Here is a 226,865-nt window from a genome sequence, read left to right on the forward strand (position 1 = left end):
GGCCCGGCTGGGCGGCGATGCCTTCCAGCGCCTGCGGCGTGGCCAGCACGATCTTGCCCATCGCCATCGCTTCCAGCACCTTGTTCTGCACGCCGCGGGCGATGCGCAATGGCGCCACGGCCAGGGCCGCGCCCGCCAGGTAGGGGCGGATGTCGGGCACCTTGCCCGTCACCACCACGCCCGCCACCCTGGCCAGCGCCGTCACGGCGGGCACGGGCGCGCTGCCGACGATATAGAACTGCAACCGGGGAAACTCGCGCCGCAGGGCGGGCCAGACGTGGCGCACGAACCATTGCACGGCGTCGACGTTCGGCCAGTAATCCATGGCGCCCGTAAATACCAGCGCCTGCACGCCGGCCGGATACACGCTGGCCCGGCCCGGCTGGGGCGTGAAATACGCCGTGTCGACGCCGTTGTTGAAGTATCCCGTCTTGCGCCGCGCCATCGGCGCGCACTGGCGGAACAGGGCCGCTTCGGCCGGCGAGACGAAGCTGGCGGCCGTGAACTGCTGGGCGATGTGGCGCTCGTACTGCAGCAGCAGCTGCGCTTCGCGCCGGTACAGCAGCGACATGGGCCAGGGTTTGCTGTCGCCGTACTGGCGCCACTTGTCGGAATCGACGTCGACGAAATCGATCACGCGGTGCAGGGCGCGGCCCGCGCTGCCGTCGATGTATTGCGCCATGGGCCCGGAAAAGGCCAGCGCATGGCGCACCTTGCCGCCGGACAGCAAGCCGTCGACCCATTGCAGCAGCCGCGCATCGCGGTAATAGTGCACGCTCATGGCTTGCCGCGACAGCAGCGCCTGCATGGCGCGCCAGCGGGCCGTGCCGCGCTGCAAGCCGATGAAGCGCGTGCTGGCGCACAGGGCGGCCACGCTTTTGGCGTGCCGCCAGTCGTCGTCATCGTCGATGAAGCAGCCCAGGTGCACGCGGAAATGCCGGCTCAGGTATTGCAGCATGTGCCACGAACGTATCTTGTCGCCCTTGTTGGGCGGATACGGCAGGCGGTGGGCGAGGAAGAGCAGTTCGCGCATGGTATGTCCCCTTGCTTAGCCCAGTTGCCGCACGATGTGCGGCCCCAGCAGGTTGGCCAGCGGCAGCGGCAGGCGGCGCCAGGCGCGGATGAACAGCGCGTATTTCGGATTCAGGGGATTGACTTCCGGTAACGCCTTGGCGCGCACGAGCCGGCAGGCATACGGCAGCGGCTGCGGCGTAAAACCCCAGTTCTTCTTGAAATCGTATGCCCCGGTGCCGAGCTTGCTGCGGCCGAAATCGAACAGGCGGCAGCCGCGCGCGCTGGCGCGGCGCATCGCTTCCCAGTACATGAAATCGTTGGCGCCCGTGCGGCGCGCCAGCACGCTGCCGCCGCCATAGTACGGCAGCACTTCATCGCGGAAATAGAACAGCAGCACGCTCGCTTGCGCCTGCTGGCCGTGATACACGGTGAGGATCTCGCAATCGCCGCCAAACACCGTGCGCAGCAGGGCAAAGTGGCGGCGCGCGAAGACGGGCGTGCCCAGCCGGTGCACGCTGGATGCGTAGAGCGGGTAGAAACGTTCGAGGTCGTAGTCGATGGCGCTGTGCAAGCCGCCCGCCATGGCCTTGCGCACGACGGCGCGCTGCTTGCGGGGGATCGCCAGCAAATTCTGTTCCGCCTCGGGGAACAAGGCGCGGCGGAAGGTCGCGTACAGGGGTTTGTGCAGCCAGGCCGCGTCCGGCTGTTGTTCCACCTCGCGCCAGCGGTATTCCAGGTGGCCCACGCCGAGGCGCCGGGCCAGCGCCAGCGCCGCGCTGTCGAGGGCCTGGCGCACGGCCGCGCCGCCGCCGGCGATGCCGCCGTACACGCAAAAGGGCAGCGAAACGAGGGACGAACCGAACAGGCGGCTGCGCAAATGGGCCAGCGGCAGCACGCCGGCGATGCGCCCGTGCTGTTCCGCGTACAGGAAATGGCTGTCGTGCCGGAAGCCCTGCTGCATGACGGTGTGCCAGCCGGCGCGGTGGAAGAAGGTCGCTTCCGGACACGTGTCGACGAAGGCATCCCAGCGCGCATGGTCGTGCCCCTGCAGCGAGCGCACGGCGATGGCGGCGCTGCCATGTAGCGGGTCGGGAGGAAGGCTGGCCTCGTGCATCATGTGCTTTCCAGAAAAATACGGTCCATGCGGTCCCAGGAGAAATCGCCCGTCAGGCGCGCCAGCCGCGCTTCCATGCGCCCCAGGTTCAGGTAGTGGCGAAAGCGCGTCCTGGCGTCGAGGCCCGTCGGGCGCGGCTGGCCGGGATCGAGTTCCCAAGGATGAAAATAGAATATGCCAGCTTGCCCGTCGCGCGAATTGATGCGTCGCAAAAGCCAGCGCGACAGTGCATACGGCATCAGCCTGAAATAACCGCCGCCGCCGGCCGGCACGTTGCGCCCGCGCAGGCGCACGGTGCTGACGGGCAACTCCAGCACGCCCAGCGGTCCCCGCGGGCGCCAGGCGAAGCGGGGCGAGTCCGGCATGCCGTAGTGGTCGTGGCGGATCGGGTAGATGCTGGAACTGTAGCGGTAGCCCGCTTCCTGCAGCACGTCGAAGGCCCACAGGTTGGCCGCGCCGATGGAAAAGCTGGGCGCCCGGTAGCCGTGCACGGCCAGCCCCGTTATCTGCTCCAGGATGGTCTTGCTGTGGCGCACGTCGTGGGCGAATTGCGCGGTCGACTGGTCGCAGGCGCGCTGGTGCGCATAGCCGTGGCTGGCCACTTCGTGCCCGGCGTCCGCCACGCGGCGCAGCATGGCCGGATAGCGCTCGGCGATCCAGCCCAGGGTAAAAAAGGTGGCGTGGATGCGCCGGCCTTCCAGCAGCAGCAGGATGCGCTCGATATTCGCCTCGACCCGGCATTCCAGGCGGGGCCAGTCGGCGCGCGCGATGTGCGGCGCGAAGGCGGACACCTGGAAATAGTCTTCCACGTCGATGGTCAGCGCATTGCGCAGCATCGCCGGCGGCGTCATGGCGGCCCCCGGCGCGCCGCCAGCCAGGGCGCGACGACGGCGGCGATGCGTTCGGCCGCGTGGCCATCCCACAGGGGCGGTAGGCGACCGCGCTTGCCGCCCGTGTCCAGGATGCCCCGCGCCAGCGACAACATGGCGGCCGGCTGCGTGCCGGCCAGGGTATTCGTGCCGTCGCTGACGGTGACGGGGCGCTCCGTCGTGTCGCGCAGGGTCAGGCAGGGCACGCCCAGGGCCGTGCTTTCTTCCTGCACGCCGCCCGAATCCGTCAGCACCAGGCGCGCCTCTTGCATCAGGCCCAGCATTTCCAGGTAGCCCAGCGGCGGCAGGCTGACGATGGCGTGCCGCGCCAGCTGCCCTTCCAGGCCCGCCAGGCGCAGGCCGGCCAGGGTGCGCGGGTGGATGGGAAACAGCAGCGGCAGTTGGCGGGACAGCTGTCCCAGCGCCTGCAGCAGCGCTTCGAGTTGCGCCGGGTCATCCACGTTCGATGGCCGGTGCAGGGTCAACAGGCCATACGCGGGCGGGCAGGCGTGGCCGTGTGCGCGCAGGGTGGCGGCGGGCGGTACGGCGCGCGGCAGCTGCTGCCGCAGGCTGTCGATCATGACGTTGCCCGTGAAGTGGATGCGTTCGGCGGCGATGCCTTCGCGCAGCAGGTTGGCGCGCGCGCCTTCCTCGCTGGTCAGCAGCAGGCTTGATAATTGATCCGTCAGCACGCGGTTGATTTCCTCGGGCATGCGCCGGTCGCCGCTGCGCAAGCCCGCCTCGACGTGGATCACGGGCGTGCCGCGCTTGGCCGCCACCAGCGCGCAGGCCAGCGTGGAATTGACGTCGCCCACCACCAGCACGGCATTGGGCGCCAGCGGCGGCCAGGCGTCGAGCACGGCGTCGAAGCGGCGCATGATCTCGGCCGTCTGCTGCGCGTGGTTGCCGGAGCCGACGTCGAGGGCGATGTCGGGCGGGCGCATGTTCAGGTCGACAAACAGTTGTTCGTTCATGGCCGTGTCGTAATGCTGGCCCGTATGCAGCAAGGTCACGCGCACGGCGGGCGAGCAGCGCGCCAGGGCGGCCAGGATGGGCGCCATCTTCATCAGGTTGGGGCGCGCGGCCACCACGCACAGCAGGTGCGCCGGCGCGGCGGATGACAGCGAAGGGTCGGACATTGCGGGCTCCTTAGAATTGCATGGTGAGCGTGGCGCTGACGCCGTTTTCGCGGTAGTCTCCGCCGCGGTTGCTGGCGTGCCGCGTGTGCCGCACGTCGATGCTGGCCGTCATGTCCGGCTGCAGGATGCGCGTGTAGCCGGCCGTCAAGGTGATGTTGTTGTCGCGCCGGGGCGCGCTCAGCGAACGCACGCCGGCGTAGCCGGCATTGACATTGACGGTGGTGCGCGAATTGGCTTGCCAGCCCCAGCCCAGGTTGCCGCCGACCTGGCGCGTGCGGTCTTCGCTGCCGAACTCCACGCCGGGCAGCAAGCCGCTGTCGATGCCGCTGGCCGTTTGCGCCGTGCGGTCGACGGCCGTGACGCCGACGATCATCGTGCTTTTCGCCATGGCGCGCGCCATCGTCAGCTTCAGCTGCTTTTGCAGGAAATAGCGGTGGCTGAAGTAATTGATGGCGCCCCGTTCCGGCCCCAGGCTGTTGGCGTAACGCAGGAAGGCATCGATGCGCAAGCGCCGGTCGCGCGCATTGGGAAAGATGCCGCGCCACAATTGATCGAGCAGCCGGCCCGCATCGCGGTCGCCCAGGCGCGAAAACTGCGTCGGCATGGTGGTGATGTTTTCGCCGTAGCTCAGCTGCCAGTTGGTATGGCGCTGCAGGAAGGTGGCGTCCAGGCTGTAGGTGGTGCCAAAGAAGCGCTTGCCCGTGCTGAAGGCCACGCTGGTGCGCGGCGACGGCGTCCACACGCCGCCCAGCGACCAGAAGCGGCCCGCCGGCGCCTTGCCGCTGGTCGACAGATAGCCTTCCTTTTCCATGCCGCCGCTGGCCGTGGCCGCCCACTTGCTGTTGATGGGATAGCGCAAGCCCGCGCTGCTGCGCTGCATGCGCACGGGCGCCAGCTTGCTGTCCTGCGTGCGGCGCACGTCGTGGCTGGCGTTCCAGGTCCAGCCGTTGCCGCGCGGCTCGCCATTGAGCAGCAACTCCAGTTCATCGCTGTGCACGGAGAGCAGGTCGCCGCCGCTGTCGACCGTGTTGCGCGTGTAGCGCAGCTCGGCCGAGGCCAGGCCGCGGAAACGGTGGCGCAGGTAGGGGCTGATGCCCGTCGTGCGCACGGTGCTGGCATTGTCCGTGTCGGGCAGGCCGTCGATCAGTTGCGGGCCGAATGGCGAGATGTTGCGCCGGCTCACGCTGGCGTCCGCATCGATGAAGAACCAGTCCTGCACCAGCTCGGCGTCGGCCGAGGCGCGCAGTTCGTGGGTATCCGTATCGGCGCGCTGCCCCGACAGGTATTTGCGCCAGCTGTAATCGAGGTGCACGCGCAGGCGCGGGCCCGTGCCGATGAGGGCGATGGCGGGCGCGATTTCCGTGATGAAGTCCGATTGCGCCTGGCCGGACGGCGCGCGCAAGGCATTGTCCGTATAGCTTTCGCGCAGGCGCAGCGACGGTTTCACCAGCCAGTCGACGGCGCCGGCCGGCAGGGGCAGCAGCAGCGACAGGAACGGCAGCAGCGGCAGCGGAACCCGGCCGCTAGTCGTAATAGCCATAGCCGTAGTAGTCGTTGCCGGGGAACGATTTGGTCTTGTTGTAGATCAAATGAATGTGTTCGCACGACTCGATCTGCCGCAGCGCTTCCTTGACGGCGTGCTGCGTCGTCGTTTCCGCTTCGACCACCATCACCACTTGCCCCATCTGCCCGACCAGCGCGTGTGCCTCGCTGGTGATCAAGAGGGGCGGCGAATCGAAGATGACGACGCGGTCGCTGTAGCGGCTGGCAATTTCCGCCAGCAGGCGGCTCATGGCGCGGCTGGCCAGCAATTCCGTCGCATGCTTGTTGCTGCGCCCGGCGGGCAGGATGCTCAGGTTGGCCACATTGGTTTTCAGGATCACGTCGCCCATCGCCAGTTGCGGGTCGAGCAGCACGTCCATCAGTCCCGGCTCCGGCGGCAGGCCCAGCACCTTCAGCACGGACGGGCGCGCCACGTCGGCATCGACCAGCAGCACCGTGATATCCATTTCCATGGCGATGCTCATGGCCAGGTTCACGGCGCAGTAGGTCTTGCCTTCGCCGGGCATGGCGCTGGTGACGACGATCAGGTTGCCGTGGCGGATGGCCTCGGTGCCGCTGGCGCGCGCCTGGCGCAGCAGCGGGCGCTTGATGATGCGGAAATCCTCGGCCACCGAGCTGCGTCCGCCTTCCTGCGTGAGCATGCCTTGCTCCGCCAGCCGGGCCAGGTTCAGGGGGCGGTACTGGGGCGACCGGGCCGCGTCCGCGCCATCCGCACCCGCCGCGCCCGCTGCGCCGTACGGCACGCCGGCCTCGGCCACGCCCAGGATGGTGGGTTCCTGCTTGCCGCTGTCCTTGCTGCTCATCGTCGCTCCCTGGGATCTAGAATTTCAGCAGCGCGGCCGTCATGACCCCGCCGTACAGCACGAACAGGCTGCCCAGGCAGGCGCCAAAGCCATAGCGTGCGCGGCGGCGGCGCACTTGCTGCAGCGCCGTCCAGTTCATCGATACCGTGCCCAGCACGTTCAAGCCCGTCGCGTCGCGCAGTTCGGCGGGGCTGAGGAAGGTGGGACGCACCTGGCTGATGAGCAAGGCCGTGGCGACGCCGGCCACCAGGGCCGCGCCCAGCGCCGCGCTGAACAGCAGCGGGCGGTTCGGGCCGACGGGCGCATATTGCACCGTGGGCGGGTCGATGATCTTGAAGGCCATCATTTCCGTGGTGGAGCTGAGTTCGCCCGACAGCTTGGCCGCTTCGCGCCGGCCGATCAGCTTTTCATAGTTTTCCTTGTTGATGATGTAATCGCGGTTCAGCTGCGCCAGCTGCGACTCCACCTCGGGCACGGCATTGCTCTGCGCCAGCAGGCGTTCATTGCGCGCGTTGTATTCCTGCACGCGGGCGCGGATGGCGGCCACCTTGGCGTCCGCATCCGTCAGCGCCACCTTCAGCTGCTGCAGCATGGGGCTGTAGTTCTTGCCCGGGTCGCCGGCCGCCGTCTTCAGCTTGCTTTCTTCGATCTTGCGTTCTTCCAGCTGGGCAATGAGGCGCTTCGAGGAGATGATGTCGGGGTGCAGTTCCGTAAATTGCATGCGCAGGCTGTCGAGGTTCTTGTTGAGCGTGGCGATGCGCTCGTCGAGTTCGGGATTCGCGATGGCCGATGCGTTCGGCTCCAGGTCGAGCACGGGCTCGTCGCCTTCGATCTGGCTCTGGATGGCCTTGCGGGCCTGCTCCGCTTCGACCAGTTCCAGCTTGGCATTGTTCAGGCTATCGGACGACATCAGCAGCTGGCTGCCATAGTCGATGCCCTGGCGCGGCAGCAGCAGATTGTTGCGGATCTTGAATTCCTTCACGAGGTTTTCCGCCGCGCTCAGCTTGTCCTCGTAATTCTTGATCTGCTCGTCGATGAATTGCACCGCCTTTTGCGAATCGCCCTTTTTCCCCTGGAAACTGCCTTCGACAAAGATGGTGAGCAGGCTTTGCACCACGTCGCGCACCAGCTTCGGGTCGCGCCCGCTGTAGCTGATCGTGTAGATGTCATACGCGTTGGTGCCCGTGATCTTGATGCGGCTCATCAGGTCGTCGAGCTGGGCCTCGTGTTCGCGCACGGTCTTCGAATCGAGGTCGAGGTCGACCATGCGCATGACGCGCTCCACGTTCGGGCGGCTGAGCAGGGTGCGGCTCATGATGGCCACCTGCTGTTCCGTGTTCGGCACGCTGGTCATGCCGGCCATCAGCGGCTTGAGGATGGTTTGCGTATCGACAAATACGCGCGCCGACGTCTGGAAGTCGTCGGGCAGGGTGATCACCTTGATGAAGCCGACGACGGCCACCAGCCACGCCACCAGCACCGCATGCCAGCGGTACTTCCAGATGCCTTTCAGGCTGGAAAGCAATTGCTGTATCAATTCTTCCATGTCGCTTCCTTCAGGTGACGGTGCTGCACGGTCGATGGGCTGGCGACGGCGTCTTGCAAGAAATGCTTGCCTGTTGAGTAAGCAAAGTATAGGGCGGCTGGGAGGCAAAATTTCCCAAGATGATTGCTTCTTGATACGCCTCAAGGTTGACTTGCCGGGTTTTAATAATCATAGGAAGTTCGCGGCCCAGGCTGGTTCTGCGCGGCCGGCCATGGACGCGCCATCGACTCGAAGAGGCTCCGCATGAATCCGTTTCGCCGTGCATTTGTCTGCAACACGCTGGGCCTGGGCTTGGCCGCCGGCCTGCTGGGTGCCTGCCGCACGTCCCATCCGCTGGCGCCCTCCGACGACAGCGCGCCCATGCACGACTACCTGATCGGACCGGGAGACTCCGTCAACATCATCGTCTGGCGCAATCCGGAAGTGTCGCTGACGGTGGCCGTGCGGCCGGACGGCAAGATCACCACGCCGCTGGTCGAGGATTTGCCCGCCAGCGGCAAGACGTCGACCCAGCTGGCGCGCGACATCGAGCAAGCGTTGGGCAAGTTCATCCAGCAGCCCGTGGTGACGGTCATCGTCACCAATTTCTCGGGCCCGTATGGCGAGCAGATCCGCGTCATCGGCGAAGCGGCCAAGCCGCAGGCGCTGCCGTACCGGCTGGGCATGTCGCTGATGGATGTGCTCATCGCCGTGGGCGGCATCACCGATTTTGCGGCCGGCAACAAGGCCAGCATCATCCGCATGCGGGAAGGCAACCAGCAGCAGCTGGGCGTGCGCCTCGACGACCTCTTGAAGCGTGGCGATATTTCCGCCAACGTCATGATGCGCCCGGGCGACGTGCTGCTGATACCGGAGAGCTTCTTTTAATAGCGGACTCGGCAATATCAAAACAGCACTTATATTTGTCATTTTGTACTTGCAGGCAAATTTCAGCATGCAATTTTGCTATTAAATAGCATATTTCTTCTGTTTTTTTTGCCTGGCGCGGGAACTTCTCCAGTTTTTATCTTGTCACAAGGCATTGGCTTCAGTCCGTCTCGACGGCGGCCGATGAACGTGAGGACAAGATGAGCTTTGAAGATGAACCCATTATTTCCTTCGACACGCCCGGTACTTTCAATGACCTGGTGGTGGGCGAGGGGCAGATCGACCCGGCCATGGAGCATGAGCTCGACCTGCAGCGCTTTCATATCCGCATGGCCAATTCGCGCGGCCGGCGTGAGGCGGCCAGTTTGCTGATCCGCAAGATGTACGGCTGGCGCGGTTATGCCGTCGATCCCGGCATCGCGCATGCCCTGAATAAAATCACGCTGTTTGCGGAAACGGCCGGCACCACCGTCGGCACCATGACCCTGTGCCTCGACAATGACGAGACCGGCTTGCCGGCCGATGAAAACTTCCGCGACAAGCTCGACATCCTGCGCGAGGAAGGCCGGCGCCTGTGCGAACCGTCGCGCCTGGCCATCGACAAGGGGGTGAGCAAGCGCGTGTTCGCGGCGCTGATTCATATCTCTTATATCTATGCCCACAATATTCACGGCTTTACGGATTACGTGATCGAAGTCAACCCGCGCCACGTGGTGTTCTACAAGCGCATGCTGGGATTCCAGGACTTCGGCGGCGAGCGCGAGTGCACGCGCGTGGGGGCGCCGGCCGTGCTGCTACGGCTGGACCTCGATTACATGGGGGCCCAGATCCGTAAATACGGTGGCCTGATGGAACAGCATGGGGGTGAACGGTCGTTTTACCCCTTTTTTTTTCCGACATGGGATGAGCCCGGCATTACGGACCGGCTGAGGCAGGGGCGCAATTGATCACTCATTTGTTTTTCAGCAAGAGCGTCTGCATGTAGCTGCCCGGAATCGCGTAGGTGATGCCGCTCGGGGCACTGATGGCCGCTTCCTTGAGGCCCTTGACGTACACCATGTTGACGATGCCGTAGACGAGACCGGTCTCGGGATCGAACAGGGGGCTGCCGCTGCTGCCCGGATACGCCGTCGCGTCCAGCTGGAACACGGTGTACGGCGCCTTTTGCAGCTGCGCCAGGCGCCGGATGTCGAGGCGCTGCGCGTTTTCGCTGGGCATGACCACCGGCGTCAGCGATGACACGGTGGCGCGATGCGTCACGTGGTGCAGCCCGAGCAAGGTGCCCAGCGGAAAGCCCGTAAACGCCATGGCCTGGCCTTCGCGCACCGTGGCCGCGTCGCCCAGCGCCAGAGCGGGCAGGGGCGCGCCCGCCAGGCGCAGCAAGGCCAGGTCATGTTCCGTGTCCACCGCCTGGACCCTGGCGGGGCGAAATTGCGCCGCCTCGCCCTGGCCCGTGAGGATGCCGATGACTTCATTCGGATTGGCGTCGAGCAATTTCTGGATCACGTGGGCGCAGGTCAGCACGCTCAAGCCGTCGCCCGTCACGAAACCCGTGCCGATGAAATTCATCGGCGGCGTGCGCGTCTTTTGCAGGCTGCCCACGCCGACGATGGACGGTTTGATGCGCGCGATGGTTTGCGCCAGCGGCGCATCGGCGCGGCACGGCGCGCTGGCCAGGGCCAGGCAGAATAGGAGGGCGGAAAACAGGGTAGTCATGGCGGCGCGCTTTCAAGGTGGGGAGGTGGCGGGCAGGGCGCGGGCTGCAGCAGCGCGCACAGCAGCATCAGATGGCACAGCAGGGCGAGGCGCGGCACGTCGAGCAGGCTGTCGAACAGGCCGACGACGAGAAAACCCAGCAGGGCGGCGGCGCAGGCCAGCGCGCCCGGCTCGCCACGCGCGGCGCGGCGCAGCAGGCGCTGGCCGGCCACGGCCAGCAGGGCCAGCATGGTCAGTGCGCCGCACCAGCCCGTTTCCACCAGCAGGTGCAGCGCCATGCTCTTGATATGCCAGGGCAAGTGATGGTGGTCGCTGCTGAAAAACCAGTAATTGTTGGCCTGCGTAAAACGGCCGTTGGCGATCAGTTCCTCGCCGCCGGGCGCGCGCAAGCTCAGGTTGTCGACGTCGAGCACGGACGAGGCGGCCGTGCCGCTGACCGCCAGTTCCAGCTGCACGGGCGGGCGCAGCAGCCAGGCGCCCCCGCCCAGCCAGGCGCTGTCGAACGGCACGTCATAGTGTTGCCAGGCCGCCGGCGGATTGCCGGGCGGGGGCGGGCGCAGGCGCAGGGGGATTTCCACGCAATTTTGTGCATACAGCAATTGCCGCTGGCACAAACGCACCTGCAGCACGGGCATGGGGCCGCTTCTGCGCACGTCGAGCGCCAGGGTGTAGCGCGTGGCCGGCTGCACGCGCAGGCGTTGCAGCAGCCGCAGCAGTTCGCCATAGCCGGCGCTGTAGCCGGGACTGGCCAGGCGCACATAATAATTGCCGGGCGCGTCCCTGTCTTCTGCATACGCGATGCTGGCCGGCACCTCGCGCCCCGGATTGTGCCAATAATAGGTGGCGGGAAAGCTGCCGCTGCCCATGCCGAACAGGCGGTTGCCCCAGTCGGGCGGCTGCATGGCCAGCACTTGCCGCCAGTGGCGCAAGCGGCCCTGCATGTCGAAGGCCGTGGTGGCGAAACGTTCGGTGGCGTAATAGCTGGCCGACACGGGGATGGCCAGCAACAGCAGGATGCCGGCCGCGCCCGCGATGCTGAGGCTGGCCCGGTCCAGCCGCCACAGCGGCGGGTGCAAGCGCCCGTTGCACAGCATTAGCATGGCCAGCAGCACGACCAGGCCGGCCGGCAGCAAGGCCGGTGGACCGGCCCAGTGCCAGCCTATCCAGGCGAGATTGCATGCCAGCATGGTCCACGCCATCATCGCCAGGCCCAGCCTGGCTGGACCCTTGCCGCCGGCGCCGCCCGGCCACAAGGTGCCCGTCAGCAGCATGGCGGCCAGCAGGAACAGGAAATACGGGCCTTTCAGCCAGCCGGCCGTTGGTTGAAAGGCCGGTTCCGGCCACCAGGCGGCCAGCAGACCCTGCAGGCACAGCGCACACAGCAGGCTGGCCGGCGCCAGGCGCCATGGCAGGGGCCGCGCCGCCAGCACGAAGCTGGCGGCGAGCAGGACGGCGGCGGCCAGCAAGCCCCGGTAGCCGGCCAGGCTGAACATGTACAGCAGCAGGGCGGTGCCCAGGCCGGCCAGCAGCAGCTTGAGCAAGATGCCCCGCACAGGCGGCCGGCCGCGCCCTTGCCGCCCCGCGCCGGGCGCCGTCCGCAGGGCTTGCCACAAGGCCAGCAGCATGGCCGCCGCCAGGGCCGCGTACAAGCCCCGTGAAAAGGTGGTGAACGCCGCGTGCAGGGCCAGGGCCAGCAGCAGCAAGGCCAGCGCCGCCTGCCAGCGGCTGCGCGCGCGCGCCAGCCACAGGCCCGCAAAGGGCAAGCCCAAGGCCAGGTAGCCGTCCAGCGCGGCGCCGCCCGTGTGCATGGCGGAAAACGGCGCCGTGATGCGGTAGTCGCTCGACAGGTTCAGCAGGCCGGGAAACACGGCCCGCTCCCACAGGGCGAACAGGGACACCATGGCCAGCCCGGCCAGCATGCCCGGCAGCGCGTAGCGGCGCAGGGCGTGCGGATGCGCGTCGCGCAGCAGCAGCGGCAGCAGCAGCATGCTCCAGGCCCAGGCCTTGCTCAGCCGCAAACTGTTGTAGGGGCTCAGATAATTATCCCAGGCATTCAGGTCGAGCGGCGCCAGCGGCAGGACGCCGCGCAGCAGCGCCGCCAGCCAGGCCAGGCTGCACAGCAGCAAACATAGGCGGGCGGCGGGCGACAGCCGCGCCGCTGCCGGCTGGCTGGGTCCGCCCAGGCGCCAATAGCCGCAGGCTACCGTCAGCAACAGCAGCACGTCGATCTCTTCGAGGAAGAACCAGCCCGTCCACGGGGCCAGGTCCAGCACGGGCAGCAGGGCGGGCACGCAGAACAGCCAGCAGGCGGGACGCCAGCACAGCAGCAGGAAATACGCGGGCAGCAGGATGGCAAACAACAGGCCGGGCCAGCCGTGGCCCAGCGGATAATGGCGCAGGGCCAGCACGCAGGCCGCGCCCGCCAGCAGGGCCAGCGGCCGCGCCGCCACGCCGGGCATGGCCGCTTGCACAGCCATGGCCTACAACTGGGTCAGCAAGGCCTGCGCCGCGGCCCGCTGCGGAAAGTCCTTGTTGGCGGCAAGCAGTTGTTCCAGTTGCTTGCGCGCGCCGCCCTTGTCGCCCGATTTCGCCAGGGCCGCGCCCAGGTGGTATTGCACTTCGGGCGATGCGGGCGCCAGGCCCGCCGCCTTGCGCAGCAGCGTCGTGGCGCGCTTGACGTCGCCTTGCTCCAGCGCGATCCAGCCCAGGGTGTCGAGCACGGCGGCATTCTCGGGCGCCAGCTTCAGCGCCTGCTCGGCCGTGGCCAGCGCGCGCGGATCCTTTTCCTGCTGATACGCCCAGGCCAGATCGTTCAAGGCCACCACGTTGCCCGCATCCTTGGCGACGACATACTGGAACTGTTCGATGGCGGCGCGGTATTGCTTGGCTGCCAGCCGGGTGCCTGCCAGGTAGGTGCGCGTCGGCAAGTCTTCCGGATGTTCTTTCAGCCACGCGGCCATGCGCGCATCGGCTTCGCGCTCCTGTCCCGACGCCTGCAAGGCGCGGTACAGCTGCACCTGCAAGGGGCCGATGGGACTGATGCCGAAGGCGTGCTGATACAGCTTGACGGCTTGCTGCGGCAGCTTCTGTTCCATCAGCACGTCGCCTTCGAGCTTGTAGCCGGCCGCCAGCTTCGGCTGCTGTTCCTGCACTTGCCGCGCCACGGCCAGCGCCTCGCGCTGGCGGTTCAGGGTCAGCAGCATGGCCACTTCCACCACGCGCGCTTCCAGCAGGGCCGGGTCGAGCGCCTGCGCCCGCTTGACGGCTTGCAGCGCATTGTGATGGTCGCCCAGCGCCATGTGCAGGCTGGCGATGCGCATCTGCAAGGGCGCCGACGTGCTCTGTATGCTGGCCAGCTTGATGTAGCTGTCGAGCGCGGCCGGCGCCAGGCCGGCGCTGTATTCCACCTGGGCGCGCAGGGCCAGCGCATCGGCGTCGCCCGGATGGCCCGTCTGCAGGGTGCGCGCCAGTTCCAGCGCCTTGTCGGGCGCGCCCGTCTTCAGGTAAAAGTTACTCAGCAGCAGGGCCGGCGCGACGGCGTCGGGATTGTCGCGGTGGGCCCGTTCGAGCCAGCGCCGCGCCTCGTCCGTCTTGCCCTGCGACGCGGCCAGCTTGGCCAGCGCCGCGCACAGGTCGGCATTTTTCGGCGCCTTCGCCAGCGCCCGCTCGAAGCGCTGCCTGGCTTGCTCCGGCTTTTTCTCGACCAGGTCGATCTGCGCCAGGTTGTTCAGCGCGGGCAGGTAGACCGGGTCCATGCCCAGCGCTTGCTCGAAGCTGGCGCGCGCTGCCGGCAAGTCGTGCAAGGCCAGGTAGACGCCGCCTTTCAGGTTCAGCAGCAAGGGATTCGTGCCTTTCTGCTGTTGCTCCATCATCTTGACGCTGGCCAGGGCCTTGTCGTTCTGCTTGTTGCGCAGCAAGGTCATCACCAGCATGGTACCCGCCTGCGGCGTGCTCTTGTCGAGCATGCTGGCCCGTTCCAGTTCATTGATGGCGCGGCCGTTCTCGCCCTGGCCCAGGCGGCTGATGCCCAGCGCCGCGTGCAGTTTGGCCGTGTCCGGCGCCAGGATGCTGGCCTGTTCGAAATACGCTGTCGCCTTGTCGTACTGGCGCGCGCGCAAGTGGGCTTCGCCAGCCAGCGACAGCAATTCCACGTCTTCTGGGAAGGCGGCCAGCATCGGCTGCAGCAAGTCGATCGCCGCGTCGGTCTTGTTGCGCATCAATTCGATCGACGCCATCATCTTGACGGCATACAGGTGCCGCGGATACACGGCCAGGAAGCGCCTCAGGTAGCTTTCCGCCTGGGGCGGCGAGCCGAGCGCCAGTTGCACGGCGCCGGCCAGCAGGATGGACGGCATGTGGTCGGGCGCCGCCTTGAGCACCAGTTGCAAGCCTTGCAAGGCCGCCTTGTGCTTGCCTTCGCGAAAATCGAGCAGCGCCTGGGTTTGCAGCAAGCCCAGGCTGTTGGGCGCCGTCTTGCGCGCCGTGGCCAGCTGGGCCGCCGCTTCCAGGTAGCGGTTTTCCAGGATGTCGAGGTTGGCCAGGTCGATGTGCGCCTGGGTATTGTCCGGTTTTATCTTGAGGATCTGCATGTAGGCAAGCCGCGCCGCGCCATTCTTGCCTTGCAGGCGCAGCAGGTCGCCCTGCAGGCGCAAGGCGTCGAGGTTGGCGGGCGCGCCTTTCAACGCTTGCGCCAGCAGCAGCTCGGCCGCCGGCACCTGCTGTTGCAGCGCGGCCAGGCGCGCCAGGCCCAGCAAGGCTTCGAGCTGGTCCGGATGGGCTTCCAGCAGGCGCGCGTACACGGCGCGCGCCTCGTCCTGACGGCCCAGGGCCAGCAAGGCGTCGCCGCGCAGGGCCAGCACACTGGCGGGCTGCGCCGCATCGTCGGGGATCTCGGCCAGCACCTTGTCGAACTGGCCCAGCATCAGCCAGGCCTTGCCCAGCAATGGCATCACTTGCTGCGACGCCAGGCCCAATGATTTTGCCTTGCGCAATTCTTTCTCGGCCGACAGCGCTTCGCCCGTGTCGATGTAGATGCTGCCCAGCAGCAAGCGCGCGGCCTTGTTGTCCGGCTCCTTTTGCAGCAAGTTCTTCAACTGGATGATGGCGGCGCGCGCCTCGCCTTTCTGGCGGTATTGCTGCGCGTCGGCCAGCAGGGTCTCGCTGCTCTGCGTGCCGTGGCAAGCCGTCAGCAGGGGCAGCAGCAGGGTGCAACACAGCGCGGCGGCCGGCAGGCCGGGGAAAGGGCGGGGCAGGGAACGGGCCATGGAAGTCTCCGGTAGCGGCGTGCATGAGTGATCGGCATGGCCTAGCTTAAAAAGATGGCCGCCGCTCTCCTTGATTGCGCTCAACAAGCCGCCGATTCTCCGCGCGCCCGCCGACCGCCGCCCCGCGTTCCTTGTTCCCGCTCAAGAATGGCCGGACCGGCGACCGTAGAATTTCCCGGACGGCGATGCTCAGGCCGCAACCCTACGGAGCACATGCATATGGACAGCAAGGCGGATAGCAAGGTGGATGGCAAGGCGGGCGTGGTGGCGGTGGTGGGGCTCGGTTATGTGGGCTTGCAGCTGGCCGTGGCATTCGGCATGCGCCAGCGCACGATAGGCTTTGACTTGTCGGCACGCAAGGTAGAAAGCTACCGGCGCCACATCGACCCGACGGGCGAAGTCAGCCATGAACAGTTGCTGGCGGCGCAAGGGCTGAGCGTCGGCTGCGATCCGGCCGAGCTGCAACTGGCCGATTTCATCGTCGTGGCCGTGCCCACGCCCGTCGACAGCGCGCACAATCCCGATTTCTCGGCCCTGGCCGGCGCCAGCGCGGCCGTGGGCCGCCACATGCGGCGTGGCGCCATCGTCATCTACGAGTCCACCGTGTATCCGGGCGCCACCGAGGAAATCTGCATCCCCCTCCTGGAACAGCATTCGGGCCTGCGCTGGAAGGAAGACTTCCACGTGGGCTTTTCGCCCGAGCGCATCAACCCCGGCGACCGCGACCATACCCTGCACAGCATCCGCAAGGTGGTCTCGGGCGACGACGCCGCCACGCTCGACAAGGTGGCCGCCCTGTATGAAGGCGTGGTCGAGGCGGGCGTGCACCGGGCGTCCAGCATCCGCGTGGCCGAGGCGGCCAAGGTGATCGAAAACACGCAGCGCGACCTGAATATCGCGCTGATGAACGAGCTGGCCATCATCTTTGACCGCATCGGCATCGACACGCTGGAAGTGCTGCAGGCGGCGGGCACGAAATGGAATTTCCTGCCGTTCCGTCCCGGCCTGGTGGGCGGCCACTGCATCGGCGTCGACCCTTATTATCTGACGCACAAGGCGGAAATGCTGGGCTACCACCCGCACGTGATCCTGGCCGGGCGCCGCATCAACGACGGCATGGCCAAGTTCGTGGCGGAAAAGACCATCAAGGAAATGGTGCGGGCAGGTTTCAAGCTGAAGGGAGCGCACGTGAACGTGCTGGGCCTGACCTTCAAGGAAAATTGCCCGGACTTGCGCAACTCGAAAGTGGTCGACATGATCCACGAACTGCAATCGTACGGCGTGCAGGTGCACGTGCACGACCCGGTGGCCGATGGCCGCGAAGCGCTGGAAGAATACGGCCTGACCCTGGAACGCTGGGAGCAGTTGCCGCGGGCCGAGGCCATCATCAGCGCCGTCTCGCACCAGGCCCTGCTGGCGCGGCCGCTGGCGGATTTCCAGGCCAAGGTGCTGGAAAACGGTTGCTTCATCGACATTAAATCGCATTTCGACCCCCGTCCGCTGGAAGACGGCGGCTTGCACGTGTGGCGGCTGTGATGGCGGCCGGTGCCTTCGATCGGGCGGCGGGCGCGGCGCAAGGCGGCCCCGCTGGCGCTCGCACTGGCGTTCTCGCTGGCGGCCCGGCTGCCGGCGCGTACGCGCTGGCCTGCGAACGGCTGGCGCAAGCGCCGCGCCGCTGGCTGGTGACGGGCGTGGCCGGCTTCATCGGTTCGCACTTGCTGGAAACCCTGCTGAACCTGGGGCAGGAAGTGCGCGGCCTCGATAATTTCATGACGGGCCACCGCCACAACCTGGAGCAGGTGCGCGCCAGCGTGGGCGAGCAAGCGTGGCGGCGCTTCACCTTCATCGAAGGCGACATCCGCGACCCGCAGGCGTGCGCGCGCGCGTGCGGGGCAAGCGCTGGCGTGGCAGGCGCTGGCGGCGTCGCAGGTGCAGGTGCCGACATCGCCAGCATCGGCGCCGCTCATGCCGGTCATGCCGGGCGCCATGCGGGTCATGCCGCCGGTGCAAGCGACGGCGGCAGCGAACCTCCGGACGGCCGTGCAGATCCGGACGATCCGGACGGTCCCGGCGCCGGCGCCGGTGACGGCGTTGCCGTCGACTATGTGCTGCACCAGGCGGCGCTCGGTTCCGTCTCCCGTTCGCTGGAAGACCCGCTGCTTTGCCACGCCGTCAATGTCAGCGGCTTCCTGAACATGCTGGCCGCCGCGCGCGAGGCGGGCGTGCGGCGCTTCGTGTATGCCGCTTCCAGCGCCACGTACGGCGACCATCCGGACTTGCCGAAAGTGGAACAACACATCGGCGCGCCCCTGTCGCCATATGCCCTAAGCAAATATGTCAATGAACTGTATGCGCAAGTGTATGCGCGCTGCTACGCCATGCAGACGGTGGGGCTGCGCTACTTCAATGTCTTCGGTCCGCGCCAAGACCCGCTGGGCGCCTACGCTGCCGTCATTCCCCGCTGGATCGCCGCCATGCTGGACAACGAGACCGTGCACATCCACGGCGACGGCGCCACCAGCCGCGACTTTTGCTTCGTGCACAACGCCGTGCAAGCGAATATCCTCGCCGCCACCGGTACCGACCCGGCGGCCGTCAACCAGGTCTACAACGTGGCCGTCAACGCCCGCACCAGCCTGACGCAGCTGCACGCCACCATGCAGCAGATGCTGCTTGCCGCCCGCCCGCAACACGTGCCGCAGGCGCCGCAGTACGGCGAGTTTCGCGCCGGCGACGTGCGCCATTCGCAGGCGGACATTGCCAAGGCGGCCCGCTTGCTCGGCTATGCGCCCACGCACGACCTGGCGCAAGGTCTGCGGCACACCATCGCCTGGTATGTGGCGCAGGCGGACGGGGCTTGAAAAACACGCTGGCCAGGCAGGCACGTGCCGGCCGCGCTTGCGGTACGCGCGCAGGCGGCCGGCGGCGTGCGCGTCCGGCACTGGCCATCGGCAACTTTTCATTGCCAGATATGCATGCCGACATACATATCAGATACAGATACACATACCCGATACACATACCCGATACCCACACCAGATACCCATACCAGATATGTCTACCAGATGCTCATGCCAGATGCGCAGGCTCGCTATCCGTCCGCCTGCCGCCCGGCCGCGAGACCGCCAGACCGCCAGACCGATTGGTGCCTGGTGCCTGGCGTTCAGCGTTGCGTGGGCGGCGCTGTCGGCGTTGCCGACGTTGTTGCTGACGCTGTCGGTGCGGGCGGCTCGAGTACGCCGTCGCTCTTGCTGCGTAGAACCCTTGGCGTGCCCCGAAAGTCAGCCGTATGCAGGGTGACGGGACGGCGCCAGACGCGGGCGATATACGCCAGTACCTGTTCCGCCCGCTCCAGGTCGAGGCCGCGCCCATCGCGCAGGTGGTCGTGGCGCAGCACCAGGCTGCCGTCGTCGTTGAGCAGGGTGACGGCGATGCACGGTGCGCCATAGTTGTATTTGGGCGCCAGGATGGCTTCGCGGATGACCCGCAAGTCGCGGCTGGCCAGCCGTGTTTCGCCGTCGCGGCGGCTTTCATGCACGAACAGGCCCAGGCGGTCAGCCAGTTCGGCATCCAGATAGTTGCGAATAAAACTGCAGTCATCGTCGTCGCGGCAAATCTGGCGCGCCCGCGCCAGTCCTTCGCGTTCGATGATGTGTTCCCACATGCAAAAGCCCAGGTGATAGGGATTGACGGCCAGCGCCTGCTGGTGCTCGCCCGCGTATGGGCGCACCACGTCGGAGTGCGACTTGAGGGCGGCCAGGTACAGGGCCGGCGGCAGGAAATCCGCTTCGCGCAGCAGCCGCGCATGCCAGTACGAGGCCCAGCCTTCGTTCATGATCTGGCAGGCGTACACGGGATAGAAGTAAAACGACTCTTCGCGCACGGCCAGGAAAATATCGCGCTCCCAGTCGGCCAGGTCCGGCCCATGTTGCGCGATGAACCAGAGTAAATCGTACTCGGGCTGCGGCGGCAGGAGCGGGCGCTGCGTCACGCGGGCCCGTGCCGCCTCGCGCGCCGCCAGCGCGGCCGCTTCGCCGGGCAGGCGCCGGTAGCGTCGTGCAAACGGATCGTCGCCCCCGGCGCCACCACGCCTGCCGGCGACACAGGCCGGTCCGGACAGCGCGGCATAGGGCGGGCGGTGCAGCTCGGCGTGGATGTCCACGTGCTGCTCCAGCGCCAGTGCCGCGTCGAGCACGGCCTCCACCTGTTCCTGCCCGTGGCGTTGCAGCGCCATTTCCAGACGTTGCGCCCGCGCCGCGCTCTGTTCCAGGATGTGCTGGCCCGCCATGGCGCCGAAACTCAGGAACAGGGCGTTGCGGCTGGCGAAATCGGCGTGGCCCAGCACGTGGGCCGTGACGAGGGTGTTTTCCGCCAAGGAATTGTGTTCGGCCATGTAGGCATGGCAAGGGTCGCCGGGAAACATGACTTCGAACATATGCGAGTTGCCCATCTTTTGATGCACGAGCTGGTGGATGTAGCGCACGCCGAACGACCAGTGGCGCATGCGCACGGGCAAGCCATAGATGGCGATTTCGGCCATGAAACTGTCCGGCACCAGCTCGAACTCGACGGGGGCGAACGCCAGCCCCAGCTGCCGCGCCAGCGCTTCGATGCGCGCCGCGTAGCCGTCCAGGCCAATTGTGTTCGCCATGTCCGCCGTATCGGCCATATCGGCCATATCGGCCGTGTCGGCGTGGCGCCGGGCGTCATGCCGCGTCATGCCGCGTCCTCCGTATCGGCCGCCTCGTGCCGGAAAAAGGTGCGGATGGCTTCCCACACGTCGTCGTTCTTGCCGAGGATGCTGCTGTGCAAGGGTAAGCCGCGCCGTTCCTGCTCGGCGAACAAGCTGTGCATTTCAGTTTCCAGGCTGCGCGGCACGCCGGGCACGGTTTCCACATAGCCCATATAGTTGAGCAAACCGGCCAGTTCGCCCAGGGCCACGCTGGCCGGTCCCCGGTCTTCGCTGAAATTTTCGCCATCGGAGGCATAGAACAGATAGGCGTTGTAGCGGCCCGGCGCGTAGTGTTCCTGCAGCAATTCGCGGCTCAGGCGAAACGCGGTGGACGCCATGGTGCCGCCCATGCCATTGACCTGGAAGAACTCGGCTTCGGAAAATTCCCAGGCCCGCGTCGTATGGGCGATAAAGCGCGTCTCCACGCGCGCATACCTGCGGCGCAAGCCTTGCAAGGCAAAGAAAAAGAACGATTTGGCCAGCTTGCGCTCGGGCTGCGCCATGCTGGCCGACACGTCCAGCACGAAAAACACGACGGCGTTCGTGCTGGGCCGGGGTTGCGGCAGCACCTGGCGGTAGCGCAAGTCGTCATTGGTAAAGGGCACTGGCTGCGCTTGCAGGGCGCGCCGCTTGATGGCTTCCTTGACGGTGCGCCGCCGGTCCAGCCGCGAACGGGCACCATGCCGGTCCAGGCCGCTACGCACGAGCCGCACGTCGTCGATGGCGCCCAGGTGGCGTGGCGTCAGGTGCGGCAACTCGAAGGCGTCCCACAGCCAGTCGAGTATGTCGTCGATGGGAAACTCCAGCAGCAGGCGCACGGCCCCCTCGCCATCGCCGCCGTCACCTTGCGTGCCGGCCCCGCCCGTGGCGGCGGGCCGGGCCGGGCGCAGGATATCGCCGGGCTGGCCGTCCCCCTGGCCCGCGCCCAAGCTGCTGCGCGCGGGCGCCAGGCGGAAACGCGCATGTTCGAGCAGGCGCATGGGCACGTGCACCGTGCGCTGCTGCGGCCCGCCGATCAGGTCGGGCGTGGCGACCAGCTCGGGCAAGTGCGCCTGCACGGCTTCGCGCACTTTCTGGTTGTGGCGCAGCCAGTCGCGCGCGCCGCGCGAGAACAGCGCATACCAGGGCCGGGCCAGGGCTGGCGCGCCACCCGCCGCCGCGCCTGCGGGGTCCGTGGAATCCCCCCAGGTCGGATGGGCATCCTGGGTGCCGCTGGCTGGCGTCGTGGTGGCGGCCATGGCTATTCCTGCGCCAGCAAGGTGGTCACGTAGTTGAGCGCTTCGCGCGCGCTATGGGCGTCATAGCCATATTCGTCGACCAGGCGCTGCTCGACGGCGGAGATCCTGGCCCGCACGTCGTCGTCGGGCCGCTTGGCCGAGCCGACGAGGCGCAGCACGTCGCGCCGCTGTTCGAACAGGTATTGCTGGATGGCGTCGTGCAATGGCGCATGGCTGGCCAGGCCAAACGCTTCGCCCCGCTTGAAGGCGCTCATGGCCTTGCGCACCACTTCTTGCCGGAAAGATTGCTTGCCCGAGTCGCTGATGTGGATTTTCTCTTCCACGGCGCGCAGGAAGCGCTCGTCGGGACGGCGCTCTTCGCTGGTGATGGGATCGCGGATCTGGCGGTTGTCGAGCATGGCTTCGACTTCATCGAGATATTTGTTCAGCAAGTCTTGCGCTTCTTGCTCAAATGACACGAACAAGGCCTTGTGCACGTCGGCCTTGACCCAGCGGTTATAGAAATCCTTGCGCGTGAGCACCAGGTAATCGACCCATTTGCGCTTGCGCCGCGGTTCGATGCGCGCATCGTTTTCGATGCCGTCTTTCAGGGCCAGCAGCACGTCCATGGTGGACAGGCTGTTGCGCTGGGCGGAAATGATGGCATGCGACAGGGCATTGATGACGAAGCGGGGCGACACGCCCGACAGGCCCTCGTCGGGCGACTTGTCGCGCTCGCGCATGCGGCGCAGGTCGGCCGGCTGCAAGTCGTCGACATCTTCGTTCGCGTAGATGCGCAGTTTCTTGACCAGCTCGGCCTCCTTGTCCTCGCCCTCGGGCATGCGGCTGAGGATGGCAAACACGGCCGCCGCATGCAGCACGTGCGGATCGAGGTGCACGTCGCGGAAGGCGGGCGCGGCCGCGAGGATCAGCTTGCGGTAAATGCGCGCTTCTTCGCGGTAATTGAGCGTATAGGGCACTTGCACGATGACCATGCGGTCGAGCAGCGCCTCGTTTTCGCTCTCTTGCAGGAATTTGCGGAATTCGGCCAGATTCGTGTGCGCGAGGATGGTTTCGTCGAGGTAGATCAGGGGGAAGCGCGACACCTTGACATTCTTTTCCTGCGTCAAGGTCAGCAGCAAGTAGAGGAATTCCCGCTTGACCTTGAGGATTTCGATCATTTCCAGCATGCCGCGGCTGGCCGCATACACGGCGCCGGACCACGACCAGGCGCGCGGATCGCCTTCGTCGCCGTATTGCGCCACTTTCGACAGGTCGACGGAACCGACCAGGTCGGCCAGGTCGGCCGTCGTGGGATCGTGCGGCGCATACGTGCCGATGCCGCAGCGGCCCGCTTCGGATAAATGGATGCGCTCGACGGGCATGCGCAGGAAGTCGCCCGCATACTGCTCTTCCAGGCGGGCGCGGCAATGTGGACACAGTTCGCCCTGCAGTTCGGCATCATAGCTGGCGCGAAAGTCGGCGCGCATGCTGTGCGGCACCAGGTGCAGCGGCGATTCGTGCACGGGACAGCCGGCGATGCCGTACAGCGCGCCTTCGCTGCTGTGGCTGTATTCTTCCAGGCCCCGCTTGAGCAGGATCACCATGGTCGACTTGCCGCCCGATGGCGGGCCCAGCAACAGCAACATGCGGCGGCCCACTTCGGAGCCGGCGGCGGCCGCCTTGAAGTAGGCGGCGACCCGGTCGATCGCCTCGTCGATGCCGAACAGCTCGTCGTCGAACAGGCGGCAGCGGAAGCGCCCGTTGCCGTCGGTCTGGCCATTCCAGCGCATCATGTCCCACAGGTACTGGTGCGCACTGCGCGTCAGCAGGGCGGCGCGGCCGGGCAGGATTTGCTCGAGGAAGTCGGCAAAACTGCCGCGCCAGGGAGTGATGCGGTGTTTTTCCGCGCAGGCCGCCATGCCGTGCACGAAACCCGCATGCTGGGCCGCGCCACCGGCGTCCGTCGTATTGTCGGCGGCTGTATTGGCGCCGGCTGAGGCCGCTGCCGCAGGGGCGTCGTCGGATTGGCGTGTCATACCAGGGCTCGTTATTGCAGGGCTCGTCATTGTTTCCCCATCCTTGCTGTTGCTGGCGTTGCTGCCGTGGAGCAGGCCCGGTTCCAGCCTGTCGGCCAAGTATACGGCGGCGCCTCTGCCCGCACGCCTGATCCCGCTCAACATTGGCGAGGGAACTATTTTTGTACTCGCTGGCCCCCATTGGGGCAGGGTAGCCTGGCATCCGCGCGGTTCAATCCAGATCAATACCGGCCCGCGCAGCCCGTCCACACTGGAAGCTTGCGGCGACCCACGAGGAGAACACGATGATAGGCAACGAGAATGGTTTCAGCGCCCCGCCCGGCAGCAGCGGCAGGGGACAGAGCGCGGACGATGAAGAGGCCGTCGGCCAATTTTCCGTCCCCGGCGAAGACGACAATACGATCGAGAGCGCGTCCGTCGCGGATGTGCCCGACGCCCTGAGCGGCGTCAGCATGGAATTGCTGGAAATCAAGCGCAGCATCGAGGACGGCATGCGGCAAAGCATCGCGCAAGCGGGCGGCGCGCGCGCGGCCGACGCCTTCAGCGACAGCGGCAATATCCAGGGCGTGTCCATCGGCCTGGGCGAGGGCGCCAGCGACAGCTCGTCCGGCGAGCCGGGCTTGCCGGCCCTGACCCTGTACGTGGCCGAGCCCACTTCCGTCGACCGCGCCAAGGCTGCCATCGTGGGGGCCATGGGCGTGCGCGCCGTGGCCAGCGACAAGGTACCCGTCAACATCGTCGTCACGGGCGTGATCGATGCGCAGCCCCACCGTTTCCGCCTGCGCCCCGCGCCGGGCGGCGTGTCGGTCGGGCATTTCCGCATCACGGCCGGCACCATCGGCTGCCTGGCCGTGGGGCGCAGCGCGCCGCGCAACAGCCGCCTGATGATTCTTAGCAATAATCACGTGCTGGCCAATTCCAACGGCGGCGTGTTCAACGACTGTATCGTGCAGCCTGGCCCCATCGACGGCGGCCGCTGCCCGCAAGACCAGGTGGCCGTGCTCGAGCGCTTCGTGCCCATCAATTTCAGCGGCGGCGTCAATTTTGTCGATTGCGCCACCGGCTGGGCCTGGCCAGACAGGGTGCGTCCGGAACTGGTCTACCTGAGCGGCGGCGTGCCCGCCTACTTCCGTATCAGCAATGCGCTCGTGGCGCCCGCACTGGGCATGATGGTCGGCAAGTCCGGCCGCACGACGCAATTGACGCAGGGCCGCATCACGGGCCTGGGCGCCACCATCAACGTCAATTACGGCGGCGGCAGGATCGCCCTGTTCCAGGACCAGATCGCCATCACGGGCGTCAGCGGGGCGTTCAGCGCGGGCGGCGATTCCGGCTCGTCCATCTGGACCTGGAACCAGCAGCGCAATCCCGTCGGCTTGCTGTTTGCCGGCGGCGGCAATATCACGTTTGCCAACCAGATGCGGCGCGTGGTGGTGGCGCTCGACATCAATTTGTACACCTGAGCACGCCTTAGGAGCCGGCCGGGCGGCCCCGCGCCGCCTTGCCCGGCGCTGTTTTTTGCACGATGACGATCTTGCTCAAGGGCGGCGGTCGCGCATGCTCTTGGCCGGCGAAGCGTGCTGCAGCGCCGGTTGGCCGGGTGTATCATGCAAGGCATCGGGAGGGTTTGTCATATCAGGAGGGTGTGTCATGTCAAACAGTAAGTTCGCACAATCGCCATATGCCGTCTTCGAGGACGCCGCCATGCCGTATTTGCCGGATGCCCCCCCTGGACAGGGCCTGGGGCAGCATGCCCAGGCCGCACCTCAGGGCCGCCTGGAAGCGGCCAGGCGGCGCAACGAGCGGGCGCTGATGGCCATCGACGGCGTGGAAGGCGTCAGCCTGGGGCAGACGGCCGTGGGCAAGGAAGCGCTCGTCGTGTACTTGCGCGACTCGTCCGTCAAGCGGCGCGTGCCGTTGCAGGTCGAGGGTTATCCGGTGGAAACGAGCATCACGGGCCAGATCGATATCCAGCGCCGCTAGGCCAGCCGGCCTGGCGGCGGGGGTACCAGGCCGCGGATGGTGGCAGAAGGCCTGTCGCCAGGCCTTCCGTGTTTACTGTCAGCCTGGGCTCAGGCGACCGATCGCTGCGGCCACGCCCGCGCCATAGGCGGGGTCGCACAGCGTGCAGTTGCCGATGTGGCGTTGCTTGACTTGCTCCGAGGCGCCCGAGATGGCGCGCGCCGTATTGTCGAACAAGGCTTGCTGCTGCACCGCGGTCATCAAGCGGAACAGGGCGCGGGGCTGCGAATAGTAATCTTCGTCGACGCGGTGGTTCCAGTGGTCGGCCGCGCCTTCGATGCTGAGCGGCGGCTCGCGGAAATCGGGCTGCTCGGCCCATTCCTGCTCGCTGTTCGGTTCATAGCCCAAGGTCCCGCCCTGGTTGCCGTCGACCCGCATCTGGCCGTCGCGGTGATAGCTGTGGAACGGGCATTTCGGCGCGTTGACGGGAATATGGCTATGGTTGACGCCGAGGCGGTAGCGCTGCGCGTCGCCATACGAGAACAGCCGGCCTTGCAGCATCTTGTCCGGTGAAAAGCTGATGCCGGGCACCACGTTGGCCGGATTGAAGGCCGCTTGCTCCACTTCCGCAAAATGGTTGTCGGCATTGCGGTTCAGTTCCAGCACGCCCACCTCGATCAGCGGATAGTCGCCGTGCGGCCACACTTTCGACAGGTCGAACGGGTTGAGGTGATACGTGCCTGCCTCTTTTTCCGGCATGATCTGTACGTACAGCGTCCAGCGGGGGAAATCCTTGTTTTCGATGCTTTCATACAGGTCGCGGTGCGAGCTTTCGCGGTCCTTGCCCACCAGCGCCTCCGCTTCCGCATCCGTCAGGTTCTGGATGCCTTGCTGGGTTTTAAAGGTGAACTTGACCCAGAAACGCTCGTTTTGCGCATTCAGGAAGCTGAAGGTATGGCTGCCGAAGCCATGCATGTGGCGGAAGCTGCGCGGCAAGCCCCGGTCGCTCATCACCACCGTCACCTGGTGCAGGGCTTCCGGCAGCGAGGTCCAGAAATCCCAGTTGCTGTTGGCGCTACGCAAGCCCGTGCGCGGGTCGCGCTTGATGGCGTGATTCAAATCGGGAAATTTCAAGGGGTCGCGCATGAAAAACACGGGCGTGTTGTTGCCGACCAGGTCCCAGTTGCCTTCTTCCGTATAAAACTTCAGGGCGAAGCCGCGGATATCGCGTTCCGCGTCCGCCGCCCCCCGTTCGCCCGCCACCGTGGAAAAGCGCGCGAACATCGGCGTTTTCTTGCCCACTTCGCCAAAGATTTTCGCCCGCGTGTAGCGCGTGATGTCGTGCGTGACGGTGAACGTGCCGTGCGCGCCGGACCCCTTGGCATGCATGCGGCGCTCGGGAATGACTTCGCGGTCGAAGTGGGCCAGCTTTTCCAGGAACCACACATCTTGCAGCAGGGCGGGGCCGCGCGGGCCGGCCGTCTGGATGTTCTGGTTGTCGACTACGGGCGCGCCAAAGGCGGTGGTCAGCTTTTTCATTGGACTCTTTCTTTATAGGGGAGGTCAACGGACGAGCCAGGGCCTACCCAAACACTGGCTGGGCTGAGCGTGTACGACGTGCTCACCGAGGCTGGTCCAGAGTAACAAATTTCTAAAAAGCAAATTCAGTGTAATCCATTTCGGAGCCGGCAACAGCCCCGCCGCGTCCGGGGAAGCGGCTTGCCAATCATAGCCTCTCGGCCTTGTCCAGCCCAACACGATTGACCTGGCGCAAAGCGCAGCGTGATTTTCCGACGTATTGGCGATATGTATTGGCGGTATCAGCGATATTGGGCCCAGTTCGCCCGCAGCCACGTCAGCACGGCGGCATGGCCGCGCATGTCGGCGGGCAAGTGGCGCTGGATCAGGCGTTCGCATTTCAAGGCCGTCGCCAGGCTGCCGCCGGACCAGCTGTTGCAGCTGTACAGCACTTCATACCATTCGTGGCGGTTCAGCAGGCTGCTGTCGGGGATGCCGCGCTGCGCCGGGTCGTCGCCGGCCGCCGGGCCATCCGGATAGCTGAACTGCAAGTCGCTCTTTGTCATGGGGCCCAACCGGTGATCTGCCATGCCTGCCTCGCGATGAAGTTGTGCGCGAACACCTGTCCGTGCCAGGCAAGCTTATGCCACCGGTAAGCATTCCATTTGGCAATATGGGCCGGCCTTGACCTGGATTAAAACTTGTTCCAGTTATTGTGCCGGTGCTCCGTCGCTTCCTTCATCAGGTGGCCGGCGCGCAGGGCGTCGTCCGCTTGCACCGTCATGGCCAGTTCCTGGATGGCGGGCGGGTATTCGTGGTGGGCCGCTTCTTCCAGCAATTCGCGACCTTTTACCAGATCGCGCGGCACGCCGCGGCCTTCGCGGTAGGCGTTGTACAGCAGGAACATGGCGTGTGGATTGCCCAGCTCGCTGGACTTGTCCAGCCAGTGCGCGGCGGTCACGGCGTCTTTCGGCACGCCTTCGCCATTCGCGGCAAGCAAGCCCAGCATCAGGGCCGCCTTCGCGTGGCCTTGCTGCGCCGCCTGGCGGTACCACAGCCAGGCCTGGGCCGGCGTGGCCGCGCGCAGCATCTGGCCCAGCTCGAAGGCCGCTTCCGTGTCGCCCGCGCGGGCCGCCTGTTCGAACAGGCTCAAGGCCTCGGCACGGCGTTCGGTACGGGGCTGGTAAATCAGCGCCAGTTCGCGCTCGGCGACGGGCATGTCCTTGCCGGCCCAGCTGCGCACCTTGCGCTCGGCCTGGAGGTCGCCCGCCTGGCGCGCATGCATGGCGACGGCTTCGATTTCCGCCGCCGTGGGCGGTGGCGACGCCTGGCAAGCGGCCAGGACGGAGGCCAGCACGACGGCGGGCAGGGAGAGTGCGTGTTTCATTGTGATCAGCTTTCATCAAAACGGGCCGGAACTGCGCTTGTTCCGGCCCTCGGACTTTATTTGCTCAGGTCGATGCGGTACTTGGCAAAGCCGCTGGCGTCGAGTCCGCCTTCGGCCGCCACGTTGGTGATGCCGCTGCCTTGCGCCAGCGCCAGATGGCCGGGCGCCGAGCGCAGGATCACGGGACCGGCCGTGGCCGTCTTGACGAAGCTCCAGCTGCGCGCGCTGCCATTGTTGGCCAGAGTCACCTTGCCGCCCTTGGTGCTCAGCGACGCCAGGTAATTGCTGACCACGGCCTGGTTCGCATCGGGCGACTTGATGATGGTCTTGCTGCCATCGATGCCCGGCACGGCGCCGCCGCCGCCGGCGCGGTAATCGTTGGTGGCGACGATGAAGTCATCGCCATCGGCGACCGGTGCGCCCTTGTACGTGAGGTTGACGATGCGGCTGCCCGGTTTTTTCGTCACGTCGATCTGGTATGTCAGTGCATTGTTTTCCGCGTAGAACACGTCATAGTTATAGATCGTGCCATACGACGGCACCAGGTCTTGCTCGGCGCTGCTGGCCGGGTCGATCTGGTTGAATTGTTTGGCCGACGTTTCCAGCCAGGCTTTCAAGTCCGCGCCCTTGATCTTCACGGCTTGCAGGTTGTTGTTGCTATATAAATACAGGTCACCCGGATTGCGCACTTGCAAGCCGACCGGCGCGGCCGGGGAGGCGCCTGCCGCCACGTCCGTGAAGTCCGATGGCCCGTTGCGGCCCGCCTTGAATGGCGCGCTGCAGGAAATGACGGGGATGTTCTTGTAGCTGGACAAGGTGGCATCCGTGCTGGTGGCGATGAAATTTTTCACGTAATCGAGTTGCGCCTGGTTCACCAGCTGGATGGCGCTGACGTCGCCCACCAGCGCGAAATAGGCGGACATCTCGAAATCCGTGCTGATGCCCAGCGGTTGCTTGGCGTAGGCGATGGTGGCCGCGTGCTCCGTGGCGACCAGCGGGGCGATGGCCGGGTCGGCGTTCACGAGGGTCTTGCCATCGGTGTATTTGAAGCCGCGCGATTCCACCGTCGTCTTGGCCGGCTGCACCACCCACTTGCCGTCCTGGTAGGCCATGGTCAGCTTGATGATGCCCAGGCGGCGGCCCCAGCTTTGCGCCATGACGGTGGGCACGCCATTGACGAAGCCTTTCTCGGCATCGATCTTGGCGCTGGCGGGGAAGGCGGCGAATGAGGCGTCCAGGGCGGCCGCGCCCGTTTCCTTGCCTTTCGGGAAGATCAAGTGCGAGTGGCCGATCATCAAGGCGTCGATGCCCGTGCTGGTCAGGTGATAGCTGCCGTTTTCCATCTTCGGGCTGTAGGGACTGGTATCCAGGCCGCCGTGCGACAGGGCCACGACGAGGTCGGCGCCCTTGCTGCGCAATTCCGGCACGTATTGTTTCGCCGCTTCCTGCACGCCCGTCACGCTGACTTTGCCAGCGAGTACTTTCTGATCCCATTCGAGGATTTGCGGCGGCACAAAGCTCAGCACGCCCACATTGATTTTCACGGTCAGCTTGCTGCCGTCGGGCGCCGTGGCGGCGAAATCGCGGGGCAGCAGGGTGTAGGGCTGGAAAATCGGCTTGCCGCTGGACACGCCGACGACATTGCTCAGCACGGAAGGGAAGGCGGGCGCGCCGCACGTGCCCGTCGGCTTGGCCACGCCGGGAATGCCGAAATCCGTGTTGGTGATCTGGCTCAGGTAAGGCAAGCCGTAGTTGAATTCGTGGTTGCCCATGCCGCCCGCATCGTATTTCAGCGCGTTCATGGCCTTGTGCACGGCCAAGGTGCCGCTGCAGGGAACGGGCGCGGCCACGGCTTGCAGGTCGGCCAGCAAGGTGCCCTGGATGACGTCGCCATCGTCGAGCAAGACGTTGTTCGGATTTTCCGCGCGCGCCGCCTGGATCAGGGTCGACGTGCGTTCCAGGCCCAGGCTCGTGTCTTCGGCCAGCGCGTAATAGTTATAGCTGAGGACATTCGAGTGGATGTCCGTGGTTTCCAGCAAGGCGACGGTGACCGTCGTGCCTTCTGGAATGGCCGGCGCCGTGTTCGAACTGCCGTTGCAACCGACGAGACCTGCACTTGCCAGCGCCGCCAGCATGACCCAATTTGTTTTCATTGCCGCCCTTAGAATGATTCAAAAGACGCGACTGTAACGCCGGCATATGACGCCACCATGACAGTGTGGCAGGGCGCATGGCGTCGTGCCGGCGCATCAATGCGCCGGCAGCTTTATCAACACCTCATTGCTGAAGTATGGTTCATCCTCCACCCAGAAAATATAGTCCAGGCCCAGGTAGTTGCGGGCAAAGTCGAGGACATCCTCGACCGAGTTTTTTTTCCCGGTGCGGGGATTGATCTGGCGCAGATTGCCGTCTTGCACGGCCATGCCTTTGACCAGATCGGCCGGGTAGTCCTTGATGAAGCCGTAGCTTTGGCCCATATGGCTTTTTCGATACGGCATCAGGTCGGGGCCGCCCACGCCCATTTGCAGCGTTTGCGCTTGCGCAAACACGCTGCGCATATAACCCTTGTCGCTCCACGGAAGCCATTCACCTGGCAAAAAATTCAAATACACCATGGTATTGGTGTGAGGAAAGGCGCCGGCCAGCACCCGCATGTTTTCCTTGATGGCATCGACATACTGTTGCGGCTTGAAATCATCGGGAAAAATCGTATTTCCTTTACCGTCTTCGACGCCGATGTCGATCGAGCTTTCGCTGAAATTAATGCCCTCGATTTTTCCGTCGAATTCCTGGCCCAGCGCCCGGATCAAGCGCTGGTAACGGTCGCGCACCGGTTGTTCCCACATCTTTGGCGACCAGCCGTATTCATCATCCGTCACCGGTTTGTGCGGGTCGCGCTCCGGCGCCGAGAGCATGCTTTGCTTGATGATGCCGCCCTGGTAGCGAGGATCGCTGAGCAGATAGGCCGGCACATTATGGCGCGGCGTGAAGGATTTTTCCTGCAGTTGTATCCACAGTTTTTTGCCGATTGAATCGAGAAAGGCGATGTCGTGGCGGATCGCCGAAAAATCATACCGGTCCTGTTGCGGCTCCAGGCTGCGCCAGGTGTAGACGATTTGCGCGCCACGGAAGCGGGCATCGTTTAACGCTTTATCCGAGCGGATGTTTTCCCCGTTCAGTTCACGGTGACTAAAGTAAAGATAGTGCTGGATCGGCTTTTTTATGTCTGCGGCAATGGCGCTGCCCATCATCAAAACAAGTACGGCAAGAAGCCTTATGGAGTTGCGCAAGAACATCGATTCCTTGGTGATTGTGAAAATTGAACTGTGGCAAGATGGAGTATCTTCACGCGCCATGCAAGCACAATTGATCAAGCGCGACAAAATCTAATTTTGTATCAAATCTATATCTTCTGCTGATCTTTTGGCCAATTCAGGATTATTGCTATTATTTAAAACCCAGAGAGCAAGCTTGCCATTTTCAATAATTTCTTTTTTGGAATAGATTGTACTAAAATAATCCTGTAGTTTGTTATTGTCTGTCGGTAACGGCAAATTTTTCATCTCTTCAGGGATATCTTCGAAGTAATACCTTGATTTTTCCAATGAAGGATACTTCTTTAGCAAATAATCATTCACGGTATATGGCTCATAATTTCCCACGAATAAGTCTTTTGTCAAAATTCCTGTAATTGTAATTTTATCGATATGTTTTTTTAAATATTCAAAATTCTCTTTTGTGGTCGAGAAGTCGGATTGTAAAATTGTGTTATTTTTCGACAATTGCCTGACCACAGAAAGCCGAACATGATCGCCATTGATCTCTATTACTTTGAAAATGTAATAATCCGTTCGAATGCTTTGGCTTCCACCATTAACCCCTGTTGTTTTGTTGAAAATAAAACTTCCAATTTGCAATTTATGCTCAGGGCTGTTAATGGTTTGTTTCCATACATACGGGTTGTAAATCATTTTCTTAAAAGAATATATGGAGATGAGCGCGAGCAGGCTTATTATCAGTATTTTTTTCATTGGCTAGGCGAGAATAAAATATTTAAGAGCGGCTTGCTAAGGGCTAATAAAATCGAAGCCAGCCGATGTGATGCTCGCGCGGCCGCACGGCTGAGAAGCACGGCTGTATGTCTGCACGGGGGGGCAGAATCAGTCTTCATCGCATCATCCAGGGGCTGTCGACAACAGTTCAGCCGCCATGCGCTTACTTCGATGGCATCGCCGACGAGTTCGCACTCTAGCACGTCGAGGGCCGGGATACTGATCCTGCTGGTAGCGCATGGATTCCTCTTTTTCACGGTGGCAGGCAAAGATCGCCAGACAAATGCAAGTTGGTTGCATTATAATTCGAAAACGCAATTCATTTGCATTAGTGCGACCTTCGCCAACTCAGCCAGCCTAAGGAATCCCCATGCCACAGCGCAAACTCCCTGTCACCGTCCTGTCCGGCTTTCTCGGCGCCGGCAAGACCACCTTGCTCAACCACATACTGCGCAACCGCGAAGGCAAGCGCGTGGCCGTCATCGTCAACGACATGAGCGAAGTCAATATCGACGCTTCGCTCGTCAGGGATGGCGCCGAGGCGGCCGGCGCGGCCCTGTCGCGCACGGAAGAAAAACTCGTGGAAATGTCCAACGGCTGCATCTGCTGCACCCTGCGCGACGATTTGCTGCTGGAAGTGCGGCGCCTGGCCGCGGAAGACCGCTTTGATTACCTGCTGATCGAATCGACGGGCGTGGGCGAGCCGATGCCCGTGGCCGCCACTTTCGATTTCGAGGATGAGCACGGCGACAGCTTGAACGACGTGGCGCGCATCGACTGCATGGTCACCGTCGTCGACTGCGCCAATTTGCTGGCCGATTTCCACAGCGAAGACAGCCTGGAGCAGCGCGGCGAAATCGCGGGCGAGGGCGACGACCGCCAGCTGGCCAATTTGCTGACAGAACAGATCGAATTTGCCAATGTCATCGTCCTCAACAAGGTCGACATGGTGGCGGCGGACGAGCGCCTGCGCGTGCTGGCCATTTTAAAAGCCTTGAATCCCGGCGCGCGCATCATCGAAACGAACCAGTCCGTCGTGCCGCTGGACGCCATCCTGGGCACGAACATGTTCGACCTGGAGCAGGCGGCCGGCATGCCGGGCTGGGCCCAGGAGCTGGCCGGCGTGCATGCGCCGGAAACGGAAACGTATGGCATCAGCAGCTTCGTCTACCGCGCGAAGGAGCCGTTCCACGCGCAGCGCCTGCACGATTACATTGCCCAGCCGATCAAGGGCGTGGTGCGCAGCAAGGGATATTTTTGGCTGGCCAGCCGGCCCGAATGGGTGGCCAGCCTGTCCGGCGCGGGCAAGCTGATGAATATCGAACCCGTGGGCTTGTGGTGGGCGTCCGTGCCGAAGGAACGCTGGCCCACGGATGCGGCCTCGCTGGCGGAAGTCAAGGCGGGCTGGAGCGAGCCATATGGCGACCGCTACCAGGAGCTCGTCTTCATCGGCCAGGACATGGACCAGGCCGCCATCGAGGCCGACTTGAAGAAATGCCAACTCAACACCACGGAAACGCGCCAGGGCATGGCCGCCTGGCGCAAGCTGCCGGACCCGTTTCCCCAATGGCAGCGCATGGAAGAACTGGAAGATTAACCATCGATAGGAAACAAATATGACAGAATTGATCCCCGTCACCATCATCACGGGTTTTCTCGGCAGCGGGAAAACCACCTTGCTCAAGCGCATATTGCAGGGCGACCACGGCGTGCGCATCGCCGTGATCGAAAACGAATTCGCCGCCGAAAGCATCGACCATGGCTTGCTGGTGCAGGACAGCGACGAGCAGATCGTGGAAATGAACAATGGCTGCATCTGCTGCAGCGTGCGCGGCGACCTGATCCGCATCCTGGGCGAACTGCACGCCAAACGCGAAGCCGGCACCATCGTTTTCGATCACGTGATCATCGAAACGACGGGCCTGGCCGCGCCCGGCCCCGTGGCGCAAACCTTCTTTGCGGAGCCATCCGTCAGCGAGTACTACATGCTCGACGCCATCCTGACGGTGGTCGATGCGCGTCATGCGCAGCAGCAATTGACGGCGCACAAGGAAGCGCAGGAACAAGTGGGCTTTGCCGACCGCATCCTGCTGTCGAAGACGGACCTGGTCGGCAAGGACGAGCTGGCCGCGCTGCGCCAGCGCCTGGTCGCCATCAATGGCCGCGCCAGCATCCAGAAAGTGCGCTTTGGCAATGTGCCCTTGCGCGATATCCTGAACATCCGCGGTTTCAATTTGAACGCCATCGTCGAGCTGGAGCCGGATTTCCTGGGAGAATTGGGCCACCGCCATGGCGACGGCGTGCAATCGTTCGTCTATCACCAGTCCCGGCCCCTCGATTTGCTGCAGGTAGAAAATTTTCTCGATGCCGTGGTGCAGCTGTTCGGCAGCCAACTGATGCGCTACAAGGGCATCCTGTACGTGGCCGACGTGCCGTGCCGCGCCGTCTTCCAGGGCGTGCACATGCTGATGGGCTCGGAACTGGGCGCGCCGTGGAACGACGGGGAAACGCGCGCCAGCAAGATGATCTTCATCGGCCGCGACTTGCCGCAGGATATGCTGACCCGTGGCCTGGACCGTTGCGTGGTCAAGGCGGACAGCCCCGCCGAGGTGGCGGCGTGAGCGTGGAAGCGGGCTTGCCCGCCCTGGCGCTGATCTTTTTGCTGGGCATGCGGCACGGGCTGGAACCGGACCACCTGGCCGCCGTCGATGGCCTGACCCTGCGCAGCCAGGCCGCGGCGCCCCGCTGGACGCCGTGGATGGGCGCGCTGTTTGCGCTGGGGCATGGCGTCACCGTGCTGGCCATCGTGGCCGTGGCCGCCGTGGCGTCGCAGCAATTTTCACCGTCGGAAACCGTGTTCGGCTGGCTGGAATGGCTGCCCATCGGTTTGCTGCTGCTGATCGCGGCCCTGAATGCGCGCAGCTTGCTGGCCGGCGCCCAGCTGGCCGAGGTGCGCGGCCGGCTGCTGCCGCGCTGGCTGCGGGGCGCATCCGGGCCGCTCGCCGCCATTCTCGTCGGCATGCTGTTCGCGCTGGTCTTCGACACGGCCTTGCAGGCGGCCGCCTGGGGCTACGCGGCCGTCGCGCTGGGCGGCATGCAGCCGGCCTTGCTGACGGGCCTGGTGTTTGCCGTCGGCATGGGCGTGACGGATACCTTCGATGGCTGGGTCACGGCAAAAGTCATGCGCACCGGCCAGATTGACCTCGTGCGCGCCTTCCGGCGTCGCCTGGGCTGGCCCATCGTCGCCATTTGCGTGGCCATGGCCGCGTACATGGCCGCCGGCAAGCTCGACCCGGCCTGGTCGCTGCCGGAAAGCTGGACGGCGGCCCTCGGCGCGGCCATGGTGCTGCTGATGGCGGCCCTGTACGGCTGGACCTTGCTGGGTTTGCGCCGCGTGCGTGCCTGAGGCGGGGGCGTGGGTATAATGGAAAAAAACTGCCGGATTCCACCATGCCCGCACCTGAAATCGTCATTCGCCTGCTGACGCCGGCCGACACCGCCGCCTTTTGCGCGCTGCGCCTGCGCGCCATCCTCGATTCGCCCAGCTCGTTTTCCTCGTCGCGCGAGGATGAGCTGGCGCGCACGCCCGAAGAACACGTGCAGCGCATCGCCGACGGCCCGCTGCACCGGGCGTTTGGCGCCTTCGATGGCGAACGCCTGGTCGGCTTTGCCGGCTTGCGGCGCGAATCCATGCGGCAACTATCGCACAAGGCCTTGCTGTGGGGCGTGTTCGTCGATGTGGCGCAGCGGGGCAAGGGCGTGGCGCGGCGTCTCGTGAACGCCTGCATCGCGCAGGCCGAAGCGGACCCCGCCGTCATGCAAGTACATTTGAGCGTGAATGCGGAAAACAATGCCGCCCTGGGCCTGTATGAATCGCTGGGATTTATCGCGTACGGTACGGAACCGCGCTCGATGCGTGTGGGCGAGCTATTTTATGACGAGCATCACCTGGCTTTATTGATCAGGTAATGCTGCCGCCGATTACTTGCAGCGCGGGCACAAGCCCTTGATCAGGTAATCGACTTCGCCGCCGCTGAAACCTTCCGGCAACAGCACGGGCGGGGGCAGCTTGACTTCATTGAAGCAGGTGACGTTCGCGCATTTCGTGCACTGGAAGTGCGCGTGTTCGTGCGCCTGGTGGCCGGCGCCCGCGCTGAAGCGCCACACCTGGTCGGCGCCCGCGATGCGGTGCACCAGTTCATTTTCCGTCAGCCACTCCAGCACCCGGTACAGGGTGACGGAATCGATGTCGCTGTCCTGCGACAGCGCTTGCTGGATTTCATGGTGGGTCAGCGAACGGCTTTGCGCCATTAAAAAGTCGAGCACCTTCACGCGCGTCTTGGTGACGCGGGCATTGGTGTTGCGGATCAGCGATTCGGCTTGCGGTGTAGAAGATGATGTCAACATGATAGGCCTGCTTGCGGGGGATCGGCTGGCGGCGTCATCGCCGTGCCCGTTGCCACCCTCTGGGCCGTATCTTAGCATGCGTGCCGTACTCGATGGAACGGCGTCACGGTTTGAACGTCCAATAGCGGCCGGCCACCGTATCGACGGGGTCGAGAAAACGCTGGTCGGCGCGCGCCTGGTTGCGTATCAGATAAAACATGTCGGACAGGGCCGAGCGCTTTTCCGCAAAGTAAGAGTGCTTCATGAAACTCGTGTCCACGCCCGTGGCGTCGATGGTTTCCACGCCCGCCACGATCAGCATGCCGGCGCCGCTGTCGCCCGCGCGCGGGTAGCCGTGCACGGCTTTCGAGGCGGCCAGGGCCAGATCTTGCGACGAGGCATACAGGGTGACGGGATTGCGCGCGGCGGCCAGTTTCGGCGCGATATCGTGCTTGAAGATGGCGGCGTCGATATCGGGCGCAGACAGGATGATTTCCGTAATCTTTTGCGCCAGCTGCGGCTGCGCGGCCAGCAAGTCGGCCACGGCGCGCGCCAGGCCGCGGTTGCCCATGCTGTGTCCGACCAGGTACACTTGCGCCGCCTCCGTGCTGGCAAGAAAGTCGCTCAGGAAGCTGGCGAGGTGGGGCGTGCTCCACTCGATATTGTTTTCATCGATGGTGTAGCCGGCCACCTCGCCGCGCGACGGCCAGCTGTAGAACACGGGCGCGCCGTCAAAGCCCAGGTCGTAGGCCATCTGTCCCGTGCGCCGGGCCGCATCCTCGAAACTCATGTTATAGCCATGCACGAAGACAAAGGCGCTCTTGCCAGCCGAGGCGCGGATCTGGGTCTTCAAGGCGGCAAAGAAGTTGCCGCGGTCTTGCACCTCGGCCGACAGCAGCACCACGTGCTTGGCCGGGTCGTCGCGAAACTCCAGGCGCCACAGCGACGGCGATTCCAGCTGCCCCATGCGATGGTCGCGGGGAATGCTGACGTCGCAGCTGCCATAGCTGAGGGGGCCATTGCCGCCCATGATGTTGCGTTCGCCGCTGAAGCGCTGGGCCGGCGGCTTGCCCACGTCGCGCTGGCGGTCCGTGGCGAAATACACTTTCACCACCGCATAGTTCGACACGACGGCGCCCTGGTCGGCAGGGGCGGGCGACGGGGGAAATGGACGCAGCGGGGGCTGCACCGCATCGAGCAAGCCTTGCGCGGCAAACAGGGTTTCCATGTCGTCCGGCACTTTCGCGGCGGACAGGGCGGCCGCCAGGGCCAGTTGCAGCCGGGTATCGGCAGGTTCGGTTTCCAGCGCGGCGATGGCGGCCAGGATGGCGGCGGCGCCGTCGAACTTGGCGATGGCTTGCTTGAGCCGTTCATAATGGCTGGCGACGGCTTCGAGAGCATGGCCGGGCGCGCCATGCCCGATGGCTGCCACGACGGCGGAAGTGATCAAGTCCATGCGCCACCTGCCTTTCAGGTCAATCTGGATTGAATGTCAACCCATATTGCCATAAAAGCACGCGGAAAGCGACTTGTCCAGCGCCCCGCGCAGCGGGCCTGTCAACGGTCAATGCTGCTTGTCGTCGCTGAACTGCTGCGCCAGGGATTGCAGGGGCGCCACCGTCAGGCCGCCGCGGCTCACGTGCTCGGGGATGGCCACGCGCACGGGCTTGCTTTGCATGTTGGACGACGATAATACGTTCGTCGTCGTTTCCGGCGCCGCATTCCACACGGGATCGACGATGCCTTCGAACACATGCTTCAATTGTTCGCCCCACGTATCGCGGATCATGCGGAAATACTGGTTCTTTTCATCGATGGTGACGAAGCGCGTGACGGCCAGGCTGCCCGTCTCGTAGACGAGCAAGTCCAGCGGCAAGCCGACGGAAATGTTCGAGCGCAAAGTGGAATCCATGGAAATGAGCGCGCACTTGGCAGCCTCGTCCAGGCGCGTGAATGGATTGATGACCCGATCGATGATGGGCTTGCCGTATTTCGCTTCGCCGATCTGGAAATACGTGTTTTCATCGTGCGATTCGATGAAATTGCCGGCCGAATACACCTGGAACAAGCGGCAGCGCTCGGCGCCTATCTGGCCCCCGAGAATGATGCTGACATTGAAATCGATGCCGCAGTCGGCCAACGCCTTCGCTTCGCGCAGGTGCACGGTGCGCACGGCTTCGCCCACGATGCGGGCCGCGTCGTACATGCTGGCCACGTTCCAGATACTGCGCCCGTCCGCATCCACGTGTTCGGACACGATCTGGCGGATCGCCTGCGAGATCGACAAATTGCCGGCCGTCATCAAGACCAGCATGCGGTCGCCCGGGTTTTCGAACACGCTCATCTTGCGGAAGGTGCCCACCTGGTCCACGCCGGCGTTGGTGCGGGAGTCGGACAGGAAGACCAGGCCTTCGTTCAGGCGCATGCCTATGCAATAAGTCATTGTCGTAAATCAAATCAAAAGGGGAAGCATTTTACACCAGCCGGGCCCGGCCTACCGCCTGCAAGGCCCGGCCAGCCTCATTCCTGCCCGTTTACACGGGCACGATCTGCACATCGACTCGTAATGTTTCCGTGCCGCCGCCCTGGCGCACGCCCCGCACGGGGGCGGCCGAATCGTAGTCGCGCCCGATGGCCAGGCGGCAATACGCATCCGTCATCAGCCGCGCATGCGTGACGTCGATGCTGACCCAGCCCGCGAAATCCGTGTCTTCCGTCCACGCGTCGACCCAGGCATGGCTGGCCGCGTGGCCCGTCGTGCCCGGATCGATATAGCCGGACACATAACGGGCCGGGATGCCCCAGGCGTGGCAGCACGCGAGGAACAAATGGGCGTGGTCCTGGCACACGCCGCGCCCCAGGGCCAGGGCGTCGCCGGCCGTGGTGGTGACCATGGTGGCGCCGCTTTCATACGCGACCTTGCCGACGATGTGCTCGGCCAGGCGCAGCAAATGGCCCGTGCCGGCCGTCACGCGGCGGTCCGGCAGGCTGGCGGCCGTCAGCTCGAGGATGGCGGGGTTGGCCTGGGTCAGCGGCGTCGGCATGGTAAACAATAGCGGCGACAGGGTATCGACCAGGTTCAGCCGTCCCTTGTGCGGGTAGATGGTTTCCACCACGCCGTGCGCCACCAGGCTCAGCGACTGATGGCTGCCGTTAATCGTCAGCATGTGCGACAGATTGCCGTAGGCATCCGTGTAGGCGTGGCACTGGCCCGGCGTGGCAATATGCCAGGACAGGGCGCGCTGCTGCGGCTCGATACGCGGCGTCAGGTGCAGCTGCTGGATGGTGTAGGCCAGCGGCGCACTATAGGCGTAATGGGTTTCGTGGCGGATGGTGAGCTGCATCAGGCCGCCAATGGAACGAGGAAGTCGCGGCTGACCCGGTTGCCCAGGTCATAGATGTTTTCCAGAAATTCCGTCAATGTATGGTGCAGGCCCGCCTTCATGATGTCGTCGATATGGCCGAATTTCAGTTCCGCATGCAGTTTGCCGGCGAAACGCTCCGTATCGGCCGACACGTCGTTGCGGATATGTTTCAGGTTTTCCACCACGTCATCCATGCAGGCCAAGAGCGACCTGGGCATGTCGCCGCGCAGCATCAGCAATTCCGCCACCCGTGCCGGCGTGATCACGTCGCGGTAGACCTTGCGGTAGATTTCGAAGCCGGAAACGGAGCGCAGCAGGGCCGCCCAGTAGTAGAAATCGCGCTGGGTGATGTCTTTCGACGTGTCGCGCGCGCCGTGGAACTTCACGTCGAGGATGCGCGCCGTGTTGTCGGCCCGCTCCAGGAAGGTGCCCAGGCGGATGAAGTGGATGGCTTCATCCTTGAGCATGGTGCCCAGGGTGACGCCGCGCGACAGGTGCGAGCGGTATTTCACCCATTCGAAGAACTGGCTGGGGTCCGTTTCCAGCAGATTGCTCTTCAGGCGCTTTTGCATGTCGAGCCAGGTGGCGTTCTGGATTTCCCACACTTCCGTCGTCAGGGTGCCCCGCACGGCGCGGGCGTTTTCGCGCGCGCCCGTCAGGCAGGCGAGGATGGAAGATGGGTTGTTCGGGTCGCGCACCATGAAGTCGAGCACGTCGCGCGTGTGGAAGCGGCCATATTTGTGGTCGTACGCGCTTTGCAGCTCGGAAATACCCAGGGTGGCGCGCCAGCCCTGTTCCGCGTCCTGCTCGGACTGGGGCAGCATCGACGTCTGCATGTTGACGTCCAGCATGCGCGCCGTGTTTTCCGCCCGCTCCGTGTAGCGGGCCATCCAGAATAAATGATCGGCGGTGCGGCTCAGCATGTTTTTTCTCCTGCAAAAGCGGATGTGGCTTCCAGTACCCAGGTATCCTTGGTGCCGCCCCCCTGCGAGGAATTGACCACCAGCGAGCCTTCGCCGAGGGCCACGCGGGTCAGGCCGCCCGGCACCATGGAAATTGTCTTGCCGGACAGCACGAATGGACGCAAATCGATGTGGCGCGGCGCGATGCCGGCCTCGACATACGTGGGGCAGGCGGACAGGGCAAGTGTCGGCTGGGCAATGTAGCCGCCCGGATTGGCCAGCAGGCGCTGGCGGAAATCCTCGATCTGCGCCAGGCTGGACGCCGGGCCCACCAGCATGCCGTAGCCGCCCGCGCCATGCACTTCCTTGACCACCAGTGTCGGCAAGTTCGCCAGCACGTAGGACAAATCGGCCGGTTTGCGGCATTGGTACGTCGGTACGTTGTTGAGGATCGGTTCTTGCGACAAGTAAAACTTGATCATGTCGGGCACAAAAGGATAGATGGACTTGTCGTCGGCCACGCCCGTGCCGATGGCGTTCGCCAGCGTCACGCGTCCCGCGCGGTAGACGGACAGCAGGCCCGGCACGCCCAGCGAGGAGTCGGAACGGAAGGCCAGCGGGTCGAGGAAATCGTCGTCCACGCGGCGGTAGATGACGTCGACTCTCTTCGCCCCCCGCGTCGTGCGCATGTACACGGAGTTGTCGTTGACAAACAAATCCTTGCCTTCGACCAGTTCCACGCCCATTTGCTGGGCCAGGAACGCATGCTCGAAGTAGGCGGAGTTGTACATGCCGGGCGTCATGACGACGACCGTCGGGTCGTCCACGCCCATGGGCGCCACGGAACGCAGGTTGTCGAGCAACATGTCCGGGTAATGGTCGACGGGGGCGATGCGGTTGCGCGCGAACAGTTCCGGGAACAGCCGCATCATCATCTTGCGGTCTTCCAGCATGTAGGATACGCCGGAGGGCACGCGCAAATTGTCTTCCAGTACATAGAATTCGCCCTGGCCGGCGCGCACGATGTCGACGCCCGCGATGTGGGCGTAGATGTCGGAAGCGACGGAAATACCCTGCATTTCCGGGCGGTACTGGGCATTCTTGTAGATTTGCTCGGCGGGAATGATGCCCGCCTTGATGATGTTTTGCTCATGATAAATATCATGGATGAACATGTTCAAGGCTTGCACGCGCTGCACCAGGCCCGTCTGCATCTGCGCCCATTCGGCGGCGGGGATGATGCGGGGGATGGTGTCGAACGGAATCAGGCGTTCCGTGCCGGCATCGTCGCCGTAGACGGCGAACGTGATGCCGACCCGGCGGAACGTGAGGTCGGCTTCGGCCCGCTTGCGGGCGATGGTCTCGGGCGATTGCTGTTCCAGCCAATTGCTGAAGTCACGATAGTGTTCACGTACCTTGCTGTCCGTACCCACTTCATTTGCAGTCATTTCATTGAAAAAATTTGCCATGTTGTGATTTCCCTTGAGCCGTGTCTGGGTATAGCTCAGCAGGAAGCGTGCCAACAGGGCGGGCGTGAACAGGTGTAAATATGACCACTTTTGTGGCGTCGCGCCATTCCGTGCACCAATTCGGTGCGTTAGGCGCCACTCTTGGGGACGTCTGCGGACGGGACGAAGGGGCGGCAATCGACGGGTACGTCGAAGATGAAGCTGGTGCCCGTTTCGGACGCGCTGTCGACGGCGATGCTGCCGCCGTGGCTTTCCGCCACGCTTTGCACGAAGGGCAGGCCGATGCCCCAGCCTGGCGCGGGGTTGTCGTTTTCGCGGCGCAAGTAGTCGAAGATGCGTGCGGCCTGTTCCGGCGCGATGGCCTGGCCGCCATTGTGGACGGTGACGATCAGGCGTTCGTGGACCGCTTCCACGTGCACGCTGATGGGCGTGTCGTTGCCATACTTGAGAGCATTGCCGAGCAGGTTTTCCAGCGCGCGCCGCAGCGAATTCTCGCACCACCAGCCGGTGACGGCTTGCCCGCTGACCCGGCATTTGTCCGGCCGCTGCAAGTTGACCTGGCCGGCCACGGCGTGTACCAGCGGCAGCACGTCGAATTGGCTCAGCACCAGCGGCAGCTGCTGGCCCTGGTGGTAGCTGAGACCATCGAGCAATTCCTCGATCATGCTGTCGAGCCGCTTGCTGTGCTCGACAATCTTGTGCGCCAGCAATACCACCCGCTCCGCGTCGGTTGGCCTGAACAGCAGCTGGGCGCTGGTGCTGATGACGGCCAGGGGATTGCGCATGTCGTGCGACAGGCCGGCCGCGACGCGGCGCCGGAAGCTTTCGTGCATGCTGGTAAATTCGCGTATCGATTCGCGGATGCCCACGTCGATCGACTTGTTGATCACTTGCCAATCCTTGCTGCGCAGGGTGATGCCGGACTCATGTGCAGTGGCGGCGAAGCAGTCACGGAAGATCTGGTATTCCTGGATCACCTGTTCCGGGCCGTAATTGGTCATGCGCGCCCGTTCGTTGCCATGCACGGCGGGCACGTTGCTGTTGCTGGCGGCGTTGTCGCGCGGGTGGCCGGGGGTGAGGGCTTCGGCCAGGTTGTCGAAAAAGGCCGGCAAGGTATTGATGAGTATGGGCGTGAGCAACTGGTCCGCGCCGCGCACGCTGGCGCGCACGCGCTGTTCCCAGGCCTCGAGGACGGCGTCGCGCATGGCGAAGATGCGCTGCGCACGCTGCAATGGCTGGTGCGCGCCGGCCTGGCGACCCGCATGATGGTCCGTGCTGATGCTCACCTGGCCTCCCTGACCGCAGTGACTATGCTTGCAATAGTATGCGCCTAATCAGCCGGCGGGGAAATGCTTTATTGTCCAGTATCGGCCTGGCGCAAGGCCGCATACAGGCGGGAAAGCGAGGCTGACCACTCGCTCAGCGAAAAGTTCTGTGGGTCATCATGACCATTCGCAAACCCTGTATCGAGCACGGCGTGGAAGGCGGGAATCAGCCACGTTCCCTTGCGAACGCTGGCGGCGATATACAGCAGGGCCAGGCGGTCGTATTGGGCGGGCGTAAAGCCGGGATCGGGCGCCAGGCCATCGTTGCCCTTGCCGCCGCCGGGCACGGAGTTGCGCGGTTGCACCAGTTCCACGTGCAGGAACAGGCCCGTCAGCGAAGGCTTGTCCTTTTCCAGCTTGCTGGCAAAGCTGGCCGTGCCGAAATCGCGCACCTGCAGCGAGCCGCCCAGGCGGTTCACGTAGACATGGCCCTTCGGGCCGCCGCCCAGCGCCGGATTGCGCAGGCTGAAGTCGTTGAAATCCCAGCTGGCGTCGTTGATGTGGTCGGGAATGGTTTCTAACAAGAAATTCGGGTAGCTGGTGTCGTGGATGACGAAATAGCGCGCCATCGGCGCTGCAAGCCGGCCCACGGCGCGCGACAGGGGCGCGTCGACGGCGCCGCCCACGTCCGCCTCGGCGATGCCCTGTTCCGCCAGCCAGGCGCGCAGGCGGGCCGGCGCGATGCCCGCGCGCTGGCCGATGCGGGCGGCCAGGAAGTCCGGCAGCGGCGCGCTGTCGCCCAGGCGCGCATACAGCTTGACGGGACGCAGCAAACACGTGGCTTGCGCCAGCGCATCGCCCTTGAAGCCACTTTTCCAGGCGGCATACGGGCAGGCGGCTTGTTTTTGGGCAAGGGCCGGCAGGGACAGGCAAAGCAGCAGGGCAGGGAGTCGTTTCATGTCGGCATTGTCGCCGAAGCGCGCATTGCGGCACAGGCGCACACATGAAAAAAAAGCTGCCCGAAGGCAGCCTTTCATCGTGCGACAGGTGCGCGGTCTTTAAAACGCCACGCTGGCCGACACCACGACGGTGCGCGGCGCGGCCAGCACCAGCGAGCCGATATTGAAGGACGACACGGCCGACGACCAGTAATTGCGGTCCGTCACGTTATCCACGCGGGCGCGCAAGGTCACGTCACGGCCCGCCACTTGCGTCAGGTAGCGCGCGCCGATGTCGAGGCGGGTCCACGATGGCAGTTGCCGGGTGTTGGCCAGGTCAGCGTATTGCGTCGAGGTGTAGATGGTGCGGGCGTTCAGGGTCAGGCCTGGCGCGCCGGGCACGTCCCATTCGCCGCCCACGCTCATCTGCGTTTCCGGTGCGCCGATGGGTTTCTTGCCATTGTTGGCGGCCACGCCGGTATTGCTGAGCTTTGCATCGAGCCAGGTCAAGCCGCCCAGCAGGCGCACGCCCTGCATCGGCGTGCCGAAAATCGACAATTCCAGGCCGCGGTTGCGTTGCTCGCCATCAAGTTCGGCCCGCTTGCCGAGCACGGCCAACAAAGGCTTGCTTGTCGTGAACAGGGCTGCGCTCATGCCCAGCTTGCCGCCGTCATACTTGACGCCGATTTCCTTTTGCTTCGATTTATACGGCGCAAACACCTCGCCCATGTTGTCGACATTGACCTGCTGGCCGTTTTCCAGATACGTTCCCGTGGCCGTCGGTCCCTTGACCAGCGCCTCGATGTAGTTGGCGTACAGCGACACGTCCTTGCTGGCCTTGAAGACGATGCCGGCCACGGGCGTCGTGGCGCTTTCGTCATAGGCCTTGCCTTGCGGCGCCGAGGTGTTGTAGTCGTAACCGGCATCCTTGATCTGCTGGCGGCGCAAGCCCACGGTCAGCAGCAGCTTGTCGTCGAGGAAGGCCATGGTGTCGGCCAGGGCGTAGCTGTTGAGGATGGTTTTCTGGGTGATGCGCGGGTCGCTCATGATGCCGCCCGTGTAGGGCGCCGGCGGCGCCGTCACGTTGACCGGGGCGTAAATGTTGGTGGCAAACTTGTCGCCGATCGCATACGCGTTCTTCGCTTCATTCCAGTGCCCGGACCAGCTGGCCACCAGGGTGTGCTTGACGGCGCCCGTAACGAGCTTGCCGCGAATGCCCAGTTCGCCCGTGCGGATTTCTTGCTTGCGGGCATTGTCGAAGCGCGACACCGTGGCGTCGCCATTGATCGAAGTCAACGTCGGCTCGGCCAGGCTGTTGGCTTCCTTGGTCGAGCGGGAGCCAAATGCGGCCCAGGCCACGACATCCTTGGCCAGATCCACTTCGGCGCGCGCCGTGCCGAACACATCGTGTTCCTTGGAATAGCTCCACGGCTGGGCAAAGTTCTTCGACGCATCGGGTGCGGATGGCAGCACGGCCACGCTGCCAATGCCGACGGACGGGCGCGGCGATGTCAGGTCGAAATTCTGGTAGCCGGCGTCGGCCGACAGGCGGTAGCCGCTGCCGCGGTAGTCGAGGCCGACCGAGAACATGCCCACGTCGTGGTCTTCGCGCTGGATGCCGGTCTCGCCCTGGCGCTTGGCGGCGTTGACGCGCACGCCGAATTCCTGGCGCTCGCCAAAGCGGCGCGCCACGTCGATGGCTGCATAGGCGTGGCCGCCCGATTCCACGCCCACCGTCAATTCCGTCAGCGGCGCATTGCCGGCGCGCTTGGGCATCAGGTTGATGGCGCCGCCGATGCCGCTGCCGCCCGGCGCCGCGCCATTCAGGAAGGCGCTGGCGCCACGGAACACTTCCACGCGCTCGAGCAATTCCGGCGATACATATTGACGGGGCAGCACGCCGTACAGGCCGTTGTACGCCACGTCGTCGGAATCGAGGGCGAAGCCGCGGATCACATACACTTCCTGGAAATTGCCATAGCCACGCGACATGCGCACGGCCGGATCGCTCTGCAGCAGGTCGCCCACGCTGCGTGCTTGCTGATCGGCAATGAATTGCTGCGTGTAACTGGTGCTGCCGAATGGCGAGTCCATCATGTCCACGGCACCGAGGATGCCCATGCGCCCGCCGCGCGCCACCTGGCCACCCGCATACGCCTTCGACAGGCCTTCCGCCGACGCATCGGCCGAGGCATTGACGACTACCGTGGGCATGGTTTGCGCGTCGCCGGCCGGCGCGGTGGTGATGGTGGCTTGGGCGTGGGCGGCGGCGCTGGCCAGCAGGAAGGCGGCCAGGGCGAACGGGGTAGGGACGAGGTGGAAGCTGCGCATGGAGTTATCTGGATATTAATGAGAATGATTATCATTATATTCCAGCGTGGCGCAGCGCGTGGGAAAGTGTGAGAAAGCGGGCAAAAAAGTCGCCATTCGTACAACACCGGGCAGGCCTGGGTGCTGGAATCTGGCGGAAAAAGGCGCGCCAGGCGATACCTTGTGGATTTGTTAATGCGCATATTCAAGTTTCGCTAGAATATGCCATCGCGCCCCGCGCCCACAGGACACCGCATGCCATTGCTTCACCACTTACCGTCCGCTTCCATGCGCATGCGCATACGGGACGGCTTGAGCCTGAAAGGCGCGGCCGTCGCGCTGATCCTGGCCATGCACGTGCTGGGCCTGTATTTCCTGCTCTTGCCGGCGCGGCAACTCAAGCAATACACGGAAGTGGCGTTCATGACCTTGCTGCCGCCCCGCGCGTTGCCGAAGATGCCGCCGATGACCTTGCCGATGCCCATGCCGGCTCCTGCGCCGCGCGCGCGGGTTGTTGCGCCGCCCGCCGCGCCGCCCGTCTTCTTCGCGCCGCCGCCCGTGGCGGCCGAAGCGATCACCGTACCGGCCGAGGAATTTCCTGCCGCGCCGGCCACGGCGCCTGCCACGGCCGACTTGCGCACGCGCGCCCGGCTGGCGGCGGGCGCCGCCGACAAGGCCCTGCGCGGCGAACGCAGGCAAGACCAGCCGTGGCTGGCCGCTGCCGACCTCAAAAGCGAAAGCACCTTCCAGAAACTGGTCGCCTCCGCCTGGCGCGGCGGCCCCGTCATCCGCGTGGAGGACTATCTGACGGCCGACGGCCGGCCCGCCACGCGCGTCGTCAGCGCCGGCGGCGCCACGTGCTTTGGCATGGCCGAGAACCCGGGTTCGGGCGCCGATCCGGCCAGGACGGGCGGCAAGGTCAAACGCGTGCCTTGCCCGGGCTAAAGTTTCTGCGCAGTACACGGTTTTCACGGCATACGGGGCGCTCAGCCCCGGCCGGTTCCCAAATATGCTAAGTTGCGTCTGCTAATCCTGTCGACACCAACCTGGACGCCCATGCTCCCCGAACTCCTCATCCTCGCTCCCAGCCCTTCGGCCGCCGTCAACGCGCAGCTGGAACAGCACTACACCTGCCACCACGCCTGGCAAGTACCGGTCGACGAGCGCCACGCCTGGCTGGCCGAACGGGCGCCGGTCATCCGCGGGGTCGTCACGACGGGCGCGCTGGGCTTGAACGCTGCCGTCATGGCCTTGCTGCCGAAGCTGGAAATCGTCGCCGTCAACGGCGTGGGCCTGGACGGCGTGGCGCTGGACGTGGCGCGCGAACGGGGTATCGCCGTCACCACCACGCCGAACGTGCTGACCGATGACGTGGCCGACGTGGCGCTGGCCTTGCTGCTGGCCAGCGCGCGGCATATCGTGGCGCTCGACCGTTTCGTGCGCGACGGCGGCTGGGAACGCCGCGAGGCCATCGTCCCCGCATCCAGCCTGCGCGGCAAGACGGCCGGCATCTTCGGTTTCGGCCAGATCGGGCAAGCCATCGCGCTGCGCCTGGCCGCGTTTGGCGTCAAGGTGCGCTACTTCCAGCCGCGCGCCATTGCCGGCGCGAGCGCGCCGCGCGCCGCATCGCTGCTGGCCCTGGCGCAGGAAAGCGACTATCTGATCGTCTGCGCGCCGGGCACGCCGGCCACGCGCAAGATCGTCGAGCGCAGCGTGCTCGACGCGCTCGGCCCGCAAGGCACGCTGATCAATATCGCCCGTGGAGCCCTGATCGACGAAGACGCGCTGATCGCCGCCTTGCAGGATGGCCGCCTGGGCGCGGCCGGCCTCGACGTGTTCGCGGACGAACCGCGCGTACCAGCCGCCTTGCGCGCCTTGCCGAACGTGGTGCTCACGCCGCACGTGGGCAGCCTGACCGTGGAAACGCGGCACGCCATGGGCCAGCTGGTGCTGGACAATCTGCAAGCCCACTTTGCCGGCTTGCCGCTGCTCACGCCCGTGCCCTGACGCTGCGCCGCCGCGTCAAGGCCGCACCACCCAGCGCACGTCTTCGAGCGACAGCAGCAGTTGCTCGGGTGCGCCGTCCGTAAAGAAGTTCAGGCGGAAATCCATGGCGGCGCCGCCATCCGTGGTCGGCTGCTGCGTGTCATACCATTGCTGCACCTGGGCCACCAGGGCCATGGGCGCGGCGGGAGGCTGGGCCGCATCGATGGGCGCGAGCACGGCCGGCAGCAGGCTGACCGGCAGCGAAGTGCGGGGAAAGCCCGCCACGGCCGGCATCACGCTGTAGGAATAGCTGCCATCCATGGCGATGCGCACGCTGCCCGAGGCGCCCGTGAAGAGGGCGTTGAAGAAGCCTCGCATATAGGCCGCCACGTCGCTGCCGCCCACCGGTGCGACTTGCCGCAAATCATAACCTTGCCAGCTCAGGCGTGGCAGGATGGGGTCGCTGAACTTGACGACCGGCGTCTGGTACAGGAAGGCGTGCATGGTCGACACCTGCGTCTGGCTGGGCGGGCACAGGTAGCGGTTGCGCTGCACGTACAGCGAAGCCTGGGCGTTCTTGTACACCATCACGTTCAGCCCCGGCATGCGCACCTCGCGGCCGGTATTGGCCAGCGCGGCGGCAAACGACAGGTCGGGCGCGTCGGCGGCGATGGCCGCGTAGCGGTAGGCCAGCAGCGCATCGGGCGGCGTGGGCGTGGCCGGCGTGGCCCGGTACTGCTGCGCATCGATGTCGAGCACGGGCACGGGCACGCTGACGATACCGTTGCTCAGGGTGCCGGACAGCGGGTCGTAGGTGGCGGGCGCGCCGCCGACGGTGACATTGTGCAGCGCATACCAGGCGTCGCCGCCATGGTCTTCCAGGCGCGCGTCGAATTCCACGGCCACGCTGGTCTCGCCTTGCGCCGCCGCCAGCCGCGCCGTGCCGAAATGCTGGCCATAGCTGGTTGCCACCTGGGTCACCAGCTGCTGGAAGGCGGTGGTGGCCAGTGTTGCCTTGGCGACACTATCGGGCGTGTCCTGCTTGCCGTCGAGGGGCGCGAGGAAGGCGTCGAGGTCAGCCGAGATCAGCGGATAGTTGCTGACGAAGGCGGCCAGCGCCGTGAACAGGTCGGGACCGGTCGCCGCGGACAGCCTGGCAACCTGCGACGGCACGTTGAGCACCACGCTGACGTGCACGGCATCCTGCGCCGCCTGGCGGTAGGTGTAGCTGAAGCCGTAATCCCACTGGGCCAGCTGGGCCGGCTGCAAGCCACCAGCGGCCAGGCGCATGCGGCCGCCCTGCGGCGCGGCGGACGCGGTGGCGGTCTGCCGGTTGACCGTGGGCGGCACGGGCAGGGCGCGGTTCAGCACGGGGATATATTGCGTGCCATTGCCCAGCGGTACCTCGAACGGACCGGTGATGAACAGCAGCCACTGGCTTTGCAGGTAGTTTTCGATGCCGGGCACGGGGCGCTGGTCGAATTCCATGTGCGTGATCTGATAGCGCAAGTCCAGCGGCACATAGGCCTGGCCTTCGACATTCTTCGAGATGAAGTTGAATGACAGCCGGCTCTGCTCCTGCGCGGCCGTGCCTAGCAAAGGCAGCCGGGTCGGGAACAAGGTGTAGTTCTGGTTGCCGTCGCCGGCCGCGCCGTCGGCTGTACCTGCGCCGGCGGGCTGGCCGTACAGCGCTGGCGGCGCGCCCTCGTCTTCGTCGTCCGCGCCCGTGACCTGGTCCACGCCGTACACCACCACGGCGCCGGCGGCAAAGGCCGGCCCCAGGGTGGTCAGCAGCTGCTGCCGCATGGTGGCGGCCGCGCTGACGCGCGTGGCTTCGTCCGCGGCGCTGCTGCTGAGCACGGGGCTGACCGTGGCGCTGATGACGTCGGCCAGCGTCTGTTTCGCCTTGAGTACGAGGCCCAGCTGGCCGCTCTGCAGCGGATCGGCGACGCCGTTGAGGCGATCGAGGATGTAGGCGGGCGGCGCATAGGTGGCCGAGAGGAACTTGTCGATCGCGTCGAGACAGCTTTGCAGCCACAGATTCAGGTCTACGCTATTGAGCGTCAGCGCATGCGGCGTATTGGTCGGATAGGCGTCGATGCTGACCGTGCGGCTTTCCAGCGAATTGGCGACGGGCAACGGCGCGTAGTAGCTGGCTTGCTGGCCCAGGCGGAAATGGATGCCCTGGCCCGGAGTGTCGCTGAAACGCACGGCGAACAACTGCTGCGTCTGCTGGCCGGCGCTGCCTATGCGCGTCAGCCCCGCGCCCGCGCGCATCGACCATTGCGGCGTCTTCAGGCAAGCTTCGAGCGCCTTGGCAAACGTGGTGAAGCTGGACGCGCCGCCATTCGTGTCGGCCTGCGGCAGCACGGCGCTGACCACGCTGGCGCCGTCCGGCAGGGCCGCCAGCGCGGGATCGAGCAGGATGGCCTGGCGCGTCAGCACCAGCGCCACGTCGAGCGCGATGCGGTTGGCGCTGGCCAGTTGCGCCAGCGGCACCGGCACCGACAGCGTGGCGGCGGGCGCCGTGGCACTGCCGCCGTTGGCCAGGGCTTGCAGGTATATGGCGCAGGCGGCGGCGAAGTCGCGCACTTGGCGCGACCGGGCCTCGTCCAGCGGCTGCAGCGGCGTGGCCAAGAGCGAGTTGCTGAGGGAAATGCTCACCGCATTGCCGCTCAGTCCGGGCACGCCCAGGCCCGTATAGTCCTGGTGCAGCTGGAAGTATAGACGTTGATAGAAAGGCAAGTCTTGTGCCGCGTCGGCTGGCGTGGCGTAGGCCAGGCCATCCATGCGCAAGGTCAGCAGCAGCGCGGGCGCGCCGCCCCCATCCGTGCCATACAGGTAGCTGGCCTGGACTTTCGGCCAGGCGGACAGGCCCAGCAGGCGATCCGTGTAGCGCAGCGGGGCGGGGGCCTGGTCCAGCGCACCCGTGTAGCCGGCCGGCGGCGCTTCGAACGGCGTGACGGTGGTGTTGCCGAACAGGTCTTGCCAGCGCAGGGCCAGCGACGCATGGCCGCCCACGCCCAGGTAGGGATTGTCGGCGGCGGGCGGCAGGCCAGCCGGCGGATTGGCCGGCGCCGCATTGAGCGTGGCGAACGGCCGTCCCTGGCTGTTGTTGCCCAGGTAGCCCAGCGCCTGGCGGTAGTCGTAATCGGCCAGCGCCGCGGCCGCATAGCGCCGGCGGTGGGCTTCGCCATCGTCGCCATCGTCGCCGTCGTTCGCATGGTCTTGCGGTCCGAAGGGCAGGCTGTAGGGACTGGGCAGGAAAAACGGGTTGCGGCCCAGGCCGGCCGACAGCGTGTTGTACAGCGCGGACAGGGTCGCCTGCGCATATTGCTGCTGTTGCTGCGGCGTGGGGTTGGGCGGCAGCACGGGCACGCCGTCGTTGGTGCGCTTGAGCTGGAACGACAGGTTGCCCGGCGCCAAGGTCGCTTGCGCATCGAGGGCCAGGCTGTCGACGTCGAGCACGGCGCCATCGGCATACAGGCCTTCGGTGTCGGCCGCGCCCAGGGCCAGGGCGTCCACCGACAAGCCGTAGTAGGCGGCCAGGGCGGCGAAGGTATTGCCGGGACCGCCAGAGGCGGCGGGCACGCGGTAGACGAGCGGCGGAATGCGCATGGTCGCGCCCAGCGCCACCGTCACGCCGGGATTGTAGGCGGCGATCTGCGCTGCGCTCAGTGGGGTGGCGCCGGCCGAGTAGTACGCGGCCAGCTGCTCCAGCGCTTGCGCGGGCGCGGCCATGTCTTGCTGGTTCAGCTGGTGCAGGATGCCGGCCACGGGCACGCTGGCGCCGGCGCGCAGCGGCCGCCCGGCGTTTTGCCGCGCCAGCTGTCCCACGCCCATGCCGTACGTGGCGGCCACGGCGGTCAAGGTGCGCGTGGCGGCCACGGCCAAAGGCTGGCTCTTGGCCGGCTTGCTCAGCGATTCGAACACCAGCACGTCCTGCTGCGGATCGATCGCTTGCGTCGTCAGCAGGGCGTTGACGAAGTTCGGCACGGTGTCGGCGGCGCCCGCCGCCTGGCGCGCCAGCGGCACCACCAGGGTCAGCGTGGCCGTGCCCGTGGCGTCGAAGACGGATGGGGGCAAGCCGGCGCCCGACACCATGTCCTCGAAATACAGATAGTAGCCGCCGCCGCGCACCACCGATTGCTCCCACAGCAGCTTGATGAATTGCGAGGGGCTGTTGGCTATGCCGCGCGGCAAGACCGTCCCCTCCGCGTCCAGCAGCATGCGGCTGGCCGGCGGATGGCTTTCCGTGGACAGATTGGTTTGCGTCAGGAAGCACAGGTAGTCGGCATCGGCCTGGCCCGTCAGCGCTACCTGGTCGCTTCCGCCTTCGCTGTACAGCAGGAACAGGCCGGCCACCAGGGTTTCGCCCACGGCGGCCATGCCGCTCAGCAAGTATTCCAGGCGCTGGGCATCGGCGGCCGACGGTCCCACCAGCTCGTATACGTGGGCCAGGGTGGCGGCGCTGGCCAGCGCGGTGCCGCTGGCGTCGTTGGTGGCCACGGTGGCGGCCGGCATGCGCGTGATCTGGAAATCCACGCGCGTGGCATAGGCATAGCCGCTCAAGTCCTGGAACACCGTGCTGCTGCTGTTGGGCGGCGTGTTGCCGATGCGGGGACGATAGGCGGGCATCAGGGCCAGTATGTCCGCGTATGGCACCTGGGGGTACAGCGTCTGCAGCGTATCCTGGCGCTGGGTGATGCTGGCCAGCATGGCGTCGGGCAATTGCCACAGATACGGCGCGGGCGCGGCCTGGCTGGCGGCGGCGCGCGCCCCTGGCGCGGCGCCGGACGTCACGGCCGTCAGGCGCGCCAGGTCGGCGGTGATCCAGGCGGCGTAGCCTGCCGCAGGGAACTGGCGCGGCTGCAAGGACGCCAGCGGCAGGATGTGCAGCGCAGGCGACGGCACGAAGTTGCCCGCCTGCGCATACGCCAGCACGCCCGACAGCAAGCCGTACGCGGCGCCCAGGTCGATGGGCAGGCTGGTGCCGGGCGCGCCGGCGAAGGTGATGAAATCGAGGGCGACGCCATGCGAGACGGCATTGCGTCCCAGGCCGATGCGGTAGCCGCCGGCGGCGCTGGCGGGCGTGGGGAATTGCTGGCCCGTCAGCTGGTACAGCGCGTAGTCGGTCTGCGTCTTGCTATACAGGAAGGATGGCGACAGGCTCAGGCCCGCCGCCACCGGCAGGCGCAAGCCGTAGGTGATGAAGCGCGCGACCTGGCCGGCGGCCTGGGCCACGGCGCCGCTCGCCTGCACGCCGCTCCACAGCTGCTCCGGCGGCAAGGCGTCGAGGTGGGCGATGGCCAGCCGGCCCGGGGACGCGGCGAACAGATTGGCGACGCCGGCATTGTCGCGCCCCAGCGCGGCCGTCGTGGCGGCAAAGCGGCTGGCGATGCCGGACAGGGTATCGCCGGCGACGGAAGTATAGGCCAGCGGCGGCACGGCGAGGATGGCCGTCGGCAGCAGCAGGTCGGCGCGCGCATACAGCGCTGCCTGCTGCGCCAGGGTGGCCAGCGGCACGCCCAGCGCGGCGGCGATGGCGCCGAAGCTGTCGCCGGGCGCGGTGACGTGGCTGACGGCGCCGGCGCCGAAGTCGAAGACCAGCGTCACGCCCGTGCGCAGCGCGCGCGGCTCGGCATTCGCGCCGATGAGCTGGGCCGAGGTGGTGTGCCAGCGCCCGCCGGCGCTGGCCGGATCCGTGTAGCGGGCGGCGATGGCCGCCAGCGTATCGCCGGCCTGGATCACGGCGGACAGGCCGCCGACCTGCAGCGGCAGCGCGCCGTTCAGCGGATACATGGCATTCGGCAGCGACACGTCATCCGCGTCGATGGCGTTGCCGGCCCGGTTGAAGGCGGCGACGATGCCGGCGATGCTGTCGCCCGGCTGCAGCGCATAGCTGTAATTGTCGAAGGCATCGATGGCCGATTGCAGCAGCGCGCGGCCGATCAGGCTGAAGACGTCGACGAAGATGAAGGCCGCCATCGATTCGGGCTCGGCGTCGTCCTGCGCCAGCAGCGCGGGCTTGGCGGGCGCCTTGCCCACCTTGGCGGCCACCTGGCGCAGCACGCCGGCCACCGTGCTGCGGTACTGTTCCGTCGCCGTCGCGTAGGTCTCGAGGTCGATCGCTTGCGTGCCGGCGCCGCCTTGCGGGTCGGGGACGTCCAGCCGCAGCCCGTCGAACAGCGGGAAGAGCGTGGCGCCGTCCATATTGGCTCCCGGCGCGCTGATGTTCACGATGAAGCTGTCGGCGAGGAAGCGCAGCAGGTCGCCCATGCCGAATGGCTGCATGGCGGGGTCGGCCAGCACCTGGATGCCCGCCACCAGCTGCGCCAGCGTGACGCTGGCGGTCGCGGCGGCAGCCAGGTCCAGCGCCTCGGCGTCGGCCCGCACCACCGGCTGCAGGGCGTCGAGCAGCCACGGGAAATACGCCTTGCACAGCAGGTCGAACGAGGTCGTGCCCGTTCCCGCGCCGCCGGCGGCCGGGTCCGGCGCATCCATGGCGAACAGGCAGACGAACGCGCCTTGCTGCGCGCTGCTGGCCGTGGCGCCCTGCGGCGCCAGCACCGTGAATTGCGGTGCCGTCACCAGTTGCAGCACCGGCTTGGCGTCGGTGCGCAGCACGCGTCGCGGCTGGCGGCGCGGCCCGGCGCGCAGCATGGCGGCCTGCAATTCCATCGGCAGGGTGCGCGCGCGGCCGCGCGCCAGGCTGTCCAGACGCAGCGCGCCGCCGCCGTCCCACGGCGCGCGGCTGTCGTCGCCGATGCGGAATTGCGCGCTGACGGTGGCGGAAAAGCCCACGGAAATGGTGAAGCTGAAGATGCCCAGGTCGATCTTGACGCGCAGGCTGATGCGCACCGAGGCCGTCACGGACAGGGGGATGGCGCGGTAGGATTCGTAGCCGATCTGCACCGACACGGTGATATTGACGAGCAGCGAAGCGCTGATGATCTTCAAGTCCACTTCGCCGTACAGCATGCCGATCACGCCGAACGTGCCCGTCAGCTTGAAGTAGCTGCTTTCCTGGACGCTGCCGGAGGCGCCGGCGTTGGCCAGCGCGACGGCGTTGCTGCGGTCGTACGGATGGTAGGTGGCGATCACGCCTTCGATGATGCCGAACACGGTCAGCGCGAAACCGGCTTTCAGCGGCCCCTTGACGAAGTTGTAGCCCAGGCCCAGCTGCAGGCCCAGGCCGAAGACGATGACGGGATTGAAATACCCGAGATCGGTTTTCGGCACCTGCGTCGCCGTCGCGCCCGACAGCTTGCCGAAATACACGCCGCCCGAGCCCAGCACCGGCACGCCGTAGACGATGGCGCTGAAGCTGAACGAGCGCGTAAAGTCCATATTGTAGGGAAAACCGATGTCGATCAGGAAATCGCCATTCGTGTAGATCTTGATGCCTATCATCGGCAGCACCACGCTGACGGCGCCGAAGTTCAGGTTGCGGATGCTGTCGGGGAAGGTGAAGTCGATCTGGAACAGGCCCACGTCGTCGCTGATTTTCTTGTACAGGATGTCGACCACCAGGCCGGCCAGGCCGCCCATCTTGGGGCTGCCCAGGGTCAGGCGCAAGCCGTACAGGTTGGGATCATTGAAGACGATCTGGACGTCGACGGCCCATACGCCGGCCGTCTGCAGCACGCCGAAATGCGCGGCGATCAGCCAGTTGCTGTCCGGCTGGTAATACGGCTGGCCGTGCACGCCGCTGCCCGGGTTGACGGGATTGTTCTTGCCCGTGGTGGGCGGCACGCCGGCCAGCGCGTCGATGACGGCCTTGGTCGAGCTGAAGTCGGACGCGCCGTTGATGGCCACGCGCTGGCCCAGCATCAGCAGGAAGACCTTGAAATAGCTGGAACCGGCGCCCGGCACGCTGGGCATCTCTTCCACGTCCTGTCCCTTGTCCGGGTCCAGCAAGTCGCCCATGCTGCCTTTGAGCAATGGCGGCACGGTGGCGTCCAGCGCCAGGGTCACCTTGCCGTCCGTATTGCGCTTGAAGACGATGCTGCGGATGACGATGAAGCCCAGGTTGAGGGGTGAACTGAGCGTGTAGGTGGCGCTGAGGCGGTTCTTTTCGCCGGTTTTCAGCGACACGTTGACGGACAGGCCGTCCAGCGTGACCTGGTTCAGCAAGTCCCACGGCGACGGCAGCACGAAATACGGATCGCCCAGCGTGCGCACGAGCGCCTGGATCAGGCTGCCCAGGGACCAGCCCGCCAGGGTGAAGCTGAGCATCTCGTTGCCGCTGGTATAGGTTGCCGTGAAGCCTTCCCAGCTCACGTACAGCGTGTGGTTCGGCCCCTTGTCCGTCGGCTGGAACGCATAGCCGAAGCCCAGCTTCAGATTGATGGCGGTATAGATCCATACGGCATCGGCCTTGCCCGAGAATTGCTGCGCGGCCGGCTTGGCGCCGTCATACTGCACCGAGAGCGTGGCTTTCTGCAAACCGATCTGTTGCTGGCCAAGCAAGAACAGCCAGGTAAAGGTGGTGTCGACCGTATAGCTGGTGGCCAGGTCCGTGCTGGGCTTGCCGCTGGGAATGACCGCGTCGATGGCGAACGCGGAAATCTTCAGGTTGCCCGGCAAGAAGACCGGGAAATCATAGATGCCGCCGGCGGCAAAGAATTGCTTGATCATCTCGCCCACGTCGAGTTCTTGCGCGAGCGAGGCGGAGAGGGTCCAGCGGGGCGGCGTTTCCTGGCTGCTGTAAGCCACGCTGACGGCCGCCTGCAGGCTGGCGCCCACGCCCAGCAAGCCGGAAATGGAACCGGCCCAGGCCGTGCCGGCGCCCGCCTTGCCGGCCTCGACAAGTGCCAGCGCGCCTTCCTGCTTGTCCGCGGCCACCGTGGCGCTGATGCCCGACAGGCTGATCTGGCCATCCGAAATGCTCAGGATGGGCGCGCCGCCCACCGTCAGGAAGGACAGGCTGATGGCGTAGTCGCTGGAAAACGCGAAGGACTGGGCCGCGCCGTCTATGCTCAGCGCGATATTCGACACCTCGGCCTGGATGGTGTCGGGCAGGCTGACGAGGCCGTTCGAGACGACGGACAGGAAGTCCGACAGCGTGGCCTTGCCGGGAAAGCTGGCCTGGAACAGCTGCGCCGAGTTGAATTGCACGTCGAATTCGCCGCCCGGCGTGCCGTCGAGGTTGCGAAATACCGTGGGCAACAGGGTGAAGGTGGTGCCGAACAGGTATTCATAGCGCGACTTTCCGCTGGCCTTGCTCGCCAGCGGCTGGTAAGCCGTCCAGTCGAGGAAGAACGAGGTGATGGTAAAGCTCAGCGCGGGCGTGGGCGCCGGGATGGGCTGCCAGCTGAGATCGCGCACGCTGCGCAGTTGCAGCGTGACCTGGTCCACCGTGGGCGCCGCCTTGGGCGGGATGCTGCCGCTGATGGTCATGCCGCCGAGGCCGAACGACGTCAGGAACTCCTGCAGCACGGCCGGGGTGGCGCGGAAATAGCTGGCGCCCCCGCCGATCAGGCCGATGGCGGCGGCGGGACTGAGGGGCGGCCCGTCGCTGCCCGCTTCCAGGCTGACCGCGTAGTTGCCGTCGCCGTCGGCGTTCGATGGCTGCAGCAGCAGCGACAGCGTGTAATCGGCGGCGCCGGCCCCTTCCACGCTGAGCGTGGCTGTCAGGGCCAGCGTGGCGGCCTGGTCGCCGTCGGCCGCTTCCTCGTCGTCCGCTTCGCCGGCGCCGCGCAGCAGCAGCTGCATGCCGCCGTCGAGCAGCAGGGCGTCGGGCGGCGGCGCGTCGACGGGCGGCGGGATCGTCACGGTCAGGCTGGGCGCCGCCACGCGCAGGTAGCCGGCGAACGTGCAGTCGAGCTCGCTAAGCGTGGCCGACAGCACGCCGCTGGGCATCAGGCCGCCCAGTTCGAACGTCTTGCCGTCGTACAGCGCCATGTCCAGGTAGCCGCCGATCTGCAGCTTGCCCGGCGGCGCGGCCAGGTCGGAAAACAGTTCCAGAAACGGCGTCACGAAGGCGGGCAGGGCCACACTGGCGCTGAGGTTCTGCTTGGCGCCGCCCGTGACGGACAGCGCGCTGTCGCCGCCCCATGGATAGACGCCGTCGGCGCTGGAAAACACCAGCAGCGCGCCCGACAGCGGCAACTCGCTGAACGGCCAGCCGCCCATGAAGGGAAAGCTGCTGTCCCAGTTCCAGTCGGCGGGACTGGCGGCCACCTGCACCACCAGCACGGCCGCGTCATCCCCGCCGTCATCCCCGTCCTCGCCCGATGTGCGCGCGGCGGCAGGCTGCGTGGAAAACACCAGCGTGGCCGGGGTTTGCAGCAGGCCGCCGATGAAGGGCAGGCTCGCCTTGCTGACCGTAAACACGCCGTCGCTCACGGCGCCCACGTCGGCTGCCGCGCAGCTGATCAGGAACTGCGCCGCGTCGATCTGGAATGCCTGGCCGATGATGGCGTCGAATTTTTCGGGCGGCGCGACGTCCGGGTCGGCCAGGCCCGCTTCCAGGAAGGCGGCATCGAGGGCGAACGGGCCACTACTGGCGGCGTTGACGATGGCTTGCTGCAGGTTTTCCAGCGCGGTATCGGTGGTGGCCATACGAACTTGCTCCTTGAATCAGTCATGATGTCCAGGGCGGACGCTCGCACCCGCCCGGACGCTCTGTCTACAGCACGGCAAACAACGCCAGGTGGTCGCTGGTGCTGCGCAGGTAGCCGTAATTGGCCCAGCCGTTCAGGGTGCGCGCCTGGCCTACGGCATACACGGCCGCCGGCGATTGCGGCCAGGCCATGCCGGCAGGCACGTTCGGAAATTGCGCGGGCAGCGGGCGCGTGCCGATGGGTACGCCCGCGGGCATGCCGCCCGCCACCGTGAACGGCGTGCCCGACACGGGGTTCATCACCGTGAACTGGTAGTTATTCGCCGGCACCAGCGGGTTGACGAGCATATTGTCGATCGAGAAAAAGTTGCTCACCATATCGCTGCCGATATAGTTATAGCCGGGATACGGCGCCGCCACCAACGCGCCGCCGGCCGTATTGTCGGACCACAGGAAGCGCGATTGCTGCGTCAGCTGCTGCTTGGTGCGCTTGGGGCGGATATGCGTGGCCAGGTAGCCCTGGTACGCATCCAGCGTCAGGTTCGGCGCCACCGGCATGGCGGGCGGCGGGTCCAGCAGCGGTATGTAGTTGATCGCGCGCAACTGGTCGTAGGCCGTCGTCCGCCCGCCCGCGCCGGGCGGCTGCGCGTAGATGGCGTTCAGGTTGAAGTCGCCGCAGATCAGCTTGACTTCATTGTGCGGCGCGCCGGCGGGCGGCGCCGCCACGTCGAGCACGCCGCGCAGCAGGATATTGATGAAATTGGTGGCGCCGCCGTGGTTGGGCGGCGCATGCACGGCAAACAGGGTCAGGTTGCGCGTGATGACGTCGGTCCGGTTGGTTTCCACGAAAGTGACCATGAAGGGCTGGCGCAAGCCGTTGAAATTGACCAGGCCGCCAACGACGGGCGGCACGGCCGGCGCCGGCGCGGGGGCGAAGGCGATGCGCGCCGCCGCCATGCCCTCGGCCAGGCCGCCGTTGTACTGCGCGCCGGCCGGGATGGTGCGCGCCGGCTGGCCTTGCGGGTTGAGCAAATCCTGGATGTCGGGCGCGCCGGCGCCCCCGGCCGGGTAGGCGGCGGGCACGGCGCCGGCCGCCACGGCCGACACGCCGCCGCCCGTCCATACGTTCGGCCCCGTGAAATAGCGCCGCACTTCCGTGGGCGTGCCAACCGTGCCCGATATGCCGCGGTACAGCACGGCGACCGATTCCGTGCGCCCGCCCGTGCCCACTTTCAGCGGCGGCACCATGCGCCAGGCAGCGCGGTTGGGGTCGGCGGGGTCGGTGCGCAGCTGTTGCAGCAGGAAGATCGCGCCCTGCAAGCCGCCCGTGTCGGGCGCCAGGTCGCCGGCGCCGGCCGCGCTGGCCGACACCTCGATCAGGACGAAGATATCGGGCTGCGTGGCGCGCAGGATGGTCAGGATGTGGTTGCGGCGCTGCAGCGCGGCCACGGCCGGCAGGTTGCCGCCGCAGCGGCCGCCTTCGCCATAGCGGGGCCGCTTGCGGCTGGGGTTGTTGACCTTGTTGATGCCGAAGTTCTCGATATTCCAGTACACGACGTTGGTCATGCTGCGCTCCCCAGTGAAATAGCCGGCAATGGCAGCGCGGCCAGTGCCTGCTCCTGGCGGGCGGCCGCATCGGCGATATACGCGGCATACCAGCCCAGGCTGCCCGTATTCTTCGGGTCGCCAAACAGGAAGAACTGGATGTTCGCGTCGGGCGGCAGCTTGGCAATGCCGAGGAACTTGATGGCGATATTGTCGAGCCGCAAGCAGTAATAGTAGGAGTCGCCGTCGGGCACTTTTTGCCGCATCAGCCCGATATTGTCGATGGCCAGCTTGAAGATGCCTTGCAGGCTGATCAGCCTGGCGCCCGGCGCCGCGCCGGGCAGCGACAGGCCGACGAAGACGGCTTGCTCGTCGTCGTCGGCCGTGCTGGCGGGCGACCAGGCCAGCAGCAGGGTCGAATGGAAGCCGGCGGCCGAGACGAGCGCGCCCGGCCCGCCCATGGTGACGTCGTACACGATGCCGTGCCATGGCCCGTCGAGCGTGCCCAGGTTCAGCGCCGTGCTGACGGGCAGGAAGCCGAAATCGGCCGGCTTTTGCCCGTCGGCGGCGGCGATAAAGCCCGACAGTTCCAGGCCGAAGCCCTTGAACAGGCTGTCCGGCCTGGCCTGGCTGGCGTCGAGGTCGTAGGCCAGGTTGGCCGTCACCTCGTCGAAGCGCACGGCCGACGGCGTCGTCTGCGGATAGCGCATGTCGATCACCAGGTTGGAAAACGCCAGGCCTGCGCCGTCCGGCGGCAGGTCCGGCGCCAGCGCGCCGAACGACAGCAGGTCCAGCACGGCGCCCGTGCGGTCGTCCAGGCTGGCGAAGTCCAGCGTGCCCCAGACGGAAAAACGGTTCAGCACGGTCGCGCCCGCGTCGGTGGTGCCCAGGCAGTTGAACTGGATGCGCTGGAAAGCCACGTGGCGCAGCAGGTTGCTGTCGAGGCTGAATATCGACGGCGTGGCTTGCTCGAAGATGTAGATGCCGGTGCCGTTCTGGTCGATATAGCTGCCGTCGAGCACCACGCCGTTGTTCGGCATCGCATTGCCGCCGAAGGTGGTGGCCGTCACGCGCGAGCCGAGCAGGCCGTTGACGGCCAGCTGCACGTAGCTCTTGAAGGTCTTGATGACGGCATTGTCGAACAGCACCTGCAATTGCAGCACGCGGAATGCATAGTTGTCGGTGTCGGGCAGGGCGATGGGGGTATCGGGCGGCAAGCCGTTGCGCTGGCCGGCGGCGAAGGCCGGATCCTGGTAGTCGACCAGGCCGAAGGTGCTGGAATTGCCGTTGAGGGTGATGCTGCCGTCGCCATGCACCGTCACGCGGCTGGCCGTGAAGCCGAAATGGTGGGCGACGAAGCGCGTCAGGTCGAGGCCGGCCGCGATGCCTTGCAGGCCGGGCGGCAGGCTGGACGGATCCAGGTCCGCCTGCAGCACCAGCACGCCCGTCCAGGTGGGATCGCTGACCAGTTCCAGGAAATGCCGGTACGGCGATTCGGGCTTGTCCGCCGCCAGCACCTCGGCCGCTTCGATGACATCCTGCAGCCACTGCGACAACCCCGTGTAGGCGATGCCCTGGACGTCGGGGCCGGCGTCGGCGGCCAGCGAAAAATCGGGTGCGCCCGACCAGGCGTTCGGATTGGCGACGCGTTCCCTGACGCTGCCGCTGCAATACTTGAGCAGCATCACGTTGCGGTAGGACGTGGGCGTCACGCCGACGCCCACCTGCGCTTGCATGGTCCAGCCCGCGATGCCCACGGTATTGTCGAAGTGCGCGGCGCCGTCCGACAGGTGGGCCGCGTTGACGGCCACGAGGAACAGCTGGTTGGTCTGCAAGGCATCCTGCAAGGTCGCGTCCGGGAAGCGGAAGCCGAACGGCAAGACCTGGCCGCCGCCGCCCAGGGTCTGACCCAGGGTCACTGACAGGAAGGCGTCCTGGTCCTGCGCCTGGCTGGACACGGTGGCGACCGCGCCCTGCGGCGTGGTGCGGTAGTGCGGCGCTTCCGCCACCGCGTCGCCGGCGGCCAGTCCGCGCACGCGGCGGCTGGCGGCCGCACGCGCCTGCCAGGTGGCGCTGGCGCCGCTGGAAATGACGGCCTTGCGGGTGGCGGCGACGATGCTGCTTTCAAAGCTCGACAGCAGGGCGGCGCTGACATCCAGCGGGCCGCCGCTGACGGCGCCGCCATACGGCAGCAGGGGAAAGGCGTGCGCGGCGCCCTGCGGCACGGGCAGCGAGGGCGGGGTCGAGGCGAGCACGGTATCGGCGGCCACGGCGCGCAGCAAGGCGGCGGCCCGGGCGGCCGGCGGCAGGCCGTACATGGGACTGCCCGCCGGCTCCGCATGGTATTGCGGCATGGCCGCGCCGCCCTTGAGCACGCTGGCCCAGCAACCGAGGTAATCGGCCGTCAGCGGCGTGGCCACGTTACCGGAATCGGGCAAGTCCAGGGTCGCGGCCTGGAACGGGAAGACGGACGCGTAGGCGGGCGAGCCGGGCACGAACAGCAGGCTGTCATTTTCCGGCGCGGCGCCATCATAGGTGGTCATGCTCAGCTGTTCCGAGCCGAAGATGCCGCATAACAAGTTTGTCTGCGCCCCGTCAGCCTGGCCGATGGCGCTCAGGCCAAAGCGCCCGGCCGGCGTAAGCAGGGCCTTGCTGGTAGCGGGCTGGGAAGGCGACCGGGCGGCGCAGCCAAAGGCCAGGGCGCCCGACTGCAGGCCGACCACGGGCGGCTGCCCGCTGGCGGCGCCCAGCGGCCGCAAGGTCGTCGCATGGCCCAGCGCAGTGCGGTAGGTGGACGGCAAGGCGGGCCGGTCGGCCGGCAGCAAGCCGCAGCGCAATACGCCTTCCAGCCGCGCCTTGGCGGACAGCTTCTGATTGTAGGGATCGAGCGGGTCGACCGTGCCGACCCAGGCCAGGCTGGCCGACAGCTTGGCGGGCGCGGTAAGCGCCGGGTAGAACAGCTGCTGCAGCTGGCCGCTGGCCGTGTCGCGCGCGGTCATGGGGAAGCCGACGGCCAGGCCGCTTGGGCCGAAGGTGACGGGAGGGTTGACGGTGGCCGTAAACGTCAGGCAGCCCGCATTCGCGCCCGCCAAAGGCACGAACGTGCGGATCGTGCTGCCGCTGCCCGTGACGCGTATGCCGATATCGCTGGCATTGCGCTGGAAGGCCAGCGCCGGCGGCGTAGCCAGCGGCGCGGCCAGCCGCAGACTGCCGCTGGCGGCGTCGATGGACAGGCCGACGCCGGACAGCACGTTGAACAGCAGGTCCTGTCCCAGCCGGAAATTGACGTTGGTGCTGGTGGCAAAGCCCTTGGTCAGCTGGTTATAGGTGTAGCTGCAGCCGTAGTTCTTGAAGGAATCAGTCGGCGCTGCATCGGTGTCGCGCAGCCACAGCAGTGCGTTCAGGTTCAGTCCCGGCGCCGATGACTGCCGGTCGATATACGCGACGAGGGCGGCGATGAAGGGGCCGGGCGCCGCGTCCAGCGCCGCCGGACGGGCGCTGGCAAACACGTAGCTGCCCATGCGCTGCGGCGACAGGCTGTCGGCATAGCTGATGCTGTCCGGGGGCGTGGCCGGCGGCGCGACGGGCGGCAGCAGGTAGCCGGCCCACGCATGCTCCGCCTGCGGCGGCGATTCATACAGGCTGACCTTGCTGGCGGGATCGGTGGCGACGAAACTGAAACCCATGACAACCTCCACTCAAGACGCGACTCGGGCTGCGATGCGGCGGCATGGCTGCCGCGCGGCAACGCAATCGTTTACAACGGGTGGGCCCGGAAGGGCGTCGGATGGCCAGGTGGCTTGCCTGGACGCGGTGGCGGGCGGCCATCCAGAGCGCCCGCCCGCAGGCGGGCGCGGAACCGCCGCTTACTGCGAGTTGGAGGTAAAGGTGGCCAGCACGAAGCCCGTGTAGCTATACAAGGTGCCGCTGTCGACGATGTCGCCGGAGAGCAGCACGTTATACAGGCCCGTGCTTTGCGGCGAGTAGGTGACCGTCAGGCCGGCTTTCCACGTGACGACGCCGTTGCCCGTGTCGCTGGCCAGCTTGGCCGTGGTAAAACCCGTGGTGACGCTGGGATTCCAGTACGTGGTGCGGCCCTGGAACTGGAAGGCGATGCCGGTCTGGTTGTTGCTGTCGCCGCTGGCGATGGACAGCGCGATGCTGTTCGGCGTGGTGTTGGTGGTGACGCTTTGGCCGGAGGCCAGCGTATGGTTGGTGACTTCGACGCGAGGTAAGTTAGACATGACATTCTCCATGAGGTGATATCGGCCTGCACTTGCGGTGGGCGCCCCGTGGCCGACAGGTTCGGGGCAGTTGGGTAAGTCGGTGGAAACGGTATTGCGACGGCATTGCGACCATGCCATAAAAATATGGCGGGACAATACGCAATTTCAAATAAAGACAAGACATTTGATATTAATCAATCCGGAATTGATTAATATTTTTCTTATTTTCTTATTCAAAAAAGTAGTTTCCGGCTATTCGTAATATAACCGTGCCGGCAATTGCGCATGACGAGTAGCGATTCTATGCCTATTTTTTTGCGCGATTCTCTCGAATTGTCGCGAAGGCAAGAATAATGCGGCTTCCGGACGCGGCGCGGGAATGTGCCGCCGGCCATTTTGCGCGGCGGCAGGCAAGCGGAATAGGAAATGCAATTGAATATAAACGGTTTATTGATTTAAATAGATGGCCTGCGCGGCTTTATTGCGGGGCCGGCGCGGGCAGGGCCGGACAGCGTTCAAAAACGGCTACCACCTTGCCAGTCAGTGTGTATTGCGTGCCGTCATCGAGGATGGGGCCATCGATGAGGATTTGATATTGCTGCGGACCGAGCGCCTGGAAACGCAGGGTCAGTCCTTTCTGGAACGTCACGATGGTATCGCCGCGGTCGGCGCCCAGCTGCAGCAGGATATTCGCTGTCGACAATAAAACCGTCCAGTACGCGGTGCCGTTGGCGCGCAGCGCCACCAGGGTGTTGTCATTGATATCGTTGCTGGCCGTGGCGATGGCGTCGCTGTTGACCGTCAGCGCCATGGTTTGCGGCGCCCGGCACGCGGGGGCCGGTTCGGCCAGCTGGCGCGCCAGCGCCGGGGCGTCGCCACCGAGCGATAGCAGCAGCACGGCAGCGAGCCAGGGGCCGCGCCAATTCAGCTGATACATGGTGGAGGTGGTGTCCCGCGCATGCGGCCCATCGTAACGAAATTCGGACGGAAGAGCAAACGCGTGCCGACCGCAGGGCGTCGCCATGGCCGCCATCCCCATCTGCTATCATCGTGCCGTTTTGGCCAGCGCCGCGGGCGCCGGTCCGGTATTTATGCAAGGAAAAAAATGAATAATCGCATTTCCCTGCTGCGCCAGCGCGGCGTGCAGGACAGCGGCAAGGTGGGCATGATCGAGCTGTTCTTCGACCTCGTGTTCGTATTTGCCGTCACGCAACTGTCGCACGGCTTGCTGGCGCACCTGAGCGCCATGGGCTGGCTGCAGACGGGCCTGCTGTTGATGGCCGTCTGGTGGGTGTGGATCTTTACCTCGTGGATCACCAACTGGCTCGATCCCGAACGCATTCCCGTGCGCATCAGCCTGTTCGCCATGATGCTGGGCGGCTTGCTCATGTCGGCCTCGATTCCCGAAGCGTTCGGCACGCGGGGCCTCGGTTTTGCCGGCGCCTACGTCGCCATGCAGGTGGGCCGGCCCCTGTTCGCCTGGTGGGCCGTGCGCCATGAGGAACTGTCGCGCCGCCGCAATTTCCAGCGCATCGCCCTGTGGGCCGTGCTGTCCGGCATCTTCTGGATCGCCGGCGGCATCGCGTCGCCCGAGCAGCGCATCTTCTGGTGGGGCGCGGCCCTGTTGATCGACCTGGCCGGTCCCTGGATGCAGTTCGGCATGCCGGGCCTGGGCCGCTCCTTGACGGCAGACTGGGATGTCGACGGCGGCCACATGGCCGAGCGCTGCGCGCTGTTCGTCATCATCGCCCTGGGCGAATCGTTGCTGGTGACGGGCGCCACCTTCGCCGGCCTGGAATGGACGGCCGCCAACTGGCTGGGCTTTTTGTCGGCCCTGGTTGGCAGCATCGCCATGTGGTGGATCTATTTCGACACGGGCGCCGAGGCGGGCCACCACCGCATCGCCCACTCGAAGGACCCGGGCCGCATCGCCCGCAAGGCTTACACGTATATCCACGTGCTGATCGTGGGCGGCGTGATCGTTTCCGCCGTGGCCGACGAGCTGGCCCTCGTGCATCCGGACGAAGCGAGCTTCGCCGGCATCAGCGCCTTGCTGGGCGGCCCGATCCTGTATCTGCTGGGCAATGCCTTGTTTAAATGGGTCAGCAACGACCGCGCCACGCCGCCGCTGTCGCATCTGCTGGGCATCTTGATCATCCTGGCGCTGATCCCGATGGCGTATGGCCGGCTGTATTCGCCCCTGACCCTGGCCTGCATCACCAGCTGCGTGCTGGTATTGGTGGCCGTGTGGGAACATATGGCGCTGCGCCGCCCGCCACCGGAGATCGATCTCTGATGCGCGCTCCTTGATATTTGTTTGACCTCAACCGGGCGGCGCGACGCCGTCCGGATCGCTGCGCGTATCGAGCTGCAGCTGCAGGAACGCCAGGTCCAGCCAGGCGCCGAACTTGGTGCCCACCTGGCGCATCAATCCCACCTCTTCGAAGCCCAGCTGCTTGTGCAGGGCGATCGAGCCGGCATTGCCCGCTTCGATACCCGCCACCATCACGTGCTTGCCCAGGCCGCGCGCCCGCGCGATCAATTCCCCCATCAAGGCCTTGCCGACCCCGGCGCCGCGCCGATCGGCGCGCACGTACACGGAATGCTCGACCGTATGCCGAAAACCCTCGAACGGGCGCCAGTCGCCGAACGAGGCGTAGCCGGCCACATTTTCTTCCGCATCGATGGCGACGAGCACGGGATAGCCGGCCTTTTCGCGGTCGGCCAGCCAGGCGGCGCGGTTGGCCGCATCGACCGTCCGTTCATTCCAGATGGCCAGGGTATTGCTGACGGCATCGTTGTAGATGGCCGTGATGGCCTCGATGTCGCCCGCATGGGCATCGCGTATCTGCATGTTGCTCTCCTTGCTAGGCGTCTACTATAATGGACAAATCATAGATTGCCGCCCACGCTTTTGTCCAATAAATCCTGATCATGTCCACTAAACCAGACGAATTGAACCAGCGCATCGGCGCCAGGGTGCGCCTCGAGCGGGAAAGCCTGGGCTGGTCGCTGACGGAGCTGGCGGCCCGCTCTGGCGTGTCGCGCGCGATGGTGCACAAGGTGGAGCGGGGCGATTGCAGCCCCACGGCCACCTTGCTGGCGCGCCTGTCGGGCGCCTTCGACCTGAGCATGTCCGAATTGATCGCCCGCGCCGAAATGCGCGCAGGGCGCTTGCTGCGCCAGGCTGACCAGCCCGTGTGGATCGACCCGCAGAGCAGCTATGTGCGGCGCCACGTGTCGCCCGCGTCCGACATGCCGCTCGACCTCGTGCATATTACCTTGCCGCCCGGCGCCGTGGTGGCCATGCCGGCCGCCGCCTACGCGTCGCGGCGGCAACTCATCTGGTCGCTCAGCGGCAGCCTCGTCTTCCTCGAAGGGGAGAGCCGCCACGTGCTGGACGAGGGCGACTGCCTGGAACTGGGCCCGCCGGCCGACTGCGTGTTCAGGAATGAAACGGCCACGGCCTGCACCTACGCCGTGGCCGTATTGAAAGGCGGTTGACCTTAAGTCAGCGCCGCCGCGCGCAGCTGGGCGATGAAGGCGCGCGCGGCGGGCGCCTGTTCGTGGCGGCGGAAGGCCACGGCGATTTCCGAGCTGATCAGCGGCCCTTCCAGCTCGCGGAATACCACGCCGGGCAATTGCACGCTGGCCATCACCGAGTGGGGCACGATGGCGCAGCCCACGCCCAGCGACACTTCCGTCAGCACGGCCACCAGGCTGCCCGGGCGCGACACCACCTGGGCCGCAAAGCCGCCGCGCCGGCTCACCTCCAGTGTCCCCAATCCCTGTTCCGGCACGATGAACGCCTGTTGCGCCAGCGCGGCCGGCCCCGCCACGCCGAGGCGGGCCAGCGGGCTGTCCGCTTGCACGGCCAGCACGAAGCGATCGCGCAGCAAGACCACGCTGTCGAGTCCGTCCGGCAAGTGCAGGGGCGGGCGCACGAACGCCAGGTCCACCCGGCCCTGGTCCAGCAAGCCGGGCAGGGCATCCATCGCGTATTCGCGCGCACCGATGTGGATGCCGGGGTGGCTGGCGCGAAAGCGGGCGAACTGGTCTTGCAGCACGCCTGAGTAGGCGGCCGAGGCCACATAGCCGATTTCCAGCCGTCCCAGCTCGCCCCGTCCCGCCCGCCGCGCCACTTCCTGCGCCTGCGCCAGCTGCCCCAGCGCGCGGGTGGCTTCGATGACGAACAATTCGCCGGCCGCCGTCAGGGCCACGGCGCGCTTGCTGCGCTGGAACAGGCGCGTGCCGAGCAGGCTTTCCGTTTCCTGCATCTGCTTGGTCAGCGCGGGCGGCGAAATGCCGAGTTCCGCGGCGGCCCGCGCGAAGTGCAGGCTGTGCGCGACGGCCAGCACGCAGCGGAAATGCCGCAATTCCATGTCTTTGTCTGTATTCACCATCAGTGAATTATAAGGCGATCATCTTATAACAGGAAATAATACAAGCGTGCTTACAATCGGGGCATGAAGAATACCAACTGGACCTTATATACGTGCTCGGGCGTGTGCGCGCTGATCATGCTCGACACCAACGTGGTGGCCGTTTCCCTGCCGTCGATCGCCCGCTCGCTCAACGCCAGCTTCGTCGACGTGGAATGGGTGGTCAGCGCCTACATGCTGGCGTTCGCCTCATTCCTGTTGCCAGCCGGCAGCATCGCCGACCGCCTGGGACGGCGCAGGGTGATGCTGTTTGGCCTGGCCGTGTTCGCGCTGGCGTCCCTGTTGTGCGGCCTGGCCTGGACGCCGTTCGTGCTCAACGTGGCGCGCGCCGTCAAGGGCCTCGGCGCCGCGCTGCTGCTCACCTCCGCGCTGGCCGTCATCGGCCACACGTTTCATGCGGAAAAGGAGCGGGCGCGCGCCTGGTCCGTGTGGGGCGCGGCCATGGGCGTGGCCATGACGGTGGCGCCCCTCTTGGGCGGCCTGATCACGAGCGCCATCAACTGGCGCTGGATTTTCTACCTGAACTTGCCCGTCGTCGCCATCCTGATGTGGCTGGTGCAGCGCCATGTGGACGAATCGAAGGATGCGTCCAACGCCAGCTTCGACCCGGCGGGCGCGCTGCTGTTTTCCGCCGGCCTGTTCTGCATCATCTGGGGCCTGATCGACGCCAGTGTGGCGGGCTGGTCCAGCCGCGCCACCCTGCTGCGCTTTGTCGCCGGCGCGGCGCTGCTGCTGGTATTCGTGCTGGTGGAGCGGCGCCAGCGCGCGCCCATGGTCGATTTATCCCTGTTTGGCCGGCGCGTGTTCGTCGGCGCCGTGCTGGGCATGTTCGGCTACGCCATCGCCGCGCAAGTGATGATGACCTTTTTACCGCTGTATCTGCAGAACGCCTTCGGCTTTTCCGCCGTGCTGGCCGGCTGCGCCATGCTGCCGTTTGCCGTCGCCATGGTCGTGCTGTCGCGCCTGGCGCCGCGCGCCATGCATTACCTGGACGACCGCGGCATCCTCGTGACGGGGCTGTTGATCGTCGCCGCGGGCAACGTGGCCACGGCCCTGGCCGCCGCCAGCCTGCAGTACGGCTGGGTGGCGGCGGGCATGGTCGTCACGGGGGCGGGCGCCGGATTGCTCAACGGTACGACGCAAAAGGCCATCCTCGCCTGCATCCCCAGGGAACGCACGGGCATGGGGTCCGGCATCAGCACCACCACCCGCTTTGTCGGCATCGTGCTGGCCGTGGGCGCGCTGGGCGCCGTGCTGGCCATGCGCACGGCCGCCTCGTTCGAGCAACTGGCGTGGCTGCACGGCTTGAAGGCTTCGCCGGAAATGATCGGTCGCATCGTCGCCGGCAACGCGTCCGACGCCTTCGGCCAGCTGCCGCCCGCCCTGCAAGCCGTGGCGCAGGAAGCGGCGCGGCACGCCTTCATCGACGGCTTTGCCAGCGTGCTGTACCTGGCTGGCGGCCTCGCGGCCGTGGTGGCGGCGCTGGTGTTCGTGCTGGCAAGGCCGCTGGAAAAAGTGTAACTGTTCAGCAAGTTCTGCGTGCGCGGCCTCTGCTTGTAATATGATGCCATCAGGAAATACATGGCAATCATATAACTACCGCAGGTAATCACATGCGCAGAAAACGCATCATCGTCACCAGCGTGCTGGTGGCCGTCATCGGCGTGGCCGCTCCCCTGAGCCTGGCCTTCTACCTGTCGTCCGTGCGGGCCGAGCAGGGCGAGCAGGAACGCCTGCGCCTGCTGGCCGGTTACGCGCTCGAGCGCGCCCACCGTTCGATCGCCTCGGCCAGCATGGCCCTGCGCAGCGCCGATGCGCTGGAGCTGGCGCCGTGTTCGGAAGCCCATGTCCAGCAATTGCGCCGCATCACCATCACCACGCGCAGCATCGACGATATCGGCTATGTGGAAAACGGCTTACTCAAATGCACGTCCACGGGCATCGAGGAAGAGCGCATCGCCGTCACGCCCGCCGACTTTACCCTGGACAATGGCATGGGCCTCGATTTCGACCTGCGCCCCGTCGTCAGCGGCGGCAAGCGCATGGTGGGGCTGTCGTATCGCGCCTACAAGGTGCTGATCGATCCCGTGCGCTTTTCCGACGTCATCGTCGACAGCGATATCCAGATGGCCGTGGCCATCGGCAAGCGGGGCGTGCTCGACACCTTGCACCATCCGGACCCGGCGCTGGTGCAAGCCTTGCTGGCCGGCCAGCCGGCGGCGGCCGGCGCCGTGCCGGACGGCAGCATCCATGCCATGCTGTACCGCGATGGCTTGACGGCCGTCATGATCGAACCGCGTAGCAAGCTGAACGACAGGCTGCGGCGCGAACAGCTGCTGCTCTTGCCGCTGGGCCTGCTGATGGCTGCCTTCCTCGTCGGCATCGTCGTGTGGCTGTCGCGCCGCCGTTTGTCGCTGATGGGCGAGTTGCGCATCGCCATCGACCGGCGCGAATTCTTTGTCCATTATCAGCCGATCATCGCCCTCGACACGGGCGTATGCGTGGGCGCCGAAGCGCTGATACGCTGGCGCCGTCCCGATGGCAGCATGATACGGCCCGACCTGTTCATCCCCGTGGCCGAGGAAGGTGACCTCATCCTGCCCATCACCGACCAGGTGATCGCTTGCGTCATCGCCGACATGCGCGCCGCGCTGCTGGCCGACCGCGACCTGCACATCGCCATCAACCTGTGCGCCAGCGATATCGAAACGGGCCGCGTGCTCGACGTGCTGGAACGGGCATTGGCCGGCACGGGCATCGAGGCGCAGCAGATCTGGCTGGAAGCGACGGAGCGGGGCTTCATCAACGTGGAAGCGGCGCGCGCCACCATCGAAAAGGCCAGGGCGCGCGGCCATGCCGTGGCCATCGACGACTTCGGCACCGGCTATTCCAGCCTGTCGAGTCTGCAAAACCTGCCGCTCGACGCCTTGAAGATCGACAAATCGTTCGTCGACACCATCGGCACGGACGCCGCCACCAGCAGCGTCACGCCGCACATCATCGCCATGGCCCGCACCCTGAACATGCTGATCGTGGCCGAAGGCATCGAAACGCAGCAGCAAGCCGATTATTTGCTGGAACGCAAAGTCGAATTCGGCCAGGGCTGGCTGTTCGCCAAAGCGCTGCCGGCCGCACAATTCCTTGCCTTTTATCAGACGCGCCGCGCGCCGCCGTCCCCATGAAACCGCCACGCTTTCCCTATCCCTTGCAGCCGCTGCGCGTACCGGGCGGCTGGCACATCACCGTCAACACCCTGTTCGAGGTGGAGCCGGGCCCGGACACCATGGAATGGTTCAGCAGCGCATTGCTGCTGTGGGGCAGCTGCCGCGACAGCGGTTACTGTTTCAATTCGCACTTCGAGCCGGAAGACGATCCGCAGGGCGAATTCGTGCTGGAAATGGGCAAGGTGGCATACGACCGCGACGGCAAGATCGTGCAGGGCAGCGACGCCTTCCTGGGCGAGTTTCGCACGCGCAGCAAGGCGGAGTTTGTCGCGCGGGTCGAGCAATTCATGCAAGACCCGGCAGCTTGATCGCTACGGTTTGCGCGGCAAGACCGTGTCCTGCCCGCTTTGCTTGAGCACGGCGCTGGCGATCTTGCCCGCCGCATCGCGCGTAAATGCCAGCTCCGCATCGATGGCGCGGAAGAAGAATTGGTCTTTCGCGCTGGCAAACAAGGGGGCGGATCCCATGCCCGTGCCGGCCGCTTCCAGGCCTTGCTTGCCCAGGCTCACCGTCAAGGTGAAATCCTTGTCCAGTGGATACTCGCCAACGTACTCGGCGAGCGCGGCGCGCGGCACGTCGATGGCCGCTTGCGGCTTTTTCAACGGCGGCAGGGGCGTGCCGGGCAGTAAGGTGGACAAGCCCAGCGCATCGACGTCGCGCGCCGTATTCGTCAGCACCACCACGCCCCGCTTGCCGTCCGTCGTGAACGCCGCATAGCTGCTGTAGCCGCCCGTCTGGCCGCTGTGCCAGGCGTAGGCCTGGCCCTGTCGCTGTTCCAGCAGCCAGGACAAGCCGATTTTCGTGTCGTCGCCGGACGCCACCGGACGCTGCGGCTGGATCGCCAGCGCATACGGGCGCAGCGGCTTGAACATATACGCCTGCAGGTAGGCGACCATGTCGCGGGCGCTGGAATACACGCCGCCGGCCGGCGCCACCACATTCAAATCCCAGGCGGGCGTGGCTTCGCCCGACAGCAGATGGCCGGGCGCCAGGCGCGCCAGCATGCCGTGCGTGGGCTTGTTCGAGGTGGAACGCATGCCGAGCGGCACGGCGATGCGCTTTTGCAGCAGCGCTTCATAGCTGGTGCCGGCCTGGGCGGCCAGGGCCGTGCCCAGCACGGCGTAGCCGATGTTCGAGTAGTCAAAGGCCGTGCCTGGCGCGCGCGGCAGGTGGTAGGCGGCGAGAAACTGCCGCTGCTTCGCTTCCGTGTAATCGGCATACGGGTTGGCCGGGTCCTTGGGCGTGAAGTTGTCGGGCAAGCGCGGCAGCGAGGAATAATGCGTGGCCAGGTCGAGCAGGCTGATCGTTTTTCCATCGAAGGCAGGCACGGTATAGCCCGGCAACAAGGCCGCCACGGGCTCGTCGAGCTTGGCCTTGCCATCGACGACGGCGTTGGCCAGCAGCAAGGCCGTCATGGTCTTGGTGACGGAGCCGATCTGGTAGACGGTGTCGGCGCCAGGCTTGGCGCTCTTGCCTGTCTGGCTGCTGCCAAAACCATACACGGCGCTGTCCTTGCCTTCGATCACGGCGATGACGATGCTGGCGTGCAAGCCCGTGCGCGTGAGTTCTTCCGCGCGCTGGCGCACGGCGTCGTCCAGCGCGGGCGCGGCCAGTGCAGCGCTGCCGGCGAGGCAAAGGGGGAGGAGGGCGAAAGTGGATGTCATGGGTAACCTTGTCCAGAGTGGATCGAAGGCACGCCGGCGCATGGGGAAGGTGGCTGGCATGCCTGGTGAAGGATACGGGCCCAACATGAAGGTTGCCTGAGTTTTATGTTTGCCGGTATGGCAAGGCTTGCGTTTGCTCAATGTTCAGCCATCGGCGCTTCCAGCAGGCACGCCAGCTGCGCGCGCATGTCGGCAGACATGCATTGCAGCAACTCACCGCGTCGGCGCGCATCGGCCCGTTTCTTCGATGGCACGTCGGCCAAGTCGGGCGCCCGGTAGGGGGCGCAGGGCAGGTGATAATTACCGTCGCGCATGCGCAAGGCATGCAATTCCTGCCACGCCAGGTCGTAATCGGCGGCGATATGGCGCCGGCGCCGCGCATTCAGGGCGATGCGGTTGTCATTGCTGATCAAAAACAGGTTATTGCAGGCAAAAAAATCGCCGAAATCGCGCAGGGCCGTCACCATCAGGTTTTTCGGGCGGCAACCGTGCAGCGCCCGCGTGGCCGCCTTCACGGCTTGCGCGCCCGCTTCCGAGCGCAAGCCTTGCAGCGCGCCCAGTTGCAGGGACACGCCATCGGCGCGCGGCAGGAACAGGAAGCTGGCCAGGTAGAACGGCTGGCCGTCGCGCGTCAGGCGCAGGCACAGTTCGCCTTCGCGGTAGCTGTCGTGGATGGCCGTCAGCTGCAAGCGGTACAGCGCCCCATCCTTGCCTTCGAACGCGGCCAGCACCACGGGCTGGCGTGCGGCCCGCTCGACCAGGGCGCGCGCCCCGGCTTGCCACAGGAAGCGGTAATGGCCTTCCAGCAAGGCCAGTCTGTCCGCGCAACCGAGCCGGCGCGAGGCGTAAGGGCGGTAAATCTTGAAGCGCAAGCAAGGATGCAGCTGCGCCAGCGAATTCAGGCCGGGCATGCTGCCCAGGAAAGCTTGCCAGCGCGTGCGCTGGCGGGGAAAGAAGAGGGCGCCCAGCGCCGCTTTCAAGCGGTGGCCGCTGGCAGGGTGCGGCACGGCGGCGCCGTGGTGCAGGGGTAAAGCGATGTCATTCATGATTCAGCCGGAAAAGGGCAGGCGCTGCACAATGAGAGCCTTGCCAATCTGAATGCTACGCGGGCCAGGTGAATTTCCTATTAAGAAGCCACGCACGCGGGCTTTAGAGGATGGCAACTAAACATTTGCCTTCTGGCAATATGGACGGTTATGCTCGCGGCACCTTCACTCCTGACTGATGCTGCTCATGAATCACCGCCCATTGCTTGCCATCCCCATGCTCGTTGCCGCCCTGGCCGCCCAGGCGCAAGACCGCACGGCCGATCCCCTGGGGCCGTTGGCGCAATGCATCAACCGCAGCGAGTTCCAGTTCCGGCAGCAAGACCGCCTGCCCGCGCACGTGACGACGCGCAGCGTCAAGCTGGCGACGGGAGAGGGGCAGGTATCGACGGCCGATGGCTATCGGCTGATGCTGTTCCACAAGGGTAGCTTGCCCCTGGTGAACCTGAAAATCGAACGCAGCGCCGCAGGCAGGTTTGCCGCCGACCGCGACACCATCGTGGCGCAGATGCAGCAGATGGCCGCCAACAGCAAGGCGCCCCAATTGGTGTCGCTGGAAACGGACGCGCGCCAGGGCGTGGAAGTGCTAGGATTGAACAATCCCAATGTTACGCAATCGGCGGGCATCATCAGTTTATACACCTTGCTGCATGCCGCCAGCGGGACGGTCGCCACCGCCTATCTGCTCAACCAGCCGGCGGACAAACGGGAATTCGCGACGGATGCGCAGTACCAGGCCTTGCGCGACCAGTTCATCAGCTCGCTGGCCGCTTGCATGGCCGATCCCGCGCCGTAAGGCAGGCGCACACAGGCACAGGCAGGCCAGGAAAGGAGATCACCGCCATGAAAAAAGCAGAGCCAACTACGCAGTCCCAGGATGGCGCGGTGAGCGCCGAGTCCGCTACTCGCCTGATCGACGCGAAAATCGCCGCGCTGGCCGACTGGCGCGGCAAGACGCTGGCCACGGTGCGCGCACTGATACGCCAGGCGGACCCGGACGTGGTCGAGGAAGTCAAATGGCGCGGCGTGCCCGTCTGGTCGCACGCGGGCATGATTTGCACGGGCGAAACCTATAAACTGGCCGTGAAACTCACCTTCGCCAAGGGCGCCGCCTTGCCCGATCCGGCCGGCCTGTTCAATGCCAGCCTGGACGGCAACACGCGCCGGGCCATCGACCTGCACGAAGGCGCGCACCTCGATACGGCAGCATTCAAGGCGCTGATACGCGCCGCCGTGGCGCTGAATACGACACCGAAACCCAAACGGACTCCGACTTGAGACATTATCTGTATCTGTGGCACGACCCGGCCGAGCGCATGCTGGTCGCTTCCGGCATCGAATTCAAGGATTTTCTCCCCGCCCTGGGCGAGTCCGGCGGCATCGTGCTGCGCAAGGGCAGCGCCGGGACGGCCAGGAAGCCGGCCGGCTACCAGACCCTGGCGCGGCAACAGTTGCCGGCCCTGGCCCGGGAAGACCTGCACGCCTGCGGCAGCCATGCCTGGGCCGACTGGCGGGGCGCGGCGCCGCCGCCGCAGGATGGAGACGTGGCCGCGGCGCTGGCCTATCACGCCGCCGCGTCGCGGCGCACGGGGCTGGCCACCCTGCAAAACCGCTTCCTCGCCTTTGCCCACGACGACGGCTGGTACCTGAAACTGTTGTATGCGGCCTGGGACGATGCAGCGGCTGTTCTCGCTGGCGCCATCCCGCCAGCGCTGGGCACGCTCGATCTGGATGCGCTACGCCAGGGGGACGACGGTTACTGGCTGCAAGACGGCACGCTCGAAGTGGAATTGAAAACCCACGATATCGACAGCGTGCTGAACCGCCGTTTGTGACTGTATAATGGCATTCCGACAACTGATACGGGCCCCCATGCTTCGTCCTCATTTCGCCACGGCATCGCCTCACGTGCGCGCCGCCGCATGACGCCAGCCACGCTTCGGCCATTCGCGCTGGCGGACACGCTTTCCTGCGCCGCCATCCTGGCGCTGGCGGGGCGCGACACCTTCGGCCCTGTCGCCAGCGCCGCCGCTTTCACGGCAGCGACGCAGGGCGAAGAAATCCTCGTTGCCGAGCGTGACGGCATCGTCATCGGCTTTGCGGCCGTGCACACGGGCGACGCGCCCGAGCATTTCCTGCACCATTTATATGTGCACCCGGCGCACAGCGGACTGGGCATCGGCACACAGCTGCTGGCCGCCGTGGCGGCGCGCTTCGGTCCCCGCCTGAGCCTCAAGACGCAGCTGGCCAATACGGGCGCGCGGCGCTTGTATGCGCGCGCGGGCTGGGTCGAAGACGCCGGCGACGGCGGCGTGGACATCCTCGGCGCGTGGATACGGGTGCGCTACCGCGCCGCACCGCCCGGACAATGAAAGACCCTGGCGCCATCGACCCCGCCCTGGCGAGAATGATGGGCTGGTTCCTGATCCTGCTCGCCCTTCCCACCGCGTATTTTTCCTTCTGGCGCGTGTATGACAAGCTCGCCTCGCCAGCCTGGCCCGTGACCAGCGCCGAGATCGTGCGCAGCAGCATGTATCAGCGCACGGGAAAGTCACAGGACTGGTGCGTCAAGCTCAGCTACCGCTACAGCGTGGATGGCAAGGCCTACCGCAGCTCGCGCATCGGCGTCTCGCGGATAGGCAACGCCGGCTGCCACCGCGAACAGGCCGTCACAGCCTGGCGCCTGGCCAGCATGGCGCCGGGCGCGCACATCCGCGTGCATTACCGGCCGCGCGACCCGAACGATACCGCCGTGTTCCTCGCCAGCCTCGATTTCCTCGATTATTTTGGCGTCCTGCTGTGGGTCGTCCTGTTCGTGCTGGGCGTGTCGGAAGCCCGCAAGCAAGCGCCGCCAGCCGGATCCACTTTGTCAAACGTGGCATCCATGGCAGCACGGTCATAGTTTTGCTCGGGCGGCGTCAACGTGAAATGCGGCGCATATTCGCCCCCGTCGGCCGTCATGGGACAGGCGAAATAATGGGATAAGCCCCGATAGCGGGCGATGCCCGTCCTGGGGCAGTCGTAGCTATCCCAGGCCATAAGCACTCAAACCCGGCGTTGCTCCTTGTTGTCGGTTAGCAGTCCCAGCCTGGCCGCCATGCCGGCATTGTCGCGCAGTAAACCGTCGCGCTCCTGCGCCAATGCTTCCATTTTCTGTTGCGATAGTTGTCCGTTTTCCGCCAGCATGTCGAGTTGCCGGTCTTGCGCGGCCAGCGCCACCTTGGCGTCGTTCAGCGCCAGCAGGGCCGTGTCGAGCTTGGCCAGCAGCGCGTCGGCGGAGGCCGCCGCCTGCAGATACTGAAATTCGAACTGGTCGCGCTCGGGACGCACGGTCGCCAGGGATTCGCGGTCTGCCGCGGCCTGGGCCGCCAGCGTCGTTTGTTCCGCCTGCAGCTGGGCCAGGCGCATGTCTTGCTGCACCAGCGTGGCTTGCTGGCCTTGCAGGCGCTGCTGCAGCTGGGCGTTGTCCTGTTCCAGGCGACTGATCCGTTGCTGCGCCTGGGCCCGTTCCTCGCTGCGCTGCGTGGCGGCCGCTTCCTGGTAATGGTCGAACTGCGAACGCACCTGCGCCAGCTGGCGGTTCAGGGCGGCGATTTCCTCGCCCCGGTCGGCCAGGCGCTGCGTCAGGCCCGCGTTATCGCTGTGCAAGGTGGCCAGGGTGACGGCGCGGAAATGGTGCTCTTCCTTCAATTGCGCCAGCGCGTGCTGCTTGGCGCGCAATTCCTGGGTGAGGGCGGCGCGCGCCTCCGTCAGTTTCAAGCGTTCCGTTTCCGTCTTCTTCAGCTGCGCCAAAGCCGCATCGAGTTCGGCGCGGTTTTCCCGCATGCCCGTCTCCAGCTGCTGCGCCACGTCGCGCTGCTGCTTGTCGTACACGCCGCGCATCGCTTCCATCAGTTCGGCCGGCAAGCCTGATTCCGTTTTCACGGCGCCCACTCCCTGGAACTCTTCCTTCCAGCGTTTCAGCAGGGGAGCGATGGTGCTCTTGCTGCCCGTGCTGCCCAGCGCTTCGCGCACGCTGTCGACCGTGGGATTGCGCCCGTCGGCAGCGACGATTTGGGCTGCTTTCATAACATCAGAGTACAGAATGCCGGTGCGGGCCATGAAATCACCTATGAGCGAAATTTAGTAACGTATTACATGATACGTAATATCGCATAATATTACGATATAAATTTTGATCGTTTTTGAAAAATATATATCGCGATAAGATCGCTTATCGCGGGTTATGGGGGTGGTTTGCATGGTATTCTGCGTATTTCCCAGTACATCAGCCCGATTTCAGCGATTCCATGCCCGATTTTCCTCCTTCGAAACGCCGTGTCGCCGCGCCCGAAAGCGCCGCCTTGGCTCCTGTGCCGTTACACGGCGCCCTGATCGATGCCGAGCTGGCTGCGCGCCACCAGGCGTTTCTTGCCGCCGCCACGTCCGACAACACGCGCCGCACCTACCGTTCCGCCATCCGCCACTTCCAGGCCTGGGGCGGGGCGCTGCCCGCCGACGAGTCCACCGTCATCCGCTACCTGCTGGCGTATGCGGACAGCCTGAACGCCCGCACCCTGGCCCTGCGCCTGACGGCCCTGTCGCAATGGCATGTGTACCAGGGCTTTGCCGACCTCGCATCCACGCCCACCGTGCGCAAGACCCTGGCCGGCATCGCGCGCCTGCACGGCAAGCCGAAGAAAAAGGCCAAAGCCTTGCCGCTGGAAGACCTGGAGCTGATCGTCGCCAGGCTGGCCGCGCTGGGCAGCGTCAAGGCATTGCGCGACAGCGCCTTGCTGCAGCTGGGATTTTTTGGCGGTTTCCGGCGCAGCGAACTGGCGGGGTTGATGCTGGAAGACGTGAGCTGGGAGCCGCAGGGCATGGTGATCACCTTGCCCCGCTCGAAAACGGATCAACTGGGGGAGGGCATCGTCAAGGCGATCCCGTTCGGCGACGGCGTCTGCTGTCCGGCCACGGCCTTGCGCGCCTGGCTGGCCGCGGCGCATATCCGCACGGGGCCGCTGTTACGCCCCATCAATCAATGGGGCCATGTCAGCGCGAAAGCGCTGCACGCGAGCAGCATCAACACGATCCTGGCCAGCTGCGCCAGGTTGGCTGCGCTCGATTATGTGCCGGAACTGTCGAGCCACAGCCTGCGCCGTGGCATGGCCACCAGCGCGCACCGGGCCGGCGCCGATTTCCAGGCCATCAAGCGCCAGGGCGGCTGGCGCCACGACGGCACCGTGCATGGCTATATAGAAGAGGCGGGCCGCTTCGAGGAAAATGCGGCGGGCAGTTTATTGAAGGCGAAGAAGAGGCCGGCGGGATGAGGGTGCCCTGCAATATCTTGCAGCGGCCGGTCAGCGGATGCCCCATGCGGGCGCAGCGCCCTGGGGGATTACGCAGGGGCTACGTCGACACGCACAATTTCCAACTCGGTAGCGGAGCTTAATTGCGCCGCAATGAGAGAGCTCATATCCACGTCCGCACCGCCATCGGATACGTCCGCGCAGGTATCGATAATTAGCTGCAAACAGTTGTCGCGCATCTCCCGCGTGTCCAGATCCGGCGGCGGAGGCGCCAACAGAGCGATTTCCAGTCCAAGCGCGAAGGCGCGATACGCCGGATATTCCTCGTATTTCCCTTCCTCGTCAGGCGAGAATCTGATACCCAGTGCCGCAGCCAGAACGACAACCGTGGCTTCGAAGGGCAGCGTTGGCCGAATGTTCAGACAAGCCGTAAAGTAGCTTCCACTTTGACAATTGCGCATGCAACCTCTGGTATAAATTTAAAATAGATAATCTATTGTCATGTCACGTATGGACGCCCGCTCCTGGCCGGCTGAAGCCACTTCAAATGTCATACTTGTTGTGAACAGCGGCCTTAAGCTCAGCCTGCGGTAAGCCTCCTCGCCGCCAAAACTCAAAAAAATACTCCAATGTTTCGGCAGAAGCGTCAATATCCATAGGATGCAAGACGCAGATGGCAGTTCTTATTTTCAAAACGTCGGGCTCGTCCAATTGATCGCGCCCTTCAATTGCCCGCCAGAGGCGTACACGCTCCGCAATGACTTCCTCAGCCGTCGCCGCGCCGGTGATGTATCGATTCGCCACAGCTGCGGCTGATTTAGCAGCCTCAGGCAATTGTGAAGTCACTCTTCCTATCGCCTCAATCATGAATCGCTGAGCTAAAAATTGTTCTGCAGGGTCATCCAAGTCCACCGCAGATGCGATAGCATCAAAAAGTCTCTTATTCAACATTTGCATTAAGTTTCAGTGATTGCTCGGGGCCGCTTCAGGTCGGCTGCGGTCGCTGGCGACTATCGGCCCATTGCGGACCTTTATTTGACATCATGTCCCTGGGAGATTTCGGCGCAATAATGTTGCTCAAACTCCGCGCGGCTGGAGACACTCCCCCATAGCGTCGAAATGTAGTGGAATTCAAGTTCGAACGGCTCTTCGAAAGCGCTTACGTCTGTCGCGTATTCGCAATTCCGACTCAGCATTCCTAGCCAATTTGGGTATCCCAATTTCGGATAGAGCGGTGTCAGCTTCATGTCGATTGTCCAGATCGTTTCCTTGCCTTGGAGATAAGCGTTCCTGAGCTCTACAATATATTTTCCCGCCGCCAGCTGGTCATCGAGCCGCTCAGAACCTAGATATCGCTCAATGATCACTTCCACCAACGGCAGCACCTCATCAAGTCCTCTTGCACTTGCCAGCAAGATTATCTCTAAGTCATCGTCCTCTTCGTCCAAGTCCAGGCGCTCCACTGCCCAATCGACACATGCGGCACACACAGCACCGTTGACAAAGCCATGACGCAGTTTGAAATACAGGGTTTCGAGTTGAGCAATACTCTTCATGTTACCTTTGGATCTCAACATTTTTAGGCGAGCAAAACGGCTGCTCTTGGCCGGTAGCCGTCATTGGCAGGTTCCGCCCCAAAAGCGGACGCTTACACCAAAATGAATAACCAAGCTGAGCTGGATTCATTGTTGGGCTGAGCCCTTTGCAACTTGTGCGAGGGCGACATCTAACGCCTGGTCGGCTGGCACAAGCACATCTGGCTGCACTCCGGTGCGCTCCCAGTTAGTGTGCGTTACAGGAGTGACGGTGCGGCCAATGGCAACGAAAGCGATGAGGTGATTGGATACTGGAACGCCGAATTGCTTATGCGCGCCACCGGAAGTCTTGCTTCCGACAATGACGGCGCGTTTTTGCTGTTGCAAGCCGTAGGCAAAAGCTTCGGACGCCGATGAGGTTTCTTCGTTCACGAGGATATACAGCGGACGTTTGCTACCGTAACGCGGTCCCGTCAAAGTAATGCTTGTGATGACGGAATTGGTCACCTTGCCATCGCGATCGAGTTCGTCCAGTAAGTGAACAGGGCGTTCGTCGAAGAAGTAGCTGGATAGCAGTGTAACCATGGACTGCACACCACCGTGCCCATCACGCAAATCGATAATCATGGCGTCGCTATGGGCGGCCTTCGACATCACTTGCGCCACGGCTTCGGTAGAAAAACGGTCAACCGGCGCGAAGCGTGTCACATGCAGATAGGCGGTGCGCCCCTTCATGGAAAATTTCTCCATGCCGAAATTGTCGGGACCGGGCCGGCTGACTGGCTCCGTTGATGCGACTGGCACTGGACTAGGAGGAGGCTCTTCGAGCGCGTCAAACTCGACATACACCAATCCGTTATGCTGGTCAGGCGAGATACTATCCATATCCTGCTGGACCTTTTCCGCTAACTCTTTTTCCGCCAATCCCGCGTAATCACCTCGCTTGAGATGATTGCGCAAACCGTTGGCCAACAACTTGCCCTGGGCTGCAAAGACGTAGCTATCTTCAAGCTTCTGCGCATAGTCTTCAATCACTTTCGTTCGCTCGACATCTCCCAAACCATCTGCATGCGCGAAGCCAACAGAAGCGATTAACAGCACAGCCATGGGCAATCTTTTCACAGGCATCTCTCCATAGTAAATAATGCCTAAATACCAACTTGGATTTTTCAATTCTTGAAATTTTTATTGATGAAATCATCGGACGGGAACGTCCGGTCTTGGCCGATAACGGACGGCCAGAATGGCGCAGTGTATGGCATTGTTGCTCTTTTGAAAAGTGGAAGACAGGAAAGTGATTTTACGAAGCGTTCTTGGACAATGCTTTGATGAAATGAATGCGCTCGCTGACGGGATCGCCAAAGTGCTCCACCAGTCGGATCTGATAGCCATTGCGGATCAGCAAGCGCAGCATGGCGGGATAGCGGTTCATCGACTTTACGGTGACGGCCGCAAAGCCTTGCTCGCTGGCCCAGGCTTCCTGGGCTTCCAGCAGGCGCTGCGCCAGGCCTGTCTTGCGGTGCGCGGGCAGCACGCCGCCGAGCCAGCTATACAAGGAGCCATCCTCGGCGGCATAGCCCAGCTTGCAGCCGACGGGCTGGCCGTCCGCTTCCGCGATCAGCACCAGCGCGCCGGCGGGCAGGCGCTCCTGCAATTGCGCCAGGCTGCGCCGCTGGTCGAATTCGGGTATCGCCTGCAGCACCTGCCAGGCTTCCTCGATGTTGCCAATACGGATCATGCGGCCGCTTGTTCCCGCTGGGCCGGACGGATGATCATGCAGGTGGCCGTCGCGTGCGCATACACTTTACCGGCTTCGTCGCGGATCGTGCCTTCGGAAATGACCAGGTTGCGTCCCGCATTGATGACTTTGCCTTCCGCGTAGACCGTCACGTTGAAGGGCAGGGGGCGGCACATCTTGATGTTCAGGTCTGTCGTGCCGTAGCTTTCGCCGGCCGGCAAGACCGTGTGCGTGGCGCAACCCGTGACCGTGTCGAGCACGGTGGCCGCAAAACCGCCGTGCACGCCGCCCATGGGATTGGTGTGGTTTTCATTCGCCGTCGCCGTGAAGATGACCCTGCCGTGCTCGATCGTGTGGGCATCCATCGGCATGGTCTTGGAAATGCCGGGCCGGGGAAACAGACCTTGCGCGAAAGCTTGCATCAGTTGCAAGCCGGTCATGTCGTTGGGGTGCATGGTAACTCCTGTGGGGTGAAGGTTGGGTTAAACGTCTTGCCGATTAAACGTCTTGCTGGAAACGCAGGCGCGAGGCATGCAGCAGGAAGCGGGCGACGACGGCCAGTTCCTCTTCGCTGAAACCTTGCTTCAGTTGTTCATTCAGGCTGTCGAGCAGGGGCAGGGCGGCGGCCAGCACTTCGCCGCCTTTGGGCGACATGTGCAGGGTGCCTGCACGCGCGTCGAGCGCCGACTGGCCGCGCACGATGAGGCCATTTTCTTCCATGCGCGTCACGAGGCCCGTGACGGCCGAGTTTTTCAGCTGCAGCGCCCGCCCCAGATCCTTCAATTGGCAGCCTTCCTCGCCTTTCAGGGCAAACAAGGCGACCACTTGCGTGCCGGAAAACCCAAGTTCGCTGGTAAACACGGCATCGGCCGAGCGAAACAGGTTCTGGCGCGCCAGATTGAGCAGATTGAACAGGCGCGGCGAGCGCTCGCCCAGCGGGCAGGCGGCGGCATCGGGTACGTCTGGGGTGGGGGAGGTATTGGTACGCATGCGAAGTATACTACTACGTATGCGTAATAAATCAAGCGTGAATTTTCAGTCGCGCTGGTGGCGCCCGATATAGCGGGCGCGCGGGCGTATCAGGGCCGCGCTGTCTGCCTGCTCGGCCGCATGGGCGATCCAGCCGGCCGAGCGGGCCAGCGCAAACACGCTCATGCCCGCGCCCTCGGGCCAGCCGAACGCCAGTTCCATGGCCGCCAGCGCCAGGTCGGCGTTCGGTTTTACTTCGAGCAACTCGCCCGCCGTGGCGCACGCGGCCAGGATGGCGTGCAGCTGTGGGTACCCGCGCGACATCGCGGACAGGCTTCCCAGCAGATACGCGGCGCGCGGGTCGCCGTGCGGGTACAGCGGGTGGCCGAAACCGGCGAATTCCGGCGCGATGGCTGTGTAAAAGGTAGCGATGGCAGCCCTGGCATCGGGCGCGGCCAGCGCCTGCGTCAACATGCACCTGGCTGCCGCGCTGCCGCCGCCATGCTTGTTTCCGGACAAGGCCGCCAAGCCCGCACCCAGCGCCGCCGGCAAGCTGGCGCCCGTCGACGCGACGCAACGCACGGCAAACGTCGACGCATTCAATTCATGGTCGGCCAGCAGCACGAGGGCGGCGCGCAGCAATTCAGACTGCTGCGCGTCCGCTTGCCACGCCTGGGCCAGTTGCTGGTGCAGCGGCAAGGCGGACGGCGCCGTTTGCAGCGGCCATCGAGGATGTGGGAAATGCGCGTCTCCAGCACGGGCAAGCCCCAGTGCATGGCGGCCACGGCCGTCGGGCCGCCGCGCTTGGCGTCATTTTTACGGGCCGCCAGGCGCAGCACGTCTTCCTGCGGATAGCGCTTGCGGCGCGACGCACCGTTGCTGACGGAAGCGAGCAAGCCCCGGCTCACATAGGAATACAGGGTGGGCAGGCTGACGCCCAGCAGGCGCGCCGCGTCAGGAGCGGACAGATCGTTGTTCATGGCGGCCATTGTAGCGTTTGTCACTTTATATTGATTCATGGAATCAAGATTGACGGGCCGGGTCACGCGTCACTAGACTCATGCCTTTCCAGGAGTTTCCATGAGCACCTTTAGCATGCGCACCCTGCGCCCGGACGACGCCGCGCCCTTGCTGGCCTTCGAGCAAGCCAACCGGGCATGGTTCGAGCGCCATATCGACCGGCGTCCGGACGCTTTTTACAGCATCGACGGCATCCACGCGCACGTCGCGCAATTCCTGGACGAGCACGCACAGGGGCGCATGCACCCCTGCGTCATCGTGGACGAACACGGACAATTGATCGGGCGCGCCAACCTCAAGGACATTGACCGGGAGCAAGGCGTAGCCGAAGTCGGCTATCGCATCGGGGAACAGCAGGCGGGCAAGGGGCTGGCCACGGCCGCGCTGCAGTACCTGATTGCCCTGGCGCAAGACGAATGGCGGCTGGCCAGCCTGTGCGCCTATGCCATCGATGGCAATGCGGCGTCGATCCGCGTGCTGGAACGCTGCGGTTTCGCGCAGGGAGTGGCTGTGCCCGATATTGCCATCGTGGAAGGCAGCGTCGTCGATGGCCACCGGTTTGCGCTGGAATTACGGGCGGCTGGGGTAGACTCTGCCCTATGATAAATATGCAAAGTTGCCAGATATGAATCAAGAAACCTCAAAACGCATCGTCGTCGTCGGCGCCGGCATCGTCGGCGCATCGCTCGCCTACCACCTGGCCAGCAAGGGGGCGAACGTCACCGTCGTCGAGGCGGGCGGCATCGCTTCCGGCGTGACGGGCACCTCGTTTGCCTGGCTTAACGCGTCCTGCGCGGGGATGGACCCCATCGCGGCCCTGCGCGGCGGCGCCATCGCCGCCTGGCGCCGGCTGGAAACGCAGGTGCCCGGCTTGGCGGTGCGCTGGCACGGCGCCTTGTCGTACGGCACGCAGGATGGGCGCGTTTCTCCCTCCTGCATGGTGATTGACCGCACCCGCATCGCCCAGCTGGAACCGCAGCTGCGGCAACCGCCGGAACAGGCGCTGTACGAACCGGAGCAGGGCGACCTCGACGCCGTCGCCGCGGCGCATGCCTTGCTGGCAGCGGCCCGGGCGCTCGGTGCGACGGTCCGCACGCACACGCCCGTGCTGGGCTTTGCCGTCCAGGACGGGAAGGTGAGGGGCGTGGAAACGGCCGCTGGCCTCATCGATGCGGACGTGATCGTGCTGGCGGCAGGCACCGCCACTGCCGCGCTGGCGGAGCAGCTGGGCGCCAGCCTGCCCATCCACGCCTCGCCCGCCGTCTTCCTGCGCTACCAGGCGCCGCCCGGCTTGGTGCGCGGCATTATTTCCAGCCATGCAATGGAAGTGCGGCAAGACGAAGATGGCGCCATGCTGGCGGCGGAAGATTACGTGGACGACGCGCCGGAAAACCAGCCGGCCGCCATGGCGCAACGCACGGCCAGCGCAATCCGCAAGGAACTGGAAGGAGCCGACGCCATCGTGCCGGCATTCGCCTGCATCGGCCTGCGCCCCATGCCCTTTGACGGCGTGCCCATCATCGGCTACTTGCCGCAGGTCGAAGGCGCGTACGTGTGCGCCATGCATCCGGGCGTCGTGCTGGCAGGCATCGTGGGTCAGCTAGCCAGCGGGGAAATCGTCGATGGACAGCCAGCGTCAGCCCTGGAAGCTTGCCGGCCCGCCCGTTTCTTGGCGTAAATGACGTGAAGACCCCGTGCCGCGCTGATTCCTACGGCACAGGCACGACAAAGACGGGCAGGATGAACGGCGGCGCCTCTTGCGCATCGCCGTCCTCCGACGGCGCCTGCATAACATCCTCGTTGCGCCAGTCCCCGTTCACCACTTGGTCGGCGATCAGAGACAAATCCTGCGTTTCGCGCACCTCGCGGCGAAACGGCAGCCGGCCATGCGAGCGCGACACGAGGCTGAAGCGCAACTGGCGGCACTGCGCATCGTGCCAGCAATAGAACAGCATCTGCTCGCCAGCGAGCGCGCTGCGGCGTGCCGCGATCAATTCCTCGATGAATGCAACGATATCCGTGGCTTCTATCTGCGGCGTTTCCTCGTCCGTGGGCGAAAAGCTCCACATGTTCTCCATCGCTTCGCGGTTGATGTCGTCGGCATCAATGAACACCTCGTCGTCTTGCGCCATTTCCAGCCATGCATTGACTGTCCTGCAATTCATCATGTCGTCATGCATCCCATGTTTTAAAAGCCGTCCATACCGAGCGCCATGCGCCATGCGGAAGTTTGGCCTGCATGGAAAGTGACAGTCCGCCGTCGCCCATACGATCGCCTGGCTTCCATTGTTTATTCTTCAGATTAAGTGCCCGTGCTCTTCCCATGTCGACAGTTTTCATGTCTTTGATGTCATAGCCGACTTCCAATACGGGATGCAGCACTTCTCCATTAGCTGTCAAATATAAAGTATCGACATGGACCTTGGGTTTGTCAAAACGTTCGTAAAGCCTTGTTGCAGCGGATTTAAAACCCTGGCCAATGGCGATGCTGATGGTCGTTGGACCATTGCAGCCCAGAAGCGCGGCAAGCGCCCAATAGTCATGGTCAGCAGTGACAAGCCTGGCCAAACAGCGTTCTATCCATGCCAATTCATCAGTTCTGAATTCTTTCCAGTATGGAGCAAACGAATTCTGCAGGTAGCCGACTTCGTGCAGCGCGCCGACCAGGTTAATCTGCTTGTCCACGCAGCCAATATCCTGCAACAGATGGGCTGCAGCTGCGGCGACCGCATACTCGCCTTTGGCCATGGCCTTATCTTCGAGTTTTTTCAGTTTGGTGTTAATACTCATTCTTTTCCTGGTGCGGACGATACCGCGCTCGTTATGGTTACTGGTAACTACCGGAAGCGGGAGCTGCGGCATGGCTCGCATTCACGCAAATCACTGAATTTAAGAATATTTCGGCGGCCCATTCATGGCCAGAATAAAATTCCGCAATGAATTTTCAATATTAACCAATCATGCCCCTTGACTGGAAAATACGGCCAGTATCAACAAAGATGCCACCGGTTGTCATTTCATGCAGCTGTTTTCAGTCATTCAAGTTCAGCCCATTCCGGATTGTGCCATACCTCGGCATTTAACTCTGCTTCCTTGTCGCACCGGATCAGCACCCAGGAACTCGCTTCTATTGAGCATTAAAAACATCCACATTTCTACATGGACTTGCATGCACTCACCCCCGCGGCCCATCCAGCAACAACTCCGCCAGCCTGGTCGTCAGCAAGAAACTCGTCTCGCTGAGTTTCTTGCCATGTATCGATAGCCGCCGCACTGGCAGGCGCGACAAGGCCAGGGGACTTCCTGAGTTGTGGCTTCCCGCTGATTCACAGCAAAATTCTCGGCTGAATCGGGCTTGCGATGACTGCGACTGCAAAGCGTACTCCGTCGAAAAGTAATTCTTGAATTCAGGCCTGGGAAGTACATCAATGCTCAGCTCAGCTTCACCCGACTGCGGATTGCGGATAGACCATTCTAAAACCATGATGCTGAGATTGCATTTTAATGCATAATCCTTGATGGAAATTCTCCTGAGTCAGATCATCCACAATGCAGTGCAAGTTAACACCAGGTGGTTGAACGATCAATGTCAGTTGATAACTTAGGATTTCCTCATTCTCCGCGGAGTAATACGTTTTCATTGCCTTGTTTTTTACATATGCTCCGGCTTTTCTCAATGCTTCATTAATCAGGTATGTTATATTATCATCCAGCGTCACATCCAAATTGTCAGGGCCATTATATTTGCATAGTATTGAAATTGGAAATTCCACCGCTATTTCAACTTTTCTTGCATGGTCGCAGTCTATTTTCATTATTTCATGTCCTGCTGGAAATTTAATTTTAAATAACTTTGGCTAATATCAATGGCTTGAATAAAATGCTACAACTCAAAGGCTGGCGCCGACTCAAGATGCTGCGCGGCAGGGAATGCCTGTACCCGATAGCGCACTGGATAGCAATCGACTTCCTGCATCAGTTCACCGCAGATGGCCAATGCATCATTCCATGCCAGCATCTTGGTGGTGCTTTCGCCGCCGGCATCGTCAAGCTCCACCATGGCCACTACATCAGTGCGCGGCAGCAGCGTGTTGACACCGCGGGTCCAGCTTGCCGCAGATGTAACGCGCTGGCCATCTTTTGACTTTATCAACATGCAAGTGGCCACGAAAATATCCTCTCCAATGCTGTCGTTGACCCGATCCCACTGCTCTTTCTGCAGCTCGTAGTGATGTGCGCGCATTAACTGTTGAAAGTGCGCCAAGGCTCTGGCCACGGCCGCGTCCGATGGCTGGAACACGACGATTTTTCCCTGTTCAATGCGATACATGGTGGCCGAGACCAGGCGTCCCTCGTCCTGCACCAGCTGGTCGGCCAGGGAGATCATGCGCAATTGCCCCGCTACATTATGTGACGATGCCAGCAGGAAACGTCCACGCGAGGGAATCATCGCCAGCGGTTCGGCGTCTTTGCAGACGCGACTCAGCAAGTCAGGCAGCAGCAGGCGCGATGAATCATAGTCGTCCTGCCATTCGCCCATCAGCAGTCCATCGCCCAGATCCGTAAAGCTGTACGGCGTGCATTCGCGCAGATTGTCCATGGCCGCCGTCAGCGCTGCATCGAACGTCACGCCCCATTGCGCCAAGACGGCCTGGCCGACGATTGCCATGTGCGAGTCTGTGTTGTAGGCCAGCATGATGATCGTATCGTCGTCCAGTGAGCGGTAGGCATCGTTCACTTGCTGGCGCTCTGGCTGGGCCAGCGCCACCAGGCGCAAGTAGTCGCCTTGTGCCCGGCTGCGTACCACCGGCATCAGGCAGGGTTTGGCTTCGGCAAAGCTGGCAGGCAGGCCGGGCACGACCATGCTGGCCAGATAGTTTTGCAGCACTTGCGCACGCATCTTGCGCGGCGCGGCGCAATAATCGTGATAGGCATTATCCAGATTGAAGATATGCTGACTGTTTTCACCCATTAGAATGCGAAACTGCTCCGCATCGTAAATCAATTTCTGTACCTGGCCGTCGGCGCGCGCTTGGCGCATGACTAGGGAGGCAAAAGAATCTGGTGAGGGACGCGTTCGGAAAAAATCGAGTAGATTCATGGAATTTTTAATTGAAAGATCAAAAGATCATGGCGGATTATAATCGTGATTAACAATGATTGTAATGCGCACTGTTCTTTCAATAAACGGGATAAATTCAAATTATATTGTCATGACCAAGGCCAGTGAATTTGTCGATCAATAGTGACTTTGTTGCACAAATAAACTCAGTGACTGCTTAAAAACTTCGTAGCAACTTTCCAGCCAAAGCATCTTTGATGTTTTGGGGCGAGTGGCGATGTGGACGCAAGTCTATCGGGTGCTTGCGCTTCCAATGTTCTGTATTAACTACATGACCTCACCCCCGCGGCCCATCCAATAGCAACTCTGCCAACCTGGTCGTCAGCCACAAACTCGTCTCGCTGAGCTTCTTGCCGTGGATCGATAAGCGCCGCACGGGCAAGCGCGACAGGGCCAGCGCAGGGCAGGGCACTTCCTGCAGATATCCCTTGTAGTTGTCGTAATTGGCGATGTTCAGGGGCAGAATTGCCCAGCCCAGCTCGTCCGCGACCATTTCCGCGATGCTGTAGAAACTGTCGGAAAACCAGACGGCGGGGCTGAACGCGTGTTCGCGGTTCAGTTCTGAATCCATGATCAGCTGGCGGTAGCGGGTCAGCTCGTTGCGGCTCACTTCCTGGCCGTGCGCCATGGCGTGGCCCTTGGCCACGAACACGCCTTGCGCCACGCTGCCGATGTGCTGCTGTTCCAGCACGGGGGAAATGGGGCCGCGGTCGAAGTGGAAGGCCACGTCCGCTTGCTGCTGCTCCACGTACTGCGCCACTTCCGACGCCGTGGCGTTGAGCATCACCAGTTCCAGCGCCGGGTAGCGCGCCGCCAATTCCTTCACCAGGGTGCTGATGGCCAGGTAGGGCAGGGCTTCGTCCAGGGCCAGGGTCAGCTGCGCTTCCGGCGCCTCGCTCAAAAGCTGCGCCCGCAGTTGCAATCGCTCGGCCTGGCGCAGCAGTTCGCATGCTTCCAGGTGCATCACCTTCCCCGCTTCCGTCAGCACGGCGCTGCGGCGCGAACGGTCGAACAGTTCCACGCCGAACTCCGCTTCCAGCAGACCGATCGAGGTACTGACCACCGATTGCGCGCGGCCCAGCCGGCGCGCCGCGCCCGAAAAAGAGCCGGCCGCGACGGCCGCCTCGAAGTAGCGCATTTGTTCCAAAGTCCATTGCATGACATCCACCTATCTGTTTTACAGATGGATTTTAACTTGAATGCCATTCAGGGGCGACATAAAATGCATTTACATTTTCAACAACACGAGATCCGCCATGAAAAACGCTCAAGCCCATACCCCCGTCATCAGCTTCAGCTGGTGTCACGACGCCACCGCCGAAGATGCGCTGTGCAAGCTCTACCTCGACAACGTCAGCGCCGACTACATCTCCCATTCGGAGCTGCAGGGCGAACGTGCCGATGCGCCGGGCAACTGGCGCGCGGACTTGCCTGAGGTCATACGCGGCGAAATCCGTGCCGCCCTGTCGCATGACTGGGCCCATGGCGATTCGACCCTGCTGGCCGTCGCCACTGCCGGCGACGCCGTCGTCGGCATGGCCTTGGTTTCCATCGACACGCGCCAGCGCGCCTCGAAATCGTTCGCCGCGCTGGACGACCTGGTCCTGCTGCCTTCCGTGCGCGGCAGCGGCATCGGCAGCCAGCTGGTGGAGTGGGTAGCGAGCGAATTGCGCAGCCACGGCATCGCCCGCCTGTTCCTCGAATGCGGCGCGCACAACCTGACGGCGCAGACTTTCTTCCAGGGACGCGGCTTCAAGCAAGTGTCCGTCGTCATGCTGCGCGAACTCGACGCGCCGGAAGTGACGGCCGCCGTGGATGACAAGGATGGCGACCGTGGCTGACGCCCGCCGCCTCCGACCAGCCCAGGCCCGTGGCAGCCTGGAACGTAAATATTTGCGCAGCACCAAATTCATCCATACCGATAGTTGTTAAAAGTTACACTAAAATCCATGAGTTGTTTATGCATCCAATGAAAAAATGGCTGACGCTGGCCATCGTCTCCAGCGCCTTGTTCCTCATCGTGGTCGACATGACCGTGCTCTACACCGCCTTGCCCGCGCTGACGCGCGACTTGCAGGCCACTTCCTCGCAAAAACTGTGGATCATCAACGTGTACGCGCTGGTCGTTTCCGGTCTGCTGCCCGGCCTCGGCACCCTCGGTGACCGCTTGAGCCACAAACCCGTTTTCCTCGCCGGCCTGGCCGTGTTCGGCATCGCCTCGCTGTGCGCCGCGTTTTCGCCCGCGCCGGAGTGGCTGATCTTTGCCCGCGTGCTGCTGGCCATCGGCGCCGCCTTGATGATGCCGGCCACCTTGTCCATCATCCGCCTGACCTTTACGGACAACCGCGAGCGTTCGTTCGCCATCGGCGTGTGGGCGGCCATCGCCTCGGGCGGCGCCGCATTCGGCCCCGTGCTGGGCGGTTTCCTGATGGAACACTACTGGTGGGGTTCCGTCTTCCTGATCAACGTACCCATCGTCCTGCTGACCCTGGTGCTGGCTGCCGTCGTCCTGCCGAAGCGGGCCGGTAACCGCGACAAGCCGTGGGACTTGAAGGGTTCGCTGCAAGTCATGATGGGCCTGCTTGGTGGCGTGTATGCGATCAAGGAACTGGGCAAGTCGCAGCCGTCGTACGCGCTGGCCGCCGCCTCGTTCGCCGTGGGCGCCTTCTTCATGCTGAAGTTCGTGCGCCGCCAGAAGCGGCAAGCCCGGCCGCTGATCGACTTCGCCCTGTTCCGCGAACTGCCGTTTTCCAGCGCCGTGGCCGCCGCCATGGTGGCTTCCGCCGCCCTGATCGGCATGGAACTGGCGCTGAGCCAGCACATGCAGCTGGTGCGCGAATTGTCGCCGCTGGAGGCGGGCTTGCTGCTGTTGCCGCTGCCGCTGGCGTCCGTGTTTGCCGGCCCGCTGACGGGTTTCATGCTGCCGCGCGCCGACAAGGCCAAGGTCTTGTGGGGTTCGTTGTTGCTGTCCGGCATAGGCATGGCATCGTATCTGCTGCTGCATGACGCCGCCGTCTCGGCCCAAGTAGCCAGCCTGGTGATCCTGGGCCTGGGCCTGGGTGCCGTCATGACGGCCGCGTCCAGCGCCGTGATGCTGAACGTGGCCCCGCAACAGGCCGGCATGGCCGCCTCGATCGAGGAAGTGTCGTATGAACTGGGCGCCGTGATCGGCGTGACCGTGCTGGGCACCATCTTGTCGGCCGTCTACAGCGCCACGCTGGTGATCCCGGAAAGCGCGGGCCTGCTGCCGAATGCCCATGATACGCTCGACGCGGCGCTGCTGGCCGCCGAGCAATTGCCGGCCGAACTGGGCTTGCAAGTGTCGGAACTGGCCCGTTCGGCCTTCGACAAGGCGTTCATTGTCGTGCTGGCCACGGCTTCCGCCATCCTGATGGCGGCCGCTGCCACCATCCGCCACCTGCATCTGCGGGCGCGCCGCGCCGCCTGATCGACCGCCCCTTGGGGCCAGGGAAAATGCTGGCGCCGCCATGAGCGGCGGCGCCAGCAGGATTCGGTTTTGGACGAACGGTCGGACGCAAGACAATAGTTTTAGACAAAAATTAATAAATTTGATACAAGTGAGCCTGGCGGCCAGGCTTCGGGAACGGTCGCTATCGGCCAGAAGCGGACAGAGTCACGCACGGCACCGATCATTTTTCTCTAACTCAATACGTTCATGTCCAACCAATCGATAATCGCTCGAATTGAATCCTGTTTGAAACGTGTCCAGGCACAGCAAGATACCGCACAGGCTTTAGCCGACTCGATTAGAGGGAACGGCAAAGCATTAGAGGCGATGCCATACGCCTTGATAAAAGAAATAGAGGGCATGGCCATGGACCTGGATATCGCTCAGTGGCACGATGAAGATGGATTCGTTCCTGAGCTAGGTCCCATTCTTTTGCGAGTCGAGGATTGGCTGGCGAAACTGCCCCGTGACGTGTGATCTCACAGCAGCTATCGATCAGAAGCCAACATTCAAAAAACCGGCAGTCCACAAGCTACCCGCATGAGACCAAACTTCAACGATATAGCAGGACTATGGGAACGAGATGGATCGCTTCGAGACGTCTACGTGCAGAATACTGAAGCTATCCACTGGGATCGCTTTGACCGCCTACTTTACCAATACGAATGCACGTACAGCTTTGATGGGGCTGCACTCCCATTTCCGGGATCGCGCAACGTTTTGGCGAATCGTGAAGGATCACATTTGTTGTCGATTCTATTGGATGGCCCGGTTGTAATCTGCTGTCATTTCTTCGTCCCCGAGCAGTTAGAACTCGATATCTCACCGAAGGAAGTTGCTGGGTCTTTGCAGCATGAGCAGGTCCTGTTATTCGTTGAAAACCTGGCTGAGACTCTAGAACTTCCTGTGGACATCACCCCTGAAAATTGCGAGAAAAAACCGTTTCTAACGTATGTGTCCCATGCTAAATCGTGGCATATACCCGGTGATCCGCAATAGTGGCCAACGTCCGCTATGCGCCGAAAGCAGCCGCTCATATAAGCTCAGGAAACAGCAGCCTGCGTCAAATGCTGCAACCATGGCCTCGGCAAGCTTCGACGCGCAATAGTGTCTAACATTCTTGCACGCGCGACGCGTCGAAGTCGCTTGCCTCATGGGGGCTTGCGTCGAACTTTATGGTTCGTCCACCTTACTCCGTGACAATGATCTTCCCATTCATCTCCTCGTGGCCGCTGCCGCAAAAGTTGTCGCATAAAAAGGCGTATTCACCGGCCTTGCCGGGCGTCAGCCTCACTTCGGTGACCTGGCCCGGCAGCAGGTCGGCGCGGATGCGCATGTCCGGGATGAAAAAACCATGGATGAAATCGATGGCCGTGAACGCCAGCACGACCGGTTCATCCTTCTTCAAGGTGATTTCGTTCGGCGTGTAGACGAATTTCTTCGCCTGGATGGCGATTATTCTTTCCTTTAAGGCAACTTTCTTCACGCCTTGGGCCTCGATGGCGGCCACCGTCAGCAGCGCGCCGATACCGCAGGCCAACCTTGCACATAGCTGTCTTCTTGCACGGTCCATGGTTCAGCTCCTTGTCACGGGAAATTCCGTGAGCTTGTAGTCCTTGTTTGCTTCCGCCTCCACCTCGCGCAAGCCCAGGCCCTTGTTCGGCGCGGCGGGGTCCCAGGGCAGGGGCGTGCGCTTTTCCTGCGATCCTGGCGCCGGCAAGGGGAAAATCAGGGACTTGGCGGCGTGGTGCGCGATGTGCTCCGTCATGTGGTGATGTTCCTGGTGGATATGGCCGTAGAACACGGTCACATTGCTGTACGGCATCAATAGCGCCATCGCCTTGTCGCCGTCGCGCGTGGCCCAGTCCCATTTGGGCACGAGGTCGAACAGGGGCCGGTGGGTGAAGACGACGATGCGCGCATCCTTGGCCTGCTTGTCCAGGTCGTCCTTCAGCCATGCCAGCTGCGTGTCGCCGATGCGCGCGCCGGGGTCGGAAACGTTATCGAGAGCAATGAAATGCACACCCTTGTGCTCGAACGCGTAATTGGACGGGCCGAAGTTTTCCTTGTAGGCGGCGCCGTTGTCGAGCGACGCGTCATGCTCGCCGGGGATGAAACGCACGTTTTTCACTGTCAAGCCCGCCGCGATGTCCTTGAATTCGGCCATGCGCTGGCGGCGTTCCTTCGGGTCGTCCGTGGTATGCGTGAGGTCGCCCGTAAAGATGATGAAATCGGGCTGCACTTCCAGCGCATTGACGGTGGCGACGGCCTTCCTGAAGGTGTGGAGGGCATCGGGGTTGGCGGCGCCCGTGAAACCCCAGTGCACGTCGGACAACTGGACGAAATAGAAATCCTCGTAGGGAGCGGCTGCCGTCTTTCCGGCCGCCGCCGGCGCATGCCCGTAGAGTCCGGACATGAACACGGCGCCGCCGCCGACGGCGGCCAGTTTCATGAAGCTTCTGCGGTCCATCATGATGTTTCTCCTTGAAATGCCTGGCAATGGCTGGCAGGCGGTGGCACAACTGTCTCTATTTGGTGGCCTGGGCCGGGCTGGCCCGTGCGGATTCCTGCTTCAGATAAGCGATCAGGTCGGCGCGGTCCTGCGCGGACGGCACCAGGTAGCCCATTTTTTGGCCGGGAATCAGTTTTTCCGGACCCGACAGCCATTGGTCCAGCGTTTTCTCGCCCCACACGATGGCGGACGCCTTCACGGCGGGCGAATAGTTGTAGTCGGCGACACTGCCGGCTTTCCTGCCGAACACGCCCTTGTGCGCGGGTCCCACGCCGTTGTAGTCGATCGAGTGGCAGGATATGCACATGCTCTTGTACAGTACCTGGCCGTGCATGGCGTCGCCGGCGGTGGCGGCGCCGCTGAACGCCATCAGCGTGGCCGCGGCCAGGCCAGGGAGGAAGCGGGGATGTTGCATGTTGAACTCCTTTCGCTTTGCGGTTGCCAGGCCCCGATGCAATCGGGGCCTGCACATGCTATAACTGCGAAGGCGCGGCAAATATTCCCGCCTGTGCCGGTTTATTTTCTGCCGTAAAAAAACCGCCATAGCGGGAATAAACGGCAGGCAAAGCGAGTCTTGGGAGTTGAGACGCCAGACAGGCGGATGGGTGTTGATTTGAACGACATCGATAAAACCCGGTTCTTTGAAAAAATGGCCTTGCCTCACCTGGACGCCGCCTACAAGCTGGCGCGCTGGCTCACGCGCAATGACCAGAATGCTCAGGACCTGGTGCAGACGGCTTTCCTGCGCGCTTACCGCTACATGGACGGCTACCATGGCGACGGCGCGCGCGCCTGGCTGCTGACGATCGTGCGCAATACGTATTACACGTCGCTGCGCGACAGCCGGCCGGAACACGCTGACATCGGCTTTGACGAGGAGCTTCACGGCCACGACGAGGATGGATGCGGCAACCCGGAAGACATCCTGGCCCGCGCCGACGCGAAGGAGGCGGTCAACCATGCCCTGGATACGCTGCCGCAGCCATTCAGGGAAGTGCTGGTGTTGAAGGAGATCGACGATTTGTCCTACAAGGAGATTGCGGACATCGTCGGCATCCCGATCGGCACGGTGATGTCGCGCCTGGCGCGCGGACGCAAGCTGCTGCTGGCGCGCCTGAAACAATCTGATGGTGAGAGCTGACATGGAGTGCAAGGAATCACAAGACAGGCTGTCCGCCTATGCCGATGGCGAGCTCGATGCCCCGGCCATGGCGCAACTGGCGCAGCATCTGGCCCAGTGCCAGGACTGCGCCAAAGCCTGCGAACAGCTGTTTGCCCTGCGCGCGGCGGTGAAACAGCATGCCGCCGGCCATGCCGCGCCCGCTTTCCTGCAGCAGCGCCTGCGCCAGGCGCTCCAGGAAGAGGGCAAGCAGGCAAGGAAAGCCCCGCGCGGCAGGAAATGGGCGCAACTGCCGTGGGCCTGGATCAATTTTGGCGTGGCCAGCGCCAGCACGGCGGCCCTGGCCGTCACCCTGGCGCTGTACCTGTCCGTGCCATCGGACGCGGAACGGCTCGACCAGGAGATCGTTGCCAGTCATTTCCGTTCGCTGATGCCCGATCATCTGGCCGACGTGGCGTCCTCCGACCAGCACACGGTCAAGCCATGGTTCAGCGGCAAACTCGATTTTTCTCCGCCCGTGGTTGATCTGGCGCAAGAAGGTTTTCCCTTGATCGGCGGGCGCCTCGACTATATCAACGCGCGTCCCGTCGCCGCTCTCGCGTACCGCCGGCACCAGCATGTGCTGAACCTGTATGTCTGGCCCGATGGGGCACAGCGCGATGCGCCGCCGCGCCTGACCGTCAGGCAAGGCTATCATTTGCTACGCTGGAGCCGCTCCGGCATGGATTATCGGCTCATCTCGGACCTGAATGTGGCGGAACTGATGGACTTCGAGCGCCAGCTGACGGTGCAAATCGACAAGGAAAGTGTGCCGTGAATGCGCCGCGCCGCGCGCTTTACTTCAGCAAGGGCGCCACCTTGTCGCGCAAGACCGTCCATTGGGCGTCGTGCATGGCCTGGTTGGGGTCGTGTCCGGCCCGTTTCACCACGGTAAAATCCTTGGCCGGCGCCGTGATGCTGTCGAAGTAGCTGCGCGCAATGGCGGGCGAGGTGAGCAAGTCCGCTTCGCCCATGATGAAAAACACGGGCAAGTCGAAGCGCGTGCCCAGCGAGGGCAGGTCGACCTTGGCAAACATGCCGTCGCCGCGCATGCCAATGAACTGGATGTACGAGTAGTCATCGGCCGCCTCGGCATCGGCCAGCGCTTGCGGCGTGGCGTAGAACGGCGCCGGCTGCCACCAGTGCTTGGGCGGCGCATCCGTTGCCAATCCTTCATATTTGCGGTCGAAGCGGCGCAGGATGCCGAAGTTGCGCGGATCGCGCCAGGGCGGTGCGCCGAGCGCCGTCAGCTTGTCCACCGTGGCGGTATCGCCGGCCGCTTGCGCCAGAGCAAGCACTTCCCGGTACATGCCGGTTTCGTTGGCCCGCGCATTGACCACCTGCGCCGTGCCGATATACGCGTGGAACAGCTCTGGCTGCGCCTTGGCCATGTGCACGCCCAGGATCGAGCCCCAGGAACTGCCCATCAAAATGACTTTCCGCTGGCCCAGATGCTGCCCGATATAGCGGGCCACGGCGATGCCGTCGTCGCGCATCTGTTCCACCGTCAAGGGCAGCTCTTCCGTTGGGCGCTGTTTGCCATACGTCATGCCCGCGCCGCGCTGGTCCCACTGCACCAAGGTGTAGTGGCGTTCCCAGCCCGCATAGATGGCATCCGCGTAGGGACTCAGCGCATTGCCGGGACCGCCGTGGATGAACAGGATCACGGGATTGCCGCAGGCGGCGCCCGTGATCGTGATCCATTGCTCGATGCCATTGATGGGCACAAAGCCCTGTTCGCGGACGGACTGTGCGGGCGAAGCGCAGATGGATGGCGAAGCGGGCGGCGCCGCTTGTGCCACGCCGAAACAAGATAACAGCAGCAATGCCAGTCCTGTGATGCGCATATCGTCCTCTTAGTTAGTTGGTGGGAACTGCAGCGTGCAATCCTGCGCCGGTTTGCCGGCGATAAAGCGGGTGCTGGCCTGTTCAAAACAGGCGGGCGCCGTCCACAGGATGAAATGCGGGGCGTTGTACACGGTGGACAGGGCCACCTTGCCGGCCTTGTTCTGCGTCAAGGCCTGCACTTGCGCCTGCGCGCCCGCGTAGGGCGTCTTCGGATCCAGGGTACCCTGCAGTACCAAAGTGGGCGGCACTTTCGCCGGCAAGGCGCCGAAATAGGCGTCGCGCGGGTAGGTGGGCAAGCCGCCGCCCAGCAGGATGCGGGGCAGGGGACTGGTAAACAGCAGTTCCGCCTCGTCGCGGTCGATGTCGGCGGCGGCCCAGTTCGGGCGCAGCGACGCTTGCAGATTGTTTTCCGAATTGCTGATGATATTAACCAGCGGAATCGACAGCGGCGACTGGGGATAGCTGCCCAGGCCAGCTGCCGCCCGCGTCAACGTGGCGCGCACGGACGCCAGCTCCCCATCCTTGCCCTGGTCCAGCTCCTGCAGCAGGTAGGGAATGCGGGCGCGGGCGGCCGGCACGTCGAGCATGCCGCCCAGGAAGTGCTTCAGGTTCTTGCCGGGGATCTTCGCCAGCAGCGCGGGATCGGCTTGCGCCTTGTCCAGCACGCGGCGGTACAGGGTTGTTGCCGGCTCGCCCAGTGCCGCGTGGCAAGCGGCATCCGCATCGCACCAGGCGAGCACTTGCATGCCGACCGTGTTGACCACGTGCGAGCGCTGGCTCAAGTCCCAGCGCGCATCCGTCTGCGGCGGTACCAGCGAGTCGAAGATGACGCCCTTGACGGGCAGCGGTCCCAGCTGCAAGGTGCGCAAGACCAATTGCGTGCCGTACGACACACTGTATACATACATCGGTGGTTTGTTCTTGCCCTGTTCGCCTGCGATCAAGGCTTGCAAGTCGCGCGCCGCCATGGTGATGGAAAACTGGCCCGCGTATTCCGGCATCAAGTTGATGCCGGCAAAGCAGCTGCCCCATTCGGCACCCGCCAGGGCGCGGCCGCCGGGACTCCGTTCCGACTCTTCCACCTTGCACAGGCGCGAGGAATGCCCCGTGCCGCGGTGGTCGGGGATGAGGAATTCAAATCCGGGAAAGCTGCGGCGCAAGGTGGGCAGCAAGCTGTAGAACGAAGCGCCCGATTCGCCGGGGCCGCCCGCCACCAGCCACAGGGTGCCTTTGGCGGGCTTGCCGGCAGGCACGTCGGCGGCAATCTTGCGCACGAAAACGTGCATGGCGTCCGGATCACCGATGCCGCGGCCCTGGGCGTCGTAGCTGCCGGGCACGTTCAAACCCGAGCACAGACTGCCGGGCACGGCCGTATCGGAGCAAGGGGTGAAGTACATCGGTTCGGCATGCAGGGAGGCAGCAGCCAGCAAGGTGGCCAGCAGGGGGAGGCGGGGCAGAACGGTCATCGGCTACTTTGGCGAAGGTGGAGATCAAGCGCCAAAGTAGCGTTTTTTACAGCAATTGTCCAGATGGAAATATTTCTATAGGAACTTAATTAGGCTTGCTGCCACGCAGCAACCTGAGTCCGTTCGCCACCACCAGCAGGCTGGCGCCCACATCGGCGAACACGGCCATCCACAGGGTCGCCATGCCGGCCAGCGCCAGGCCGAAGAACACGGCCTTGATGCCGATGGCAAAGCTGATGTTTTGCACGAGGATGCTGCGCGTGCGCTGGCTCAGGCTGATGAATTCGGGCAATTTACCCAGTTCATCGTCCATCAGGGCCACGTCCGCCGTTTCGATGGCCGTGTCGCTGCCGGCCGCGCCCATGGCAAAGCCGATGTCGGCCTGCGCCAGGGCGGGGGCGTCGTTGACGCCGTCGCCCAGCATGGCGACCACGCCGAACTGCTGCTGCAAGGCCTTGATCTCGTCCAGCTTGTTTTCTGGCAGCAATTCCGCCTTGACCAGGCTGACACCGACTTCTTCGCCGATGCGCTGGGCCGTCAGCAAGTTGTCGCCCGTCAGCATCACGGTGGTCACGCCCAGCGCATTCAGGCGGGCAATGGCAGACGCCGCCGTCGGGCGCAGCACGTCGGCCACGGCGATCACGCCCAGCGCGCCGGCCGAGGTGGCCAGCACCATGGCCGTGTAGGCTTGCTGTTCCAGCCGCGCCAGGATGGCTTGCAGCTCCGGCGTCAGGGCGTTCAATTCCGTCATCAGGCGCGCATTGCCCAGGTAATACGTTTGTCCATCGATGCTGCCGCGCACGCCGCGTCCATGCAGGGCGGCAAACTGGGTGACGGGCAAGTGGCTGCTCGCGGGCGGACCCGCCTTGACGATGGCGGCGGCCAGCGGGTGGGCGGAATTGGCGTCCAGGCTGGCGGCCAGCAGCAGGATGGCATCGCGGTCGCTGCCTTCCAGGGCCACCACGTCCGTGACGGCCGGTTTGCCCATGGTCAAGGTGCCCGTCTTGTCGACGGCGATGGCCTTGATGCGGTAACCCGTTTCCAGGAATTGGCCGCCTTTCACCAGTATGCCGCGCCGCGCGGCCGCCGTCAGGCCGCTGACCACGGTGACGGGCGTGGAAATGACGAGCGCGCACGGGCAGGCGATCACCAGCATCACCAGCGCCTTGTAGATCCAGGCCATGAAGGGCGCGCCGAAGAGCAGCGGCGGCAGCACGGCCACGAGGATGGCGAACACGACGACGGCCGGCGTGTAGTAGCGGGCGAAGTTATCGACAAAGCGCTGCGTGGGCGCCTGTTTTCCCTGGGTTTCCTCGATCACCTTGACGATTTTCGCCAGGGTGCTGTTGCCGCTGTTGGCCGTGACGGTGACGTCGAGCAAACCCCGTTCATTGATGGTACCCGCATACACGACGTCGCCCACAGCCTTGTCCACCGGCATGCTTTCACCCGTGATCGGCGCCTGGTTGACGGACGATTCGCCGCTTTGCACGATGCCGTCGAGCGCGATGCGCTCGCCCGGCTTGACGCGCATCAGCGTGCCGATGGCCACCGTGGCAACGTTCACCTGGCTCCAGGCGCCGCTGGCGTCGGCCACGGTCGCCGTGTCGGGCGCCAGCTGCATCAGGCTTTGCACGGCATTGCGCGCGCGGTTCAAGGACAAGCCTTCGATCAGCTCGGCAATGGCGAACAGGAAGATGACCATGGCCGCTTCCGGCCACTGGCCGATGGCGATGGCGCCGAAAACCGCTAGGCTCATCAGGAAATTGATGTTCAGGGTGAACGTTTTCAGGGCGATCCAACCCTTTTTCAGGGTCGGCCAGCCGCCCGTGGCGATCGACAGCAGGGCCAGGGCGATGACGAGGGGGGAACTGTCCGCATGCGTGGTCCACGCCAGCGCTTCGGCGCCCGCCGCCGCCAGGCCGGAGACGACCAGCAAGCCCTTTTGCATGCCGCTGAGACTGCCTTCGTCCGGGTTACGGGAAACGGCGGCGTCCGCCTCCAGGGGAATGGCTTGCATGCCGATGCCGTGCAGGGCCGCTTCCACCGTGGCCAGTGTAGGCAGGGTGTGGTGCACGTCGAGCACGCGGTTCATCAGGTTGAAATCGAGGCCCACGACGCCGGCCATGGTGGCCAGCTTGTTGCGGATCAAGCGCTCTTCCGTGGGGCAATCCATGTTGGCGATGCGGTATTTGGCCGTGTTGGCGCCGGCGATGGCCGCGCTGGGCAGCGCAGGAGCGGACGCGGCGGCAGGCGTGGACGAGCACGCATGCTGGCTGGAACAGCAACTGGCCGCCTTGGGCGCAGGGCTGGGTTCGTGCGCATGCTTGTGGTCGTGCGCATGGGTATGGTTATGGCTATCGTGCGGCATCGCATCGTCCTTCCGGTTTCGTGTATGCTTCCATTAGAAACCCTGTAGCGGCTACAGGGTCAAGCGGAATTTGCATGTTGGAATGAAAAAGGGGATGCCATGCGTATCGGAGAATTGGCCAAACGGACAGATTGTGACGTGGAAACCGTACGTTACTATGAAAAGGCGGGCTTGCTGCAGGAACCGGGCCGCAACAGCGCCGGCTACCGCGAGTACCGGGAAGAACACCAGGAACGGCTGCAATTCATCCGCCATTGCCGTTCGCTGCAGATCGGCTTGACGGATATCCGCGCCTTGCTGGAATTTAAGAACAACCCGGCAGAAGGTTGTCAGAGCGTCAATGAATTGCTCGACCACCATATCCTGCGCATTGCCGAACAAATGGCGAACCTGCAAACCTTGCAGCAGCAACTGGTGACCCTGCGCCACCAGTGCGACCAGCCGCAGCCGTCGCAAGACTGCGCCATCCTGCAAAACCTGTCCGAGGCGGCCAGCGGACACGACTGCGCCTGCCATACCGAACTTCATTGACGATTGCTGCATGCTGAAACTGTTACCTAAAAGAACTTTACTGACCTTATCCCTGCTGTCGCCGCTGAGCCATGCCGCCGATGTGCCGCCCGCAGCCGGACACTACCTGACCCTGTACGCCGTGCCCGGCGTGCCGCAAGACGATGACCCGTACACCTGGAGCACGGCCGGCGGCAAGCAGCTGGCGAAAGGCGTGACGAAGGCGGACGGCCGCGCCTATCTCAAGGGCGAGGAGGGCGAAGAAAACTATGTGCTGAAAACCGTCAGCATGCGCTGGCAGCTGAAGGTGCCGGCCAAGTGTTGGCAGGGCGCGCCGGAGGCTTTCCTGGACTGCGTGCAACTGGCCAAGACCACGAGCCGCTATGACGAAGAGCAGGAGGCGCTTAAGCTGGCGGAGCAGCAGAAGGAAGCCAGGATGCAGGCCAGGATCGCCGCCTACGCGGTGGAGGCCCGTGCCAACGACGATGCGCTGGCCTGGCTGGGGCGTTTGCCTGCGAGCTGGACCCTGGAAGGGTATGGCAAGCGCCTGCTGGGCATCGGCGACAAGATCGCCAGATACATCGCCGACGAAGTCCCGCAAGACGGGCCCGATGCGCGCCAGTTCGTCTGCCGCGCGCCCGCCGACTACGGCCCCGTGCCGGACCAGGCCTTTGTGGAAGCGTGGATGGCATTGCCGGATGACGCGCGCAAGCTGCGTGCCGGCCCAGCCTGGGATGCGCTCGCGGCGGCAGGCGGGAAGGGCAACTGGATGGCCCGCCTGGAACTGTATTACGCCTTGTCGAGCGTCAATGTCAGCGAATTGAGCTTGCTGGAACAGTACCGCATCGTGCAATTGATGGAATGGCTGCACAAGAAGAAGGTGGGCGGCCTGTACAGTTACTTCAGCGCCGCCATCCCGGCTACGCCAGGCAGCAATGACCACGCCGCCTGGCGCAGGCAAGACCAGGTTTTCCTGTATTCAGCCCTGCTGGGTGATTACCATCAACAATACCGCATGGGCAATGTCTTGCTGCGGGACGCGGACCCCGCGCTGGTCGGGGCAGGCAAGGCCATGCAAGCCTGCGCCCGGGCCGCCATGCCGCACCGGCGCTAAGGCGCCAGCAACGGCGCGCCGCCTTCGCCCAGGCGGAAGGCGTCGACCACGCGCAATAAATCATGCGCCTGGTCCTGCATGCTTTGCGCGGCGGCGGCCGACTGTTCGACGAGGGCGGCATTGCGCTGGGTCAATTCGTCCATTTCCGTGATGGCGTTGTTGACTTCCTCGATGCCCTTGCTCTGGCGCTGGCTGGCCGCCGTGATGTCGTTCATGATTTCCGTCACTTGCTGGACGGAGGCGACGATATCGCCCATGGTGCGCCCGGCGCTGTCGGCCAGCTCGCTGCCCGTTTCTATCCTGGCCACGGAATCCTCGATCAATTGCTTGATTTCGCGCGCCGCCGTGGCCGAGCGCTGCGCCAGGCCCCGCACTTCCGTGGCGACGACGGCAAAGCCGCGTCCCTGTTCGCCCGCGCGCGCCGCTTCCACGGCCGCGTTCAAGGCGAGGATATTGGTCTGGAAGGCAATGCCGTCGATGACGGCGATGATGTCGACGATGCGCCCGGAACTGGCCTTGATCGAGCCCATCGTCTCGACCACCTGGCCCACGACGCGGCCGCCCTCGAGCGCCACGTTCGACGTCGACAGCACCATCTGGTTGGCCTGGTGCGCATGGCTGGCGTTTTCGCGCACGGTATCCGTCAAGGCATGCATCGACGACGCCGTTTCCTGCAAGGAATGGGCTTGCGATTCCGTGCGGGCCGACAAGTCCGCATTGCCCAGCGCGATTTCACTCGCTTCCACCGTGATGGTGGAGCCTGCCTGGCGGATGTCGCCCAATAAAGTGTTCCAGTTTTTCAGCACCGTGGCCAGGGCCCGCGCCAGCTTGCCCACCTCGTCGTCGCCTCGGGCGTCGATGCGCGTGGTCAAGTCGCCGGCGGCCAGCGATTCGGCGGCGCGGCAAGCTTCGTCGATGGGGCCCACCACGGAGCGCGCCATCCAGGTGGCGATCAGGGCCAGCAGGGCAAAGCCGATGGCCATGGTGCCCAGCGACAGCCAGCCGGCGCGCTGGCCCGCATTCTTGGTATCCTGCAAGGCATCGACAGTGCGGTGGTCGAGATTGAGCAGCACCTGGCGCAACTGCCCGCGCACTTGCTGGTAATGCGTGGCGGCATTTTGCATCGCCGCCACGCCCGTATTCGGGTCCATGGACGCCAGGTCCAGCGCCTGCGCCACGCTGGCACGGTAGCATTCGACACCCGGCAGCGCCTGGCCCGCTTCCGTGGCGGCGCCCGAGAATGTCTGCAATTGCTGCAAGCCTTGCGCAATGGCGTTCAGCTGGCCATCCGTTTGCGCGCCGAATTGCTTGAACTGCTCATCCGACAGGCTGGCCGCGATGGCGATCTTCGCATACACGTCGGCGTGCACCTGGCCCAGGGCAATAGCTTGCTGGTTCGCAAGCCGCTCGGCCGTCAGGGTGACGTCTTTCAGTTCGCGCATGCGCTGCTCGTTCTGCTGCATGGCGAAGTAGGACAAGGCCCCCATGGCCAGCAGGCAAGCCAGCGCGACCACCGGGACGATCAACATCTTCTGTGCGATTTTCACATGTAGCCCCTATCGTCAAGAGAGCGGACAACCATCCCGGCGCCGGCGGCGCGGCGGCTGGCTACAGGTAGATGCCGCCGCAGACGACGGTCTCGGCCAGCTTTTCGCAATACATCACCTTCGGCTCGATCTTCTTGGTTTCCGGATTCGTAAATTTGTATTCCTGCCAGAACGTGCCCTTGCTCCTGGCCAAGTCGACGCGCTCCTTGACGAAGGCCTTGCCATCGATATCTTTCAAGTCGATCAAGTTCTTGCCCACCATTTTCGGGTTGGCGCCATGCGCGGCGACCGTGCCGTCGAGCTTATACACGACCAGGTACAGGTCGTGCAGGATGAATTGCGGGGACTTGGCCGTGATCTCGCCATACGCCTTGGCGTCGCCGGCGCTCTTGATGTAGGCCACGCCTTTCTTGACCATGGCTTCGGCGTCGGCGCGCGTGGCGCCGCCCTCGGCAGCGTTGGCGATACCGGACAAGGTAGCGGCGGCAAGCATGAGCGACAAGCACATGGCAGGGGCGAACTTGGGCATGAGAATCTCCTTCACATTGCGGCTGGGGGAAGCCGGCGGGGGAACCGGCGCGGTAAGCGGCGCCTATCGAAGTGCCGACGGCTCATGGTAGCGCGATGCCAGTGGGCATGCGCTGGTGCAATAGATATTTTTTCAGACGGGCGTTTTTGCAACGGCGCGTGCACATTGCCGCAATGGATATTTCATAGGGGAAAGGAGGGCGCAGCCTATCGTGTCGATAGTGTGGCGCGTGCGCCGCGCTACCAGCTGGCCGGGTCTTCCGCCGCCGCGCGCGCCAGGTCGTCGCGCCAGTCTTGCCGCACCAGGCGGTAGATATCGGCAAAGAAGGCGCGCGGGTCGTGCATTTCGTCCCACAGGGCCGGCAGCGCGTGCGTGCTTTCGGGGTCATGTTCGAGGATGGCCTGGAAATCGTAATCAGGGTCTTGCAAGGCCTGCGCCAGCACGGCCACCAGCGCATGGCGGTGGCGGTAGCTGAGTTCCTTGTATTGCGACGTGATGTCGCGCCGTATCAGCGCCGCGCGCTGGGCAGGATCGTTCATGTCCCAGGCATCCAGCTCCACGCCCAGGGTTTCTTCGCGGTCATACACGTCGAAGGGACCGAGGAAATGGTGCAGGGTGGGAAGGTAGGGGGCGTCGCTCCAGGGGCCGCGCAGACCTTTTTGCTGTGGCATGATGGCTCCCCCTTTTACGCGCACTCGGGCAAGGTCCAGCCTTCATAGCCCAGGTCGGTCGGGTAGATGGCGCGGTTCTGGCCCCAGTGGGCATGGTCGAGAATGCCGTCTTCATGCATGTCCAGCACCCATTCCGTACTTTCCAGCATGGTGCCATCCTTGTGGTACACGCGGAAGAAGGTGGACGTGCTGAACGCGCGCACGATGTTGTTCGGCACGCCGTTGCCGTAGTGCGGCACATAGGTCTTGATCACGCACGTGCCCTGGTCGTTCCACTGCTGGGCATACACGGTGGCATTGCGCGCCGCGCTCACCTTGATGAAGAGCCAGCCTGCCAGTAGGATGAGGAACAGGAAGGCGGCGGCGATCAAGCCGGTTTTCTTGAGTAGCTGCATGAGGTCATGGCATGGCCGAAAACGAAGTTGCCGCATTGTATGTCAAGAGCAGAAATACTTGCTGTACAGCACGTACTGCAAGTATTTCCCCGCGTATGGCGCTCTATTTCGCCAATGCCGCGTGCAGCGCATGCGCCATTTCCAGGTGATGTTGCAACGCCGGCAAGGTTTTCGTGGCAAAGGCCTTGATGTCGGGATCGCTCGCCTTCTGGCTGGCCTCCGTGAACAGTTTCACGGCTTCCTTGTGCGCCGCCACGCCGATGGTGGCCGCATATTCCCTGTCGAAGGCCTGGCCTTCCAGGCGGCCCAGCCGGTCAATCTGCGCCTTGTGTTTCGTGCCCGGCTGGTCGCTGACCTCGATCTGCTTGCTGCTGGCCAACTGTTTCAGCGCGTCAGCCACTGTCGTGTGGGCGGTGACCATGGCGTCGGCGAATTGCTTCACTTCCCCATTACTGCTCTTGCTTTGCGCTACCTTGCTGGCGGCGATTTCCGTGCTGCCCGCATCGGCGGCCTTGCTGAGGAATTGCTTGTCGTACGCGCCCGGCGCGGCGGCGGCGATGCTGTTGATGGCGATCCCGCTCAACAGCGCCACGGCCGCGCCGATGGCCACGCTTTTCAGGGAGGGGGTACGGGAACTGGTGGTGGAGATAGGCATGGGAAATCCTTTCGAATATGGCGTTTTATGCAAGCTGATGACAATGTTAAGTCATCAGCCTGCGCACACCCATAGGACAGGCGCGGCCATGCCCGTAGGACTAGTCCTGTTCGTTAGCGCACAGTTCGACTTGTTTAATAGCAAATAAAGCGGCGATGCCCGCATCGCGGCGCCAGGCGGGCATGCCGATATCGAGCCACTGCGCCATCGCTTCCAGGTGGGAGGGTTCCGAAACGCTGTGTTCGAGTTCCTCCAGCACCGTGTCGCGGTCGATATACAGGCTGTCCAGCCAGGCGTCGAACGAGGGCGCCAGTTCCATCAGGCCGTGGGCGCGCTTGCCGGTCCACTCCGGCAATTCCTGCACATAGGCCAGTACCCGGCCGCCGCCTTCTTCCGTCAAGTCCAGGTAGAGCATGGACTTGCCGCCATCGCGGGCGAACGGCAGGATGCGCACCGGCATGCCCGCATGCTGGCGCGCGGCGCGGATTTCGCCGACCAGGGTTTCATCGCAGAAATCGCCTTCGTCGGCGCTGAAAAAGGTATTGAAGCCCATTTTTTCCACGCCGCCATTACCGTCCGGCACATCGCACGTGTAATCGAACCAGGCGCCGTTGGCGACCCGCAAGAACGCCAGGAAGGCGGGCGGCAAGGGCGCTTCCAGCAAGGTTTCGATGGCGGCGATCTGCTGCGCCGTGGGGGCAGGCTTGGCGCCCTCGAGCGCCAGGTGGCGGTATTGCGTGTAATGGTTGCTCATTGGTACTCCTTGTCGTTATTCTTGTTCATATGCACTGGCGCCGCATCGTCGCAACCCGTCTCCACCTTGGCCAGTGCATCGACGAGGCCGGCGCGCAGCACGGCCATCGAACGGGCCTTGTCATCGATCTGGGCAATTTTCGTTTCCAGCATGCTCCGTTTGGTCTGCGCATCGAGTGCGTTTTCTTGCCAGACGGCAATGACTTCGGCGATTTCCTTCAAGGTAAAGCCCAGCGCCTTGGCGTGGCCGATCAGCTCGATGCGCCGCAACGCTTGCGCCGAGTATTCCTTGTAGTTATTCGTCATGCCCGGCTGCGGCGCTTCCTCCAGCAAGCCCTGGCGCTCGTAGAAGCGCACCGTATCCTTGCTGACGCCCGTCAGGCGGGTGATTTCACCGATGCGCATAGTTTTTTGACTTTCTACTCATTTGTGGAACGTGAAAAATGTGCAGGGCAAGGCGTATAGGCGCAGACAGTACGCTAGTACGGCAAGACTATGCAACGCGGCCATGCGCACTTTTTTGCGTTCCACGCTTGACCGTGGACTAAAGTCTACAGTTTACATTAGAAACACTCTCAACTACGACACGTTTGCCATGCTCCCATACGACTACTCCAACCAAACCGTGCTGATCACGGGCGCCTCGTCCGGCATCGGCCGCGTCTTTGCGCAAACCCTGGCCGCGCGCGGCGCGCACTTGCTGCTGCTGGCCCGTTCCGGCGCCGTGCTCGATAGCCTGGCCAGGGAACTTTCCCAACGCCACGGCATCCGCGCGCACGCGCTGGTGGCCGACCTGGGCTTGCCCGGCGCCGCGCAAGACGCCCATGCACAGGCGTGCGCCTTGGGCTTGCCGCCCGATGTACTAATCAATAACGCGGGATTCGCCACGCATGGCAGGTTCGAGACCATCGACCTGGCGCGCCAGGCGCTGGAAGTCACCGTCAATTGTACGGCCCTCATGGAATTGACCCACTGCGCCTTGCCCCACATGCTGGCCCAAGGGCGGGGCGCCGTCATCAACGTGGCGTCCACGGCGGCCCTGCAGCCCGATCCCTACATGGCGATTTACGGCGCCAGCAAGGCGTTCGTGCTGTCGTTTTCGGAAGCGCTGTGGGCGGAAAATCGCAGCCGCGGCGTGCGCGTGCTGGCCCTGTGCCCTGGCGCCACGGACACGGCCTTCTTCGACGTGGTGGCCGCGCCTGAAGCGGCCGTGGGCAAGCGCATGGCGCCGCAAGCCGTCGTCGATGAAGCGCTGCGCGCGCTGGACCGGGGCCGCAGCAGCCATGTGGCGGGCCGGCCCAACCGGCTGCTGGCCTGGTTGCCGCGTTTGCTGCCCCGCCAGACCGTGCTGGGCATCGTGGAAGGGATGCTCAAGCCACGGACTTGATGCGCATCAAAACGCCATGGTGGTGAACATGGCCAGCACGGCCGTTGCCATGACGATGGTCGACAGCCAGCCCAGCGCCCGCAGGCGGCGCGAAATGGTCAATGTGCCCATGATGGCAGGGCGCGACGCCATCACCATCATCAGGGCCATGATGGGCACGGAAATGACGCCATTGATGACGGCGCTCCAGTACAGGGCCTTGATGGGGTCGAGCGGCGTGAAGCACAGGGCGGCGCCGATCACGGTGGCCGTGACGATGATGCCGTAGAACTTCTTGGCGGCCCGGGGCGCCAGTTCCAGGCTGTTTTTCCAGTGGAAGGCGCCCGCCATGGCGTAGGCGGCCGAGCCGGCCAGCACGGGAATGGCCAGCAAGCCCGTGCCGATGATGCCCAGGCTGAACAGGGCAAACGCGAACTCGCCCGCGATGGGGCGCAGGGCGGACGCCGCTTGCGCCGACGTGTCGATATGCGTGATGCCTTGCGCGCCCAGGGTCACGGCCGTCGTCAGCATGATGAAGAAGGCCACCAGGTTGGAAAAGCCCATGCCGATGGCCGTGTCCATCTTGATCCGCTGGAATTGCCGCGGCGCCTGTTCCGGCGCCCGGCGTAGGGCTTGCGCGCCGGCATCCGCCTGCAAGTCTTCCACTTCCTGCGATGCCTGCCAAAAGAACAAGTACGGGCTGATCGTCGTGCCGAACACGGCCACGATCATGGTCACCGAGGCGGCCGACCAGGCGAACCGGGGCCAGACGGTGCGCAGCGCCACTTCGCCCCACGGAATGTGCACGGTCAGCACGGTGGCCACATAGGCCAGCAAGCCCAGGGTCAGCCATTTCAGGATGCGTACATATTGTTGGTAGGGAATAAACACTTGCAGCAGCAGGGACAGCAGCCCGAAACCGACGGCGTACAGGTGGGTGGGACCGCCGATGATCAGGGTCAAGGCATCGCCCATGGCGGCCACGTCGGCGGCGATATTGATGACATTGGCCAGCAGCAGCAAGCCGACGATGGCGTACAGCAAGGATTTCGGATAGTGGCGGCGGATATTCGTCGCCAGCCCGTGCCCGCTGACCCGGCCGATCTTGGCGCTGATCACCTGGATGCCCAGCATCAAAGGGAAGGTCAGGCAGACGGTCCACAGCATGCCGAAGCCGAACTGGGCGCCCGCCTGCGAATACGTGGCGATGCCGCTGGGGTCGTCGTCGGCCGCGCCCGTGATCAGGCCGGGGCCCAGCTTGCCCAGCCAGGTGTCGGACGGGGCCGCCGCCTGGCGGGCGGCCTGCTGCGGTTCTGTGTCTTGTTCACTAGACATCTATACGGCCTGTTTTTGTGCCACGAAGGCGGCCGTCCGGTAGGGCACGCTGATGCTGTCCCGCCCGCGCAAGGCCGGCTCCGACGCGACCAGCTGGCCAATCTCGTCATCGATGCGCTGGCGCGCCTGCGGCGGCAAGGCGGCGATAAAACTGGTGGAGCGCACGCGGTTGAACAGCACGTCTTCGGGCGATCCCGTGTGTTCCTGGGAAAAATGTGTTTCCTGCAAGGGTGTAAACCCCGCATGAGGGAAGGTCCGGCGCCAGGCGCCCGTGTAGTAGCGGGGCCTATCGCCTTCCGCCTGGTTGACGATGGCGTCCAGTCTTGCCACCCAGGGCACGCTGGCGTCGCGCAGATTCCACACGAGGCCCAGCCTGCCGCCCGGCTTGAGCACGCGCCAGATTTCATCGAGCGCCTGAGGGGTGGCGAACCAGTGAAACGCTTGCGCGCAGACCACGGCGTCGACCGAGGCGTCGGGCAGGGGAATGGCCGTTGCCGTGCCCGCCAGCGCCTGGACTTGCGGCAAGGCGGCCGCCAGTCTTGCCAGCATGGCAGGCACGGGTTCCACGGCAATCACCGTGGCGCCCGTGTCCAGCAGGCGCGGCGTGAACTTGCCCGTGCCGGCGCCCAGGTCCAGCACGGTGGCGCCCGGCCCCAGGCCCAGGCTATCCTGCAGCCAGGCCGACACTGCGGGGGGATAATCGGGCCGGCCCTTGACGTAGCTGGCGGCCGCCGTGGCATAACCGCCGGCTGCCGCGTGGTGGATGTTGCTGCTCATGCAAGACTCCTTGGCGTGGTCGTGGCATGAGCGTAGCAGATTACGAACGCGATGGGGCGTCAGTAGCGCGCATCCTTGGGCTTGCCGCCCTTCGGCCAATCCTTGACCTTGTCGGGGAAGTCCGGGCGCGGCATGTGGGTAAAATATTCGGCCACGTCGACGGCGTCCTGGTCGGACAGGTTGCCTTGCCCCAGCGGGAATTTCTGGCCGTGGCCCATCACCATGTTCGCCTTGACGAAGCCGGCCGCCGTGTAGGTGCGGGCCATGCCGGCGCCGATATTGAACGAGCGCTCGCCCCACAGCGGCGGGAAAGCCACCACGCCGTTGGCGCCCCGGATGCCTTCGCCATTCGCGCCATGGCAGACGGCGCATTGCTCGGCGTACACTTTTTTGCCATGCACGGGGTCAGGCAGCAGATTGCGGTCGATCTTCGCCACGCCCCGTCCCGGCACCTTGTCGTTGGCCTGCGTGGCGCCCTTCATCCAGTCGATGTAGGCGACCATGGCCTGCAGGTCGGGGCCGTCCACGGGCAGGGGCTTGCCGTGCATGGAGCGGCGGAAGCAGCCGTTGATGCGCTCGCCCAGGCTGATGACCTTGCCCGCGCGCGGCGCTTCCGCCGGGAAGAAGGCGGAAATGCCGAGGAAGGGAGAACCGTTGGCCACGGTGCCGCCATTCAGGTGGCAACTGCTGCAATTGAGGTCGTTGCCCACGTTGTTCGGCAGGCGGGCGCGGGTTTCCGTCATCAGCTGCATGCCGTGGATTAACTGGCTGGCGTTCGGGTCGGCCGTCAGGGCGGCGAAGCGGGGCGTGACGAAGCCGCCCGCATCCGGCGCCTTGAGCTTGAGCTCCTTGCGCACCTTGGCGATGTGGGCGGGCGTGACGGGCGCGCCGTGGTTGCCCCACTTACCGCGCACGAAGGTGAGGATTTCCGCCAGTTCCGTGTCGGACAGGCGGTCATATGCGGGCATGCCGAAGGAACGGGGCGACTGCTGCGTGACGGCCGACTGCCAGCCGGTCAATGCGATATGGATGACGGAGGTGGCGTCCTTCGACTGCACCGAATCGTTCTGCGCCAGCGGCGGGAAGATGTTTTCCACGCCGCGGCCGTCGCGGCGGTGGCAGGTGGCGCAAAACTGCAGGTAGCCGAGGCCGCCGCGCGTGTTGTACAGCGCGTCGTTGCCGGCCGCGACAGCCGGCGCCGGTTTGCTCTGCTGCACTGGCGCGCCCGGCTTGGCCGGCAAGCCGTGCAGGTAATGCGCCAGCGCATCGAGGTCGCCGTCCGTAAAGTATTGCGTGCTGTGCGTGATGACTTCCGTCATGCTGCCGGCCGCCGTGCCGAAGCTGTTGCGGCCCGTTTTCAGCAATTGCACGATGTCGGCCGGCGTCCACAGATTGCGCAAATTGACGGCATGCCAGCCGTCGAAGGTGAAGCCGGACAGATAATGCTTGCCGCTGCCGCCATCCTGGCTCATGGTTTTTTCCTGGAAAGCCACGCCGCGTGGCGTGTGGCACGAGCCGCAATGGCCTAGCCCCTGGGCCAGATAGCTGCCCCGGTTCCACATGGCCGACTTGGCGCTGTCGGGCTTGAATGGCGCATCGTCGAGGAAGACGGCGTTCCACAGCGACAAGCCCCAGCGCATGCTGAACGGCCATTTCATGTCCGTTTCGCGGTTTTGCTGCGCCACGGGCGCCACGCCCCGCTGCAAATACGCGTACAGGGCCTGCATGTCGTCGGGCGTGATCTTCGCGTAGGAAGGGTAGGGCATGGCCGGATACAGGTTGTGTCCGTCCGCCGCCACGCCCTTGCGCATGGCGCGGTCGAATTGCGCGAAGGTGTACGTGCCCAGGCCCGTCTTCGCATCCGGCGTGATATTCGTGCTGTAGATGGTGCCGAACGGCGTTTTCAATTCCAGGCCGCCGGCCATGGCGGCGCCGTTCGGGCTCGTGTGGCAAGCCACGCAGTCGCCCAGGCGGGCGACATACTCGCCGCGCTTGATCAGCTCGGCCGAGGCGGCGGGTTTGGACGGCACTGTGGCGGGCGCGGCCCAGGCGCTGGCGCAGCAGGCCAGCATGCCCAGGAGCAGCAGCCAGGTAGTGATCGGAAAGAAGACGGCAGGATGGCGGCGCGAGCCGCGATGCAGGATGGAAATGGCGTTCATGGTGACCCTTTATTATTCGGGCCAAGCTTACGCATTCCTTCCCAAGGCGAAAATTGGGAGTTTCTTTCGATCGACTAGGTAATTTTGCCTAGTGCATTACGGCAACAATTCGTGTATGCCAACGCCCGCCGCCCGCCTGCCTGCCTCAGGCCATGTTCGCATACTCGGGCAGCGCGATGGCATCCGCCTTGGGCGTCAGGAACCTGGCCAGTATCGTCTTGATAATTGGCACGTTTGACATGCGCAACATCGCATGGCCGATGGCGATCCCCACGCGCGAGTGCGGCGAGGCCAGGCGCGGCGCGAAGGTGGGCACGCTTTGCGCCTGGTCAACATACGGGCGCATGATCGCTTCATACGCGGCAAAGGCTTGCGCATGATCGTCGTGGCGTCCCAGTTCTCCCGCCAGCACGTAGGCGCCGCACATGCCCAGGCTCGTGCCCATGCCGCTGATGGGCGAGGCGCAATAGGCGGCGTCGCCGACGAGGGCAATCCGTCCCTTCGACCAGCGCGGCATCTTGACCTGGGAAATCTGGTCGAAATACAGGTCGGTGGCCTCATCCAGGGCCGCCAGGATGCGCGGCGTTTCCCACTTCAGGGCGCCGAACTTCTGCTTCAGCAGGGCTTTTTGCTCGGCAATCTGCAGTTTTTCATAGGCGCTGGGCGCTTCCTGGAACGACAGCAGGGCGCGCGTGGTGCCCAGGTTATCGGGACGCAGGCACACGCTCAAGCCGCCAGGGGCGTTGAACCAGCGCATCTGGCGCTCGTCGCCCGGCGCGCGCGGGATGGTGAAATAGGCCGTGTACAGCTTGAACGAGCGGCGTTGGACTTCATCCCCGAACACGAGTTTGCGTGTATGCGAACCGACGCCTTCGGCGCCGATGACGAGATCGAACACTGCTTCGCCGCCCTGTTCGAAGCGCACCTTGACGCCATGCGGCAATTCTTCCAGCGCGGCGATGCTGTCGCCAAAGCGGTAGTCGACCGCGTCGCGGCCATGCCCGATCAGCAGCTTGGCCAGTTCCCCCCGCAGGATTTCCAGCTCGGCCACGGGACCGTTGCCGCCAAAGGCCCCGATGCCGAATTCCGCCTGCGTGCGGTCTTGCGCGTCGACAAACCGGAGTCCATCCTCATGCGTGGTCTTGGCGCGGATGGCGCTCTCGAGCCCCATGCGCTGCGCCACCAGCTTGCCTGCGCCGCGCACGTCGATCGTTTGTCCGCCATCGCGAAACTCGGGCGCCCGCTCGACAACGGTGACGTCCATGCCCAGGCGCGACAGCCAGTAAGCCAGGGTCGGGCCGGCAACGCTGGCCCCCGTGATCAGGATTTTTCGTTTGATCGTCATTTGATTTTCTTTTCTGCTGTGGTTGGCAAAGTGGTCTGGTAAACCGTGATCACTTGCTGGAGAAAGTGTTCTATCGTCGTCCGTTCGCCGGCGGACAAGCCGCTCAGCACCGCGTCCAGTCCGTTGAGCATCGGCGCGATATGCGTGTAGGTTTGCGCCACCGAGGCTGGCACGGGATGGACGAGCACGCGGCGCTTGTCGTCCTGCTGGCGCACGCGCGTCACGTGGCCGGCCCGTTCCAGGCGGTCGATGACGAGCGTGACGCCCGCCGTGGTGACGGCAAGGCGCGCGGCCAGCTCATTCGGAGACAAAGGACCGTGCGTGATCAATTGCTCCATCAGGGCCAAATCGGTCTGGTTGATGCCCATCGCGTTGCTCAGGTGCAACGCCGTTTCGCGCGTCAGGATCGCGATATCCTGCAACTGGCGGCCGATGACATCGCCCGCGATGTGCATGCCGCGGGGATCGTCGGCTGCGAATGCTTGATTGTGTGTTGGCTGGTCATGCATGATTTACCTCAAGTTCAGATTTTGCAGCAGTGGGAAAGAAGAACGTCACGCCCATGAAAGCGATGAGTATGCCGGTTTGGATCGTCAATGCGGCGCTGAGCGCCCGGTCCGGCGTCAGGGCGGGATGCGCGGCAAAAAATGCGCCGCTGAACAGGGCCACGCCGATCGATGCGGCGATCGATTGCACGGCAGACAGCACGCCGGAACCGGAGCCGATCTGCTTGTTGTCCAGCGCAGCCAGAATGATGCTGAACAAGGCTGCGATCACGAGGCCGGCGCCGATGCCGCAGACCAGCATGCCGGGCACGACATGCCATGCAGAAAATGCCGCCGTATTGCCCAGTTCAAATTGCAGCAGCGCCACGCCGGCAAGCTGGACACCGGCGCCCAGTTGCAGCACCTTGCGCCCGAAACGGGCCGCCAGGACGGCGCCGCTCAGGGTGGCGCCGCACGCCGTGCCCACAGCGAATGGCAGATTGGCAATACTTGCTTCGCCCGCCGTCAATCCATGTCCAATCTGCAAGAAAAGCGTCAGCACCAGCTGCATGCCGACGAGCGAACAAAAGAACAGGGCGATGCCGGCCAGCCCGGCCGTGTAGGCGGAGCGCTGGAAGATCGACGTCATGATGAGCGGCGTCTGCCCGGCGCGCACCATCGCGGACTGGCGCAGGCCGAACAGGCCGAAACCCAGCACGGCCATCGCCAGCATCGGCCATCCCCACGCCGGCCACGCTCCCGCCTCGCCCAGCGGCAAGACGAGGAACACGGACGACAGCACCAGCAGGCTGGCGCCGGGGACGTCGATGTGGACGGAGCGGTCTCCCGGACGGTGGGGCAGGTAACGGCGCGCCACCAGGAAGCAGGCGATGCCGATCGGAATATTGATCAGGAACATGGCTCTCCAGCCCAGGCCGAACACGTTCGCTTCGAGCAGCATCTCGCCCAGCACGGGGCCGAGTATGCCCGCCAGGCCCAGGATGGGGCCGAAGATGCCAAACACCTTGGCCAGGGCCGGTCCCTGGTAGTTTTCACGCAGCAAGCCCAAGCCTTGCGGCAACAGCATCGCGCCGGCCAGCCCTTGCAGCAGGCGAAAGACGATCAACAATGCGATGGTCGGCGCCACGGCGCACAGCAGCGAAGCGATGGTAAAGGCGGCCAAGCCGTATAGAAACATGGCGCGCCGCCCGTAGCGGTCGCCCAGCCTGCCGCCGAGCACCAGGCCGGCGCCCAGTGCCAGCGCATAGCCGCCGATGACCCATTGCATCTGGGCGGAACTGGCGCCCAGCGACTCGATCAGGGCAGGTCCGCCGACGTTGACGATGGTGGATGCGGCAAGGTCCATGATCTCGGAAACGATCATGACCAGTAAAATGGGCCAGCGAGGCAGTGCAGCAGTCTTCATACAAATAAATAGCTAACTTAGTTAGCAATAAAACGAGACAGTATACGGCCTGACCCTCTTTGTCAATGGCTCACGCGGGATTTTCGTTCCACGCCATGATGCGCTCGCGCAGCCAGCGGTGCGCCGGGTCCAGGTGCATGCGCTCGTGCCACACCATCGCCATCTCGTAATCGGGCAGGGTGACGGGCGGCTCCCACGTGCGCAGGTCGCCCAGGGCGTTTTTCAGCAGGCGCGACGGCAGCAGGGCCACCATGTCGGACGCGGCCAGCAGGGGAGGGACGATGAGGAAATGCGGCACGGACAGCACCACCTTGCGCGTCCGGCCCAGCGTTTCCAGTGCCGTATCGACGTTGCTGCGGAAACCGCCGCCGTTGGGCGAGACGACGATGAATTCCAGCGCGCAGAACCGCTCGAGGTCGGGCGGCGCCTGCAGCAGCGGGTGGTCGCGGCGGCCCGCCAGCACATAGTGCTCGGTGAACAGGGTGCGGTGGCGCAAGCCGGGCGGCGCTTCTTCCTGCGCCAGGAAACCCAGGTCGACCTGGCCGTTTTCCAGCGCGTGCGCCATGCGCGCCGGCACGGCTTCGAAGACGGCCATGCGCGACAGGGGCGCCTGCGCGCGCAGGGACGGCAGCATGGGCAACAAAATCGCATACTCGGTGGCGTCGGCCGCCGCCAGATTCCAGCGCACCTCGGCCGTGGCCGGGTCGAACGCCTGTTCCGGCTGCAAGACTTGCTCCAGCTGGGCCAGCACGGCTTGCAGCGGCGCGAACAGGGCCAGCGCCCGCGCCGTGGGCAGCATGCCGCGCGGGCCGGGCAACAGCAGCGGATCGTCGAAGGCGGCGCGCAGCTTGCCCAGCTGCACGCTGACGGACGGCTGGCTCAGGTGCAGCCGCGCCGCCGCCCGCGTGACGTTGCGTTCAATCAACAGGGCGTTCAGGGTCAGCAGCAGGTTCAAATCCAGCTTGTGCAAATCCAGCTTATGCAAATTGTTCATGACTATACCTTGTATATCAACTATTCATTTCCACTATGATAGCGCAAGCCCTAGAGTAGTTCCTGTGATATCCATTCTTCATCCATTACAGGAATAAACTGATGCAACTCCATGAATATACAAGCTTTGATGGCCTTGGGCTGGCCCAGCTGCTGCGCGATGGCGACATCTCGGCCGCCGAATTGCACGACGCGGCCGCGCGCGCCTGCGCCGCCGTCAACCCGCTGATCAATGCCGTGGTCGAGCTGTGGCCGGCGGATTTGACTGCCATCGACAGCACAGTCAACACTGCGCCGTTCGCCGGCGTGCCCTTCCTGATCAAGGACGTGGCCGTCACGATGGCGGGCCGGCGCAGCGAAGCGGGCAGCCGCCTGGGCGCCGGCCATGTCGCCGCATTTGACTCTCACCTGATGACGCAGTTCCGCGCAGCCGGCCTGGCGACGTTCGGCCGCACGAGCACGCCGGAAATGGCGTTTGCCACCACCACGGAACCCGTGCTCTACGGCGCAACGCGCAATCCCTGGAACCTGGCCTTGAGCGCGGGCGGCTCCAGCGGCGGCGCGGCGGCGGCCGTGGCGGCCGGCATCGTACCGCTGGCCCATGCGACGGATGCGGCCGGTTCCATCCGCGTGCCGGCCGCCTCGACGGGCCTGTTCGGCCTGAAACCGAGCCGTGGCCGGGTCTCGAACGGCCCCGCCATGGATGAAATCTTCAGCGGCCTGGGCGTGCAGCTGGGCGTGAGCCGCACCGTGCGCGACAGCGCCGCCTTGCTCGATGCCGTGCAGGGCGTGATGGCAGGCGAGCCGTATGTGACGAGTCCGCCCGGCCACAGCTGGCTGTCACAGGTGGGCGTGGCGCCGGGCAAGCTGCGCATCGGCGTGCAGCGCGCCGCCTGCAATGGCGCCCGGCCTGTACCCGCCATCGGGGCCGCGCTGGACACCACCGTGCGCCTGCTGCAAAGCCTGGGCCACCATGTGGAAGAAGTGTCGCCCGCGCTGGGCGTGTCGTGGGAAGCGTTCGTGCACGCGAATGCCGGCATCTGGTGCGCCAACCTGGTGCCGTGGATCGATGGCCTGGCGCAGGAGAGCGGGCGCGGCGTGTCGCTCGAGACCTTGGAAGCGGCGACCCTGGCCTGTTACCGCCATGGCAAAACGGTCTCGGCGGTGGACTTCGTGGCGGCCCTCGACGTGCGCAACACGGTCACGCGCCAGGCCGGCGCCTTGTTTGGCCAGTACGACGTGCTGCTGACGCCCACCTTGCCGGATATGCCGTGGCAACTGGGCCGCTATGGCGAAAAGGAGGAACAGCTCGACGGTGTTGGCTGGACGGCGCGCCTGTTCGAGCATTCGCCGTACACGCCGCTGGCGAACGTGGCGGGCTTGCCGGCCATGTCCGTGCCGCTGGGCATGTCAAATGAAGGTATGCCGATCGGCATGCAATTCATGGCCGGCTACGCCAGCGATGGCGTGCTGCTGCGCCTGGCGGGCCAGCTGGAGCGGGCGGCGCCATGGGTGCAGCGGCGGCCGCCCGTGTGGGCAGGGAGTTAGGAAGGGGAGAAGAGGAAGACTACAGGGCGGCGAGGCGGGCCGCGCCGCGGCTTTCCAGGCGAAAGCGGGCTTTTTCCCACAGCCGGTCGTGGAAGGGCAGGACGATCACGTTGCAGATCGGCTCGACCACGGCCAGCAAGCCGCCGAAGGCCATGGACCCCGTGGCCCAGTACATGACGCCGAAGGCCACGCCCATGTGCAGGGTGGTCTGGCTGAGCTTTTCGCCGGCCAGGGCGACAAAGCCCAGGCGGCTGGCGGCGTAGCGGCGGCGAATCGCGTGCCAGGCTTTTTCATGCCACGGCAACAGGGCAACGTTGATGATCGGTTCGATGATCGCGGCCAAGCCACCGAGCGCCAGGGACCCCGTCAGCAAGTAGGCGAGGCCGAAGGCGATCGACATGTGCGTGCAGACCTGGCTGAATGTTTTGATGGCTGTGAACAAGGGATGCTCCTTTCTGTTGAATTCGCTTATCCTTGATTTAGATAGTAACGATTCTCATTTACAAAAGGAAGTAAAATATTTCAACCGAACCCATAGATTGAGGCTATGGTTTGAGAAATATCAATTGCCCCTGCTGCGCGCACCTCCCGCAGCCGCCATGGCCATCAGCGTATCGCCGTCGCCTGCGACCACACGGCTTGCCAGCGCCCAGCGCGCCGCTCATAGCTATCGATATGCCAGTAGCGCGCGCGGGGCACGGCCTGGCCGGCGAAATGGATTTCAAGCTGGGCCTGGTAGCGCAGCACGGCCGCATCGCCATGCACGCGCACGGCGATCTCGCCCGGTTCCCAGCTCAGATAGCGCATGTGGCCCGCCGCGATGGCGCCCAGGTATTCCTCCCGCGACAGCAGGCTGCCGATGGGCGTGACCAGCTGAAAATCGTCGGCGTGCAGGGTGCGCGCCAGCGCCACGTCGCCGTCGACCAGCGCGCGCAGGCGGCCGCGTTCGATGTCGCGCAATTGGTCCTGCATGGCCGCCTCGGAGCCAGGGTGCTGTTCTTGCATGATTCCATCCTTCGCTGTGGGGATTGACACTTTGACGTAATTTGTCCAAAAACCATGTTGACACTATATATATAAAATGTCAATATGCCAGCATGTCACCCCACACCCTCAAGACCCAGCGCATACTCGACGCGGCCCTGGCCGTGTTTTGCCGCTATGGCTACCGCAAGACCTCGATGCTCGACATCGCGCAGGCAGCCGATATGTCGCGCGCCGCGCTGTACCTGCACTTCAAGAACAAGGAAGACGTGTTCCGCGCCGGGTCCGAACGGGCCCATGCTACCGTCATGGCGCAAGTGGCAGCGGCGCTGGCCGAACCCGGCCCCGTCTTCACGCGCATCGAAACGGCGCTGCTGGCATTCCAGCAAGGCTTGATGGCGGAAATTTCCGCCAGCGCCCATGGGCAGGAATTGTTCGACGCCAATATGACCCTGGCCGCCGACATCACCTTGACGGCGCGGGCAACACTGGTGGCGTCGCTGGCCGGCGCGCTGGAACAGGCCGAAGCGGCGGGCGATATTGCGCTGCGCCGGGTGGACGCGACCGCCGCGCAGGTGGCCGGTTTGCTGGTGGCCACCATGGATGGCATCAAGCATGCGCAAGGAGGAGGGGAGGCGTTGCGCCAGGGCGTGGCGCTGCACATGCGCTTGCTGGGCGCGGCGCTGCTGCGCATGTGAGCGGCCAAGCTCGCATGCGCAGTCGGGCCTGGGCCCTTACGGCAGGGTCTTCAGCACATTCTTCGTCGGCACGGAGAAATTATAGTTGTCGTGGCGGTCCCAGTTGATCGACCACGTCATCACGCCGCGGAAGTCCGGATACGCCTGCAGCGGCTTGATGGTGCCGCAATTGAGCAGGCGCGTCAGGCAATTCAAGGCATTGCTGACGTCGGCATTCGTCGTAAAGCCCGAACCGGCCGAGCTGCGGCCCGACGGCACGCCGAAGCCCACCTGGTCCGGACGCAGGCCGGCGAAGGTATTGCCGCCATAATTGAATCCCTCGATCAGCATGCGCGCCGTGGCCACCAGCTGGTCGGCCGAACCCGCCTTGATGGCGCCCGTCGCATACGGCGTGTAAATGTCGCCATTGTTGTAGTACTGCGGGTGCAGCACCGTCAGCTCGCTGCGCAAGGCGTTGATGATGGGAATGTAGGCGCCCCAGATGCTGCCATAGCTCGTGTATCCCCCTTCCACATACACCCACTCGGGCGCCATCGACAGGTAAAAGCTGCTGCCGACCTTGGTTTTCAGGTTTTTCACGGCGATCGGCAGATAGGTCTGGATGGCCGCGCCTTGCGCCACGCCGTTTTCCAGGTCCAGGTCGATGCCGTCGAAACCATATTTCGTGATGATGGCGTACAGGCTGTTGGTGAAATTCGTCGCTTCGGCCGTGTTGCCGACGGAAACGGAACCGTTTTGCCCGCCCAGCGACAGGATGACTTTCTTGCCCTTGGCCCGCTTGGCCGCCACGTCGGCGATGAATTGCGCTTCCGTGCCAGCACCCGGATCGATGGTCAGGCTGACATTGCCGCCGCCCGCGTTGTCGCCGAACGAGACGACGATCACGTCCCAGTCATCGCTGACCTGGCTGATCGGATACGTAGCGCCGCTGGGGTTGGTGAAGTTGTGCCAGTAGCCGATCAGCGCGTGCTTGGCCAGGCCGGTGGGCGTCGGCGTCGGTGTTGGAGTCGGGGTAGGCGTCGGAGTCGGGGTAGGCGTTGGCGTTGGCGTTGGTGTCGGTGTTGGGGTGGGAGTCGGCGTAGGTGTCGGAGTTGGGGTGGGCGTAGGTGTCGGGGTAGGAGTCGGCGTCGGCGTCGGCGTGCCGCAGTCTCCCACCGCCGTCCAGGGCTGGCCGCTGCCGGCGGCGCCGCTGCTGGTCGATGGGTTATTTCCTTGCGTCCACCAGTTGGCCGTGTAATTGACGTAGTTGTAACTGGCCTGGCCGCCGCCATTGTAGGCAGTGCCGCTATTCCACGGCGTGTAGCAGGCCACTGCTGCGGTCGCGCCGGCCAGCAGCTGGCTTGCGCCCCCGCTGGATCCGTCGCCGCTGCCGCCGCCGCAGGCCGCCAGAGTGCCGCCGAAGAGGGTAAGGATGAGGGTATTCATGACTGTCCGGTTCATTGCATCTCCTTGTGTATTTTTTAGCATGGCCGGGCGGCTGGACACCGTCCGATTTTTCAGAGTGCAAGCATTGCAGGTGGTAGTCAACTGGTTTTGTTCTTTGCGCAAGATCACAATACCAGTTGCGGCATTACCCCAGGAGATGGGCAATGCGGGCCATACCAGTGCCTGTTTTCCAGTGCGCTGGTATGGTGTCCGGAATGGCGCCGGAAGCAGGGCGGGGAAGGGAGGTGAACGCCTGGCAAGGTCTATGGCACCGTTTCCTTGCGCAAATCGGCATACGGCACGCGCGACAGGTCCAGCAGCATTTGCGTCAAGGCCACGGTCTGGCGCTGCATCAGCCGGTAATCCAGCCGGGTCACGCTGTCGATGCCATAGTAGAGCAAATAGGTCGGTTGCGTGATGTAATGCACCGTGGGAATGCGCTGCGCCTCCCATAAATACTGGCCTGCGCCAGGCCAGGCGGCATGCTTCGGACCGCCATCGCCCGCAAGACTGGAGGCTGGCAGCACGAACGCGGGCGCCGCATCGGCCTGCTTCAGCATGGCGTAGGAGGCGTCCATCAGGGCAGGCGTGCGCGGCGAAAACACGGCGGCCGGCTCGAACCTGCCCGTGAGGTGCAAGTAACTATTGCTGTCAGGCAGCACTTCCAACGCGCCCAAGTTCCCGATGGTGAGCATCGTGGCGATACCTTGCATCAAGCCATCGTCCTGGTGGCGATCCATAAACTGCTTCATGCCCACGCCGCCCGCGAAATGGCCGCTCGTCAACAGCAGCATGACGCTTCGCGGCAAGCTGTCCTGCGGCAGGCGCGCCAGGTACTGGGCCATGTCGACGATGGCGTTCGGTCCATTGTCTTCCAGCGCGTTCGTGCCATCCGTGTGGCTGCCCAGCACCATCAATTCCGCGGACTTGCCGGGAATGATGCCGACCAGGTTGCGCGTCTGCACCTGCCGCACAGTGGCAGCCATGGTCAGCCGCAAGACAGGCGCCGTGCCCGCCAGCACGCTTTCGCGCAGGCGCCGACCCCGGTCACGGTCGATAAACATGCCGGGCAGCTGGCGCACTTTGCCGTCGTAAGGCGCATACAAGCCGTTCATCGACATGGGCGGCGTATCGAGAATGACGATCACGCCCGCCGCACCGGCTGCCTGCAGGCTGTCCAGCAAGGTGATGAACGGCCCCAGCATCTGGAACTGGCGCGCATACGGCGTGTCCGGCCCCATGGCGTGGTCCGGATCGTGGACATGCACGGCGGACCGATGGAAAACCTTGCCCGTCCACGCCACGGCGGGCATGTCGACGAGCACCAGCTTGCCGGCGAGGCTGGCATCGGGACTGGCCCCCGGCGCCAGATAGGCGATGCGCCCCGTAATGCCGGACGGCGGCGTCACGCCCGAATACGGAATGTAGCCAGCCGTGGGCAGCACGCCAGACCTGTCGTCGTGGACCACTTCCAGGCCCCAGTCTTCCGGCTTCACCGACCATTGCCGGAAACTGACCGGTTCAAAGCGCAGTTGTTTGACACCGGCGCGCGCCAGGCGTTCATGCAGGACGTCGATATACGCTTCATGCCGGGGCGAACCCGTGGCGCGCAGGCGGCGTTCGTCCAGGTCGACTTGCCAGTCCACCAGTTGTTTTCTAGACAGGAATTGCGTGGCATCGACCGTCACGGCAGCCGACGGCGGCAGGGCGCGCGCAGGCCAGGGACCAGGCTTGCTGGCACAGCCGCACAAGGCGGCCGCGATGGCCAGCGCGCCGGCAAAGGACAGGAAGCGCCGGCAAGGCGGTAAAAGCAACGCCGTGCGTGCAGGCTGCCGGGTCGTGCGGATATTGAGACTTCTCATGCAAAATAGTCGGCAAATGCCTGATTTCATTGATATTGTAGGTATTGGAATACTTCTCACGGACGGCAATTTACCACGAGACAAGTCGCCAGGCCGGCACGTCTTACCGGATTCCATGTCCTGGTTAACGCCAATCTGCTGGGCGACGACATGGAAGACCCGGCCAACAGCATCATTTCCGCCATGCGGACCTCCGGTGTCGAACGACTGGTTTTCATCCTGTCGATGGGCATCTACGGTGAAGCTCCCGGCACATTCGGCGAATGGACCAACGCCAGGCTGGCGCAACACCTGAAACTATTTCGCCGACACCATCGAAGCGCCGGGCTTCGCATACATGATCATGTGTCCAGCCTGGATGACGAACGAAGACGAAGTCGACGACGAACGAACGACGCGCCGCGCGCCACTCAACGGCACCGTGGTCTCGCGCAGAAGAGTGGCAGACCTGATCGCAAACATCATCGCAGCGCCAGACTTGCACCTTCGCGAATCTGGGCGTGAACAAACCGCACACAGACGAGGACAAGCCGTATTTCATGCAGCTAGTTCAAGCGCGGCTGCGCAGCATCAGCAACAGCGGCGCGCAGAGGGGGAAAATCGCATTTGCGATTGGGGAACTGGCAAAATGGAGGTTTTCTCAAATCCATCCATAACTTCGCATAATTTATATTATGTCAAATGAGAAGTGGAAGTGGAGACTACTTCTAGTAGCCCCGACGACTCATAAGTGGTTTCATAATGGAGGCGATGCCGAGACTACCACTTCAACTGTCCCGCTCCGATAATTACACAATGTCATTGACAGGCATCGCCGAAATTAGCTATCAATCTTTCCGTATGGCTCGAAGTTGCAGCATCACATTGTCCCCGTATGGCGTAAGAGTCCAATATGTAGAAGTATCCTTTACGCTTCTACTGCGTGTGCTTTTAGTGATTAAACCCAGTGCCCTGAGCTGAATCTTAATGGTCTGAAAGTCATCCCACTCAAGCTTGAAACTCATCAAATTATAGTTCCCGAATTTAGGATCGCTCTTGATTAAATCTTGTGTTGATTCAGATTCGATTAATGAATTAATTCCTGTGATAAATTCGACCTCAGAAGCTTCATCTATCATCAATGGTGAAATACTCGCAAATATAGCATCCCATGTTAGTGCGATGACTGAGGTGTATGACTTTCCCATGTGCGCATATTGACTTGAACTTGCGATAAACGAATAGTGAAGCTTAATTTCATCGTCACCATTTGCTAAATCTTGAGTGCCACTAGGCGCCGAGGTTCGCAAAGTACTTAACTCTATCTGCAACTCATCAATGCGATTTCGTAGGTCCAGCATTTCTTTTGCGGCGCCTTCCGACGGCACCATATCTCCTCGAACCCACCCAACGGCAGGCGTGGAGCTGATAAGCTTAACAAGACTTCGACTAACTTGACTACCTAACTCAGCAGGACTGGAATAAAACCGACATGGTTTTGCCTTTACAAGTTCTTTGAATGCATTAAGCTTAGCCTTTCCTTCCTCACTTGATTCAGTTAAGCCGACAGCTATTTTTTCAGGCTCCTTATGAATAAAACCAATAATTGGCTTACCTGATTCCTTAGCATAACGAAATTCCATTTCTGTATAACTTATTTTATCTGGGCCAATAGATCCGTATCGACCGGCGACAACAATAAGGTAATAATCACAGTCATCAATCACCTTTTTAATGAGCGTCCATTGATCCTCGTCTGCCGCCGGAAATAATTCCATGCCAGCCGGAATGGCATCTAACTCCAAAAGGGCTTGCATTATTTCTTTTCGCTCTTCCGTCAAATCAGAATAAGTTGAGCTAATAAAAACTTGATATCTTTTATCCATGTTATTATATTTCCGCATCAATTATAAATTATGTTCTAATCCGATTTATTTTTCTTGGAAATACAAATCGAAAGCTCCCTCTAGCATACATTTAAACATAATTCCACTTTCCTCGATAGAAATTATTTATCAAAATCGCCGCGTTTGGCTCGTTGGCAGATACCATAGCAACGAATTTCATCCTTAAAACATCTTTCACAAACCCGTAGTCGCAGGCAGTACCTGGCCTGTTGAACCGCCCATTTCGGGACGCCAAGCATATACATGAAATCGCCAAGCATCCTAGTCCGGTTGACGGCCCGCCAGTTGGTTCGCCTGGAGTTGCGAATAATCCAGTACTGATTGCGGAACTCATCCTCGATTTGCTCAAGTATTCGCAGTGAATTATCGTCAAAATTTGCCATGTCACCCCCCTCCTTCCCGTCAATCAAGGTGGAGTAACTGTCAGAACGGACAATCGTCCACCACCTGTGGCAGTCCCGGTGAGGTCGCCAGATACACGACGCCGAGATTGTTGTTGCACCAAGTCTGTAGGCCGTCCATACAATGGCCGGAAAGCGCCTGGAATGCGACCTGCGCAGCGCGCAGCATGTTTGTACAAAACGGCACCCGCCATGCATCGACCTCCGGCACCACGATGCCCCTGGAGCGGAAGTAGCGTTTCTGGTCAAGCGCCCTGCACTGCATTTCCTTGCCGCAGTATTTCGCTATGTAACTGGCAAGCTTGTGCGCCCCACGCACGCCGAAGCCAAAACGGTTTGGGTCGCGGACGTGAACTTGGCCCATCTGTTCACCGTTCGGGCCGCGCCCCAGGATGCCTTGCCAGATCGAGCGCAGCAGCGCATACATCTGCCGTCCGGCGACCGCCACATGGAAATGCAAGGCGCCACGGGCCTGTTCCTCAATGACCGCTACATAATGAAATTGTTTATGCTTACCAAGTTTTCGACAAAACGCCTTCCAGTGCTTTAATGCAAGCTCGCGGTCCAACATGTTTTCTCGATAGGTCAACGTCACCATGCGATCAGCGCCGATTTGCTTGCAGCAAAGGCGCACATTCTTTTTTGCGCGCCTGCCCGCATCGTCATCATTCGCTTCGCGCTGGCTCGATTCGCCGCGTTTCGCCTGTGGTTTGCGCCGCAGCGCTGGACCGATAAAGAAACGTTCCTTAACGACAGTGACTTCGCACTGTCCGTCTGGAAATACACGGCGTCGCGCCGTATAGGTATCGTTCCAGGTATTCTTAATACCATCATCGTTCCAATAGCTGGGCCTGCTTATATCAATATCTTGCTCGACAGAAGAGAAATCTATTGACGAAATCGAGCTTTCATCATTTAATTCATTCATTCGGTACTCCTGTGTGGCAGGGTTATCGAAGACTCCAAGCATTTTGCCGATGCTTGGAGTTTTTTTATGGAAAAAGAGAATCAAGTTCTTTAATGCAAGTGCCGAATCTCCTGTGGTGTGCTTAAGTGTCCCTAATATAAATTTAGGCCGCCTTGCGGCGGCCGCCGCTGCAAGCAGCGCGACCGCCACTCGTTGCCTGTTGATAATGTTGTCTTCATGAATGGGGCCTGTATTCGACGTGATACACTTGAGAAATAAATAGCGCTAAAGTCTGCCCGCTAAAACTTTTTAAACTATGCGGGTCGCCCGCATCGAATACCGCCTCAGCCAATGGGCTGTTACCCCAACGTCCACCGCCGATTCCAGATACCCAAAAGATTTTGCCCGCCCTGCGGGCCGCTTGTACTGTCAAGGCCATTCCAGGCCGCTAATTGAGCGCGGAAGCCACGCGGGCGCTCAGGATTAGTACCAAGTCCGTATGCGAGTCGGAAGACGTGCCACCGGCCCAGGAGCGCGGTAGAAATGAGAATCCACTATTGGCTGTAGTTGAGCGCGTGTCGTCCAGGCCGCCAATAATCACCACGTCGCCATCGGCTATGGTCACGGACGTTTTCACCTGGCGCTTGAGCAGCGTGGGCGAACCCGTCACGCCATTGACCGTGGATTGAAAGGACGATACTTGCCCGTCGACGGCCAGCGACAAGCGCCCGGGCCCAGCGACACGCGGCGTCACATCGAGAATCACGCCCGATGGCCGGTAGACGATGTTTTGCACGGCATTGCCCTGATTATCGCGGCCCGAACTGGCGATAGTGGGCGTTTCATCCCCGACTGTCAGCAACAAGTGTTCCGCTTCGTCGCCCAGGACACGCGAATTCGATACCTGCTTGAAGCGGCCATCGGCACGCAGCGCGTCTAGCACCAGCTGGAAGCCACCCGCCGATACGCTCAGCGATCCGGTTGTCGTGGAAAAGGCCGCGCCAAAACGGGCGGCCAGCGTGGATGCCACCAGAGACAAGCCCCTTGAGGTGGAGTCGGAGCGCAGCACCTCGACAAACGATGCGGACACCTCGACGGTGCGGCCCCGTTCATCGAGTGCCTCGAGCAAGCGGCGCGCATCGGCTGACCGTGCGGCGGGCACGGAGAGCGCCACGGCGACACCGGCCAGCCGCGCATACGGCGCACCAAAGGCCGCATTGAGAGCGGTGACAAGGAATTCGGCGGGCCGGTGGCGCGGCGCATAAAGCTCGACCACATCGAAGGCGGCGCCGTCGCGTTCAGGCGGTGAGACAGCGGCGGAAGCGGAAGCAAGGGCCGCTTGCGGTAATTCGGGCGCAGCCTTATCAGCGCTGGCGGGGGCCATTTCCAAGTAATACACCCCGTCTTTGATTCGTGTTCGGATGCCCTGCGCCTTCAGCAACCCATCGACAAAGGCGGGCACCTCTTCCACCGGCAAGGATTTGATGTTGATGCTGAATTGCCGGTCCAGGGCCAGTACCTCCGGCGAAATCACATAATCGCGCATCAACAGGTTTTTATACGTCGCCTGCATAAAGGCTACAACAGGCACCGCGGCAAAATTGAGGGTAATGGTGGACGGTCCTAGCGGCTGCGCCGCAATGGGCAGCGAAGCTGCAAGAAAAATCATTGGAAAAAGCAGAACCCGAAACAGCCGATTCATTGCACACCTCCCCTCACCCATAAGTCAGGCGCGATTTGCGCCTCATACCCGCCCGGGAAAACCTTGAATTGCTGCGGCTGGAAAATCACCCTGCCGTCTGAAAGGAGCAAGGTAATTGCTCCCTCGTGATTGAAATAGCCGCGCGCGGTGACGGTGGTGGAAAAGGTGCGCGTGTCGACCGCTGGCGCGGCAACGACAGGAGCAACCGCGCCGGACGCAGGATCTTGTAGGCTCTTGCCGCCGATACTGTGCGTTAGAACGGAATAAGCGCGGGGGACGAATACGACACCGAGGACCATGGCCAGCACAGGAATAAAAACCCATATCGGCAAGCGGAAGCGCTGTTTGGTATGGACTTCGGCAGACTTGTACCAGGTGTAGGCCTTTTTCGGATAGGCCCAGTAACTCTTGACCGCGTTCTTGAGCCCACCCAGGCCGTCGTTGCACGCATCAAATTCGTAGACCATGGCGCGCTGGCCACCGAACAGGCGGCGAAAATGCTTATGCTTGCCGACCAGGGCGCGCACGGAGCCGTCCATTAGCTTGGGGTGCTGCGTCGTCAGCCAGATATCGAAGCCGTTATGCCGGTGGACGTTCAACCACGCCACATGCGGCAGCGGTTTTGATTGAGTGGAGCGTGGGGGAAACGCGCACTGGCATTCATCGATAATCACGAGGGAGCCATGTGGCATGGCTTGCCAGTCCGGAATGACCTCCGACAGTCCGAGCTGCCCAACGGTGACGGAGACCAGCGGCATGGCCGCATGTGGCAGGGATAATTCAGGGATGCCGTGCACGAAGATCGGCCTGGCCTCTTCCGGATGATGCTCCCACCGGCCCACGAGCGCGGCTAACTGCTGGACCATGGAGAGCGTTTTGCCTGAGCCGGGCACGCCAGTGTTTAGCTCGATCATGGCGCCTCCCGGCCTGTCAGCTTGATTTCAGCACATAGCGCGCCGCGCCGACGCTGGCCCACATGGCTACACGCGCCATGTACGCGCCAAACAGCATGCCGAGCGACTCAGGGATGCCGGACAGTGAACATAGTTGAAGAACAGCCAAGGGAATCGCGGACCAACTGGCCTGGGCCGAGGCTATCAGCTGATTGACCAGCTCAGTTACGCCGGTGAAGACCAACGCCGTGAAGCCAAGCGCAATGATGGCCTTGACGACCAGGGGGCCGATCAGGGCCAGTAACCAAGCGGCAAGCTGTGTCATGATTTCAACCCCTGCATAAAGATAATCGCTGTTGCAGCAGCAGCGCAGGCCAGGAACAGCGGACGCACCTTCGTCATCAGGTCGCACATCGGCGTGAAGGTAATCAGGCGCGGCCCGTACATATCAAAGGTGATCGGTCCCGGACAGGATGCGGAGGAAGCGAAGGGAAGCGGCGTGAAGGTAACAGGCACGTTCTGACGCGGGATGACTTCGGCAACGGGCGGCACATCCAGTTCAGCGCACCCTGCCCTGCGCGGATTGTCCTGGCATGCGTTGCGCATGGCCTTGATATCGGCGGCAATCGCTTGCTGCGTCGGCTCGCGGTTGTAATCCGTTGGAAGATTGACGGTGGCCGGAACGACTGGCGGCACATTCAAATTGGAGTTTTCCGTCGTTGTCGTCGTTGTCGGCGGGTTAGAGGTGGATTGGCCTGTGTTATTCGTTACCGTGGTGGTCGTCACGTTTTGCATATTGTAGGTAATGCTCGTGGAGGTGCTGGTACCCGCTAGCGTCGGCGTGATCGTGGTTTTTTCTTGTGTGGTCTTGGTCTGCGGTACGCCGCTTGCATCGGTGTAATTTTGCACGGAGGTGGTGGTCTGCGGCGTAGTGACGGGTGGCGCACTCATCGTGGTTTGTGACGTGGACGGCATCATTACATCGACAGGCACGCTAGGCTTGCCATTGGCGCGTGCGATTTCATTGACGGCTTCCGCCGCATCCCAAGCCCGTTTAGCAGCAGCCGCACCAGTTGTTGGCGAGGCAAAGGCTTCGGCAAGTTTCTCGTCAATATCGGCATCGGTAGCAGGTGCGGAACCCGTTTGGTTGACACAGCCGAGTGGCGACAAAACAGCGCCAGAAGGGCAAACGACGTTATCGGGTTTAACTTGAGGGACATACGTGTTGTTAAAACCGACCTCAACACAAAAGGTTCCGAGGCTAGCAACAACCGCTTTAAAGAAGCGAGGAACCCCGAATGAGGAGACTTTCGCGCCATAAGCATCGCAAATAGCGGCTGGAGAGGCGCCGGTCACATATTCTCCTGAAACAGTGACGAACTGACCACTTACAGGTGCGACAACTGTGTTTTGCGCAACTTTGCATAAAAAATCTGGTGGAGGGCAAGGCGCCAGGCCGGAATCTTTCACAACGTTGTAGATTTCCCATGCGGTGAGTGCCAACCCTACTGGGCCAGACAATCCACGTGCCAGCTTAAACGCACGGCCCGCAGCGATTGCAACATTTGGTTTGGTAATCAAGGTACTCAAAGAAACAGGAATCTTGATATGGACGCCATTTTTAACGGCAATGGCAACGCCGCTGGCGTTCACCGAAACGCCAGCACTTGATCCTGATGTGGAGCCATTTGCGACGGCAAAGCCAGTCTGTCCTGCTGGAAAATATGCGGAATATGGTCCGGCCACATTGTTGGGAGGGAGCAAGACCGTGCCTTGCGCATGTGCTGGCGGAATCCACAGCGCCAGTAACGACAAGGCAACAATACAAAGAATTTGAATTGTTTTCATTTCTCAGCCCTTGACCATTCTATGAACGAATGAATTTTGTAAGCGCTCCAACAAAGAACAACGGCCGTCAGGACTGCCCCAAACACTTGCACACCAGCGCTAATTACTGAATCGTTCTGGCATGGTGGGAAATCGATATGGTGTACGGCAGATACGGTATTCGCTGCAGCGCCGTTAACTGGTGTGGTGGTAATGCGGAGCATCAAGCCACCATCTTGCGTGGCCGATGTACAACTGGCCGATTGAATCCCGCTACCGTCAGCAAGCACGATGGTAGCGGGTGGAAAGGCTGCACAGGCGGCAACCGCAGCATCCGCTGTACTAGCGTAACACCACGGGCCGACCTGGTAGGCCATGTTATGCGCCCGCTTTCTTGCTGATGAACGAATACACCTTGGTCACGCCAAAAATGGCAACGCTCAGGGCGATCAGCGCACCGATCACGGCGAGAATTGCCGTTTGCGCTTCGGAAATGCCCAAAGTCATGGAGGTGGTATCGATCGGCGCCGCAAACACTGGCGCAGCCAGCGTAGCGACCGTCAGTGCAGGAACAACCGTTTTCAGCGACAGGTGTTTCTTCAACATGATGACTCCCCTTCTATACCGGAGATCGCCGGCGCGATTCGGCAAAATGCCGTAAAACAAGTTGATTAGGTGGCGGCCGCCGGCGCGCTCGATGCATGACGATGCGATGACCGTTGCGGTTCCTCTTTGATTGCTTCGATGGAGAACACTTCGGCGCCCACGCGTTTGTCCCGGGAAATGGCCACGTCGAATTCCACTTCATACGTGCCTGGCACAGTGTCTTTAAATTTTTCAGGGAGCAGCAGCTCACCAACGAGGGGTTCAACGAGATTGGTGGTGCGATTGATCTTGTGCACGATGCACTGTGCCATCCGCATGTCGTAATCGTTGCCCGTTTTTTTGGAACGGCCAGCAACTTGAGTGATGTGCAGGATTTGGATGGTGTGTTTCATGGTTTGCCCCTTTTTCGCCCGCTAGAGCGATTGATGAAAAGCCGGATTGGCGTGAGAAGTCAGAAGTAACCGAACTGCTACCGAGGAAGCTTGATAGCGGGAAAGCTCATCAATCACAGCATCAAGCTTTGCTATCTCTGCAATTTGCAGATCAATTTGGTGCGTGAGGTTTGCTGGCAGCAAAGGAAGAAGAGCAAGCTGCTCCTGCCCTTCGGCACGGCGCGACAGGAGCGCCAAAATGGATTCGTTCACAGCGTCATCACTCAGGACAAATTGGCTAGCCATGCTGCCCCCGATTTCGCCCACTAGAGCGATTTGAAACGTCTACGAATGTGCTAGGATGAAGAAGCGTACTAACCGAAAAGCTATACCGGATGTACTAATACACGTTAGTACTCCGAACGGAATAACTGAAATGGATAATATCTATGAAATATTCTGACTTGATAGAGATGGCACTAAAGGGGCGTTCCGTCAATTCCATGGCGAGAACGTGGGGCGTACCGCAGCCAACTTTAGCGCGGTATATGCAGGGCAATAGATTGCCTGACTATGATCTTGCCCTAAAGATTGCAATCGAGGCTGGCGTGGAGCCTGGGGAAGCCTTCATTGCTCTAGCCGAAGAGCAACGAAATTTGAAATCGAAGAACTTTAAGTTACAGGGAGGTTTTGTACAAATCATCCCCCTCCTCTCTATGGCAATAGGCACTGCAACTATGCTAGTTCTTTATATTATGTAAAATTGACGATGAGGAGTGATGTGTAATTGCTTTGATAGCGCGGCTATCATCGCTCGATTTGGGTGCTGGATCATTTGGATGCTGGATCCTTAGTGAATCGTCTCCAACCCGTTTCCGTCACGTTTTCCTGTACTGAACCGAGCAAGTCTGCCGCAGATAGCGTCGGACGGCAATGCGTGAGATACATTGTTTCAGGTCAACCACAGCGGTGTTTACACGAGTCTCGGCCGACCCGCGAATAAAGATCAGTCCACGATCCACTGCACCGTCTGCAGCATGTTGTCGCACATGACCAGAACCTCCACGTCGCCGTCATTAATCGGGCCCCAGTGTCCGCGTCGTTGGCGTAGTCCAAGTGCTGCTATCTCGATCGCGAAGGCCGGGCACTGTTTGCTGTGCGCTTGGAACGCGATCCCGTTGATCCCTGTTCCGACGTTTTTTGCGGCCTCGGGATCGCAGTGCACTTGGTCGCTAAAGATATCGAGTAACAAGGTCGACGCCGCGTAGCGCTCAATGATCGGGCCATAACTGGCCGCATCGTCATGCAGCATCAAGTCATAGCTGCTCTGGAAAAGGCCTGCCTCTGCTGTATTGCTGGTCGCGCTCTCGACGTAACGCCCTTCGCAATGCTTGCCGCTCGATTCCCTCATTCCCAGGCCGATCAGCAGCACGAACAAAGCACGCAGCGTGGTTGCCGGATCCTCGCCGGTGGCAATTCCAGCGGCGGCGAACTGGTCCTTGTAGTAAGCAAGGGCATCATGCTTAGCGTCACCAGGAGGACGGGCCATCGATTGCACCACCGGATCAGTGGAGAGGCGCTGATAAACATGCGCGTAGCCCACCGCCATGCCGCGTAGATACGCCAGCGGCGCCCTGCCGCGCCCTATCCAGGAATACTGCCGCAACTCAGTCAAACGGTCCACTGAATTGATTATCACGTGGGCGGTAGTGGGGTCGACTCCCAATTCAGAGGTACTGCTTGCCGCCAACATCGGTGCGCGTAGAAAATATTCTGTGCGGGTCCGCTCTCCAGGGCCGACGTTGCGCGTATGCAGGTTGCTTTCCTGATTGTCCGCCACCAGTACCGTGTCTGAACTCACCAGCTGGGCCACCAGATAAAGATGGTCAGCACCGACAGGCAACGTGTTATCGACGGTTACGCCGACGTCGCCGGGTACCTGCTGGCCTACAGCAATCATGGTCCAGCCTCGTTTTTTGAGTTTTCGCACCAAGTTGCCAGCACCAGATTCCATGCCCAGCTCGATACCACTGCCATCGAGCAGCGCAGACAGGGTCGCAGCGCAACCAAGTTCAAGTGGCGTCTGTGCCGTGGCCAGGCCTAGGTATTTCGCCGCGCGGGTCAGCGCGGGTGTCAGGGCGGAACGCAGCATCTGAAGGTTGCCGTCTCCCGGCACCAGTTTCTGCACCATTTCGTAATCCATATTATGGCCCCTCCGCAGCCGTAATTGGTGTCGCACCTGTCAATACACACGACTGGATTTCAACCGACGTTACCTTTTTCTGGGCCTCGGCAGCCTCCAAGGCTACTGCAGGGGGCGTTGTTGTCTGAGTCGGCCCGGGATCGGAGGCAACTGTACCGCTTCCATTCTCTGCAACCATCGGCTGCAGCATACTGGTCAACTTCAGGGCGGACTCAGCCGATTGAAGCTTTTCATTGGCGCGTGAGATGCCGTCGCGCGCTGCCGCCCGCTGCGCCTCATTTACCGCCTGTTTTAGCTTGCGCTCCCATCTGTCCTTGTCCTTGCGTGCCAACTCCCGTTTCGCATTCAACGTTGTCTGATCAGCAGGCACCTGGCGGGGCGATATTACGGTGCCCGCTTGAATTGGCCCCGGTATAATATTGGCTTTCGTGAGCTTGGCATCTGCCGTCTGCTTGAGCGTGTGGTAGCTTTTGTTAAGCGATACGATCTGGGATACATCAGGGACAGTCGGGGTGAGCGTAAGCAAACCGGTGCGCAGTTCCATTTGCACCTTCATTGACGCCAACGTCGCGGTCTTGATAGTGTCGGCGTCGGCATTTACCCAGGCAGCAGCCTGAGCCGACTGCCTGACATTGTCGTATGCGCTCACAACCGCCCATAAGCACCCAGCCTTTTCCGCGGCCTTCAGGTATGCGATGGTTTGGGAATTGAGGGAATAGCGTGAACCTACCACGGACGAGCCGCCTCCAATCAGAGCGCCCACGGCTGCCGTGGGTACAGACTTGGCCAGACCGCCGATCATGCCAAGCACTGCGCCGCCAGTGGTCCAGTCGCTTTGATTGAATACGCCGCGCTGAGCATCCTCGGCCAGCTTCAAGTACCACAGTTGCTGCAGTTGCAGTTGATTGCGGCTCTCAGCCACCGTTCGAGGGGATCCAAACGGTCCGCTCGCAGTCGCGTTCAAAGCGGTTCCCTGCGCTTGTGTAGGCAGGTGAAAAATCGGATAGGAATCCGGTGGTGCAAACGCGCAACCAGAAAGAAGGAATAAAGTTGACACGGTTGCCATTGAACGCATGTTTTTCTCCAAGTCTTTACAAGAAGACTACACTTGATGTGTTTGCTGAGCAATGAAAAGAAAATATCGACTCCAGCTGTCGCTTCTTAGCCTTCCCCGATGACCGATTGCTGCATCGCGCGCCTATGCATTGCTCCGGAAAGTGACTACCAAGGTAAGAGGCGACACCATCGTGTATCCGCGTTTAGCGCGGGAAGAATCGATTAGTGTGCTTGGCGCAGCAGTGCGAGTAGATGAGGTATAGGAGCGGTTTAGGTCACCGAACTACGACACGCCCTGGATGAAACGCCGTTGCAGTTGACGGTGATAGCGATGCGTCGGCCAGTCGGCGCGCCAACGGGACAGTGCACGCAGCGAAGGTATCATGCGTCCAATAACTGGAAAGCACCCGGACGAGCAGCCACCCTCCCCTGGTCTGCCTTCGAATACCCGCCACCCGCAGCCGCCTTGTATCAATTCTTACTGGCAATACCCATGCTTTCCATGACCCTGGCGGCATTGTCCTTGCAGTCCACATCCTCCGGTTTTGCATCGATCAATTGAATCAACGACAAAAGATGGGCCTTGTTTTGCGCCAGGCGTACTTCCAGCGATTCGATATCGGCTATCTTCTTCTTGAGCGCAGCCATCAATTCATCATGTTTCCATGATGAACTGTCCTCTGGCAAGACTTGCTTGATTTCGTCGAGAGAAAAGCCCGCCTGCTGCGCGTCGCTGATAATCGACAGTACCGCCACCGCTTCCAGCGGATAGTCGCGGTAGCCGTTCGATTGGCGGCTCACGGCTTTCAACAAGCCCTTGGATTCGTAGAAGCGTATCGTGGACGCCGCCAAGCCGCTGCGCTTGGCCAATTCGCCAATTTTCATTATTTTTCCCGCTGAAGTTGTAGTTTGTTATTCCGTAAAGCCTTGAGCAGAGCTTGCGCCACTTCCTTGCTGGAACCAGGGTTCTGGCCGGTGACGAGGCGGCCGTCCGTCAGCACGAAGCTGCCAAACGGGAAAAAGCCTTTGGCATACAGCGCCCCTTTGCTCTCTACCTCGCTTTGCAAAAGGTAGGGAACCTGGTCCTTAATGCCGGCAAGCGATTCTTCCAAGTTGGAAAATCCTGTCACGCTGCGCCCTTTTATCAGTGGCTCGCCCTTCTCGTCCTCCAGATCCAGCAAGCCAGCGGCGCCATGGCACACGGAGGAAACGACGCCGCCGTTGCGGTAGATGGCCTCGGCAATGCGTTTGAGGTCCTTGTTGCCCTTGAAATCCCACATCGTTCCATGGCCGCCCGTGTAGAAAACAGCCCCATAGGCAGCGGGATCGATGTCGGCCGCAGCTTTTGTCGATTGCAGCAATGCCATGAAAGCAGGATCACTCAGGTGACTTTTTGCTGCCTCATCCATGTACAGCCATCCCTGGCTGCGTTCATCCAGCGGCACCACACCGCCGCTGGGACTGACGAAGTCGATGCCATACCCGGCTTCCTTCAGCACATCATACACATGCGTCAATTCCGTGAGCCACAGCCCCGTATGGTCGTTTCTGCTCGGATATCGGGAATGATTGGTCATGACTATCAGCACTTTTTCCATGGCCGGATCGCGCATGGGCGACACCGGTTCAGCAGCAACCATCTGCAGGAACAGCAAGGGCATGGCAGCCAGGAGCAGTTTCTTGAAAACAGACACGGGATCGTCCTCCGAATAGTTGAGTAGTCTGGGCCATGTCCGCCGAACACAGCGTGATCAACTATAAGCTTAAAGCCAACTTGAATGTCAAGCGGCAGATCGGCTGCCACGGGATTTTTGTGGTTCAAGGGGAACGGCCCTTCTTCCAACCAGTGTCCCGAACGCGACAGTGCGATTTTTTTTCATTTCAGGGCTTGACCTTCAAGTTAGCTTAAAGCTTATCGTGAGGCTATCGCAACCTTGGAGATCAGCATGAAACCCTTTACCGCACTGACATTGCCCAATGGGACAGTCATTCCGAACCGCCTTGCCAAAGCCGCCATGGAAGAAAACATGGCTGACCAGGACCACGCGCCGTCAAAAGAACTGATCCGCCTGTACCAGTCGTGGGCGGACGGCGGCGTTGGCCTGATGATCACCGGAAACGTGATGATCGACCGCCGCGCCATGACGGGCCCCGGAGGCGTGGTGCTTGAGTCCGAGCAATTTGGCGCCCGCTTCGAGCAATGGTCCCGCACCGCACGGTCACGCGGGGCGCAGATCTGGATGCAGATCAACCATCCAGGGCGCCAGATGCCCGCCGCCCTGGGGCAGGAAACCATCGCGCCTTCTCCTGTTCCTATGGATATGGGCAACTTTTCCAGGCAATTTTCGGCGCCGCGCGAGATGACGGAGGCCGATATTGCCGACGTGAAGCAGCGCTTTGTCAACAGCGCCCGGTTGGCTGAGCGGTTTGGCTTTACGGGCGTGCAAATCCATGCGGCGCACGGTTACCTGATCAGCCAATTCCTCTCCCCGCTGACCAATCAACGCACGGACCGCTGGGGCGGATCGCTGGAAAACCGGGCGCGCTTGCTGGTCGACGTCGTCAACGGGGTGCGGCAAGCCGTCGGCAAGGGCTTTGCCGTCGCGGTGAAGCTCAATTCGGCGGATTTCCAGAAAGGCGGCTTCAGTTCGGAAGATGCGAAGGAAGTCGTATCCATGCTCAACACCTTGGGCGTGGACTTGATTGAGTTGTCCGGCGGCAGTTATGAAGCGCCTGCCATGCATGGCCAGACCCGCGATGGCCGCACGCTGGCCCGCGAAGCCTATTTCCTGGAGTTCGCCAAGGAGATCGCCACGGTGGCCAGCATGCCCCTCATGGTGACGGGCGGCATACGCCGCTACCAGGTGGTCGAGCAAGTGCTCGACAGCGGCATCGCCATGGCCGGCATGGGAACGGCGCTGGCGATCGATCCGCAGTTGCCCAAGGCATGGCGCGCCGATCCATCGGCGAGCCCCCTGCTCAGGGCCATCACCTGGAAAAACAAGGTGCTGTCGTCCATCGCGTATATGGCGATGGTCAAGTACCAGCTGCGGCGCCTGAGCCAGGGCAAGCATACCAGGCCCCAGGTGGCGCCTGCCCTGGCGCTGCTGATACAGCAATGGGAAACCGCCATCAGGAACCGCCAGTATCGCCGCAGGATGAATAGCGGGATTTGAACTGAATTTTTCCACATCCAACATTGAAGGTGCAAGCCATGAACATGAAAATTGCCGCGGCAGTCGCCGCCTCAGTATCGACATTGATGCTGAGTCTAGCCGCAAACCCGGCGCGGGCCGAAACTCCTGCCGAAAACACGCCCGTCATCATCGATATCGCCGGCCATGCCGTCCCCGTGGCGGCTGGCGGCCTGTACGAGCGCTTCCGCTCGAATCTGCCCTTATCGGTCATTGCGTCGGAAGCGCCGGACCTTGATCTGAGCTGGTTCAAGGGCATGCAGAAAGAAAAGGTCGACATCGGCTTTGCCTCGTATTCGCCGAATTTCTATTACAAGAACCGCAAGATCACGGCGGTATTTACGGCCGACCTTGCCCGCTTGAAGGAATTGATGCCGGAAGACATATTGAAGGCAGTCCAGCCGCTGCAAGTGTGGCCAGGCCGGGGGGCCGTGGCGTTGACGGCCTACGCCTATGAATACTGCGACAACGACAGCTACAATGAAATTTCATTGGCGATTGTGACCAACAAGCCCGGCACTACCAGTTTTGGCCCCTTGACCTTGCTGGGCCAATCGCTGTCCCATGATTTCTGGGGCTATGTGCTCAAGCTTCCCGTGAACACGGAACTGGCCAGGGTGCGTGGCGTGGTTGGCTACAACTTGCCCAAGTGGCTGACCGGTATCGACATACAGGAAACTGAAGCAAGCGTTTCCTTTGCCGTCACGGACAGCGCGACGGGCAAGCTGGATTTTGTTTTCGAAGGAAAGAAACTGGGCGACCTGTCGCACGAGGCCGAAGTCGTGAGCAACAGCTTCACCAACAAGGATGGCGCCGGCAAGCTGACGTATGGCTATGCCGTTTCCCGCCTGCTGAGCCATGCATCGAGCACGCGCGCGGAATCGGTCGACCTGAAACTGGGCGACGGCAGTTTTTCCACGTATATCAAATCATTGAAGCTGGGGAAGATGATGAGCTATGAATACGTGCCGGCCTTCCAGAATGCGCTGTATGCCCCGCAGCCGCTGGCAACCCTCGGAGCCGGCAAGTGATTGGCTAAACAGCCGCCAGCGAAAAAGCACCGTTCCAGGTGCTTTTTTTATCGCCTCTCCTCCCGGCATATGTTGATGTAGATCAATCAATTTTCCTATTGTGTGCAGCAGAATATGAGCATTCGCAAGCCTCTGTTGAACAGACCATGGCAGAGCGCCTGCGTCCTGCATTTGCCACTACATAAGGAATAACATGATCCCCACCACCATGAAAGCCGCCGTTGTCGAACAGCTGGGTCAACCGCTGGTGCTGCGCGACGTCGCCGTGCCGGTGCCCGGCCCCGGCCAGATCCTCGTCAAGACGGAAGCGTGCGGCGTGTGCCACACGGACTTGCATGCGGCGCGCGGCGACTGGCCCGTCAAGCCGACGCCGCCGTTCATTCCCGGCCACGAAGGCATCGGCCTCGTGGTGGCCGTGGGCACGGGCGTGACGGAAGTGCAGCTGGGCGACCGGGTCGGCGTGCCCTGGCTGTATTCGGCTTGCGGCCATTGCGAACATTGCCTGGCAGCCTGGGAAACCGTGTGCGCCGAGGCGCAGTTCGGCGGCTACACCAAGAATGGCGGCTTTGCCGAATACATCCTGGCCGACCCGCGCTACGTCGCGCACATTCCGGCCGGCTTGTCCGCCGTGCAGGCGGCGCCCATCATCTGCGCCGGCGTGACCAGTTACAAGGGCATCAAGGAAACGGGCGCGCGGCCGGGCCAGTGGCTGGCCGTGTCCGGCATCGGCGGACTGGGCCACCTGGCCATCGAATATGCGGTGGCCATGGGCTTGCGCGTGGCGGCCGTCGACATCGATGAAGGCAAGCTGGAGCACGCGCGCGCCCTGGGCGCCGAAGTGACCATCAATGCGCGCCAGGGCGACCCGGTTGCGGCCTTGCGCGAAGCGACCGGGGGCGGCGCCCACGGCGTGCTGATCACGGCGCCGTCGATCGATGCCTTCCAGCAAGGCGTGGCGATGACGCGCAAGCGCGGCACCTGCGTATTGGTCGGCTTGCCGCCGGGTGACTTCCCGACGCCGCTGTTCGACGTGGTCGCCAATTGCGTGACGATACGCGGCTCTTTTGTGGGCACGCGCCAGGACATGGCCGAGGCGCTCGCCTTCGCCGCCACCGGCAAGGTCAAGGCCGGCGTGGAATTGCAGCCGCTGTCGGCCATCAACGAGATCTTCAGCCGGCTGGAACATGGCCAGGTTGCCTCGCGCGTGGTGCTCGATTTCAGCGGCAGCTGAGCGGCACGCCACCGGCAGGCTGCGCGGTGTGTCGTGCGACGGCAATGAGATTGATGTTGCTATGATGGCATTTCCTAAAAGACACACCGAGGATACACCGATGAAGAAATCCCTCTCCCGCCTGCTGGCCTGCGCCGCCCTCGCCTGGTCGTTTTCGGCCAGCGCGGCCGAGCCGGCCCCGGCTACGCTGCCCGGACACTATTACCTGCAAGGCGTCATGGAAACGGGCTCCGAACTGCTGCTGAAAAAGGACGGCACCTTCGAATGGATGCTCAGTTATGGCAATACCGACGAGCAAGCCAGCGGCGAGTGGCGCGTTGCCGGCGACCTGGTGACCCTGGAGGCGGGCAACGGCGGCAAGGAGCCGCAGTTTCGCGTGTTCGAGGAAGCGGAAATGCGCATCCAGAAACCCGCCGAAGCGGGCGTGTGGGTGGCCATCGTCGGCTACCCCCAAGTGGGGCCGATGCCCGGCGTGGAAGTGAAGTTCGAAGCGCAAAGCGGCAAGACGGCCACGGCCGTCAGCGTGGCGAACGGCGACGCCATCGTCCGCATGCCGGCGTCGGAACGCTGGGTGCGCGCCGGCTTGCGCCGCCAGGGATCGAAGGCCGACTATCAATGGCTGGCCGTGCCGGCCGCGCGCGCGCAGGAACGCATCGCCGCGTTCGCCGTCACCGATCCCCAGTGGTTGCGGGGCCAGGCGTTCCAGAAGCTGGCCTTGCGCGTCGTCAAGGGCGGCCTGAAGGTCGACGATGCGGACAACGGACTGGCCAGGGGCCTGTACGCGAAAGCGGCATCGAAGCAATAACCTTCCCCCCTCGTTTCATTCTCCATGCACGCCGTCCTGGTCAAGCATATTGACCAGGATAGCGCTGTTTGCGCCCGCGCACGCCCGTGCGCCGTTGACACCCCGCACTGTCTGTCCTATAGTCGCCGGGTTAACGACAAATGAGAATGAGAATGAGAATCATGTTCAGTTCTATTAAGAAATGGCTCGTGTGCTATCCGCTCGTGGCGGTCAGCCTGTTGCTGGCAGGAAGCGCGCAAGCGCAAGTGGCCGACCAGGGCGCCGGCGCCAAGCAGTTGTGGCAATTGATTGATTATGTTGCCGTCGATTACAGCGGCGCCGTCGAGCACGGCAAAGTGGTCAGCGAAGCGGAATACGCGGAAATGCTCGATTTCACGGACAACGCGACGACGCAGATCGCCGCCCTGCCCGCCCACGCTTCCAAGGCGGCCATTGCCGCCGCCATCGCCGACCTGCGCGCGGCCGTCGTCGCCAAGGCGGACGGCGTGGAAGTCAAGCGCCTGGCGCACCACGCGAACGGCTTGCTGATTGCCGCCTACCCGATTCCCGTGGCGCCGAAAGTGCTGCCCAACCTGGCGCGCGGCGCGGCCCTGTACGCGGCCCAGTGCGCGTCTTGCCACGGCGTGGCCGGCGGCGGCGACGGTCCGCTGGCGGCCAGCCTGGAACCGAAGCCGATCGCCTTCACGGATGGCGAACGAGCGCAGTCGCGCAGCCTGATGGCGCTGTACCAGGTCATTTCGCAAGGCGTGTCCGGCACCTCGATGGCCAGTTTCGGCCAGTTGTCCGACAACGAGCGCTGGGACCTGGCGTTCTATATCGGCGGCATGTCGCACGACGCGGCGGCAAGCGCGCGCGGCGAAAAGCTGTGGCAGGACGATCCGCGTAGCAAAAAACTGTACGCCGACCTGGCTGCCGTGACGACGCTGACGCAGGAAGCGGCCGCCGCCAAGCTGGGCGCGGACGAAGCCCAGGCGCTGACGGCCTACCTGCGCAGCCACCCGGACAAGGCCGAGGCGCACAAGCCGGCCGGCCTGGCCCTGTCGCGCTTGCGCCTGGCGGAAAGCCTGGCGGCCATGCACGCGGGCGACCGCGCGGGCGCCACGCGCCTGGGCCTGTCGGCCTACCTGGACGGCTTCGAACCGATCGAGCCGATGGTCGGCGCGCGCAACAAGTCCTTGCTGCTGGCCGTGGAAAACGCCATGCTGGCTTACCGTTCCGCCGTGGCCAAGGGCACGGTGGCCGAGGCCGAGGCGGCGGGAGAAAAGCTGCAGCAACTGTTTACCCACGTGGAAGCGGAGCTGGGCGACGCCAAGGCCGAGCCGATGACGACCTTTATCGGCGCCCTGACGATCCTGCTGCGCGAAGGCGTGGAAGCGCTGCTGATCGTGATCGGCATCATCGCCTTCCTGCGCAAGGCCAAGCGCAACGATGTGCTGCCCTACGTGCATGCGGGCTGGGCCAGCGCGCTGGTGGCAGGCGGCCTGACATGGGTGGCGGCAACGTATCTGGTGACCATCAGCGGCGCCAGCCGTGAAGTGAGCGAAGGACTCGGTTCCGTGTTTGCGGCCCTGGTCTTGCTCAGCGTGGGCTTGTGGATGCACCAGAAGAGCAGCGCCGGGCGCTGGCAGGAATACCTGCACGAAAAACTCACGGCGGCGATGTCGCGGCGCTCCGCCTGGGGCCTGTTCGCCCTGGCCTTCATCGCCGTCTACCGCGAAGTCTTTGAAACCGTGCTGTTCTATTCCGCCCTGGCGGCGGACGGCAATGGCGGCGCCCTGCTGGGCGGCTTCCTCGTGGCCATCGTGCTGCTGGTGGTGATCGCCTGGGCCTTGCTGCGCACGAGCGCCCGCATGCCGATCGGCAAATTCTTCTCGTGGACGTCTGCCTTCGTGGCCGTGCTGGCCGTGATTTTGATGGGCAAAGGCGTGGCCGCGCTGCAGGAAGCGGGCTGGGTCGGCGTCACCCCCGTCGATTTCATGCGTATCGACTTGCTGGGCATCCTGCCGACCCTGGAAACCTTGCTGGCGCAGGCTGCCATCCTGGCCATCATCGTCGCCGGCTATGGCTGGAACCGTTTCTCGGCAGGCAAGCACAAGCTGGCCTGACCCTGTGACGCCCTGCAGTAACTGAAAGCCCCCGGTAGCTGCCTGCAGCTATCGGGGGCTTTTACATTACGGCTGCTTATCGCGTCACTGCCCCTGCGGATGTGGCGGCGCTGTGCACTTGCACCCCTGCCAGCCAGGTTTCCTCCACCACGATGTCGCGCAGCTTGCGCACGTTCTCGTCCAGCGGGTCTTGCGCCAGGATCACCAGGTCGGCCCGCTTGCCGGCTTCCAGCGAGCCCACCAGATGATCCATGTGGCAATGCCAGGCGGCATCGAGCGTGACGGCGCGCAATCCCGCCATGCGGCTGATGCGCTCGTCCGGATTCAGCACCTCTTTCCCTGGCGCACCTTCCATGGTACGGAACACCGCCTGCTCCATCATGCGCAAGGGGCCCAGCGGCGAGACGAAATGGTCAGAGTGCAAGCTGATGTGCATGCCCGCATTCAATGCCGAGTGGCAACGGTCCAGCAACTGGGCCCGCTCCTGTCCAAAAATGGTCTGCTGGAAGGTGTGTCCCCAATAGCCGACGTGGCCGATGAGGAAACTGGGGTTCAGCTGCAGTGTCGCCATTTTCGTGATGGCCTCATCATTCAGCAGCGAGGCATGCTCGACGCGCAGGCGCAGCTGGCGCCGCTTTTGCGCTTCCTCTTCGCTAATGCCGCCTGGCCGTGGCGTCAGTACCTTGTCGTAGCTGTGCAGCACATATTCCACCGCTTTGTCGCCGTTGGCATGGACCAGCACGGGCCAGCCGCGCCCCACCGCCTTGTCCAGCATGCGGGAAAACACGGACGTGTCGGGGTAATTGCTCAAGCCGGTGGGCGGCACCTCAGGTATCGAATGTTCATCCGAGCAGGCATAGGGCTGGCTCTGATAACCGGTCAAGCCCTGGTTGGAGCCGTCCGCGATCAGCTTGATCGCCTTGATGCTGAAACGCTGGTCGCCGTGATTGTCCAGGTCCGGCTTGTAATGATCGAGCCAATTGTCCAGTGCTTTTTCGTCGGGTTTGGTGAACAGCGCCGCACCGATGCGCACGGGACCGAGATGGGCCGCCAGCTTGAGCAAACCGATTTCCACCAGCGGCGCATCGGTGGCGCCCAGGCCCGCGTCGAAGACGCTGGTAAAGCCCATGGCCGAGGCGTTGTCCAGCACCTGCTTCAGGCACGTTATAAATTCCGGCAGCTTGGGCAGCGGCGCAACCAGCAGCGCCTTGGCGATCCTGATTTCGGTCAGCACGCCGGAAGGGCTGTCTTCGATGTTCGCCGCCTTCAGTGCCGCGGTATTGAGATAGGCCAGGTGGCCGGACGAGTTCATCAGCAGGATGGGCACCGTGCTGCTCAGCTTATCGAGCTCGCTGGCGGTGATGTCTTCCCACGACTGCATCAGCGAGGGATCGACGCCGAAGCCCAGCACCCAAGGGTTGCCTTTCTTGTCTTTCGGCAGCTGATCCGGCTGCCCCAGCGCCGCGCCGATTCGCCAACTGATGCTCTTGAAACTGTATTCCGGATCCAGTTCCTGCTGCCGGGGTGCGCTCAGGAACGGCGTGAGCGACAGCCAGCTCTTGTACAGCGCGCTGGGCAGGATGTGCATATGGGGTTCGACGAAGCCCGGCAGCAAGGTGCGGCCGTCCAGGTCCACCTCGCTTGCCTGATGCGGCTGCATGGCCTGGCGCACCTCGTGCAGCGTGCCGGTGGCAATGATGGTGCCGCCGGCGATACCCAGCGCCGCCACCTGGTCGCTGCCATCCGCGGCCATGGTATGAATGTTACCGTTATGGAAAATCGTCGCTTGCGGCGTCAGTTTCTGGGCGTGCTGGGGATATGCCTGCTGGAACGCCGCGTCCAGTTCGCCGCTGAGTGCGGTTCCCGTCAACAGGCCGCTTGTCAGCGTAGGCAGGTGAGGCAGGTGAGGCAGGTTGCAGCAGGCGCAACCGAGGTGGTCATGGCTCATGCAGATTCCTATCAGAGGTTAATGATTTAAATCAATGAAGTCATCCTTTATTCCGGCTCGAATATGCCCAACAACAGAATATCGGGAAAACGCGACGCCTGGACTGGCTTGCTTTTTGCCAGTAACTTCTTCGAAGCATAACGAATTGCCGATCAAAAAAACTCAAACATTGTCACGTCAATGTAAATGGCGGAGCGGCTGCTTTCCATTCCTTGCCTTGGATTTATTTTCCGCAATGCCCCATATAGTTTCCTTGAGGTAAATATATGGCAATTTATCAACGCGTGACAATTGAATAGTAATTTTTTTAAAAATCCAACTATATTCAGCATTGCAGTGATGACACCGGCCGCCCGGATTCCGGCCGCATCCGCAATAGCCCATCCATTGAACGCAGCACCAACGAAAGCTTACCGATGAAAATTCAACGCGCAACAACCTGGTCGCTTGGTCTTATCGTGGCAGGCGCCCTGTTCTCTTCCCAAGCCTATGCGGCAAAAATCCCCGATTGCGGCAAAAGGGAACCCAGCAAAACCCTGCCCACCCCGCAAAATAGCGAATACGACGCATACCGCAACGCGAAAACGAGCGCGGTGGCGGGCGGTCCGGGCAATACCGTCTTCAATAATAATGAAAAGCGTCTCCCTGCCGCCGGCAAGGACGAGATTTATTATGAATATTATCTGGGTATCGGCGGCGATGGCGGAGCAGGTTCGCATCGCGCGGTATTGCTCGTGCAGACTCCGGCGGGCAAACGCAAGCTGGTGGAACGCTATTACACGCAAGACCACTATGCTTCCTTTTGCAGCCTGAAGAATTAATCGTTCTTTATTAATTTCCAGCGTGATTCAAGCGGCTCAGGTAAATACCTGGTGCCGCTTGAAATACCCGCATATCAGGCTCGATATTCAACTGTGCTGACTGCGCCCATTTAATGGATATTAACGTAGGTCCGCAAAACAGGCTTTGATCTACAACAACTCATCAAGCGTGCATGCGGGAACCGCCCACTTGCGTATATGATGCCGCCTGGACAAGATGAAATGGAAAGGCTGGCGGCGGGAATGACAACGATCACCGGGCGATTGCAGGAATGCGGCATCGATGCGGCGCAGGCAGACGCCCTCGCGCAAGATATTCAACACAAGAAATATGGTCCCTTGCTGCAGCAGTTGCTGCTGCGCGGCCTGTGGTCCAACGTCGTCGACGAGTCCATGCCGCAGCCGCTGTGGCTGGAACGCTGGCGCGAACTGGGAGAATCAGGCTTTCCCTTCATCAACTCCCCTGCCCTGCAGCGCCTGCTGGACGCGGGCGTCGACGTGCACGACCTGACGGACGTCGTGCGTTCCGCGCAGGTATTGACGATCTATAACATCGCCCAGTTGGTCGACGAGCCTTGCGGCGACCTCGGTTACGACGTCGCCGATGCCCCCGACGTGCAACTGGCGTATGTGGATGAGGCCGGCACGCCGCACCAGCCCGGCAGCCTGCATGATGCGCTGGAAGAAAACGACCCGGCGGGCCGCCACGGCCAGCCCCGTACACTGGAACTGCGCCAGTTCGGCGGCTTGCCGGGCGAATTGCAGAGAGAAATCAAGGACTTGCTGGCGCAAAAAGCGTGGTCGCAGGCGGCCGCCCTGTGGAAGCGCGCCGCGGGCGGCGAGCTCAAGCACTGCCTGGCGACGGTGCAGAGTCTGGCGCGCCAGCTGTAGCGGCGGTGACAGCCTGCGTTACCAGTAGCCGAGCACTTTCCACCAGGTGGTGCCCACGACGGCAAAGATCAGCAGTTCCACCACGCACATGATGAAACCGACGCGCCACCAGTTGCCCATGGTCACGAAGCCGCTGCCGAAGATGATGGGCGACGTGCCCGTCGCATAGTGGGTCAGTGTCATCATGATGGCCGAGCCGGCCGTCATCATCAGCATGAACGGCACGTGGTATTCGGCCGGGATCAGGTGCAGACCCACCGTCAGGAAGGCCAGCAGCATGGCGCTGATGTGGGCCGTCGTGCTGGCAAAGAAGTAATGCGAGAAGACAAAGACCAGCACGAGGACGCCGGCGATCGGCAGCCAGTCCATGCCGCTGGCGATAATCGCCGCCTTCATGCCGGCCGAGAACCAGGCGATCACGCCCGTCTTGTTCAATTGCTCGGCCATCATGACGAGCGCGCCGAACCACACGAGGGTATCCCAGGCGCTCTTTTCCGACAGCACGTCATCCCAGTCGATGGTGCCGGTAATGATCAGCACGAACAAGCCGACAAAGGCGACGACCGTGGCATCGAGCGAAAACGCGGGACCGAACAGCATGGCTGGGACGTTGGCCCACAGCAAGAGCAGCAAGGCGAAGGTGCCCAGCATGACTTTTTCCGACGGTGACAGCGGGCCCATGCTTTTCAGTTCCGCCTTGGCATAGGTGACGGCGTCGGGCGTGGCTTTCAGTTCCGGCGGCGACAGCCAGTAGATGATCAACGGCATCGCCAGCAGGCAGACCAGGCCCGGCAGCAGCATGCACAGGGCCCAGGTCGTCCATGTCAGGTGGAAAGCCTGGCCGCTGGCCTTGGCCACGAAGTCGACCACCAGCGGGTTCGGCGCCGTGGCCGTCAGGAACATGGCCGACGTGATCGGGTTGGCGTGATAGTTGACGAGAGCCAGATAGGTGCCCACCTTCTTTTCCGTGCCCTTGGCCGGGTCCGAATCGAAGGCGTTGGCGATCGATTTCATGACGGGGTGGACGATGCCGCCGCCGCGCGCCGTGTTACTTGGCGTAAACGGTGCCAGCACCAGTTCGCAAATCGCCAGGCCATAGCCGATGCCCATGGTGCGCTTGCCCAGCAGCGAGATGAACAGCAAGCCGATGCGGCTGCCCAATCCCGTCTTTTTCAAGCCGCGCGAAATCAGGATCGCCACGACGATCAGCCAGATCAGGGGATTCGAAAAACTGCTGAGCGCATCCGTGATGGCGCCCTTGGACGAGGTCGACGTCACTTGCGACAAGGACACGATGACGATGGCCATCATCGCCATCACGCCGATCGGCATGACTTTCAGGATGATCGCCAAAATCGTGGTGAGGAAGATCGCCACCAGGCCCCAGGCCTTGGGCGTCAAGCCATCCGGCGCCGGCAGCAATAGCATGCTCACCAGCAAGGCCGTGCAAATCAGGGCGGGGACGAGGCGGAATGGGACGGCTTCCTTGAAATGCAGGAACATGTCGCGCACTGTTTTATACATCTTTATTACCTTTCGCTGTGGGTCAGGCATCCTCGCGGTCGGAATCGTGCACGCAGATTCATGGGCTGGAAGGCGCACAAACCACGCGCCCGCAAGATGGCAGATGCCCAACAATTCTGTTCGGCAATATCATACACGCAAGGTTGGTGCGGCCCCTGCCCTGCAACGCCGCCCGCCTCAACTAACTTTCAAATCGTTGATCTGGGCGCGGCCCTAAGACCAGACCAGGGGTCCTGCTCACTTTTTCTTGGCAGTCGAGCCGCATGCCGTCAAGGCGTCCGCCGTCCCGGCCCGCGCAACCTCCCCTGCCCCTTCAACGATCTGAAGTTCAACACGGCGGCCTTGCTCGAAACAGGCACGCTGCTTGATCGCCTCCTTGATCTCGCCACAGCCGCCCATGTTATCGCGATCAAGGCGCACATCGATCAATGCATCCATTTTTTTAATTAGTCCGTCGTCTACCAATTGATGGAAAACTGTGCAGGCTCTTTTATGGGCCAATACAAAATTCCCCTCCATTTTACGAGGCATGGGATCGGCGAATCCCACAATAATAATTTTTTTCGGCAAGTCATTTTTTGACGCATGTATAAATTTATCAACGAAAGACTTTGAGATAAGCCACTGACCATTATCGAGAGTATACTTCTCAGAATCAAAATATATTCTATTTGCCAATTCCCCACATGCTTTATGCTCTCCTCCCCTTGAAACCTTAATGCCTGCACTGTCCAGCTCAATCCGCACCATATTTTCGCCATCAAAACCTTTTCCCTTCAATTCGACATAACTACGAAGACCGATGCCGTGCCACAAAACACGCATATTGCTGATCGAGTAGCTTTCGCTATCAAACCTGCAGCTATGCAGCAATACGCCCTTGGCATCCGCTGCAGCCTGCATTATCGAAAAATTCGCTTTATTGACGACCAATACAGAATCGGATCGCAGACCAAGGCCGCTCATTACATAATTAAAACTTTGTTTTCCCGCTAATAATGGAATATAAGCAAATAGGACGCCCACCATGATACAAGCATAAGCTCTACGATAACGGTCGGGATTAGCCGTAAGTGGGCCGGGAGGAACGGGCGGTACAGGGGGCGCCGGCGGGGAAAGCGGCAAGGATGTGGAGAACATCGAAATTCCCAGACTCAAAAACATGCCTGAAAATAAAATAACTGTCGCTATACTCACGAAGCCCATAAATCCACCCTGATGGGCAGGTTTGATCAGTGCAGCAGTAGTTCCCAATGCCAGCGTGGAAATAATTAGTGGAACAACATTCATTGAAGCAAGCCAGGCATCCTCCGTCAAATCATAGGCAAGATGCCAATAAATAAAAATCAAACATGAAGCTGCAACAAGAAGTGCAATCCCGTGTTTCCCGCTATCCGCGGATGAATTCACCACACCATCTATTGCCAAAAATGAAGCAAACGCCATCAACAACGATATGCCACCAAGGCCGATCAAATATTCATTTTTCTTTAAAATCCCGGATGGTAGTGTTTTTTGCGTGGACCAGGGAACAAAGGGGAAAAAACCCATGATGACCGAAAGCGCTCCGATACAGGAAAAGGCGAGCATGACAAAAATAAACAATAATGTATCGCCTACACTCAAACCCGATGGAAAGAATTCAATCACAAAGAAACAATATATAAAAACCACAATCAGACCAAAAGTTGAGCTGAATCCGGCAAATAAAGTGCTCATTGTTTTAAATCGGTCCGCCCTGAGGTTTTCAATCTCGGCTATTTGCTTCTCTTCAGCCAGTGTCATAATATCAAGCGATTGGTTAACGTTTTAATATTATAGTGCAACTTTCTTTCCTGGCGCCAATAAATTTGCAAAATTGGCATGTATGGTGAAATTGAAAGCACGGACCGTCTTATCTGGAACTCCCTGTCCGGTATGTACCCCAGGCATTGAACGATGTTTGTCCTGCCTGGGCGTCAAAAAGTGAGCCAGGTCAAGAGTCCGCATGCCGCCTGCGTCTTTCACGGTGGTTTTCAGCCCAAACTTGCCAGCCGCACTATAATGTTGGCACCGTGTGCGGCAGCATTGGCGGCGATAGACGGTAACAATTTCGTGTGGAGGCCGGTACAATAGCGTCTGGGCCTACACAGGGTTTCACTTTTGCCAGCAGTTGCCAGCAACTAACCATTTTTTTGACCAGCCAACAAATACTATGAGTTCGATGAATGAAGAGCGCGTTTTAAGCGTGCACCACTGGACGGATACCCTGTTCTCCTTTACCACCACGCGCGACCCGTCGCTGCGTTTCTCGAATGGCCACTTCACCATGATCGGCCTGCGCGTCGATGGCAAGCCATTGCTGCGCGCCTACAGTATCGCCAGCGCCAATTACGAAGACCACCTGGAATTTTTCAGCATCAAGGTACCGGGCGGTCCATTGACGTCGCGTCTGCAACACTTGCAAGTGGGCGACACCGTGATCGTCGGCCGCAAGCCGACGGGCACCCTGGTATCCGACTACCTGCTGCCAGGCAAGCGCCTGTACATGCTGTCGACGGGCACCGGCCTGGCGCCTTTCCTCAGCATCGTGCGCGATCCGGACATCTACGAGCGCTTCGACGAATTGATCCTCGTGCACGGCGTGCGCCAGGTCGATGAACTGGCTTACCACGATTTGCTGGAAGAGCACCTGCCGAAGCATGAGTTCCTGGGCGAAATGGTCAGCGACAAGCTGCGCTACTACCCGACCGTGACGCGTGAAGACTTCCGCAACATGGGCCGCATCACCGAACTGATCGAAAACGGCAAGCTGGCAGAAGATCTGGGCGTGCCGGCACTCAATCCTGCCGAAGACCGCGTCATGATCTGCGGCAGCTCGGACATGCTGCGCGACCTGAAAGAAATGCTGGAAGCCCGTGGCTTCAAGGAAGGCAATACCTCGACGCCTGGCGACTTCGTTGTCGAGCGCGCGTTCGCCGAGAAGTAATCCGCAAGGTATCCGCAAGACCCTAGGGCCCGGTCCCGCCGCACACTGCGGCGGCGCCGGGCCTTTTTCATTACCGCGTCAGCGGGCCAGCGGCGCGCTGGTAGCGCAAGCCATTCATGAAGCGCTGTACGGGCAAAAAGGCGCTGCTGAGGATATCGTCCTGCGCCGCGTAATAGCGCGTCTCGATCTTCAGCAAGCCCAGCACGGTCGCATCGAGCTTGTCCGTCTGGTAGGGCCGGTTTTCCAGCGTGGCGCGCGCGGCCGCCGATTGCGGCGCCTGCCGGTTATTCCAGATCAACATGGGAATTTCATAGCCGCTCTTGTCCGAGGCGGAATGGCCCGCGTGATTGCGGTTGTAACCCACTTCCTGCCCGTGGTCGGAAACGAACAGCAGCGACGCGGCGCGGTCCGTCTTGGCCTTTTCCGTCATGCCGATCAGCGTACCGAGCACATAATCGCCATAGCGGATGGCGTTGTCGTACTCGTCGCGCTGGCTGCGTATCCAGCTTGACCTGCCCTGGTGTTCCATCTGCGCGCTGACGGCGTCGTGCGCCCGGTCGAAGTGCGCAAAGCGGCTGGGGTAGCGCATGTCATAGCTGGGATGCGCGCCCAGCAAATGCACGACGATGAGCTTTTTCGGCGCCTCGTCGCGCAGTGCATGGGCGAATGGCTGGAACAGGTTGCCATCAAAATTGTTTTCGCCACGGCCGGTGCCGTAGTTGATGAAGTCGCTTTCATCGGCCTCGCCCGCCAGCAGCCCGATCCAGCCATCGTTGCGCGTCTGGTTCGACACCCAGAACGTCTTGTAGCCGGCCGCCTCGGCCAGCATCAGCAAGTTCGGCTTGGCCATCCACGCATCGGGATTGCCGATATCGGCCGGCGTGAGCATCGTCATCATCGACTCCACCGTGCTGGCGGCCGGCGAGATCACATCGTTAAATACCAGCAACTTCGAGCGCAGGGCGTCGAGCTGGGGCGTGGTGGCGCGCGGATAGCCATACAGCGACATCGAGGCGCGGTTGGTGCTCTCGCCGATCACCAGGATGACGGTGCGGGCATCCTCGCCCGCATAGCGCACGTTCCAGTCGCGCGGCGCGGCCATGGCCGCCGTCAGCGCGTGCTGCATGGACTTCATCGCCGCCAGTTGCGCGCTGTATTGCTGGTAGCGCAGCGGCCAGAACAGGGCCGGATTTTCGCGCCGCATGGTGGTATTGACGTGCAAGGACACGAGCAATGCGGCCATGAAGACGGCAAAGCCCTTTTGCGGCAAGCCCGGCGGCGTACTGTCGCGCCCGGCCTGCCAGCGCTGCAGCTGGCGGTCGGCCAGCAGCACGGCCGCCGTCACGAGCACGAACCAGCCGGCCGCTTGCGCCAGGGCGACGCTGTTGTGCAGGAAAAACTCTCCCGTTTCGGCTTGATCTGTCGCAAACATCGCCTGTAAAACCGCATTGGGATTCGGCCGCATGCCAAAATAGCCACGCAAGAAGCCCTTGATGGCGGCATCGAGGTAAAACACGGGCACGACCACGCGCACCAGCACGGTAATCGCGCTGGCGCTGGCATTGCCGCGCCACGCATGCAGCACGCCGCCCACGCCCAGCAGGCAGGCCGCCAGCAAGACGCTCAATTTCAGGCATTCGTTCGCGCTTAACTGATCGAAGAGGAAGAACAGCAGCAGGCCAGCAATGCTGAGCAGGGCACGGCAAAACAGAATCAGCATGGAGGCGACAAGTAGGAGGTAATCAACAAGCGTACATGGAACAGGGTCATGCCCGCGGTAACGGGCCTGCGATTGTAGCGCAGGCTGTTGCAACTCGTGCCATCATTTTGCGTGGGCTCCTGACAGAAATTGTCAGTGCTTTTTATTATGCTTTCGGCACCAGCAGGCCAGCCAGCCTGTATTCATATTGATATCACCACCTGCGACAGGACTTTTCATGACACGTGCCATTACCATTCTGACCGAGAACTTTGCCGATTGGGAAACCGCCCTGATCAATTCCACGGCGCGCCTGTACTACGGCTTCTACACGCAGTTCGCCACGCCGGGCGGCTTGCCCGTCACTTCGTCCGGCGGCATGCTCGTCACGCCGCAACTGGCGCTGGAAGAAATCAATCTCGAGGAACTCGACTTGCTGATGGTGTGCGGCGGCAGCCACTGGCAAAGCGGCAAGGCGCCCGACCTGGGCCCGTTGCTGCGCGCCGCCCGCGACAAGAATGTCGTGCTGGCAGGCATTTGCGACGGCACGCGCGTGCTGGCGCAAGCCGGCGTGCTCGATACCGTGCGCCACACTTCCAATTCCGCCGACAATCTGGCCGGTACCGGCTATGCGGGCGCCGCCCTGTACCAGGACGTGCCGTGGGCCGTGGCCGACCAGCGCATCATCACGGCGCCCGGCACGGCGCCCGTCACCTTCACGCGGGAAGTCTTGCGCGCCCTGGACATCGCCGATGACAACCTGGCCGCCTACCTGGCCATGCACGGCGCCGAACACGGCAAGACGGCACCTTAGTTGGCGCCCAGCACGCGCAGGCGCTCGGTGGCGTGCGTATTGCCCGGGTCCAGTTCCAGCGAACGGCGGTAATGCGTGATGGCTTGCGCCTTCGCGCCGTCCGCCTCGTACGCTTCGGCCAGGCTGTCGTGGCCATTCGCCCCTTGCGGGTACAGTTGCACGCCCAGCTCGAAGACGGCGGCCGCCTGTTTCGGCTGCTGCCGGCCCAGCAGGCGGTAACCCCAGGCATTCAAATCGTCTTCGGTGGGGGCGGACAAGCCGTGCTGGCGCCGGATGGCCGCCAGTTTCTTGTCCAGCCCGTCGAAACCGGCACTGGCCGCCTGCTGGCGCAGCAAGTGCGCCGCATACGCGCCGCCGCGCTGCTGGCGCAGGGCGGGAAGGTAAAAGCCGGCGACGGTATCGATCAGCTGTTCCGGCTGGCCGCCGGCCAGGTTGCTCAGGATAACGACGGCCAGGCCATCGTCCGGATACACATAGAAAGCCGAGCGGGCGCCGCCGATACCGGCCACGGCGCGGTGCGCATCGCGGCCGATGGCGGGCCAGCCCAGCGCCCACGCCCCCGGCTTGCCGTCTTTCAAGCTGGTCGGCTGCCACAGCCGTTTCACGCTGGCGGGCGCCAGCAAGCGCCCCGACTGCAGCGCGACCAGCCAGTTGGCCAGTTCGCCCGCATTGCTGTTGATGCCGGCCCCGGCCCGCATGAACACGGGGAAATCCTCGATCACGTTGCGGTAGCCCTTGCCTCCCCGGTCCAGCACGTAGGAACTGGCCTTGTTGGCGACCACGTCCTTCGCATCGCCAAAGCCGCTGTGCGGCATGCCGGCCACGTCGAATTGCCGGCGCTGGATGAAAGCGGTAAAGGGCTGGCCGCCTTGCAGCTCGATCAATTGCGCCAGCAACACGTAATTGGTCTGGTTATAGCGGTAGCGCTCGCCTGGCTGGGCTTCCACGGGCAGCGCCTGCACGGCAGTCCACGCCGCAGCGGCATCGTCCGGCTGCGGCCCCACCAGCTTGCCGCTGCGCTGGTCCAGCACGTCGGGCAAGCCAGAGGTATGGTTAAGCAATTGGGTCACCGTCACGGCTTGCCAGGCCGGCGGCAAGCCCTTCAGGTACTGGCCGATGGGTGCCGCCAGGTCGATCTTGCCCTCTTGCACCAGTTGCATCACTGCCACGCCCGCAAACGCTTTCGTTGCCGAATTGATGGAAAACAGGCTGGCATCCGTCACCGGCACCTGGTATTGCAGGCTGGCCACGCCAAAATTGCGCGACAACACGACCTTGCCATGCTGAATCACTGCCAGTTGCAAGCCAGGAATCTGACGCTCCTGCATTTCGCTGCGCACAAAGGCGGCGATATCCTGTTCCGCGCGCAAGGCTTGCGGCTGGCTGGTGGCAGCGGCAGCCGCGGTGACGGGAGCCGCCATGGCAGCGAGCGCCATGACGAGCAGGAAAGACGGGAGCCGTGGGTTCAAGATAAGGCTTTCGACAGTTGAAAACGGAACAGCAGCATCCCATACCTATTTATCAACGTCAACGACAATCTTGCCGGTCGGAAAGTTACTCTTCCAGCCACACATCCTCATACCCTTCCCGGTCGAGAATGAACCTGGCGCCGCTGGGCAAGGCCAGGTAATCGACCACCTGCGGCAGCATCTGGTGCAGGTGGTCCGCATGCAGGGGCTGGTAAAAGCCGCTGGCATCGTCGTGCTCGCCGCAGTGGATGAACCAGCTGATGGTGCCGTTTTCCGGCAGCACGATGCGCGTGCCGTAGATGGGCGACTGGGCCAGGCTGCCGATGGCGAGGGCCACCATGGGCTCGGGCGCTTGCGCGGGCAAGCCGAATTTGTCGCAGATGCGCTGCTGTGTGTCGCTGATCGGTGCGGTCATGGTGTTCTCAGGATCCGATGTAGTGGTAATGGAGGCGCAGCGCGCCGTCGTGGCCGGACATTTCCAGGTGCAAGGTTGCCTCGCCCGGCTGGCCATCGGCCAGCAACAGGCATTCCAGGCCCAGCGGCCCGGCATCGGTGGCATACACATCGACGGCCACGCGGCCACCCTTGCCCGGCACGAAGGCTTGCGCCAGCGGCGCCAGGGACAGCGCCTGGTTTGCCGCAAAATAACTGTCGAGCATCTCGATGATCTCGTCGGCCACGCCGGGCGACAGGCCCCAGTCGCGTTGCAGCGCAACAGGATCGCGCCTGTCGAGCGTCTGCACGAACGCGGCGGCCTGCGCATATGCCAGCTGCCGCAAGCTGTCTGTGATGGCCATGTCCATAGAGCGATTCCTGCCTTATCCATTCAACAGGCGCCATTATAGTGCGTGCCCGCGCGCATGGTCGATCCATTTTCCATCGATAATCAGGCATATTGCCGCCCATTTAAAATGGGCCGATATTATTTATCGCACTGCAATAATATAAATTTCCCGCGTGATATTTGGTGAGTATTTCAAAAAGATAGTCGCGAATACGATTCAATTCAAGTTGACGCTTATTTATTCCAGCGCTAAGATCGAATGGCCATATACCATGGCATACAACGCAAGCAGTACTTAACCATCACAAGAGGATAGTACAATGCAAAATCAAACCAAATTGTTCGCATTCAAACTGGCAGAGAAACAGGAACAAAAACCGGCGGCGCCCGCCACCGCCTGGAAAGTGCGCGACGGCGTCGCCGTGGCCGGCTGCACCGCGGTGCAAGCTGAGCAATACCGCGACTCTTCGCGCTTCCAGCCGAACGACCGCGGCCAGTATTGCTGATCCCCGGCACGCCATAACCCCCGCCAGGCGTGGGGGTTTCATTCAATCTTCCATATTCAAACTGGCGCCGGCGCCAATTCCGGCGCGGCTTTTCTGCGCGCAATGCATAAAGCCATATGATCGCCTTTCAATTGGCGATTCCATTTTTTAAAATATGTATTCATCGGTAAACATCGGAACATAACCATTCATAGAGGATATTCCCATGCATAAAGAAACCAAACTGTTCGCATTCAAACTGGCGGAAAAGAAGGAACAGGAAAAACCGGCCCTTCCCGCGCCCTGGAAGGTGCGCGACGGCGTCGCCGTGGCCGGCTGCACGGCGGTCGACAGCGAAGAGCAATACCGCTATTCGCGCATCGGTTCCAGCGATGGCGGCGAGTTCTGCTGATACGTTCCAGCTGAAAGCCTTGCCGCGGCAAGGCTTTTTTCCTTCCCTTACGCAGGCCCCCTCCATGCACAAAAAGGTCTTGATCATCAGCCATAGCGGCGATCTGCACGCCGACCTGGTCGGATCGCTCCTCGCCGCCCGCGGCCATGCCCCTTTCCGTATCGACCTCGACGCCTTTCCCCGCGATTACCAGCTGTGCCAGCGCGTGCAGGACGGCCGCGCCAGCGCGCGCCTGCGCCGCCTGCCCGACGGCGACTGGCTCGACTTGCAGGACGTGGGCGCCGTCTGGCTGCGCAAGGCGGCCGACTATGCCTATGCCAGCGCCGATCTGACGCCGCAGGAACGCGCCTATGCGCAGCTGGAAACGGAGCAAGCCGTCTTCAGCGTGCTGTACGGTCTCGATTGCTACTGGCTCAGCCATCCGCTGGCCCTGCGCGGCGCCCAATGGAAAGGCGAACAGCTTGCGCGCGCCGCGCGCATGGGCTTTCGCGTGCCCGCCACCGTGATCACCAACGTGCCCGACGACGTGCGCGCCTTCCGCGCGGCCGTCAAAGGACCCATCATTTTCAAGTCCATGTCCACGCCCAGCCTGGCCGCCGAAACGGTCGAAGAGGTTGACAGGGTCAGCGCCGGCATCGGCACCACCATCGTCGACGACGCCATGCTCGACAGCCTGGACGCCGTCGGCGAACTGAGCTGCCAGTTCCAGGAATATATCGCCAAGCAATACGAACTGCGAATCACCGTGATCGGCAAGCAATTGTTTGCCGCGCGCCTGTATTCCCAGGACGATGCCCGCACGGCCATCGATTCGCGCGACATGTCGGCCCCCATCCGCTATGAGGCCTGCACCTTGCCGGCGGAAATACAGCAGCGCTGTCTCGCTTTCGTGCACAGCTATGGCCTCGAATATGGCGCGCTGGACCTGATCGTCACGCCCGAGGGCGAGTATGTTTTCCTGGAAAACAATCCTGTGGGTCAATTCTTGTACGTACAACAACTAGTGCCCGCCCTGCCCCTGCTGGAAAGCGTGGCCGATACCCTGATCGAAGGAGCCGTATGCCGCAGCCCGACCTGAACCGGATCCCCGTCCAGCTGCGCGAGCTGGAACAAGTGCGCGACAGCCGCGCCATCGTCCTGGCCGCCTCGCACCTGGACATGGAACTGCTGCCCGCCTTGTACGAGCTGTGCCAGGGCATCGGCCCCGTGGCCCGCCTCGACGTCGTGCTGCACGGACGCGGCGGCATCGTCAACGCGGCGCGCCGCATCGCCCTCCTGCTGCGCCAGCATGCGCGCCACCTGAGTTTTATCGTGCCCTTCCACTGCGAATCGGCCGCCACCCTGCTGGCCCTGGGCGCGGATGACATCATCGCGGGCGACCTGGCCCTGTTCTCGCCCATCGACCCGCAGCTCGAAGGCGCGGATGGGGGCGCGTTTTCCAGCCTGGACATCAAGGTGTTCGGCGACATGGCGCAACAATGGTTCGGCGTGGACGCGGCCGAAGCGCGCCAGCAATCGCTGTCCCTGCTGTGCGGCAGCATCTTTCCCCCTTCCCTGACGGCCTTTTACCGCACCACGCTGGAACTGACGCAGATCGGCGAGGAATTGCTGGCGTGGCAATTGCCCGAGGCCACACCCGAGGCGCGGCGCGCCATCGTCGCGCAACTGGTGACGGGTTATCACTCGCATAACTATGCGTTGACGCGCGAAGAGCTGGCGCAGCTGGGCTTGCACATGGAGCGCGATGCGCATGCGGAACGGCTGGGCTGGGCCATTTCGACGCAATTGCAGGCCAGCATAGGCGGCGCCCTGCGCAGCGCGCCGGACGAGCCGTGGAACGACGCCCTGCTGGCCACGCGCGACGGCGTGCAGCTGCGGCGCCAGCGTCCGGGCGGCTTTGCGCCCGTGTGGAGCACACAATGCTGACGTCCGTGCTGGCCACCTTACTGGCCGACACCGCGCGCTATTGCATCGCCTTGCTCCTGCTGGCGGCCAGCGTGGGCAAGCTGCGCAGCTACGGCGACTTTCGCGGCAACCTGGCCACCTCGTTCGGCGTGCCGCCCGCCGCCGCCAGCCTGACCGCGCCGGCCCTCGTGATGGCGGAACTGTCGCTCGCCGGCTGGCTGCTGGCGGGCGGTACCCACATACCGATGCTGCTGTCGCTCTTGCTGTTGACTACCCTCACGGCCGTCCTGGCCTGGCGCTATTTCACCCACAGCGTGGTGCGCTGTAGCTGCTTCGGCGAAGCGGCGCGGCCCGTGTCGCGGTACGACTTGCTGCGCAACGTGCTGGCGGTGGGCATCAACGGCGCCTACTTTGCGCTCGCGCAAGAAGCGACCTTGCCCGTCGCCACCACGGCATTGGCAGCCGGACTGGCGGCCATCGTCTGCGTGGCCACGATTTCCCTGCACGACATCGCCACCCTGGCAAAGGCCGACTGATGGATGCCACCACCTTGCAATGGGTGCTGGCGGCCCTGGCGTTTGCCGTTGCGGGCAATATCTGGCTAAGCCTGGCCGTGCTGCGCGCCGGCCGCCGCGAACGCCTCGCGCCCATGGCCCTGGAGCCGGGCCAGCCCCTGCCCGCCGTGCAAGCCCGTCCGCTGGCTGGCGGCCCGCGTTTCCAGCCGGGCGCGGCCGGCCAGGCGGCCGTGCTGCTGTTCCTGGCCAGCCGCTGTCCGAAATGCGGGGAAAAGCTGGCCGGCATCGAGCGGCTGCTGCCGCTGGCGCAGGAAGCGGGCCTGGCCCTGTGGCTGCTCAGCGAAGAGCCGGCCCGCCGGCTGCGCGCCTTCTTGCCCGGCGACAGCCTGCGCTCGGCCACGGCGCGGCTTGCCCTGCGCGACTACCGGCGCGTGAATCCCCTGATGAGCTCGCCATCTTATGTCTTTGTCAATTACCAGGGACAAGTGGAAGCGGCCGGCCTGATCGGCGACGAAGACTGGCTGGCCCTCGTGGGGCAATTGCACGCCGAACCGTCGCAGGAGCGCGCCGCATGAGCCATCTGAATGTCGGCCCCCATCTCGAACGGCTGCGCCTGCTGTATCCCGTGCGCTGGCGCATCGCCGCCGGCTTGCTGTGCATGGCCCTCACCGTGGGCGCGCAGCTGGCCTTTCCGCAAGCCATCGCGTATTTCATCGACAACGTGACGGAACTGACCCGGCGCGGCGTCACGCCGGGCATGGTCGCCGCCATGCTGGCCTTCAGCCTGCTGTATGCGCTGATCACGACCGCGCGCTTCTATCTGCTGCAGTCGGGCGGCCACATGATCGTCATGGGCGTGCGCCGGCGCCTGTTCGACGTGGTGATCAACCAGCCCATCGCCTTCTTCGACAAGCACCATGGCGGCGAACTGAACAGCCGGCTCACGTCCGACGTGTCGGCCCTGCATGAAAGCCTGACCATCGGCGCGGCCAACGCCTTGCGCTCGCTGTGCGTCTTCGTGGGCGGCATCGCCATGCTGCTGCATCTGTCACCGATGCTGAGCTTGCCGCTGGCCCTGTTCATTCCCATCAGCCTGTATCTGGGCAAGTTGTCTGGCAGTAACTACCGGCTGCGCGCGCGGGCCATTTCCGCCAGCCTGGCGGCCAGCGGCAAGGTGGCGCAGGAATACTTTGCCCATGCGCGCCTGGTGCAGGCGTTCAATCAGCAAGGCGGCGCCATGGCCCGCTATGCGCAAGCCATGCGGCAATTGCTGGACGTCTCCCTGGCCGGCACGCGGCTGCTGGCCGTATTCCAGGGCGCGCAAGGCTTGCTGGCCTTCGTGGCCCTGCTGACCACCCTGTGCTTCGGCGCCCACCTGATCGGCCAGGGCCGCTTGAGCGTGGGCGAGCTGACGGCCTTTGTCATCTATGCCAGCATGGTGACGGACACGGCCGGCTCCATCAGCGAGTTCTGGAACACGTGGATGCGCACCATGGGTTCGACCGACCGCATCTTCGAGATCCTGCGCAGCCACCGCGCCGTGCCCGAGGCGCCGCCGCAGCCGCCGCTGGCCGGCCATATCGCGTTGCGCGACGTGCGTTTTTCGTATCCCGAGCGCGCGCAAGTCATGGCCCTCGACGGCGTCAGCCTGTCCATCCGCGCGGGCGAGAAAATCGCCCTGGTGGGCGCCTCGGGCGCGGGCAAATCCACCATCGCCAGCCTGGTGCTGGGCCATTACCGGCTTGACGGGGGCAGCCTGCAATTCGACGGCATCGATGCGCACGTGCTGGGCGTGACGCAGCTGCGCCGCCAGATGGCCGTGGTGGAGCAGGAACCGGCCCTGTTTTCCGGCAGCATCGCCGACAATATCGGCTTTGCCGTGCCGGACCGCCAGGTGACGCGCGACGAGATGCTGGCGGCGGCGCGCCTGGCGCACGCCCACGATTTTATTGCGGCCTTTCCGGACGGCTACGAAACCCTGGTGGGCGAACGGGGCGTGCAATTGTCCGGCGGACAGAAGCAGCGCATCGCGATCGCCCGCGCCATCTTGCGCGCGCCGAAAATCCTCATCCTCGACGAAGCCACCAGCGCGCTCGATGCGGCCAGCGAACAGCAGGTGCAGCTCGCCCTCGATACCCTGATGCAAGGGCGCACCACCATCATCATCGCCCACCGCTTTTCCACCATCGTGAAAGCGGACCGCATCATCGTCATGGACAAGGGCCGGATTTGCCAGCAAGGCACGCACGCCGAGCTGCTGCGCGCTGGCGGCCAGTATGCGCGGCTGATGCAGCAGCAACTGTCGCAATTCCAGCAATTGCATGACAGCACGGCAACGCTGTAAAGTAAGACACGATGAAAAAAACCTGTCATGGCAGTTGCCACTGCGGCGCCGTGCGCTTCGCGGCCGAGATCGACCTGGCGGCGCCCAGCCTGCGCTGCAACTGTTCCTATTGCCTGAAAATCCGCTGCTGGGCCAGCCAAGTGCCGCCCACGGCCTTCCGCCTGCTGGCCGGCGAGGCGGACTTGAGCGAATACCGCTTCGGCGCCGGCCGCGAACGCCACTACTTTTGCCGCCACTGCGGCGTGCGCCTGTTCGGCCGTGGCGATTCCGCCCGCAGCGGTCCGTTTGTCGGCATCGGCGTCAACTGCCTCGACGATGTCTCGGCGGCCGAACTGGCCCGGGTGCCCGTCACCTTTGTCGATGGCTTGCATGACGAGTGGAATGTGCCGCCGCAGGAAACACGGCATCTGTAGGGCGTAGGCATCGCTGGGAAGGGAAATGCGGGAGCGCCGCGCCGCGGCCGGCCAGATAAGCATGCGCACCCCGTTGTCTGGATCGGCATTCTGGGCGATAATTACGCCCATGAACGATACCACCACCTTACCCCCATTGCCCGATCGCCTGTCGATCGACCCCAGCAGCCCTTACCACGTTGCAGCCGTGTTCGAGAACGACGTCGGCATCCGCTTCAACGACAAGGAACGTCTTGACGTGGAAGAATATTGCATCAGCGAACGCTGGATCAAGGTCGCTTCCACCAAGTCGCTGGACCGCCGCGGCCGTCCGCTGCAGATCAAACTGAAGGGCAAAGTCGAAGCGTTTTACCGCTAAGCAACGCATTCAGCTGTCATCGAGGCCGATTTTCATCGGCCTTTTTTGCGTCCGCCGCTTGTTTTTCAAGCATCGCAGGCGACCAGACCGGCCGCGGCCGCCGTAGGCAGCCACAGCATGGCATCGGCCAGCACCTCGTCCGCCGCCCTGCCGCTGGACTGCGCCGCCTGCCGCGCGCACTGCGCCAGCGGCGCGCCGCCGGCCAGCGCTTGCAGCCAGTAAAATTGCCAGGGCTGCAACTCTTGCATGACAAGCCGGTAATGCATGCGCGTAATGGCGACAAAGGCGGGACTTGCCTCCGGCTGGGCCGGCACGGCGTCGCCGGGTGCGGCCTGCGCCCGTTGCCAGTAGTCGCACAGGGGGAAGGACAGGGCCAGCAACCGGGTGCACGGCGCCAGGCGCCAGGCAGGTGTATTTCCTAATAGCAAGTCCAATCCGGAAGGCAGCATGGGCGGCGCCAGCTTTTCCAGGCCCGGCGCCCTGCCCGCCTCGCTGCGCGCCCGCTCCAGCTGCGCCAGTTCCACGGGAAAGCGCAAGGCTGCCCCTTGCGCGCCGGCGGCACGCTGGCTGGCGGCGAGAAAATCAGCAAAACCGCCGCCCAGGTCATACAAGGTCGCGGAGGCGGACGGGTGGCGCCAGACATAGGCGCGGGCAAAGAAGGCGAACAGCTCGTCGCCCATGACCTTGCGCAAGACGGGATAGTCGGCTTGCAGACATTCGAGCAGGCGCAGCACATAGCCGTCCGCATGGATGTGCAGCGGCGCCGGCCCGCCCCTGGCCCGTTTCAATACTTGCTCCTGCGTCAAGCCATGGCGCTCGCTGGCCAGCTGGACGCCGCGCGCCGCGCCGCCCGGCGCCGTCATCGCCGTCAGGAACCACGCCTGCAATTGCGCCAGCGGTGCGCGGGCGCCGCCGTCCCGCTCCTCGTCCCCGGACGCGCTATGGCGCATGGGCCGCCTCCAGGTGAAAGCCCAGCGGCGCGGACACGGCGGCGGCAGCCATGGCGGGCGCCGCATCCGCGAATTCCCCCCGTTCGGCCGCGCGCGCCTTGTCGAGCTCGGCCAGCAACTGCGGATACGGGGGAATGCCGGCATCCCATTCCAGCAGGGCCGATACGCCGCCCGTCAGCCGCTGCGCCAGCGCATACAGGCGCCAGACGGCGGCCGGCACGGGTGCGTCGTGGGTGTCGATGAGCACGGCGCCGCAGACGGTAGGGCCGGCCAGGTGGATCTGCACGATGTGCGCGTGCGGCAACTGGCGGATGTAGGCGGCCGCGTCATAGCCGTGGTTATGCGCGCTGACGTGGACATTGTTAACGTCAAGCAAGAGCCCGCAACCCGTATCCTCGGCCAGGCGGCCCAGGAATTCCCATTCCGGCATGCTGGACTGGGCAAATTCCACATAGGTGCTGGGGTTTTCCAGGACCAGTGGACGGCCCAGGAACTCCTGCACCTGCCGCACGCGTCCCGCCACGTGGCGCAGGCTGGCTTCGTCCAGCGGCAGCGGCAGCAAATCGTGGCTGTTGAGCGAGGCGGCGCCCGTCCAGCACAGGTGGTCGGAAATCCACGCGGGCCGGATCTCGCCGGCCAGCTGGCGCAGCTTGCGCAGGTAGCCGAGATTGAGCGGATCGCTGCTGCCGATCGACAGTGAGACGCCATGCATGACGATGGGCACCTGCGCCGCCACCTGCTCGAGCACGTGGCGCGCATAGCCGTGGTTGTCGATGAAGTTCTCGCTGATGATCTCGAACCAGTCCACCTGCGGCCCGTGGCGCAGGATGTGTTCATAATGGGGCGGGCGCAACCCCACGCCCAGGCCCAGGTTCGGCAAGCCCAGGCGTGGCGGCACCCCGTGCGCGGCCCGCATCAGGTCGACGGCGGCAAGGCCAGGCGCAGGTCGGTGGGCGGCGGCGGCGCTCCCACCGGCGTGCCGCGCGCCGCCATCACCTTGCCATAGGCTTCCCAGGCCTTGTCGTAGACATTGTCGCCCAGCGCAAAGCTCATGCTCTGGCCCAGCGGAATGCTGCGGTGGTCGGGCGCGGGACCGAAATCGTACAGGGTCATGGTGGCGGGCTCGGGCGGCTCCTTGCCCGAGGTGTTCGGATACAGTTGCGAGGCCGAAATCGGCACGGCGCAGCCGCCGAATCCCGCGCATTTGTTGTCGCTGGGCGCGCTGTAGACCTTGTCGGGCTGCGGCGGCGGTGGCGGCACATAGCACGGCGTGCCCGGCGACGCGGCCAGCTTGACCGAGTGGCCGCAGGACGAGCCGCCCGTGTCGGCCTGGGCAAAGCCGCAGCCGCCCTGGGCGTGGCAGCCGTTGGAGCCGCGGCAGGTGTGGTAGACGGCCAGCGCGGCGCAGGTGGACGACGCTTCGCCCTCCAGGTGCATGCCCTGGCAGGCGTGGTACAGCACGCTTTTCTCGGCCAGCGGCACGCCCGTCGCCAGGTTCGGCGCCTGGCCCAGCACGGCCCAGCAGATGGCCATGCGGTCGCCCGCGCCCACCATCGACGGATACGGGAAGTCCAGGTCCTGGTTCAGCCAGTACTTGTCCAGCACGGAAGTGATGCCATAGATGGCGCCCGTGGCGACCGTGCTCAGCATCCCCAAAGTGCCGCTGCTATCCTTCAGGCGGTTCAGGGCGCCCGCCACGGCCGCCGGCGCCGGGATATTCCTGGGCGCGGTGGCCGGGTTGTAGCGCTCGTTGGTCAGCATGGCCTCGCTCCAGCGTCCCCCGTCCTGGTGCCAGCCGGCCCAGGTTTTTACCGGCAGCATGGCCTTCACCTGGCCGAAACGCTCGTAGTGGTCGAACGGGGCGCTGTCGTGGCGCGCCTGCGCGTCGCGCGATTCGGCATCCTTGCCATTGTTCGCGTAGGACGGATAATCGCACTTCAGGGCGGCCAGGTCTTCGCGGTAGTCGGGCTGCACGGCCATCAGGCGCTGCGCCGCGTCGCGGCGGTAGCGCTGGATGGCCGTTGCGCTGCCTTCGCCCTGGTCCGTGATGGCCGCCATCATGTCGATGGCCTTGTTGAACGAGCCCGTCTGGCCGCCATCCTGGTCTTGCGGGCCGAAGCAGGTGTCGAACTTGGGAAATTCCGCCCGCGCATGGCCCTGCACCTGGCTGTTGAACATGTCTTGCTGCACCGAACCGTTGACGAACAGCTTTTGCCACAGGGTCTGGCCATCCGCGTATTCGATGCCGATGTAGCGCGCATAGCATTCGTACATGTAGCCGATGGTGCCGAACAGGGGCAGATCATGGACGTGCTTGCCCGGCGTCCAGCCCACGAACGGTACCTCGGGGAAATATTTGGTGTGGTTGTGCTTGTCGAACTCGGCCAGCTGGGCGCGGGCCTGCTCCTCCGGCTGCTCGATGGCGAGGAACAGGTCGCACTGGTTGGCGTTCAGCTCTTCCAGGTTGACGCGCACGTGGCGGTAGCCGGATGTGTCCTGCAAGTCGACGATGTGCGGGATCACCGTGCAGCTCTTGCCATAGCAGGTCCAGCCGTGGTCCTGCGATTGCAGCTCCGAACCCGTGAAACATGGCGCCGTGCCGATGGCCGTGGCCAGGTTGGCCGCCATCTGCAGGTGCAGCATTTCCTGGATGAAGACGCTGAAGATGATATTGAAGGCCTTTTGCTCCGCCAGTTCGGGCCGGGCCGTGGTGCCCATGCCCGGCCACTGGCGGCCTTCGTAATACGTGATGCCTTTCGAGTTGATCTGGTGCGTGCCCTGGATCGAATACATGGTGGCCATGTACAGGGGAATGGTGAACAGTTCGACGCTGACGGCCGCCTGGGCGATGGCGCGCACGGCGGCCTTGTCGGTGTCCAGCATGTCGAGCGGACGCCTGGTGATGGCGGGCTGGGTGCTTCCTAAAACGGGCATTTTCATTCTGTATCTCCACAGGAAGGATGCGTTTCGGATATCGGGCCGCGCCGCGCCATCTGCGTGCGCCGATCACGGCACAGAAATCATACGCCTGAGAAAGATACTTTTGCGGCAAGATTTTTGCGCCGATCCAGACATTGACCTGCGTCAATATCGCCCCCCTTACGCCGTGAAAATAGGCGTTTCAGGCGGTCATTCGATGACAATTGAATAGAATCGGCAAAACGCGCGCGTGTATAAGCGGCGCGCCGGCAAACGCCGGCGCGTGGCTTGCATGGTGATAGTCAGGTGCCGGGCGGCGGCTGGAAGGCGCAAAAGCCGGGCCACTGGTCGCGGCTGTCGCATACTTTCAGGCAGCCTTTGTCATCCTTGAATGTGGCGACCACCTTGATGTGGAAACCATATTTTGGCGTGGTGGCCAGGAAGGCGGACGGGCAGCTTTGCTCGTTGCTGAAACGGAAAGTGATTTCTTCGCGGCGGCCCTTGCGCTCAAAGCCCAGCATGAAGGTTTCATTGCTGTTCCACTGCGCCTTGCCCGGCACGCGGAAGCGGTAGCGCGGGCTGCCCTGCTGCTGGCCGTCGAGTTTCTGGCCGAAGACGCGGCTGCTGGCCGTGGCCGTTTCGACCTTGGCGATCGGATAGGGCACGGCAAACATGTAGGTGCCGGCAAAACCCTGGTCGAAGCCGAGGCCCTTCTGGTAAAACGGCACGACGATATGCGGCGCGCCCGTGTATTCCACGGTATTGCGGGCCGTTACGCGCGACGTCAGCTTGTCATCGGGCGCTTGCCCGAAGACCACGTCCAGTTCCAGCAAGGCTTGTTGCTTGTCAATATCTTGCGCCAGATAATCCTGGGCGAATATTTCCCCGTGCACGCAGCCGGCCAGCGCGGAGGCGGCGAAGCAGCCGGCGATCAGTCCAGGTATGCTCATGGCTGTTCCCCCTCGGGCGGCGCGGAAATGAGGCCCAGCCCCGTCACCTGCAAGCCGTTCTTGCCCTGTTTCCATTGAAATTGCTGGCCGAACCAGGCCAGTTCCAGCTCGCGCTGGATGCGGTTCGAATCCGTGCGGCCCTGGCGCGCCTTGATGGCGGCGCCCGCCTGTTCGGAAGCGGCCTGCGACAAGGGCTTCAGCCACCGTTGATAGGTGTCGGCCGGCAAGGCCAGGACGCCTGCCACACCGTCGTCGCGCGTGGCGACGACGACCTCCACGCTGGTCGCCCTGCGGGCCAGATAGGCGCCGCGCCGGCTGTCGGGCGAGACGGAGACCAGCATGGCGGGCGCGTAATCGCCCGTGACGATGCCCGGCATGTCAAACCACAGCAGTTCGCCCGTGTCCGTATCGAGCGCGCGGCCGTCGCGGGCAAACAGCAGTATTTCGCTGCGGCCCGGCTGCGGCACGCCCCATTCGGGGTCGCGCTCCGTGCGCACCATGTCGTCGCGCCGCAAAGGACTGACGGGGCGCATCAGCGGTTCGCCGTTCTGCACGCCGATCAATATCGTGCCCTGGCCCGTATAGCCCTTGGTAAAGGCCAGCAGCATGGGCTGGCCTTCGCGCCTGGCCTTCAGGGGCCGCACTTCCACCACTTCGCGCGCGCCGCCGGGCCAATAGCCGTGCTTACGGAAAGACAAGTTGACGAGCGGGTCGTGGCGGTCGCGCGTGACGACAAAGTCGCCGTATTGCTGCATCACCGGCACGTATGGCGTTTGCGCCTGCGCGGCGGGCAAGACGGCGGCCAGCAAGCTGGCGGCGGCCGCCAGGCGGCATAAAGGAAGGGACAGCATGGCATCCTGCAAGAGTCGCACGGGGCGAAGGAACAGCATCATAGACGATTCCTCGCCAGCAACACTGTCCGATAGGAAACATCAGTGGCGCTGGATTTCGATCAGCTCGATCTCGAACAGCTTGGGCCACAGTTTCCCCGTGACAAACAAACGCTTGCCGCGCGCATCCCAGGCGATGCCGTTGAGCACGGCGTCGGGATTGGCCGTGCCCCGCTGCTCGGGCGGCAGCAAGCCCGTCAGGTCGATCCAGCCGACGACCTTGCCGCTGGCCGGGTCGATGCGGGCGATCACGTCCGCGCCCCACACATTGGCAAACAATTGCCCGTCGACCATTTCCAGTTCATTCAGGCGTTCGATGGGGCGGCCCTCGGCCTTCACTTCGAAGCGGCGCACCTCGGCCAGGGTTTTCGGATTGAGCACGCGGATGGCGGCCGTGCCGTCGCTCATGTAGACGAAATGACCATCGCTGGCCAGGCCCCAGCCTTCGCCCTGGTAGCTGAATTTGCGTTTCAGCTTGAACGTTTTCTGGTCGAACACATAACCGGTTTGCGAAATCCACGTCAGGCCCAGGATTTCATCGCCCACGTCCGTGATGCCTTCGCCAAACACATTCTTGTCCAGCATGCTTTTCTGCAGCACCTTGCCCGTCGTCAATTCCACCTTGCGCAAGGACGACTGGCCGTTCTGGCCCGTGCTTTCATACAGATGGCCATCCTTGAACAGCAAGCCCTGGGTAAACGCCTGGGGATCGTGCGGATAGGTATTCTTGACGAAATAGCCATACACGGGGATGGCGGCCTGGGCGTAGCCCATTTCGCTCATCAGGCCCACGGTGCATAACAATCCCAGCAGCAGCGAGCCGGCCGTGCGTTTGATTTTGGCTGTAACCTTGGCGTTGATGTTCATCTGGTCGGACGGAAGTTGGCGAGCGCCTATTGTAAACGTGCCGCGTCCGTCATGCGCGCCCTGACGAGCTCCAGCCAGGCGCGGGCGGCAAACGACAGCCGCCCGCCGCGGCGCCAGGCCAGCATCAGATTCCATTCCACGGGCGGGCCGTCCAGGGGAATGACGGCAAACTGCGACGGCTCCAGCGTGTCGCAATACATCTTCGGCAGCAGGCAGATGCCCACGCCCAGCCTGACCAGCGAGGCAATAAAGTCCCACTGGCCGCTGCGGCCCGTGATGCGCGGGGCGAAACCGGCGCGCTGGCAGGCGTCCAGCACGATATCGTTCAGGGCAAACGCGGCGCCATAGAAAATGAAGGGGCTGTCGGCCAGCTCGGCCAGGGCGACGGAAGCACGTCCCTGCCACGGCGAGCCGGGCGCGGCCAGCAGGCACAGCGGCGAGCGCACGAGAGGCAGCGCCTCGAAATCCTGCCAGGTGGCCGCATTGCCCGGATAGTCGAGCATGGTGCCCAGCTCCACCGTGCCCGTGCGCAAGTCGCGCTCGATCGCTTGCGTGCCGCTTTCGTACATTTTCAGCTCGATGCCCGGATAGCGCTGGTGGTACTCGGCCAGCCACGGCGCCAGGGTGGAATGGGTTTGCGGCGACACGCCGACCCGTAATTCTCCCCGTTCCAGATGTTGCAGGTCGCGCAACTCCACCTTCAGTTCCGCGTGCAGGGCCAGCAATGTATGCGCGCGCGACAGCACCACCTTGCCCGCGTCCGTCAGGGTAAAACGCTTGCCGGCGCGGTCCAGCAAGGCCAGGTCCAGCGACTGTTCTAGCTGTTGGACCATCTTGCTCACTGTCGGTTGCGTCACGTGCAGCCTGGCGGCCGCGCGCGTAAAACTGTTCTGTTCCACCACTTCGACGAAGTAGCGCAGGGAGCGGATATCCATGATGCATTCCAATATCGAATGATTTTCATGAGTTTAAGTCATTTTATCTTTTGATGCGGGGTCACTACAATGAAAACTTCCCCCTGCCGTTTGAAAGCCTGCCGTGAAAGCCTTGCACTGTTCCACCGCCGCCCTGCCCGCCATCCCTGTCTGGCGCCAGCCCGCACAGACCGTGTGGCAAGTGGGCGTGCTGATCGCCGCCTGGTGGCTGGCCGATGAGGCCGCCTCCGCCCTGCACCTGCCATTTTCCGGCGGCGTCGTCGGTCTGTTCGTGCTGGTGGCCCTGCTGCTGGCGGGCTGGGTGCGGCCAGCCGCCATCGAACTGGGCGCGAACTGGCTGCTGGCCAACATGCTGCTGTTCTTCATTCCGCTGGTCGTGTCCGTGGTGCAATTTACGCAACTATTGAAGTCGCAAGGTCTGATGCTGTTCGTGAATATCGGCCTGGGCTTTGCCAGCGTGATGCTGGCCACGGCGTTGACGGTGGAATGGGTGTGCCGCTATGAGCGCAAGTTGCGCCTGCAGAAACTGCTGCGCCGGCGCGCCGCGAGGACGGCGGCATGAGTACCCTGCTGTTGTCCCTGCTGTTTTTGCTGCTGACCCTGGTGCTGTTCTACGCCAACCAGGCGCTGCACCGCCGCCATCCGCATTTCCTGCTCACGCCCGCCATCTGCACCTCGGCGATATTGATCGTCATCGTGCAGGCGACGTCGACGCCGTTCGCCACGTATTTCGGCGAAACGCGCTGGCTGCCGTGGCTGCTGGGCCCGGCCACCATCGCGTTTGCGCTGCCCATCTTCCAGGAGCGCAAGCTGATCCGCAAGCACTGGCTGGCTCTGTCGCTGGGCAGCTGCGCCGGCATCGTTGCCTCGGTGGCCGCCACCCTGCTGCTGGACCGGCTGCTGGGCGTGCATGGCGACATGGCGCGCAGCCTGCTGGCCCGCTCCGTGTCGACGCCGTTCGCGCTGGAAGCGTCGCGCCACATGGGCGGCTCGGCCCAGCTGACGGGCATCTTCGTCGTGATGACGGGCTTGTTCGGCTTGATGCTGGGCAAACCGCTCTTGAAACTGCTGCCCTTGCGCATGCGCATCGCCCGTGGCGCCCCGTATGGCGCGGCCGCGCACGGTTTTGGATTATCCGTGGCGCGCCGGGTGGGCACGGAAGAAGGCGCCGTGGCCAGCCTGACGATGATTTTCTCGGGCGTCGTGACCGTATTGCTGGCGCCGTTGCTGGGCAGATTGTTGGGCTAACGGTCCACGGGGAAGGCGTTTATCGGGGATAATACGTCTTTCCCCATTCCAAGCAGCCGCGCCACGATGAAATACCCTGCAGTGCTTCCCTTCAGCGACATCCTGCCGCGCCTGAATGAATTTGATGCCATCATCGACGTGCGCAGCCCGTCCGAGTTCGCGGAAGACCACTTGCCGGGCGCCATCAACCTGCCCGTGCTGGACGACGAGCAGCGCGTGCGCGTCGGTACCCTATATAAACAGACCAGCGCCTTCGAAGCGAAGAAGCTGGGCGCGGCGCTGATCGCCAGGAACATCGCGCAACATATCGAAGACGGTTTCCTCGGCCACCCGCAGCACTGGAAACCCCTCGTGTACTGCTGGCGCGGCGGCAACCGCAGCGGCGCCATGGCGCATATCCTCGCGCGCATCGGCTGGCCCGTCACGCAGCTCGAAGGCGGCTACAAGGATTACCGGCGCCACGTGAATGCCGAGCTGGCCACCCTGCCCGAACGCTTCGACTTCATCAACGTGCTGTGCGGCCCCACGGGCAGCGGCAAGAGCCGTTTGCTGCAAGTGCTGGACAGGCAAGGCGCGCAAGTGATCGACCTGGAAGACCTGGCGGCGCACCGAGGCTCCGTGCTGGGCGGCTTGCCCGAGGCGGACCAGCCGGCGCAAAAAGCGTTTGAAAGCGCGCTGTGGCAGCAACTGCGCCATTTCGACCCGCAACTCCCCGTCTTCATCGAATCGGAAAGCAAGAAAGTGGGCCGTTTGCGCGTGCCCGATGCGCTGATGGACAAGATGCGCGCGGCCGCCTGCACGGACGTGCGGCTGGCCACGGAGCAGCGCGTGCAATTGCTGATGCAGGACTACGAGCATTTCGTCGGCGACCCGGCGCGCCTGAACGTGCAGCTGGCCCTGTTGACGCAGCTGCATGGCAAGGAGAAAATTGCCCACTGGCAGCAGCTGGCCACTTCCGGCCGCATGGCCGAGCTCGTGGAAGAGTTGCTGGTGCAGCATTACGACCCCGTCTACCGGCAATCGATCGCCCGCAACTTCAGCCGCTACGCCCAGGCGACGCCGCTGGTCTTGCCCGACATTTCAGAACATGCCTTTGAGCAAGCCGCGCGCGCATTATGTGCTATCGTCGGCGAACCCCGTGCCGCCAGCGCCGCGTAAGCGCCGGCGCAGCTTTTGATGACCTTTTTAGCAGGATGACGACCATGTCCGATAGCGCAGCAACACCCGATACCCCCATCCGATTGACCGAATTTGCCCATGGCGGCGGCTGCGGCTGCAAAATCGCGCCGGGCGTGCTGGCCGACATTTTAAAGGGCAGCGGCGGCTTTCCCTTGCCGAAGGAATTACTGGTTGGCATAGAAACCTCGGATGACGCGGCCGTCTACCAGCTCAACGACGAGCAGGCGCTGATCGCCACGACGGATTTCTTCATGCCCATCGTCGACGATCCGTTCGACTTCGGCCGCATCGCCGCCACCAACGCCATTTCCGACGTGTACGCCATGGGCGGCACGCCCATCATGGCGCTGGCCCTGGTCGGCATGCCGATCAACAAGCTGCCCGTGGAAACCATCGGCCTCATCTTGAAAGGCGGCGAAACCATCTGCGCCCAGGCCGGCATCCCCATCGCGGGCGGCCACACCATCGATTCCGTCGAACCGATCTATGGCCTGGTCGTGCTGGGCCTGGTCCACCCGTCGCAGGTGAAGCGCAACGCGGGCGCGCGCGCCGGCGACAAGCTGGTATTGGGCAAACCGATCGGCGTGGGCATCTTGTCGGCCGCGCTGAAAAAGAACGCGCTGGACGCGGATGGCTACGCTTCTTTAATCGACAACACCACCAAATTGAATACCCCGGGCAAGAAACTGGCCCTGTTGGACGGCGTGCATGCGCTGACGGATGTGACGGGCTTCGGCTTGCTGGGCCACACCCTGGAACTGGCGCGCGGCGCCAAGTTGCAGGCGCGCATCGCCATGGACGACGTGCCGCTGCTGCCGCAAGTGCAGCAACTGGCGCAAAACGGCAACATCACGGGCGCCTCGAACCGCAACTGGCAGGGATATGGCGCGCAAGTGGCGCTGGACGACAGCCTGAGCGCCATCGACAAGGCGATTTTGACGGACCCGCAAACGGCCGGCCCCCTGCTGGTGGCTTGCGCGCCGGAAGCCGTCGAGCAAGTACTGGCGATTTTCCGCGCCGAAGGCTTTGGCGACGCCGTCGTCATCGGCGAGATGCAGGAAGGCAGTACCGGGGTTTCCGTAATCTAATGAATATTTTTTGCAAAGGCAGTCCCATGACCACATTCTCCAACTCATTTTCCAAGTTCCCCGCCATCCTGGCCACCGTCGCCGCCACCCTGGCCATCCACAGCGGCCTGGCGCAAGCGCAGCAAGTGCTGCGCGTCTCCGCCATCCCCGACGAAGCGCCGACGGAATTGCAGCGCAAGTTCAAGCCGCTGGGCAGCTACCTGGAGAAAAAACTGGGCATGAAGGTGGAATTTACGCCCGTCACCGATTACGCGGCGTCCGTCGAAGGCTTGATCAATAACAAGCTGGACATGGTCTGGTTCGGCGGTTTTACCTTCGTGCAAGCGAACGTGCGCAGCGGCGGCAAGATCGTGCCGCTGGTGCAGCGCGAGGAAGACACGAAGTTCCGCTCGGTGTTTGTGACCACCAGCAAGGACATCAATCAATTGTCCGACCTGAAGGGCAAGAATTTCACGTTCGGCTCGGAATCGTCGACCTCGGGTCACTTGATGCCACGCTACTACTTGCTGGCCGCCAAGATCAACCCGGACACGGACATGAAGCGCATCGCGTTTTCCGGCGCGCATGACGCCACCGTGGCGGCTGTGGCCGGCGGCAAAGTCGATGCTGGCACCTTGAACATTTCCGTATGGGAAAAACTGGTCGAAGCGAAAAAGGTCGATCCAAGCAAGGTGCGCGTGTTCTACACGACGCCAGGCTACTACGATTACAACTGGAGCGTGCGCGCCGACATGAACCCCGTCGTGCGCAAGAAGCTGACGGACGCCTTCCTGGCGCTGGACCCATCAACGGCCGAAGGCAAGGAAATCCTCGAACTGCAGCGCGCCACCAAGTTCATCCCGACCAAGGCCGAGAACTACAAGGATATCGAAGCGGCTGCGCGCGATGCGAAGTTGTTGAAGTAACTGCTGAAACTTGCCGGATGGCGTCCTGCGGACGCATCCGGCACACTCCCCCACACCGAAATCTCGCATGACATTCCAACTTCACAAGGTCAGCGTCCACCACGCGGGCGCCGCCGGCAATGCGCTGGCCCTGCGCGACCTGGACCTGGACGTGGCCCAGGGTGAGCAGATCGCCCTGATCGGCCCGTCCGGCGCCGGCAAGACCAGCCTGCTGCACACCTTGGCGTGCGCGCTGCGTCCCGAATCCGGCACCTTGGACATCCTGGGTATTTCTCCCTGGCAAATCGGCAGCGCCGAGCGCCACGCCTTGCGCGCGCGCCTGTTCCTGGCGCCGCAAACGCCACCCTTGCCGTCGCGCCAGCGCGTCGTCAACGCCGTGCTGGCGGGCCGCTTGCCCCAATGGAGCTTGTGGACGGCCATCCGTTCGCTGCTGGCGCCCGTCGACCCGCGCGCCGCGTGGGAAGCTTTAGGTAAATTCAACCTGCAGGATAAATTGTATGCGCGCGTCGACCGCCTGTCCGGCGGCGAACGCCAGCGCTGCGGCATGGCCCGCGCGCTCGTGTCGGATGCGCAAGTGTTCCTCGTCGACGAACCGCTGTCCGCGCTCGACCCTACGCTCGCCTTGCAGACGATCCACGTGCTGCAAGCGGAAGCGACGGCGCGCAACGCCACCCTGATCTGCAGCCTGCACCAGGTGGAAATCGCCCGCGCCTGCTTTACGCGCATCGTCGCCTTGCGCGACGGCAAGATCGTCTTCGACTTGCCCGGCGCCCAGGTCAGCGACGCCATGATCGCCGAGCTGTACCGCAACAAGGCGGATACGGCGCCGCAGTTCGAGGCCGTGGAAACGCAGCTGGACGCCGCGAGGCCCCTTTGCTGACGAGCACCGCCATGCCGCGCGACCCCGCCTGGCGCGGCCGCCTGACCGGCGCCGCCATCGTGCTGCTCGTGCTGTGGCCGATGCTGGTGCAGGCGGAATTCAAGCCGTGGATTTTATGGGATGCGCAAAGCTTGGCGGCCACCTGGCAATTCCTTGCCAGCTTCGTGCCGCCCGCCCATTCGCTGGAATTCCTGCAACTGGTGGCCATTTCCAGCTGGGAAACCATCGCCATGGCCACGGCCGGCATGGCGCTGGCCATGCTGGGCGCCATCCCCCTGACCTTGCTGGTGACGGAACGATTGTCGATTTCGCGCCTCGGCTCCGGCCGGGTAGCGCCCCTGGCCGCCGCCCTGCGCCACGCGGTCCGCGCCTTGCTGGTGCTGCTGCGCAGCGTGCCGGAACTCGTGTGGGCCTTGTTATTGGTGCGTATCGTGGGACTGGGGCCGACGGCGGGCGTGATCGCCATCGCCCTCACCTATTGCGGCATGCTGGGCAAGGTGTACGCGGAAATCCTCGAATCGTCGGATGCGTCCGCCTGCAACGCGCTATTGCACAACGGCAGCGGCCGCCTGAAAGCCTTGCTGTACGGCGCCCTGCCCGAATCGGCCGCCGAACTGGTGTCGTACACGATTTACCGCTGGGAATGCGCGATCCGCGGCTCCGTCGTCATGGGCTTTGTCGGCGCGGGCGGCCTGGGCCAGCGCATGGATGAATCGATGAAGATGATGGCGGGCAGCGAACTGGCCACCATGCTGATGGTCTTCGTGCTGCTGGTGGCAGGCGCCGACGCCGTGTCCGCCATGCTGCGCCGGAGGCTGGCATGAAGAACGACACGTCCATGCTGCCTGTTTCCGAGCCTGTCCGTTGGTCCACCTGGGCCTTGCTGGCCGGTTTGTTACTGCTGGTCATCGCCAGCTTCGCCACCCTGCCCCTGAAATGGGGCGAGTTCTTCAGCGCGGACGCCGTGCGCACGAGTGCCGACTTCCTGCACGGCTTCGCCCCGCCCGAGCTGGCCAGCCCCTTCCTGATGAAAGTCGGCGTGGCCACGTTCGAAACCCTGGCCATGTCGGCCATCGGCACGGTCATCGCGGCCGTGCTGGGCGCGCTGCTGGCCCTGCCCGCCAGCGGGCGTTTTGGCACCGTGGCGCGCAACGCGACGCGCGGCGTGTTGAATGTGCTGCGCTCGATCCCGGAACTGGTCTGGGCGTCGATCTTGCTGATCGCCGCCGGCCTGGGCCCGTTCGCGGGCACCCTGGCGCTGGCCCTGCACACGGTGGGCGTGCTGGGCCGCTTGTTTGCCGACGCCTTCGAGAATTGCCCGCCCTTGCCGGCGGTGACCTTGCGCATCAACGGCGCGCGCCCCGCCGTGGCCTTCCTGTACGCGACCTTGCCGCAATGCAGCCCGCAAATGATGTCCTACACCCTGTACCGCTGGGAAAACAATATCCGCGCCGCCGCCATCCTCGGCGTCGTCGGTGCGGGCGGCCTGGGGCAGATGCTGAAATACCATCTATCGCTGTTCCAGATGCAGAACGCCGCCACCGTCATCGTCGCCATGCTGCTGATGGTGGCCGCCGTCGATGGCCTCAGCTACCTGCTGCGCCGCGCCATGACCCGTTAATTTTCACTTTTCGCAAGGATCGCCCATGTCAGGCTGGTGGACCATTATCTCGACAGAAACGCCGGAACAGCTGGCCGACATGACGAAAATCAACAAGGATGCATTTCTCGCCACCTGGGAAGCGGGCCTGTTCGGCGCCGACTGGATCGCGCAGCTGTGCACACAAGGCAAGGCGACCCAGCTGTCGTCGAACGGCTTTCCCAACCGTTACACGGCTTCGGCGGACGTCATCGCGCCCCTGCTGCAGGCGGGCATTGCCGAGGCGCAGGATGGGGAATTTCCGCAAGATACGCTGACGGGCTGGCCCGGCAGCATTACCGTGCATCCGGAGCGCATCGCCGCCTGCCAAGTCGGGCAATTGCTGACGATCGAAGTGTGGGACCAGTCATGACACAAGCCTTGATCATTCGCAAGGAAACCGCGGCCGACATTACAGCCATCGACCAACTCACGCGCGAGGCGTTCCTGCACGCCGAACACACGGACCATACGGAACAGTTCATCGTCAAGGCCTTGCGCGACGCGGGCGCCCTGAGCGTGTCGCTGGTGGCCGAACTGGAAGGCGCCATCATCGGCCACGTGGCCGCCTCCCCCGTCAGTATCAGCGATGGCACGCCGCGCTGGTATGGGCTGGGTCCCGTTTCCGTTGCCCCTGGCCATCAGCAACAGGGCGTGGGCAGCCAGCTCATCAGGCAATTGCTGAACGACTTGCACCAATTGGGCGCGGCTGGCTGCGTGGTGCTGGGCGATCCACGGTATTACGGGCGTTTCGGCTTCCGCGCGGACGCTGCCTTGACCCTGCCGGGCGTGCCGGCGGAGTATTTCCAGACACTGCATCTGGCGGGGTCCTTACCAACAGGCAACGTGACCTACCACCGCGCGTTTGAGGCCAACAGCTAGGCAAAGTCTTACGCGCATACAACACTGCAGCATGCACGGGCACCAGCAAGGCATTGATGCTGTTAATATTGCCAAATACTTAAATGACTGGCGCCATCCATGGATGCGCGCCACGCCATTCAAGCATGACGGACGTCTTTCCCGCCTATGCGGGCCACCCTTGCATGGAATTGCCGGCACCATGAAAAAATTGTTTTTTGGTATTACCACCGCCTGCTGCGCGCTGCTCACCAACGCCAGCGCCGCGCCTGTCGAAGACTTTATCGGCACCTGGAAACTGGAACGCACCACCGTCCCGAACTATGTCGTCATCAAGCAGGAAGGCGAGCGGCTCGTGGCGCTGCGCTATGCGCGCAATGTCCTCACCAACAAGATCGTCGAACGGCGCTTTCCCGCCAGCTATGCGGACGGCGACATCACCATCGCTGCGGGCGAGACAGTCATCGAAGCGCGCAGCGTGAACGACGTGGCGACCGTCACGATGCTGGCGGAAGCGTACAGAAAGATTTCCTCGTCCACGGACGCGCCCACCAGTTAAGGAATGTCGCAGACTTGAATCACATCCTCATCCGCCCCACCGGCGCCGCCGACTGGCCGGCGCTGAAATCCACGCGCCTGGCCGCCCTGCTCGACGCCCCCACGGCCTTTGGCGCCAGCCACGCCAGCGCGGCCGCTTTTTCGGACGCCGACTGGCAGCAGCGCGCCGTCAGCACGCCGCAGCGCACGTTTTTCCTCGCCTTTGACGCAGAACAACCCATCGGCCTGGCCGCGCAAGTGGTGGCCGGCAATGGCGAATGCCACCTGATCGCCATGTGGGTGGCGCAGCCATACCGGGGCCAGGCCGTGGCACAAGAGCTGGTCGAGGCCGTGAAACGATGCGCCGTCGGCAATGGCCACACGCGGCTGGTACTCGGCGTCGCACCGGAAAATGCGCGCGCGGCCGCGTTTTACCAGAAACAGGGCTTTGTCTTTTTACCGGAATGGGAAGCGCTGGAAAGCCATCCCCATATCCGCGTGCAGAAAATGGAATGGCTGGCGGTGGCATGAGTTCGATCACTGCGCGTAGCGGCCATTCTTGCGTCCCTCCGAGGATGAGTCGTGCTTGACTGGATTTTTGACGCCATCGTCTGGATCGTTCGTCTGCTGATCTATAACCTGTTAGGAACGGTCATTGAAAAGCTGTTCTATTGGCCGGGCTGGGCAATACTACGGCTACTCACGCTGGGCCGCTACCCGCCGGCGAGAGCGTTGCCGCATAATCGCTTTGCCGTCGCCCTGTTTGCTGCGGTAGTCATCGCTTCCGGCCTGTTGATGGCATTGACGTAATACAGTGTTTTAGCGAGTAGATCATTCATGGCAGATACGCGCATCGACGCGGCATCGGCACAACGTTGCTTTCTTTCCCCAATGCCGCTAAAAAAACAGCTGATTCAAGCATTCCATTGCTCCAGATTGACACTCTGTCCTAAAAATCCCCATTCATCGCCATTCTTTTCTACACTCATGTTTCCTTGAATGGGCAGGAAAAACAGACTGCTCTGACTTGATAAACAATGACGTGAGAGGCAAATGAACAGGATGAATATGCGTGCAATCGCCGGACTTCTGCTGTGTGCATGCGGCTCCGCCGTCCACGCCCAGGCTGATGTAGAACAAGCCGTGGCGACGGCCGTGGAACAGGTCGTGGAACAAACTGAACCCGCTGCGGCGGAGTCCGTCAATGTCAAAGGCATCCGGGATCCGGATTGGAAACCCTACAGTGCCATGCTCAAGGGGGTGAAACGCTTCGAGGAAAAACACGGTCTGGCGCCTGGCGCTGAATTGCGCTTCATCCTGGAGCCGCGCCGTGCCGATGTCGACATGCATGCCATCGCGCTGCGGCTGGAAAGCGACGAGGCGGGTATGGCCATACCGCTGGGTGAGCGCAATATCTTCAGCTTGCCTGTGGAACAGGGTCCGCTGTATGAGAAGGCCGAGCTGACCGTCAACCGCAAGGCGGGGTCGGTCAGGTGGATACCCTACGTCAGGAGCGCGGCCACCAGCGACACGCTGCGCCGCCTGGGCGACCTGCGGCTGGCGTGCGAAGTGCATTGGGCTATCGACAAGGAAACCTTGCCGTTTGCGATGCGTACCACGATGAGCGCATTGGGCGGGCCCTGCAATTTCGTGTCGCAAAAGGGAACCTACAGCTTTTCCGAGCCGCGGCGCATTACGGCTGCGACGATCAGTTTTAATGGCAAGAGCGCACCCGTACCCTTCAGCGGAACGTCGTTCACGCCGCCGCTGCGGGAACAGGACTGGGGCGACGACAGCGTGCTCGCACTGACGTTCGCCGACGACTAGCTGGCGCGGCGCCCTATTTCACTCGCTGCTTTTCCAATTTGCGCGCCAGCGTGCGCCGGTGCATGCCCAGGCGACGTGCCGTTTCCGAGATATTGAAATCCGTCTCGGCCAGCATTTCGTGGATGCGTTCCCATTCCAGGGTCTTGATGTTGGTGGCGCGGTTCGTCAGTTCGATGTCGGCGTTGCCGGCCACGTGGCCGAAGGCTGCTTCGATGTCGTCCGTGTTCGACGGTTTCGCCAGGTACTGGCAGGCGCCCAGCTTGATGGCTTCGACGGCCGTGCCGATGCTGGCGTAACCCGTCAGCACGACGATCAGCATCTCCGGGTCGTGCTGGTGCAGCATCTGCACGCAAGCCAGGCCGGAGGTATTGCCATTGAGTTTTAAATCGACGACGGCGTAGTCGGGGCAATGCTGCTCGAGCAAGGCGCTCGCCTCGTCGAAATTGGTGGCCAGGATGACCTGGTAGCCGCGCCGTTCGAACGAGCGGCCCAGGGTGCGGGCAAACGCGGCGTCGTCTTCCACGATCAGTAACAGACGGTCATCCTGCATGGTGGTCGCTTTCTCTTTCCAGTTTGATGGCCGCCAGCGGCAAGGCCAGGTGCACCACCGCCCCGCCCTGCACCCTGTTGCGCGCCGTCACCGTACCGCCCAAGGTACGCGCAACATTCACCACCAGGAACAGGCCGAGGCCGCCGCCGGGTTTGCCCTTGCTGCTTTGATACGGTTTGCCCAGGTGCGTCAGCATCGACGGCTCGAAGCCGGGGCCCGCATCGGTGATGACCAGATGCAAGGCATCCGCTTCGCGCGTCGCTTCGAAGCGCAGCCAGTCGGGCGACGCTTCCAGTGCATTGTCGAGCACATTGCAGATGGTTTGTTTCAGGGTCGAATCGAAGACGACGGGTACGTCGTGCTCGATGCGGTTATCGTACTCGAAATCCTGGATCGGGCGGCTCGTGCGCCACTCGTCGACCAGGTCGTTGAGGAAGGTGTTGATCGTCGTTTTCACGGACGATTCGCCGCGCGCCTCGCCCGCAGACAGCAAGATGCCGCTGACGATGCTCTTGCAGCGCTGCAATTGCGCCTGCATTTCCGTGATTTCTTCCAGCAATTCGCTGTTCTTGCTCAGTTCCGGCATGCGGCGCCAGTCGCCGAGGATCACGGACAGGGTCGCCAGCGGCGTGCCCAGCTCGTGCGCGGCGCCCGAAGCCAGCAAGCCCATGCGGATGATGTGCTCTTCTTCCGCCGCGCGCTGGCGCAAATCCGCCACCTTGGCGTCGCCGGCGCGCTGGTTGCGGTTGATGCGCGTAATAAACACCACCAGCAAGGCGGCGTTCAAGATGAAACAGATCAGCAAGCCTTGCACGTACAGGCTGGAAAAGCCCCGCTCGGGGTCGATCGGCAGGATCAAGGGGCCGGGCAGCAAGGCCAGGCCCGCCAGGCACAGGCTGGTGATGGCCACCATGATCCAGGTCGACCACACTTCCAGCAGGACGGCGCTGAGGATGACTTGCAACAAGTACAGGAAGGCAAACGGGTTGCTGATGCCGCCGCTCAGGTAAAGCTGGGCCGTCAGTACGGTGACGTCGACCAGCAGAGCGAGGAACAGGGCCGTGTTGGACACGGGCTGGCGCTCGTGCCAGCGCAGCAGGCTGGCTAAATTAAAAGCGATGAGGCAGGACAGCACTTCGAGCATGTAGGGCACGGGCAAGGCGATGCCCAGTCCCACGCCCACGCCGAAGATCGTGCTGATCTGGCCGATCACGGCCAGCCAGCGCAACTGGATCAGCAGCTTCATGTTCTGGTGGCCGGCCGGATGTTCCATCTCGGCCGCCACCGCACCGCGTTCTAGCACCTCGCGGTTGGGCAGGATCTCAATCCTGCCCGGCATGGTCGCTTTCTTGCGATAGATCAAGGTGCTGTTGGGACAAGCTGGCCTTGCGCGCGCGGCGACGTTTGTCTTCGCGCACGATCCACCAGCTGATACCGGCTACCATCAAGGCCAGGGTGAACCACGTCAAGGCGTACACGAGGTGGCTGTTGTGGAAGGAAATCACGGTCAGTCCGCCGACGGGGGCGTCCGCAGCCGTTTCCGACTTTGCCTTCGCATCAACGAAGTATGGCGCCACGTTGGTCAGCATGTGCGAGGCGCCGATGGCGGCCACGTCGCGCGAATACCAGTGCTGCGTGGCAGGACTATTTTCGCGCAGGAAACCGCCGCCCGTCTCGCTGACGCGCAGCAAACCGTCCACGTGGACGATGCCGGCCGGCGTGCTGGCGGCGATGCCTTCGCGTTTCGGCACGAAGCCGCGGTTGATCAGCACGGTGCTGCCATCGGCCAGGCGCAGGGGCGTCACCAGCCAGTAACCGCTGCCCAGTGCCGTCGTTGCTTGCACCAGGGTATTGAAAATGGGGAGATATGTACCGGAGAGTCGCACATGGCGGTATTCATCCGTTTGCTGCGTGACACTGGCCCAGGCTGCGGGTCCAGGTGCGTCCGTTGCGGGCGCATGTACGCGTTGTTCGACGCGCTCGATCAGGTCAAGCTTCCAGAACAGGCGCTTGACTTGCCAGGTGCCCAGGGCACAGAAACCGGCAAACAAGATCCCCGCCAGCAAGGCCAGTGCAATTTTTGAATAATGCACAGCCATGCCGCGTGGGCCTGGCGCGGCATCTTGCGATGCGGCGCCAGGGGCGCGCCCGGTGTTGCTTGGGCGCGTATTACTCATCATGGAGCCGTTTTCGTATGCATGTACTCAGGCATCAGATCCGGCATCATGTTGTGGTTCATGTGGTACATGACCCACAGGGAACCGGCCATGGCAATACCCACGATCATGATCGTGAAGATCAGCGCCATCATGTTCCAGCCGCCTTCGGACTTGGTGTTCATGTGCAGGAAGTACACCATGTGTACCACCACTTGAACGGCCGCGAACGCCAGCAGGACCAGGCCCATGGTGCCCGAGTTGGTGATGGCTTTCGTCATCACCAGCCAGAACGGAATGGCCGTCAGGATCACCGACAGGATGAAGCCGATGGTATAGCTTTTCAGGCTGCCATGATCGTGATCGTCATGGTGGTGGCTATCGCCGTGTGTGTGGTGGTCGCTCATGGCAGCACTCCCATCAGGTAGACAAAGGTGAAGACGCCGATCCAGATGACGTCCAGGAAATGCCAGAACAGCGACAGGCACATCATGCGACGGCCGTTTTCCGGGGTCAGACCATGCTTGTTCAACTGGAACATCAAGGTCACGAGCCAGATCACGCCGAACGTCACGTGCAAGCCGTGGGTACCGACCAGGGCGAAGAACGACGACAGGAACGCGCTGCGCTGCGGACCGGCGCCTTCGTGGATCAGATGAATGAATTCATACATTTCCAGCGACAGGAAGGCCAGGCCGAACAGGCCCGTGATGCCCAGCCAGACCAGGGTGCTGCGCAATTGCTTGCGCTGCATGGTCAGCATGGCGAAGCCGTAGGTGATCGACGACAACAGCAGCATGGCCGTGTTGACGGCCACCAGCGGCAGGTCGAACAGCGCGGCGCCCGTCGGGCCGTCCGCGTAGCTGCGGCCGACCACGGCGTACGTGGCGAACAGACAGGCGAAGATCAGGCAATCGCTCATCAGGTAGAGCCAGAAACCCAGCAAGCTGCCGTTTTCCGGGTGGTGCTCGCGCACAAAGTAGCTGCGCGTGCTTGGTGCGGCGCCAGCGGCGCCGGTGTTATGGGCGATGGTATCAGACATGGCTGCTCAGCAATTTAGTATAAGCGTCTTCGGTACGGACCACTTCTTCCGCAGGAATGTAGTAATCGCGCTTGTAGTTAAAGGTATGGACGATGATGGTGACCATCATGATCACGAAGCCAATGCTGGCGACGAGCCACATTTGCCAGATCAGGCCAAAACCGACCAGTGCGGACAGTGCGGCGATCACGAAACCAGCCCAGGTGTTCTTCGGCATGTGGATCTTCGTGAAACCGGACGTCGGACGCTGGTAACCGTGTTTCTTCATGTCGGTCCATGCATCGAGTTCGTGCACTTGCGGCGTGAAGGCGAAATTATAGTCTGGCGGTGGCGACGACGTCGACCATTCCAGCGTACGGCCGCCCCATGGGTCGCCGGTCACGTCGCGCAGGGCGTGACGGTTGCGGTAGCTGACGAAGAACTGGATCAGCATGGACGCGATGCCCAGTGCGATCGAGACGGCGCCAAACCAGGCGATGATGGTCCAGATTTGCAGCGATGGATCTTCAAAGTGATTGACACGACGGGTCACGCCCATCAGGCCCAGCACGTACAGCGGCATGAAGGCCAGGTAGAAGCCGACGAACCAGAACCAGAACGAGCACTTGCCCCAGAACGCGTCGAGCTTGTAACCGAAGGCTTTCGGGTACCAGTAGTTAATCGCCGCGAAGACACCGAAGACCACGCCGCCGATAATCACGTTATGGAAGTGGGCGATCAGGAACAGGCTGTTGTGCAGCACGAAGTCCGCTGGTGGTACGGCCAGCAATACGCCGGTCATGCCGCCGATGGTGAAGGTGACCATGAAGCCGATCGTCCACAGCATAGGCAGTTCGAAGCGGATACGGCCGCGGTACATGGTAAACAGCCAGTTGAAGATCTTCGCGCCCGTCGGGATCGAAATGATCATCGTCGTGATGCCGAAGAAGGAGTTGACGCTGGCGCCCGAACCCATGGTGAAGAAGTGATGCAGCCATACCAGGTACGACAGGATCATGATGACGCAGGTGGCGTACACCATCGAAGCGTAGCCGAACAGGCGCTTGCTGCTGAAGGTGGCAACGACTTCCGAGAACACGCCGAACAGCGGCAGGATCAGGATGTAGACCTCTGGGTGACCCCAGATCCAGATCAGGTTGACGTACATCATGGCGTTGCCGCCCAGTTCCGTCGTGAAGAAGTTAAAGCCTGCAACACGGTCCAGCGACAGCATGGCCAGCACGGCCGTCAGCACCGGGAAGGCGGCGACGATCAGGATGTTGGTGCACAGTGCGGTCCAGGTGAAGACCGGCATTTTCATCCAGGTCATGCCTGGCGCGCGCATCTTGACGATGGTGGCGATCAGGTTGACACCGGACAATAGCGTCCCGACCCCGGCAATCTGCAAGGACCATATGTAATAGTCTACCCCCACGTCCGGACTGCCGACGATGCCCGACAGCGGTGGATACGCCAGCCAGCCCGTGCGGGCGAATTCGCCGACGAACAGCGAAGCCATGACCAGGGCGGCGCCCATGGTGGTCATCCAGAAGCTGAAGTTGTTAAGGAAAGGGAAAGCCACGTCGCGCGCGCCGATTTGCAGCGGCACCACGTAGTTCATCAGACCCGTCACGAAAGGCATCGCGACGAAGAAGATCATGATCACGCCGTGGGCGGTGAAGATCTGGTCGTAGTGATGCGGTGGCAGGAAGCCGGCATTGTCGCCAAAGGCGATTGCCTGCTGGGTGCGCATCATGAGCGCGTCGGCAAAGCCGCGCAGCAGCATGACCAGGCCCAGGATCATGTACATGATACCGATTTTTTTATGGTCGATACTGGTAATCCAGTCGCGCCACAGGGTACCCCAGACGCGGAAATACGTCAGTGCCGCAACGAGTGCGATACCGCCCAGGGCGACCATTGCAAAGGTCGCCAGCAGGATAGGTTCGTGAAATGGAATTGCATCCCAAGTCAGACGGCCGAATATAAGCTTCGTCAGATCAATATGGTCTAGCATTGTTACTCTCAGAGAAAAAAGGGAGGCGCCAGGCAAGCGGCGCCAGTATCTGCAGCGCAATGCGCTGCGGGATTCATGCAGTCGTTACTTGGCTTGAACGCCCTTTTCAACTACTGCATCGCTAGCGACTACTGCCGTTACGGCCGCTACCGGGCTATTTGCCATCGTCAATTTGTATGGCTCGACCGGCGTCACGCACAGAGCGTCGGAAACGATGGTGCGGTTCAGAATTGCCTTGTACAGATCGCTAGGTACGGCGCTGTAGCGGCGGACCGGGTCGCGTTCGCTAGGCTGGGCCAGCGACAGGTAGTCGTCGCGGTTCAGCGCGCCGCCACCGGCACGTGCCGATTCCACCCATTTGTCGAAGTCCGCATCATTCACGCCGTGGAACTTGAAGCGCATGCCCGAGAAACCGGCACCGCTGTAGTTGGCGGAAAAGCCCTTGTAGACGCCAGGCTTGTTGATGACGGCATTCAGCTGCGTTTCCATGCCAGGCATGGCGTAGATCTGACCTGCCAGTGCGGGGATGAAGAACGAGTTCATGACGGACGACGCGGTGATCTTGAAGCGGATCGGACGATCGACTGGCGCGTACAGTTCATTCACGGAAGCGATGCCTTGTTCCGGGTAGATGAACAGCCATTTCCAGTCCAGCGCCACGACTTCGACGATCATCGGCTTGTGGCTGGCAGGAATCGGACGGTTGGCGTCGATACGGCTCAGCGGACGATAAGGATCGAGGGTGTGGGTGCTGATCCAGGTCAGCAGGCCCAGCACGATGATGATCAGCAGGGGCGCGCCCCAGATGATCAGCTCGAGGCGAGTCGAGTGGTCCCAGTCCGGCTCGTATTTGGCCGCGGTGTTGTTTTTTCTATAGCGCCATGCGAAAAGCAGGGTCAGGGCGATTACCGGAACGATAATCAACAGCATCAGCAATGTCGAGATGACAATCAGATTGCCTTGCTGAACTGCGATGTCTCCGGACGGATTCAGTACCACCGTATTGCAACCAGCCAACAATGCGAGAGGTAAAAGAAGCAGTCCGCGACGAACTTTTAATGAAAACATACAGGAAAGTCCAGTACAGGGGATGAAGATATGGTACTGTATTCTCACTGGAGCGCGTTGGCAATTGGACGTTTTGTCCTACCCCTTGCTCGGATTTTCACTCGGTAGTTGCGGAGTTTTCCTACAGCTATCTATTGAATAGTCCTACTCCGGGCGTGAGACACCCGGGGTATGTTACGCGTTGGCCGAACTCGAAACTATATTGGAGACGATCATCATGTCCAGCACGCGCATACACAGCGGGGATGTACCCGCCGACTTTTCCCCTCACTCCCTGCGCGACGCAAGCGGGGCCGGCACGGTCGAATCGCATATCGACCCCGGTGAGATCGCCGTCGGCGTGATCATCGGCCGCGCTTCCGAATACTTTGACTTCTTTGTCTACGCCATCGCCTCGGTGCTGGTGTTTCCGCGCGTCTTCTTCCCGTTTGAAGAACGCCTGGAAGGGACTTTGTATGCCTTCCTGATTTTCTCGTTCGCCTTCATCGCCCGTCCGTTCGGCACCGTGATCTTCATGGAGATCCAGCGCCGCATGGGACGCAGCGCCAAGCTGACCTTCGCCCTCTTCCTGCTGGGCGTGTCGACGGCCGGCATCGCCTTCCTGCCCACGTATTCCCACCTGGGTTTTGCCGCCATCATCTGGCTGTCCGTGCTGCGCATCGGCCAGGGCGTGGCCTTGGGCGGTTCGTGGGATGGCTTGCCCTCGCTGCTGGCCCTGAACGCGCCGGAAAACAAGCGGGGATGGTACGCCATGCTGGGCCAGCTGGGCGCGCCCGCCGGCTTCCTGATCGCCGCCGGCCTGTTCTGGTTCATGCTGACCACCCTGACGGATGAAGACTTCCTCGATTGGGGCTGGCGTTATCCTTTCTATGTCGCCTTCGCCATCAACGTGGTCGCCCTGTTTGCCCGTCTGCGCCTGGTGTCGACGAATGAATATGCGCGCCTGCTCGACGAACGCGAACTGCAGCCCGTGAGCGTGTTTGAAATGAGCCGCGGCCAGGGCCGCAACGTGCTGATCGGCGCCCTCGCCGCGCTGGCCAGCTATGCGCTGTTCCACCTGGTGACCGTGTTCCCGCTGTCGTGGATTTCCGTCTACCAGACCCGCTCCGCGCCGGACTTCCTGCAAATCCAGATGCTGGGCGCCGTGCTGGCCGCCGTCGGCGTGGTGATTTCCGGCTTGCTGGCCGATAAAGTGGGCCGCCGCACCACCCTGGGCGTGCTGGCCGTGCTGATCGCCATCTTCAGCGCCTTCGTGCCGACCCTGATGGGTGGCGGCAATACGGGCCAGGACGTGTTCATCCTCGTGGGCTTCAGCCTGCTGGGCTTGTCCTATGGCCAGGCAGCCGGCGCCGTGACGGCCAACTTCCCTGCCCGCTTCCGCTATACGGGCGCGGCCCTGACGTCCGACCTGGCCTGGCTGGTCGGCGCCGGCTTCGCTCCGCTGGTGGCGCTGGGCCTGTCAGCCAACTTCGGTCTCGCCTATGTCAGCTTCTACCTGCTGTCGGGCGCCGTCGCCTCGCTGGCCGCCCTGAGCCTGAACCGGGCACTGGAAATCCGCGACTGACATATATATAGTGCGCAGTACGCACAGCACTGAAAAACGCCGGCTCCGTCCGGCGTTTTTTTCATCCCCGCGCCAGCTTGACGCCACGCTTCCTGGCCACGCTTACTGTATCGCCAGCTGCCGCCCGCCCGTGCCTTCCTTCTTCGGCAAGTCCAGCAACAGCACGCCATTTTCATAACGGGCCTGCGCACCGGCTTCGTCCACCTCATGCTGCAGCACGAAGCTGCGGTATTGCTGGCCGTACTCGCGTTCGCTGCGCACGACCTTGCCGCCGCCGTCGCGCGTCACCCTTTCATTCTTGAGTTCGGCGCTGATGGAGACGCGGTTGCCATCGATGGACACCTGGATATCGTCTTTATTCACGCCGGGAATGTCCGCCTGCAACAGATAGGCTTGCTCGGTTTCGGCAATGTCGACACGCATGCGCCCATTGCCCACGTCGCACACATGCAAGGCGGGCGCGAAAAAGTCGCGCATGAATTCTTCCATGTCGCTGAAGGGGTCGAAACGTCCCAGCGGGTGCTGCGGATCGCGGTGGATCAAATGATTGGCCATGATGTCCTCCTGCATGGGCTGGCTTGCACACGGCGGCCGCCTGCAAGAACGCCGCCACCTCCTGCATCTTAGGATGACAACAGCCAATCTCTTTGATCTGCCTCAATCGTGGCCAGCTTGATTTTCCCGCCACTTTGATCTGTGCGTTGCCTCGCCTTGCACAGGCGTGCGAGTCGGCAATTGGGCGCAAGACTGTTATGCTAGCGCACGCCATACTTGACCACCAGAAAACTTGCATTTCAATTAAAATTGATTCTTTCGCGACAGCCTTATACGGACATGATGAATACCAAGACACCGATCGATTCCTTCAGCTTTCGCCGCATCCTCGCCCGCAACGTCACCTTGCCGCTGGTCATCGGGGTCATCACGGCCCTCGTGTTTGTCGCCCTGATCGCCTACCTGCTGTCGGCCCTGCGCTCGGTCGAGCATTCCGAACGGGTGATCGGCAATGCGAACGAAGTCATGAAATTGTCCGTCGACCTGGAAACGGGCATGCGCGGCTACTTGCTGACGGGCGACGAAACGTTTTTGGCGCCGTATAAATCAGGCAAGGCAAAGATCGCCGTCGAAATGAACACGCTGCTGGAACTGGTGTCCGACAGCCCCATCCAGGTCGACCGGCTGCGCCGCATCCGCGCGCTGCAAGGCCAGTGGCTCGATTATGCCGAAGGCGTGATCGCCCAGCGCCGCAGCAACCAGGAATTCCTCGCGCGCGTGCGCCAGGGCGAAGGCAAGCTGGAATTTGACGAAATCCGCCGCGAATTCCTCGCCTTCCTGTCCATGGAGCAGCGGCTGCGCCAGGAACGGGCCGATACGGCCGAAAGCCGCACCATGCTGGCCGTGGTGGTCTTCCTCATCCTCAGCCTGGGATTGTCGGGCTTGCTCGCCTACCTGGGACGGCGCGAACTGCTGCGCCTGTCCGACATCTACAACGATGCGCTCGAGCAGCGCGGCAAGGATAACGACGTGCTGCAGGAGCAGGCGTGGCTGCGCACGGGGCAGACGGAATTGGCGGCCCACACGAGCGGCCAGCTGGGCCTGCCGCAACTGGGACGGCACGTGCTGGACTTCCTGGCCCACCGCCTTGACGTGGCCGTCGCCACCTTGTACGTCGTCGACGAGGATGGCAGCCTGCGCCGCACGGCCGTGTACGGCTTCAGCGACCAGGGCGTCAAGGACAAGCCCGTCTTCAAGCTGGGCGAAGGCCTGGTGGGCGAGACGGCGCGCGAAAAACGCCTCAAGCATGTGCAGCAAGTGCCCGAGAATTACCTGACCGTGACGTCGAGCCTGGGCCACGGCACGCCGCTGGAACTGGTCTTGACGCCCGTCAACAACGAAGGCGTCGTCAACGGCGTCATCGAACTGGGCTTCACGCATCCCGTCAGTGCCCGCGCCAAGGAATGGCTGAACCTGATTGCAGCGAATGTCGGCACCTCGCTGGAAGCGGCCCTGTACCGCCAGCGCCTGCAAAATGTGCTGGAAGAAACCCAACAATTGAATGAAGAACTGGAAGTGCAGCAGGAGGAATTGCGCACGGCCAATGAAGAGCTGGGCGAGCAGTCGCGCGTGCTGGAACAGTCGCAAGCCCACCTGGAAGAGCAAAAGGCGGCACTGGAACAGTCGAACGAGCAGCTGGCCGTGCAGGCGCTGTCGCTGGACCAGAAAAACATGGCCATCGGCGAAGCCCATGCACAGCTGGAAGCGCGCGCCGAAGAGCTGCAGCGGGCCAGCCGCTATAAATCCGAATTCCTGGCGAACATGTCGCACGAACTGCGCACGCCGTTGAACAGCTCACTCATCCTGTCAAAGCTGCTGTCGGACAACACCAGCGGCAACCTGACGCCGGAGCAAGTGACGTTTGCGCAAACCATTTATTCGGCCGGCAACGATTTGTTGACCCTCATCAACGATATCCTCGACATTTCCAAGGTCGAGGCGGGCAAGCTGGAATTGACGCCGGAAGCCGTGCCCTTCGACGAGCTGCTCAGCAGCATGAAGATGCTGTTCGGAGCCCAGGCGCAGCAAAAGAAACTCGCCTTAGACGTCAAGGTGGCGCCGGACGCCCCGCCATCGTTCGTCAGCGACCGCCAGCGCCTCGAGCAAATCCTGAAAAACCTGCTGTCGAACGCCATCAAGTTTACCGATACGGGTAGCGTGTCCCTGCACGTGAGCACCGCTGCGGCCGGCCAGGTGCGCTTCCAGGTGCAGGATACGGGCATCGGCATCGCCGGCGACCAGCAGCACAAGATTTTCGACGCCTTCCACCAGGCCGACGGCACCACCAGCCGCCGCTACGGCGGCACGGGCCTGGGCCTGTCGATTTCGCGCGACCTGGCAGCCTTGCTCGGTGGCAGCATCGAGCTGGCCAGCACGCCCGGCCAGGGCAGCACGTTTACCCTCGTGCTGCCGGCCGTCATGCCGGAACACGCGGCGGAAGCGGCCGCCGCGCCGCAGGCGCCCGCCAGAATCGCGGCCGCCGCGCCCAAGGCGGCGCCTGCCGCCAAGCCCGTGCCGCTGCCCACCTTCGAGGATGACAGGAATAGCGTGCCCGCAGCCAAGACGGGCCAGCGTTCCGTGCTGGTGATCGAGGATGAACCGTCGTTCGCGGGCATCCTGTTCGACCTCGCGCATGAAATGCAATACCGCTGCCTGGTGGCGCACGGTGCCGACGAAGGCTTGCGCCTGGCGCAAGAATTCCTGCCCGACGCCATCCTGCTCGACATGGGCTTGCCGGACCGTCCGGGCTTGCTGGTCTTGCAGCAGCTCAAGGAAAACCCGCTGACGCGCCACATTCCCGTGCACATCGTCTCCGGCAACGACCAGATGCAGGAAGCCATGCAATTGGGCGCCATCGGCTACGCCACCAAGCCGCGCACGCGCGAGCAGTTGAAGGAAGTGTTCCGCAAGCTCGAATCGAAGTTCACGCAAAAGATGAAGCGCATCCTGCTGGTCGAGGACGACGAACGCCAGCGCGAAAGCGTGGTCCACCTGATCAGTGACGACGACGTGGAAATCACGGCCGTGGCGCTGGGCGAGCAGGCGCTGGAATTGCTGAAAACACAGATTTTCGACTGCATGATCATCGACCTCAAGTTGCCCGATATCCAAGGCAACGAATTGCTCGAACGCATGGAACATGAAGAGCTATGCTCGTTCCCGCCCGTCATCGTCTACACGGGCCGCAACCTGAGCCGCGAGGAAGAAGCGGACCTGATGAAGTATTCGCGCTCCATCATCATCAAGGGCGCCCGTTCGCCCGAACGCCTGCTCGACGAAGTCACCCTCTTCCTGCACAAGGTGGAGTCGGAACTGTCGAGCGAGCGCCAGGGCATGCTGCAGCAGGTGCGCAGCCGCGAGCGCGTGTTTGAAGGGCGCAAGATTTTGCTGGTGGACGACGACGTGCGCAATATCTTTGCCCTGACGAATGCGCTGGAACAGAAAGGCGTGGTGGTGGAAATCGGCCGCAACGGCTTCGAAGCCATCAGCAAGCTCAACAGTGTGGACGATATCGACCTCGTGTTGATGGATGTCATGATGCCGGGCATGGATGGCCTGGAAGCGACGCGTCTGATCCGCGCCGATGGCCGCTACAACAAGCTGCCCATCATCGCCATCACGGCCAAGGCCATGAAAAATGACCAGGAAGAATGCCTGCAGGCGGGCGCATCCGATTACCTGGCCAAGCCGATAGACCTGGACCGTTTATATTCGCTGCTGCGCGTGTGGATGCCGAAGATGGAACGCATGTGATGACACGCCATGCCCGGGAGCGGCGCTGATGTCCCAGCGCACCACGGACGCGCAACTGCAGGCGCTGATGGAGGCAATCTATCAGCGCTACAGCTATGACTTCCGCGACTACTCTTTACCCTCGCAGCGGCGGCGCCTGCATCAGGCACTCGAACGCCTGCATTGCGCCGACTTGCCCGCCTTGCAGCAGCTGGTGCTGGACGATGCCGCCGCCTTTGGCAAGCTGCTGCAGATTTTGACCGTGCCCGTCACGCAAATGTTCCGCGACCCGGCGTTTTTCCGCGCCTTGCGCGAACAGGTGGTGCCCGTGCTGAAAACCTACCCGTCGCCGACCTTCTGGGTGGCCGGCTGCTGCACGGGCGAGGAAGCGCTGTCGCTGGCCATCGTGCTGCACGAGGAAGGCTTGCTCGAACGCAGCACGATTTACGCCACGGACATCAATCCGCAAGCGCTGGCCACGGCCGCGCGCGGCGTGTATCCGCTGCACCGGCTCGATGAGTATGGCGCCAACTACCTGGCCGCGGGCGGCCTGGGCCAGCTGGCCGACTACTACACGGCCGAGCATGCGACGGCGCGCTTCCAGCAGCGCCTGCTCGACAGGATCAACTTTGCCGACCACAGCCTGTCCACGGACAGTGTTTTTATTGAAACGCAATTGATTTGCTGCCGTAACGTGCTGATTTACTTCAACAAAACCTTGCAGGAGCGGGCCCTGGGCCTGTTCCACGACTCGCTGTGCCACCGGGGTTTCCTGGGCCTGGGCAGCAAGGAAAGCACGCATTTCACCCGCTTTGCCGCCGAATTCGAGCCATTGCCGGGTCCCGAAAAGCTCTACCGCAAGCGTGCGACGTCGCACGCCGCTTCCCACTACGCTGGACGGCAAAGCCATGCCAGGAATGAAACATGATGAATGAAACAAGCACCAAACTGCTGATCGTCGACGACTTGCCGGAAAACTTGCGCGCGCTCAATGCGCTGATACGCGAGAGCGACCGCAGCGTCTACCAGGCATCCTCGGGCGAAGAAGCGCTGGCCCTGCTGCTGGAACACGATTTCGCGCTGGCCATCCTCGACGTGCAAATGCCGGAAATGGATGGCTTTGAGCTGGCGCAATTGATGCGCGGCACGGAAAAGACGCGCCACATCCCCATCGTCTTCGTCACGGCGGCCGGCAAGGAAATGAATTTCGCCTTCCAGGGCTATGAAAGCGGCGCCGTCGATTTCCTGCACAAGCCGCTCGACATCAACGCCGTGCAAAGCAAGGTCAACGTCTTCGTCGCCCTGCACCAGCAACGCAGCGAAACGCGGCGCCAGGTGCAGGCGCTCGAGCACAGCCGCCAGCAGCAGGAAGCGCTGCTGAAGGAATTGCGCGCCACCCAGGCGGAACTGCAGCGCTCGCTGCGCTTGCGCGACGAATTCATGTCCATGGTGGCGCACGAGCTGCGCACGCCGCTGAACACGCTGTTCCTGGAAACGCAGATGCGCACCGTCAACCTGGAACGGGGCAACCTGGCCGCCTTCGAACCGGAAAAGCTGGGCAAGATGGTGGCGCGCGACGGGCGGCAAATCCGCAGCATGGTGCGCCTGATCGACGACATGCTCGACGTGTCGCGCATCACCAGCGGCAAGCTGTCGATCCGCCGCGAAGCCGTCGACCTGACCAGCCTGGTACGCCGCGTGGCGGACGACCTGGTCCCGTATGCGGCCGCCGCCGGCAGCGTGCTGGAAGTGCTGGCATTCGAACCCATCCAGGGTTACTGGGACGCCTTCCGCGTCGAGCAGATCGTTGTCAACCTGATCAGCAATGCCGTGCGCTACGGCCAGGGCCAGCCCGTGGAAATCAGCCTGGCGCACACGCAGAACAGCGCCGTCATCGAAGTGCGCGACCATGGCATCGGCATCAACGCGCGCGACCAGGAACGCATCTTCGACGCCTTCGAGCGCGTCATCCACCAGGACCGCACGGGCGGCCTGGGCCTGGGCCTGTTCATCACCAAGCAGCTGGTCGACGCGCACGGCGGCGCCATCACCCTGCAAAGCCAGCCCGGCAATGGCGCCCTGTTCAGCGTCACCCTGCCGCTGGCCGGCAGCTGAGGCCCGCATGAGCAACACTCCTGCCACCAGCAGCCAGGCCGGCGCCAGCGGCGTGGCCTTCCTGCTGCAACTGGAACGCCGGCTGCGCCTGCTGCAGGACACGGGCGAGATCCTCGCCCTGTCGGCCCAGCTGCTGGGCCAGCGCCTGGGCGCCCAGCAAGTGGCGTGTTTCGATATTGACCAGGCCCTGCAGTGCCCCACGCTGCAGCATGCGTGGAGCGACGGCCTGGCGCCGGGCGCCGCCGGCGAATATTTTCTCGGCGATTGCGCGGCAGGCCTGGCCGAGGCGCTTGCCGCCGGCCAGGCGCTGGCCGTCAGCGACGTGATGAATGACCCGCGCACGGCCCAGCCCGCCGCGCAAGCCACGTTTGCGCGCCTGGGCATCCGTGCCTTCCTGAACATTCCCATTGCCAAGGATGGCCGGCTGGCGGCCCTGTTCGTCGTGCACAGCCGCGCGGCCCGCCTGTGGCATGCGGACGAGATCGAACTGGCCGTGCAAGTGTCGGAGCGGGTCTGGTCGACCATTTTGCGGGCCCAGGCGGAATCGCGTTTGCGCGCCCTCAGTGCCAGCATGGAAACGCAAGTGGCCGAGCGCACGCGCGAATTCGGCCGCACCTGGAACGTCAGCCCCGACTTGCTGGGTGTGCTCAACCTCGACGGCTATTTCGAACACTCGAACCCCGCCTGGCAAGCCACCCTGGGCTGGTCGGCAGAGGAAATCCGCACGACGAAATTCCTCGAACTGATCCATCCCGAAGACTTGCCGCGCACCCATGCGGCCTGGGATGCAGCCAACCAGGGCCAGCCCGCCTTGCGCTTCGAAAACCGCTACCGCCACAAGCTGGGCGGCTGGCACTGGCTGTCGTGGGTGGCCGTGCCCGAAGGCGACAAGGTGTATTGCAGCGCGCGCGACATCACCGTGGAAAAGAAGCTGGAAGCGGACCTGGCCGCGCGCAACAGCGAGCGCGAGCGGCTATGGCGCAGCGCGCAAGACTTGATGGTGGCCATCGATGCCGAAGGCTGCTTTGCCGCCGTCAATCCGGCCGCTGGCGCCATCCTGGGCTGGTTGCCCGAGGAAATGCTGGGCCGCAGCATCTTCGACTTCGTGCTACCCGAGGATGCCGCCGCCACGCGCCAGGCCTTGCTGCAAGTGGGCAAGGAATCCATGCCCAGCTTTGAAAACCGCTACCGGCACCGCGACGGCGGCCACCGCTGGCTGTCGTGGGTGGCGGCAATCGAAGGCGACCTGGTGTTTGCCACGGGACGCCACGTCACCCTGGAAAAGGAAGCGCAGAATACCTTGCGCCGCATGCAGGAATCGTTGCGCCACAGCGAGATGGCCCTGCTGCAATCGCAAAAGCTCGAAGCGCTGGGCAAGCTGACGGGCGGCGTGGCCCACGACTTCAATAACGTGCTGCAAATTATCTCGGGCAATTTGCAATTGCTGCAGCTGGGCCTGGATAACGACCCGCTGGCCGCCAAGCGCATCGCCAGCGCCTCGGCCGCCGTGGAACGGGGCGCCAAGCTGTCGGCCCAGTTGCTGGCCTTTGCGCGGCGTCAACCATTGAAACCGCTGGTGACGGACCTGGCGCAACTGCTGCGCGCAACGGAAGAGCTGCTGCGGCGCGCCACCGGCGAAACCATCGAAACGCGTTTGCTGCTGGCCGACGACTGCTGGCGCGCCCTGGTCGATCCGCACCAGCTGGAAAACGTCATTCTCAACCTGGCCATCAACGCGCGCGACGCCATGGAAGGCGAGGGCCAGCTGACCATCGAACTCAGCAACAGCGTGCTGGGCAGCGACTACGCGGCGCGCCATGCGGACGTGGCGCCCGGCGACTACGTGCAGCTGGCCGTGTCGGACACGGGCACGGGCATTCCCGCAGAACTGCTGGACAAGATTTTCGAGCCGTTCTTCACGACCAAGAAAGAAGGCGAAGGCACGGGACTGGGTTTGAGCATGGCGTACGGCTTCCTGCGCCAGAGCGGCGGCCACCTGACGGTGGACAGTTTGCCTGGCCATGGCAGCACCTTCCGCATCTATCTGCCGCGCTCGCTCGAAGCGGAAACGGAACTGCCGCTGCAGCTGGGCGGCCCCGTGCTGGGCGGCAAGGAAACCATCCTCGTCGTGGAAGACGACGTGCAGGTGCAGACGACGGTGGTGGACATGTTGCGCGGCCTCGGCTATGCCGTGCTGCGCGCCAGCGATGGCGAAAGCGCGCTGGCCATCATCGGCAGCGGCGTGCCCATCGACCTGCTGTTTACGGACGTGGTGATGCCAGGCAAGGTGGCCAGCACGGCGCTGGCGCGCCAGGCCCGCGTGCTGCTGCCGCAGCTGGCCGTGCTGTTTACCTCGGGCTATACGCAGGACGCCATCATGCAGGGCGGGCGGCTGGAACCGGGCGTCGAATTGTTGAGCAAGCCCTACCGGCGCGAAGACCTGGCGCGGCGCATCCGCCACTTGCTGGCGAATGGCCGCCACGTGACGGCCCTGCACCAGTACCGCGCACAGCTGCCGCCGCAGCCTGCGCCGCCGCCGGCAGGCCGCCATATCCTTCTAGTGGAAGACAATGCGGACGCGCGCGCCATGACGGGCGACCTGCTGTCCATGCTGGGACACACGGTGCTGGCCGTGGGCACGGCCGAGGAAGCCTTGCCCCTGCTGGACACGCCGGGGCTGGACCTGCTGCTGACCGATATCAGTCTGCCCCGGATGTCGGGCGCCGAGCTGGCCGAACTGGCGGCGCGCGACCATCCGCGGCTGGAAGTGGTGTTTTCCACGGGCCACGCGCCGGCCAATTCCGGCGTGCTGGACCCGCAAGCGCGCTTCCTGGTGAAACCATTTACCGTCGAGCAACTGCAGCTAGCCTTGCTGCCGACAGGCTAGTAAACGTCGAGCCGGCGCGCCTTCAGTGCGCCGGCCAGCTCTTCCAGGCCAAACGGCTTGCGCAGGAAGCGCGCGCTGGCGTCCTGCATCAGGCTGGCGCCCCAATCGTGCCCGGAAGCAAATACCACGTCCAGCTGCGGCCAGTGCGCGCGCGCATGGCGCGCCAGTTCCAGGCCGGACATGGTGGGCAGGCTGATGTCCGTCACCAGCACGTCCAGGCCCGGCAAGGCCAGCAGGGGCAAGGCTTCCTCGGCGCTGGACACGCCGTGCACGGTGTGGCCCAGCATATTGAGCATTTCCGTCGTCATTTCGCGCGCATCGTCATTGTCTTCCACCAGCAGGATGCGCCGCCCGGACGGGTCGGGCGCGCCCACCAGGCGGCGGTCGGCCAGCACGTGGCGGATGCGCCGCGCCAGGTCTTCGCGCTGATAGGGTTTGCTCAACAATTCGACGCCCGGATCCAGCCGCCCGCCCTGCATGATGGCGTTGTGCGTGTAGCCCGACGTAAACAGGACGGCCAGTTCCGGCAGCAGCAGCCTGGCCTGCTGCGCCAGCTCCTTGCTGCTGACGGGGCCCGGCATGACGACGTCCGTAAACAGCAGGTCGATGGCCACGCCCGTGCCCAGCAGGGCCAGGGCCGAGGCGCCGTCATCCGCATGCAGCACGTCGTAACCGAGGCCGCGCAGCATGTCGACCACCGTATGTTGCACCGGGGCATCATCCTCCACCACGAGGATGGTCTCGCTGCCGCCCAGCACGGGGCCCGTCAGGCCCGGCGGCGGCTCGGCCAGCGTTTCCAGCGAACGGGGCAGATAGATCTTGAACGTCGTGCCGGCGCCCGGCGCGCTGTGCACCTTGATGTGGCCCGCGCTCTGGCGGATGAAGCCGTACGCCATGGACAGGCCCAGGCCCGTGCCCTCGCCTTCGCGCTTGGTGGTGAAGAAGGGCTCGAAAATCTGGTCGATCACGTCGCGCGTCATGCCGTGGCCCGTGTCGGTGATGGTCAGCAGCACGTATTGCCCTTCCAGCACGTCGGCATGCCGGCTGGCGTAGTCCGCATCGAGCGTGACGTTGCTCAAGGTAAAAGTGAGGCGCCCGCCCTTGTCCATCGCATCGCGCGCGTTGATGGCCATGTTCAGCAGTACGTTTTCCATCTGGTTCGGGTCGACCAGGGTATGCCACAAGCCTTCGCTGATGAAGGTTTCCTCGGCAATCGCTTCGCCCAGGGCACGGCGGATCAGCTCATGCATGCGGCGCAGCAAGCGTCCCAGGTCCGTCACCAGCGGCCGCAAAGGTTGACGCCGCGCAAAGGCCAGCAGTTGCGACGACAGCTTGGCGCCCCGCTCGACGGCCGAAGCGGCCGAAGCGAGGCGCCTGGCCGCCTGCGGATTGTCGGCCACCGTCAGCTTCAGCAACTGCAGATTGCCCGAGATAATTTGCAGCACGTTATTGAAATCGTGGGCCACGCCGCCCGTCAGCTTGCCGATCGATTCCAGCTTCTGTGCCTGCAATAAAGCTTGCTCGCTGCGCACCAGTGCCAGCCGCGCCTCCTTCTCGTCCGTGACATCGCGGCCGATGGCATGGATCAGCTTTTGCGCCGGCACGGCCGTCCAGGAAATCCAGCGGTAGCCGCCATCGCGGCGCCGGTAGCGGTTTTCCATGCGCAAGGTGGGCGCGCCATGGGCCAGGCGCGACAAGTCCTTCAAGGCCGCCATGCGGTCGTCGGGATGCACGAGGCTGATGAAATCCATGCCCAGCGACTCGATTTCCGGCCGGTCGAGGATCTTGCTCCAGGCGGGATTGACGGCGATGATCATGCCGGCCAGGTCCGCCACCAGCATGATATCGGTCGACAGCCGCCACATGCGGTCGCGGTCTGCCGTGCGGTTGGCCATTTCCACTTCCAGCGAGGAATTCAGATAGGCCATCTTTTCCAGCACGTTCTTCTGTTCCTGCACGTCCGTATTCGTGCCCACCCAGCGCAGCACCGTGCCCGCCTCGTCGAACAGGGGCAAGGCGCGCGCCAGGAACCAGCGGTAGGCGCCGTCGCTGGCGCGGCGCATGCGGAATTCGTGTTCGTAGGCGCTGGCGGTGGCGACGGCCCGTTCCCAGCTCTTTTGCGTGGCCTGCACGTCGTCCGGATGCACGCAGTGGCGAAAACCGCTGGTGACGAGCGACTTCAGCGACTGTCCCGTGTATTCGCAGACCTGCTCGTTGACCCAGTAGGTGGCGCCGCTGCCATGCGCCAGCCAGGCCTGGTTGGGCATGGTGGAAGCGAGCGAACGGAACTGCGCTTCGCTGTCGAGCAAGGCGTTGCGCGCCTGCCAGTGTTCATCGATATCCTCGCACGAGCCATACCATTTCGCGGGTTGGCCGCGCTCGTCTTGCCGGCAGTAGGCCCGCGAGTGCATCCAGCGGTAGCGGCCGTCTTGCCGGCGCACGCGCATTTCCTGGTCGAAAGGCTGGCCGCTGCCCACGGCTTCGCTCCAGGCCGCCAGGGAATGGGGCACGTCCTCGGGGTGGATGGCGTCCAGCCAGCTGGTGCCCAGGCCGCTGCCGCCCGTCCATTCGCGCCAGCGCTGCGCCACATAATCGAGCTTGCCGTCGACGTCGGCCGTCCACAGCACTTGCGTGTTCAGTTCTATGGCGTAATGAAAATGTTCGCGACTGTCGTGCAGCGATTGTTCCAGCTGGCCCCGCTCGATGACATGCGCGGCCACGCGCGCGGCCAGCGCCAGCAATTCGGTCTCGGGTTGCGTGGGATGGCATGGCGCCTGGAAAAACAGGCCCAGCACGCCCAGGATATGTCCCTTGGCGCCAAAGACGGGGGCGACCCAGCAGGCACGGTAGCCGTGCAGCATGGCTTCCTTGCGCCCGGCGCTCCAGTTCACGTCACGCGTGATGTCGCCGCAATACACGGGCGCGCCGGAAAAGGCCGCCGTGCCGAACGGGGATGGCTGGTCGCCGCCGTGGCGCAGGGCCAGGCACAGGTCTTGCGGCAGGCTGGGCGCGGACAGGCCGCAAAAGCGGTCGGCTTCGTCGATGAGCACGAGGCAGGCATGCGCGCCGCCCTCGGCCAGGTCTTGCAGCGCCAGCAACAAATGCTCCAATGCATGAGCCAGGTCGGCGCCGGCCGCGATGCTGCCCAGCGCAGTGTGCTCGGCGTCCAGCAAGGAAAGAATGTTGTTTGCGTGCACCGTGTCGATAAGGGGAAAACTGATGCCCGAAATATACCATGGGGCACCCCTCTTGCAGGAGGAAAACAGCGCACCGCTTGATCTCTGCACCCACGTGGGCCTATGCTAAAGTGTTGCTCTCTTCTCAAGCGAATTCCAGCATGCCTACCTCCTTGCCCTCCTCCCTGATCGCCACCGCCCTGCTCGCCTCCGCCCACGGCGCCGTCGCCGCCCCCATGAGCCTGGACGACTACCTGGCCCTGAACGGCCCTCCGCCCACGGCGCAGATCGCGTATGGCTCCGCGCCGTCGCAATACGCGCAGCTGTTCCGGCCCGACGGCAGCGGACCGTTTCCCGTCGTCGTGCTCGTGCATGGCGGCTGCTGGACGGTGGCCTTCGGCGGCATCCAGCAGATGCGCAACGTGGCCGGCGCCCTCGTCGCGCATGGCATCGCCGTGTGGAATGTCGAGTACCGCCGCGTGGACGAGCCGGGCGGCGGCTATCCGGGCACCTATGAAGACATGCACGCAGCGCTCGACAGCCTGCAACAGCACGCGCCCCAGTACCAGATCGACACGAGCCGCATCCTCGCCATGGGCCACTCGGCCGGCGGCCAGCTGGTGCAGTGGATCGCAGGCAGGGAAAAGCTGCCCAAGACCAGCCCCCTGTATCGCGACCAGTTCCTGCCAGTGAAAAATATCGTCAGCCTGGGCGGCCTGGCCGACCTGCGCCATGAAAAAGAATTGATCAAGACCAGCTGCGAGCGCGACATCGCCCAGCTGGCAGGCAGCGCCAGCACCGAGCGCCCCGACATCTACAGCGACACCAACGCAGCCGACCTGATGCCCAACGGCAGCCGCACCGTCCTGATCACAGGCGAGCTCGACACCATCTCCCCACCCAGAGTCGCGCACGACTATGCAGCCAAGGCAATCAAGGCCGGCGACCATGCGGAAGTACTGATCTTGCCCGGTGCCAGTCATTATGACGAGATTGCGGCGACGTCGAATGCTTGGGGGATGATATTGCCGGTGGTGCGGGGGATGTTGGGTATGGAGAGCGACAAGAGCCAATAAGGCAAGCGATCAATGGATGCGAATACACAGTTTTCAGACCGGGTAATGAAGGTGAACCATGCGGGAGAGCAAGGTGCCATCGGCATTTATACGGGCCAGATCCTCATGGCACGTTGGACGGCAAGCCATATCGTGCAGGAACTGCGCGCCTTCAGGGCGCATGAGCGGGAGCACAGGACAATATTTCACGACGTTCTCAAGCGCCGTGGCTTGCCGCGCTGCCGCAGCTATTACCTGTGTGCGGCCGGAGGCTATGCGCTGGGCATCGTCACGGGACTGTGCGGAGCGCGCGCGATCTCGCTGACCACCGTGGCCGTCGAGCGGGTGGTCCTCCAACATCTGCGGCACCAACTCACCATGTTGAGCGAGGACGATGACGCGGTACACGCCATTGCAGCGATACTCAGGGACGAGCAGGAACATCACGACCAGGCATCGATCTACACGCAAGGCAGCGGGATGTTCGGACGCATGCTGAGCGCTGTGGTGTCCGGCGCCACGGAATCGGTGATCTGGCTGGGGATGCGCCTTTAAGCATCACGAAACACGACGATCTGCACCAGTATCAATACTTATGATATCGAGGGCCACAAGATCGCGTTGTATTTACAGGTCTGCGTGCCTGGTGGATTGGCGAGGGAACGCATGCTCAATGAAGGCCGCGAATCTGCCGGCTGAGATTATCCGTTTCTCATTTCAACTGATACTATTGGCCCGGGCGGCAAGCGGCCAGAAGCGGTCATGCGAGTTGTATTCTAAAACCAAAGCCTTGCAAGGAAACACTTGGATTTCACAGAACTTGCTTTTAAGAGGATCGATGGATCCTGGATAAGGACACTCGACTACGTCGATTGGGCAAATGAGTTGCTGGAAAGCGGTTGTGATGCGCCTAGCATTTGGGAACTCGCTGTGTGCCGCTGGGACGACTACGTCGATTCGGATCAAGTTGAACGATTATTTCAGTCATGCATAAACGAACTAAGATTGGAACTCCCGAGTGACTGGTACAGCGCTCTACGTACTTATTCGAGTAGCATTTGTCAAAAGATGCTTCAAGGCTTACTTTTGCCTTGGGTATGCGTGCAAGAAATGCTAACAATTTCTGATGATTACAATGAGCCTTATATCCACTGGATCTGGCTGGATCTCGTAGACGACCTCGATCCAGCAAAAGCTCAAACCGGCTGCATAAAATTTAACGGAGCGCTTGACCTAAATAAACCCGAAGAGTGCATCCAGACAGTCGCTCAGCAATTCGTTTTCCTCTGTTCTGTATCTCTACCTGAAAGATTTCCGTGGATATGGCGCTGCGAAATGTGCCAGGCACTTAGCGAGGAAAACACATTTACGCAAACCAAGACATGCACCTGTACTCGCTGTGGGGGCATCGCCACAATGAAAAATATGCGATTTTTCGAAAATCGAGACGCATTGGTGAAAAGTCTCGACAGCGGCGAAAAGGCCGACGCAAAATGTTGAGCTGTGTCCGCTGTGGGGCGGAACTTGGCAACGACGGCAACCGGCCAGCAGCGGACCGTGACCTATCAAGTTAAAATATGGAAATTCATTTCAATGATAAATTCGACGAAGGGCAATACGACCGCATCATTGCTGTTGGCGGTGATGGGGCTGCTACTGCCGTTGCCACAAGCGTTGCCATTTTCGATAATGAAGGTCTACGAACCCGAGTGAACGTGCTATCCAGCGCAGGAGCCTCATGCTTCCAAGAAGTTCGATGTGTAGGCAGCCTCGTATTTATCGGCTTTGGTCAATATGTATTTATTTTAGATATGAAGGCCGGTACGGCAGTTAGCCATCGGCTTGATGGTTATTTTTGCCATATGTACGATGGTGGCGATTTCGAAAATCTACCCACAAAATTTTCAGTGCTCATTACCTCCGCCTCTGAGGCGCTAGCGTTCTCGAGGACAGGTGAGTTGCTTTGGGTGCGGAAAAATCTCGGCATTGACGGAGTGTTATTGCATGCCGCAAACTCTAGACAATTCGACGGCGAGGGCGAGTGGGACCCTCCTGATGGATGGCGCAAATTCTCAGTGTTGGCGGATTCGGGCACCGTCCTATAATGGCCACAAGCGGTCGTTGATCATGAGTAGATCGTTGTACGGTAACGTTAATCATAGCGTGCGAAATAGGATGTATATGCCAATCAAAGCTAGACCATTTGGCTGCCGAGAACAATTCGAATGGGGGGCGGACATTCATTCAGTTACCTACAATGGACAATTGGTAATACGTGTCGTCCGCAACCATCACAAGGACGATGGAATCGAGGTCACATTTGCTCAGGTGAACGGCTTCAGGCTCTTGGATGAAGTGCCGCTCGCCGAGTACTGGACCGATGAGGACTTTCCTTCTGGGTATCCGGTCCTTGAGGTATTCGATGGCGGATGGGCGATGGAAGAAGATAGGCGGCTTGGCTATAAGCAGAAGCAGCGAGAGTGGATCATTGTCACAGCTGGGACATGTGTCAGCGTTTTCTCAGAACACGAACCAATGATTCGCGACGCAGCCGGTCCCGCCGAGACCTAGCCGTTGATACAAGCTACGCACCTTCAGCTGGCAAGTATTTTGTCAACCGTCTATATATTCGCCACGGGGCGGAAGCAGCCAAAGACGGCAACCGGCCAGAAGCATACAAAAAACCACAGGAAGATCCATGAAGATCAAACCCTTCCCTATGAAATCCTTGTTTTTGGCGCCGCTGTCGAGTATCCCGGCAGTCACATTGGCAGGTATCGGAAGCTCCGATGCAGGTATCGCGTCTGATGTCGGGGTCGGACTTCTTTTTTCCGTACTACTCGCTGTTCCGATGTCATTTGCTGGTTTGGCACTGGTGGGCCTGCCATTGCTCATACTCCTGCGCAAATATGATTCTCCGCTGCTGCTGGCCACCTGTATTGCCGGGTGCGGTGTGCCCTACATAATGTTTCTGGATGCACCGACTCGCACAGCGCTAGGTGCAATCGCTGCTGGTCTTACCGTCGGCATTACAGCCTATCTCCTTCGTCCAGTTGTACGGAACAATGAACTGGACGACCGTTCGAACCCTCATCAAATTTAAGTATCAATGTCCGCAATGGGGCGGAAGCCACCAACGACAGCAGCCGGCCAGAAGTAGCCACTCCCGTCCTAAACTATAGGAAATATAGATATGCAAGGCCCAACTGGAGTTCACGCGAGACTTGAAGTTTTTCATGATAGGTTACTGGACGGGCTAGAATTTTGTCGGTTGGCATATTCGTTTTTTGATGAAACGGCGAGCCATCCAGATGATGGCCACATGCTTCGAGAGCGTAGGGGCCCAGTGAAACAGTTGATTGAAGAACTTCTACCAATCTGCCGGTATATCCAGACTTTCTATGGTCCAGGCCAATACATATCTGTGCGATGGGTCCACGGGAATCAGCCTTTTGACGCAAAAGTAGAAACCACTGGAAAGATGGTGGACCATGGAATGTGGCCATCGAATGGCACGTTGGAGATTACACAGGCGGTACATGAAAACGAGCATTTAATGCGCGAGGTATTAAACACCAAAGGTGGCGGTTTCGGACTTGATGGACTAAGTGCTGGCAAAGGCAAGAGAGGAGCAAGAGAAATCGAGTCAGTAGCGACGTCGTACACCAATCAGTCTTACATCGATGACATGAGCGCTATTATTTTAAAGGCGATTGATGCGAAAGTCGCCAAGCTAGAGAACGGTGACTACCCTGAAGACACGACCCTAATCGTTGACTGTTCGTTGACGACGATTTTTTTGTCGAACGAATGGGAAAGGTTAATCGAAATGGTAAGGGCAGCATCACCCACAAATAAATTTAACCAGATTTTTTTGACGGCTGCTTCCGGTCGCTATACTGCGACTCTTTAATTCTTTTTGTCAGACCGCTTTGGGGCGGAAGCCACCAACGACAGCAGCCGGCCAGTTGCGGACGTAGATATAGGCGTATATATAGGCTATGACGTGTTTAAAAAAGAAAGTAGGAAGCATGGGGCTTGAGAATTTAAATGCAGTGGACGCTGTTGGTATTGAAACGGAATCGGACTACGTTGTACTGTCGATTATCGACTCGTGGGATTGGTCCGATGAAGGTAGTCATTTGCTCGCGCTGCAAGGCAAACTCAACTCTTACTTTGGATTTGTCGAGAGTGGCCAAATTTACGACACGTATCCTTCTTCAGCAGGCAAGTCCCTTTGTATTGACCTTGTTAGCCGTTATCCGTTACCGACCACTGCATTAGACTTTCTGTACAAGGCCAAGGTTGTATCCGAGGAACTGGCGATTTCGTTGCGGTGGAATACGCTCCACGCCGGTACTGTGGCCTAGATGCCAAACGTCCGCTTTGGGGCGTAAGCAGACCTTCCTCAACCGCAAACTGCCAACGACAGCAAGAACCCGCCCGCGCCTCAATCAAAGGCTCTCCGGGCCCAGCGGGCCTGAAAAATGGCCAGGGCAAGGCGCGCGGGCGAAGACAGTACGCATGTACGGCGAGCCCAAGCAACGCAGCCATGGCCATTTTCTCAGGCCCGCGGCTCTGGCCCGCCGTTCTTAAATATTACTGAACACGCGCCAGGTACTGTGCCAACTGGCCGAAGGTAGCCTTGAACCCCTCCTTCATCGACTCATGCCCTTCCAGGAAAGTCCGATGCTGCTCATCCGTCGCCTTGTGCGGCGTCGAGCGCAAGGTCATCGTCGTCTTGCCGTTTTCCTCGGTGAGGGTCATCACATTGAACGACTCCAGTGGCCAGGTGGCGCTGACCGGATGCTGCACCGCATTGCCCTGCTTGTCGGCGAATGACAAAATCGACACGATCTTTTCCGGCGCTTCGATCGCCTGGTAGGTGAACTTGCCCCACATCTCATAGCCATTGTCGGCGCGCATGCCGTAGTGGAAAATACCGCCCGGCTGCAAGTCCAGCGCCAGCACGCTCAATTCGAAGCCGACGGGGCCCCACCATTGGGCCAGGCGCTCCGGCTCCACCCACGACTGGAACACCAGTTCGCGCGGCGCGTCGAAAGTTTGCGTGATGACAAAGTCGCTGCTGTCGCGGTGCTGTCCTTCCTGCTTCTGTTCTGCGGTGGTCATGGCGCTCTCCTCAGGGTAATGGTCTGGCACTAATGTACCAGCGGCGCAGATAAACGGGAAGGCCTGTACGCCTGTCAAACCAGCATGCTAAAATATTAGTTAGATACCTAACCATTAGACGACTCACCTTATGACTTCTATCGAAGAGCGCTTTTCCGCCGCCCTCCACAAGACGGCGCGCGGCTGGCGCCATGCCATCGACCGGCGCCTGAAAGACCTGGACCTGGGGCAAGCAAGCTGGATGTGCATCGCCATGATCGCCAAGTCGCCCCAGCCGCCTTCGCAAAGCGAACTGGCCCATCAATTGGGCGTGGAAAACCCCACCATGGTGTCGATGCTGGACCGGCTTGTGAAATCGGGCTTCGTGCAGCGCCAGCCATCGGAAACGGACCGCCGTGTCAAGCTGGTGGTGCTGACCGAGGCGGGCATGCAGGTCTATGACACCGTGCGCAAGGAAGCGGACGGTTTCCGCAAGGAACTGCTGCAGGGCATTGATCCCGATCAATTGCGGGCCGCCACCGAACTGTTGGAAGCGTTGCAGGCGGCCACGGAGAAATCCGCATGAGTTCGGCCACAGCCGGCGCCGCACCGGCGCTGCCCGCTTCACAGGATCCCAGCCTGAACCGGCGCATGATCACGATTTCGATCATGCTCGCCACCATCATCCAAGCGCTCGACGGCACCATCGCCAACGTCGCCCTGCCCCACATGCAAGGCAGCCTGTCCGCCTCGCAAGACCAGATCACCTGGGTACTCACTTCCTTCATCGTTGCCGCCGCCATCGCCACGCCTCTGACGGGCTGGCTGTGCGACCGCTACGGCCAGAAAAATACCTTCCTCGTTTCCGTGGCCGGCTTCACGCTCGCTTCCGTGCTGTGCGGCCTATCGGGCACCCTGTCCGAGATCGTCGCTGCCCGTCTGCTGCAAGGCGTGTTCGGCGCGGCCCTCGTGCCCCTGTCGCAGGCGGTCTTGCTCGACATCAATCCGCGCGAAAAGCACGGTTCGGCCATGGCCATCTGGGGCATGGGCGTGATGATCGGCCCCATCCTGGGACCTACGCTGGGCGGCTGGCTGACGGACAGCTACAGCTGGCGCTGGGTCTTCTTCATCAATATCCCCATCGGCGCCATGGCCTTCTATGGCATCTGGCGCTACATCCGCAAGGATCCGCCGAACCGCCGCATGAACTTTGACATGTTCGGCTTTGCCACCCTGAGCCTGTCCATTGGAGCGCTGCAGATGCTGCTGGACCGGGGCGAGCAGAACGATTGGTTTTCTTCCACGGAAACGTGGATCGAAGCCATCGTGCTGGCCATGAGCTTGTGCTACTTCATCGCCCACACGGCCCTGCGTCCGGCCGGCAAGTCCTTCCTCGACTATCGATTGCTGAAAAACTCGAACTATGTGAGCGGCTTGCTGTTCATCTTCATCGTCGGCATGGTGCTGTTCGCCACCCGCGCGCTGACGCCGTCGATGCTGCAAGGCTTGATGAACTATCCGGCGGCCATCGCCGGCCTCGTGACGGCGCCCAGCGGCCTGGGAACGATGCTGGCCATGCTGATCGTCGGCAGGCTGACGGGCAAGATCGATACGCGCATCCTGCTGGGCGTGGGCTTTTCGATTACCGCGTTCTCGCTGTGGCAGATGGCCAATTTCACCCTGGACCTGGTGCCGAAGACGGTCGTGTGGAACGGCATCATCCAGGGCATCGGCCTGGGCCTCGTCTTCGTGCCCCTGAGCGCGGCCACGTTTGCCACCCTGTCGCCGCAGATGCGGGCGGAAGGCACGGCCATCTACAGCCTGGTGCGCAATATCGGCAGCAGCATCGGCATCGCCCTCGTGCAAACCTTGTTGGTGCGCAATACGCAGATCGCCCATGCGTCCCTGACGGAACACATCACTATCGCCAACCCGGCCCTGCACGACCCCGCCATTGCCGGCGTCTACAACTTGGGGACGGCTTCCGGCATGGCGGCCCTGAATGGCGAAATCACGCGGCAGGCATCGATGATCGCCTACCTCGACGACTTCTGGCTGATGATGTGGCTGACCATCCTCGTGCTGCCGCTCTTGCTCCTGATCAAACCACCGAAGAAGAATGCGCCCGTCGTGGTCGACCACGCGGCCATGGAATAACCCTCATGCACACACCTATGAAACTCTCCCTGAGCGTCCTGGCGCTAAGTTTGGCCCTGGCCGGCTGCGCCAGCATCCCGCCCGACACGCAGCAGTTGCCGCAGCAAGACCTGGCCACGATACAGCTGGCGGCCGACATCCACCTGGCCAGCGAAGGCTGGCCCGCCGCGCTGTGGTGGCGCCAGTTCCAGGATGCCCAGCTGGACCAGCTGATTGAAAGCGCCCTGTCCAGCAGCCCGAACCTGGATGTGGCGAATGCCCGCATCGGCTCGGCCCTGTCCGCGTTCGATGCCCAGCATGCGCAGCGCGGCCCCAGGGTAGACCTGGGCGCAAATGCCAGCCGCCAGCGCTATTCGGGCAATGGCCTGATGCCCGCCCCCATCGGCGGCAATTACTACAACGAGGTGACCGTGGGCGTGCAAGCCCATTACGACCTCGACTGGTGGGGCAAGCACAAGGCGCAGATCGCGGCCAGCCTGGGCGAAGTCAACGCGCGCCGCGCCGAATATGCGATGGCGGAGCAGATGCTGGCCGCCGAGATCGCCCGCCACTACTTCAGCATGCAGAATGGCTGGGCACGCATGGACAACCTGCATGCGCTCGTCAAGCTGCAACAGCAGCTGGTGGTCGACAAGGAAAAGCGCATCGCCAACGGCCTGGGCGTCAGCGACGACCATTTGTCCGCGCAAACGCGTTTGAGCTTGCTGCAACAGCAGATCGCCTTGCTGGAAACGCAAGTCGTCACGGAGCGGGAAGCCTTGCGCGCGCTGTTGGGTGCGGATGCCTCGGCCCTGGCCGGCCTGCAGCCGAGGCAGGCGCAGGCGCTGCCGCACGCCCTGCCCGGCAAGCTGGGCATGGAATTGCTGGCGCGCCGGCCCGACTTGCAGGCGGCCCGCTGGCGAGTCCAGGCTGCCATGAGCACGATCGAGGCGGCGCAAGCCTCGTTCTACCCCGATATCGACCTGGGTGCCTCGTTCGGCCTCGATGCGATAAAGCTGGGCAAGCTGCTGCAGTCGGGCAGCCGCACCCTGTTCATCGGGCCGGCCCTGTCGCTGCCCCTGTTCGACAGCGGCCGCCTGCAGGCGCAGCTGGCTGGCGCCCGCAGCGAACGCAATGAATTGATCGCCGACTACAACCAGAACGTCTTCAATGTCGTGCGCGACGTGGCGCAGGCGAGCGCCCGGGTGCAGGGCGTGGAAAACCAGCTGCGCCTGCAGCAGGAAAACCTGCGCGCCAGCGAAGCGCAGTTGCGCAATGCGAATGCGCGCCTCAAGCAAGGTCTGGCCGACCGCGCCACGCAACTGAATGCGGAAATGACCGTGCGCGGCCAGGTGGACCTGGGTATGCAGCTGCAAAACCAGCGCCAGGACGCGGAAATCAACCTGACCGTGGCCCTGGGCGGCGGCTACCGTGGCAGCAGCGATTTCGCCGCCGGCGCCGACACCGTCACCACCAAACAATAACCAACGATTACGGAACACATCATGAGCAGCGATACCACCTCCACCTCCGCACCTACCGACAACCCGGGCAAGCGCAAGACCGTCCTCATCGCCATCACGGCCGCCTTCCTCGTCGCTGGCGCGGCTTGGGCCGCCTACTATCAACTGGTGCTGTCCAGGGAAGAAGTCACGGACAATGCCTACGTGGGCGGCAACCTGGTCACCCTGTCCGCGCAAGTGACGGGCAATGTCGACGCCATCCGCGCCGACGAGACGCAAATGGTGAAAGCGGGCGCACCCCTGATCACCCTCAATGCCATCGATGCGGAGCTGGCCCTGAGCCAGGCCGAGGCACGATTGGGCAACGTCGTGCGCCAGGAGCGCGAACGCTATGCGAACGTGGCGCAGTACGACGCCGTCATCGAGCAGCGCCGCCTGGCCCTGGCCACGGCGCAGGGCAACCTGGCGCGCCGCGCACCGCTGGCGGCGGACCAGACCATCTCGGGCGAAGACCTGGCCCATGCGAAACAGGCCGTCGACGACGCGAAAGCGGCCTTGACGGTGGCGCAGCGCCAGGCCGAGTCGGCCAAATCGGGCGTGGCCGGCGTCAGCCTGGCCAGCCATCCGGCCGTGCTGTCGGCCAGGGGCGACGTGCTGCAGGCGTGGCTGGCCGTGCGCCGCAATGCCGTGGTCGCGCCCGTTTCGGGCTATGTGGCCAAGCGCAGCGTGCAGCTGGGCACGCACGTGACGCCGGGCACGCCCTTGATGTCCATCGTGCCGCTGGATCAATTATGGGTCGATGCGAACTTCAAGGAGTCCGAATTGCGCAATATCCGTGTGGGCCAGGCGGCCACCATCGAAACGGACTTGTATGGCAGCAAGGTGGTCTACCACGGCAAGGTGCTGGGCATGTCGGCCGGCACGGGCAGCGCGTTTTCCCTGCTGCCGGCGCAAAACGCCACGGGCAACTGGATCAAGGTGGTGCAGCGCGTGCCCGTGCGCATCACGCTCGACCCGAAGGAATTGGCCGCCCACCCGCTGCGCATCGGCCTGTCGACCACGGTGACGGTCGATACCAGCCATGGCGAAGGAGCCACCCTGGACCAGCCGATGGTGGCCAGCACGGTCTACACGACCCAGGCGCTGAGCCAGCCCGTGGATGAGGCGGAGAAGATGGCGGACGCCATCATTGCGCAGAACTCAAGTCACTGACGCCTACTTCGCCTTGCCCGCCGCCGCCACCTGGTCCAGTATATGCTTGGGCACGGCCGCATAGTGCTTGAATTCCATCGTGTAGGTGGCGCGGCCCTGGGTCAGCGAACGCAAGGTTGTCGAGTAACCGAACATTTCCGCCAGCGGCACCAGGGCCTTGACGATGCGTCCCGCGCCGCCGGGAATATCGTCGACGCCCTGCACCATGCCGCGCCGGGCCGTCAAGTCGCCCATGACGTTGCCCATGAACTCTTCCGGCGTTTCCGCCTCCACCTGCATCATCGGTTCCAGCAGCACAGGATGGGCCTTGCGCATGCCATCCTTGAAGGCGATGGAGCCGGCCATGCGGAACGCGTTTTCGTTCGAATCGACGTCGTGGTAGGAACCGAAGGTCAGCGTCGCCTTGACGTCGACGACCGGATAGCCGGCCAGCACGCCCGATTTCAAGGTTTCGACGATGCCCTTGTCGACGGCCGGGATGAATTCGCGCGGCACCACGCCGCCCTTGATGGCATCGACGAATTGATAACCGGTACCTGGCGGCAAGGGTTCCAGCTTGAGCACCACGTGGCCGTACTGGCCCCGTCCGCCCGATTGCTTGACGAACTTGCCCTCGATATCGTCCACCGCGCGCGTGATGGTTTCGCGGTACGCCACTTGCGGCTTGCCGACATTGGCTTCCACGCCGAATTCGCGCCGCATGCGGTCGACCAGAATTTCCAGGTGCAACTCGCCCATGCCCGACATGATGGTCTGGCCCGATTCCTCGTCCGTATGCACCCGGAACGACGGGTCTTCCTGCGCCAGGCGGTTCAGGGCGATGCCCATCTTTTCCTGGTCAGGCTTGGTCTTGGGTTCGACCGCCTGGGAAATCACGGGTTCCGGAAAGATCATCTTTTCCAGCACGATGATGTGGTCGATGGCGCACAGGGTGTCGCCCGTGGTCACGGCTTTCAGGCCCACGGCGGCGGCGATGTCGCCCGCATACACTTCCTTGATTTCCTTGCGCTCGTTCGCATGCATCTGCAGGATGCGCCCCAGACGCTCACGCGCGCTCTTGGTGGGGTTGTAGACCATGTCGCCCGAATTCACCACGCCCGAATACACGCGGAAGAAGGTCAGCTGCCCCACGAACGGGTCCGTCATGATCTTGAAGGCCAGGGCCGAGAAATGCTCGTCGTCCGTCGGGTGGCGCTCCACCTCGTGGTCGTGCTCGTCGTGGCCCATGATGGGCGGCACTTCCATCGGCGACGGCAGGTATTCGATGACGGCGTCCAGCATCGCCTGCACGCCCTTGTTCTTGAAGGCGCTGCCGCACAGCATGGGCACGATTTCATTGCGGATGGTGCGCGCGCGCAAGGCCTGCTTGAGTTCCGCTTCCGTGAACGTGTCGCCGTTCAGGTAGCGTTCCGTCATCTCCAGCGTGGCTTCGGCCGCCTGCTCGACCAGGTGCTCGTGCCACTCCTGCGCCTGCGCCAGCAGCTCGGCGGGAATCTCGCCATAGCTGAACTGCACGCCCTGGCTGGCGTCATCCCAGGTGATGGCGCGCATTTTCAGCAAGTCGATGACGCCCGTGAAATGCTCTTCCGCGCCGATGGGCAGCTGGATGGGCACGGCCACGCCTTTCAGGCGCTCGGCGATCTGCTTGCGCACGCGCAAGAAATCCGCCCCCACCCGGTCCATCTTGTTGATGAAGGCGATGCGCGGCACATGGTATTTGTTGGCTTGCCGCCAGACGGTTTCCGATTGCGGCTGCACGCCGCCCACGGCATCGTAGACCATCACGGCGCCGTCGAGCACGCGCATCGAGCGTTCGACCTCGATCGTGAAATCCACGTGGCCGGGCGTATCGATGATGTTGATCCTGTGTTCGGGGAAGTTGCCGGCCATACCTTTCCAGAAGGCCGTGGTGGCGGCCGAGGTGATGGTGATGCCCCGTTCCTGCTCCTGCTCCATCCAGTCCATGGTGGCGGCGCCATTGTGCACTTCGCCGATCTTGTGATTCACCCCCGTATAAAACAGGATGCGCTCGGTGGTGGTGGTCTTGCCGGCGTCGATATGGGCGCTGATGCCGATGTTGCGGTAGCGCTCGATAGGTGTTTTGCGGGTCATCACAATCTCCATGGCTAGCCCGGCGCGCCAGTGTCAGCACCGGTTTTCCAGTGTAGCAGACATCGATTTGGGCGGCACGGCGGCAAACCGTTTACCAAGCGCACAACACTGTCCGCCGCGCGCACGGTAGCCGCACGGGGTAAACAAGGTAATCCGCTATACTTTCATAAGTATTAATCTAATAAAGATTAATCAGGATCAAGACGCACGGTAATTTATCGTGTAAGGCGACGCCGCCGGCATGCAGCCCAGGTGCGCACCGAACGACATGCCCCACTCAGCCTATGACTATCCGACTAAGAAAAATAATTCTCTCTTCCCTGCTGGCGTCGCCGGCGCTGGCCATGGCCGGCGAACTGGAACAGCAAATGCAGCGTTGCGCCGTGCTCGGTGACGCCAGCGCCCGCCTCGGTTGCTTCGACACCCTGGCCAAGGCGGCGGAAAAGGCCACCATCGCCGCCGGCGGCGATCCCGCCACGGCGGCGGTCACCCTGGCGGCAGCCGCCGAAGTCGCCCCCCTCACGTTTGTCAGCCCGCCTGGCGTGGCCACGCCGGACGCCGTCAACGCCGCCATTCCCGCCATCGCGCAGGCTGGCGCGGCGCCGCCGGAAGCACCAATTTCGCGCACGCAACAGTCGTGGGAGCTGAACGACGCCTCGAAGCGGGGACTGTTCAACTTCCGCCCGCACCGCGACACCTATCTGTTGCTGGCCAATTACAGCGACGCGTCGAATGACGAACCGTTCCAGGATTTCACGCCGGCCGGCATCAAGAGCCAGCACGTGGAATTGACGTTCCAGCTGAGCTTCAAGATGAAGCTGCTGGAAGATATCGCCGGCACGCCCATCGACATGTGGTTCGGCTACACGCAGCAAAGTTTCTGGCAGGCATATAACCGCAAGGCGTCGAGCCCCTTCCGCGAGACCAATTACCAGCCGGAACTGATGCTGGTCATGCCGATCAACAAGAATTTCGCGGGTATCGAATTCAATTACCTGAACTTCGGCCTCGTGCACCAGTCCAACGGCCAGACGTCGACCCTGTCGCGCAGCTGGAACCGCGTGTATGCCGAGCTGGGCATGGAGAAGGATAACCTGGCCGTCGCGGCGCGCGTCTGGCACCGCCTCGACAATAGCGCGGTCGACAATGACAATATCGACATCACCGATTACCTGGGACATGGCGACTTGCGCGTGAGCTACCGCAACAAGGGGCACGAGTATGCGGTGACGGCGCGCCGCAATTTCAGCAAGAAGCATGGCTCCATGCAGGCCAGCTGGGCTTTCCCTTTGAAGGCCAACCTGAAAGGCTATTTGCAACTGTTCTCCGGCTATGGCCAGAGCTTGATCGACTACAACTATTCGCAGAAATCGATCGGCGCAGGTTTCATGGTTGACCTGTAAGCGGCACCTCAATGACAAATGGCGCCGAGGGCGCCATTTTTTATGGGGAGAACCAGTTTAGCGCCGCCCGCCGCCCAGCACGCGGGCCGGCAGCATGACGATGGCGCGCAGCAGTTCGAACACGCCTTCCACGCCGATGCCGATCAAGCGGAATGGCAGCAACAGCAGCCAGGCCAGCGGATACAGCACGAGGGCCAGCAAGGCCAGGGGCCAGCACACCAGCAAGAGCAGCAGCCACAGCACGAATCCCAGCATCGCGTTCCCCCTAGAATGAAATGTGCGGAGCAAGCCGTGCTTGCCCCGCTACCGTGACAGCACTATAGTAAAGCGCCGCGACGGCGGCAACGGCCATGCGATGAACTGCGTACAGCGGGGATGAACGGTACGAAAACGGGAATGAACGGGGCTTATTGACCGACGCAAATCACTTTCGTGACGTATTCATGCGCATTCGGCTTCTTGCTGGTGGCCCATTTGATGGCCTGGTTGGCATCTTCGATGGTCATGATGGTGGCCTTGTCCTTCGACTTGATGAAGGACACGCCTTCAAACACGCCTTCCTTGCTGCGCATTACCTTGGCAAACACGGGCGGCCTGGTCTCGCCATCGCTGATTTTGTTCTGTTGCACGAGGTAACGCTGATCGATCTGTTCCATGATAGTAAAGCTGTCCAGTGGGTAAAAGACGAAATATACCCTGAATGGACAAACGCCGCAGGATGAAATCGCTGCGGCGTTGCCTTTACATTAATGATGCTTACGCATACACGGCACTCTGCGTCACCGGCTGCAAGTTGACATCGTAGATCACCTGCGCGCGGATCGACGCTTCCAGCGAGGGAATCGAACCGCCCGCGCGGTACTGGAAAGTCACCTGCAACACGTCGCCCGCCTTCACGGCGACCGGCGTGGCCAGCGGCAAGCACATGTAGTGGTTCAGCCAGTCGATGGTGGTCGAACGCTCGGGCACGACGGCCAGGATGTTCTTGGTGACGAAACGCAAGGCGTTCAGGGTGCCGCTGCGCTCGACGACAAACTTGCCGTCGAAGCCGAACACGCTGTCCGTCGGCTGGCTGAAGTCGATGATGCTGTACACGGAAGGCGGCGCCAGTTCCTGTACGCCAGGGTGGATGGCCGTGGTTTCCTGGAATTGCACGATGGGCGCATAAAACCCTTCGAAATCGTATTCCTGCTGCATCGGCTGCACGGCCATGATGACGGCTTCGGGCAGGAAGATGGGCAGCGGGCCGCCGAAACGGGCCAGGTAGCGGCGCTTGAACGATTCGATCACTTCCACCTGTTTTTCGCGCAGCATGCCGACATGGATCATTTCGCAAATGACCACATCGACGGGCTCCGGCGGCAGGTACTCGAAGGCGTCCGCGTGGACGACCTCGACTTTTTCACCGTTGGGGTTGAGCGCCAGCATCTTGCGCGCTTCCTTGACCATGTCCGGATTGAATTCCACGCACCACACCTTGTCGGCGCGCGCGGCCGCAAACCACGACAGCACGCCCGTGCCGCCGCCCAGTTCCAGCACCTTCATGCCGGGTTTTACCGCGTAATCGATCGCCGACTTGAACCCGTGCATGCGGTTCTGGTCCATCAACATATTGTGGTGGTAATGGACGGGGATAAATTGCCCCAGGTAACAACTCTCGATTTCTCGTTCATTCAGCATGTCTGTCCTCTTGGAGTCTGGCTCCGATGGCCGATCGGTTTTGTCAGTCCAGAAAGCAGTGATATCGCACGGGCTGCGCGAGGGGCGGCGACAATACAGCCGGCGCCTGACGGTGATGTGATGACCCATGCGACGTATCTCCTGATTAATGCGACACAATCATTATCGTTAATCGGCAGGGAGAACAAAGGGCTGAGGTGAGAGGCAATTCCATGCCAGTTTCAGCGCTGGCATGGAAAGTATTAAAATTAAAACATTACTTGCGGGCTGCGCGCGCCTTCTGTGCCGCTTCGATGATGGCGACCACGCCGGGCTTGTCGCCCGCCTGGGCGAACTGCACGGCCGTCCAGCCATGGTCGCTTTTCAGGCTGGCGTCCGCGCCCCAGGACAGCAGCAGCTTGACGGCGCCCTCCTGGCCTTCGCGGGCGGCAAACATCAGCGGCGTGATGTTGGCTGGCGCGCGCGCATCGACCATGGCGTCGCGGTCGAGCAATATCTTCATGATGGGCAAGTCGCCAGCCGAGGCCGCATAGTGCAGCGCCGTCCAGCCGCTCTGGTTGACCTTGGCGCCCTTGGCCAGCAAGGCGTTCACGGCGTCCTGCTTGTGCTTGTAGGCGGCCATCATCAGCGCCGTGTTGCCATTGGCCGAACGGGCTTCGATGTCGATGCCGGGCGTGTCGAGCAATACCTGGAACACCCGGTCCGCATCGTCGCGCAGGGCCAGCACGAGGGGAATGTCGCCCCGCTGCGCGTCAGGCTGGTTCGGATTCATGCCGTCAAGCAGCATGCTGCGCACGCCGCTGACATTATTGACGGAGACGGCGCGGAAGAAAGCATCGGGTTCCGGCGCCGCGTGGCTGGCCGCCGCGCAGCAAAGCAGCATCGCCAGCGCGAGTTTTTTCATCATGTCTGACCTTAAGAAGTTATGGCAACTGATTGAATAACTTGAAGAAATTATCCGTCGTCTGGCGCGCCACCTGGTCCAGCGGAATGCCTTTCAAGGTCGACAGGTATTCCGCCACGTGGGCCACATAGCCGGGTTCGTTCATGCGGCCGCGGAACGGCACGGGCGCCAGATACGGCGAATCCGTCTCGATGAGGATGCGCTCGAGCGGCACTTCCAGGGCCACGGCCTGCAAGTCTTTCGCGCTCTTGAACGTGACGATGCCGGAAAAGGAAATATAGAAGCCCATGTCGATGGCGGCGCGCGCCACTTCCAAGGATTCCGTAAAGCAATGCATGACGCCGGCCACGCCGCCGTCGGACACGCCGGCGCCCTCTTCGCGCATGATGCGTATGGTGTCTTCACTGGCCGCCCTTGTATGAATAATCAAGGGCTTACGCGTGATTCTTGAAGCTTTGATGTGAGTGCGAAAACGCTCGCGCTGCCATTCCAGGTCGCCCGTCAAACGGAAATAGTCGAGCCCCGTCTCGCCGATGGCGATGATCTTCGGATGATCGGCCAAGCGGACCAGGTCTTCCACGGACGGTTCAGGCGTGTCCTCGTAATCGGGATGCACGCCGACGGAAGCAAAGATATGCGGATACTGCTCGGCCAGGGCCAGCACCTGTGGAAAGTCCGGCAAGTCGACGGACACGCACAGCGCGTGCGTCACCTTGTTCTCGGCCATCTTGGCCAGGATCTCGGGCATGCGAGCAGCCAGCTCGGGGAAATTGATATGGCAATGGGAATCGATATACATAAGGCGGGATTGTACCGGAGCACGGGAAAACTGGCAGGGGGAAGGTGCAAATCCCTACTGCCGCTAACTGCTCCCGCGTGATTCGCCTACTGCCCCTGCGGCGGCTGCCACAGCTCCACCTTGTTGCCTTCGGGATCGATGACCCAGCCGAACTGGCCATACTCGGAATCGGGCGCCTTTTCCAGCACGTTGCAGCCCTCGTCGCGCAGGGCTTGCAGCAGCGCGTCGAGGTCGTCGACGCGGTAGTTGATCATGAAGGAGGCCTTGCCGGGCGCGAATTGCTCGCTGTCCTTGGCCGCGACGGACCAGATGGTGGTGCCGGCACTGGGTTTGCCATCGGCGTCCGTCCAGGTGAAGGCGGCGCCGCCCCACGGCTGCACGTCCAGGCCCAGGTGGCGCTGGTACCAGGCGCGCAGCGCGGCCGGGTCTTGCGCGTGGAAAAAGATGCCGCCGATGCCAGTGACTCGTTTCATTTGACGCCTCCGGTACGGCGCTGCCGCGTGGTTTGCAAGGATGACTGACTGTGGATGACTGACTGTAACACCGCGTTCCCGGCATGGCAAACGGACCTGGCCTGGGGAAGTGGCCGGCCTTGACTTGCATGGCTAGGCAAAAATATTATCAAGATGTATAGTGGCTTGCCGGAGTGCAACCATGGGGTTGCGCGCGGAACCGTAGAGAGTGTTCATGCTGAAAGTTGCCGGCCCTTTGATACTGCTGGCCAGCCTGGCCCTGACAGCGCATGCGCAAGACAAGCGCGATGCGCCGAAGGCCATCCCCGATGCCGGACTGTGCCATCCCGTCTGCGCCTCGGCGCGCCAGGATTGCCGCGCGCAAGCGCAAGGCGCCACGGAAAACGATACCAGCCCCATGCTGTTGATGAAGCCGAGCAACAATCCCTACGTTGCCGCTGGCAAAGAAGCCGGCGCCCAGTCGCAGCAGTTGCGCCCGACCGAGGCCGAAGCCTTCCGCGCCCGGCGCGCCGAGCGCCAGCAAGCGTGCGAAGTGCAGTACCGCAGTTGCACACGCACCTGCGGCTAAGTCATCCCAAACCGGCAAAAAAGCGCGCAATCCGGATTAACTTGGCAGCGCAAGTGCTTGATTTTATTGGCAACTGGATGCGTAGTCGAGCAGCATATCTTCCAGGAACAGCTTGGGTGACAGCGGATGCTCGGCAATCGCCCGGCGTTCGTTGGCAGCCTTGATGGCGGCCATCAAACGGCTCACGTTGATGCGTCCCGCCAAGGCTTCCAGTTCGCGCCGGTGGCGCGGGTAGTAGCGAATGGTGCCGGACAGCTTGACTGAAAACACGTCGTACAGCCAGCGCTGGAGCGATGCCACAAGCGGCGCCAGCGGCGCTTTCTGCAATTTATCGGCCGCCTTCAGGGCCGCTTCCACGCCAGGGTTAGCCAAGACTTGCAACAATTGTTCCGTCTCTTCGCGGCCACCCGATTCGGACTGGGCCAGTGCAGCCAGCGGCGCGCCGCCCTGCTCGCGCAGCCAGCTGTCCGCATCGTTCAAGCCTTGTTGCTTGAGCCACGTCAAGGCTTGCTCATGGCTGGGCATCGGCAAGGCAAATTTCCTGCAGCGCGACAATATCGTCGGCAGCAGGCGGTCCAGGCTGTTCGATACCAGCAAGAACAGGGTGCCCGGCGGCGGCTCTTCCAGCGTCTTCAGCAAGGCATTTGACGCGGGCGTGTTCAGCGCCTCGGCCGGGTACAGCACCACCACGCGCAAGCCTTGGCGGTGCGTGGAAATGTTCATGAAGTCGGCCAGGTTGCGGATCTGCTCGATCTTGATGTCTTTCGACGGCGTCTTGGTCTTGGCGCTTTTCTTCGCGCCCTCGCCCTCTTCGCCGTCGTCCGCCACGTCGTCTTCCAGCGCTTCCGGACGAACCCGGCGGTAATCGGGATGGTTGCCCTGGCTAAACCAGCCGCACGAGGCGCAGGCGCCGCAGGCATGGCCGTCGGCGCGCACGTCTTCGCACAGCAATGCTTGCGCGAAATGCTCGATAAAGTCGGCCTTGCCGATGCCCTGCGCGCCATGGAACAGGATGGCGTGCGGCATGCGCGGGCGCAAGGCTTGCAATTGCTGCCAGGCGTCCTGCTGCCACGGATAGAGAGAAGTCGTCATTTTATTCTTTGCAAATCAACACGTTGCGATGCTTTTCTCAAGTAACACGTCAAGCAGCTGCGCCAGTTGTACTTGAATATCGGCAATGCTTTGCGTGGAATCGATGATGCGGAAACGCTGCGGGAACTGGGCCGCGCGGCGCAGATACTCGTTGCGCGTGGCGGCGAAAAAGTCGGCCTGCTCTTGCTCGAACTTGTCGAGCGCACGCGTGGCGTCCAGGCGGGCACGGGCGACGGCCAGCGGCACGTCGAACAGGAACGTCAGGTCCGGCTGCAGATGCGGGTGCACCCACGCTTCCAGTTGCTCCATCTTGCGCAAATCCATGCCGCGCCCGCCGCCCTGGTAGGCGAAGCTGGCATCGCTGAAGCGGTCGGAAATGACCCATTCGCCGCGCTCGAGCGCGGGGGCGATGACTTGCGCGATGTGTTCGCGGCGGCTGGCGAACATCAGCAAGGCTTCCGTTTCCAGGTGCATCTTTTCATGCAGCAACAGTTCGCGCAGCTTTTCGCCCAGGCTGGTGCCGCCCGGTTCGCGCGACGAGACGAGGGTCACGCCCCGTTGCTGCAGGTAGTCGGTGACAAAGCCGATATGCGTCGACTTGCCCGCGCCATCGATGCCTTCGAAGGTGATGAAACGGGGTTGATAGTGTGGTGTCATGAAGCTTCTAGTTTGAAATAATTAACGCTGGTATTGATTCACGGCGCGGTTATGGTCGGGCAAGTTGGCCGAGAACTGGCTGGTGCCGTCGCCGCGCGCGACGAAATACAGCGCTTGCGTGCGGGCCGGCGCCAGCGCCGCCGTCAGCGATTGCGCGCCAGCCAGGGCGATCGGCGTGGGCGGCAGGCCGCCGCGCGTATAGGTATTGTACGGGGTGTCCGCTTCCAGGTCGCGTTTGCGGATCTTGCCCTGGTAGTTGTCGCCCATGCCATAGATCACGGTCGGATCGGTCTGCAGCAGCATGCCTGTCTTCAGGCGGTTGACGAACACGCCGGCGATCATGGCGCGCTCGGACTTTTGTCCCGTTTCCTTTTCCACGATGGAGGCCATGATCAGCGCCTCGTACGGGTTTTTATACGGCAAGGCCGGATCGCGCTTGTCCCACGCTTCGGACAGGCGGCCGATCATGGCCGCGTGCGCCTGCCTGAAAATCTGCATTTCGCTGGCGCCCTTGGCGAACAGATACGTATCCGGGAAGAACAAGCCCTCCGGCAACACATATTCCGGGCTGATCTTCGCCATCAGTTCCTTGTCGGACAGGCCCACGGTATCGTGCTTGAGACCGGCATGGTTGGCCATGGCCATACGCATCTGCTTGAAGGTCCAGCCTTCGATGATGGTCAGCGACTCTTGCGCGAACTCGCCGCGCGCCAGTTGCGTGATCAAACGCTGCGGCGTGGTGCCCGGTTTCAATTCGTAGGAACCAGCCTTGATCTTCGACGTCTTGCCTTCGATGCGCGCCAGCATGTTGAACAGGATGGGCACGATGGGCACGCCCGCGTCCGCGATCTGCTGGCCGGCCGCATGCGCGCCGCTGCCCGGGCTGATCGTAAACGGAATCGCGTCG

At 62.9% G+C, this 226,865-nt stretch carries 210 protein-coding genes and 3 pseudogenes (2 of these 213 cut by a window edge); 90 read left to right on the forward strand and 123 right to left on the reverse strand.

Going from position 1 to position 226,865, the window contains the following annotated elements; translation table 11 throughout:
• The 7 genes in view from O0881_RS01830 to O0881_RS01860 are tightly spaced (at most 16 nt apart) and all read right to left on the reverse strand, a layout consistent with a single transcriptional unit that may run on beyond the window.
• A protein-coding gene (locus O0881_RS01830; protein WP_289909845.1) for a TIGR03087 family PEP-CTERM/XrtA system glycosyltransferase crosses the window boundary here: on the reverse strand, positions 1 to 1,033 show its 5' portion. Its footprint begins 260 nt before the window's first position; 1,033 of the gene's 1,293 nt are visible here — the first part of the coding sequence; it begins with the start codon at positions 1,031 to 1,033; its stop codon lies beyond the left edge, outside the window.
• A 15-nt stretch (positions 1,034 to 1,048) separates the two neighbouring features.
• Positions 1,049 to 2,128, reverse strand: coding sequence for a FemAB family XrtA/PEP-CTERM system-associated protein (locus O0881_RS01835; RefSeq protein WP_289911436.1), 1,080 nt, complete (start codon positions 2,126 to 2,128; stop codon positions 1,049 to 1,051).
• Positions 2,128 to 2,979, reverse strand: coding sequence for an XrtA system polysaccharide deacetylase (locus O0881_RS01840; RefSeq protein WP_289909847.1), 852 nt, complete (start codon positions 2,977 to 2,979; stop codon positions 2,128 to 2,130). Before O0881_RS01840 ends, O0881_RS01835 begins: the two co-directional genes overlap by 1 nt.
• A complete protein-coding gene (gene wecB / locus O0881_RS01845; protein ID WP_289909848.1) occupies positions 2,976 to 4,136 on the reverse strand; it encodes a UDP-N-acetylglucosamine 2-epimerase (non-hydrolyzing) in 1,161 nt (386 codons plus the stop codon). The genes O0881_RS01840 and wecB overlap by 4 nt, the downstream gene beginning before the upstream one ends.
• 10 nt (positions 4,137 to 4,146) lie before the next feature.
• Positions 4,147 to 5,676: a TIGR03016 family PEP-CTERM system-associated outer membrane protein gene (locus O0881_RS01850; protein WP_289909850.1), complete on the reverse strand. Its 1,530-nt coding sequence runs from the start codon at positions 5,674 to 5,676 to the stop codon at positions 4,147 to 4,149.
• Positions 5,660 to 6,502, reverse strand: a complete 843-nt coding sequence (locus O0881_RS01855; protein ID WP_289909851.1) for an XrtA-associated tyrosine autokinase — start codon at positions 6,500 to 6,502, stop codon at positions 5,660 to 5,662. The genes O0881_RS01850 and O0881_RS01855 overlap by 17 nt, the downstream gene beginning before the upstream one ends.
• A 16-nt stretch (positions 6,503 to 6,518) precedes the next feature.
• Positions 6,519 to 8,048 (reverse strand): XrtA system polysaccharide chain length determinant, encoded by a 1,530-nt coding sequence (locus O0881_RS01860; RefSeq protein ID WP_099668061.1) that lies wholly within the window; start codon positions 8,046 to 8,048, stop codon positions 6,519 to 6,521.
• Between the two features lie 243 nt (positions 8,049 to 8,291).
• On the opposite strand from O0881_RS01860, the gene O0881_RS01865 reads away from it, so the two are divergent.
• Positions 8,292 to 8,915: an XrtA/PEP-CTERM system exopolysaccharide export protein gene (locus O0881_RS01865; protein ID WP_099668060.1), complete on the forward strand. Its 624-nt coding sequence runs from the start codon at positions 8,292 to 8,294 to the stop codon at positions 8,913 to 8,915.
• Positions 8,916 to 9,115: 200 nt separating this feature from the next.
• Entirely contained in the window at positions 9,116 to 9,862 is a 747-nt protein-coding gene (locus O0881_RS01870) for a long-chain N-acyl amino acid synthase (protein WP_099668059.1), read from the forward strand.
• A 4-nt stretch (positions 9,863 to 9,866) separates the two neighbouring features.
• Here the strand turns inward: O0881_RS01870 and O0881_RS01875 are convergent, their stop codons facing one another.
• From O0881_RS01875 to prsT, 3 genes are read right to left on the reverse strand one after another with little or no spacing between them, the layout of a single operon-like run.
• Positions 9,867 to 10,631, reverse strand: coding sequence for a serine protease (locus O0881_RS01875; protein ID WP_099668058.1), 765 nt, complete (start codon positions 10,629 to 10,631; stop codon positions 9,867 to 9,869).
• Entirely contained in the window at positions 10,628 to 13,108 is a 2,481-nt protein-coding gene (locus tag O0881_RS01880) for a hypothetical protein (RefSeq protein WP_289909854.1), read from the reverse strand. Before O0881_RS01880 ends, O0881_RS01875 begins: the two co-directional genes overlap by 4 nt.
• A 3-nt stretch (positions 13,109 to 13,111) precedes the next feature.
• A complete protein-coding gene (gene prsT / locus O0881_RS01885) occupies positions 13,112 to 15,895 on the reverse strand; it encodes an XrtA/PEP-CTERM system TPR-repeat protein PrsT (RefSeq protein ID WP_289909856.1) in 2,784 nt (927 codons plus the stop codon).
• A gap of 213 nt (positions 15,896 to 16,108) precedes the next feature.
• On the opposite strand from prsT, the gene O0881_RS01890 reads away from it, so the two are divergent.
• Positions 16,109 to 17,431, forward strand: coding sequence for a nucleotide sugar dehydrogenase (locus O0881_RS01890; protein WP_289909857.1), 1,323 nt, complete (start codon positions 16,109 to 16,111; stop codon positions 17,429 to 17,431).
• Positions 17,431 to 18,756: an SDR family oxidoreductase gene (locus tag O0881_RS01895; protein WP_289909859.1), complete on the forward strand. Its 1,326-nt coding sequence runs from the start codon at positions 17,431 to 17,433 to the stop codon at positions 18,754 to 18,756. The genes O0881_RS01890 and O0881_RS01895 overlap by 1 nt, the downstream gene beginning before the upstream one ends.
• A gap of 302 nt (positions 18,757 to 19,058) precedes the next feature.
• Here O0881_RS01895 and O0881_RS01900 read toward each other — a convergent pair whose 3' ends face one another.
• The 3 genes from O0881_RS01900 to O0881_RS01910 are packed head-to-tail and all read right to left on the reverse strand — an operon-like array spanning position 19,059 to position 23,883.
• A complete protein-coding gene (locus O0881_RS01900) occupies positions 19,059 to 20,615 on the reverse strand; it encodes a SpoVR family protein (protein ID WP_289909861.1) in 1,557 nt (518 codons plus the stop codon).
• Positions 20,612 to 21,865 (reverse strand): DUF444 family protein, encoded by a 1,254-nt coding sequence (locus O0881_RS01905; protein ID WP_289909862.1) that lies wholly within the window; start codon positions 21,863 to 21,865, stop codon positions 20,612 to 20,614. The genes O0881_RS01900 and O0881_RS01905 overlap by 4 nt, the downstream gene beginning before the upstream one ends.
• A gap of 2 nt (positions 21,866 to 21,867) precedes the next feature.
• Positions 21,868 to 23,883, reverse strand: coding sequence for a serine protein kinase (locus tag O0881_RS01910; RefSeq protein WP_289909863.1), 2,016 nt, complete (start codon positions 23,881 to 23,883; stop codon positions 21,868 to 21,870).
• 284 nt (positions 23,884 to 24,167) lie between these two features.
• On the opposite strand from O0881_RS01910, the gene O0881_RS01915 reads away from it, so the two are divergent.
• Complete coding sequence (locus O0881_RS01915; protein WP_289905039.1) at positions 24,168 to 25,346, forward strand: hypothetical protein; 1,179 nt, start codon at positions 24,168 to 24,170, stop codon at positions 25,344 to 25,346.
• Positions 25,347 to 25,533: 187 nt separating this feature from the next.
• On the forward strand, positions 25,534 to 25,866 hold the full coding sequence (locus tag O0881_RS01920; protein WP_289909864.1) for a hypothetical protein: 333 nt from the start codon (positions 25,534 to 25,536) through the stop codon (positions 25,864 to 25,866).
• Positions 25,867 to 25,944: 78 nt separating this feature from the next.
• On the opposite strand, the gene O0881_RS01925 is transcribed toward O0881_RS01920, so the two are convergent.
• From O0881_RS01925 to O0881_RS01950, 6 genes are all read right to left on the reverse strand, one after another.
• On the reverse strand, positions 25,945 to 27,384 hold the full coding sequence (locus O0881_RS01925; RefSeq protein WP_289909865.1) for a catalase: 1,440 nt from the start codon (positions 27,382 to 27,384) through the stop codon (positions 25,945 to 25,947).
• Between the two features lie 281 nt (positions 27,385 to 27,665).
• Positions 27,666 to 27,929, reverse strand: a complete 264-nt coding sequence (locus O0881_RS01930; RefSeq protein ID WP_289909867.1) for a hypothetical protein — start codon at positions 27,927 to 27,929, stop codon at positions 27,666 to 27,668.
• A gap of 128 nt (positions 27,930 to 28,057) precedes the next feature.
• The gene (locus O0881_RS01935; protein ID WP_289909868.1) at positions 28,058 to 28,750 is read right to left on the reverse strand and encodes a tetratricopeptide repeat protein; all 693 of its coding nucleotides are present in this window, start codon (positions 28,748 to 28,750) and stop codon (positions 28,058 to 28,060) included.
• A gap of 56 nt (positions 28,751 to 28,806) precedes the next feature.
• Entirely contained in the window at positions 28,807 to 30,903 is a 2,097-nt protein-coding gene (locus O0881_RS01940) for a bifunctional 2',3'-cyclic-nucleotide 2'-phosphodiesterase/3'-nucleotidase (protein WP_289909871.1), read from the reverse strand.
• Between the two features lie 96 nt (positions 30,904 to 30,999).
• Positions 31,000 to 32,106: a hypothetical protein gene (locus tag O0881_RS01945; RefSeq protein WP_289909873.1), complete on the reverse strand. Its 1,107-nt coding sequence runs from the start codon at positions 32,104 to 32,106 to the stop codon at positions 31,000 to 31,002.
• Positions 32,107 to 32,136: 30 nt separating this feature from the next.
• A complete protein-coding gene (locus O0881_RS01950; RefSeq protein ID WP_289909874.1) occupies positions 32,137 to 32,721 on the reverse strand; it encodes a hypothetical protein in 585 nt (194 codons plus the stop codon).
• Positions 32,722 to 33,172: 451 nt separating this feature from the next.
• Here O0881_RS01950 and zigA point away from each other — a divergent pair, with 451 nt between their 5' ends.
• The 4 genes from zigA to O0881_RS01970 are packed head-to-tail and all read left to right on the forward strand — an operon-like array spanning position 33,173 to position 36,771.
• Positions 33,173 to 34,399: a zinc metallochaperone GTPase ZigA gene (gene zigA, locus O0881_RS01955; protein WP_289909875.1), complete on the forward strand. Its 1,227-nt coding sequence runs from the start codon at positions 33,173 to 33,175 to the stop codon at positions 34,397 to 34,399.
• Between the two features lie 19 nt (positions 34,400 to 34,418).
• On the forward strand, positions 34,419 to 35,423 hold the full coding sequence (locus tag O0881_RS01960) for a GTP-binding protein (RefSeq protein ID WP_289909876.1): 1,005 nt from the start codon (positions 34,419 to 34,421) through the stop codon (positions 35,421 to 35,423).
• A complete protein-coding gene (locus O0881_RS01965) occupies positions 35,420 to 36,208 on the forward strand; it encodes a hypothetical protein (RefSeq protein WP_289909877.1) in 789 nt (262 codons plus the stop codon). The genes O0881_RS01960 and O0881_RS01965 overlap by 4 nt, the downstream gene beginning before the upstream one ends.
• A gap of 44 nt (positions 36,209 to 36,252) precedes the next feature.
• The gene (locus O0881_RS01970) at positions 36,253 to 36,771 is read left to right on the forward strand and encodes a GNAT family N-acetyltransferase (protein ID WP_099668040.1); all 519 of its coding nucleotides are present in this window, start codon (positions 36,253 to 36,255) and stop codon (positions 36,769 to 36,771) included.
• 12 nt (positions 36,772 to 36,783) lie between these two features.
• Here O0881_RS01970 and O0881_RS01975 read toward each other — a convergent pair whose 3' ends face one another.
• The 9 genes from O0881_RS01975 to O0881_RS02015 form a co-directional block, all read right to left on the reverse strand.
• Positions 36,784 to 37,209, reverse strand: a complete 426-nt coding sequence (locus tag O0881_RS01975; RefSeq protein WP_034787417.1) for a transcriptional repressor — start codon at positions 37,207 to 37,209, stop codon at positions 36,784 to 36,786.
• 103 nt (positions 37,210 to 37,312) lie between these two features.
• Positions 37,313 to 38,644 (reverse strand): alpha/beta fold hydrolase, encoded by a 1,332-nt coding sequence (locus O0881_RS01980; RefSeq protein WP_289909878.1) that lies wholly within the window; start codon positions 38,642 to 38,644, stop codon positions 37,313 to 37,315.
• Between the two features lie 108 nt (positions 38,645 to 38,752).
• Positions 38,753 to 39,631, reverse strand: coding sequence for a peptidase (locus tag O0881_RS01985; RefSeq protein ID WP_077404313.1), 879 nt, complete (start codon positions 39,629 to 39,631; stop codon positions 38,753 to 38,755).
• A gap of 91 nt (positions 39,632 to 39,722) precedes the next feature.
• Positions 39,723 to 40,532: a transglutaminase family protein gene (locus O0881_RS01990; protein ID WP_289909879.1), complete on the reverse strand. Its 810-nt coding sequence runs from the start codon at positions 40,530 to 40,532 to the stop codon at positions 39,723 to 39,725.
• Positions 40,532 to 41,476 carry an alpha-E domain-containing protein gene (locus O0881_RS01995; RefSeq protein WP_034787425.1) on the reverse strand — a complete coding sequence of 315 codons (945 nt, stop codon included), beginning with the start codon at positions 41,474 to 41,476 and terminating at the stop codon, positions 40,532 to 40,534. The genes O0881_RS01990 and O0881_RS01995 overlap by 1 nt, the downstream gene beginning before the upstream one ends.
• Positions 41,470 to 42,924, reverse strand: a complete 1,455-nt coding sequence (locus tag O0881_RS02000; RefSeq protein ID WP_289909880.1) for a circularly permuted type 2 ATP-grasp protein — start codon at positions 42,922 to 42,924, stop codon at positions 41,470 to 41,472. Before O0881_RS02000 ends, O0881_RS01995 begins: the two co-directional genes overlap by 7 nt.
• A 128-nt stretch (positions 42,925 to 43,052) precedes the next feature.
• Positions 43,053 to 44,210, reverse strand: coding sequence for a HAMP domain-containing sensor histidine kinase (locus O0881_RS02005; RefSeq protein WP_289909881.1), 1,158 nt, complete (start codon positions 44,208 to 44,210; stop codon positions 43,053 to 43,055).
• A 68-nt stretch (positions 44,211 to 44,278) separates the two neighbouring features.
• Positions 44,279 to 45,148 (reverse strand): hypothetical protein, encoded by an 870-nt coding sequence (locus O0881_RS02010; protein WP_289909882.1) that lies wholly within the window; start codon positions 45,146 to 45,148, stop codon positions 44,279 to 44,281.
• A gap of 99 nt (positions 45,149 to 45,247) precedes the next feature.
• Positions 45,248 to 47,458 carry a TonB-dependent receptor gene (locus O0881_RS02015; RefSeq protein WP_289909883.1) on the reverse strand — a complete coding sequence of 737 codons (2,211 nt, stop codon included), beginning with the start codon at positions 47,456 to 47,458 and terminating at the stop codon, positions 45,248 to 45,250.
• A 234-nt stretch (positions 47,459 to 47,692) separates the two neighbouring features.
• Between O0881_RS02015 and O0881_RS02020 the strand changes: the two genes are divergently transcribed.
• Together O0881_RS02020 and O0881_RS02025 are read left to right on the forward strand one after the other, a co-directional pair.
• Positions 47,693 to 48,382, forward strand: a complete 690-nt coding sequence (locus O0881_RS02020) for a hypothetical protein (RefSeq protein ID WP_289909884.1) — start codon at positions 47,693 to 47,695, stop codon at positions 48,380 to 48,382.
• Positions 48,383 to 48,493: 111 nt separating this feature from the next.
• Entirely contained in the window at positions 48,494 to 49,444 is a 951-nt protein-coding gene (locus O0881_RS02025; RefSeq protein WP_289909885.1) for a 2-hydroxyacid dehydrogenase, read from the forward strand.
• 15 nt (positions 49,445 to 49,459) lie between these two features.
• Here the strand turns inward: O0881_RS02025 and O0881_RS02030 are convergent, their stop codons facing one another.
• The 5 genes from O0881_RS02030 to O0881_RS02050 all read right to left on the reverse strand — a co-directional run bounded on the left by O0881_RS02030 (position 49,460) and on the right by O0881_RS02050 (position 66,698).
• Positions 49,460 to 59,989, reverse strand: a complete 10,530-nt coding sequence (locus O0881_RS02030) for a LysM peptidoglycan-binding domain-containing protein (RefSeq protein ID WP_289909886.1) — start codon at positions 59,987 to 59,989, stop codon at positions 49,460 to 49,462.
• 67 nt (positions 59,990 to 60,056) lie between these two features.
• Entirely contained in the window at positions 60,057 to 61,556 is a 1,500-nt protein-coding gene (locus tag O0881_RS02035) for a hypothetical protein (RefSeq protein WP_289909887.1), read from the reverse strand.
• A complete protein-coding gene (locus O0881_RS02040) occupies positions 61,553 to 65,221 on the reverse strand; it encodes a hypothetical protein (protein WP_289909888.1) in 3,669 nt (1,222 codons plus the stop codon). Before O0881_RS02040 ends, O0881_RS02035 begins: the two co-directional genes overlap by 4 nt.
• A gap of 180 nt (positions 65,222 to 65,401) precedes the next feature.
• Entirely contained in the window at positions 65,402 to 65,779 is a 378-nt protein-coding gene (locus tag O0881_RS02045) for a hypothetical protein (RefSeq protein WP_251348792.1), read from the reverse strand.
• Positions 65,780 to 66,239: 460 nt separating this feature from the next.
• Positions 66,240 to 66,698, reverse strand: a complete 459-nt coding sequence (locus O0881_RS02050) for a hypothetical protein (protein WP_289909889.1) — start codon at positions 66,696 to 66,698, stop codon at positions 66,240 to 66,242.
• A 168-nt stretch (positions 66,699 to 66,866) separates the two neighbouring features.
• On the opposite strand from O0881_RS02050, the gene O0881_RS02055 reads away from it, so the two are divergent.
• Positions 66,867 to 68,057, forward strand: a complete 1,191-nt coding sequence (locus tag O0881_RS02055; RefSeq protein WP_289909890.1) for a low temperature requirement protein A — start codon at positions 66,867 to 66,869, stop codon at positions 68,055 to 68,057.
• Between the two features lie 27 nt (positions 68,058 to 68,084).
• Here the strand turns inward: O0881_RS02055 and O0881_RS02060 are convergent, their stop codons facing one another.
• Entirely contained in the window at positions 68,085 to 68,615 is a 531-nt protein-coding gene (locus O0881_RS02060; protein WP_289909891.1) for a GNAT family N-acetyltransferase, read from the reverse strand.
• A gap of 80 nt (positions 68,616 to 68,695) precedes the next feature.
• Between O0881_RS02060 and O0881_RS02065 the strand changes: the two genes are divergently transcribed.
• The gene (locus O0881_RS02065; RefSeq protein ID WP_289909892.1) at positions 68,696 to 69,265 is read left to right on the forward strand and encodes an XRE family transcriptional regulator; all 570 of its coding nucleotides are present in this window, start codon (positions 68,696 to 68,698) and stop codon (positions 69,263 to 69,265) included.
• 2 nt (positions 69,266 to 69,267) lie between these two features.
• Here the strand turns inward: O0881_RS02065 and O0881_RS02070 are convergent, their stop codons facing one another.
• Positions 69,268 to 70,164, reverse strand: coding sequence for a LysR substrate-binding domain-containing protein (locus O0881_RS02070; protein WP_289909893.1), 897 nt, complete (start codon positions 70,162 to 70,164; stop codon positions 69,268 to 69,270).
• A 60-nt stretch (positions 70,165 to 70,224) separates the two neighbouring features.
• Here O0881_RS02070 and O0881_RS02075 point away from each other — a divergent pair.
• The 3 genes and pseudogenes from O0881_RS02075 to O0881_RS02085 form a co-directional block, all read left to right on the forward strand.
• Positions 70,225 to 71,724, forward strand: a pseudogene (locus O0881_RS02075) (MFS transporter); the annotation flags it as partial.
• A 92-nt stretch (positions 71,725 to 71,816) separates the two neighbouring features.
• Complete coding sequence (locus O0881_RS02080; RefSeq protein ID WP_289909894.1) at positions 71,817 to 73,385, forward strand: EAL domain-containing protein; 1,569 nt, start codon at positions 71,817 to 71,819, stop codon at positions 73,383 to 73,385.
• A complete protein-coding gene (locus O0881_RS02085) occupies positions 73,382 to 73,735 on the forward strand; it encodes a hypothetical protein (protein ID WP_289905013.1) in 354 nt (117 codons plus the stop codon). Before O0881_RS02080 ends, O0881_RS02085 begins: the two co-directional genes overlap by 4 nt.
• A 3-nt stretch (positions 73,736 to 73,738) precedes the next feature.
• On the opposite strand, the gene O0881_RS02090 is transcribed toward O0881_RS02085, so the two are convergent.
• On the reverse strand, positions 73,739 to 75,091 hold the full coding sequence (locus tag O0881_RS02090; protein ID WP_289909895.1) for a serine hydrolase: 1,353 nt from the start codon (positions 75,089 to 75,091) through the stop codon (positions 73,739 to 73,741).
• A gap of 137 nt (positions 75,092 to 75,228) precedes the next feature.
• Complete coding sequence (locus tag O0881_RS02095) at positions 75,229 to 76,137, reverse strand: DUF535 family protein (protein WP_289905011.1); 909 nt, start codon at positions 76,135 to 76,137, stop codon at positions 75,229 to 75,231.
• Positions 76,138 to 76,324: 187 nt separating this feature from the next.
• On the opposite strand from O0881_RS02095, the gene O0881_RS02100 reads away from it, so the two are divergent.
• From O0881_RS02100 to O0881_RS02120, 5 genes are all read left to right on the forward strand, one after another.
• Positions 76,325 to 76,933: a hypothetical protein gene (locus O0881_RS02100; RefSeq protein ID WP_289909896.1), complete on the forward strand. Its 609-nt coding sequence runs from the start codon at positions 76,325 to 76,327 to the stop codon at positions 76,931 to 76,933.
• Between the two features lie 47 nt (positions 76,934 to 76,980).
• Positions 76,981 to 77,415, forward strand: coding sequence for a DUF1801 domain-containing protein (locus O0881_RS02105; RefSeq protein ID WP_289909897.1), 435 nt, complete (start codon positions 76,981 to 76,983; stop codon positions 77,413 to 77,415).
• A complete protein-coding gene (locus tag O0881_RS02110; protein WP_289909898.1) occupies positions 77,412 to 77,972 on the forward strand; it encodes a hypothetical protein in 561 nt (186 codons plus the stop codon). The genes O0881_RS02105 and O0881_RS02110 overlap by 4 nt, the downstream gene beginning before the upstream one ends.
• A gap of 87 nt (positions 77,973 to 78,059) precedes the next feature.
• Positions 78,060 to 78,509, forward strand: coding sequence for a GNAT family N-acetyltransferase (locus O0881_RS02115; RefSeq protein WP_289909899.1), 450 nt, complete (start codon positions 78,060 to 78,062; stop codon positions 78,507 to 78,509).
• A complete protein-coding gene (locus O0881_RS02120; protein WP_289909900.1) occupies positions 78,506 to 79,039 on the forward strand; it encodes a DUF3592 domain-containing protein in 534 nt (177 codons plus the stop codon). Before O0881_RS02115 ends, O0881_RS02120 begins: the two co-directional genes overlap by 4 nt.
• Positions 79,040 to 79,182: 143 nt before the next feature.
• On the opposite strand, the gene O0881_RS02125 is transcribed toward O0881_RS02120, so the two are convergent.
• The gene (locus tag O0881_RS02125; RefSeq protein WP_289909901.1) at positions 79,183 to 80,205 is read right to left on the reverse strand and encodes a DNA-binding protein; all 1,023 of its coding nucleotides are present in this window, start codon (positions 80,203 to 80,205) and stop codon (positions 79,183 to 79,185) included.
• 221 nt (positions 80,206 to 80,426) lie between these two features.
• Between O0881_RS02125 and O0881_RS02130 the strand changes: the two genes are divergently transcribed.
• Positions 80,427 to 81,446, forward strand: coding sequence for a tyrosine-type recombinase/integrase (locus O0881_RS02130; protein WP_289909902.1), 1,020 nt, complete (start codon positions 80,427 to 80,429; stop codon positions 81,444 to 81,446).
• A gap of 68 nt (positions 81,447 to 81,514) precedes the next feature.
• Here the strand turns inward: O0881_RS02130 and O0881_RS02135 are convergent, their stop codons facing one another.
• From O0881_RS02135 to O0881_RS02170, 8 genes and pseudogenes are all read right to left on the reverse strand, one after another.
• Positions 81,515 to 81,886, reverse strand: a complete 372-nt coding sequence (locus O0881_RS02135) for a hypothetical protein (RefSeq protein ID WP_289909903.1) — start codon at positions 81,884 to 81,886, stop codon at positions 81,515 to 81,517.
• Between the two features lie 82 nt (positions 81,887 to 81,968).
• Positions 81,969 to 82,382, reverse strand: a complete 414-nt coding sequence (locus O0881_RS02140) for a hypothetical protein (RefSeq protein ID WP_289909904.1) — start codon at positions 82,380 to 82,382, stop codon at positions 81,969 to 81,971.
• A gap of 74 nt (positions 82,383 to 82,456) precedes the next feature.
• Entirely contained in the window at positions 82,457 to 82,981 is a 525-nt protein-coding gene (locus O0881_RS02145) for a hypothetical protein (RefSeq protein WP_289909905.1), read from the reverse strand.
• 126 nt (positions 82,982 to 83,107) lie between these two features.
• Positions 83,108 to 84,067, reverse strand: a complete 960-nt coding sequence (locus tag O0881_RS02150; RefSeq protein WP_289909906.1) for a S41 family peptidase — start codon at positions 84,065 to 84,067, stop codon at positions 83,108 to 83,110.
• A 193-nt stretch (positions 84,068 to 84,260) separates the two neighbouring features.
• On the reverse strand, positions 84,261 to 84,698 hold the full coding sequence (locus O0881_RS02155) for a GNAT family N-acetyltransferase (protein WP_289909907.1): 438 nt from the start codon (positions 84,696 to 84,698) through the stop codon (positions 84,261 to 84,263).
• Positions 84,695 to 85,153 (reverse strand): PaaI family thioesterase, encoded by a 459-nt coding sequence (locus O0881_RS02160; protein WP_099668007.1) that lies wholly within the window; start codon positions 85,151 to 85,153, stop codon positions 84,695 to 84,697. The genes O0881_RS02155 and O0881_RS02160 overlap by 4 nt, the downstream gene beginning before the upstream one ends.
• Positions 85,154 to 85,196: 43 nt before the next feature.
• Positions 85,197 to 85,688 (reverse strand): MarR family winged helix-turn-helix transcriptional regulator, encoded by a 492-nt coding sequence (locus O0881_RS02165; RefSeq protein ID WP_289909908.1) that lies wholly within the window; start codon positions 85,686 to 85,688, stop codon positions 85,197 to 85,199.
• A 45-nt stretch (positions 85,689 to 85,733) separates the two neighbouring features.
• Positions 85,734 to 86,647 (reverse strand): annotated as a pseudogene (locus O0881_RS02170) (citrate synthase).
• A 100-nt stretch (positions 86,648 to 86,747) separates the two neighbouring features.
• Between O0881_RS02170 and O0881_RS02175 the strand changes: the two are divergent.
• Positions 86,748 to 87,290 carry a GNAT family N-acetyltransferase gene (locus O0881_RS02175; protein ID WP_289909909.1) on the forward strand — a complete coding sequence of 181 codons (543 nt, stop codon included), beginning with the start codon at positions 86,748 to 86,750 and terminating at the stop codon, positions 87,288 to 87,290.
• A 22-nt stretch (positions 87,291 to 87,312) separates the two neighbouring features.
• Positions 87,313 to 88,365 carry an FAD-binding oxidoreductase gene (locus tag O0881_RS02180; RefSeq protein WP_289909910.1) on the forward strand — a complete coding sequence of 351 codons (1,053 nt, stop codon included), beginning with the start codon at positions 87,313 to 87,315 and terminating at the stop codon, positions 88,363 to 88,365.
• Between the two features lie 31 nt (positions 88,366 to 88,396).
• On the opposite strand, the gene O0881_RS02185 is transcribed toward O0881_RS02180, so the two are convergent.
• The 5 genes from O0881_RS02185 to O0881_RS02205 form a co-directional block, all read right to left on the reverse strand.
• Positions 88,397 to 88,855 carry a hypothetical protein gene (locus O0881_RS02185; RefSeq protein WP_289909911.1) on the reverse strand — a complete coding sequence of 153 codons (459 nt, stop codon included), beginning with the start codon at positions 88,853 to 88,855 and terminating at the stop codon, positions 88,397 to 88,399.
• A 4-nt stretch (positions 88,856 to 88,859) separates the two neighbouring features.
• A complete protein-coding gene (locus tag O0881_RS02190) occupies positions 88,860 to 89,477 on the reverse strand; it encodes a hypothetical protein (protein WP_289909912.1) in 618 nt (205 codons plus the stop codon).
• A gap of 653 nt (positions 89,478 to 90,130) precedes the next feature.
• Entirely contained in the window at positions 90,131 to 90,502 is a 372-nt protein-coding gene (locus O0881_RS02195) for a hypothetical protein (RefSeq protein ID WP_289897929.1), read from the reverse strand.
• Between the two features lie 68 nt (positions 90,503 to 90,570).
• Positions 90,571 to 91,788 carry a hypothetical protein gene (locus O0881_RS02200; RefSeq protein WP_289909913.1) on the reverse strand — a complete coding sequence of 406 codons (1,218 nt, stop codon included), beginning with the start codon at positions 91,786 to 91,788 and terminating at the stop codon, positions 90,571 to 90,573.
• 298 nt (positions 91,789 to 92,086) lie between these two features.
• A complete protein-coding gene (locus O0881_RS02205) occupies positions 92,087 to 92,968 on the reverse strand; it encodes a LysR family transcriptional regulator (protein ID WP_251348762.1) in 882 nt (293 codons plus the stop codon).
• Positions 92,969 to 93,065: 97 nt separating this feature from the next.
• On the opposite strand from O0881_RS02205, the gene O0881_RS02210 reads away from it, so the two are divergent.
• From O0881_RS02210 to O0881_RS02225, 4 genes are all read left to right on the forward strand, one after another.
• On the forward strand, positions 93,066 to 93,650 hold the full coding sequence (locus O0881_RS02210) for a GNAT family N-acetyltransferase (RefSeq protein WP_289909914.1): 585 nt from the start codon (positions 93,066 to 93,068) through the stop codon (positions 93,648 to 93,650).
• Between the two features lie 128 nt (positions 93,651 to 93,778).
• Entirely contained in the window at positions 93,779 to 95,257 is a 1,479-nt protein-coding gene (locus O0881_RS02215; protein ID WP_289911438.1) for an MFS transporter, read from the forward strand.
• 228 nt (positions 95,258 to 95,485) lie between these two features.
• Positions 95,486 to 95,755, forward strand: coding sequence for a hypothetical protein (locus O0881_RS02220; protein ID WP_289909915.1), 270 nt, complete (start codon positions 95,486 to 95,488; stop codon positions 95,753 to 95,755).
• Between the two features lie 129 nt (positions 95,756 to 95,884).
• On the forward strand, positions 95,885 to 96,277 hold the full coding sequence (locus O0881_RS02225) for a hypothetical protein (protein WP_289909916.1): 393 nt from the start codon (positions 95,885 to 95,887) through the stop codon (positions 96,275 to 96,277).
• Between the two features lie 190 nt (positions 96,278 to 96,467).
• Here O0881_RS02225 and O0881_RS02230 read toward each other — a convergent pair whose 3' ends face one another.
• From O0881_RS02230 to O0881_RS02240, 3 genes are read right to left on the reverse strand one after another with little or no spacing between them, the layout of a single operon-like run.
• Positions 96,468 to 96,851, reverse strand: coding sequence for a cupredoxin domain-containing protein (locus tag O0881_RS02230; RefSeq protein ID WP_289909917.1), 384 nt, complete (start codon positions 96,849 to 96,851; stop codon positions 96,468 to 96,470).
• Positions 96,852 to 96,854: 3 nt separating this feature from the next.
• Positions 96,855 to 97,748, reverse strand: a complete 894-nt coding sequence (locus O0881_RS02235) for a metallophosphoesterase (RefSeq protein ID WP_289905584.1) — start codon at positions 97,746 to 97,748, stop codon at positions 96,855 to 96,857.
• Positions 97,749 to 97,806: 58 nt separating this feature from the next.
• The gene (locus O0881_RS02240; RefSeq protein WP_289909918.1) at positions 97,807 to 98,205 is read right to left on the reverse strand and encodes a c-type cytochrome; all 399 of its coding nucleotides are present in this window, start codon (positions 98,203 to 98,205) and stop codon (positions 97,807 to 97,809) included.
• 234 nt (positions 98,206 to 98,439) lie between these two features.
• Here O0881_RS02240 and O0881_RS02245 point away from each other — a divergent pair, with 234 nt between their 5' ends.
• Together O0881_RS02245 and O0881_RS02250 are read left to right on the forward strand one after the other, a co-directional pair.
• Positions 98,440 to 98,931 (forward strand): sigma-70 family RNA polymerase sigma factor, encoded by a 492-nt coding sequence (locus O0881_RS02245; protein ID WP_289909919.1) that lies wholly within the window; start codon positions 98,440 to 98,442, stop codon positions 98,929 to 98,931.
• Complete coding sequence (locus tag O0881_RS02250; protein ID WP_289909920.1) at positions 98,918 to 99,727, forward strand: anti-sigma factor; 810 nt, start codon at positions 98,918 to 98,920, stop codon at positions 99,725 to 99,727. Before O0881_RS02245 ends, O0881_RS02250 begins: the two co-directional genes overlap by 14 nt.
• Positions 99,728 to 99,746: 19 nt before the next feature.
• On the opposite strand, the gene O0881_RS02255 is transcribed toward O0881_RS02250, so the two are convergent.
• The 3 genes from O0881_RS02255 to O0881_RS02265 all read right to left on the reverse strand — a co-directional run bounded on the left by O0881_RS02255 (position 99,747) and on the right by O0881_RS02265 (position 104,634).
• Positions 99,747 to 100,796 carry an alpha/beta hydrolase gene (locus O0881_RS02255; protein WP_289909921.1) on the reverse strand — a complete coding sequence of 350 codons (1,050 nt, stop codon included), beginning with the start codon at positions 100,794 to 100,796 and terminating at the stop codon, positions 99,747 to 99,749.
• Between the two features lie 9 nt (positions 100,797 to 100,805).
• Positions 100,806 to 102,263 carry an alpha/beta fold hydrolase gene (locus O0881_RS02260; RefSeq protein ID WP_289909922.1) on the reverse strand — a complete coding sequence of 486 codons (1,458 nt, stop codon included), beginning with the start codon at positions 102,261 to 102,263 and terminating at the stop codon, positions 100,806 to 100,808.
• A gap of 85 nt (positions 102,264 to 102,348) precedes the next feature.
• Positions 102,349 to 104,634 (reverse strand): heavy metal translocating P-type ATPase, encoded by a 2,286-nt coding sequence (locus O0881_RS02265; protein WP_289909923.1) that lies wholly within the window; start codon positions 104,632 to 104,634, stop codon positions 102,349 to 102,351.
• Between the two features lie 99 nt (positions 104,635 to 104,733).
• On the opposite strand from O0881_RS02265, the gene cadR reads away from it, so the two are divergent.
• On the forward strand, positions 104,734 to 105,165 hold the full coding sequence (cadR, locus tag O0881_RS02270; RefSeq protein ID WP_034787498.1) for a Cd(II)/Pb(II)-responsive transcriptional regulator: 432 nt from the start codon (positions 104,734 to 104,736) through the stop codon (positions 105,163 to 105,165).
• A gap of 10 nt (positions 105,166 to 105,175) precedes the next feature.
• Positions 105,176 to 106,258: a hypothetical protein gene (locus O0881_RS02275; RefSeq protein WP_289909924.1), complete on the forward strand. Its 1,083-nt coding sequence runs from the start codon at positions 105,176 to 105,178 to the stop codon at positions 106,256 to 106,258.
• On the opposite strand, the gene O0881_RS02280 is transcribed toward O0881_RS02275, so the two are convergent.
• From O0881_RS02280 to O0881_RS02310, 7 genes are all read right to left on the reverse strand, one after another.
• The gene (locus tag O0881_RS02280; RefSeq protein ID WP_289911439.1) at positions 106,255 to 107,787 is read right to left on the reverse strand and encodes a methyl-accepting chemotaxis protein; all 1,533 of its coding nucleotides are present in this window, start codon (positions 107,785 to 107,787) and stop codon (positions 106,255 to 106,257) included. The genes O0881_RS02275 and O0881_RS02280 overlap by 4 nt on opposite strands.
• Before the next feature lie 79 nt (positions 107,788 to 107,866).
• Positions 107,867 to 108,334 (reverse strand): cache domain-containing protein, encoded by a 468-nt coding sequence (locus O0881_RS02285; RefSeq protein WP_289909925.1) that lies wholly within the window; start codon positions 108,332 to 108,334, stop codon positions 107,867 to 107,869.
• A gap of 239 nt (positions 108,335 to 108,573) precedes the next feature.
• Entirely contained in the window at positions 108,574 to 109,005 is a 432-nt protein-coding gene (locus O0881_RS02290) for a hypothetical protein (protein ID WP_289909926.1), read from the reverse strand.
• A 14-nt stretch (positions 109,006 to 109,019) separates the two neighbouring features.
• Positions 109,020 to 109,400, reverse strand: a complete 381-nt coding sequence (locus tag O0881_RS02295; protein WP_099667984.1) for a hypothetical protein — start codon at positions 109,398 to 109,400, stop codon at positions 109,020 to 109,022.
• Between the two features lie 103 nt (positions 109,401 to 109,503).
• The gene (locus O0881_RS02300) at positions 109,504 to 110,055 is read right to left on the reverse strand and encodes a DUF4142 domain-containing protein (RefSeq protein ID WP_289909927.1); all 552 of its coding nucleotides are present in this window, start codon (positions 110,053 to 110,055) and stop codon (positions 109,504 to 109,506) included.
• Between the two features lie 100 nt (positions 110,056 to 110,155).
• The gene (locus O0881_RS02305) at positions 110,156 to 110,809 is read right to left on the reverse strand and encodes an SMI1/KNR4 family protein (RefSeq protein WP_289909928.1); all 654 of its coding nucleotides are present in this window, start codon (positions 110,807 to 110,809) and stop codon (positions 110,156 to 110,158) included.
• Entirely contained in the window at positions 110,806 to 111,213 is a 408-nt protein-coding gene (locus O0881_RS02310) for a MerR family transcriptional regulator (RefSeq protein ID WP_289909929.1), read from the reverse strand. Before O0881_RS02310 ends, O0881_RS02305 begins: the two co-directional genes overlap by 4 nt.
• A gap of 190 nt (positions 111,214 to 111,403) precedes the next feature.
• Here O0881_RS02310 and O0881_RS02315 point away from each other — a divergent pair, with 190 nt between their 5' ends.
• Positions 111,404 to 112,195, forward strand: coding sequence for an SDR family oxidoreductase (locus O0881_RS02315; protein ID WP_289909930.1), 792 nt, complete (start codon positions 111,404 to 111,406; stop codon positions 112,193 to 112,195).
• Between the two features lie 6 nt (positions 112,196 to 112,201).
• Here O0881_RS02315 and O0881_RS02320 read toward each other — a convergent pair whose 3' ends face one another.
• The 7 genes from O0881_RS02320 to O0881_RS02350 all read right to left on the reverse strand — a co-directional run bounded on the left by O0881_RS02320 (position 112,202) and on the right by O0881_RS02350 (position 120,695).
• Positions 112,202 to 113,509 (reverse strand): divalent metal cation transporter, encoded by a 1,308-nt coding sequence (locus O0881_RS02320; protein WP_289909931.1) that lies wholly within the window; start codon positions 113,507 to 113,509, stop codon positions 112,202 to 112,204.
• Entirely contained in the window at positions 113,510 to 114,286 is a 777-nt protein-coding gene (locus O0881_RS02325) for a class I SAM-dependent methyltransferase (RefSeq protein WP_289909932.1), read from the reverse strand.
• Positions 114,287 to 114,345: 59 nt separating this feature from the next.
• Entirely contained in the window at positions 114,346 to 116,358 is a 2,013-nt protein-coding gene (locus tag O0881_RS02330) for a c-type cytochrome (RefSeq protein ID WP_289911440.1), read from the reverse strand.
• Positions 116,359 to 116,590: 232 nt separating this feature from the next.
• Positions 116,591 to 117,790 carry an FAD-dependent monooxygenase gene (locus tag O0881_RS02335; protein ID WP_289909933.1) on the reverse strand — a complete coding sequence of 400 codons (1,200 nt, stop codon included), beginning with the start codon at positions 117,788 to 117,790 and terminating at the stop codon, positions 116,591 to 116,593.
• Entirely contained in the window at positions 117,787 to 118,299 is a 513-nt protein-coding gene (locus O0881_RS02340) for a MarR family transcriptional regulator (RefSeq protein ID WP_099667977.1), read from the reverse strand. The genes O0881_RS02335 and O0881_RS02340 overlap by 4 nt, the downstream gene beginning before the upstream one ends.
• Positions 118,292 to 119,641: an MFS transporter gene (locus O0881_RS02345; RefSeq protein WP_289909935.1), complete on the reverse strand. Its 1,350-nt coding sequence runs from the start codon at positions 119,639 to 119,641 to the stop codon at positions 118,292 to 118,294. Before O0881_RS02345 ends, O0881_RS02340 begins: the two co-directional genes overlap by 8 nt.
• A gap of 130 nt (positions 119,642 to 119,771) precedes the next feature.
• Complete coding sequence (locus O0881_RS02350; protein WP_289909936.1) at positions 119,772 to 120,695, reverse strand: LysR family transcriptional regulator; 924 nt, start codon at positions 120,693 to 120,695, stop codon at positions 119,772 to 119,774.
• Positions 120,696 to 120,796: 101 nt separating this feature from the next.
• Between O0881_RS02350 and O0881_RS02355 the strand changes: the two genes are divergently transcribed.
• On the forward strand, positions 120,797 to 122,242 hold the full coding sequence (locus tag O0881_RS02355; RefSeq protein WP_289909937.1) for an amidase: 1,446 nt from the start codon (positions 120,797 to 120,799) through the stop codon (positions 122,240 to 122,242).
• Between the two features lie 19 nt (positions 122,243 to 122,261).
• Here the strand turns inward: O0881_RS02355 and O0881_RS02360 are convergent, their stop codons facing one another.
• Entirely contained in the window at positions 122,262 to 122,684 is a 423-nt protein-coding gene (locus tag O0881_RS02360; RefSeq protein ID WP_289904970.1) for a DUF2061 domain-containing protein, read from the reverse strand.
• 164 nt (positions 122,685 to 122,848) lie between these two features.
• Positions 122,849 to 123,247, reverse strand: coding sequence for a nuclear transport factor 2 family protein (locus tag O0881_RS02365; RefSeq protein WP_289909939.1), 399 nt, complete (start codon positions 123,245 to 123,247; stop codon positions 122,849 to 122,851).
• A 92-nt stretch (positions 123,248 to 123,339) separates the two neighbouring features.
• On the opposite strand from O0881_RS02365, the gene O0881_RS02370 reads away from it, so the two are divergent.
• Positions 123,340 to 123,924, forward strand: a complete 585-nt coding sequence (locus O0881_RS02370; protein WP_251348736.1) for a TetR family transcriptional regulator — start codon at positions 123,340 to 123,342, stop codon at positions 123,922 to 123,924.
• Positions 123,925 to 123,960: 36 nt separating this feature from the next.
• On the opposite strand, the gene O0881_RS02375 is transcribed toward O0881_RS02370, so the two are convergent.
• Together O0881_RS02375 and O0881_RS02380 are read right to left on the reverse strand one after the other, a co-directional pair.
• Positions 123,961 to 125,364 carry a glycosyl hydrolase family 18 protein gene (locus O0881_RS02375; RefSeq protein WP_289909940.1) on the reverse strand — a complete coding sequence of 468 codons (1,404 nt, stop codon included), beginning with the start codon at positions 125,362 to 125,364 and terminating at the stop codon, positions 123,961 to 123,963.
• A gap of 248 nt (positions 125,365 to 125,612) precedes the next feature.
• Positions 125,613 to 127,211: a PA domain protein gene (locus O0881_RS02380; RefSeq protein ID WP_289909942.1), complete on the reverse strand. Its 1,599-nt coding sequence runs from the start codon at positions 127,209 to 127,211 to the stop codon at positions 125,613 to 125,615.
• A 150-nt stretch (positions 127,212 to 127,361) separates the two neighbouring features.
• Here O0881_RS02380 and O0881_RS29205 point away from each other — a divergent pair.
• Together O0881_RS29205 and O0881_RS29210 are read left to right on the forward strand one after the other, a co-directional pair.
• Positions 127,362 to 127,496, forward strand: a pseudogene (locus O0881_RS29205) (NAD(P)H-binding protein); the annotation flags it as partial.
• Positions 127,497 to 127,569: 73 nt separating this feature from the next.
• Complete coding sequence (locus O0881_RS29210; protein ID WP_354670203.1) at positions 127,570 to 127,896, forward strand: hypothetical protein; 327 nt, start codon at positions 127,570 to 127,572, stop codon at positions 127,894 to 127,896.
• 142 nt (positions 127,897 to 128,038) lie between these two features.
• Here O0881_RS29210 and O0881_RS02390 read toward each other — a convergent pair whose 3' ends face one another.
• The 10 genes from O0881_RS02390 to O0881_RS02435 form a co-directional block, all read right to left on the reverse strand.
• Entirely contained in the window at positions 128,039 to 129,076 is a 1,038-nt protein-coding gene (locus O0881_RS02390; protein ID WP_289909946.1) for a DUF4062 domain-containing protein, read from the reverse strand.
• A gap of 122 nt (positions 129,077 to 129,198) precedes the next feature.
• Complete coding sequence (locus tag O0881_RS02395; RefSeq protein ID WP_289909947.1) at positions 129,199 to 129,480, reverse strand: hypothetical protein; 282 nt, start codon at positions 129,478 to 129,480, stop codon at positions 129,199 to 129,201.
• Positions 129,481 to 129,520: 40 nt separating this feature from the next.
• Positions 129,521 to 130,615 (reverse strand): hypothetical protein, encoded by a 1,095-nt coding sequence (locus tag O0881_RS02400; protein ID WP_289909948.1) that lies wholly within the window; start codon positions 130,613 to 130,615, stop codon positions 129,521 to 129,523.
• Positions 130,616 to 130,853: 238 nt separating this feature from the next.
• The gene (locus tag O0881_RS02405; RefSeq protein WP_289909949.1) at positions 130,854 to 132,107 is read right to left on the reverse strand and encodes a hypothetical protein; all 1,254 of its coding nucleotides are present in this window, start codon (positions 132,105 to 132,107) and stop codon (positions 130,854 to 130,856) included.
• Positions 132,104 to 133,021 (reverse strand): zonular occludens toxin domain-containing protein, encoded by a 918-nt coding sequence (locus tag O0881_RS02410; protein ID WP_289909950.1) that lies wholly within the window; start codon positions 133,019 to 133,021, stop codon positions 132,104 to 132,106. Before O0881_RS02410 ends, O0881_RS02405 begins: the two co-directional genes overlap by 4 nt.
• Before the next feature lie 16 nt (positions 133,022 to 133,037).
• Positions 133,038 to 133,325, reverse strand: coding sequence for a DUF2523 domain-containing protein (locus tag O0881_RS02415; RefSeq protein WP_289909952.1), 288 nt, complete (start codon positions 133,323 to 133,325; stop codon positions 133,038 to 133,040).
• Positions 133,322 to 134,848, reverse strand: coding sequence for a virulence factor TspB C-terminal domain-related protein (locus O0881_RS02420; RefSeq protein WP_289909954.1), 1,527 nt, complete (start codon positions 134,846 to 134,848; stop codon positions 133,322 to 133,324). The genes O0881_RS02415 and O0881_RS02420 overlap by 4 nt, the downstream gene beginning before the upstream one ends.
• 357 nt (positions 134,849 to 135,205) lie before the next feature.
• Positions 135,206 to 135,433, reverse strand: coding sequence for a major capsid protein (locus O0881_RS02425; RefSeq protein WP_289909955.1), 228 nt, complete (start codon positions 135,431 to 135,433; stop codon positions 135,206 to 135,208).
• 65 nt (positions 135,434 to 135,498) lie between these two features.
• Positions 135,499 to 135,825, reverse strand: coding sequence for a hypothetical protein (locus O0881_RS02430; RefSeq protein ID WP_289909958.1), 327 nt, complete (start codon positions 135,823 to 135,825; stop codon positions 135,499 to 135,501).
• Between the two features lie 21 nt (positions 135,826 to 135,846).
• A complete protein-coding gene (locus tag O0881_RS02435; RefSeq protein ID WP_289909959.1) occupies positions 135,847 to 136,110 on the reverse strand; it encodes a hypothetical protein in 264 nt (87 codons plus the stop codon).
• A gap of 143 nt (positions 136,111 to 136,253) precedes the next feature.
• On the opposite strand from O0881_RS02435, the gene O0881_RS02440 reads away from it, so the two are divergent.
• The gene (locus tag O0881_RS02440) at positions 136,254 to 136,565 is read left to right on the forward strand and encodes a helix-turn-helix transcriptional regulator (RefSeq protein ID WP_289909962.1); all 312 of its coding nucleotides are present in this window, start codon (positions 136,254 to 136,256) and stop codon (positions 136,563 to 136,565) included.
• Positions 136,566 to 136,810: 245 nt separating this feature from the next.
• On the opposite strand, the gene O0881_RS02445 is transcribed toward O0881_RS02440, so the two are convergent.
• From O0881_RS02445 to O0881_RS02460, 4 genes are all read right to left on the reverse strand, one after another.
• Positions 136,811 to 138,007 carry a hypothetical protein gene (locus tag O0881_RS02445; RefSeq protein WP_289909963.1) on the reverse strand — a complete coding sequence of 399 codons (1,197 nt, stop codon included), beginning with the start codon at positions 138,005 to 138,007 and terminating at the stop codon, positions 136,811 to 136,813.
• A 1-nt stretch (position 138,008) separates the two neighbouring features.
• Positions 138,009 to 139,082 (reverse strand): hypothetical protein, encoded by a 1,074-nt coding sequence (locus O0881_RS02450; RefSeq protein WP_289909965.1) that lies wholly within the window; start codon positions 139,080 to 139,082, stop codon positions 138,009 to 138,011.
• 452 nt (positions 139,083 to 139,534) lie between these two features.
• Positions 139,535 to 139,933 (reverse strand): MerR family transcriptional regulator, encoded by a 399-nt coding sequence (locus O0881_RS02455; protein WP_289909966.1) that lies wholly within the window; start codon positions 139,931 to 139,933, stop codon positions 139,535 to 139,537.
• A 14-nt stretch (positions 139,934 to 139,947) separates the two neighbouring features.
• Positions 139,948 to 140,757, reverse strand: coding sequence for a type 1 glutamine amidotransferase domain-containing protein (locus O0881_RS02460; protein WP_289909968.1), 810 nt, complete (start codon positions 140,755 to 140,757; stop codon positions 139,948 to 139,950).
• Positions 140,758 to 141,009: 252 nt separating this feature from the next.
• Between O0881_RS02460 and O0881_RS02465 the strand changes: the two genes are divergently transcribed.
• From O0881_RS02465 to O0881_RS02485, 5 genes are all read left to right on the forward strand, one after another.
• Positions 141,010 to 142,239: an NADH:flavin oxidoreductase/NADH oxidase family protein gene (locus O0881_RS02465; protein ID WP_289909969.1), complete on the forward strand. Its 1,230-nt coding sequence runs from the start codon at positions 141,010 to 141,012 to the stop codon at positions 142,237 to 142,239.
• A gap of 38 nt (positions 142,240 to 142,277) precedes the next feature.
• Positions 142,278 to 143,288 (forward strand): acetoacetate decarboxylase (ADC), encoded by a 1,011-nt coding sequence (locus tag O0881_RS02470; protein ID WP_289909972.1) that lies wholly within the window; start codon positions 142,278 to 142,280, stop codon positions 143,286 to 143,288.
• A 196-nt stretch (positions 143,289 to 143,484) separates the two neighbouring features.
• The gene (locus O0881_RS02475) at positions 143,485 to 144,519 is read left to right on the forward strand and encodes a zinc-dependent alcohol dehydrogenase (protein WP_251349216.1); all 1,035 of its coding nucleotides are present in this window, start codon (positions 143,485 to 143,487) and stop codon (positions 144,517 to 144,519) included.
• Between the two features lie 100 nt (positions 144,520 to 144,619).
• Entirely contained in the window at positions 144,620 to 145,324 is a 705-nt protein-coding gene (locus O0881_RS02480) for a hypothetical protein (protein WP_289909973.1), read from the forward strand.
• Between the two features lie 161 nt (positions 145,325 to 145,485).
• Positions 145,486 to 147,429, forward strand: coding sequence for a cytochrome c/FTR1 family iron permease (locus tag O0881_RS02485; protein ID WP_289909975.1), 1,944 nt, complete (start codon positions 145,486 to 145,488; stop codon positions 147,427 to 147,429).
• A 76-nt stretch (positions 147,430 to 147,505) separates the two neighbouring features.
• Here the strand turns inward: O0881_RS02485 and O0881_RS02490 are convergent, their stop codons facing one another.
• The gene (locus tag O0881_RS02490) at positions 147,506 to 149,299 is read right to left on the reverse strand and encodes an amidohydrolase (RefSeq protein ID WP_289909977.1); all 1,794 of its coding nucleotides are present in this window, start codon (positions 149,297 to 149,299) and stop codon (positions 147,506 to 147,508) included.
• Positions 149,300 to 149,793: 494 nt separating this feature from the next.
• Here O0881_RS02490 and O0881_RS02495 point away from each other — a divergent pair, with 494 nt between their 5' ends.
• On the forward strand, positions 149,794 to 150,198 hold the full coding sequence (locus O0881_RS02495) for a ribonuclease domain-containing protein (protein WP_099667959.1): 405 nt from the start codon (positions 149,794 to 149,796) through the stop codon (positions 150,196 to 150,198).
• A gap of 243 nt (positions 150,199 to 150,441) precedes the next feature.
• On the forward strand, positions 150,442 to 151,089 hold the full coding sequence (locus tag O0881_RS02500; protein ID WP_289909978.1) for a hypothetical protein: 648 nt from the start codon (positions 150,442 to 150,444) through the stop codon (positions 151,087 to 151,089).
• A gap of 18 nt (positions 151,090 to 151,107) precedes the next feature.
• Here O0881_RS02500 and O0881_RS02505 read toward each other — a convergent pair whose 3' ends face one another.
• Positions 151,108 to 152,613 (reverse strand): anion permease, encoded by a 1,506-nt coding sequence (locus O0881_RS02505; protein ID WP_289909979.1) that lies wholly within the window; start codon positions 152,611 to 152,613, stop codon positions 151,108 to 151,110.
• 237 nt (positions 152,614 to 152,850) lie between these two features.
• Positions 152,851 to 154,398 (reverse strand): hypothetical protein, encoded by a 1,548-nt coding sequence (locus O0881_RS02510; protein WP_289909981.1) that lies wholly within the window; start codon positions 154,396 to 154,398, stop codon positions 152,851 to 152,853.
• A gap of 409 nt (positions 154,399 to 154,807) precedes the next feature.
• On the opposite strand from O0881_RS02510, the gene O0881_RS02515 reads away from it, so the two are divergent.
• Positions 154,808 to 155,581 (forward strand): ferredoxin--NADP reductase, encoded by a 774-nt coding sequence (locus O0881_RS02515; protein WP_035818959.1) that lies wholly within the window; start codon positions 154,808 to 154,810, stop codon positions 155,579 to 155,581.
• A gap of 70 nt (positions 155,582 to 155,651) precedes the next feature.
• Here O0881_RS02515 and O0881_RS02520 read toward each other — a convergent pair whose 3' ends face one another.
• Positions 155,652 to 157,301, reverse strand: a complete 1,650-nt coding sequence (locus tag O0881_RS02520) for a phosphoethanolamine transferase (RefSeq protein ID WP_289909982.1) — start codon at positions 157,299 to 157,301, stop codon at positions 155,652 to 155,654.
• Positions 157,302 to 157,518: 217 nt separating this feature from the next.
• On the opposite strand from O0881_RS02520, the gene O0881_RS02525 reads away from it, so the two are divergent.
• Positions 157,519 to 158,094 (forward strand): type 1 glutamine amidotransferase family protein, encoded by a 576-nt coding sequence (locus tag O0881_RS02525; RefSeq protein WP_289904950.1) that lies wholly within the window; start codon positions 157,519 to 157,521, stop codon positions 158,092 to 158,094.
• Here O0881_RS02525 and O0881_RS02530 read toward each other — a convergent pair.
• The 3 genes from O0881_RS02530 to O0881_RS02540 form a co-directional block, all read right to left on the reverse strand.
• Complete coding sequence (locus tag O0881_RS02530; protein WP_289909983.1) at positions 158,091 to 159,563, reverse strand: serine hydrolase; 1,473 nt, start codon at positions 159,561 to 159,563, stop codon at positions 158,091 to 158,093. The genes O0881_RS02525 and O0881_RS02530 overlap by 4 nt on opposite strands.
• A gap of 85 nt (positions 159,564 to 159,648) precedes the next feature.
• Positions 159,649 to 159,978 carry a hypothetical protein gene (locus tag O0881_RS02535; protein WP_289909985.1) on the reverse strand — a complete coding sequence of 110 codons (330 nt, stop codon included), beginning with the start codon at positions 159,976 to 159,978 and terminating at the stop codon, positions 159,649 to 159,651.
• A 7-nt stretch (positions 159,979 to 159,985) separates the two neighbouring features.
• Positions 159,986 to 160,360 (reverse strand): hypothetical protein, encoded by a 375-nt coding sequence (locus O0881_RS02540; RefSeq protein ID WP_289909988.1) that lies wholly within the window; start codon positions 160,358 to 160,360, stop codon positions 159,986 to 159,988.
• Between the two features lie 307 nt (positions 160,361 to 160,667).
• Here O0881_RS02540 and O0881_RS02545 point away from each other — a divergent pair, with 307 nt between their 5' ends.
• From O0881_RS02545 to O0881_RS02585, 9 genes are all read left to right on the forward strand, one after another.
• Positions 160,668 to 160,853: a hypothetical protein gene (locus O0881_RS02545; RefSeq protein WP_099667950.1), complete on the forward strand. Its 186-nt coding sequence runs from the start codon at positions 160,668 to 160,670 to the stop codon at positions 160,851 to 160,853.
• Positions 160,854 to 161,058: 205 nt separating this feature from the next.
• Positions 161,059 to 161,244: a hypothetical protein gene (locus O0881_RS02550; protein WP_099376727.1), complete on the forward strand. Its 186-nt coding sequence runs from the start codon at positions 161,059 to 161,061 to the stop codon at positions 161,242 to 161,244.
• A gap of 64 nt (positions 161,245 to 161,308) precedes the next feature.
• Positions 161,309 to 162,322, forward strand: coding sequence for an MvdC/MvdD family ATP grasp protein (locus O0881_RS02555; protein ID WP_289909989.1), 1,014 nt, complete (start codon positions 161,309 to 161,311; stop codon positions 162,320 to 162,322).
• Complete coding sequence (locus tag O0881_RS02560) at positions 162,304 to 163,170, forward strand: hypothetical protein (RefSeq protein WP_289909990.1); 867 nt, start codon at positions 162,304 to 162,306, stop codon at positions 163,168 to 163,170. Before O0881_RS02555 ends, O0881_RS02560 begins: the two co-directional genes overlap by 19 nt.
• Positions 163,164 to 163,685: a MauE/DoxX family redox-associated membrane protein gene (locus O0881_RS02565; RefSeq protein ID WP_289909991.1), complete on the forward strand. Its 522-nt coding sequence runs from the start codon at positions 163,164 to 163,166 to the stop codon at positions 163,683 to 163,685. Before O0881_RS02560 ends, O0881_RS02565 begins: the two co-directional genes overlap by 7 nt.
• Complete coding sequence (locus O0881_RS02570) at positions 163,685 to 164,239, forward strand: hypothetical protein (protein WP_289904944.1); 555 nt, start codon at positions 163,685 to 163,687, stop codon at positions 164,237 to 164,239. Before O0881_RS02565 ends, O0881_RS02570 begins: the two co-directional genes overlap by 1 nt.
• Positions 164,236 to 166,008, forward strand: coding sequence for an ABC transporter transmembrane domain-containing protein (locus O0881_RS02575; RefSeq protein WP_289909992.1), 1,773 nt, complete (start codon positions 164,236 to 164,238; stop codon positions 166,006 to 166,008). Before O0881_RS02570 ends, O0881_RS02575 begins: the two co-directional genes overlap by 4 nt.
• An 11-nt stretch (positions 166,009 to 166,019) precedes the next feature.
• Entirely contained in the window at positions 166,020 to 166,421 is a 402-nt protein-coding gene (locus tag O0881_RS02580) for a GFA family protein (RefSeq protein ID WP_289909993.1), read from the forward strand.
• A 109-nt stretch (positions 166,422 to 166,530) separates the two neighbouring features.
• A complete protein-coding gene (locus O0881_RS02585; protein WP_010398340.1) occupies positions 166,531 to 166,779 on the forward strand; it encodes a DUF3297 family protein in 249 nt (82 codons plus the stop codon).
• 65 nt (positions 166,780 to 166,844) lie between these two features.
• On the opposite strand, the gene O0881_RS02590 is transcribed toward O0881_RS02585, so the two are convergent.
• The 7 genes from O0881_RS02590 to O0881_RS02620 all read right to left on the reverse strand — a co-directional run bounded on the left by O0881_RS02590 (position 166,845) and on the right by O0881_RS02620 (position 174,290).
• A complete protein-coding gene (locus O0881_RS02590) occupies positions 166,845 to 167,729 on the reverse strand; it encodes a DNA-binding domain-containing protein (protein ID WP_289909995.1) in 885 nt (294 codons plus the stop codon).
• On the reverse strand, positions 167,719 to 168,645 hold the full coding sequence (locus O0881_RS02595) for a DUF692 domain-containing protein (RefSeq protein ID WP_289909996.1): 927 nt from the start codon (positions 168,643 to 168,645) through the stop codon (positions 167,719 to 167,721). The genes O0881_RS02590 and O0881_RS02595 overlap by 11 nt, the downstream gene beginning before the upstream one ends.
• Entirely contained in the window at positions 168,645 to 170,669 is a 2,025-nt protein-coding gene (locus O0881_RS02600) for a ferritin-like domain-containing protein (protein WP_289909998.1), read from the reverse strand. Before O0881_RS02600 ends, O0881_RS02595 begins: the two co-directional genes overlap by 1 nt.
• Before the next feature lie 281 nt (positions 170,670 to 170,950).
• Complete coding sequence (locus tag O0881_RS02605; RefSeq protein ID WP_099667940.1) at positions 170,951 to 171,598, reverse strand: hypothetical protein; 648 nt, start codon at positions 171,596 to 171,598, stop codon at positions 170,951 to 170,953.
• The gene (locus O0881_RS02610; RefSeq protein ID WP_289910002.1) at positions 171,595 to 172,491 is read right to left on the reverse strand and encodes a hypothetical protein; all 897 of its coding nucleotides are present in this window, start codon (positions 172,489 to 172,491) and stop codon (positions 171,595 to 171,597) included. Before O0881_RS02610 ends, O0881_RS02605 begins: the two co-directional genes overlap by 4 nt.
• Positions 172,492 to 172,530: 39 nt before the next feature.
• Positions 172,531 to 173,355, reverse strand: coding sequence for a glutaminyl-peptide cyclotransferase (locus O0881_RS02615; protein ID WP_289910004.1), 825 nt, complete (start codon positions 173,353 to 173,355; stop codon positions 172,531 to 172,533).
• A gap of 26 nt (positions 173,356 to 173,381) precedes the next feature.
• On the reverse strand, positions 173,382 to 174,290 hold the full coding sequence (locus O0881_RS02620) for a LysR family transcriptional regulator (protein ID WP_289910006.1): 909 nt from the start codon (positions 174,288 to 174,290) through the stop codon (positions 173,382 to 173,384).
• Between the two features lie 103 nt (positions 174,291 to 174,393).
• On the opposite strand from O0881_RS02620, the gene O0881_RS02625 reads away from it, so the two are divergent.
• The 14 genes from O0881_RS02625 (at position 174,394) to O0881_RS02690 (ending at position 184,454) form a co-directional block, all read left to right on the forward strand.
• The gene (locus tag O0881_RS02625; RefSeq protein ID WP_289910007.1) at positions 174,394 to 174,852 is read left to right on the forward strand and encodes a CidA/LrgA family protein; all 459 of its coding nucleotides are present in this window, start codon (positions 174,394 to 174,396) and stop codon (positions 174,850 to 174,852) included.
• Entirely contained in the window at positions 174,849 to 175,538 is a 690-nt protein-coding gene (locus O0881_RS02630) for an LrgB family protein (protein ID WP_289910008.1), read from the forward strand. Before O0881_RS02625 ends, O0881_RS02630 begins: the two co-directional genes overlap by 4 nt.
• Before the next feature lie 66 nt (positions 175,539 to 175,604).
• Entirely contained in the window at positions 175,605 to 176,696 is a 1,092-nt protein-coding gene (mnmH, locus tag O0881_RS02635) for a tRNA 2-selenouridine(34) synthase MnmH (protein ID WP_289910011.1), read from the forward strand.
• Between the two features lie 44 nt (positions 176,697 to 176,740).
• Complete coding sequence (gene selD, locus O0881_RS02640) at positions 176,741 to 177,805, forward strand: selenide, water dikinase SelD (RefSeq protein WP_289910012.1); 1,065 nt, start codon at positions 176,741 to 176,743, stop codon at positions 177,803 to 177,805.
• A 26-nt stretch (positions 177,806 to 177,831) separates the two neighbouring features.
• Positions 177,832 to 178,710, forward strand: a complete 879-nt coding sequence (locus tag O0881_RS02645) for a putative selenate ABC transporter substrate-binding protein (RefSeq protein WP_180278788.1) — start codon at positions 177,832 to 177,834, stop codon at positions 178,708 to 178,710.
• 67 nt (positions 178,711 to 178,777) lie between these two features.
• Complete coding sequence (locus O0881_RS02650) at positions 178,778 to 179,590, forward strand: ATP-binding cassette domain-containing protein (RefSeq protein WP_289910013.1); 813 nt, start codon at positions 178,778 to 178,780, stop codon at positions 179,588 to 179,590.
• An 11-nt stretch (positions 179,591 to 179,601) separates the two neighbouring features.
• The gene (locus O0881_RS02655; RefSeq protein WP_251349215.1) at positions 179,602 to 180,414 is read left to right on the forward strand and encodes an ABC transporter permease; all 813 of its coding nucleotides are present in this window, start codon (positions 179,602 to 179,604) and stop codon (positions 180,412 to 180,414) included.
• A complete protein-coding gene (gene phnE / locus O0881_RS02660; protein WP_289910014.1) occupies positions 180,411 to 181,211 on the forward strand; it encodes a phosphonate ABC transporter, permease protein PhnE in 801 nt (266 codons plus the stop codon). The genes O0881_RS02655 and phnE overlap by 4 nt, the downstream gene beginning before the upstream one ends.
• 25 nt (positions 181,212 to 181,236) lie before the next feature.
• Complete coding sequence (locus tag O0881_RS02665) at positions 181,237 to 181,602, forward strand: hypothetical protein (RefSeq protein ID WP_289910015.1); 366 nt, start codon at positions 181,237 to 181,239, stop codon at positions 181,600 to 181,602.
• Complete coding sequence (locus tag O0881_RS02670) at positions 181,599 to 182,111, forward strand: N-acetyltransferase (protein WP_289910016.1); 513 nt, start codon at positions 181,599 to 181,601, stop codon at positions 182,109 to 182,111. Before O0881_RS02665 ends, O0881_RS02670 begins: the two co-directional genes overlap by 4 nt.
• Before the next feature lie 181 nt (positions 182,112 to 182,292).
• Entirely contained in the window at positions 182,293 to 182,649 is a 357-nt protein-coding gene (locus O0881_RS02675) for a hypothetical protein (protein WP_289910017.1), read from the forward strand.
• A gap of 14 nt (positions 182,650 to 182,663) precedes the next feature.
• Positions 182,664 to 183,158 carry a GNAT family N-acetyltransferase gene (locus tag O0881_RS02680; RefSeq protein ID WP_289904925.1) on the forward strand — a complete coding sequence of 165 codons (495 nt, stop codon included), beginning with the start codon at positions 182,664 to 182,666 and terminating at the stop codon, positions 183,156 to 183,158.
• Positions 183,159 to 183,209: 51 nt separating this feature from the next.
• A complete protein-coding gene (locus tag O0881_RS02685) occupies positions 183,210 to 183,437 on the forward strand; it encodes a hypothetical protein (protein ID WP_289910019.1) in 228 nt (75 codons plus the stop codon).
• 258 nt (positions 183,438 to 183,695) lie between these two features.
• Positions 183,696 to 184,454, forward strand: a complete 759-nt coding sequence (locus O0881_RS02690; RefSeq protein WP_289910020.1) for a hypothetical protein — start codon at positions 183,696 to 183,698, stop codon at positions 184,452 to 184,454.
• Positions 184,455 to 184,467: 13 nt separating this feature from the next.
• On the opposite strand, the gene O0881_RS02695 is transcribed toward O0881_RS02690, so the two are convergent.
• The 7 genes from O0881_RS02695 to cyoA all read right to left on the reverse strand — a co-directional run bounded on the left by O0881_RS02695 (position 184,468) and on the right by cyoA (position 191,266).
• The gene (locus tag O0881_RS02695; RefSeq protein WP_034788474.1) at positions 184,468 to 185,004 is read right to left on the reverse strand and encodes a response regulator transcription factor; all 537 of its coding nucleotides are present in this window, start codon (positions 185,002 to 185,004) and stop codon (positions 184,468 to 184,470) included.
• On the reverse strand, positions 184,994 to 186,343 hold the full coding sequence (locus O0881_RS02700) for an ATP-binding protein (protein ID WP_099667925.1): 1,350 nt from the start codon (positions 186,341 to 186,343) through the stop codon (positions 184,994 to 184,996). The genes O0881_RS02695 and O0881_RS02700 overlap by 11 nt, the downstream gene beginning before the upstream one ends.
• Positions 186,327 to 187,103: an SURF1 family protein gene (locus tag O0881_RS02705; protein ID WP_289910021.1), complete on the reverse strand. Its 777-nt coding sequence runs from the start codon at positions 187,101 to 187,103 to the stop codon at positions 186,327 to 186,329. Before O0881_RS02705 ends, O0881_RS02700 begins: the two co-directional genes overlap by 17 nt.
• A 77-nt stretch (positions 187,104 to 187,180) precedes the next feature.
• Positions 187,181 to 187,567: a cytochrome o ubiquinol oxidase subunit IV gene (gene cyoD / locus O0881_RS02710; RefSeq protein WP_099667923.1), complete on the reverse strand. Its 387-nt coding sequence runs from the start codon at positions 187,565 to 187,567 to the stop codon at positions 187,181 to 187,183.
• The gene (gene cyoC / locus O0881_RS02715) at positions 187,564 to 188,202 is read right to left on the reverse strand and encodes a cytochrome o ubiquinol oxidase subunit III (RefSeq protein ID WP_086144570.1); all 639 of its coding nucleotides are present in this window, start codon (positions 188,200 to 188,202) and stop codon (positions 187,564 to 187,566) included. The genes cyoD and cyoC overlap by 4 nt, the downstream gene beginning before the upstream one ends.
• Positions 188,195 to 190,198 (reverse strand): cytochrome o ubiquinol oxidase subunit I, encoded by a 2,004-nt coding sequence (cyoB, locus tag O0881_RS02720; protein WP_251348655.1) that lies wholly within the window; start codon positions 190,196 to 190,198, stop codon positions 188,195 to 188,197. The genes cyoC and cyoB overlap by 8 nt, the downstream gene beginning before the upstream one ends.
• A gap of 84 nt (positions 190,199 to 190,282) precedes the next feature.
• Positions 190,283 to 191,266, reverse strand: a complete 984-nt coding sequence (gene cyoA / locus O0881_RS02725) for a ubiquinol oxidase subunit II (RefSeq protein WP_251348654.1) — start codon at positions 191,264 to 191,266, stop codon at positions 190,283 to 190,285.
• 217 nt (positions 191,267 to 191,483) lie between these two features.
• On the opposite strand from cyoA, the gene O0881_RS02730 reads away from it, so the two are divergent.
• Complete coding sequence (locus O0881_RS02730; RefSeq protein ID WP_099667920.1) at positions 191,484 to 192,830, forward strand: MFS transporter; 1,347 nt, start codon at positions 191,484 to 191,486, stop codon at positions 192,828 to 192,830.
• A 102-nt stretch (positions 192,831 to 192,932) separates the two neighbouring features.
• Here O0881_RS02730 and O0881_RS02735 read toward each other — a convergent pair whose 3' ends face one another.
• Positions 192,933 to 193,385, reverse strand: a complete 453-nt coding sequence (locus O0881_RS02735) for an Hsp20/alpha crystallin family protein (protein WP_289910022.1) — start codon at positions 193,383 to 193,385, stop codon at positions 192,933 to 192,935.
• 282 nt (positions 193,386 to 193,667) lie between these two features.
• On the opposite strand from O0881_RS02735, the gene O0881_RS02740 reads away from it, so the two are divergent.
• Genes O0881_RS02740 through O0881_RS02755 form a run of 4 tightly spaced genes read left to right on the forward strand, consistent with a single transcriptional unit; the run spans position 193,668 to position 202,119 of the window.
• Positions 193,668 to 197,138, forward strand: a complete 3,471-nt coding sequence (locus O0881_RS02740) for a response regulator (RefSeq protein ID WP_289911442.1) — start codon at positions 193,668 to 193,670, stop codon at positions 197,136 to 197,138.
• A 28-nt stretch (positions 197,139 to 197,166) separates the two neighbouring features.
• A complete protein-coding gene (locus tag O0881_RS02745) occupies positions 197,167 to 198,045 on the forward strand; it encodes a CheR family methyltransferase (protein WP_289910023.1) in 879 nt (292 codons plus the stop codon).
• Complete coding sequence (locus O0881_RS02750) at positions 198,042 to 199,232, forward strand: hybrid sensor histidine kinase/response regulator (RefSeq protein ID WP_251348651.1); 1,191 nt, start codon at positions 198,042 to 198,044, stop codon at positions 199,230 to 199,232. The genes O0881_RS02745 and O0881_RS02750 overlap by 4 nt, the downstream gene beginning before the upstream one ends.
• A gap of 7 nt (positions 199,233 to 199,239) precedes the next feature.
• Complete coding sequence (locus O0881_RS02755; protein WP_289910024.1) at positions 199,240 to 202,119, forward strand: PAS domain S-box protein; 2,880 nt, start codon at positions 199,240 to 199,242, stop codon at positions 202,117 to 202,119.
• Here the strand turns inward: O0881_RS02755 and O0881_RS02760 are convergent.
• Positions 202,116 to 205,316, reverse strand: coding sequence for a PAS domain-containing protein (locus O0881_RS02760; protein ID WP_257219020.1), 3,201 nt, complete (start codon positions 205,314 to 205,316; stop codon positions 202,116 to 202,118). The genes O0881_RS02755 and O0881_RS02760 overlap by 4 nt on opposite strands.
• A 140-nt stretch (positions 205,317 to 205,456) precedes the next feature.
• On the opposite strand from O0881_RS02760, the gene O0881_RS02765 reads away from it, so the two are divergent.
• The 8 genes from O0881_RS02765 to O0881_RS02800 all read left to right on the forward strand — a co-directional run bounded on the left by O0881_RS02765 (position 205,457) and on the right by O0881_RS02800 (position 210,720).
• Positions 205,457 to 206,371: an alpha/beta hydrolase gene (locus O0881_RS02765; RefSeq protein WP_289910025.1), complete on the forward strand. Its 915-nt coding sequence runs from the start codon at positions 205,457 to 205,459 to the stop codon at positions 206,369 to 206,371.
• A gap of 12 nt (positions 206,372 to 206,383) precedes the next feature.
• Entirely contained in the window at positions 206,384 to 206,905 is a 522-nt protein-coding gene (locus O0881_RS02770) for a demethoxyubiquinone hydroxylase family protein (RefSeq protein ID WP_289910026.1), read from the forward strand.
• Between the two features lie 249 nt (positions 206,906 to 207,154).
• Entirely contained in the window at positions 207,155 to 207,850 is a 696-nt protein-coding gene (locus O0881_RS02775) for a hypothetical protein (RefSeq protein ID WP_289904911.1), read from the forward strand.
• A 77-nt stretch (positions 207,851 to 207,927) separates the two neighbouring features.
• A complete protein-coding gene (locus O0881_RS02780) occupies positions 207,928 to 208,455 on the forward strand; it encodes a hypothetical protein (RefSeq protein WP_289910027.1) in 528 nt (175 codons plus the stop codon).
• Positions 208,456 to 208,531: 76 nt separating this feature from the next.
• Entirely contained in the window at positions 208,532 to 208,921 is a 390-nt protein-coding gene (locus tag O0881_RS02785; protein ID WP_289910028.1) for a hypothetical protein, read from the forward strand.
• Between the two features lie 127 nt (positions 208,922 to 209,048).
• The gene (locus O0881_RS02790) at positions 209,049 to 209,453 is read left to right on the forward strand and encodes a hypothetical protein (protein ID WP_289910029.1); all 405 of its coding nucleotides are present in this window, start codon (positions 209,049 to 209,051) and stop codon (positions 209,451 to 209,453) included.
• A 90-nt stretch (positions 209,454 to 209,543) separates the two neighbouring features.
• Positions 209,544 to 210,263, forward strand: coding sequence for a hypothetical protein (locus tag O0881_RS02795; protein ID WP_289910031.1), 720 nt, complete (start codon positions 209,544 to 209,546; stop codon positions 210,261 to 210,263).
• 118 nt (positions 210,264 to 210,381) lie between these two features.
• Positions 210,382 to 210,720 carry a DUF6572 domain-containing protein gene (locus O0881_RS02800; RefSeq protein WP_289910032.1) on the forward strand — a complete coding sequence of 113 codons (339 nt, stop codon included), beginning with the start codon at positions 210,382 to 210,384 and terminating at the stop codon, positions 210,718 to 210,720.
• A 229-nt stretch (positions 210,721 to 210,949) separates the two neighbouring features.
• Here O0881_RS02800 and O0881_RS02805 read toward each other — a convergent pair whose 3' ends face one another.
• Positions 210,950 to 211,480: an SRPBCC domain-containing protein gene (locus O0881_RS02805; protein ID WP_289910034.1), complete on the reverse strand. Its 531-nt coding sequence runs from the start codon at positions 211,478 to 211,480 to the stop codon at positions 210,950 to 210,952.
• 130 nt (positions 211,481 to 211,610) lie between these two features.
• On the opposite strand from O0881_RS02805, the gene O0881_RS02810 reads away from it, so the two are divergent.
• Genes O0881_RS02810 through O0881_RS02825 form a run of 4 tightly spaced genes read left to right on the forward strand, consistent with a single transcriptional unit; the run spans position 211,611 to position 216,270 of the window.
• Positions 211,611 to 212,045 (forward strand): MarR family transcriptional regulator, encoded by a 435-nt coding sequence (locus O0881_RS02810; RefSeq protein WP_152280889.1) that lies wholly within the window; start codon positions 211,611 to 211,613, stop codon positions 212,043 to 212,045.
• On the forward strand, positions 212,042 to 213,616 hold the full coding sequence (locus O0881_RS02815) for a DHA2 family efflux MFS transporter permease subunit (protein WP_289910035.1): 1,575 nt from the start codon (positions 212,042 to 212,044) through the stop codon (positions 213,614 to 213,616). Before O0881_RS02810 ends, O0881_RS02815 begins: the two co-directional genes overlap by 4 nt.
• Positions 213,617 to 213,633: 17 nt before the next feature.
• A complete protein-coding gene (locus O0881_RS02820) occupies positions 213,634 to 215,079 on the forward strand; it encodes an efflux transporter outer membrane subunit (protein ID WP_289910037.1) in 1,446 nt (481 codons plus the stop codon).
• A 21-nt stretch (positions 215,080 to 215,100) separates the two neighbouring features.
• On the forward strand, positions 215,101 to 216,270 hold the full coding sequence (locus O0881_RS02825; RefSeq protein WP_289897846.1) for an HlyD family efflux transporter periplasmic adaptor subunit: 1,170 nt from the start codon (positions 215,101 to 215,103) through the stop codon (positions 216,268 to 216,270).
• Between the two features lie 3 nt (positions 216,271 to 216,273).
• Here O0881_RS02825 and fusA read toward each other — a convergent pair whose 3' ends face one another.
• Entirely contained in the window at positions 216,274 to 218,382 is a 2,109-nt protein-coding gene (gene fusA, locus O0881_RS02830) for an elongation factor G (RefSeq protein ID WP_289910038.1), read from the reverse strand.
• Between the two features lie 284 nt (positions 218,383 to 218,666).
• Between fusA and O0881_RS02835 the strand changes: the two genes are divergently transcribed.
• Complete coding sequence (locus O0881_RS02835; protein WP_251348638.1) at positions 218,667 to 219,785, forward strand: phospholipase A; 1,119 nt, start codon at positions 218,667 to 218,669, stop codon at positions 219,783 to 219,785.
• Positions 219,786 to 219,842: 57 nt separating this feature from the next.
• On the opposite strand, the gene O0881_RS02840 is transcribed toward O0881_RS02835, so the two are convergent.
• The 6 genes from O0881_RS02840 to O0881_RS02865 form a co-directional block, all read right to left on the reverse strand.
• Positions 219,843 to 220,040: a hypothetical protein gene (locus O0881_RS02840; protein ID WP_034784591.1), complete on the reverse strand. Its 198-nt coding sequence runs from the start codon at positions 220,038 to 220,040 to the stop codon at positions 219,843 to 219,845.
• Positions 220,041 to 220,192: 152 nt separating this feature from the next.
• On the reverse strand, positions 220,193 to 220,441 hold the full coding sequence (locus O0881_RS02845; RefSeq protein WP_077404685.1) for a hypothetical protein: 249 nt from the start codon (positions 220,439 to 220,441) through the stop codon (positions 220,193 to 220,195).
• A gap of 100 nt (positions 220,442 to 220,541) precedes the next feature.
• On the reverse strand, positions 220,542 to 221,465 hold the full coding sequence (locus O0881_RS02850) for a methyltransferase domain-containing protein (protein ID WP_099667907.1): 924 nt from the start codon (positions 221,463 to 221,465) through the stop codon (positions 220,542 to 220,544).
• A gap of 256 nt (positions 221,466 to 221,721) precedes the next feature.
• On the reverse strand, positions 221,722 to 222,372 hold the full coding sequence (locus tag O0881_RS02855) for an ankyrin repeat domain-containing protein (RefSeq protein ID WP_289910040.1): 651 nt from the start codon (positions 222,370 to 222,372) through the stop codon (positions 221,722 to 221,724).
• A gap of 16 nt (positions 222,373 to 222,388) precedes the next feature.
• The gene (locus O0881_RS02860) at positions 222,389 to 223,168 is read right to left on the reverse strand and encodes a TatD family hydrolase (RefSeq protein WP_077404693.1); all 780 of its coding nucleotides are present in this window, start codon (positions 223,166 to 223,168) and stop codon (positions 222,389 to 222,391) included.
• Between the two features lie 86 nt (positions 223,169 to 223,254).
• On the reverse strand, positions 223,255 to 223,641 hold the full coding sequence (locus O0881_RS02865) for a VOC family protein (RefSeq protein WP_251348635.1): 387 nt from the start codon (positions 223,639 to 223,641) through the stop codon (positions 223,255 to 223,257).
• Positions 223,642 to 223,855: 214 nt separating this feature from the next.
• Between O0881_RS02865 and O0881_RS02870 the strand changes: the two genes are divergently transcribed.
• Positions 223,856 to 224,209: a hypothetical protein gene (locus tag O0881_RS02870; RefSeq protein ID WP_289910042.1), complete on the forward strand. Its 354-nt coding sequence runs from the start codon at positions 223,856 to 223,858 to the stop codon at positions 224,207 to 224,209.
• A gap of 63 nt (positions 224,210 to 224,272) precedes the next feature.
• On the opposite strand, the gene O0881_RS02875 is transcribed toward O0881_RS02870, so the two are convergent.
• The 3 genes in view from O0881_RS02875 to mltG are tightly spaced (at most 21 nt apart) and all read right to left on the reverse strand, a layout consistent with a single transcriptional unit that may run on beyond the window.
• A complete protein-coding gene (locus tag O0881_RS02875; protein WP_289910044.1) occupies positions 224,273 to 225,301 on the reverse strand; it encodes a DNA polymerase III subunit delta' in 1,029 nt (342 codons plus the stop codon).
• A 15-nt stretch (positions 225,302 to 225,316) separates the two neighbouring features.
• Positions 225,317 to 225,958 (reverse strand): dTMP kinase, encoded by a 642-nt coding sequence (gene tmk, locus O0881_RS02880; RefSeq protein ID WP_251348633.1) that lies wholly within the window; start codon positions 225,956 to 225,958, stop codon positions 225,317 to 225,319.
• Positions 225,959 to 225,979: 21 nt separating this feature from the next.
• On the reverse strand, positions 225,980 to 226,865 hold the 3' portion of the coding sequence (gene mltG / locus O0881_RS02885) for an endolytic transglycosylase MltG (RefSeq protein ID WP_289897838.1). The gene runs 101 nt beyond the window's last position; 886 of the gene's 987 nt are visible here — the last part of the coding sequence; its start codon lies beyond the right edge, outside the window; the stop codon is at positions 225,980 to 225,982.

Source organism: Janthinobacterium sp. SUN100 (genome assembly GCF_030397705.1).
Classification (GTDB): Bacteria; Pseudomonadota; Gammaproteobacteria; order Burkholderiales; family Burkholderiaceae_D; genus Janthinobacterium; species Janthinobacterium kumbetense.

Bases quoted from the DNA above. Each gene is read 5' to 3' on its own strand.
- O0881_RS01835 (WP_289911436.1), bottom strand. From the start codon at position 2,128: ATGCACGAGGCCAGCCTTCCTCCCGACCCGCTACATGGCAGCGCCGCC.
- O0881_RS01840 (WP_289909847.1), bottom strand. From the start codon at position 2,979: ATGACGCCGCCGGCGATGCTGCGCAATGCGCTGACCATCGACGTGGAA.
- wecB (WP_289909848.1), bottom strand. From the start codon at position 4,136: ATGTCCGACCCTTCGCTGTCATCCGCCGCGCCGGCGCACCTGCTGTGC.
- O0881_RS01850 (WP_289909850.1), bottom strand. From the start codon at position 5,676: ATGGCTATTACGACTAGCGGCCGGGTTCCGCTGCCGCTGCTGCCGTTC.
- O0881_RS01855 (WP_289909851.1), bottom strand. From the start codon at position 6,502: ATGAGCAGCAAGGACAGCGGCAAGCAGGAACCCACCATCCTGGGCGTG.
- O0881_RS01860 (WP_099668061.1), bottom strand. From the start codon at position 8,048: ATGGAAGAATTGATACAGCAATTGCTTTCCAGCCTGAAAGGCATCTGG.
- O0881_RS01865 (WP_099668060.1), top strand. From the start codon at position 8,292: ATGAATCCGTTTCGCCGTGCATTTGTCTGCAACACGCTGGGCCTGGGC.
- O0881_RS01870 (WP_099668059.1), top strand. From the start codon at position 9,116: ATGAGCTTTGAAGATGAACCCATTATTTCCTTCGACACGCCCGGTACT.
- O0881_RS01875 (WP_099668058.1), bottom strand. From the start codon at position 10,631: ATGACTACCCTGTTTTCCGCCCTCCTATTCTGCCTGGCCCTGGCCAGC.
- O0881_RS01880 (WP_289909854.1), bottom strand. From the start codon at position 13,108: ATGGCTGTGCAAGCGGCCATGCCCGGCGTGGCGGCGCGGCCGCTGGCC.
- prsT (WP_289909856.1), bottom strand. From the start codon at position 15,895: ATGGCCCGTTCCCTGCCCCGCCCTTTCCCCGGCCTGCCGGCCGCCGCG.
- O0881_RS01890 (WP_289909857.1), top strand. From the start codon at position 16,109: ATGCATATGGACAGCAAGGCGGATAGCAAGGTGGATGGCAAGGCGGGC.
- O0881_RS01895 (WP_289909859.1), top strand. From the start codon at position 17,431: ATGGCGGCCGGTGCCTTCGATCGGGCGGCGGGCGCGGCGCAAGGCGGC.
- O0881_RS01900 (WP_289909861.1), bottom strand. From the start codon at position 20,615: ATGACGCGGCATGACGCCCGGCGCCACGCCGACACGGCCGATATGGCC.
- O0881_RS01905 (WP_289909862.1), bottom strand. From the start codon at position 21,865: ATGGCCGCCACCACGACGCCAGCCAGCGGCACCCAGGATGCCCATCCG.
- O0881_RS01910 (WP_289909863.1), bottom strand. From the start codon at position 23,883: ATGACACGCCAATCCGACGACGCCCCTGCGGCAGCGGCCTCAGCCGGC.
- O0881_RS01915 (WP_289905039.1), top strand. From the start codon at position 24,168: ATGATAGGCAACGAGAATGGTTTCAGCGCCCCGCCCGGCAGCAGCGGC.
- O0881_RS01920 (WP_289909864.1), top strand. From the start codon at position 25,534: ATGTCAAACAGTAAGTTCGCACAATCGCCATATGCCGTCTTCGAGGAC.
- O0881_RS01925 (WP_289909865.1), bottom strand. From the start codon at position 27,384: ATGAAAAAGCTGACCACCGCCTTTGGCGCGCCCGTAGTCGACAACCAG.
- O0881_RS01930 (WP_289909867.1), bottom strand. From the start codon at position 27,929: ATGACAAAGAGCGACTTGCAGTTCAGCTATCCGGATGGCCCGGCGGCC.
- O0881_RS01935 (WP_289909868.1), bottom strand. From the start codon at position 28,750: ATGAAACACGCACTCTCCCTGCCCGCCGTCGTGCTGGCCTCCGTCCTG.
- O0881_RS01940 (WP_289909871.1), bottom strand. From the start codon at position 30,903: ATGAAAACAAATTGGGTCATGCTGGCGGCGCTGGCAAGTGCAGGTCTC.
- O0881_RS01945 (WP_289909873.1), bottom strand. From the start codon at position 32,106: ATGGCGCGTGAAGATACTCCATCTTGCCACAGTTCAATTTTCACAATC.
- O0881_RS01950 (WP_289909874.1), bottom strand. From the start codon at position 32,721: ATGATTTACAACCCGTATGTATGGAAACAAACCATTAACAGCCCTGAG.
- zigA (WP_289909875.1), top strand. From the start codon at position 33,173: ATGCCACAGCGCAAACTCCCTGTCACCGTCCTGTCCGGCTTTCTCGGC.
- O0881_RS01960 (WP_289909876.1), top strand. From the start codon at position 34,419: ATGACAGAATTGATCCCCGTCACCATCATCACGGGTTTTCTCGGCAGC.
- O0881_RS01970 (WP_099668040.1), top strand. From the start codon at position 36,253: ATGCCCGCACCTGAAATCGTCATTCGCCTGCTGACGCCGGCCGACACC.
- O0881_RS01975 (WP_034787417.1), bottom strand. From the start codon at position 37,209: ATGTTGACATCATCTTCTACACCGCAAGCCGAATCGCTGATCCGCAAC.
- O0881_RS01980 (WP_289909878.1), bottom strand. From the start codon at position 38,644: ATGGACTTGATCACTTCCGCCGTCGTGGCAGCCATCGGGCATGGCGCG.
- O0881_RS01985 (WP_077404313.1), bottom strand. From the start codon at position 39,631: ATGACTTATTGCATAGGCATGCGCCTGAACGAAGGCCTGGTCTTCCTG.
- O0881_RS01990 (WP_289909879.1), bottom strand. From the start codon at position 40,532: ATGCAGCTCACCATCCGCCACGAAACCCATTACGCCTATAGTGCGCCG.
- O0881_RS01995 (WP_034787425.1), bottom strand. From the start codon at position 41,476: ATGCTGAGCCGCACCGCCGATCATTTATTCTGGATGGCCCGCTACACG.
- O0881_RS02000 (WP_289909880.1), bottom strand. From the start codon at position 42,924: ATGGCAAATTTTTTCAATGAAATGACTGCAAATGAAGTGGGTACGGAC.
- O0881_RS02010 (WP_289909882.1), bottom strand. From the start codon at position 45,148: ATGAAACGACTCCCTGCCCTGCTGCTTTGCCTGTCCCTGCCGGCCCTT.
- O0881_RS02015 (WP_289909883.1), bottom strand. From the start codon at position 47,458: ATGCGCAGCTTCCACCTCGTCCCTACCCCGTTCGCCCTGGCCGCCTTC.
- O0881_RS02020 (WP_289909884.1), top strand. From the start codon at position 47,693: ATGCCATTGCTTCACCACTTACCGTCCGCTTCCATGCGCATGCGCATA.
- O0881_RS02025 (WP_289909885.1), top strand. From the start codon at position 48,494: ATGCTCCCCGAACTCCTCATCCTCGCTCCCAGCCCTTCGGCCGCCGTC.
- O0881_RS02030 (WP_289909886.1), bottom strand. From the start codon at position 59,989: ATGGCCACCACCGATACCGCGCTGGAAAACCTGCAGCAAGCCATCGTC.
- O0881_RS02035 (WP_289909887.1), bottom strand. From the start codon at position 61,556: ATGACCAACGTCGTGTACTGGAATATCGAGAACTTCGGCATCAACAAG.
- O0881_RS02040 (WP_289909888.1), bottom strand. From the start codon at position 65,221: ATGGGTTTCAGTTTCGTCGCCACCGATCCCGCCAGCAAGGTCAGCCTG.
- O0881_RS02045 (WP_251348792.1), bottom strand. From the start codon at position 65,779: ATGTCTAACTTACCTCGCGTCGAAGTCACCAACCATACGCTGGCCTCC.
- O0881_RS02050 (WP_289909889.1), bottom strand. From the start codon at position 66,698: ATGTATCAGCTGAATTGGCGCGGCCCCTGGCTCGCTGCCGTGCTGCTG.
- O0881_RS02055 (WP_289909890.1), top strand. From the start codon at position 66,867: ATGAATAATCGCATTTCCCTGCTGCGCCAGCGCGGCGTGCAGGACAGC.
- O0881_RS02060 (WP_289909891.1), bottom strand. From the start codon at position 68,615: ATGCAGATACGCGATGCCCATGCGGGCGACATCGAGGCCATCACGGCC.
- O0881_RS02065 (WP_289909892.1), top strand. From the start codon at position 68,696: ATGTCCACTAAACCAGACGAATTGAACCAGCGCATCGGCGCCAGGGTG.
- O0881_RS02070 (WP_289909893.1), bottom strand. From the start codon at position 70,164: ATGGTGAATACAGACAAAGACATGGAATTGCGGCATTTCCGCTGCGTG.
- O0881_RS02080 (WP_289909894.1), top strand. From the start codon at position 71,817: ATGCGCAGAAAACGCATCATCGTCACCAGCGTGCTGGTGGCCGTCATC.
- O0881_RS02085 (WP_289905013.1), top strand. From the start codon at position 73,382: ATGAAACCGCCACGCTTTCCCTATCCCTTGCAGCCGCTGCGCGTACCG.
- O0881_RS02090 (WP_289909895.1), bottom strand. From the start codon at position 75,091: ATGACATCCACTTTCGCCCTCCTCCCCCTTTGCCTCGCCGGCAGCGCT.
- O0881_RS02095 (WP_289905011.1), bottom strand. From the start codon at position 76,137: ATGAATGACATCGCTTTACCCCTGCACCACGGCGCCGCCGTGCCGCAC.
- O0881_RS02100 (WP_289909896.1), top strand. From the start codon at position 76,325: ATGAATCACCGCCCATTGCTTGCCATCCCCATGCTCGTTGCCGCCCTG.
- O0881_RS02105 (WP_289909897.1), top strand. From the start codon at position 76,981: ATGAAAAAAGCAGAGCCAACTACGCAGTCCCAGGATGGCGCGGTGAGC.
- O0881_RS02115 (WP_289909899.1), top strand. From the start codon at position 78,060: ATGACGCCAGCCACGCTTCGGCCATTCGCGCTGGCGGACACGCTTTCC.
- O0881_RS02120 (WP_289909900.1), top strand. From the start codon at position 78,506: ATGAAAGACCCTGGCGCCATCGACCCCGCCCTGGCGAGAATGATGGGC.
- O0881_RS02125 (WP_289909901.1), bottom strand. From the start codon at position 80,205: ATGAAAGCAGCCCAAATCGTCGCTGCCGACGGGCGCAATCCCACGGTC.
- O0881_RS02130 (WP_289909902.1), top strand. From the start codon at position 80,427: ATGCCCGATTTTCCTCCTTCGAAACGCCGTGTCGCCGCGCCCGAAAGC.
- O0881_RS02135 (WP_289909903.1), bottom strand. From the start codon at position 81,886: ATGCGCAATTGTCAAAGTGGAAGCTACTTTACGGCTTGTCTGAACATT.
- O0881_RS02140 (WP_289909904.1), bottom strand. From the start codon at position 82,382: ATGCAAATGTTGAATAAGAGACTTTTTGATGCTATCGCATCTGCGGTG.
- O0881_RS02145 (WP_289909905.1), bottom strand. From the start codon at position 82,981: ATGAAGAGTATTGCTCAACTCGAAACCCTGTATTTCAAACTGCGTCAT.
- O0881_RS02150 (WP_289909906.1), bottom strand. From the start codon at position 84,067: ATGGCTGTGCTGTTAATCGCTTCTGTTGGCTTCGCGCATGCAGATGGT.
- O0881_RS02155 (WP_289909907.1), bottom strand. From the start codon at position 84,698: ATGATCCGTATTGGCAACATCGAGGAAGCCTGGCAGGTGCTGCAGGCG.
- O0881_RS02160 (WP_099668007.1), bottom strand. From the start codon at position 85,153: ATGCACCCCAACGACATGACCGGCTTGCAACTGATGCAAGCTTTCGCG.
- O0881_RS02165 (WP_289909908.1), bottom strand. From the start codon at position 85,688: ATGCGTACCAATACCTCCCCCACCCCAGACGTACCCGATGCCGCCGCC.
- O0881_RS02175 (WP_289909909.1), top strand. From the start codon at position 86,748: ATGAGCACCTTTAGCATGCGCACCCTGCGCCCGGACGACGCCGCGCCC.
- O0881_RS02180 (WP_289909910.1), top strand. From the start codon at position 87,313: ATGAATCAAGAAACCTCAAAACGCATCGTCGTCGTCGGCGCCGGCATC.
- O0881_RS02185 (WP_289909911.1), bottom strand. From the start codon at position 88,855: ATGATGAATTGCAGGACAGTCAATGCATGGCTGGAAATGGCGCAAGAC.
- O0881_RS02190 (WP_289909912.1), bottom strand. From the start codon at position 89,477: ATGAGTATTAACACCAAACTGAAAAAACTCGAAGATAAGGCCATGGCC.
- O0881_RS02195 (WP_289897929.1), bottom strand. From the start codon at position 90,502: ATGAAAATAGACTGCGACCATGCAAGAAAAGTTGAAATAGCGGTGGAA.
- O0881_RS02200 (WP_289909913.1), bottom strand. From the start codon at position 91,788: ATGAATCTACTCGATTTTTTCCGAACGCGTCCCTCACCAGATTCTTTT.
- O0881_RS02205 (WP_251348762.1), bottom strand. From the start codon at position 92,968: ATGCAATGGACTTTGGAACAAATGCGCTACTTCGAGGCGGCCGTCGCG.
- O0881_RS02210 (WP_289909914.1), top strand. From the start codon at position 93,066: ATGAAAAACGCTCAAGCCCATACCCCCGTCATCAGCTTCAGCTGGTGT.
- O0881_RS02215 (WP_289911438.1), top strand. From the start codon at position 93,779: ATGAAAAAATGGCTGACGCTGGCCATCGTCTCCAGCGCCTTGTTCCTC.
- O0881_RS02220 (WP_289909915.1), top strand. From the start codon at position 95,486: ATGTCCAACCAATCGATAATCGCTCGAATTGAATCCTGTTTGAAACGT.
- O0881_RS02230 (WP_289909917.1), bottom strand. From the start codon at position 96,851: ATGGACCGTGCAAGAAGACAGCTATGTGCAAGGTTGGCCTGCGGTATC.
- O0881_RS02235 (WP_289905584.1), bottom strand. From the start codon at position 97,748: ATGGACCGCAGAAGCTTCATGAAACTGGCCGCCGTCGGCGGCGGCGCC.
- O0881_RS02240 (WP_289909918.1), bottom strand. From the start codon at position 98,205: ATGCAACATCCCCGCTTCCTCCCTGGCCTGGCCGCGGCCACGCTGATG.
- O0881_RS02245 (WP_289909919.1), top strand. From the start codon at position 98,440: ATGGCCTTGCCTCACCTGGACGCCGCCTACAAGCTGGCGCGCTGGCTC.
- O0881_RS02250 (WP_289909920.1), top strand. From the start codon at position 98,918: ATGGTGAGAGCTGACATGGAGTGCAAGGAATCACAAGACAGGCTGTCC.
- O0881_RS02255 (WP_289909921.1), bottom strand. From the start codon at position 100,796: ATGCGCATCACAGGACTGGCATTGCTGCTGTTATCTTGTTTCGGCGTG.
- O0881_RS02260 (WP_289909922.1), bottom strand. From the start codon at position 102,263: ATGACCGTTCTGCCCCGCCTCCCCCTGCTGGCCACCTTGCTGGCTGCT.
- O0881_RS02265 (WP_289909923.1), bottom strand. From the start codon at position 104,634: ATGCCGCACGATAGCCATAACCATACCCATGCGCACGACCACAAGCAT.
- cadR (WP_034787498.1), top strand. From the start codon at position 104,734: ATGCGTATCGGAGAATTGGCCAAACGGACAGATTGTGACGTGGAAACC.
- O0881_RS02275 (WP_289909924.1), top strand. From the start codon at position 105,176: ATGCTGAAACTGTTACCTAAAAGAACTTTACTGACCTTATCCCTGCTG.
- O0881_RS02280 (WP_289911439.1), bottom strand. From the start codon at position 107,787: ATGTTGATCGTCCCGGTGGTCGCGCTGGCTTGCCTGCTGGCCATGGGG.
- O0881_RS02285 (WP_289909925.1), bottom strand. From the start codon at position 108,334: ATGCCCAAGTTCGCCCCTGCCATGTGCTTGTCGCTCATGCTTGCCGCC.
- O0881_RS02290 (WP_289909926.1), bottom strand. From the start codon at position 109,005: ATGCCACAGCAAAAAGGTCTGCGCGGCCCCTGGAGCGACGCCCCCTAC.
- O0881_RS02295 (WP_099667984.1), bottom strand. From the start codon at position 109,400: ATGCAGCTACTCAAGAAAACCGGCTTGATCGCCGCCGCCTTCCTGTTC.
- O0881_RS02300 (WP_289909927.1), bottom strand. From the start codon at position 110,055: ATGCCTATCTCCACCACCAGTTCCCGTACCCCCTCCCTGAAAAGCGTG.
- O0881_RS02305 (WP_289909928.1), bottom strand. From the start codon at position 110,809: ATGAGCAACCATTACACGCAATACCGCCACCTGGCGCTCGAGGGCGCC.
- O0881_RS02310 (WP_289909929.1), bottom strand. From the start codon at position 111,213: ATGCGCATCGGTGAAATCACCCGCCTGACGGGCGTCAGCAAGGATACG.
- O0881_RS02315 (WP_289909930.1), top strand. From the start codon at position 111,404: ATGCTCCCATACGACTACTCCAACCAAACCGTGCTGATCACGGGCGCC.
- O0881_RS02320 (WP_289909931.1), bottom strand. From the start codon at position 113,509: ATGTCTAGTGAACAAGACACAGAACCGCAGCAGGCCGCCCGCCAGGCG.
- O0881_RS02325 (WP_289909932.1), bottom strand. From the start codon at position 114,286: ATGAGCAGCAACATCCACCACGCGGCAGCCGGCGGTTATGCCACGGCG.
- O0881_RS02330 (WP_289911440.1), bottom strand. From the start codon at position 116,358: ATGCTGGCCTGCTGCGCCAGCGCCTGGGCCGCGCCCGCCACAGTGCCG.
- O0881_RS02335 (WP_289909933.1), bottom strand. From the start codon at position 117,790: ATGACGATCAAACGAAAAATCCTGATCACGGGGGCCAGCGTTGCCGGC.
- O0881_RS02340 (WP_099667977.1), bottom strand. From the start codon at position 118,299: ATGCATGACCAGCCAACACACAATCAAGCATTCGCAGCCGACGATCCC.
- O0881_RS02345 (WP_289909935.1), bottom strand. From the start codon at position 119,641: ATGGACCTTGCCGCATCCACCATCGTCAACGTCGGCGGACCTGCCCTG.
- O0881_RS02350 (WP_289909936.1), bottom strand. From the start codon at position 120,695: ATGAACAATTTGCATAAGCTGGATTTGCACAAGCTGGATTTGAACCTG.
- O0881_RS02355 (WP_289909937.1), top strand. From the start codon at position 120,797: ATGCAACTCCATGAATATACAAGCTTTGATGGCCTTGGGCTGGCCCAG.
- O0881_RS02365 (WP_289909939.1), bottom strand. From the start codon at position 123,247: ATGCAAGAACAGCACCCTGGCTCCGAGGCGGCCATGCAGGACCAATTG.
- O0881_RS02370 (WP_251348736.1), top strand. From the start codon at position 123,340: ATGTCACCCCACACCCTCAAGACCCAGCGCATACTCGACGCGGCCCTG.
- O0881_RS02375 (WP_289909940.1), bottom strand. From the start codon at position 125,364: ATGAACCGGACAGTCATGAATACCCTCATCCTTACCCTCTTCGGCGGC.
- O0881_RS02380 (WP_289909942.1), bottom strand. From the start codon at position 127,211: ATGAGAAGTCTCAATATCCGCACGACCCGGCAGCCTGCACGCACGGCG.
- O0881_RS29210 (WP_354670203.1), top strand. From the start codon at position 127,570: ATGACGAACGAAGACGAAGTCGACGACGAACGAACGACGCGCCGCGCG.
- O0881_RS02390 (WP_289909946.1), bottom strand. From the start codon at position 129,076: ATGGATAAAAGATATCAAGTTTTTATTAGCTCAACTTATTCTGATTTG.
- O0881_RS02395 (WP_289909947.1), bottom strand. From the start codon at position 129,480: ATGGCAAATTTTGACGATAATTCACTGCGAATACTTGAGCAAATCGAG.
- O0881_RS02405 (WP_289909949.1), bottom strand. From the start codon at position 132,107: ATGAATCGGCTGTTTCGGGTTCTGCTTTTTCCAATGATTTTTCTTGCA.
- O0881_RS02410 (WP_289909950.1), bottom strand. From the start codon at position 133,021: ATGATCGAGCTAAACACTGGCGTGCCCGGCTCAGGCAAAACGCTCTCC.
- O0881_RS02415 (WP_289909952.1), bottom strand. From the start codon at position 133,325: ATGACACAGCTTGCCGCTTGGTTACTGGCCCTGATCGGCCCCCTGGTC.
- O0881_RS02420 (WP_289909954.1), bottom strand. From the start codon at position 134,848: ATGAAAACAATTCAAATTCTTTGTATTGTTGCCTTGTCGTTACTGGCG.
- O0881_RS02425 (WP_289909955.1), bottom strand. From the start codon at position 135,433: ATGTTGAAGAAACACCTGTCGCTGAAAACGGTTGTTCCTGCACTGACG.
- O0881_RS02430 (WP_289909958.1), bottom strand. From the start codon at position 135,825: ATGAAACACACCATCCAAATCCTGCACATCACTCAAGTTGCTGGCCGT.
- O0881_RS02435 (WP_289909959.1), bottom strand. From the start codon at position 136,110: ATGGCTAGCCAATTTGTCCTGAGTGATGACGCTGTGAACGAATCCATT.
- O0881_RS02440 (WP_289909962.1), top strand. From the start codon at position 136,254: ATGAAATATTCTGACTTGATAGAGATGGCACTAAAGGGGCGTTCCGTC.
- O0881_RS02445 (WP_289909963.1), bottom strand. From the start codon at position 138,007: ATGGATTACGAAATGGTGCAGAAACTGGTGCCGGGAGACGGCAACCTT.
- O0881_RS02450 (WP_289909965.1), bottom strand. From the start codon at position 139,082: ATGCGTTCAATGGCAACCGTGTCAACTTTATTCCTTCTTTCTGGTTGC.
- O0881_RS02465 (WP_289909969.1), top strand. From the start codon at position 141,010: ATGAAACCCTTTACCGCACTGACATTGCCCAATGGGACAGTCATTCCG.
- O0881_RS02470 (WP_289909972.1), top strand. From the start codon at position 142,278: ATGAACATGAAAATTGCCGCGGCAGTCGCCGCCTCAGTATCGACATTG.
- O0881_RS02480 (WP_289909973.1), top strand. From the start codon at position 144,620: ATGAAGAAATCCCTCTCCCGCCTGCTGGCCTGCGCCGCCCTCGCCTGG.
- O0881_RS02485 (WP_289909975.1), top strand. From the start codon at position 145,486: ATGTTCAGTTCTATTAAGAAATGGCTCGTGTGCTATCCGCTCGTGGCG.
- O0881_RS02495 (WP_099667959.1), top strand. From the start codon at position 149,794: ATGAAAATTCAACGCGCAACAACCTGGTCGCTTGGTCTTATCGTGGCA.
- O0881_RS02500 (WP_289909978.1), top strand. From the start codon at position 150,442: ATGACAACGATCACCGGGCGATTGCAGGAATGCGGCATCGATGCGGCG.
- O0881_RS02505 (WP_289909979.1), bottom strand. From the start codon at position 152,613: ATGTATAAAACAGTGCGCGACATGTTCCTGCATTTCAAGGAAGCCGTC.
- O0881_RS02510 (WP_289909981.1), bottom strand. From the start codon at position 154,398: ATGACACTGGCTGAAGAGAAGCAAATAGCCGAGATTGAAAACCTCAGG.
- O0881_RS02515 (WP_035818959.1), top strand. From the start codon at position 154,808: ATGAGTTCGATGAATGAAGAGCGCGTTTTAAGCGTGCACCACTGGACG.
- O0881_RS02520 (WP_289909982.1), bottom strand. From the start codon at position 157,301: ATGCTGATTCTGTTTTGCCGTGCCCTGCTCAGCATTGCTGGCCTGCTG.
- O0881_RS02525 (WP_289904950.1), top strand. From the start codon at position 157,519: ATGACACGTGCCATTACCATTCTGACCGAGAACTTTGCCGATTGGGAA.
- O0881_RS02535 (WP_289909985.1), bottom strand. From the start codon at position 159,978: ATGACCGCACCGATCAGCGACACACAGCAGCGCATCTGCGACAAATTC.
- O0881_RS02540 (WP_289909988.1), bottom strand. From the start codon at position 160,360: ATGGCCATCACAGACAGCTTGCGGCAGCTGGCATATGCGCAGGCCGCC.
- O0881_RS02545 (WP_099667950.1), top strand. From the start codon at position 160,668: ATGCAAAATCAAACCAAATTGTTCGCATTCAAACTGGCAGAGAAACAG.
- O0881_RS02550 (WP_099376727.1), top strand. From the start codon at position 161,059: ATGCATAAAGAAACCAAACTGTTCGCATTCAAACTGGCGGAAAAGAAG.
- O0881_RS02555 (WP_289909989.1), top strand. From the start codon at position 161,309: ATGCACAAAAAGGTCTTGATCATCAGCCATAGCGGCGATCTGCACGCC.
- O0881_RS02560 (WP_289909990.1), top strand. From the start codon at position 162,304: ATGCCGCAGCCCGACCTGAACCGGATCCCCGTCCAGCTGCGCGAGCTG.
- O0881_RS02565 (WP_289909991.1), top strand. From the start codon at position 163,164: ATGCTGACGTCCGTGCTGGCCACCTTACTGGCCGACACCGCGCGCTAT.
- O0881_RS02570 (WP_289904944.1), top strand. From the start codon at position 163,685: ATGGATGCCACCACCTTGCAATGGGTGCTGGCGGCCCTGGCGTTTGCC.
- O0881_RS02575 (WP_289909992.1), top strand. From the start codon at position 164,236: ATGAGCCATCTGAATGTCGGCCCCCATCTCGAACGGCTGCGCCTGCTG.
- O0881_RS02580 (WP_289909993.1), top strand. From the start codon at position 166,020: ATGAAAAAAACCTGTCATGGCAGTTGCCACTGCGGCGCCGTGCGCTTC.
- O0881_RS02585 (WP_010398340.1), top strand. From the start codon at position 166,531: ATGAACGATACCACCACCTTACCCCCATTGCCCGATCGCCTGTCGATC.
- O0881_RS02590 (WP_289909995.1), bottom strand. From the start codon at position 167,729: ATGCGCCATAGCGCGTCCGGGGACGAGGAGCGGGACGGCGGCGCCCGC.
- O0881_RS02595 (WP_289909996.1), bottom strand. From the start codon at position 168,645: ATGCGGGCCGCGCACGGGGTGCCGCCACGCCTGGGCTTGCCGAACCTG.
- O0881_RS02600 (WP_289909998.1), bottom strand. From the start codon at position 170,669: ATGAAAATGCCCGTTTTAGGAAGCACCCAGCCCGCCATCACCAGGCGT.
- O0881_RS02605 (WP_099667940.1), bottom strand. From the start codon at position 171,598: ATGAGCATACCTGGACTGATCGCCGGCTGCTTCGCCGCCTCCGCGCTG.
- O0881_RS02610 (WP_289910002.1), bottom strand. From the start codon at position 172,491: ATGATGCTGTTCCTTCGCCCCGTGCGACTCTTGCAGGATGCCATGCTG.
- O0881_RS02615 (WP_289910004.1), bottom strand. From the start codon at position 173,355: ATGAACATCAACGCCAAGGTTACAGCCAAAATCAAACGCACGGCCGGC.
- O0881_RS02620 (WP_289910006.1), bottom strand. From the start codon at position 174,290: ATGGATATCCGCTCCCTGCGCTACTTCGTCGAAGTGGTGGAACAGAAC.
- O0881_RS02630 (WP_289910008.1), top strand. From the start codon at position 174,849: ATGAGTACCCTGCTGTTGTCCCTGCTGTTTTTGCTGCTGACCCTGGTG.
- mnmH (WP_289910011.1), top strand. From the start codon at position 175,605: ATGAAATACCCTGCAGTGCTTCCCTTCAGCGACATCCTGCCGCGCCTG.
- selD (WP_289910012.1), top strand. From the start codon at position 176,741: ATGTCCGATAGCGCAGCAACACCCGATACCCCCATCCGATTGACCGAA.
- O0881_RS02645 (WP_180278788.1), top strand. From the start codon at position 177,832: ATGACCACATTCTCCAACTCATTTTCCAAGTTCCCCGCCATCCTGGCC.
- O0881_RS02650 (WP_289910013.1), top strand. From the start codon at position 178,778: ATGACATTCCAACTTCACAAGGTCAGCGTCCACCACGCGGGCGCCGCC.
- O0881_RS02655 (WP_251349215.1), top strand. From the start codon at position 179,602: ATGCCGCGCGACCCCGCCTGGCGCGGCCGCCTGACCGGCGCCGCCATC.
- phnE (WP_289910014.1), top strand. From the start codon at position 180,411: ATGAAGAACGACACGTCCATGCTGCCTGTTTCCGAGCCTGTCCGTTGG.
- O0881_RS02665 (WP_289910015.1), top strand. From the start codon at position 181,237: ATGTCAGGCTGGTGGACCATTATCTCGACAGAAACGCCGGAACAGCTG.
- O0881_RS02670 (WP_289910016.1), top strand. From the start codon at position 181,599: ATGACACAAGCCTTGATCATTCGCAAGGAAACCGCGGCCGACATTACA.
- O0881_RS02675 (WP_289910017.1), top strand. From the start codon at position 182,293: ATGAAAAAATTGTTTTTTGGTATTACCACCGCCTGCTGCGCGCTGCTC.
- O0881_RS02690 (WP_289910020.1), top strand. From the start codon at position 183,696: ATGCGTGCAATCGCCGGACTTCTGCTGTGTGCATGCGGCTCCGCCGTC.
- O0881_RS02695 (WP_034788474.1), bottom strand. From the start codon at position 185,004: ATGCAGGATGACCGTCTGTTACTGATCGTGGAAGACGACGCCGCGTTT.
- O0881_RS02700 (WP_099667925.1), bottom strand. From the start codon at position 186,343: ATGCCGGGCAGGATTGAGATCCTGCCCAACCGCGAGGTGCTAGAACGC.
- O0881_RS02705 (WP_289910021.1), bottom strand. From the start codon at position 187,103: ATGGCTGTGCATTATTCAAAAATTGCACTGGCCTTGCTGGCGGGGATC.
- cyoD (WP_099667923.1), bottom strand. From the start codon at position 187,567: ATGAGCGACCACCACACACACGGCGATAGCCACCACCATGACGATCAC.
- cyoC (WP_086144570.1), bottom strand. From the start codon at position 188,202: ATGTCTGATACCATCGCCCATAACACCGGCGCCGCTGGCGCCGCACCA.
- cyoB (WP_251348655.1), bottom strand. From the start codon at position 190,198: ATGCTAGACCATATTGATCTGACGAAGCTTATATTCGGCCGTCTGACT.
- cyoA (WP_251348654.1), bottom strand. From the start codon at position 191,266: ATGTTTTCATTAAAAGTTCGTCGCGGACTGCTTCTTTTACCTCTCGCA.
- O0881_RS02730 (WP_099667920.1), top strand. From the start codon at position 191,484: ATGTCCAGCACGCGCATACACAGCGGGGATGTACCCGCCGACTTTTCC.
- O0881_RS02735 (WP_289910022.1), bottom strand. From the start codon at position 193,385: ATGGCCAATCATTTGATCCACCGCGATCCGCAGCACCCGCTGGGACGT.
- O0881_RS02740 (WP_289911442.1), top strand. From the start codon at position 193,668: ATGAATACCAAGACACCGATCGATTCCTTCAGCTTTCGCCGCATCCTC.
- O0881_RS02745 (WP_289910023.1), top strand. From the start codon at position 197,167: ATGTCCCAGCGCACCACGGACGCGCAACTGCAGGCGCTGATGGAGGCA.
- O0881_RS02750 (WP_251348651.1), top strand. From the start codon at position 198,042: ATGATGAATGAAACAAGCACCAAACTGCTGATCGTCGACGACTTGCCG.
- O0881_RS02755 (WP_289910024.1), top strand. From the start codon at position 199,240: ATGAGCAACACTCCTGCCACCAGCAGCCAGGCCGGCGCCAGCGGCGTG.
- O0881_RS02765 (WP_289910025.1), top strand. From the start codon at position 205,457: ATGCCTACCTCCTTGCCCTCCTCCCTGATCGCCACCGCCCTGCTCGCC.
- O0881_RS02770 (WP_289910026.1), top strand. From the start codon at position 206,384: ATGGATGCGAATACACAGTTTTCAGACCGGGTAATGAAGGTGAACCAT.
- O0881_RS02780 (WP_289910027.1), top strand. From the start codon at position 207,928: ATGGAAATTCATTTCAATGATAAATTCGACGAAGGGCAATACGACCGC.
- O0881_RS02785 (WP_289910028.1), top strand. From the start codon at position 208,532: ATGCCAATCAAAGCTAGACCATTTGGCTGCCGAGAACAATTCGAATGG.
- O0881_RS02790 (WP_289910029.1), top strand. From the start codon at position 209,049: ATGAAGATCAAACCCTTCCCTATGAAATCCTTGTTTTTGGCGCCGCTG.
- O0881_RS02795 (WP_289910031.1), top strand. From the start codon at position 209,544: ATGCAAGGCCCAACTGGAGTTCACGCGAGACTTGAAGTTTTTCATGAT.
- O0881_RS02800 (WP_289910032.1), top strand. From the start codon at position 210,382: ATGGGGCTTGAGAATTTAAATGCAGTGGACGCTGTTGGTATTGAAACG.
- O0881_RS02805 (WP_289910034.1), bottom strand. From the start codon at position 211,480: ATGACCACCGCAGAACAGAAGCAGGAAGGACAGCACCGCGACAGCAGC.
- O0881_RS02810 (WP_152280889.1), top strand. From the start codon at position 211,611: ATGACTTCTATCGAAGAGCGCTTTTCCGCCGCCCTCCACAAGACGGCG.
- O0881_RS02815 (WP_289910035.1), top strand. From the start codon at position 212,042: ATGAGTTCGGCCACAGCCGGCGCCGCACCGGCGCTGCCCGCTTCACAG.
- O0881_RS02820 (WP_289910037.1), top strand. From the start codon at position 213,634: ATGAAACTCTCCCTGAGCGTCCTGGCGCTAAGTTTGGCCCTGGCCGGC.
- O0881_RS02825 (WP_289897846.1), top strand. From the start codon at position 215,101: ATGAGCAGCGATACCACCTCCACCTCCGCACCTACCGACAACCCGGGC.
- fusA (WP_289910038.1), bottom strand. From the start codon at position 218,382: ATGACCCGCAAAACACCTATCGAGCGCTACCGCAACATCGGCATCAGC.
- O0881_RS02835 (WP_251348638.1), top strand. From the start codon at position 218,667: ATGACTATCCGACTAAGAAAAATAATTCTCTCTTCCCTGCTGGCGTCG.
- O0881_RS02840 (WP_034784591.1), bottom strand. From the start codon at position 220,040: ATGCTGGGATTCGTGCTGTGGCTGCTGCTCTTGCTGGTGTGCTGGCCC.
- O0881_RS02845 (WP_077404685.1), bottom strand. From the start codon at position 220,441: ATGGAACAGATCGATCAGCGTTACCTCGTGCAACAGAACAAAATCAGC.
- O0881_RS02850 (WP_099667907.1), bottom strand. From the start codon at position 221,465: ATGCTGAATGAACGAGAAATCGAGAGTTGTTACCTGGGGCAATTTATC.
- O0881_RS02855 (WP_289910040.1), bottom strand. From the start codon at position 222,372: ATGATGAAAAAACTCGCGCTGGCGATGCTGCTTTGCTGCGCGGCGGCC.
- O0881_RS02860 (WP_077404693.1), bottom strand. From the start codon at position 223,168: ATGTATATCGATTCCCATTGCCATATCAATTTCCCCGAGCTGGCTGCT.
- O0881_RS02865 (WP_251348635.1), bottom strand. From the start codon at position 223,641: ATGAAACGAGTCACTGGCATCGGCGGCATCTTTTTCCACGCGCAAGAC.
- O0881_RS02870 (WP_289910042.1), top strand. From the start codon at position 223,856: ATGCTGAAAGTTGCCGGCCCTTTGATACTGCTGGCCAGCCTGGCCCTG.
- O0881_RS02875 (WP_289910044.1), bottom strand. From the start codon at position 225,301: ATGACGACTTCTCTCTATCCGTGGCAGCAGGACGCCTGGCAGCAATTG.
- tmk (WP_251348633.1), bottom strand. From the start codon at position 225,958: ATGACACCACACTATCAACCCCGTTTCATCACCTTCGAAGGCATCGAT.